190 protein-coding genes, 1 tRNA gene, 2 pseudogenes and 1 riboswitch are annotated in these 191,292 nt (G+C 73.3%); of the genes and pseudogenes, 105 read left to right on the top strand and 88 right to left on the bottom strand.

The features are described 5' to 3' along the window. Positions 1–355 precede the first annotated feature (355 nt). The 4 genes from ACIBR0_RS18500 to ACIBR0_RS18515 all read right to left on the bottom strand — a co-directional run bounded on the left by ACIBR0_RS18500 (position 356) and on the right by ACIBR0_RS18515 (position 3,011). The gene (locus ACIBR0_RS18500; protein ID WP_396717083.1) at positions 356–763 is read right to left on the bottom strand and encodes a hypothetical protein; all 408 of its coding nucleotides are present in this window, start codon (positions 761–763) and stop codon (positions 356–358) included. Between the two features lie 52 nt (positions 764–815). Continuing rightward, complete coding sequence (locus ACIBR0_RS18505; protein ID WP_396717085.1) at positions 816–1,073, bottom strand: hypothetical protein; 258 nt, start codon at positions 1,071–1,073, stop codon at positions 816–818. 235 nt (positions 1,074–1,308) lie between these two features. Then, positions 1,309–1,887 carry an HD family hydrolase gene (locus tag ACIBR0_RS18510; RefSeq protein WP_396717087.1) on the bottom strand — a complete coding sequence of 193 codons (579 nt, stop codon included), beginning with the start codon at positions 1,885–1,887 and terminating at the stop codon, positions 1,309–1,311. Continuing rightward, complete coding sequence (locus ACIBR0_RS18515) at positions 1,884–3,011, bottom strand: helix-turn-helix domain-containing protein (protein ID WP_396717088.1); 1,128 nt, start codon at positions 3,009–3,011, stop codon at positions 1,884–1,886. The genes ACIBR0_RS18510 and ACIBR0_RS18515 overlap by 4 nt, the downstream gene beginning before the upstream one ends. Before the next feature lie 404 nt (positions 3,012–3,415). On the opposite strand from ACIBR0_RS18515, the gene ACIBR0_RS18520 reads away from it, so the two are divergent. The 3 genes and pseudogenes from ACIBR0_RS18520 (at position 3,416) to ACIBR0_RS18530 (ending at position 4,729) form a co-directional block, all read left to right on the top strand. Next, entirely contained in the window at positions 3,416–3,595 is a 180-nt protein-coding gene (locus tag ACIBR0_RS18520; RefSeq protein ID WP_396717090.1) for a hypothetical protein, read from the top strand. Between the two features lie 280 nt (positions 3,596–3,875). After that, a pseudogene (locus ACIBR0_RS18525) lies at positions 3,876–4,094 on the top strand (ionic transporter y4hA); the annotation flags it as partial. A gap of 98 nt (positions 4,095–4,192) precedes the next feature. Continuing rightward, entirely contained in the window at positions 4,193–4,729 is a 537-nt protein-coding gene (locus ACIBR0_RS18530) for a dihydrofolate reductase family protein (protein WP_396717092.1), read from the top strand. Between the two features lie 6 nt (positions 4,730–4,735). Here ACIBR0_RS18530 and ACIBR0_RS18535 read toward each other — a convergent pair whose 3' ends face one another. Both ACIBR0_RS18535 and ACIBR0_RS18540 read right to left on the bottom strand, forming a co-directional pair. Continuing rightward, positions 4,736–5,977 carry an RNA polymerase sigma factor gene (locus tag ACIBR0_RS18535; RefSeq protein WP_396717094.1) on the bottom strand — a complete coding sequence of 414 codons (1,242 nt, stop codon included), beginning with the start codon at positions 5,975–5,977 and terminating at the stop codon, positions 4,736–4,738. Positions 5,978–5,986: 9 nt separating this feature from the next. After that, positions 5,987–6,388: a YciI family protein gene (locus tag ACIBR0_RS18540; protein WP_396717096.1), complete on the bottom strand. Its 402-nt coding sequence runs from the start codon at positions 6,386–6,388 to the stop codon at positions 5,987–5,989. Here ACIBR0_RS18540 and ACIBR0_RS18545 point away from each other — a divergent pair. Next, positions 6,281–7,339, top strand: a complete 1,059-nt coding sequence (locus ACIBR0_RS18545) for a neutral zinc metallopeptidase (RefSeq protein ID WP_396717098.1) — start codon at positions 6,281–6,283, stop codon at positions 7,337–7,339. The two genes, ACIBR0_RS18540 and ACIBR0_RS18545, sit on opposite strands and share 108 nt — an antisense overlap. Positions 7,340–7,461: 122 nt before the next feature. After that, positions 7,462–8,115 (top strand): HAD family hydrolase, encoded by a 654-nt coding sequence (locus ACIBR0_RS18550; RefSeq protein WP_396717100.1) that lies wholly within the window; start codon positions 7,462–7,464, stop codon positions 8,113–8,115. A gap of 59 nt (positions 8,116–8,174) precedes the next feature. Here the strand turns inward: ACIBR0_RS18550 and ACIBR0_RS18555 are convergent, their stop codons facing one another. The 4 genes from ACIBR0_RS18555 to ACIBR0_RS18570 form a co-directional block, all read right to left on the bottom strand. Then, positions 8,175–10,730 (bottom strand): ABC transporter permease, encoded by a 2,556-nt coding sequence (locus ACIBR0_RS18555; RefSeq protein ID WP_396717102.1) that lies wholly within the window; start codon positions 10,728–10,730, stop codon positions 8,175–8,177. Next, positions 10,730–11,497, bottom strand: a complete 768-nt coding sequence (locus ACIBR0_RS18560) for an ABC transporter ATP-binding protein (protein WP_396717103.1) — start codon at positions 11,495–11,497, stop codon at positions 10,730–10,732. The genes ACIBR0_RS18555 and ACIBR0_RS18560 overlap by 1 nt, the downstream gene beginning before the upstream one ends. 352 nt (positions 11,498–11,849) lie before the next feature. Next, positions 11,850–13,889 carry a glycogen debranching N-terminal domain-containing protein gene (locus ACIBR0_RS18565; protein WP_396717105.1) on the bottom strand — a complete coding sequence of 680 codons (2,040 nt, stop codon included), beginning with the start codon at positions 13,887–13,889 and terminating at the stop codon, positions 11,850–11,852. After that, positions 13,886–14,263 carry an SCP2 sterol-binding domain-containing protein gene (locus ACIBR0_RS18570; protein ID WP_396717107.1) on the bottom strand — a complete coding sequence of 126 codons (378 nt, stop codon included), beginning with the start codon at positions 14,261–14,263 and terminating at the stop codon, positions 13,886–13,888. The genes ACIBR0_RS18565 and ACIBR0_RS18570 overlap by 4 nt, the downstream gene beginning before the upstream one ends. A 167-nt stretch (positions 14,264–14,430) precedes the next feature. On the opposite strand from ACIBR0_RS18570, the gene ACIBR0_RS18575 reads away from it, so the two are divergent. Both ACIBR0_RS18575 and ACIBR0_RS18580 read left to right on the top strand, forming a co-directional pair. Beyond that, positions 14,431–14,853, top strand: a complete 423-nt coding sequence (locus ACIBR0_RS18575; protein ID WP_396717109.1) for an SCP2 sterol-binding domain-containing protein — start codon at positions 14,431–14,433, stop codon at positions 14,851–14,853. Next, positions 14,850–16,946, top strand: coding sequence for a glycogen debranching N-terminal domain-containing protein (locus ACIBR0_RS18580; RefSeq protein WP_396717111.1), 2,097 nt, complete (start codon positions 14,850–14,852; stop codon positions 16,944–16,946). The genes ACIBR0_RS18575 and ACIBR0_RS18580 overlap by 4 nt, the downstream gene beginning before the upstream one ends. A 7-nt stretch (positions 16,947–16,953) precedes the next feature. Here ACIBR0_RS18580 and ACIBR0_RS18585 read toward each other — a convergent pair whose 3' ends face one another. Together ACIBR0_RS18585 and ACIBR0_RS18590 are read right to left on the bottom strand one after the other, a co-directional pair. Continuing rightward, positions 16,954–17,247, bottom strand: a complete 294-nt coding sequence (locus ACIBR0_RS18585) for a hypothetical protein (protein ID WP_396717113.1) — start codon at positions 17,245–17,247, stop codon at positions 16,954–16,956. Between the two features lie 64 nt (positions 17,248–17,311). Then, positions 17,312–18,226, bottom strand: coding sequence for a RecB family exonuclease (locus ACIBR0_RS18590; protein WP_396717115.1), 915 nt, complete (start codon positions 18,224–18,226; stop codon positions 17,312–17,314). Positions 18,227–18,308: 82 nt separating this feature from the next. On the opposite strand from ACIBR0_RS18590, the gene ACIBR0_RS18595 reads away from it, so the two are divergent. The 3 genes from ACIBR0_RS18595 to ACIBR0_RS18605 all read left to right on the top strand — a co-directional run bounded on the left by ACIBR0_RS18595 (position 18,309) and on the right by ACIBR0_RS18605 (position 21,127). Further along, the gene (locus ACIBR0_RS18595) at positions 18,309–19,463 is read left to right on the top strand and encodes a site-2 protease family protein (protein ID WP_396717117.1); all 1,155 of its coding nucleotides are present in this window, start codon (positions 18,309–18,311) and stop codon (positions 19,461–19,463) included. Beyond that, on the top strand, positions 19,460–20,473 hold the full coding sequence (locus ACIBR0_RS18600; protein WP_396717119.1) for a tRNA (adenine-N1)-methyltransferase: 1,014 nt from the start codon (positions 19,460–19,462) through the stop codon (positions 20,471–20,473). The genes ACIBR0_RS18595 and ACIBR0_RS18600 overlap by 4 nt, the downstream gene beginning before the upstream one ends. Before the next feature lie 81 nt (positions 20,474–20,554). Beyond that, a complete protein-coding gene (locus tag ACIBR0_RS18605; protein WP_396717120.1) occupies positions 20,555–21,127 on the top strand; it encodes a hypothetical protein in 573 nt (190 codons plus the stop codon). A gap of 86 nt (positions 21,128–21,213) precedes the next feature. Here ACIBR0_RS18605 and ACIBR0_RS18610 read toward each other — a convergent pair whose 3' ends face one another. After that, positions 21,214–21,507, bottom strand: a complete 294-nt coding sequence (locus ACIBR0_RS18610) for a ferredoxin (protein ID WP_396717401.1) — start codon at positions 21,505–21,507, stop codon at positions 21,214–21,216. 178 nt (positions 21,508–21,685) lie between these two features. Here ACIBR0_RS18610 and arc point away from each other — a divergent pair, with 178 nt between their 5' ends. The 9 genes from arc (at position 21,686) to ACIBR0_RS18655 (ending at position 30,384) form a co-directional block, all read left to right on the top strand. Next, entirely contained in the window at positions 21,686–23,467 is a 1,782-nt protein-coding gene (arc, locus tag ACIBR0_RS18615; protein WP_357036102.1) for a proteasome ATPase, read from the top strand. Between the two features lie 98 nt (positions 23,468–23,565). Then, positions 23,566–24,327, top strand: coding sequence for a hypothetical protein (locus tag ACIBR0_RS18620; RefSeq protein ID WP_396717122.1), 762 nt, complete (start codon positions 23,566–23,568; stop codon positions 24,325–24,327). Positions 24,328–24,448: 121 nt separating this feature from the next. Continuing rightward, positions 24,449–25,966, top strand: coding sequence for a depupylase/deamidase Dop (dop, locus tag ACIBR0_RS18625; protein WP_396717123.1), 1,518 nt, complete (start codon positions 24,449–24,451; stop codon positions 25,964–25,966). A gap of 127 nt (positions 25,967–26,093) precedes the next feature. Beyond that, on the top strand, positions 26,094–26,309 hold the full coding sequence (locus ACIBR0_RS18630) for a ubiquitin-like protein Pup (protein ID WP_357036112.1): 216 nt from the start codon (positions 26,094–26,096) through the stop codon (positions 26,307–26,309). A 5-nt stretch (positions 26,310–26,314) separates the two neighbouring features. Continuing rightward, entirely contained in the window at positions 26,315–26,983 is a 669-nt protein-coding gene (locus ACIBR0_RS18635; protein WP_396717125.1) for an endonuclease VII domain-containing protein, read from the top strand. Next, positions 26,902–27,741 carry a proteasome subunit beta gene (gene prcB / locus ACIBR0_RS18640; RefSeq protein ID WP_396717127.1) on the top strand — a complete coding sequence of 280 codons (840 nt, stop codon included), beginning with the start codon at positions 26,902–26,904 and terminating at the stop codon, positions 27,739–27,741. Before ACIBR0_RS18635 ends, prcB begins: the two co-directional genes overlap by 82 nt. Before the next feature lie 52 nt (positions 27,742–27,793). Beyond that, the gene (gene prcA, locus ACIBR0_RS18645) at positions 27,794–28,615 is read left to right on the top strand and encodes a proteasome subunit alpha (protein WP_357036120.1); all 822 of its coding nucleotides are present in this window, start codon (positions 27,794–27,796) and stop codon (positions 28,613–28,615) included. Positions 28,616–28,770: 155 nt separating this feature from the next. Further along, positions 28,771–30,129, top strand: a complete 1,359-nt coding sequence (pafA, locus tag ACIBR0_RS18650; protein ID WP_357041874.1) for a Pup--protein ligase — start codon at positions 28,771–28,773, stop codon at positions 30,127–30,129. Between the two features lie 69 nt (positions 30,130–30,198). Next, positions 30,199–30,384, top strand: coding sequence for a hypothetical protein (locus ACIBR0_RS18655; RefSeq protein ID WP_357041877.1), 186 nt, complete (start codon positions 30,199–30,201; stop codon positions 30,382–30,384). Positions 30,385–30,482: 98 nt separating this feature from the next. Here the strand turns inward: ACIBR0_RS18655 and ACIBR0_RS18660 are convergent, their stop codons facing one another. Next, complete coding sequence (locus tag ACIBR0_RS18660; protein ID WP_396717131.1) at positions 30,483–31,571, bottom strand: DUF3866 family protein; 1,089 nt, start codon at positions 31,569–31,571, stop codon at positions 30,483–30,485. A gap of 178 nt (positions 31,572–31,749) precedes the next feature. On the opposite strand from ACIBR0_RS18660, the gene ACIBR0_RS18665 reads away from it, so the two are divergent. From ACIBR0_RS18665 to ACIBR0_RS18700, 8 genes are all read left to right on the top strand, one after another. Then, on the top strand, positions 31,750–32,748 hold the full coding sequence (locus ACIBR0_RS18665; RefSeq protein ID WP_396717133.1) for a helix-turn-helix transcriptional regulator: 999 nt from the start codon (positions 31,750–31,752) through the stop codon (positions 32,746–32,748). Further along, positions 32,745–33,779 carry a helix-turn-helix transcriptional regulator gene (locus tag ACIBR0_RS18670; protein ID WP_396717135.1) on the top strand — a complete coding sequence of 345 codons (1,035 nt, stop codon included), beginning with the start codon at positions 32,745–32,747 and terminating at the stop codon, positions 33,777–33,779. Before ACIBR0_RS18665 ends, ACIBR0_RS18670 begins: the two co-directional genes overlap by 4 nt. 10 nt (positions 33,780–33,789) lie before the next feature. Next, the gene (locus ACIBR0_RS18675) at positions 33,790–34,038 is read left to right on the top strand and encodes a hypothetical protein (RefSeq protein WP_396717137.1); all 249 of its coding nucleotides are present in this window, start codon (positions 33,790–33,792) and stop codon (positions 34,036–34,038) included. Between the two features lie 205 nt (positions 34,039–34,243). After that, a complete protein-coding gene (tatA, locus tag ACIBR0_RS18680; protein ID WP_357039824.1) occupies positions 34,244–34,546 on the top strand; it encodes a Sec-independent protein translocase subunit TatA in 303 nt (100 codons plus the stop codon). Positions 34,547–34,564: 18 nt separating this feature from the next. After that, positions 34,565–35,515, top strand: coding sequence for a twin-arginine translocase subunit TatC (tatC, locus tag ACIBR0_RS18685; RefSeq protein ID WP_396717139.1), 951 nt, complete (start codon positions 34,565–34,567; stop codon positions 35,513–35,515). A 416-nt stretch (positions 35,516–35,931) separates the two neighbouring features. Further along, positions 35,932–37,050, top strand: a complete 1,119-nt coding sequence (locus tag ACIBR0_RS18690) for a hypothetical protein (RefSeq protein ID WP_396717141.1) — start codon at positions 35,932–35,934, stop codon at positions 37,048–37,050. Between the two features lie 191 nt (positions 37,051–37,241). Next, positions 37,242–37,847 carry a response regulator transcription factor gene (locus ACIBR0_RS18695; protein ID WP_396717143.1) on the top strand — a complete coding sequence of 202 codons (606 nt, stop codon included), beginning with the start codon at positions 37,242–37,244 and terminating at the stop codon, positions 37,845–37,847. A 97-nt stretch (positions 37,848–37,944) separates the two neighbouring features. Then, positions 37,945–38,523: a response regulator transcription factor gene (locus ACIBR0_RS18700; protein ID WP_396717144.1), complete on the top strand. Its 579-nt coding sequence runs from the start codon at positions 37,945–37,947 to the stop codon at positions 38,521–38,523. Positions 38,524–38,538: 15 nt separating this feature from the next. Here the strand turns inward: ACIBR0_RS18700 and ACIBR0_RS18705 are convergent, their stop codons facing one another. The 4 genes from ACIBR0_RS18705 to lanKC all read right to left on the bottom strand — a co-directional run bounded on the left by ACIBR0_RS18705 (position 38,539) and on the right by lanKC (position 44,831). Further along, positions 38,539–40,317 carry an ATP-binding cassette domain-containing protein gene (locus ACIBR0_RS18705; RefSeq protein WP_396717146.1) on the bottom strand — a complete coding sequence of 593 codons (1,779 nt, stop codon included), beginning with the start codon at positions 40,315–40,317 and terminating at the stop codon, positions 38,539–38,541. Further along, on the bottom strand, positions 40,314–42,044 hold the full coding sequence (locus ACIBR0_RS18710; protein WP_396717148.1) for an ATP-binding cassette domain-containing protein: 1,731 nt from the start codon (positions 42,042–42,044) through the stop codon (positions 40,314–40,316). Before ACIBR0_RS18710 ends, ACIBR0_RS18705 begins: the two co-directional genes overlap by 4 nt. A 72-nt stretch (positions 42,045–42,116) precedes the next feature. Beyond that, a complete protein-coding gene (locus tag ACIBR0_RS18715; RefSeq protein ID WP_013734295.1) occupies positions 42,117–42,236 on the bottom strand; it encodes a SapB/AmfS family lanthipeptide in 120 nt (39 codons plus the stop codon). Between the two features lie 6 nt (positions 42,237–42,242). Beyond that, on the bottom strand, positions 42,243–44,831 hold the full coding sequence (lanKC, locus tag ACIBR0_RS18720) for a class III lanthionine synthetase LanKC (protein ID WP_396717150.1): 2,589 nt from the start codon (positions 44,829–44,831) through the stop codon (positions 42,243–42,245). A gap of 158 nt (positions 44,832–44,989) precedes the next feature. On the opposite strand from lanKC, the gene ACIBR0_RS18725 reads away from it, so the two are divergent. Beyond that, positions 44,990–45,925, top strand: coding sequence for a diacylglycerol kinase (locus ACIBR0_RS18725; RefSeq protein ID WP_396717404.1), 936 nt, complete (start codon positions 44,990–44,992; stop codon positions 45,923–45,925). Between the two features lie 22 nt (positions 45,926–45,947). Here the strand turns inward: ACIBR0_RS18725 and ACIBR0_RS18730 are convergent, their stop codons facing one another. Continuing rightward, positions 45,948–46,661, bottom strand: a complete 714-nt coding sequence (locus tag ACIBR0_RS18730; protein ID WP_396717152.1) for a TetR/AcrR family transcriptional regulator — start codon at positions 46,659–46,661, stop codon at positions 45,948–45,950. A gap of 60 nt (positions 46,662–46,721) precedes the next feature. Continuing rightward, entirely contained in the window at positions 46,722–47,498 is a 777-nt protein-coding gene (locus ACIBR0_RS18735) for an HAD-IA family hydrolase (RefSeq protein WP_396717154.1), read from the bottom strand. An 87-nt stretch (positions 47,499–47,585) separates the two neighbouring features. On the opposite strand from ACIBR0_RS18735, the gene ACIBR0_RS18740 reads away from it, so the two are divergent. Together ACIBR0_RS18740 and ACIBR0_RS18745 are read left to right on the top strand one after the other, a co-directional pair. Further along, on the top strand, positions 47,586–50,372 hold the full coding sequence (locus ACIBR0_RS18740; protein ID WP_396717156.1) for a DEAD/DEAH box helicase: 2,787 nt from the start codon (positions 47,586–47,588) through the stop codon (positions 50,370–50,372). 166 nt (positions 50,373–50,538) lie between these two features. After that, positions 50,539–51,426, top strand: coding sequence for an MHYT domain-containing protein (locus ACIBR0_RS18745; protein WP_396717158.1), 888 nt, complete (start codon positions 50,539–50,541; stop codon positions 51,424–51,426). Positions 51,427–51,653: 227 nt separating this feature from the next. On the opposite strand, the gene ACIBR0_RS18750 is transcribed toward ACIBR0_RS18745, so the two are convergent. Continuing rightward, positions 51,654–52,562, bottom strand: a complete 909-nt coding sequence (locus ACIBR0_RS18750) for a 5'-3' exonuclease H3TH domain-containing protein (RefSeq protein ID WP_396717406.1) — start codon at positions 52,560–52,562, stop codon at positions 51,654–51,656. 66 nt (positions 52,563–52,628) lie between these two features. Beyond that, complete coding sequence (locus ACIBR0_RS18755) at positions 52,629–52,850, bottom strand: hypothetical protein (RefSeq protein ID WP_396717160.1); 222 nt, start codon at positions 52,848–52,850, stop codon at positions 52,629–52,631. A 237-nt stretch (positions 52,851–53,087) separates the two neighbouring features. Here ACIBR0_RS18755 and ACIBR0_RS18760 point away from each other — a divergent pair, with 237 nt between their 5' ends. From ACIBR0_RS18760 to ACIBR0_RS18785, 6 genes are all read left to right on the top strand, one after another. Then, positions 53,088–54,203 (top strand): M24 family metallopeptidase, encoded by a 1,116-nt coding sequence (locus ACIBR0_RS18760; protein ID WP_396717162.1) that lies wholly within the window; start codon positions 53,088–53,090, stop codon positions 54,201–54,203. Then, positions 54,200–55,342, top strand: coding sequence for an acyl-CoA dehydrogenase family protein (locus tag ACIBR0_RS18765; RefSeq protein WP_396717164.1), 1,143 nt, complete (start codon positions 54,200–54,202; stop codon positions 55,340–55,342). The genes ACIBR0_RS18760 and ACIBR0_RS18765 overlap by 4 nt, the downstream gene beginning before the upstream one ends. 29 nt (positions 55,343–55,371) lie before the next feature. Beyond that, on the top strand, positions 55,372–55,587 hold the full coding sequence (locus ACIBR0_RS18770; RefSeq protein WP_357036343.1) for a DUF433 domain-containing protein: 216 nt from the start codon (positions 55,372–55,374) through the stop codon (positions 55,585–55,587). 93 nt (positions 55,588–55,680) lie between these two features. Further along, positions 55,681–56,001, top strand: coding sequence for an ArsR/SmtB family transcription factor (locus ACIBR0_RS18775; protein ID WP_396717166.1), 321 nt, complete (start codon positions 55,681–55,683; stop codon positions 55,999–56,001). Beyond that, positions 55,998–56,474 (top strand): SRPBCC family protein, encoded by a 477-nt coding sequence (locus tag ACIBR0_RS18780; RefSeq protein ID WP_396717168.1) that lies wholly within the window; start codon positions 55,998–56,000, stop codon positions 56,472–56,474. Before ACIBR0_RS18775 ends, ACIBR0_RS18780 begins: the two co-directional genes overlap by 4 nt. A 54-nt stretch (positions 56,475–56,528) precedes the next feature. Further along, the gene (locus tag ACIBR0_RS18785; RefSeq protein WP_396717170.1) at positions 56,529–57,035 is read left to right on the top strand and encodes an Lrp/AsnC family transcriptional regulator; all 507 of its coding nucleotides are present in this window, start codon (positions 56,529–56,531) and stop codon (positions 57,033–57,035) included. On the opposite strand, the gene ACIBR0_RS18790 is transcribed toward ACIBR0_RS18785, so the two are convergent. Further along, positions 56,965–57,576, bottom strand: a complete 612-nt coding sequence (locus ACIBR0_RS18790; RefSeq protein WP_396717172.1) for a histidine phosphatase family protein — start codon at positions 57,574–57,576, stop codon at positions 56,965–56,967. The genes ACIBR0_RS18785 and ACIBR0_RS18790 overlap by 71 nt on opposite strands. A gap of 159 nt (positions 57,577–57,735) precedes the next feature. Between ACIBR0_RS18790 and ACIBR0_RS18795 the strand changes: the two genes are divergently transcribed. After that, positions 57,736–58,068 (top strand): YnfA family protein, encoded by a 333-nt coding sequence (locus ACIBR0_RS18795; protein WP_357036330.1) that lies wholly within the window; start codon positions 57,736–57,738, stop codon positions 58,066–58,068. On the opposite strand, the gene ACIBR0_RS18800 is transcribed toward ACIBR0_RS18795, so the two are convergent. Together ACIBR0_RS18800 and ACIBR0_RS18805 are read right to left on the bottom strand one after the other, a co-directional pair. Further along, positions 58,046–59,185 carry a low temperature requirement protein A gene (locus tag ACIBR0_RS18800; protein ID WP_396717174.1) on the bottom strand — a complete coding sequence of 380 codons (1,140 nt, stop codon included), beginning with the start codon at positions 59,183–59,185 and terminating at the stop codon, positions 58,046–58,048. The two genes, ACIBR0_RS18795 and ACIBR0_RS18800, sit on opposite strands and share 23 nt — an antisense overlap. A 92-nt stretch (positions 59,186–59,277) precedes the next feature. Further along, entirely contained in the window at positions 59,278–60,684 is a 1,407-nt protein-coding gene (locus ACIBR0_RS18805) for a KamA family radical SAM protein (RefSeq protein WP_396717176.1), read from the bottom strand. 153 nt (positions 60,685–60,837) lie between these two features. Here ACIBR0_RS18805 and ACIBR0_RS18810 point away from each other — a divergent pair, with 153 nt between their 5' ends. From ACIBR0_RS18810 to ACIBR0_RS18835, 6 genes are read left to right on the top strand one after another with little or no spacing between them, the layout of a single operon-like run. Continuing rightward, complete coding sequence (locus tag ACIBR0_RS18810; protein WP_396717408.1) at positions 60,838–61,887, top strand: zinc-binding alcohol dehydrogenase; 1,050 nt, start codon at positions 60,838–60,840, stop codon at positions 61,885–61,887. 5 nt (positions 61,888–61,892) lie between these two features. Then, positions 61,893–63,464, top strand: a complete 1,572-nt coding sequence (locus tag ACIBR0_RS18815; protein WP_396717178.1) for an amidohydrolase — start codon at positions 61,893–61,895, stop codon at positions 63,462–63,464. Then, positions 63,461–65,023 (top strand): lysine 5,6-aminomutase subunit alpha, encoded by a 1,563-nt coding sequence (locus ACIBR0_RS18820; RefSeq protein WP_396717180.1) that lies wholly within the window; start codon positions 63,461–63,463, stop codon positions 65,021–65,023. Before ACIBR0_RS18815 ends, ACIBR0_RS18820 begins: the two co-directional genes overlap by 4 nt. Further along, the gene (locus tag ACIBR0_RS18825) at positions 65,020–65,799 is read left to right on the top strand and encodes an OAM dimerization domain-containing protein (protein ID WP_396717182.1); all 780 of its coding nucleotides are present in this window, start codon (positions 65,020–65,022) and stop codon (positions 65,797–65,799) included. Before ACIBR0_RS18820 ends, ACIBR0_RS18825 begins: the two co-directional genes overlap by 4 nt. After that, complete coding sequence (locus ACIBR0_RS18830; protein ID WP_396717184.1) at positions 65,796–66,188, top strand: hotdog domain-containing protein; 393 nt, start codon at positions 65,796–65,798, stop codon at positions 66,186–66,188. Before ACIBR0_RS18825 ends, ACIBR0_RS18830 begins: the two co-directional genes overlap by 4 nt. Further along, complete coding sequence (locus tag ACIBR0_RS18835) at positions 66,185–67,528, top strand: glutamate mutase L (protein WP_396717186.1); 1,344 nt, start codon at positions 66,185–66,187, stop codon at positions 67,526–67,528. Before ACIBR0_RS18830 ends, ACIBR0_RS18835 begins: the two co-directional genes overlap by 4 nt. Before the next feature lie 85 nt (positions 67,529–67,613). Here ACIBR0_RS18835 and ACIBR0_RS18840 read toward each other — a convergent pair whose 3' ends face one another. The 3 genes from ACIBR0_RS18840 to ACIBR0_RS18850 form a co-directional block, all read right to left on the bottom strand. Beyond that, positions 67,614–68,990: a PhoX family protein gene (locus ACIBR0_RS18840; RefSeq protein ID WP_396717188.1), complete on the bottom strand. Its 1,377-nt coding sequence runs from the start codon at positions 68,988–68,990 to the stop codon at positions 67,614–67,616. Between the two features lie 505 nt (positions 68,991–69,495). Continuing rightward, positions 69,496–70,173, bottom strand: coding sequence for an alpha/beta fold hydrolase (locus tag ACIBR0_RS18845; RefSeq protein WP_396717190.1), 678 nt, complete (start codon positions 70,171–70,173; stop codon positions 69,496–69,498). Continuing rightward, positions 70,170–70,670 (bottom strand): pyridoxamine 5'-phosphate oxidase family protein, encoded by a 501-nt coding sequence (locus ACIBR0_RS18850; protein ID WP_396717411.1) that lies wholly within the window; start codon positions 70,668–70,670, stop codon positions 70,170–70,172. The genes ACIBR0_RS18845 and ACIBR0_RS18850 overlap by 4 nt, the downstream gene beginning before the upstream one ends. A gap of 85 nt (positions 70,671–70,755) precedes the next feature. Here ACIBR0_RS18850 and ACIBR0_RS18855 point away from each other — a divergent pair, with 85 nt between their 5' ends. Next, positions 70,756–71,448 (top strand): winged helix-turn-helix transcriptional regulator, encoded by a 693-nt coding sequence (locus ACIBR0_RS18855; protein WP_396717192.1) that lies wholly within the window; start codon positions 70,756–70,758, stop codon positions 71,446–71,448. 26 nt (positions 71,449–71,474) lie between these two features. Here ACIBR0_RS18855 and ACIBR0_RS18860 read toward each other — a convergent pair whose 3' ends face one another. After that, entirely contained in the window at positions 71,475–72,542 is a 1,068-nt protein-coding gene (locus ACIBR0_RS18860; RefSeq protein WP_396717194.1) for an NAD(P)H-dependent flavin oxidoreductase, read from the bottom strand. A gap of 167 nt (positions 72,543–72,709) precedes the next feature. Between ACIBR0_RS18860 and lnt the strand changes: the two genes are divergently transcribed. The 3 genes from lnt (at position 72,710) to ACIBR0_RS18875 (ending at position 75,838) form a co-directional block, all read left to right on the top strand. Continuing rightward, a complete protein-coding gene (lnt, locus tag ACIBR0_RS18865) occupies positions 72,710–74,356 on the top strand; it encodes an apolipoprotein N-acyltransferase (RefSeq protein ID WP_396717196.1) in 1,647 nt (548 codons plus the stop codon). 41 nt (positions 74,357–74,397) lie between these two features. Then, entirely contained in the window at positions 74,398–75,207 is an 810-nt protein-coding gene (locus tag ACIBR0_RS18870) for a polyprenol monophosphomannose synthase (RefSeq protein WP_396717197.1), read from the top strand. A 109-nt stretch (positions 75,208–75,316) separates the two neighbouring features. Further along, positions 75,317–75,838: an FxsA family protein gene (locus tag ACIBR0_RS18875; protein WP_396717199.1), complete on the top strand. Its 522-nt coding sequence runs from the start codon at positions 75,317–75,319 to the stop codon at positions 75,836–75,838. 71 nt (positions 75,839–75,909) lie between these two features. On the opposite strand, the gene ACIBR0_RS18880 is transcribed toward ACIBR0_RS18875, so the two are convergent. Beyond that, entirely contained in the window at positions 75,910–76,251 is a 342-nt protein-coding gene (locus ACIBR0_RS18880) for an RNA polymerase-binding protein RbpA (RefSeq protein WP_007460094.1), read from the bottom strand. A gap of 225 nt (positions 76,252–76,476) precedes the next feature. Here ACIBR0_RS18880 and ACIBR0_RS18885 point away from each other — a divergent pair, with 225 nt between their 5' ends. Then, a complete protein-coding gene (locus tag ACIBR0_RS18885; protein ID WP_396717200.1) occupies positions 76,477–77,958 on the top strand; it encodes a peptide MFS transporter in 1,482 nt (493 codons plus the stop codon). Positions 77,959–77,976: 18 nt separating this feature from the next. Here the strand turns inward: ACIBR0_RS18885 and ACIBR0_RS18890 are convergent, their stop codons facing one another. From ACIBR0_RS18890 to ACIBR0_RS18900, 3 genes are read right to left on the bottom strand one after another with little or no spacing between them, the layout of a single operon-like run. Further along, positions 77,977–78,567: a pyridoxamine 5'-phosphate oxidase family protein gene (locus ACIBR0_RS18890; RefSeq protein ID WP_396717202.1), complete on the bottom strand. Its 591-nt coding sequence runs from the start codon at positions 78,565–78,567 to the stop codon at positions 77,977–77,979. Positions 78,568–78,623: 56 nt separating this feature from the next. Continuing rightward, positions 78,624–79,733 carry a hypothetical protein gene (locus tag ACIBR0_RS18895; protein ID WP_396717204.1) on the bottom strand — a complete coding sequence of 370 codons (1,110 nt, stop codon included), beginning with the start codon at positions 79,731–79,733 and terminating at the stop codon, positions 78,624–78,626. 47 nt (positions 79,734–79,780) lie between these two features. Continuing rightward, complete coding sequence (locus tag ACIBR0_RS18900; RefSeq protein WP_396717206.1) at positions 79,781–81,127, bottom strand: MFS transporter; 1,347 nt, start codon at positions 81,125–81,127, stop codon at positions 79,781–79,783. Positions 81,128–81,198: 71 nt separating this feature from the next. On the opposite strand from ACIBR0_RS18900, the gene ACIBR0_RS18905 reads away from it, so the two are divergent. The 3 genes from ACIBR0_RS18905 to ACIBR0_RS18915 are packed head-to-tail and all read left to right on the top strand — an operon-like array spanning position 81,199 to position 84,092. After that, the gene (locus tag ACIBR0_RS18905) at positions 81,199–81,849 is read left to right on the top strand and encodes a TetR/AcrR family transcriptional regulator (RefSeq protein WP_396717207.1); all 651 of its coding nucleotides are present in this window, start codon (positions 81,199–81,201) and stop codon (positions 81,847–81,849) included. A gap of 60 nt (positions 81,850–81,909) precedes the next feature. Then, positions 81,910–83,271 carry a flavin-containing monooxygenase gene (locus ACIBR0_RS18910; RefSeq protein WP_396717209.1) on the top strand — a complete coding sequence of 454 codons (1,362 nt, stop codon included), beginning with the start codon at positions 81,910–81,912 and terminating at the stop codon, positions 83,269–83,271. Continuing rightward, on the top strand, positions 83,268–84,092 hold the full coding sequence (locus ACIBR0_RS18915; protein ID WP_396717211.1) for an SDR family NAD(P)-dependent oxidoreductase: 825 nt from the start codon (positions 83,268–83,270) through the stop codon (positions 84,090–84,092). The genes ACIBR0_RS18910 and ACIBR0_RS18915 overlap by 4 nt, the downstream gene beginning before the upstream one ends. A gap of 21 nt (positions 84,093–84,113) precedes the next feature. Here the strand turns inward: ACIBR0_RS18915 and ACIBR0_RS18920 are convergent, their stop codons facing one another. Next, positions 84,114–85,076: an NAD(P)/FAD-dependent oxidoreductase gene (locus tag ACIBR0_RS18920; protein ID WP_396717213.1), complete on the bottom strand. Its 963-nt coding sequence runs from the start codon at positions 85,074–85,076 to the stop codon at positions 84,114–84,116. Between the two features lie 106 nt (positions 85,077–85,182). Here ACIBR0_RS18920 and ACIBR0_RS18925 point away from each other — a divergent pair, with 106 nt between their 5' ends. Further along, on the top strand, positions 85,183–85,761 hold the full coding sequence (locus ACIBR0_RS18925; protein ID WP_396717215.1) for a helix-turn-helix domain-containing protein: 579 nt from the start codon (positions 85,183–85,185) through the stop codon (positions 85,759–85,761). Positions 85,762–85,858: 97 nt separating this feature from the next. Beyond that, the gene (locus ACIBR0_RS18930; RefSeq protein ID WP_396717217.1) at positions 85,859–86,350 is read left to right on the top strand and encodes a DUF1992 domain-containing protein; all 492 of its coding nucleotides are present in this window, start codon (positions 85,859–85,861) and stop codon (positions 86,348–86,350) included. Positions 86,351–86,380: 30 nt separating this feature from the next. Here the strand turns inward: ACIBR0_RS18930 and ACIBR0_RS18935 are convergent, their stop codons facing one another. Beyond that, positions 86,381–86,947 (bottom strand): maleylpyruvate isomerase N-terminal domain-containing protein, encoded by a 567-nt coding sequence (locus ACIBR0_RS18935; RefSeq protein WP_396717413.1) that lies wholly within the window; start codon positions 86,945–86,947, stop codon positions 86,381–86,383. A gap of 133 nt (positions 86,948–87,080) precedes the next feature. Between ACIBR0_RS18935 and ACIBR0_RS18940 the strand changes: the two genes are divergently transcribed. The 5 genes from ACIBR0_RS18940 to ACIBR0_RS18960 all read left to right on the top strand — a co-directional run bounded on the left by ACIBR0_RS18940 (position 87,081) and on the right by ACIBR0_RS18960 (position 93,365). Further along, complete coding sequence (locus ACIBR0_RS18940; RefSeq protein WP_396717219.1) at positions 87,081–87,446, top strand: nuclear transport factor 2 family protein; 366 nt, start codon at positions 87,081–87,083, stop codon at positions 87,444–87,446. A 271-nt stretch (positions 87,447–87,717) separates the two neighbouring features. Next, positions 87,718–88,545, top strand: coding sequence for a nitroreductase/quinone reductase family protein (locus tag ACIBR0_RS18945; protein WP_396717221.1), 828 nt, complete (start codon positions 87,718–87,720; stop codon positions 88,543–88,545). Positions 88,546–88,833: 288 nt separating this feature from the next. Next, complete coding sequence (locus tag ACIBR0_RS18950) at positions 88,834–91,755, top strand: D-arabinono-1,4-lactone oxidase (protein WP_396717222.1); 2,922 nt, start codon at positions 88,834–88,836, stop codon at positions 91,753–91,755. A 66-nt stretch (positions 91,756–91,821) separates the two neighbouring features. Continuing rightward, complete coding sequence (locus tag ACIBR0_RS18955; RefSeq protein WP_396717224.1) at positions 91,822–92,556, top strand: VOC family protein; 735 nt, start codon at positions 91,822–91,824, stop codon at positions 92,554–92,556. A 269-nt stretch (positions 92,557–92,825) separates the two neighbouring features. Further along, positions 92,826–93,365, top strand: coding sequence for a DUF1062 domain-containing protein (locus ACIBR0_RS18960; protein ID WP_396717226.1), 540 nt, complete (start codon positions 92,826–92,828; stop codon positions 93,363–93,365). Positions 93,366–93,428: 63 nt separating this feature from the next. Here the strand turns inward: ACIBR0_RS18960 and ACIBR0_RS18965 are convergent, their stop codons facing one another. From ACIBR0_RS18965 to ACIBR0_RS18975, 3 genes are all read right to left on the bottom strand, one after another. Further along, entirely contained in the window at positions 93,429–94,625 is a 1,197-nt protein-coding gene (locus ACIBR0_RS18965) for an erythromycin esterase family protein (RefSeq protein ID WP_396717228.1), read from the bottom strand. 72 nt (positions 94,626–94,697) lie between these two features. Continuing rightward, positions 94,698–96,500, bottom strand: a complete 1,803-nt coding sequence (locus ACIBR0_RS18970) for a TIGR03767 family metallophosphoesterase (RefSeq protein ID WP_396717230.1) — start codon at positions 96,498–96,500, stop codon at positions 94,698–94,700. Positions 96,501–96,622: 122 nt separating this feature from the next. After that, positions 96,623–98,086 carry a hypothetical protein gene (locus tag ACIBR0_RS18975; protein ID WP_396717232.1) on the bottom strand — a complete coding sequence of 488 codons (1,464 nt, stop codon included), beginning with the start codon at positions 98,084–98,086 and terminating at the stop codon, positions 96,623–96,625. Positions 98,087–98,212: 126 nt separating this feature from the next. Here ACIBR0_RS18975 and ACIBR0_RS18980 point away from each other — a divergent pair, with 126 nt between their 5' ends. The 6 genes from ACIBR0_RS18980 (at position 98,213) to ACIBR0_RS19005 (ending at position 101,348) form a co-directional block, all read left to right on the top strand. Beyond that, positions 98,213–98,722: a DinB family protein gene (locus ACIBR0_RS18980; RefSeq protein WP_396717234.1), complete on the top strand. Its 510-nt coding sequence runs from the start codon at positions 98,213–98,215 to the stop codon at positions 98,720–98,722. Positions 98,723–98,763: 41 nt separating this feature from the next. Next, a complete protein-coding gene (locus ACIBR0_RS18985) occupies positions 98,764–99,159 on the top strand; it encodes a cupin domain-containing protein (protein ID WP_396717236.1) in 396 nt (131 codons plus the stop codon). A 63-nt stretch (positions 99,160–99,222) separates the two neighbouring features. Next, positions 99,223–99,747: a DUF2087 domain-containing protein gene (locus ACIBR0_RS18990; protein WP_396717237.1), complete on the top strand. Its 525-nt coding sequence runs from the start codon at positions 99,223–99,225 to the stop codon at positions 99,745–99,747. Positions 99,748–99,796: 49 nt separating this feature from the next. Further along, entirely contained in the window at positions 99,797–100,270 is a 474-nt protein-coding gene (locus ACIBR0_RS18995) for a MarR family winged helix-turn-helix transcriptional regulator (protein ID WP_396717239.1), read from the top strand. A gap of 74 nt (positions 100,271–100,344) precedes the next feature. Then, positions 100,345–100,755, top strand: coding sequence for a DUF6069 family protein (locus ACIBR0_RS19000; RefSeq protein WP_396717241.1), 411 nt, complete (start codon positions 100,345–100,347; stop codon positions 100,753–100,755). A 161-nt stretch (positions 100,756–100,916) separates the two neighbouring features. Beyond that, positions 100,917–101,348, top strand: coding sequence for an Hsp20/alpha crystallin family protein (locus ACIBR0_RS19005; protein WP_396717243.1), 432 nt, complete (start codon positions 100,917–100,919; stop codon positions 101,346–101,348). Positions 101,349–101,395: 47 nt separating this feature from the next. Here ACIBR0_RS19005 and ACIBR0_RS19010 read toward each other — a convergent pair whose 3' ends face one another. Continuing rightward, positions 101,396–102,370: a helix-turn-helix transcriptional regulator gene (locus tag ACIBR0_RS19010; protein ID WP_396717245.1), complete on the bottom strand. Its 975-nt coding sequence runs from the start codon at positions 102,368–102,370 to the stop codon at positions 101,396–101,398. 74 nt (positions 102,371–102,444) lie between these two features. On the opposite strand from ACIBR0_RS19010, the gene ACIBR0_RS19015 reads away from it, so the two are divergent. Continuing rightward, positions 102,445–103,443: a tyrosine-type recombinase/integrase gene (locus tag ACIBR0_RS19015; protein ID WP_396717247.1), complete on the top strand. Its 999-nt coding sequence runs from the start codon at positions 102,445–102,447 to the stop codon at positions 103,441–103,443. A 27-nt stretch (positions 103,444–103,470) separates the two neighbouring features. On the opposite strand, the gene ACIBR0_RS19020 is transcribed toward ACIBR0_RS19015, so the two are convergent. Next, positions 103,471–103,836 (bottom strand): VOC family protein, encoded by a 366-nt coding sequence (locus ACIBR0_RS19020; protein ID WP_396717249.1) that lies wholly within the window; start codon positions 103,834–103,836, stop codon positions 103,471–103,473. Positions 103,837–103,885: 49 nt separating this feature from the next. After that, positions 103,886–105,589, bottom strand: a complete 1,704-nt coding sequence (locus ACIBR0_RS19025) for an acyl-CoA dehydrogenase family protein (RefSeq protein WP_396717251.1) — start codon at positions 105,587–105,589, stop codon at positions 103,886–103,888. A 120-nt stretch (positions 105,590–105,709) separates the two neighbouring features. On the opposite strand from ACIBR0_RS19025, the gene ACIBR0_RS19030 reads away from it, so the two are divergent. Further along, entirely contained in the window at positions 105,710–106,168 is a 459-nt protein-coding gene (locus tag ACIBR0_RS19030) for a hypothetical protein (protein ID WP_357040420.1), read from the top strand. Here ACIBR0_RS19030 and ACIBR0_RS19035 read toward each other — a convergent pair whose 3' ends face one another. The 7 genes from ACIBR0_RS19035 to ACIBR0_RS19065 form a co-directional block, all read right to left on the bottom strand. Then, positions 106,169–106,867, bottom strand: a complete 699-nt coding sequence (locus tag ACIBR0_RS19035) for an ABC transporter ATP-binding protein (RefSeq protein WP_357040423.1) — start codon at positions 106,865–106,867, stop codon at positions 106,169–106,171. It abuts the gene before it with no gap. Further along, entirely contained in the window at positions 106,867–107,835 is a 969-nt protein-coding gene (locus ACIBR0_RS19040; RefSeq protein ID WP_396717254.1) for an ABC transporter ATP-binding protein, read from the bottom strand. The genes ACIBR0_RS19035 and ACIBR0_RS19040 overlap by 1 nt, the downstream gene beginning before the upstream one ends. Continuing rightward, complete coding sequence (locus tag ACIBR0_RS19045) at positions 107,832–110,585, bottom strand: ABC transporter permease (protein WP_396717256.1); 2,754 nt, start codon at positions 110,583–110,585, stop codon at positions 107,832–107,834. The genes ACIBR0_RS19040 and ACIBR0_RS19045 overlap by 4 nt, the downstream gene beginning before the upstream one ends. A gap of 108 nt (positions 110,586–110,693) precedes the next feature. Continuing rightward, on the bottom strand, positions 110,694–113,885 hold the full coding sequence (locus ACIBR0_RS19050; protein ID WP_396717258.1) for an FtsX-like permease family protein: 3,192 nt from the start codon (positions 113,883–113,885) through the stop codon (positions 110,694–110,696). Between the two features lie 134 nt (positions 113,886–114,019). Further along, on the bottom strand, positions 114,020–114,733 hold the full coding sequence (locus tag ACIBR0_RS19055; protein WP_396717260.1) for a thymidine kinase: 714 nt from the start codon (positions 114,731–114,733) through the stop codon (positions 114,020–114,022). Between the two features lie 53 nt (positions 114,734–114,786). Continuing rightward, entirely contained in the window at positions 114,787–116,187 is a 1,401-nt protein-coding gene (locus ACIBR0_RS19060) for an MFS transporter (protein ID WP_396717262.1), read from the bottom strand. A gap of 22 nt (positions 116,188–116,209) precedes the next feature. Then, entirely contained in the window at positions 116,210–116,980 is a 771-nt protein-coding gene (locus ACIBR0_RS19065; protein ID WP_396717264.1) for a glycerophosphodiester phosphodiesterase, read from the bottom strand. A gap of 147 nt (positions 116,981–117,127) precedes the next feature. Between ACIBR0_RS19065 and ACIBR0_RS19070 the strand changes: the two genes are divergently transcribed. The 3 genes from ACIBR0_RS19070 to ACIBR0_RS19080 are packed head-to-tail and all read left to right on the top strand — an operon-like array spanning position 117,128 to position 119,853. Then, a complete protein-coding gene (locus ACIBR0_RS19070) occupies positions 117,128–117,799 on the top strand; it encodes a hypothetical protein (RefSeq protein ID WP_396717266.1) in 672 nt (223 codons plus the stop codon). Continuing rightward, complete coding sequence (locus tag ACIBR0_RS19075) at positions 117,796–119,490, top strand: hypothetical protein (protein ID WP_396717268.1); 1,695 nt, start codon at positions 117,796–117,798, stop codon at positions 119,488–119,490. Before ACIBR0_RS19070 ends, ACIBR0_RS19075 begins: the two co-directional genes overlap by 4 nt. A gap of 9 nt (positions 119,491–119,499) precedes the next feature. Then, the gene (locus ACIBR0_RS19080) at positions 119,500–119,853 is read left to right on the top strand and encodes a hypothetical protein (RefSeq protein ID WP_396717270.1); all 354 of its coding nucleotides are present in this window, start codon (positions 119,500–119,502) and stop codon (positions 119,851–119,853) included. Positions 119,854–119,910: 57 nt separating this feature from the next. Here ACIBR0_RS19080 and ACIBR0_RS19085 read toward each other — a convergent pair whose 3' ends face one another. Further along, a complete protein-coding gene (locus ACIBR0_RS19085; protein ID WP_396717272.1) occupies positions 119,911–120,681 on the bottom strand; it encodes a lysophospholipid acyltransferase family protein in 771 nt (256 codons plus the stop codon). A 188-nt stretch (positions 120,682–120,869) separates the two neighbouring features. Here ACIBR0_RS19085 and ACIBR0_RS19090 point away from each other — a divergent pair, with 188 nt between their 5' ends. The 3 genes from ACIBR0_RS19090 to ACIBR0_RS19100 all read left to right on the top strand — a co-directional run bounded on the left by ACIBR0_RS19090 (position 120,870) and on the right by ACIBR0_RS19100 (position 125,307). Continuing rightward, positions 120,870–122,285 carry a cytochrome ubiquinol oxidase subunit I gene (locus ACIBR0_RS19090; RefSeq protein ID WP_396717415.1) on the top strand — a complete coding sequence of 472 codons (1,416 nt, stop codon included), beginning with the start codon at positions 120,870–120,872 and terminating at the stop codon, positions 122,283–122,285. Between the two features lie 14 nt (positions 122,286–122,299). Next, complete coding sequence (cydB, locus tag ACIBR0_RS19095) at positions 122,300–123,298, top strand: cytochrome d ubiquinol oxidase subunit II (protein ID WP_396717274.1); 999 nt, start codon at positions 122,300–122,302, stop codon at positions 123,296–123,298. A gap of 479 nt (positions 123,299–123,777) precedes the next feature. Beyond that, the gene (locus ACIBR0_RS19100) at positions 123,778–125,307 is read left to right on the top strand and encodes a hypothetical protein (RefSeq protein ID WP_396717276.1); all 1,530 of its coding nucleotides are present in this window, start codon (positions 123,778–123,780) and stop codon (positions 125,305–125,307) included. Between the two features lie 43 nt (positions 125,308–125,350). Here ACIBR0_RS19100 and ACIBR0_RS19105 read toward each other — a convergent pair whose 3' ends face one another. The 3 genes from ACIBR0_RS19105 to ACIBR0_RS19115 all read right to left on the bottom strand — a co-directional run bounded on the left by ACIBR0_RS19105 (position 125,351) and on the right by ACIBR0_RS19115 (position 127,440). Continuing rightward, positions 125,351–126,040, bottom strand: coding sequence for a hypothetical protein (locus tag ACIBR0_RS19105; RefSeq protein ID WP_396717278.1), 690 nt, complete (start codon positions 126,038–126,040; stop codon positions 125,351–125,353). Between the two features lie 67 nt (positions 126,041–126,107). Continuing rightward, complete coding sequence (locus tag ACIBR0_RS19110) at positions 126,108–126,566, bottom strand: peroxiredoxin (protein WP_396717280.1); 459 nt, start codon at positions 126,564–126,566, stop codon at positions 126,108–126,110. Positions 126,567–126,606: 40 nt separating this feature from the next. Next, on the bottom strand, positions 126,607–127,440 hold the full coding sequence (locus ACIBR0_RS19115; RefSeq protein WP_396717282.1) for a patatin-like phospholipase family protein: 834 nt from the start codon (positions 127,438–127,440) through the stop codon (positions 126,607–126,609). A 75-nt stretch (positions 127,441–127,515) separates the two neighbouring features. Between ACIBR0_RS19115 and ACIBR0_RS19120 the strand changes: the two genes are divergently transcribed. Both ACIBR0_RS19120 and ACIBR0_RS19125 read left to right on the top strand, forming a co-directional pair. Then, a complete protein-coding gene (locus ACIBR0_RS19120; protein WP_396717284.1) occupies positions 127,516–128,244 on the top strand; it encodes an SDR family oxidoreductase in 729 nt (242 codons plus the stop codon). Between the two features lie 2 nt (positions 128,245–128,246). Beyond that, positions 128,247–129,014: a class I SAM-dependent methyltransferase gene (locus ACIBR0_RS19125; RefSeq protein WP_396717286.1), complete on the top strand. Its 768-nt coding sequence runs from the start codon at positions 128,247–128,249 to the stop codon at positions 129,012–129,014. On the opposite strand, the gene ACIBR0_RS19130 is transcribed toward ACIBR0_RS19125, so the two are convergent. Continuing rightward, positions 129,001–129,531, bottom strand: coding sequence for a GNAT family N-acetyltransferase (locus ACIBR0_RS19130; RefSeq protein ID WP_396717288.1), 531 nt, complete (start codon positions 129,529–129,531; stop codon positions 129,001–129,003). The genes ACIBR0_RS19125 and ACIBR0_RS19130 overlap by 14 nt on opposite strands. Positions 129,532–129,660: 129 nt before the next feature. Between ACIBR0_RS19130 and ACIBR0_RS19135 the strand changes: the two genes are divergently transcribed. The 5 genes from ACIBR0_RS19135 (at position 129,661) to ACIBR0_RS19155 (ending at position 136,499) form a co-directional block, all read left to right on the top strand. Continuing rightward, positions 129,661–132,114 carry a PEP/pyruvate-binding domain-containing protein gene (locus tag ACIBR0_RS19135; RefSeq protein WP_396717291.1) on the top strand — a complete coding sequence of 818 codons (2,454 nt, stop codon included), beginning with the start codon at positions 129,661–129,663 and terminating at the stop codon, positions 132,112–132,114. A gap of 8 nt (positions 132,115–132,122) precedes the next feature. After that, positions 132,123–132,776: a hypothetical protein gene (locus ACIBR0_RS19140; RefSeq protein WP_396717293.1), complete on the top strand. Its 654-nt coding sequence runs from the start codon at positions 132,123–132,125 to the stop codon at positions 132,774–132,776. Positions 132,777–132,789: 13 nt separating this feature from the next. Beyond that, positions 132,790–133,395 carry a TetR/AcrR family transcriptional regulator gene (locus tag ACIBR0_RS19145; protein ID WP_396717295.1) on the top strand — a complete coding sequence of 202 codons (606 nt, stop codon included), beginning with the start codon at positions 132,790–132,792 and terminating at the stop codon, positions 133,393–133,395. Between the two features lie 34 nt (positions 133,396–133,429). After that, positions 133,430–133,879, top strand: coding sequence for a helix-turn-helix transcriptional regulator (locus ACIBR0_RS19150; RefSeq protein WP_396717296.1), 450 nt, complete (start codon positions 133,430–133,432; stop codon positions 133,877–133,879). Between the two features lie 226 nt (positions 133,880–134,105). Then, positions 134,106–136,499, top strand: coding sequence for an ATP-binding cassette domain-containing protein (locus ACIBR0_RS19155; RefSeq protein WP_396717298.1), 2,394 nt, complete (start codon positions 134,106–134,108; stop codon positions 136,497–136,499). A 72-nt stretch (positions 136,500–136,571) separates the two neighbouring features. Here the strand turns inward: ACIBR0_RS19155 and ACIBR0_RS19160 are convergent, their stop codons facing one another. Then, the gene (locus ACIBR0_RS19160) at positions 136,572–137,564 is read right to left on the bottom strand and encodes a helix-turn-helix transcriptional regulator (RefSeq protein ID WP_396717300.1); all 993 of its coding nucleotides are present in this window, start codon (positions 137,562–137,564) and stop codon (positions 136,572–136,574) included. Between the two features lie 44 nt (positions 137,565–137,608). Between ACIBR0_RS19160 and ACIBR0_RS19165 the strand changes: the two genes are divergently transcribed. The 4 genes and pseudogenes from ACIBR0_RS19165 to ACIBR0_RS19180 all read left to right on the top strand — a co-directional run. Beyond that, positions 137,609–138,088, top strand: a complete 480-nt coding sequence (locus ACIBR0_RS19165) for a hypothetical protein (RefSeq protein WP_396717302.1) — start codon at positions 137,609–137,611, stop codon at positions 138,086–138,088. Continuing rightward, positions 138,088–138,318: a hypothetical protein gene (locus ACIBR0_RS19170; protein ID WP_396717304.1), complete on the top strand. Its 231-nt coding sequence runs from the start codon at positions 138,088–138,090 to the stop codon at positions 138,316–138,318. Before ACIBR0_RS19165 ends, ACIBR0_RS19170 begins: the two co-directional genes overlap by 1 nt. Next, positions 138,315–138,563: a hypothetical protein gene (locus tag ACIBR0_RS19175; RefSeq protein ID WP_396717306.1), complete on the top strand. Its 249-nt coding sequence runs from the start codon at positions 138,315–138,317 to the stop codon at positions 138,561–138,563. The genes ACIBR0_RS19170 and ACIBR0_RS19175 overlap by 4 nt, the downstream gene beginning before the upstream one ends. Positions 138,564–138,579: 16 nt before the next feature. Beyond that, positions 138,580–138,744: pseudogene (locus ACIBR0_RS19180) on the top strand (transposase); the annotation flags it as partial. Positions 138,745–138,824: 80 nt separating this feature from the next. Here ACIBR0_RS19180 and ACIBR0_RS19185 read toward each other — a convergent pair. Next, a complete protein-coding gene (locus ACIBR0_RS19185; protein WP_396717308.1) occupies positions 138,825–139,586 on the bottom strand; it encodes a FadR/GntR family transcriptional regulator in 762 nt (253 codons plus the stop codon). A 159-nt stretch (positions 139,587–139,745) separates the two neighbouring features. Between ACIBR0_RS19185 and ACIBR0_RS19190 the strand changes: the two genes are divergently transcribed. From ACIBR0_RS19190 to ACIBR0_RS19225, 8 genes are all read left to right on the top strand, one after another. Next, positions 139,746–141,032: an ABC transporter substrate-binding protein gene (locus ACIBR0_RS19190; protein WP_396717310.1), complete on the top strand. Its 1,287-nt coding sequence runs from the start codon at positions 139,746–139,748 to the stop codon at positions 141,030–141,032. Positions 141,033–141,110: 78 nt separating this feature from the next. Continuing rightward, positions 141,111–142,061, top strand: a complete 951-nt coding sequence (locus ACIBR0_RS19195) for a sugar ABC transporter permease (protein WP_357033549.1) — start codon at positions 141,111–141,113, stop codon at positions 142,059–142,061. Continuing rightward, positions 142,058–142,873 carry a carbohydrate ABC transporter permease gene (locus ACIBR0_RS19200; RefSeq protein ID WP_396717313.1) on the top strand — a complete coding sequence of 272 codons (816 nt, stop codon included), beginning with the start codon at positions 142,058–142,060 and terminating at the stop codon, positions 142,871–142,873. Before ACIBR0_RS19195 ends, ACIBR0_RS19200 begins: the two co-directional genes overlap by 4 nt. A 7-nt stretch (positions 142,874–142,880) precedes the next feature. Continuing rightward, positions 142,881–144,029 carry a galactonate dehydratase gene (gene dgoD / locus ACIBR0_RS19205; protein ID WP_396717315.1) on the top strand — a complete coding sequence of 383 codons (1,149 nt, stop codon included), beginning with the start codon at positions 142,881–142,883 and terminating at the stop codon, positions 144,027–144,029. Between the two features lie 4 nt (positions 144,030–144,033). Then, positions 144,034–144,672, top strand: a complete 639-nt coding sequence (locus ACIBR0_RS19210; protein ID WP_396717317.1) for a bifunctional 4-hydroxy-2-oxoglutarate aldolase/2-dehydro-3-deoxy-phosphogluconate aldolase — start codon at positions 144,034–144,036, stop codon at positions 144,670–144,672. Further along, positions 144,669–145,622 (top strand): sugar kinase, encoded by a 954-nt coding sequence (locus ACIBR0_RS19215; protein ID WP_396717319.1) that lies wholly within the window; start codon positions 144,669–144,671, stop codon positions 145,620–145,622. Before ACIBR0_RS19210 ends, ACIBR0_RS19215 begins: the two co-directional genes overlap by 4 nt. 34 nt (positions 145,623–145,656) lie before the next feature. Beyond that, on the top strand, positions 145,657–146,886 hold the full coding sequence (gene manD, locus ACIBR0_RS19220) for a D-mannonate dehydratase ManD (protein WP_396717321.1): 1,230 nt from the start codon (positions 145,657–145,659) through the stop codon (positions 146,884–146,886). Continuing rightward, on the top strand, positions 146,876–147,427 hold the full coding sequence (locus ACIBR0_RS19225) for a gluconokinase (RefSeq protein ID WP_396717323.1): 552 nt from the start codon (positions 146,876–146,878) through the stop codon (positions 147,425–147,427). Before manD ends, ACIBR0_RS19225 begins: the two co-directional genes overlap by 11 nt. A 163-nt stretch (positions 147,428–147,590) precedes the next feature. Here the strand turns inward: ACIBR0_RS19225 and ACIBR0_RS19230 are convergent, their stop codons facing one another. Next, the gene (locus ACIBR0_RS19230; protein ID WP_396717325.1) at positions 147,591–148,145 is read right to left on the bottom strand and encodes an isochorismatase family protein; all 555 of its coding nucleotides are present in this window, start codon (positions 148,143–148,145) and stop codon (positions 147,591–147,593) included. A 111-nt stretch (positions 148,146–148,256) separates the two neighbouring features. Between ACIBR0_RS19230 and ACIBR0_RS19235 the strand changes: the two genes are divergently transcribed. Beyond that, positions 148,257–149,261, top strand: coding sequence for a tyrosine-type recombinase/integrase (locus ACIBR0_RS19235; protein WP_396717327.1), 1,005 nt, complete (start codon positions 148,257–148,259; stop codon positions 149,259–149,261). Here the strand turns inward: ACIBR0_RS19235 and ACIBR0_RS19240 are convergent. Next, positions 149,249–149,815 (bottom strand): TetR/AcrR family transcriptional regulator, encoded by a 567-nt coding sequence (locus ACIBR0_RS19240; RefSeq protein ID WP_396717329.1) that lies wholly within the window; start codon positions 149,813–149,815, stop codon positions 149,249–149,251. The two genes, ACIBR0_RS19235 and ACIBR0_RS19240, sit on opposite strands and share 13 nt — an antisense overlap. Before the next feature lie 56 nt (positions 149,816–149,871). On the opposite strand from ACIBR0_RS19240, the gene ACIBR0_RS19245 reads away from it, so the two are divergent. Beyond that, positions 149,872–150,933 carry an FAD-dependent monooxygenase gene (locus tag ACIBR0_RS19245; protein ID WP_396717331.1) on the top strand — a complete coding sequence of 354 codons (1,062 nt, stop codon included), beginning with the start codon at positions 149,872–149,874 and terminating at the stop codon, positions 150,931–150,933. Between the two features lie 305 nt (positions 150,934–151,238). Here the strand turns inward: ACIBR0_RS19245 and ACIBR0_RS19250 are convergent, their stop codons facing one another. Then, complete coding sequence (locus ACIBR0_RS19250; RefSeq protein WP_396717333.1) at positions 151,239–152,018, bottom strand: endonuclease/exonuclease/phosphatase family protein; 780 nt, start codon at positions 152,016–152,018, stop codon at positions 151,239–151,241. Between the two features lie 176 nt (positions 152,019–152,194). On the opposite strand from ACIBR0_RS19250, the gene ACIBR0_RS19255 reads away from it, so the two are divergent. The 3 genes from ACIBR0_RS19255 to ACIBR0_RS19265 all read left to right on the top strand — a co-directional run bounded on the left by ACIBR0_RS19255 (position 152,195) and on the right by ACIBR0_RS19265 (position 155,596). Then, on the top strand, positions 152,195–152,968 hold the full coding sequence (locus ACIBR0_RS19255; RefSeq protein ID WP_396717335.1) for a sulfite exporter TauE/SafE family protein: 774 nt from the start codon (positions 152,195–152,197) through the stop codon (positions 152,966–152,968). Positions 152,969–153,002: 34 nt separating this feature from the next. After that, positions 153,003–153,779, top strand: coding sequence for a GNAT family N-acetyltransferase (locus ACIBR0_RS19260; RefSeq protein ID WP_396717337.1), 777 nt, complete (start codon positions 153,003–153,005; stop codon positions 153,777–153,779). A gap of 236 nt (positions 153,780–154,015) precedes the next feature. Then, entirely contained in the window at positions 154,016–155,596 is a 1,581-nt protein-coding gene (locus ACIBR0_RS19265) for a VWA domain-containing protein (protein WP_396717338.1), read from the top strand. A gap of 100 nt (positions 155,597–155,696) precedes the next feature. Here the strand turns inward: ACIBR0_RS19265 and def are convergent, their stop codons facing one another. Both def and ACIBR0_RS19275 read right to left on the bottom strand, forming a co-directional pair. Then, positions 155,697–156,206, bottom strand: a complete 510-nt coding sequence (def, locus tag ACIBR0_RS19270) for a peptide deformylase (protein ID WP_357033700.1) — start codon at positions 156,204–156,206, stop codon at positions 155,697–155,699. Positions 156,207–156,216: 10 nt separating this feature from the next. Then, entirely contained in the window at positions 156,217–156,999 is a 783-nt protein-coding gene (locus ACIBR0_RS19275; RefSeq protein ID WP_396717340.1) for a TetR/AcrR family transcriptional regulator, read from the bottom strand. A 75-nt stretch (positions 157,000–157,074) separates the two neighbouring features. Between ACIBR0_RS19275 and ACIBR0_RS19280 the strand changes: the two genes are divergently transcribed. The 3 genes from ACIBR0_RS19280 to pip are packed head-to-tail and all read left to right on the top strand — an operon-like array spanning position 157,075 to position 159,860. Further along, complete coding sequence (locus tag ACIBR0_RS19280; protein WP_396717342.1) at positions 157,075–158,061, top strand: ATP-binding cassette domain-containing protein; 987 nt, start codon at positions 157,075–157,077, stop codon at positions 158,059–158,061. Continuing rightward, entirely contained in the window at positions 158,058–158,849 is a 792-nt protein-coding gene (locus ACIBR0_RS19285; protein WP_396717344.1) for an ABC transporter permease, read from the top strand. Before ACIBR0_RS19280 ends, ACIBR0_RS19285 begins: the two co-directional genes overlap by 4 nt. A 60-nt stretch (positions 158,850–158,909) precedes the next feature. Next, positions 158,910–159,860 carry a prolyl aminopeptidase gene (gene pip / locus ACIBR0_RS19290; protein ID WP_396717346.1) on the top strand — a complete coding sequence of 317 codons (951 nt, stop codon included), beginning with the start codon at positions 158,910–158,912 and terminating at the stop codon, positions 159,858–159,860. Between the two features lie 111 nt (positions 159,861–159,971). On the opposite strand, the gene ACIBR0_RS19295 is transcribed toward pip, so the two are convergent. Then, the gene (locus tag ACIBR0_RS19295) at positions 159,972–161,144 is read right to left on the bottom strand and encodes a chorismate-binding protein (RefSeq protein ID WP_396717348.1); all 1,173 of its coding nucleotides are present in this window, start codon (positions 161,142–161,144) and stop codon (positions 159,972–159,974) included. A gap of 147 nt (positions 161,145–161,291) precedes the next feature. On the opposite strand from ACIBR0_RS19295, the gene ACIBR0_RS19300 reads away from it, so the two are divergent. Next, a complete protein-coding gene (locus ACIBR0_RS19300; RefSeq protein WP_347669485.1) occupies positions 161,292–161,492 on the top strand; it encodes a DUF5999 family protein in 201 nt (66 codons plus the stop codon). A gap of 130 nt (positions 161,493–161,622) precedes the next feature. Here ACIBR0_RS19300 and gcvP read toward each other — a convergent pair whose 3' ends face one another. Both gcvP and ACIBR0_RS19310 read right to left on the bottom strand, forming a co-directional pair. Then, positions 161,623–164,445 (bottom strand): aminomethyl-transferring glycine dehydrogenase, encoded by a 2,823-nt coding sequence (gene gcvP / locus ACIBR0_RS19305; RefSeq protein ID WP_396717350.1) that lies wholly within the window; start codon positions 164,443–164,445, stop codon positions 161,623–161,625. Between the two features lie 73 nt (positions 164,446–164,518). Further along, positions 164,519–164,615: riboswitch (glycine riboswitch) on the bottom strand. 84 nt (positions 164,616–164,699) lie between these two features. Beyond that, positions 164,700–165,596 (bottom strand): NAD-dependent protein deacetylase, encoded by an 897-nt coding sequence (locus ACIBR0_RS19310; RefSeq protein ID WP_396717353.1) that lies wholly within the window; start codon positions 165,594–165,596, stop codon positions 164,700–164,702. A 116-nt stretch (positions 165,597–165,712) separates the two neighbouring features. On the opposite strand from ACIBR0_RS19310, the gene ACIBR0_RS19315 reads away from it, so the two are divergent. Continuing rightward, a complete protein-coding gene (locus tag ACIBR0_RS19315) occupies positions 165,713–166,366 on the top strand; it encodes an NAD(P)H-binding protein (protein WP_396717355.1) in 654 nt (217 codons plus the stop codon). 99 nt (positions 166,367–166,465) lie between these two features. Here ACIBR0_RS19315 and ACIBR0_RS19320 read toward each other — a convergent pair whose 3' ends face one another. From ACIBR0_RS19320 to ACIBR0_RS19390, 15 genes are all read right to left on the bottom strand, one after another. Then, a complete protein-coding gene (locus ACIBR0_RS19320; protein ID WP_396717357.1) occupies positions 166,466–167,155 on the bottom strand; it encodes a DivIVA domain-containing protein in 690 nt (229 codons plus the stop codon). After that, complete coding sequence (locus tag ACIBR0_RS19325; protein ID WP_396717359.1) at positions 167,127–168,317, bottom strand: globin domain-containing protein; 1,191 nt, start codon at positions 168,315–168,317, stop codon at positions 167,127–167,129. The genes ACIBR0_RS19320 and ACIBR0_RS19325 overlap by 29 nt, the downstream gene beginning before the upstream one ends. A gap of 2 nt (positions 168,318–168,319) precedes the next feature. After that, on the bottom strand, positions 168,320–168,718 hold the full coding sequence (locus ACIBR0_RS19330) for a group 1 truncated hemoglobin (RefSeq protein ID WP_396717362.1): 399 nt from the start codon (positions 168,716–168,718) through the stop codon (positions 168,320–168,322). Positions 168,719–169,200: 482 nt separating this feature from the next. Beyond that, positions 169,201–169,776: a MerR family transcriptional regulator gene (locus tag ACIBR0_RS19335; protein WP_396717364.1), complete on the bottom strand. Its 576-nt coding sequence runs from the start codon at positions 169,774–169,776 to the stop codon at positions 169,201–169,203. 189 nt (positions 169,777–169,965) lie between these two features. Continuing rightward, a complete protein-coding gene (locus ACIBR0_RS19340) occupies positions 169,966–170,430 on the bottom strand; it encodes a bifunctional nuclease family protein (protein ID WP_120730687.1) in 465 nt (154 codons plus the stop codon). A 172-nt stretch (positions 170,431–170,602) separates the two neighbouring features. Next, positions 170,603–171,304, bottom strand: coding sequence for a MerR family transcriptional regulator (locus ACIBR0_RS19345; protein WP_357034197.1), 702 nt, complete (start codon positions 171,302–171,304; stop codon positions 170,603–170,605). A 50-nt stretch (positions 171,305–171,354) separates the two neighbouring features. After that, positions 171,355–171,807, bottom strand: a complete 453-nt coding sequence (locus tag ACIBR0_RS19350; RefSeq protein ID WP_007071101.1) for an FHA domain-containing protein — start codon at positions 171,805–171,807, stop codon at positions 171,355–171,357. A gap of 216 nt (positions 171,808–172,023) precedes the next feature. Next, positions 172,024–172,404, bottom strand: a complete 381-nt coding sequence (gene gcvH, locus ACIBR0_RS19355; RefSeq protein ID WP_396717367.1) for a glycine cleavage system protein GcvH — start codon at positions 172,402–172,404, stop codon at positions 172,024–172,026. 58 nt (positions 172,405–172,462) lie between these two features. After that, positions 172,463–173,479 (bottom strand): DUF881 domain-containing protein, encoded by a 1,017-nt coding sequence (locus ACIBR0_RS19360; protein ID WP_396717368.1) that lies wholly within the window; start codon positions 173,477–173,479, stop codon positions 172,463–172,465. A 10-nt stretch (positions 173,480–173,489) separates the two neighbouring features. Further along, positions 173,490–173,822 carry a small basic family protein gene (locus tag ACIBR0_RS19365; RefSeq protein WP_357034204.1) on the bottom strand — a complete coding sequence of 111 codons (333 nt, stop codon included), beginning with the start codon at positions 173,820–173,822 and terminating at the stop codon, positions 173,490–173,492. Further along, on the bottom strand, positions 173,822–174,763 hold the full coding sequence (locus ACIBR0_RS19370) for a DUF881 domain-containing protein (protein ID WP_396717371.1): 942 nt from the start codon (positions 174,761–174,763) through the stop codon (positions 173,822–173,824). The genes ACIBR0_RS19365 and ACIBR0_RS19370 overlap by 1 nt, the downstream gene beginning before the upstream one ends. Continuing rightward, on the bottom strand, positions 174,760–175,401 hold the full coding sequence (locus ACIBR0_RS19375) for a CDP-alcohol phosphatidyltransferase family protein (protein WP_396717373.1): 642 nt from the start codon (positions 175,399–175,401) through the stop codon (positions 174,760–174,762). The genes ACIBR0_RS19370 and ACIBR0_RS19375 overlap by 4 nt, the downstream gene beginning before the upstream one ends. 308 nt (positions 175,402–175,709) lie before the next feature. Then, the gene (locus ACIBR0_RS19380) at positions 175,710–176,177 is read right to left on the bottom strand and encodes a MarR family transcriptional regulator (protein WP_396717376.1); all 468 of its coding nucleotides are present in this window, start codon (positions 176,175–176,177) and stop codon (positions 175,710–175,712) included. 56 nt (positions 176,178–176,233) lie between these two features. After that, a complete protein-coding gene (locus ACIBR0_RS19385) occupies positions 176,234–177,406 on the bottom strand; it encodes a PP2C family protein-serine/threonine phosphatase (protein WP_396717378.1) in 1,173 nt (390 codons plus the stop codon). 109 nt (positions 177,407–177,515) lie between these two features. Then, on the bottom strand, positions 177,516–178,304 hold the full coding sequence (locus tag ACIBR0_RS19390; RefSeq protein ID WP_396717380.1) for an SAM-dependent methyltransferase: 789 nt from the start codon (positions 178,302–178,304) through the stop codon (positions 177,516–177,518). 78 nt (positions 178,305–178,382) lie between these two features. On the opposite strand from ACIBR0_RS19390, the gene ACIBR0_RS19395 reads away from it, so the two are divergent. The 3 genes from ACIBR0_RS19395 (at position 178,383) to ACIBR0_RS19405 (ending at position 180,024) form a co-directional block, all read left to right on the top strand. Continuing rightward, positions 178,383–179,264, top strand: coding sequence for a universal stress protein (locus ACIBR0_RS19395; protein ID WP_396717381.1), 882 nt, complete (start codon positions 178,383–178,385; stop codon positions 179,262–179,264). Positions 179,265–179,353: 89 nt separating this feature from the next. After that, a complete protein-coding gene (locus ACIBR0_RS19400) occupies positions 179,354–179,566 on the top strand; it encodes a phosphatidylethanolamine-binding protein (RefSeq protein ID WP_357040937.1) in 213 nt (70 codons plus the stop codon). Then, the gene (locus ACIBR0_RS19405; protein WP_357040940.1) at positions 179,563–180,024 is read left to right on the top strand and encodes a hypothetical protein; all 462 of its coding nucleotides are present in this window, start codon (positions 179,563–179,565) and stop codon (positions 180,022–180,024) included. Before ACIBR0_RS19400 ends, ACIBR0_RS19405 begins: the two co-directional genes overlap by 4 nt. Before the next feature lie 49 nt (positions 180,025–180,073). Here the strand turns inward: ACIBR0_RS19405 and ACIBR0_RS19410 are convergent, their stop codons facing one another. Next, complete coding sequence (locus ACIBR0_RS19410) at positions 180,074–180,274, bottom strand: hypothetical protein (protein ID WP_357040943.1); 201 nt, start codon at positions 180,272–180,274, stop codon at positions 180,074–180,076. A 116-nt stretch (positions 180,275–180,390) separates the two neighbouring features. Here ACIBR0_RS19410 and ACIBR0_RS19415 point away from each other — a divergent pair, with 116 nt between their 5' ends. Then, a complete protein-coding gene (locus tag ACIBR0_RS19415) occupies positions 180,391–181,041 on the top strand; it encodes a hypothetical protein (RefSeq protein WP_396717385.1) in 651 nt (216 codons plus the stop codon). 6 nt (positions 181,042–181,047) lie between these two features. Here ACIBR0_RS19415 and ACIBR0_RS19420 read toward each other — a convergent pair whose 3' ends face one another. The 9 genes from ACIBR0_RS19420 to fdh form a co-directional block, all read right to left on the bottom strand. Next, positions 181,048–181,233, bottom strand: a complete 186-nt coding sequence (locus ACIBR0_RS19420) for a hypothetical protein (RefSeq protein ID WP_357040958.1) — start codon at positions 181,231–181,233, stop codon at positions 181,048–181,050. 72 nt (positions 181,234–181,305) lie between these two features. Further along, positions 181,306–181,503: a hypothetical protein gene (locus ACIBR0_RS19425; RefSeq protein WP_357040949.1), complete on the bottom strand. Its 198-nt coding sequence runs from the start codon at positions 181,501–181,503 to the stop codon at positions 181,306–181,308. 60 nt (positions 181,504–181,563) lie between these two features. After that, positions 181,564–182,277: a hypothetical protein gene (locus ACIBR0_RS19430; protein WP_396717387.1), complete on the bottom strand. Its 714-nt coding sequence runs from the start codon at positions 182,275–182,277 to the stop codon at positions 181,564–181,566. Positions 182,278–182,317: 40 nt separating this feature from the next. After that, positions 182,318–184,075 (bottom strand): selenocysteine-specific translation elongation factor, encoded by a 1,758-nt coding sequence (gene selB / locus ACIBR0_RS19435; RefSeq protein ID WP_396717389.1) that lies wholly within the window; start codon positions 184,073–184,075, stop codon positions 182,318–182,320. 2 nt (positions 184,076–184,077) lie between these two features. Further along, positions 184,078–185,385, bottom strand: a complete 1,308-nt coding sequence (gene selA / locus ACIBR0_RS19440) for an L-seryl-tRNA(Sec) selenium transferase (protein WP_396717391.1) — start codon at positions 185,383–185,385, stop codon at positions 184,078–184,080. Between the two features lie 17 nt (positions 185,386–185,402). After that, a tRNA-Sec gene (locus ACIBR0_RS19445) sits at positions 185,403–185,498 on the bottom strand. A gap of 46 nt (positions 185,499–185,544) precedes the next feature. Continuing rightward, positions 185,545–186,720 carry an NrfD/PsrC family molybdoenzyme membrane anchor subunit gene (nrfD, locus tag ACIBR0_RS19450; RefSeq protein WP_396717393.1) on the bottom strand — a complete coding sequence of 392 codons (1,176 nt, stop codon included), beginning with the start codon at positions 186,718–186,720 and terminating at the stop codon, positions 185,545–185,547. Then, positions 186,717–187,796 carry a 4Fe-4S dicluster domain-containing protein gene (locus ACIBR0_RS19455; RefSeq protein ID WP_396717396.1) on the bottom strand — a complete coding sequence of 360 codons (1,080 nt, stop codon included), beginning with the start codon at positions 187,794–187,796 and terminating at the stop codon, positions 186,717–186,719. Before ACIBR0_RS19455 ends, nrfD begins: the two co-directional genes overlap by 4 nt. Continuing rightward, positions 187,786–191,085 (bottom strand): formate dehydrogenase, encoded by a 3,300-nt coding sequence (gene fdh, locus ACIBR0_RS19460; RefSeq protein WP_396717398.1) that lies wholly within the window; start codon positions 191,083–191,085, stop codon positions 187,786–187,788. Before fdh ends, ACIBR0_RS19455 begins: the two co-directional genes overlap by 11 nt. Positions 191,086–191,292: the final 207 nt, after the last annotated feature.

Consider the following 191,292-nt stretch of genomic DNA (forward strand, 5'->3'; position numbering starts at 1 on the left):
CGCCCAGTCCTCCACGCTCAGCACCTCCCGATGCTTCCGGAAGGGGTCAAAATTCAGCCGGAACCACGGGGTCAGTTTTCAGGCGGAGCCGACACCACTTCGCGGAGCACGAGTCCAAGGGTTTGGGAGCGACGTTCTGCTGGCAGCGCTGCCCATGCTCTCCGGGCGTACGCCAGTCCGCCGGACCGATCACCGGCCTTGGTCATCAGGAGTGCTCGGTGCGGAAGATGGTGTCGGCGGCCTCGACGGTGGCGGTGTGACCGGCATGGGCGATGCCGGCGTGGATGCGTTGACCGGCAATGACGAGGCTGCCGCGGCTGCTGACCCGCGCGGCTCGACGACGAGCTGCCCCCAGTCAGTCCTTCTTGAGACGTTGACCCAGCGGCTCTTCCAGCGCCTGGCACAAAACCTCGTACGCGGGATCGACCTTGAGCCACAGCAGCTTGTGGCAGCTGCCATCGCGCATCGTCAGGGTCAATCGGTCCGTCATGATTCCGCGGTGCAGTCGGGCCTCGGCCACGGTGTCCAGCGCGAGGACCTTGTTGGTGGGGTGGGCGGAGAGGATCTCGCTCAGGGGCAGGGACGCGGCCTGCGCCTCTGGCAGGGGGTGGGGAACCGTGCGGCCGTTCTTGTGAGCACGAGTCTCCTGCAGGGTCAGACGACGCCGGACCAGGAGGTCCGGTAGCAACCACAGCTCTCCGTGGACCCAGTCCGCCCATCCGGTGGTGCAGCTTCGGGTGATCAATCGTGCGCTGTAATCCACAGCGACACGCTAACGCTCGGTGTTGTGGTTCGCCGAACTGGGCGGCGCCACCTCAGATCCCCATCAGCTCGTCGTCGTGCCAGACGTCCTCGTGGCCGGGCGCCAGCAGCACCCGCCAGCCCGGCGGGAGAGCCAGGTAGGGCACGAGTTCCGGTGCGTGGGTGTCAAGGTGTTCGATGTAAAGCGGGTCGAAGAAGTGGTCGTCGTCCTGCGGGATCTCGGAGCCGCGCCACACGAACCAGCCATTGCTCCTGCCGGCGATTGGATGCCGCAGGGCGTTGAGCGGCTCCAGGTGATGTGGGCGTGACATGGCGAAGCCGACCATCGTCCGCTGTCCGGGCGGCGACGGCTCGACTCCGAAACGTCGACACAGTTCGCGTTGGGTGGTCGACGTTGCTGAGCCTGACATGGGCCGACGCCAACTGATCATGCCACCCATGATGCGGAGGTGAATCTCATGCATCAAAGGGGAGTGCGGGGGGCGGCCGGCTGCCGACGCACCGTCTCTCTGGGGTGCCGTGGGTAGGTGAATCCACCCTCGAGACTTACTCCGGCAGCGGGGGAGGGGCGAGCCAGGCGAGGGGTTGTCCGTTGATGGCGGCGTCGGCGAGGCGATGCGCACTCGCGGTCTTGAGTGCTGCTCGTGAGCTGTCGATCCAGCGCTGGACGTCGTCGATGCCCTGGTGGCGGTACTCCACCGCCTGGACGAGGCATTCCAATTTGTCGGCGTCGCGGGCGACGATGGCTTCCATTGTCTCGCCGGCTTCGTATTCGGCGACGGCGGCGGTGATGACGTCGGCGACGGCCGGTGGGCAGCCTGCGACCTGGTCGGCGGTGACGGTGGTGTTGGGTACGGCGGTGAGGTAGCGCTTGGCGATGTGCGGCATGTCGGTGATCCGGGTTTCCTGGGTGTCGTGCAGGACGCACAGCATCGACACCCGGGCCGGGTCGGCGCCTTCCATGGCGGCGAGCATCATTCCGATGAGTGCGGTTCGGAACGAGTGTTCGGCGATGGACTCGGGGTGCTTGACCCCGGCGAACCACCAGCCGGTGCGGGCGGCCCGTTTGAGGACGCCGGCTTCGAAGATGAAGCGCATCGCTCCGGTGGCGTGGTCGTCGCTCATCTGCCCGTCCCTGTGCCGGTGAGTCCGTCCGCCCGCAGGCTGTAGACGATAGAGGTTAGTTCCTGTCGTGACTGTGCGGAGATCCGGTCGCTGTCCAGCAGGGGGATGCTGCGGCCGAGGAGTGCCCGGCCCTCGGCGGGGTTGTCGGGAGCGAGACTGCGTCGTGCGGTCAGCAAAGCCCAGATGTTGTGGATGTTGAGGTCGACGAAGGCGTGCCCCGGATCGAGACGCTGGACCAGGTGCCGAAAAAGGACTGAGCCATGCCAGTCTGCGAGCGCCCCGGGCATGAACGAGTCGTCGCGCTGGCGGTACGGGATCTCCCCTACCCAGTAGGCGGAGTAGTTGAGTGCTGCTCGCTCGCAGGCGTCGTCCGGGTGCGCGCGGGCAATGAAGTCACGCAACGGTTCCGGGTCGCCCTGGTTGGCCAGGGACGTGACGACGGAGCGGGCGTCCGGCCACAGCGGTGACCAGGTGTGGAAGGTGGTCACCCGGCGGACGCGGGTGGTGCTCCGGACGAGCCATCCTGCCGCCGTCCTGGTGGGATCCATGCCGGCGAGGAAGCAGGCCTGCCGGTGCAGCAGCACGCTCGGGTCGCGTCCGGTGGCGGCGCGTTCGGCGAGCACGTGAAGGTGCGCGAAGAACATGCGTTGCTGGTCGACGGACAGGGTCGGCCCGGATGCGACCGGACCCCGCCGCGGGTGGGTGAGAGAAAGCCCTCTGGCGAAGGTCGGTGTCTGCCCGAGGACGGCCCAGAGGATCAGGTCGGTCAGGCGGTGGGTGAGTACGGACCAGCCGAGCGGCTGCTCGGCGATGTCGGAGCGTTCCACCTGCTCGTCAAGGACTGCGGCGAGGATGACGTCTGCCTCGACGGCGTCGTCGAGTGCCGCGAGCAGGGTCACGTTCGCCCCGAGCCGGCCGAGCCTGTGCCGGGCGGCGATCGCTTGCCCGAGGGGCACAGCCGTGAATGGCCGGCGGCCGGATTCCCAACTCTGCACGGTCACGCGGTCGACGCCCAGTTCGGCGGCGAGCTGCTCCTGCGTCATCGGGATGGACTCCCGGATCAGCTTGATCAGGTAGCCGGTCACCTCGCCCCGCTGATGAGCTGATCGTCCGCTACCTGCCATACGACATCCCTACGTTGACCGCTGGTCGACGTTCGCCCGTGAGCCGCCCTCTGCGGCGGGACACCGGGCCTGCTCACTCGTACTGCCGGTGAGTCCAACCTCCGTCGTCGTGATCGTAGCGTCGCAGTTACCGAACGTTCCAGGTCCGGTCCCGTGGTTCGGGGTCGGCCATGCAGTGCTGCCCGACGGAGGGAGTCAGTGATGCGGGACCGGACACCACCGTGGCGACGAGTGTCCTACGAGCAGTACCTGATCGCCGTCGCGATGACCCTGGCACGGCGACACCGTCCGGCCTGGTCATGGCGAATGTGGACGTGGGTCTGTCGGTGTGGGGCGGGTCTGCCCTGTCGCAACCGACATCGCATCCCAATCAATCGAGGGCACTGGCCCAACGAGGAGGAGCAGTGACCAACGAGGCGGAACAGCGGATCCTGGCCGTGCATCTGCCCGGGATGGACGGCCTGTGCACCGGTTGTCGAGCGTGGTGGTCGCGGCTCACGCCGTACCCGTGCTGGCAGGTGGACTGGGCGACCAGCCGGCAGGCGCGATCGCTGACGGCGGCGTTGCTCGGGGGCCGCGCGTGACCACCCACGGTCCGGTGCTGCCGATCTGGAGCTGTGGCGGCTGCAACGCGCCTTGGCCATGCCGCACCCGGCAGGGAGAGCTGCGTGCGGAGTTCGACGGCGCTCCCCTGTCCCTCGCTCTCTACCTTGGTGCCCAACTGGTGCGAGCCTCCGAAGACCTGACCTGGTTGCCGGCGGGAACGTTGCACCGACGGTTCCTCGGCTGGCTGAGGTGAGCATCCTCGACCGTGTCACTCGGCGTAGGCGTTGGCCACCTGGAACGAGTCCTCGTAGAGGCGGAACTGCCAGCATCGGCCGCACCATCCCGGCGATCGCCATCGCCTCGATCCGGCTCGACGGCCCGCTGCTGCTCGGCCTTGGCGGCACGCAGATGACGCTGCTGGCGCTGACCGTCGTCACCGGCGTGCTGACCGTGGTGCCCGGCCGCGCCACGGTGCTGCAGGGCGGAGTCCACCTGGTGCTGCTGGCCGCGTTCGTCTTCCTGGCGGCGAGCCCCTGACGCCCTGGTGGGCGAACGCGTGACGATCGCACCGATGAGTTCCGCTCGTGCGATCCGTCCACGCAGGAGAGGTCCACGCCAAAACGGAGGAGTCGAACGTGCGCAAGGTCGTCGTGTACGAGCTGTTGTCCCTGGACGGCGTCGCGGAGAAGCCCGACGGGTTCTTCGCCCACTGGGACGACGCGATGGAGGCCAACCTCGGCGCCGTCATCGCGGCGCAGGACTCGGTCATTCTCGGCCGGCGCAGCTACGAGGAGTGGGCCGAGTTCTGGCCGGGCAGCGACATCGAGCCGTTCGCGACGTTCATCAACGGGGTCGCGAAGTACGTCGCCACCTCCACACCACTCGATCGGGCGTGGGCCAATACCACGGTGGTCGACGGCGACCTGGTCGAGTTCGTGCGGGATCTGAGGAACCGACCCGGCGCCGACATCGGCGTGCACGCGAGCATCTCGGTCGCCCAGGCACTGCTTGCCGCGGGCGTCGTCGACGAGCTGAGGCTGGTGATCGCACCGACGATCGCGGGCAGCGGGCGAAAACTCCTCGACGGCCTGCCGGCGATCGGGCTCGAGTCGATCCGGAGCACGACCTCACCGACCGGCCATCTGCTCGTCGACTACCGCGTGATCGGGTAGCCGGTACTAGTCAACGTCGAGGCGGGCCGCGCGGGCGTGCAGGTAGCGCTGCCGGGCCAGGTTCGTCGACCGGTCCGCCGCCTCCCGATACGCGTCCCGCGCCCCGGCCCGGTCGCCGAGCAGCTCCCGCAGGTGCGCGCGTACCGCCGGCAGGCGGGGGTCGCCGGTGAGCCGCCGGTCGGCCGCGAGCGCGTCGACGAGGGTCAGTCCGGCCTCCGGTCCCCGGCTCATGGCGACCGCGACGGCATGGTTCAGCGCCACCACAGGGCTGTCCGAGACCCGCATCAGCACCTCGTACAGGGCGGTGATCTGCGCCCAGTCGGTGTCGGCGGCGCTCGGGGCCTCGTCGTGCAGCGCGGCGATGGCGGCCTGGAGCTGGTACGGGCCGGGGCAACCCCGGGCCAGCGCGGCGGTGACCAGGGCGACGCCCTCGGCGATCTGGTCGTGCTTCCAGAGGCGACGGTCCTGCTCGGCCATCGGCACCAGCTCGCCGTGCGGGCCGGTGCGCGCGGGCGCGCGGGCGTCGGTGAGCAGCATCAGGGCGAGCAGCCCGCCGACCTCCGGGTCGTCGGGCATCAGCCGGTGCACCAACCGGGTAAGCCGGATCGCCTCGGCGGACAGGTCGGCGCGTAGCAGGGCCGGGCCGGCCGTGCTGGCGTACCCCTCGTTGAAGATCAGGTAGAGCACGTGCAGGACGGCCGCGAGCCGCTCCGCGCGCTCGCCCCCGGCGGGCATCCGGAACGGCACGCCGCTGTCGCGGATGCGCTGCTTGCCGCGGGTGATCCGCCGCGTCATGGTCGCCTCAGGCACCAGGAACGCCCGGGCGACCTCGGCGGTGCCCAGCCCGCCGACGGCGCGCAGGGTGAGCGCGATCTGCGACGCCGGCGACAGGGCGGGATGGCAGCAGAGGAAGAGCAGCACCAGCGTGTCGTCGGCGTCGTCCGCCGGCCGGTCCGCCGGGGCGGCGAGGCGGTCCGCCGGGAGGACCCGCGCGGCCACGCCGTCCTCCCGGCGCCGCCGGGCCTGCTCGGCGCGCAGCAGGTCGGTCAGCCGCCGGGACGCCACCGTGATCAGCCAGGCGCGGGGACGCTCCGGTACGCCGTCGCGCGGCCACGCCGTGGCGGCGGCGATGAGGGCCTCCTGGGTGGCGTCCTCGGCACTGTCGAAGTGGCCGTAGCGGCGGGTGAGCGCGCCGAGGACCTGCGGCGCCAGTGCGCGCAGCAGGTCCTCGACACCTCGGTCGGTCACCGGGCCACCTCAGCCGTCCAGGTCGTCGATGCCCTCGGCGATCGGCCGGACGTCCACGTACTCGCCGGGCGCGTCCGGGTTGACCAGGCCCGCGGCGATCTCCACCGCCCGGTCGACGCTGGCGACGTCGACGACCGTGTAGCCGGCGAGGACCTCCTGCGTCTCCGGGTACGGCCCGTCGGTGACCACGGGCACGCCGCCGCTGAGCTGGATCCGCCGGGCGTGCACCGGGGCGGTCAGGCCCTGGGCGTCGACCAGCTCACCCGACTCGACGAGCTTCTGGTGGAACGCGGTCATGTGCTCGTGCATCGCGGCGACCTGCTCCGGCGTCATCGCCGGGCCGTCGGTCGGGCGCCCGGCCATCGCGTCGTAGTCCCGCTGCGAACCGTAGAGCATGATCATGTACTTCATGGCTTCTCCTTCCGCGGTGCGCCCCGTGCGCTGCCACCCGGGACGTCGAAGCCGTTCGCGGATCCCGGACATGTCCCGCCCGCCGACATTGCACCCCGCGCCGTCCACGGTGAACCGGCGACACGCCACGGGCGTAGATACAACCGGTCGGCATGGCGGACGGGCCGCCGGGGTACTGCACGACGACGAGGCCGACGCCGGGAGGGCACGATGAGGACGCGGGCGCGACGAGGGTCGGGAGGGTCACTCGTGGGCCTGGCGGTGGCGCTGGTGGCGGCGGTCGGCTGCGCCGTCGGGGGAGTCTCCGAGCCGTCCGGTCAGCCGGCCCCGGACCAGCGGTCCGCCGACCGCGACCCGTCGACGACCCGCGCCGACGGCACCACCAGCGTCGAGGAGTTCGAGGACGACGTCGTGACGGCGCAGCGCATCGCGGAGCGGTACTGGTCCGAGCAGTTCCGTGCCTCCGGGGAACGCTTCCAGCCGGTGCGGCGGATCCTGCCGTACCAGCGCGACGGCGAGGTCGCCTGCGGCGGGCAGGAGATCCCCCGCAACAACGCCGTCTACTGCTCGGCCGGCGACTTCATCGCCTACGACATCCGCTGGTCGGTGGGCGCGTTCCGGCAGATCGGCGACGCCTTCGTCTACTACCTGCTCGGCCACGAGTACGCCCACGGCATCCAGACCCGGCTCGGCATCCGCTACGAGTTCACCATCCAGCAGGAGCTGCAGGCCGACTGCATGGCCGGGGCGTTCCTCGGCGACTCGGTCCGGGGCAAGGTGCTGGCCCTGGCCGACGGCGACCTGGAGGAGTTCCGCGAGGGGCTGCTGGCCGTCGGCGACGACCCCGACCAGCCGTGGTTCGCCGAGGGCTCGCACGGCACCGCCGAGCAGCGCACCGAGGCGTTCTTCCGCGGCTACGAGCGGTCCCTGGACGCCTGCGACCTCACCTGAGCGCCGGTGGCGGCGTAGCTCACCCCGGCCGGCACCGCCGTCGCCGGCCGGAGGCCGGCTGGGAGGATCCTCCGGTACGCCCACCCGAGGAGGATCCGCTGAGCAGCCACCATCCCGCCGCCGTGCTCTTCGACATGGACGGCACCCTGGTCGACAGCGAGAAGCTGTGGGACGTCGCGCTGCGCGAGCTGGCCGACGCGTACGGGGGCAGCCTCTCCGACGCCGCCCGCAAGGCGATGATCGGCACCAGCATGGCCGCGTCGATGCGGATCCTGCACGAGGACCTCGGCCAGCCGGAGCGGGACCCCGAGGTCAGCGCCGCGTGGATCGACGCGCGGATCCTGGAGCTGTTCCGCACCGGGCTGCGCTGGCGGCCCGGCGCGTCACCGCTGCTGCGGGCGGTACGCGCCGCGGGCATCCCCACCGCCCTGGTCACCTCCAGCGGCCGGGCGCTGGTCGAGGTCGCCCTCGACACGCTGGGCCGGGACAACTTCGACGTGGTGGTGTGCGGCGACGAGGTCGACGCGGCGAAGCCGCACCCCGAGCCGTACCTGACCGCCGCCCGCATGCTCGGCGTGCCGATCGCGCGCTGTGTGGCGATCGAGGACTCGCCGACCGGAGTGGCCAGCGCGCTCGCCGCCGGTGCCGCGGTGCTCGCGGTACCGGCTGAGGTGCCGCTGAGCCCGGCCGACGGCGTACACCAGTTGGAGAGCCTCACCGCGGCAGACCTGGAGCTGCTCGCGGCCCTGCTCGGCGAGCCGCCGCCGCTGCGTTGAGCGTTAAGAAGGGCCCCCTGCTCTACGCCAGGCGTTAACAGGGGGCCCTTCCTTACACCTCAGTCGTGGGCGATGGCGCCCAGGACGTTGATCCGCGCGGCGCGGACGGCGGGCAGCACCGCGGCCACCACCCCGACGATCGCCGCGAGGCCCAGCATGATCAGCATCTGGCCCCAGGGGAGCACCAGGTCGGTGATGCCCTCGTCGCGGAGAGCCTCGACCACGGCCGCGCCGAGGCCGGTGCCCACGGCGAGGCCGAGCAGCGCCCCGAACACCGAGATCACCACCGCCTCGACGGTGATCATCCGCATCGTCTGTGCCCGCCGCAGGCCGATCGCCCGCAACAGACCCAGCTCACGGGTGCGCTCCAGCACCGACAGCGCCAGGGTGTTGACGATGCCCAGCACGGCGATCACGATGGCCAGCGCCAGCAGGATCTGGATCATCCTGAGCAGACCGTCGAGCTGGCTGGTCTGCTGCTCGACGAACGCGTCCCGGTCGGCCACCGACACCTCGGGGCTGTCCGCGAGCAGCGCCTCGACCTGCGGCTGCACGTCGGCCACCTGACTGCCCGGGTCGAGCTGGAGGAAAGCCTGGATCGGCTGCGGGACGGCGAAGTCCTTCGCGGCCTCCTCCGGCAGCACCACCGGGTTGTTCAGCTCCGAGCTCTTGTAGATGCCGGACACCGTGTAGGTGCGCTGCTCACCCCGGGTCAGCTGCACCGGCACCGTCGAGCCGACCGACAGCCCGCGTTCGGTCGCCACGTCGGAGCTGACCAGCATCTGACCCGGTCCGACGCGGCTGACGTCACCGGCGACAACCTCCGTGCCGAAGATCTGCCCCTGCGCGGCGACGTCGCTGGACGCCGACACCCAGGTCTGCTCGCCGCCGACGATGGCCAGGTCGCCGTACTCGCCGTCGACCAGTCGCACACCGGGCAGCGCCGCCGCCTTCTCCAGGACGCCCGGGTCGAAGCTCGGCGGCCGCGGACCGCTCTGCACCCCGGCGATGACCAGCTCGGCCTTGACCCCGGTCTCCGCCAACTTGCCGAAGCTGCCCTTGGCCGAGTCCAGGATCACGGTGACCCCGGTGACCAGGGCGATGCCGACCATCAGCGCGGCGGCCGTGATGGCGGTGCGCCGAGGGTTGCGGCCGGAGTTGAGACGACCGAGCTTGCCCGGCACCGACCAGGCGAACAACGCACCGAGCAGGCTCACCACCGGCCGGCTGATCAGCGGGGTCAGCAGAGCGACGCCGATGAACGCGAACAGCACCCCGCCGAGGATCGTGGCGAGCGTGTTGTCCCCGGCGTTGCCGCTGAGGCCCAGGAAGAGCAGCACCGCGCCGATGCCGGTGACGATGCCACCGGCCACGGTCACCTTCGTCAGCGGCCGGTCCGGCGTCGCCACGTCCTGCATCGCGGCGATCGGAGGGATCCGCGCCGCCCGCAGCGCCGGCAGCAGCGCCGCCACCACGGTGATGACCAGGCCGACCGCGAAGGCGCCGATCACCGCCGCCGGGGGCACGGCGACACCGGCCAGGTCGAGCCCGCCGGCCACGTTGCCGAACACCCACGCCAGCAGCGCACCGATGCCGATGCCGGCGGCCAGGCCGAGCACCGAGGCGATCAGGCCCACCACGACCGCCTCCAGCACCACCGACCCGATGACCTGCCGGCCGCTCGCGCCGATCGCCCGCATCAGCGCCAGCTCACGGGTGCGCTGCGCCACGATGATCGAGAAGGTGTTGAGGATGAGGAACGTGCCGACCAGCAGCGCCACCGCCGCGAAGCCCAGCAGGATCCGGTTGAAGAAGGTCAGCCCCTCCTTGAGGCTGGCCGCCGAGTCCGCGGCCAACTGCTCGCCGGTCTTGACCTCGTACTCGCCCCCGAGCGCGGCGGCGACGTCGTCGCGCAGCGCCTCCGGGGTCACCCCGTCGGCGGCGGTGACGGTGATGCTGCTGAAGGTGTCGGGCTGGCCGAGCATCAGCTGCTGCGCCACCGGCGTGGTGAAGAAGACCTCGTTGAGGCCGCCGATCGAGTCCCGGTCGCCGCTGTAGCCGACCACACCGACCAGGGTGAACGGGCGGGCCTTGGACTCGACCGCGGTCAGCACGCCGACCTGCTGGCCGACCTGCACCTTGGCGGCGGTGGCCAGCGCCTTGTTGATGACGATCTCGTCGTCGGCCTGGGGCGCGCGGCCCTCGCGCAGCCGCAGCAGGTCGCTCTCGCCGGTCCAGTTCTCGCCCAGCTGCGGCGGCCCGAACGACGTCACCACCTTGCCGTTGCTGCCGATCAGGCGGGCACCGTCGGCGGCGACCACGCCCACCGCGTCGGTCACCCCCGGCACCTGCTTGACCCGGTCCACCGTCGTCGCCGGAACCGGGGCGGCCACCTGCTCGCCCTGCACCTCGCTGAGCGCCACCTTCGGCTTCGCCGCGACGTTCACGTCGATCTCGGAGGTGCCCTCGGCGAAGACCGCGTCGAAGGAGCGGCCAAGGGTGTCGGTGAGCACGAACGCCCCGGAGACGAACATGACGCCGAGGACCACCGCCAGCCCGGACAGGATCAGCCGGAGCTTGCGGGCCAGCAGGCTCTTCAGTGTCGCGCGGAACATCAGCTGCCCACCTCGGCCGGGGTGTCCAGCTTCTTCATGGTGTCCAGCACCGTCTCCGCCGTGGGCTCGATCAGCTCGGAGACGATCTGCCCGTCGGCGAGGAAGACCACCCGGTCGGCGTACGCGGCGGCGGTCGGGTCGTGGGTGACCATGACGATCGTCTGGCCGTACTCGCGGACCGAGGTGCGCAGGAAGTTGAGCACCTCCGCGCCGGAGCGGGAGTCCAGGTTGCCGGTCGGCTCGTCGGCGAAGATCACCTCGGGGCGGGAGACCAGCGCCCGGGCACACGCCACCCGCTGCTGCTGCCCACCGGAGAGCTGCGCCGGCCGGTGCTCCAGCCGGTCCCGCAGGCCCACCGTGGCGATCACCGTGTCGTACCACGCCGGGTCCGGCTTACGGCCGGCGATCGACAGCGGCAGCAGGATGTTCTCCTTGGCCGTCAGCGTGGGGAGCAGGTTGAACTGCTGGAAGATGAAGCCCACCTTGTCGCGCCGCAGCTTCGTCAGCCCGGCGTCGCCGAGGCCGGTCACCGTGGTGTCGCCGATCGCCACCGTCCCCCGGGTCACCGAGTCCAGCCCGGCCAGGCAGTGCATCAACGTCGACTTGCCCGAGCCCGACGGACCCATGATCGCCGTGAACCGGCCCCGCTCGAACTCGGCGGTGACGCCCCGCAGGGCGATGACCTGCGCCTCACCGCTGCCGTACACCTTCCACACGTCGCTCGCCCGGGCCGCGGCCTCTGCCTGCGGTCCTACCGTCGCCGTCACTTTTTCTCCCTCTTCCGTCCGTCTCATCCGCGCCGCCCCCGCTGGTCCGGCGCGACAGTCCCATCATCGGCGCATCCCGGGGCCCCTCCGTCCGACTCCGGGCGGAGTCGAGGCGGATTTCGCACTGCGGGTAGCCCGGACCGCGACTCAGGGTTGACCCTGATCCGGCCGACCGTCGAACGCTTTCCCACGGCCGTCGCCCAACCTGCACCGTGACGCCGCGTGAGGGTCAACCCCACCGTGCCGTCGCTGGTGACGGTAGGTGACGGAAGCAACGGCGCCGTCGCCCGACGGCGACTCCCCGGGACGCGCTGGACGCGCCTCTGGTGGACCTGCCGGGCACCCGCAGCGGTCAGCGTCGTGCCGGGTGAGCGCGTCCGAGGGCGCCGGCCCGGCCCCACCGACCCGGGATGTTGAGCAGTTCCATCCGGCCCATGCCCGTGGGCACGGCCGGTCTGGTCACGAGGTGGTTCCCACGCGGCTCCATTCCGAGCATGGTCCGCAGCAACAGCAAGGGGGTGCCGGTGGACCACGCCTGTGGACTGCACGCCGTGGGGTACAGCACCGGGTACCGGGTCAGCGTCCGGTCGTATCCGCCGAAGGCCTCCGGCAATCTGCCGTCGAAGAACTCGGCGGCGTCGATGATGCCCTCGGCGATGCGTCCTGCCTCGTGGGCGAAGCCGTAGCGCCGAAGGCCCCAGGCGATGAACGCGTTGTCGAAGGGCCAGACGGCGCCGACGTGGTAGCCGATGGGGTTGTACCGTCCCTGTCCCTCGGCCAGGGTGCGTACGCCCCAGCCGGAGAACAGTCGAGGGCCGAGCAGGTGCTCGGCGATCTTCGCGGCCCGGGATTCTTCGACGATCCCGCTCCACAGGAGGTGTCCGATGTTCGAGGAGAGCGCGTCGACCTGGCGACCGTCGCCGTCGAGAGCGAGGGCGTAGTATTCGCCGTCCTCGACCCAGAAGTCCTGGTTGAAGCGCTGCTTGAGCTCCGCCGCCTCCCGTTCCAGCCGGTCGGCGTATGCCGGGTCGTTCCAGAACTCGCGGGCCAGCCGGGCGCCGCGGATCTTGGCGTCGTAGGCGTAGCCCTGCAGCTCACAGGTGGCGCGGGGCAGACCGGCCAGCCTCCCGTCCCGGAAGCAGATCGAGTCCCAGGAGTCCTTCCAGCACTGGTTCTCCAACCCGTTCTTCTCGTTGCGGCGCCGGTACCATACGTAGCCGTCGCCCATGATGTCGCCGTACTCGTCGATCCAGTGCAGCGCGGCTCTCGCGGCACGCTCGAGCATCCGCACGGTGGCGGCGTCTCCGGTCCACCGCTCGTACTCGTCGAGCAGGATCAGGTAGAGCGGGGTGGAGTCGGCGCTGCCGTAGTACGGCGAGTGGGGCTGCTCCTCGAAGCCGATCGTCTCCCCGTACCGGAGTTCGTGCAGTATCTTCCCCGGCTCCTCCTCGCGGAAGTCGTCGAGGACGACGCCCTGCAACAGCGCCAGCAGGCGCAGCGTCGTGACCGCCAGTTCCGGCACGAACGGCAGCGCCTGCAGGCTGGTGAAGATGCTGTCCCGGCCGAAGATCGCCATGAACCACGGCAGGCCGGCGGCGGGCAGGGCATGTCCGCCGCCGGTCAGCGGCATGAAGCGCAGCGCGGCGAGATCGGACAGGCTGCGCCGGTAGGTCATCGCCAACGCGGGGGAGTCGCAGGTCAGACGGGGGGCCTCCGCGAGCCAACGGTCCAGGTCCTGCCGCATCTGCCCGCGGGCCCGACCGGGCGTGCCCTGCAGATTCTCCCGAAGATCACGTCCGTCCACGCCCAGGGTCTGCACGTGGATGTCGGTGACCCACTCCCCGTGCGGTTCGAGCCGGACATCGTACGTCAACCCCCGCTCGTCGATCTGCGCCGGCTCCGTGGAGGAGACCAACGTCTCCCGGTGGAACGTCTCCCGCCGATAGCCGAGCCGCAGGCGCCCGTCCTCGATCCGGGCGTAGTGCCCGCCCTTCTTGTTGCGTACGTCCTTGATCTCGAAAAGGTCGGCGAAATCGCTCTCGATGTCGATCCGGATCCGCAGGTCGACGGGCCCGGGTTCGTGGTTGATCACGGTCAGCCGCTCGTCGAAGCTCGCGCCGATCGAGCGCTCGCGAATGGCCGACACGCTGATGTCCACCAGCGGAGTCAGGACGGTCGGGACGACGAAGAATCGGCTCTCGAAGTACTCAACCTCCTCAACGGTGAGGGCGTTGACCCGTTCACCGTTGATGGAGAGGATCCATTTCGACAGGAACCGGGTGTCGAACGAGAAGAAGCCGGTCGGGATGGCCGGCGACGCGTCGATGTCGCCGCTCTCCTCACTGACCACGAACGTGTTGCCGTCCAGCAGTCGAACGAGTCCGTCGCTCATGCCGGTCCGCTCTCCCGGGGGGCGAACTCCCGGGGGTGCTGTGCACCGGGTGGCCCCGGCATCACCCGCTGGAGGAAACGGGCAAGCCGCACGTCACCTTCGGCCCTGAGTTCGTTACGCACCCACGCCGCGTAGATGTGCGACCTGCCGGTGACGATGCGGTCGAAGGCCGCTCTGCTGCCCCTGAGCACGCAGTCGGCCCCGGTCTCCTCCCGCGAGACGTGGACATCGCCGTGTCTGATCATCAGCAACCAGTGGTCGACCTCGTGGTCCTCTTCGAGGTCGAACCGGATGGTGCCGACGGCGTCCTCGAGGAGGGGTTCGTGGCCCCGCCGGCCGAGCGCGTCGAAGAAGTTCGCGGTGGGATTCGACATGAGTCTCCTCCGGTAGGTCCCCGAGCCCGGACGAGCAGCCACCCTCACGATGACCGGTGGCGGCGTACCGCCGCATCACCCGCACCGGGTGAGATATCCAGGTCCTCCGGGAGTGGCCCGACGATCTCATCCGTTCCGGGTGAGGTCAGGGCACCACCATCTGAGCGATGCTCATCGTGGTCGCGATTCTTCTGCCCGGGGGTGGTGGTGCCATGTCGGAGACGACCCGGAGATTCTTCGACGCGCTCGAACGACACGGCCACGAACGCGTCCTGAAGAAGACGAACGGCACCATCCGGTTCGACCTGGAACAGGACCAGGAGGTCGACCACTGGTTCGTGGAGATCCGCGGGGGTGCCGTCCGCGTGTCACAACGGGACGCCGACGCCGACGCCGTCATTCGTGCGGACAGTGCCTTCTTCGACCGCATGGTCCGTGGCGAGGCCAAACCGCTCCCGGCGTGGCTGAGGAACGAGATGACGAGTGAGGGAAAATTCCGATTCATCGTCCTGCTGGAGCGGCTCTTCGCACCTCCCCCCGGGGCGCGACATCCGCGAGACGTCGTCCGTGACCGTGGGCGGCGCGGATGAAGACGGACCTGATCAGGATCCTCGACGGCAACATCTTCGTGCTGAGCGACGGCAGTGGCGACCTGGAGGCGAAGCCCAACGGGCCGTCCGGGTTCTACTCGTTCGACACCCGGTTCCTGTCCCTGTGGCGGCTGACCCTCAACGGTGAACGGCTGAGCCCACTCGCCCGGGACCACCCATCCTATTTCGAGGTGCGATTCTTCCTGGTGCCCGGCGCACCCACCCACTACGTCGACGCGAAGGTGTCGGTGATCCGGGAGCGGTCGGTGGCCGGTAGCTTCGAGGAGCAGTTGACGGTGCTCAACCACTCCGGCGAAGCGGCCGAGATCACCGTCCGCCTGGAGGCGGACTCCGACTTCGTGCCGCTGATCGTGGCGGCACACGGGCGTACGCCGAAGGGGCGGCTGTACCGGCGCGTCGAGAACGGCCGGCTGTATCTCGGCTACCAGCGCGAAGCGTTCCGGCGGGAGACGGTCATCTCCTCCACCACCGATCCGGCGCAGGTCGACGAACGGGGGCTGACGTACCGGATCCGGATCGAACCGCACGGCCGGTGGAGCACGACGCTGCACGTCCGTGGCCTGGTGCTGCGCCCGGACGGTGAGGACGTCCGGGAGCATGTCCATCCCGGCCGCCGCCGGCGGGACAGGTCCCGGCTCGAGCGGGACCTCCAACAGTGGCTCGGCGCGGCTCCGCAGCTGATCTGCGACTGGGAGCCACTGGAGAGGACGTACCGGCGGACCATGGTCGATCTCGCCGCGCTGGGGTACTCGCCGCTGACGCTGCCGACCGAGGCGCTGCCCGCGGCGGGGCTGCCGTGGAGCGCGACCATCGCCGGCCGGGAAGCCATCTTCGCCAGCCTGCAGGCGTTGCCGTTCGCGCCGGGCCTCGCCCATGCCGCCCTGCACATGCTCGGCATCGACCAGGGCGCGGTGCTCGACGACTTCCGGGACGAGGAGCCCGGCAAGATCCTGCGGGAGTTCCGCTACGGGGAACTGGTCGCGTTCGAGGAACGCCCACAGTCGCCGTACTACGGCGCCGCCGACATCACCCCGCTCTACGTGATCCTGCTCGACGAGTACGAGCGGTGGACCGGAGATGCCGATACGGTGCGGGAGTTCGAGGACGAGGCGCGGGCGGCCCTGCACTGGATTGACGAGTACGGCGACATCATGGGCGACGGCTACGTCTGGTACCAGCGCCGCAACGAACGAACCGGGCTGGAGAACCAGTGCTGGAAGGAATCTCCCAACGCGATCTCCTTCCGGGACGGCAGGCTGGCCGGTCTGCCCCGCGCCACCTGTGAGCTGCAGGGCTACGCCTACGACGCCAAGATCCGCGGCGCCCGGCTGGCCCGACAGTTCTGGAACGACCCCGACTACGCCGACCGGCTCGAACGCGAAGCGGCCGAACTCAAGCAACGCTTCAACCACGACTTCTGGGTCACCGACGGCGAGTACTACGCCCTCGCCCTCGACGGCGACGGCCACCAGGTCGACGCCCTCTCCTCCAACATCGGCCACCTGCTGTGGAGCGGCATCGTCGAAGAATCCCGGGCCGCGAAGATCGCCGAGCACCTGCTCGGCCCCCGCCTCTTCTCCGGCTGGGGAGTACGCACCCTCGCCGAGGGGGAGGGCCGCTACAACCCGCTCGGGTACCACGTCGGCACGGTGTGGCCCTCCGACAACTCCTTTATCGCCTGGGGGCTACGCCGCTACGGCTTCGCCCACGAAGCGGGCCGCATCGCCGAGGGGATCATCGACGCGTCGCACCACTTCCAGGGCCGGCCGCCGGAGGCCTTCGGCGGCTTCGACCGCGAGTTGACCCGGGGCCCCGTCCCGTACCCGACGGCCAACAGTCCCCAGGCCGAAGCCACGGGAGCACCCCTGCTGCTGGTGCGCACTCTGCTCGGTCTCGAGCCGTACGGGGACGATCTGGTGGTCGAGCCGGCGTTGCCCGAGCGGTTCGGCCGCATCGAACTGCTCGACATCCCGGGACGGTGGGGCCGGGTCGACGCCATCGGCAGCGTGGATCGGCGCGGCGAGGAGACGGACCGGCAGACCAGCCTGGCCACGTCGCCACGCGAAGCGTGACGAGCGATCACCATTGCGGGCGGACCAGCCGCGTGGCCACGCCGGCACCGTCCCGACCGGCTCCACCGGAATCCTGGCGGCGTGCACCCGGAAGCCGCTGCCGGAGCGCGATCATCCGTAGGGTCCCACCGTGGGGGCCGACCCGTTCGTTCCGGCATGCCCACCATCCGTGCCCGATCCGGTCGGGCCGCGACGTGTCCCGCACGACCAGCGCCTCGATCCCGGTCAGGCCGGGCCACGGGGCCAGCTCGGCGACCGGCTCCGCCTCGGTACGCAGCACGTCCAGCAGCCGGCGCAGCATCTTCGGCTGGTGTCCCCCGGGCCGGCGGCCACCCTCCCGTATTCATGCGGGGTGGACGTGCTCCCTATTCGTCCGCGCCCGGTGCGGCGGGGTTGGAGCGGGCGTCGCGCAGCGGGTCGGCGGCGGCCGAGCGGTCCGGGAACGGCGGCGGGGTCCCACCGAAGCTGGGGCAGTGCGCCTGATGGCTGCACCAGTCGCAGAGCCGGCTCGGTCGGGGACGGAAGTCCTGCCGCTGGGTGGCCTGCTCGATCGCCTGCCAGAGTGCCACCACCGTGCGCTCGAAGCGCAGCAGCTCGTCGGCGTCCGGGGAGTAGTCACAGACCTCGGCGTCCTTGAGGTAGAGCAGGCGCAGCACCCGCGGCACCACGCCCCGGGTGCGCCACAGCACCAGCGCGTAGAACTTCAGCTGGAACAGCGCCCGGGCCTCGAACGCCTCCCGTGGCGCACCGCCGGTCTTGTAGTCGACCACCCGCAGCGCGCCGTCCGGCGCCACGTCCAACCGGTCCAGGTAGCCCCGGATCAGGAGCTCCCCGTCGACGACCGCGGAGATCAGGCTCTCCCGCTCGGCCGGCTCCAGGCGCCGCGGGTCCTCCACCGCGAAGTAGCCCTCCAGCAGCGCGGCGGCCGACCGCAGGAACGCGGCGGCGGCCTCCTCGTCACCGTCGGCGAACAGCCCGGCGAGCTCCGGCTGCTCGGTGACCAGCCGGTCCCACTGCGGGGACACCAGGTCACCGGCGGCGGTCGGGGTGCGCCCGGTTGCCGGCAGGTCGAACAGCCGCTCCAGCACCGCGTGCACCAGCGTGCCCCGGGCCTGCTCGACGCTCGGCTTCTCGGGCAGCCGGTCGATGCTGCGGAACCGGTAGAGCAGCGGGCACGTCTTGAAGTCCGCCGCGCGCGACGGCGACAGCGACGCCCGCACCGTCGCCGGCACCTCCGCCGGGAGCGCGGGCTGCTGTGTCGTCACCGGTTCCGCCGTCATGTCCGGAAGGTTAGGACACCGGTCCGACAGCATCCCCGTCGCCGCTCCGGTTCGTGATCTCCCGCCGCGTAGCATCGGGCCGGTGGAACGGACGAGACGCGCACCCCGCCGGACCGACCGGCGCCCCGGCGTGACCGTGGGCCGGGTGTTCGGCGTGCCGCTGCACCTCAACGGCTCCATGGTGCTGCTGGCGCTGCTGGTCACGGTGATGTACGCGGAGTTCGCCCGCCGCCAGCTCGACCTGCCGCAGGCCGCCGGCTACCTGATCGGCTTCGCCTTCGTCGTCTCCCTGCTCGGCTCGGTGCTGCTGCACGAACTGGGCCACGCGCTGACCGCCCGCCGGTACGGCATCGGCGTGCGCGGGATCACCCTGGAACTGCTCGGCGGCTACACCGAGATGGACCGCGACGCCCCGTCGCCGCGCGTCGACCTGCTGGTGTCGCTGGCCGGCCCGGCCGTGTCCGCGGTGCTCGGCGTGGTCGCCGTCGCCGCCACCCTGGCGCTGCCCGACCGGACGCTGCTCAACCAGCTCGCCTTCCAGTTGGCCGTCAGCAACGTCATCGTCGCGCTGTTCAACATCCTGCCGGGGCTGCCCCTGGACGGCGGGCGGGCGCTGCGCGCGGTCGTCTGGGCGGTGACCGCCGACCGCCACCGCGCGACCGAGATCGCCGGGTGGGTGGGTCGCGGCATCGCCGTCGGCACCGTGCTGCTGGTCACCGTGCTCACCGTCAACCGGTTCCTCGCGCCGCTGGCGCTCCCGCTGATGCTGCTGGTCGCGTTCACCCTGTGGCGGGGCGCCGGGCAGTCCATCCGGGTGGCCCGGGTCAGCCGCCGGCTGCCCCTGATCGACCTGTCCCGCCTGGCCCGCCCGGTGCTGACCGTACCGACCGGCACCCCCCTCGCCGAGGCGCAGCGCCGCCGCGACACCGGGCCCCAGCCGGGCGCCGCCCTGGTCGTGTCGGACTCCACCGGCCGCCCGATCGGCCTGGTCGACCCGGCGGCGGCCGGAGCCGTGCCCGTCGAGCGGCGCCCCTGGCTGGCGGTCGACGCGGTGTCCCGGTCGCTGGCCGGTCTGCCCACCATGCCGGTCGGACTGGACGGGGAGCGGGTCATGGAGACCGTCCAGGCCCACCCGGGCGCACAGTACGTCGTGACGGCAGGCGAAGATGTCGTCGGCATCCTGCACATCGCGGATCTGGCTCAGCTCCTCGAACCTCACCGGAAGATGAACACGTGACCGCAACTCCCTCCGCCGCCCCGGTCGACCCGGGCACCCCCGCCGACGTCCCGGCGCCGCCCCCCGTGCACCGCGGGCCGTTCCGTGTCGGCGACCGGGTGCAGCTGACCGATCCCAAGGGGCGGATGCACACGGTCACCCTGGAACCCGGCAAGGAGTTCCACACCCACCGGGGCATCCTCAAGCACGACGCGCTCATCGGGCTGCCCGACGGCAGCGTGGTGACCACCTCCGGCGGCGGCACCGCCTTCCTCGCGCTGCGCCCGCTGCTGTCGGACTACGTGCTGTCCATGCCCCGCGGCGCGCAGGTGATCTACCCGAAGGACTCGGCCCAGATCGTCGCCATGGGCGACATCTTCCCCGGCGCGAAGGTCCTGGAGGCCGGCGCCGGTTCCGGCGCGCTGAGCTGCTCGCTGCTGCGGGCCGTCGGCACCACCGGCGAGCTGCACTCGTTCGAGCTGCGCGACGACTTCGCCCAGATCGCCAAGCGCAACGTCGAGGCCTTCTTCAACGGCCCGCACCCCGCCTGGCGCCTGCACGTCGGCGACGTCGCCCAGTGCACCGAGACCGGCTTCGACCGGATCATCCTCGACATGCTCACCCCCTGGGAGACCCTCGACATGGTCGAGCGGGCGCTCGTGCCCGGCGGCGTCTTCATCGGGTACGTGGCCACCACCCCGCAGCTGTCCGAGCTGGTGGAGGCCCTGCGGGAACGGGGCGGCTGGACCGAACCCCGCGCCTGGGAGTCGCTGGTGCGGGACTGGCACGCCGAGGGCCTGGCCGTCCGGCCCGACCACCGCATGATCGCCCACACCGCGTTCCTGGTCTCCGCGCGTAAGCTCGCGCCCGGGGTCCTCGCCCCGCCGCGCCGGCGCAAGCCCAGCAAGGGCGTCGAGGCGTACGAGCAGCGCCGGGCGGTGCTGCGCGAGGCGGAGGCGGCCCGCCAGGCGGCTGCCGCCCAGGCCGCCGAGGCGGAGCCCGCGACGGCGGGGGAGACGGACCGGCCGTGACGGCGGAAGGCGGCGGCCGGGCATGACGGTGCGGACCCCGCCGGCGTACGCGGGCCGGCGGCACGAGTGCGGGGAGGCGGCATGACCCGGCCCGGCTTCGGCGGCGGCGACCTGCCGGCGGTGTTCCCGGACTGGTCGCCCTACCAGGACCTCGAGTCGGCGGCACGCGCCTACCTGCGCGACCCCGACGTGGCCCTCGAGGCGCTCGGCGGGGTGCTGCGGGGCGCCTCCGTGCTCGGATTCACCCTGGAACGCTTCGTCAACGAGGTCAACGGCGTGTGGCAGGAGGTCGTCGTCTGCGACGGCAGCCGACTGATCCTCTGGCACGGCGAGGACGTGCCGCCCGGTGAGGGCCCACCCGGCTCGATGACCTCCTCGCTGCGGGTGGTCCCGGTCAGCACCGTCACCGAGGTGGGCTGCCGGCGCCGGCTGACCCGCGACGACGACGGCGGGATCCGCGTCGACAGCATCGACGTCTACCTGCTGCTGACCTCGCTCGACGAGGCCCCGCCCACCGAGGAGGTCGTCGGCGGGCCCCGCCACGACGCGCTGCGCTTCGGCAAGACCCTCGACGACGGCGGCGCCGGGCAGATCGCCCGCCTGGAGGAGTTCGCCCGGCTGGTGGCCTCGGTGGTCGGCCGACCGATGCTCTGACACACGCCCGTCGGCGGGGCCGGTCGATGCCGGGTCGGCCCCGCGGTGGGGCAGCTCGACACACCGCGACCGCTGGACCGCGGCCGTCAGTCCTCGGCCTCCGGGCCGGCCACCTCGACGCCGTCGCTGCCGCGCACGACGTGGATGCAGTCGCCCGGGCACTCCTTCGCCGAGTCGATCACCTCGAGGCGCAGGTGCTCGGGCACGTCCACGCGGGCGCCCGGCGCCTGGAGCAGCTCACCGTCGGGGCCCTTCACGTACGCCAGGCCGTCGACGTCGAACTCGAACACCTCCGGCGCGTACTGCACGCAGAGCCCGTCACCCGTGCAGAGATCCTGGTCCACCCAGACCTGCAGCTGGTCGGTCGCGACCTCGGCCACCGGTGCACCCCCCATGTTCTCCCGTCCCACGCCTCGACGGTACCCGAACGCCCGTTCCGGCCCGCCGACCCACCCTTGGCGATCAAGGTTCGGTGACGAGGGCGTTGCGTGGGACCGAATCGGCCTCATAGCGGCTAGTGTTAGGGCAGAACGTTCAAGCCCCCCGGGGAGGTGGGACGTGGCACGCAGCGACGACGCGGACTCGCGCGCCGCACGGTGGGAGAAGGAGGCCCACGATCTCTCCACGCAGGTCGCGTTCCTTCAAGAGGAACTCGCTCTGGTGCGGCGCAAGTTGACCGAAAGCCCCCGACACGTCCGGCAGCTCGAAGAGCGGCTGGCGGCCACCCAGGCACAGTTGGCGCGGCTGACCGAGAACAACGACCGGCTGGTGAGCACCCTCAAGGAGGCTCGCGCGCAGATCGTGACGCTCAAGGAGGAGATCGACCGCCTCGCGCAACCGCCGAGTGGCTACGGCGTCTTCCTGGCCCGGCACGACGACGGCACGGTGGACGTGTTCACCGGCGGTCGCAAGCTCCGGGTCGCGGTCTCGCCCTCGCTCGACGTGGACGAGCTGCAACGTGGCCAGGAGGTCCTGCTCAACGACGCGCTCAACATCGTCGACGCGTTCGGTTTCGAGCGGGTCGGCGAGGTGGTGATGCTCAAGGAGATCCTCGCCGGTCCCGACGGAGCGGCCGGTGACCGGGCGCTGGTGGTCTCCCACTCCGACGAGGAGCGGATCGTCCACCTCGCCGACACCCTGATCGGCACGCCGATCCGCGCCGGCGACTCGCTCATGATCGAGCCCCGCTCGGCGTACGCGTACGAGCGGATCCCGAAGAGCGAGGTCGAGGAGCTGGTCCTGGAGGAGGTGCCCGACGTCGACTACACCGACATCGGCGGCCTCCAGTCGCAGATCGAGCAGATCCGCGACGCGGTGGAGCTGCCCTTCCTGCACGCCGACCTGTTCCGTGAGCACCAGCTCCGCCCGCCGAAGGGCATCCTGCTCTACGGCCCGCCCGGCTGCGGCAAGACGCTGATCGCCAAGGCGGTGGCCAACTCGCTGGCGAAGAAGATCGCCGAGCGGATGGGCAAGGAGAGGCACACCAGCTTCTTCCTCAACATCAAGGGCCCGGAGCTGCTCAACAAGTACGTCGGTGAGACCGAGCGGCACATCCGGCTGATCTTCCAGCGGGCGCGGGAGAAGGCCGGCGAGGGCACGCCGGTGATCGTGTTCTTCGACGAGATGGACTCGATCTTCCGGACCCGTGGCTCGGGTGTCTCCTCCGACGTGGAAAACACGATCGTCCCCCAGCTGCTCAGCGAGATCGACGGTGTCGAGGGCCTGGAGAACGTCATCGTCATCGGCGCCTCCAACCGGGAGGACATGATCGACCCGGCCATCCTGCGCCCCGGCCGGCTCGACGTGAAGATCAAGATCGAGCGGCCGGACGCCGAGGCCGCGAAGGACATCTTCTCCAAGTACATCCTCTCCGGGCTGCCCCTGCACCCGGACGACCTGGCCGAACACGGCGGCGACCCTCAGGCCACCGTGGCGGCCATGATCGACGCGGTCGTGCTGCGGATGTACTCGGAGACCGAGGAGAACCGCTTCCTCGAGGTCACCTACGCCAACGGCGACAAGGAAGTCCTGTACTTCAAGGACTTCAACTCCGGCGCGATGATCCAGAACATCGTCGACCGGGGCAAGAAGATGGCCATCAAGGAGTTCCTCACCTCCGGTCGCAAGGGCCTCCGGCTCCAGCACCTCCTCGACGCCTGCGTCGACGAGTTCCGGGAGAACGAGGACCTTCCCAACACCACCAACCCCGACGACTGGGCCCGCATCTCCGGCAAGAAGGGCGAGCGGATCGTCTACATCCGCACGCTCGTCTCCGGAGGCAAGGGCGCCGAGGCCGGCCGGTCCATCGAGACCGCCAGCAACACCGGCCAGTACCTGTAGCCGACGTCGGCGACGGCGGGGCGGCGCCATCCGGGGCCGCCCCGCCGTTCCGGTTTTCCGGACGACGTGAAGCGGCTCCAGCCGCTAGGGTCCTCGGCGTGCGACGACGACTCATTCCCGCCCTTGCCCTCGGCCTCACCGCGCTGCTCACCGGCTGCGGCACGGACACCGACTCGCCGGCCGGCGCCGCGCCCAGTCCCTCGTCCACGGCCAGCAGCGCCGCCGTCGACCCGGTCGCCGCCATCACCGGCAGCCTCGCCCGCAGCGTCCGTGAGCCGGTGCGCATGGACGTGACCATGGGCGTCGGCGGCCAGTCCCTGCGCCTGGAGGCGGCCGTCGACCCGGCCACCGAGGAGATGACGGTGGAGATGAGCGGACCCGAGTCCTTCACCCTGATCGTGTCCAAGGACGCCGTCTACCTGAAGGACGAGACCGAGGACGACGCCTGGATGAAGCTCGACCGTGCTCGGCTCAAGCCGGGCGGCCCACTGTCCCAGGGCCTCGACATCGAGTCGCAGGCCGGCATCCTCGGTGGCGTCGTCTCCGCCCAGCCGGCGGGCGACGGGCGCTACACCGGCATCGCCGACCTCCACAAGGCGGCCGCCGCGGCCGGTAGCGACGACCAGCGCGAGTCCCTCGGGAGCATCGCCAAGCTGGTCAAGCAGCCCTCCGCGGTGCCGTTCGAAGCCTCGATCGACGCCGAGGGTCGGCTGACCGCCCTCAGCTACACCGTCGACATGCCCACCGGATCGATGAAGACCGAGATGACGCTGCACAGCTTCGGCGAGCCGGTGACCATCACGCCACCCCCGGCCTCCCAGACCGAGGATGCGCCGGACTCGTCGTACGCCTTCTTCTGATCCCACGGCGACCCGGCGGTGCGCGCGACCGCCCGCGGGCCCGGCGCGCCACCTACCGTCGAAGCGGCGACTACGCTCGACGTGACGGGGACCGGTCGGGCGAGGGAATGCGGGTAGGTCGATGAGCGTAAGACGGATCATGGGCACCGAGGTCGAGTACGGCATCTCCGTGCCCGGCCAGGCCGGAGCCAACCCGATGGTCACCTCGTCGCAGGTGGTCAATGCCTACGGGGCACGCCCGGAACTCACCCGCGGTGGACGCGCCCGCTGGGACTACGAGGAGGAGTCGCCGCTGCGCGACGCCCGCGGCTTCACCTACTCCGGTGCCGCCTACGACCCGGCGGAGGCGCTCGCCGACGAGGATCTCGGCCTGGCCAACGTGATACTCACCAACGGTGCCCGCCTCTACGTCGACCACGCCCACCCGGAGTACTCCACTCCGGAGGTGACCAACCCGCGGGACGTGGTCCGCTGGGACAAGGCGGGGGAGCGGGTGATGGCCGAGGCGTCCCGCCGGGCCGCCACCATTCCGGGCACCCAGCCGATCCACCTCTACAAGAACAACACCGACAACAAGGGCGCGAGCTACGGCGCCCACGAGAACTACCTGATGCGCCGGCAGACGCCCTTCGCCGACATCGTCGCGTACCTGACGCCGTTCTTCGTCACCCGGCAGATCGTCTGCGGCGCCGGCCGTGTCGGCATCGGCCAGGACGGCGGGCAGACCGGCTTCCAGATCTCCCAGCGCGCCGACTTCTTCGAGGTCGAGGTGGGGTTGGAGACCACCCTCAAGCGGCCGATCATCAACACCCGCGACGAGCCGCACGCCGACGCCGACAAGTACCGCCGGCTGCACGTCATCATCGGCGACGCCAACCTGTCGGAGATCTCCACGTACCTCAAGGTGGGCACCACCGCGCTGATCCTCACCATGATCGAGGAGAAGGCGCTCGGCCCCGACTTCGGCATCGCCGACCCGGTCAGCGAGCTGCGCGCGGTCAGCCACGACCCGTCGCTGAAGCACCTCATGCGGCTGCGCGACGGGCGCCGGCTCACCGCCCTGGACGTGCAGTGGGCTTACCTGGAGCGGGTGCGCTCCTTCGTGGACGACCGGTACGGCGACGACGTCGACGAGCAGACCACCGACGTGCTGGACCGGTGGGAGGACGTCCTGGACAAGCTCGGCCGCGACGCGTTCCTCTGCGCCGACCAACTGGACTGGGTGGCGAAGCTGCGGCTGCTGGAGGGCTACCGGGAGCGGGAGAAGCTGGGCTGGGGCTCGCATAAGCTGCAACTGGTCGACCTGCAGTACTCCGACGTCCGCCCGGAGAAGGGCCTCTACCACCGGCTGGTGTCCCGGGGCGCGATGAAGACGCTGCTGACCGACGACGAGACCCGTCGGGCGATGACCGAGCCGCCGGAGGACACCCGGGCGTACTTCCGGGGTCGCTGCCTGGCCCAGTACGCCTCCGAGGTGGTCGCGGCGAGCTGGGACTCGGTCATCTTCGACGTGGGCCGGGAGTCGCTGGTCCGGGTGCCGATGATGGAGCCGGAGCGGGGCACCCGCAAGCACGTCGGGGCGCTCTTCGACCGCTGCGAGAGCGCCAAGGACCTCCTGGAGACGCTGACCGGCGGCTGAGCCCCCGTCGTCGTCTCCCTCGTACGCCGGAAACGATCTGCCCGTCGGCGCCGCAAGCGGCGCGCGGCGGGCTTTTCGTCGTTCGCGCGAGGTAAGTTCATCGCAGACGATCGTGGAGGAGGCAGTCATGGCCACTCGTGACACCGGCGGGCAGTCGCAGTCGGGCAAGTCCCGGCAGGGCGAGGAGATCGAGGACGTCACCACCGAGGCGAACCCGGAGGTCGCCGAGCGGCACGCCGAGATCACCGAGGACGTCGACGACCTGCTCGACGAGATCGACTCCGTCCTCGAAGAGAACGCCGAAGAATTTGTGAGGGGGTACGTCCAGAAAGGGGGAGAATAGGGCCTATGTCCGATTTGCTCTCTGGGTCGGGCAAGGACTGCCCCCAGTGCGGCCGATCGTTGCCCGCCGACGCCTTCCATCGAAACCGGCGGCGGCCTGACGGTCTGGCCTTCTACTGCAAGACCTGCGCGGCGGCGCGCTCCGAGGCGAGCCGCCGCAAGCGGGGCGTGGCTCCGCAGAAGAAGTCCGCTGGGCCCGTGGCCAACGGTCTCAAGTGGTGCCCTGACTGCGAACAGATCAAGGCGGTCGAGGACTTCCCCCGCACCACGAACGCCAGCGGGCGACACTCCTACTGCAAGCCGTGCCACAGCGCACGCGGCAAGGAGAGCGCGCAGCGGCTCTACGGCGGCAGCCGCGAGTACCACCTACGCCGCCGCTACGGCGTCGGGCAGAAGGAGTTCGACGAGCTCCTGGCCGAGCAGGGCGGGGTCTGTGCCATCTGCGCGGGTGAAGATCCCCAACATCTGGACCACGATCATCGCACCGGGTGGGTGCGCGGGATACTCTGCTTCAACTGCAACGGTGGTCTTGGCCAGTTCCGTGACAGTCCCACGAGGCTGGCCAGGGCGATCACGTACCTGAGAGGAACCACGTGGCAGCGGGTTTTGATCCATCCGGGCGTCTACCAGATGTGTTCACCAACGCGGGGACGTCCTCCTTCACGGCCTTCCTGAGCAAGGTGGCTCCCGAGATGCTGCCCGGTCGACGGCCGCTGCCGCCGGGCATGGCCGCCGACCTGGCGCCGCACGCGACCACCATCGTGGCGATCTCCGCCGCCGGGGGTGTCGTGATGGCCGGCGACCGGCGGGCCACCATGGGCAACCTGATCGCCCAGCGCGACATCGAGAAGGTGCACCCGGCCGACGCGTACTCGCTGGTCGGCATCGCCGGCACGGCCGGCATCGGCATCGAGCTGATGCGACTGTTCCAGGTGGAGCTGGAGCACTACGAGAAGATCGAGGGCGCGATGCTCTCGCTCGACGGCAAGGCCAACCGCCTCGCCTCGATGATCCGGGGCAACCTCGGCGCGGCGATGCAGGGCCTCGCGGTGATCCCGCTGTTCGCCGGCTTCGACCTGGCGGCGAGCGACCCGGCGGGAGCCGGGCGCATCTTCAGCTTCGACGTCACCGGCGGCCCGTACGAGGAGACCGGCTACGACGCGATCGGCTCCGGCTCGATCTTCGCCCGCTCGGCGCTGAAGAAGCGGTTCCGGGCCGGGCTCTCCATCGACGACGCGATGCGGCTCGCGGTGGAGGCGCTCTACGACGCGGCCGACGACGACACGGCGACCGGCGGCCCGGACCTGACCCGGCGGATCTACCCGGTCGTGATGACCGCGACCGCGGAGGGCACCCACCGGCTGACCGACGCCGAGACGGCGGCGATCGCCGAAAGCGTGGTCGCCGGCCGGATGGAGAACCCGGGCGGCTGAGCCCCCACCCGACAGCAGTCCCCAGCACAGCGCCCTAAGGAGAACCGCCGCCGTGGCCATGCAGTTCTACGCCTCGCCCGAGCAGATCATGCGCGACCGCTCCGAGCTGGCCCGCAAGGGCATCGCCCGGGGCCGCAGCGCGGTCGTCCTCAGCTACTCCGGCGGGGTGCTCTTCGTCGCCGAGAACCTGTCCAGTGCGCTGCACAAGGTCAGCGAGATCTACGACCGGATCGGCTTCGCCGCGGTCGGCAAGTACAACGAGTTCGAGAACCTGCGCCGCGCGGGCGTGCGGATGGCCGATCTGAACGGTCTGAGCTACGACCGGCGTGACGTGACCGGCCGCGCCCTGGCGAACGCGTTCGCGCAGACCCTGGGGGCGATCTTCACCGAGCAGTCGAAGCCGTTCGAGGTGGAGATCTGCGTGGCGCAGGTCGGTTCCACCCATGAGGACGACGAGCTGTACCGGCTCACCTATGACGGCTCGGTCAACGACGAGCCGGGCCGGATGGCGATGGGCGGTCAGGCCGAGGCGATCACCGGCGTGCTGAAGTCGAACCACCGGCCGGACATGTCGCTCCAGGACGCGGTGAAGGTCGCCGTGCAGGCGCTGAGCACCGTCGGGGGTGAGGGTGGTGCGGCGCGCACCATCGCCGCCAACCAGCTGGAGGTGGCCATCCTGGACCGCCGCCGGGTGGGTCGGACGTTCCGGCGGATCACCGGCGCGGCGCTGACCGCGCTGCTGGACGGGGAGAAGGCGGCCGAGGCTCCGGCGTCCGAGCGTCCGGACACCCCGACGCAGCCGACCGAGGAGTCCCACAAGCCGACGACGTCGGCGGGCTCGGCCGACCTGGAGGGCCAGCAGCCCGAGGCGTGACGCGCCGCGCGGGCGTCCGGGCCGGTCCCGGGCGTCCGCGCCGTGCGCTCCGGCCGGTCAGCGGTGCCGGTGTCGGAGCGGTCCACGTGGGACCCGTGTGGGATGGACGTGGTGAGCGCTGCCCGTCGGGGGCCTCGGGCGGCTAATGTCTCACCATGGAGCGGCGAATCTTCGGCATCGAGACCGAGTACGGCGTCACCTGCACCTACCGGGGGCAGCGGCGGTTGTCCCCCGACGAGGTCGCCCGGTACCTCTTCCGCCGCGTGGTGTCCTGGGGCCGGTCGAGCAACGTGTTCCTGCGTAACGGCGCCCGTCTCTACCTGGACGTGGGTTCCCACCCGGAGTACGCGACGCCCGAGTGCGACTCGGTGGTGGACCTGGTCGCGCACGACCGGGCCGGCGAGCGGATCCTGGAGGGGCTGCTGGTCGACGCGGAGAAGCGGCTGCACGACGAGGGCATCGCGGGTGAGATCTACCTGTTCAAGAACAACACCGACTCGGCGGGCAACTCGTACGGCTGCCACGAGAACTACCTGGTGTCGCGGCACGGGGAGTTCGGCCGGCTGGCGGACGTGCTGATCCCGTTCCTGGTGACCCGGCAGCTGATCTGCGGCGCGGGCAAGGTGCTGCAGACCCCACGCGGTGCGGTCTACTGCCTGTCGCAGCGGGCGGAGCACATCTGGGAGGGCGTGTCGTCGGCGACGACGCGCAGCCGTCCGATCATCAACACCCGGGACGAGCCGCACGCGGACGCCGAGCGGTACCGGCGGCTGCACGTCATCGTCGGCGACTCGAACATGAACGAGGTCACCACGCTGCTGAAGGTCGGCACGGCCGACATCGTGCTGCGGATGATCGAGGCCGGTGTGGTGATGCGCGACCTGACGCTGGAGAACCCGATCCGGGCGATCCGCGAGGTGTCGCACGACATCACCGGCCGGCGCAAGGTGCGCCTGGCCTCCGGTAAGGAGGTCAGCGCGCTGGACATCCAGCAGGAGTACCTGGCCAAGGCGACGGAGTTCGTGGAGCGGCGCGGCGGCGACCAGACCGCGAAGCGGGTCGTGGAGCTGTGGGGCCGGGTGCTGCGGGCGGTGGAGACGGGGGACCTGGAGCCGGTGTCCCGGGAGATCGACTGGGTGACGAAGCTGCGCCTGATCGAGCGGTACCAGCGCAAGCACGACCTGCCTCTGTCGCACCCCCGGGTGGCGCAGATGGACCTGGCGTACCACGACCTGCGGCGCGGCCGGGGCCTGTACGGGCTGCTGGAGCGGCGCGGCGAGGTGGACCGGGTGGCCACCGACCCGGAGATCTTCGAGGCGAAGGAGACGCCGCCGCAGACCACCCGGGCGCGGCTGCGGGGCGAGTTCATCCGGCACGCGCAGGAGAAGCGGCGCGACTTCACCGTCGACTGGGTGCACCTGAAGTTGAACGACCAGGCGCAGCGCACGGTGCTGTGCAAGGACCCGTTCCGGGCGTACGACGAGCGGGTCGAGCGGCTGATCGCCAGCATGTGACGTCTCGGCGTGGCCGGGGTGGTGGTGGCCGCCCCGGCCGCTGCCGGAGCCGGGTAGGCTGTCGGCGCCATGATGCCTACCGAACCCTCCGGCCCCGGCTCCGAGAAACAGAACTGGGCCGAGCGCCGCCGCCAGAAGATCCGTGACGAGATCGACCGGAACCGGCGCGGCGAGTACACCGTCCCGACGTGGGTCCTGGCCCTGGCGCTCGCGCTGATCATCGGCGCCTGGGTAGCACTGGTCCTCTTCGCGTAACCCCGCCCCACCGGGGGGTCGTTCGGAACAACGTCGGGGACGATGTCGCCTCGCCGAGGGGTGAGGCGCCTCTTCCCCGACGTTGTGCGCACCTGGGGTCAGTGGATGAGGAGGTGTGCGGCGTGCCGGCCGGCCGCGGCGGCGGCGAGGAAGTAGGCGTGGTCGGCGTCCAGTCCCCGGCCCATCGTCGACAGGCCGACGGGGCTGGCCCGCAGCGCCGCGTCCAGGCCGTCGGTGGGCACCCGCACGAGCGCGTGCCGCGCGGCGAGGGGTGCCAGCGCCGCGTCGACCGCGCCGGCCAGCGCCGGGTCCAGGCCGTCGGGCACGACCAGGTCCGCGCCGACCAGGGCGACCCGGCCGTACGCGGTGAGGCTGTGGTGGGAGACGCCGAGGTGCCGGGGACGGGGGTCGGCGTCGGAGATCCGCAGTGATCCGACCGGGCGTCCGCCCAGCGTGCCGATGGCGTTCACGGCCTCGCCGACGGCGACGCCGGAGAAGCCCCACCGCGTCCCGGTGCCGAGGTTACCGGGGCCCTGGGCGACGATCGCGACGTCGGCGTGGAGCACGTGCCGGGCGGCGAGCAGCCCGGTGTGCAGGGTGGCGGCCTCGAGGTCCCCGCCGAACGCCTGCCCGACGGTGACCGTGCCGACGAGGTGCCCGCGCAGCCCGGCGAGGGTGCGGGAGAACCAGGCGGGCAGGGCGCCGCCATCGGTGAGCAGGTACGCGACCCGGGCGTCGGGCGCGTCGGCGTGGATCCCGGCGAGGATCGCGGGTAGCGCGGAGTGCAGGTCGGCGGTGACCACGGGCAGGCCGGCGAGGTCGTCGGCGGTGGCGAGGACGTCGTGGTGCGGTGACGCCTCCTCGTCGACGCCGAGCAGGATGGGTTGCAGTGGGGTGTAGCGGGCCTTGACGAGGTGGCCCGCCTCGCGGGTGTCGAGCGCCTGCGCCGGGTCCGGCGGCAGCCGGTCGGGCAGGGCCACGACCAGGGCGTACCCGCCGGTGCCGAGGCCCATCAGCAGCGCGCCGGCGTTGAGCAGCACCCGGTCGCCGGGTTCCGGACGGCCGACCAGGGCCGGGTAGGCGAGGGCCCGCATGGGTGTGCCGTCGGACAGGTCGACGTCGAGTTCCACCGCGCCGGTCCACTCCCGCCGCAGCGCCCTGACCGTGCCCGTCCGCCATCGCACCATGCCGGGCACGCTAGCGGGTGCCGGTGGTCGCCCTCCGGAGCGGGTCCGCGGCCCCCGGAGTGGTCCGCAGGCCCGGCGGGCCGGGCGGCGGGGGGCGGGACTGCGCCGACGCGACGTGGCCCACGCCGTGCCCGCGTGGGTACCCGGTTCCGGCGCGTCGGCTGCTAGCGTCTACCGCGTGTCGCGGACCCGCACCGAACGCCTGGTCAACCTGGTGATCTGCCTGCTGTCCACGCGACGGTTCCTGACCGCCGCGCAGATCGCCGCGACCGTTCCCGGCTACGAGCACGATCCGGACGACGCGCGGGACCACGAGGCGTTCCAGCGCAAGTTCGAGCGCGACAAGGCGGAGTTGCGGGAGTTGGGCGTCCCGCTGGAGACCGGCACGGCGAGCGCCTTCGACGCCGAGCCCGGCTACCGCATCGCCCACCGGGAGTACGCGCTGCCGGACATCCCCCTCGAACCGGACGAGGCCGCAGCGGTGGGCATCGCCGCGCGGCTGTGGCAGCACGCCGGACTGGCGGCGGCGGCCTCCTCGGGGCTGGCGAAGTTGCGCGCGGCCGGCGTCGACGTGGATCCGCAGGCCACCCTCGGCCTGGAGCCGATGGTCACGGTCGACCCGGCGTTCGCGCCGCTGACCGCCGCCGCACGGGACCGCCGCGAGGTGACCTTCGACTACCGCGTCCCGGACCGGGACGAACCCACCCGCCGGCGGGTGCAGCCGTGGGGCGTGGTCTGCTGGCGTGGCCGGTGGTACGTGGTCGGCCACGACCTGGACCGGGCCGCCACCCGCTGCTTCCGCCTGTCCCGCGTCGTCGGCGCGGTCCGGGCGACCGGCGCGACGGGCGCGTACTCCCCGCCCGCCGGGGTGGACCTGATCAGCCACGTGGCCCGCTGGTCCGGCCCGGTGGAGCGCACCGGCCGGGCCACCGTGCTGGCCGCGCCGGGCCGGGCCGCCGGCCTGCGCCGGTGGGCGGTCGACGTGACCGCCGGCCCGGACGGCGACCGGCTGGTCCTGCCGTTCGCCGATCCCGAGTCCCTGGCCGGGCACCTCGTCGGGTACGGGCCGGACGTGCGCGTGCTCGACCCGCCGGAGGTCCGCGAGGCGGTCATCCAACGGCTCAAGGAGATCGCCACGCGGCAGGACGACCTGGCGGTCACCGGGGGTGCCCGGTGACCCGGCCGGCCGCCCGCAGCGGCTCCCGCGCCTCTGCCGACCGGCTCGCCCGGCTGCTGAACCTGGTTCCGTACCTGCTGGCCCGGCCGGGCATCGAGATCGCCGAGGCCGCCGCCGACCAGGGGGTCACCGAGCGGCAGTTGCGGGAGGACCTGGAGCTGCTGTGGGTGTGCGGGCTGCCCGGGTACGGCCCGGGTGACCTGATCGACATGGCGTTCGACGGTGACCGGGTGACCATCACCTACGACGCCGGCATCGACCGGCCGCTGCGGCTGACCCCGGACGAGGCGCTGGCGCTGGTGGTCGCGCTGCGGATGCTGGCCGAGACGCCCGGGGTGGCCAACCGGGAGGCCGTCGAGCGGGCCCTCGCGAAGATCGAGAACGCGGCCGGTGACCTGGTCGGCGCTCCCGTCGAGGTGCGGTTGCCGGCGGACACCCGTCGGGTGGCGGAGCTGCGCGCCGCCGTGGAGAGCGGCCGGGCGCTGCGGATCACCTACTACACGGCGGCCCGGGACGAGTCGACCGAGCGGGTGGTCGACCCGCTGCGGATGCTCATGGTGGGCGGCCGGGCCTACGTGGAGGCGTGGTGCCGGCGCGCCGAGGGCATGCGGCTGTTCCGCGCGGACCGGATCGACGCCGTCACGCCGCTGGACGAGCCGGCCGTGGTGCCCCCGCAGGCCCGCCCGCACGATCTGACCGCAGGCGTGTTCCGGCCGTCGCCGGACCTGCCGCTGATCACGCTGCGGATCGGCCGGGGCGAGCGGTGGATCACCGAGTACTACCCCTGTGAGAGCGTCGAGGCCGACGGGGACCGGTGGCTGGTCTCGCTGCGGGTCACCGACCTGGGCTGGGCCCGCCGCTTCGTGCTGGGTCTGGGCCCGGACGTCACGGTGGTCGCCCCGGCGGAACTCGCCGACCAGGTCCGCGCCGCGGCGGTCGCGGCCCTCGACGCGTACGCCACACCCGCGCCGCCGGTCCAGGTCGGCCCCGCCGCCGCGTCCGACCCGGCGCCGGCCGCGGGCACGCAGTAGGCTGGCCGCCGTGGTGACGTGGATCGTGGTGGCGCTGGTGCTGGTTCCGCTCGTCGTGTTCGGGCTGGCCGTCCGACCGGTGCTGGCGCGGCTGCCCCGGTTGCGCCGGGCGGCCCTGTCGCTGGAGGGGCGTGCCGCCGAGGCGGAGACGCTCCGTGCCGCCGCCGAGAACCTGCAGGAGCGTGCCGAGGCGCTGCAACGTCAGCTCGACACCGCCGGGCAGCGGGTGGCCCTGATCAAGGCGAAGCGCGGAGACTGATCGACCGGCGTTGCGACACTGCGCGCTGCGGCCCCGTTGCGCGCAGGAACGCGCCGGCCGGGCGGTTGACGGGACATCGCCGGTTGGTCAAGACTTCACCGGCCGGGATCAACCACCACCGCCCGGCGGGTGGCAACAACCCACGACGGACGTACGATGGGCTGCGGTACCACCCCTCATCGACACAGAGCGACTGGAGCTTCCCATGGGTGCCCTCAAGCCGTGGCACATCGCCGTACTCGTGGTCGTGCTGATCCTGCTCTTCGGCGCGAAGCGGCTCCCCGACGCGGCCCGTTCGCTGGGCCGCTCGCTGCGGATCATCAAGGCCGAGACGAAGAGCCTGCACGACGACGACCGGGACCTCGCCGAGAAGGCCGACGCGCAGTCCGGCTACCAGCCGCTGCCGCCGCACGCCGGTCAGCAGGCCCCGTACGGCCAGCAGGCGCCCTACCAGGCCCCGCCGCAGCAGCCGGTCGTCGACCCGGTGCAGCGCGTCCGCGACAACTGACCGAGAGGCCCGAGCATCGTGGCCTTCGCTCTGCGTAAGCGCGCTCCGAGTACCTTCGAACGGGCCGCCGACGGCTCGATGACCCTGATCGAGCACGTCCGGGAACTGCGCAACCGGCTGTTCAAGGCGTCGTTGGCGATCCTGGTCGGCTTCGGCTTCGGCATCTGGCTCGCGTCTCCGGTGCTCGGCATCCTCAAGAAGCCGTACTGCGATCTGCCGCAGGCGCAGCTGTCCAACGGGGCGTGCAACTTCGTCCAGCTCGGCCCGGCCGACCTGTTCCTGCTCAACCTGAAGATCGGTCTGTGGGTCGGTCTGATCATCGCGGCGCCGGTCTGGCTCTACCAGCTCTGGGCGTTCATCGCGCCCGGCCTGCACCGGCACGAGCGGCGGTACGCGTACGTCTTCACCGGCCTGGCGGCGCCGCTGTTCGCTGCGGGTGCGGTGCTGGCGTACTTCGTGACCGCGAAGGGCCTGGAGTTCCTGCTTCAGGTCACCGACGCGAACATCAGCACGACGCTGGACATCACCCGTTACGTCTCGTTCGTCACGAACCTGATCCTGCTCTTCGGGGTGGCGTTCGAGTTCCCGCTGCTGGTGCTCATGCTCAACTTCGTCGGCATCGCCAGCGCGAAGCGGCTGCTGAGCTGGTGGCGGGTCGCGGTGTTCGTGTTCTTCGCGTTCTCCGCCGTGGTCACGCCCACGCCGGACCCGTTCGGCATGACGGCGCTGGCGATCTGCCTCTGCGCGCTCTACTTCGCCGCGGTCGGGGTCGCGTTCCTCAACGACCGCCGCAAGGGGCGCGGCAAGGAGATCTACGAGGGTGTCGCCGACGACGAGGTGTCGCCGCTGGAGTTCGACGCCCAGCCGGTCGAGGCCGGTGCGCGGGTCGACGCGACCGCGCCGATCCCCGTGCCGGAGCCGGTCGCCGCGCCGGCCCCGATCGACCGCCGCTACGACGACATGACCTGACCGGAGCGGGGCTCCGGCAGACGGTCCGACGACGAGGAGGCCGCCCCGACAGGGGCGGCCTCCTCGTCTCTTCCCACCCGTCGTGCCGCATTCCCGTCACGTCCGCCAGCACCGCCGCGGAAGTGCGTGGGCTGCCACGCCGCCATGTTCACCCGCCGAGCGGACTGACGGTTCCGGCCGGAACCCCGGCGGCGGCAACCTGGCCGGAGCGCCGCATAGCGTACGGCGCGCCCGACGTCAGCCCCCGCGTCGACAATCCGTCAGGGGACGCCTCCGCGCTGCATCCGGGTGATCGGCTCATTACGATGTGTCGACGATACGACGAGGGAGGTCGCTTCCCAGTGCGTCGTCCGACGTGCAGCCGTCCACCCGACGCCCCGGTCGAGGCAACCGCCCGGCCCCGGCGAGGCATCGCCGTGGCCCGGTACGCCGTGCTGCTGGGAGCCGCCGTGGGGGCAGGCTTCCTGGCCGCTTCGCTCTCCGCCGGCCCGGTGGAGGCGGCGGACCGGGCCGGGGCGCCCGGTGCAGTGTCGAGCGGTGTGGTGGACGCGCTCGATCCGCTGGCGTCCGGACCGGCGCGTCCGGCCCGGACCGGGGACGGGCCGAGCAGGCCCGACGCGCGGGCGGAAGCGTCCGTGATTCCCACCGGGAAACCAGCCGGGTCCGGCCCCGCCGTCGTCGACGAGGTGGCGGTGCGGGTCGGTGGTCTCGTCCGCGACGTGGCCCGGCCGGTCGCGGCACCCGGCCCCGAGGATCGGCACCGGAGCCGCGGGCAGCCGGCGGTGCAGTCCGTGGCTCCCGGGGCGGCGGAGAGCGTCACACGACCGGACCGTGGGACGCCCGGGCACCGCGCCGCTCCGGTGCGTCTGCCCGACCGGCCGACGCCGTTCCGCGCGCCCGCCGTCCGGCCGTCGGCTCTCCCGGGCCTGTCCGACGTGGACGGTGCCGTGGCACCGGTCGTCGGTACCGTCGCGGCGTCGTCGTCGGCCGTGGCACCGATCGCCCACACCGCCCTGACCACCGTCGACGTCGTCCTGACGCCGGTCACCGGACTGGTGCGGGGCGTGCTCCCCGTGATCCCGATCTGTCCCGGCGGCATGGCGCCGCCGAACCACCACCCGGGCGTACCGCCGCCGGCCCCGCACCCGGCCGTGCCGCCGCCGGCCGCGTCGGCGTCTGCCGTGCCACCGCACGGCCCCGGCCCGGCACGTACTGCCGCAGGTCCGGCCGGGCCGTCCCGGACGGCGGCCGGCTCACCGACGAGCGGCGGCACGTGGACCGGGGGCACGGCGGACCCGGATCCCGGGCGACGGCCACCGCCGGCCGGCGTGCAGGACGGCGGCTCGGCGCCGGCGGCGCCGGGCATCCCGTCCATCCCGGCAGACGACTGTGCCGCCCCTCGCGACGGTGGCACCGCATTGGCGTACCGCCCGGTCTCGGCGCAGGGCTGGTCGGACGCGGTCGGCGGCGGTCCGGTACCGCCGTGGGCCGGGCCGGGCGGCCGGACTCCCGAGGTGGGTACGCGACCTGGCTGAGTCCGACCCGGCCCGTCCGCGGTCGTTCGGCCCCGCCGGCCGTACCGCCCGACGCACGGGCCGCCGGGTGCCCCGACCGTCGAGAGGTCGACGTGTCGCGGGCCGGACCCCGTCCGTGAGAGCCGGCGGTCCGCCCGGTCCCGTCGAGGGGACCGGATCGCCGGCCGCGTGCCCAGGATCGGAGCTACGCGTTGATCCGCGTCGTCGTTGCCGAGGAGATGTGTCTGCTGCGCAGCGCGCTGTGCGCCGCGCTGTCCAACGAGGAGGACATGGAGGTCGCCGCCGAGGTGACCGCAGTGGGTGAGGTGTCGGCCGCGGTGCGGCGGCACCGGCCGGACGTGGTGCTGGTCGATCTGGCCGTGGACGCGCCGCATCCCGTGGAGGTGGTCGCCGACATCGTCGCGGCGGCACCCGGTACGGGCGTGCTGGCGCTGGGCAGCCAGTGGAGCCAGAGCATGGTCGCGGAACTGCTGGCCGCCGGGGCCGGGGGCCTGGTCGGCACGGACGCGTCGTTGGCGGCGCTGGTCGCCGCCGTCCGCGACGTCGCGGCAGGGGAGAGGGTGATCGACGCGACGGCCGCCGTGACGGCGTTGAGCCCGGCGTCGAGTCCGTTGACGCGCCGGGAGGCGGAGGTGCTCCGGGTGGCCGCTGAAGGGCTGCCGGTCAAGGAGATCGCCCGCCGGCTCTACCTGGCCCACGGGACGGTACGCAACCACCTGTCGGCGAGCATGCGCAAGACCGGTGCCCGCAACCGGATGGAGGCGGTGTGGCGGGCCCGGAGGGAGGGCTGGATCTAGGAGACTCGGGTGGGTCTGTCACCGAGCAGGACCGGACGGTACGTGTTTGAATGCTGACGTCCCGTGATCTGTTCGTCGATGTCTGGGAAGGCCTACGGTGATCCGTGCCCTGCTCGCTCTCGACGGCGCCCTGGTCCGTGGTGCTCTGTCCCTCGTGCTCGCCGCCGAGGACGACATCACCGTGGTGGCGGAACTGGACCGCCGGGACGCCCTGGCACCGGCGGTACGGGCAGGGCGTCCCGACGTGGCGGTCGTCGACCTCGAACTCGTCGCCGGGGCCGACGCGGCGGCGCACTGCCCCCTGCTGGTGCTCGCCGACCGCCGCCGGGCACGGCACCTGCACCGGATCCTGCGGCCGGGCCGGACCGTCGGCATCCTCGGCCGGGACGTCGCCCCGCAGCGGGTGGTGGACGGGATCCGACGGCTGGCCCGCCGGGAGTCCCTGGTCGACGCGGAGGTGGTGCTGGCGGCACTGTCCCGGGACAGTCCGTTGACCTCGCGGGAGGTGGAGATTCTCGACCTGACCGCGTCCGGGGCGCCGGTGGTGGAGGTCGCCGGGGTGCTCGGGCTCGCCCCGGGCACCGTGCGGAACCATCTCGGACGGATCGCCCGCAAGGCGGGCGCGCGGACCCGGGTCGAGGCGGTGCGGGTCGCGCGCGAGGCCGGCTGGATCTGAGGGCGCCGCCCGCGTTCAGGGCCCGCCGAGGGGCATGCCGGACGGCACCGCCACGTGCTCCCAGAGCCCGACGAGTTCCCGGTAGGTGGGGGACCGGGCCGGCAGCTCCTGGTGGGTGCCGAGAACCTGCCGGTCGCCCTCGAACACCAGTACCCGGTCGGCGCGGGTCGCCGAGCTGATCCGGTGCGCGACGACGACCAGGGTGCCGGGCCGACGGGCGAAGGCGTCCTCGACGGTCGCCTCCAGCACCGGGTCCAGGTGGCAGGTCGCCTCGTCGAGGATCACCAGCGGCGCCGGCGCGAGGTAGGCCCGTACGGCGGCGACGAGCTGCCGCTCACCGGCGGAGAGGGCGGCCGGGTCGATCTCGGCCGCGAGACCACCGAGGCGGGCCACCAGGGGGCGGGCCCCCAGGGCGTCCACCGCGGACTCCAGGGCGGCCTCGTCCGCGTCCGGACGCAGGTAGCGGAGGTTGTCGGCGAGGGAACCGGTCCGCACGTACGCCTCCTGCGGCACCAGCACGCGGAGCCGGGCCAGTGCGGCCGGCGCGAGTACGGCGACCGGCGCCCCCGCCAGGTGGACGGTGCCGCGCTCGGGCTGCGCCAACCCGGCGATCAGGGCGGCCAGGGTGGACTTGCCGACGCCGCTCGGTCCGACGACCGCCAGATGCTCTCCGGCGGCGAGCGCCAGGGTGAGGTCCGCCAGCACGGGTCGGGCGTGCGGGCCGTACCGGAAGGTCACACCGGACAGCCGGACGGCAGGGGCGGCACCGCCCCGCGCGGCGCGGGCGCCGGGCCGGGGCACGGAACGGGCATCGACGGGCGGTCCGGCGTCGTCCTCGCGGGGCGGGCAGGCGCGCAGGATCCGGTCGAGCGTGACCGCGTAGCGCAGCCCGCCGCCGCCCACGCCCTGCACGACGGCGTGCAGCGCCGGTTGCAGACCGGTCGTGACGTACACCAGCGCGCCGAGTACCGTGCCGGTGCTCAGCCCGTTCCGGACCAGCCACGGCGCGGCGAGCAGCAACACCACCACCGGCAACCAGCCGCCCAGCCCCAGACTGAGGCTGCGCAGGGCCGCCATCCGGGCCAGCGTCCGCTCGGCGTGCGCCTGCGCGGTCACCCGCCGACCGATCTCCTCCACGACGCGGTCCTGCGCCCCGCAGGCCACCACGTCCCGGTGCCCGCCGAGGGCGGTCGCGGCGGACCGGCCGAGCTCCTCGCCGGCCCGTACCTGAGCGCGCTGGTGCGCCACCATCGCCGGCAGGCCCGCCGCGAACACGACGAGACCCACCACCAGTGGCGCGGCCACCGCGCCCGCCAGCAGGGGCGCCAGCGAGAGCAGGCCGAGCAGCGCGGAGCCGGCGGTGAAGAGGAAGCCACGGACCACCATCAGCAGGCCGCCGAAGGTGTCCCGGACCACCTCCACCTGATGGGTCAGGCGGGTGACGGCGGCGCTGTCCGCTCGGCCGCCGGCCCGGGTGACCTCGTGCAGCGCCGTGTGGACCACCCGGGTCGTCAACTCGTCGCGGAAGGGCTCCACCACCGCGCCGAGGCTCCGGTACACGTGCCCGGTGCCGACGGCGCCGACCAGCACGGCCGCGGCGAGCACACCCAGCCAGGCCAGTCCGGTGCCGAACCGGCCGGCCAGGAAACCCTGGTCGACCGCGCGGGCGACGAGCACGCCGCCCAGCAGCGCCGGAAGGGACTCGACGCCCGACCAGGCGGCGAGCCGGCCCAGTTGCCGACGGCGGGCGCGCAGCGCGTCCCAGGTCGTCCGGCGCACGCCCGGGCGGCTCACCCCGGCTCACCCCCGGCGGCGAAGACCGTCCGGTAGTCCGGATCGGCCCAGAGCCGGCGGTGCGGTGCCAGAGCGCGCAGACGCCCCCCGTCCAGCCAGGCGACCAGGTCGGCCGCGGCGGCCGTCGTTGTCCGGTGGGTCACCACCAGTCGGGTACGGCCGCTGGCCCGGTCCGTCAGCGCCCGGGCGATCCGGTGTTCGGTGGCCGTGTCCAGGCTGGACGTCGCGTCGTCGAGGACGAGCAGCCGCTCGGCGGGGAACGCGCGGGCCAGCCCGAGCCGTTGCGCCTCGCCCCCGGACAGCGGGGCGTCGACCAGCCGGGTGCGGAAGCCGTCGGGCAGGCGGGCGACGACGTCGGCCACCTGCGCCGCCCGGGCCGCCGCCAGCACCGCCGCCGTGGCGGGTGCGCCGTCGTCCGGCGGTCGTGCCACCGCCGCGGGGAGCCCGAGCCCGATCGCGTCGTGCACCGTCTCACCGACCAGCGCCGGCCGGTCGAAGGCGTGACCGACCGCCCGGCGCAGCGCGGCGCGGCTCAGCCCGCGCAGCGGAACCCCGTCCAGCAGCACCTCGCCGGTGTCCGGGTCGTACAGCCGCCCGGCGACGGCGGCGAGACTCGACTTGCCCGCGCCGGAGCGGCCGACGACGGCCACCGTGGCGCCGGCGGGAATGGTCAGGTCGACGTCGGCCAGGACGGGCCGCCCGTCGTCGGTGTGGACGCCGACCCCGCGCAGCCGCAGCTCCCCACCTCCGGACGGCAGCGTCCCGTCACCGTCGGGACGGGGCGGATGGGCCAGCGGCTCGGCTATCCGGCGGGCCGCCGCCCGGCTGCGGACCAGGCGGTTGAGGGTCGCCAGCACCGCGCCGAGGCCTGCGCCGAGGGCCGCGTACTGCACTGCGGCGACCAATTCCCCCGGGGTGATCCACCCGGTGGTCAGCGCGTACCCGCCGACGGCCACGACAGCGACCTGGAGCAGCGGCCCGACGGCGGCGGTGCGGCCGCTCGCCCTCGCCAGGAGCCGCCAGCCGCGGTGGCCGTGGGCGCGCAGTTCCGGCAGGGCCGCCAGCACCCGATCGCGTTCCCGGTCGGCGGTGGCGGCGGCGGCGATGGTGCGGGCGCCGCCGAGCGCCTCCAGCAGCCGGCCGGCGACGACTCCCAGCACCCGCTGGTAGTCGGCGATCGCCGCGGAGGCGTCGGTGACGAAGGCGCGCATGAGTACGGCGAGCAGGGCCAGCCCGGCGAGCAGCGTGACGCCGAGCAGCGGTTCGAGGAGGGTGAGCGCCACGACGCTGCCGACCGGGGGGAGCAGCGCGACGACGCCGAGCACCACGGCGGTGCCGGCCTGTCCGGCGTCGGCGGTCTGGCCGACGAGCCGGCCGACCAGGTCGCCTACCGGGTACCGGCGAACGGTGCGCACGTCGACGGCGAACAGGTGCCGCAGCAGGTGCCGCCGGAGTCGCGCCGTGGCGCGGGCCGCGCCGTACCCGCCGGCCAGGTCCCCGAGGATGTCGGTGAGGACGAGGACGGCGACCAGGCCGCAGGCCGTGGCGGTCCACCACACGGAACCGTCGCCGTCGACGGCCGCGTCGACGGCGAGCCCGATGGCCGCGGGCAACGCCAGTTCGGTGGCCGCGCCGGTGAGCGCGACCGCGACGAGCAGGACCGTCCAACCACCGCCGTCGCGGACCACCCGGCGCAGGAGCCGGTCGGGGCCGGTCAGCGTCAGCATCGGTCCTCCCAGGAAGACGTGCGGCCCTGGGCGGATACGTCTACCCGCCCAGGGCCTCGCGTGGTGACCTGATCAGTTGCAGGTCGTGACGGACAGCGAGCTGTCGCCGCAGAGCAGCAGGCTCGCCCGGCTACCGCCGCCGGTGCGGTCGGCGGGGGCCATCTCCAGGCCCTGAAGGTCGAGAAGCGCCATGTCGTGTCACCTCCTTCCGTGCTGGTCGGTCGGGTCGGTCACCCTCGCTGACGCGAGGGGGTCTGTGGCGCCCGTCAGGGGCGCGAGGAACGGCAGGGCCACCGGGGTGTCGTGCCGTGCGGCGACCAGCGCCAACAGCACTCCGGCGGCGCCGGTGCCGAGGTCCATGGACAGCCGCAGCAGCTGTTCACCCGGGAAGGCGGTGCCGTCGGCGTACGGCATCGCGTGCCACGCCAGCCGCTCGACCTGGGCGGTCAGCTCCCGCCGCCGGTCGGGGTCGTCGGGGTACGCCGCGAGGTACGCGATGATGCCGGCCCGCCCGGCGAAGAGGCCGGACTGGGCGTAGAACGGGGAGCGGGCGGCGCGGAACACACCGGCGCTCGCCTCGGCGAACCGATCGTCGGCGCGGTGCCGCAGGTACTGGTCCAGGACCAGCCCGATGCCGACGCTGCCCTGTCCGAGGTAGGGCATCGTGCGCCAGCCCTCGTTGACCTCGAGCGCGCCGTCGGGGCGGGTCACGCAGCGGCGCAGGTCCTGCCGCAGAGCGGTGGCAGCGTGGTCCAGCAGGGCCGGGTCGCCGGTGAGTTCGTGCAACCGCACCAGCAGCAGCGCCGGGCCGGTCCGGCCGCGCAGCAGCCCGGCGTACGGGTGCCGCCCGCCGCTGACGTCCGGTCCGGGATCTTCGGCGAGGTGGTCGACGACCCGCTCGGTGGCCCGCCAGGCCGCGTCGCGCAGCGCCGTCTCGTCGGTGCGCCCGGCCAGCTCGGCGAGGTTGAGCGCGATCCCGGACAGTCCGCTGGCCAGGCTGTGGTCCAGGCCGGTCCAGGGCTGCCGCAGGCAGATGTCGAGCACGTCGAGCGCGTCCTGCCGGCGGCCGAGCACCTCCAGGGCGTACGCGACGCCGTGCAGGCCGTCGTAGAAGCCGCACCGGGTGCCCGACGCCGGGTTGGTGGCCCGCCTGACCAGCCACTTTTCGTGTTCCGGCCAGCGGCCGGCGCCGCTGCGATGCAGGGCGTACAACACCCCGGCCGCGCCGTGGGCCAGGTTGAGCCCGCCGCTGCGGAACTGTTCGATGTCGCCGGGGAAGAGCCGGTCGTCGCGCCCGGGAGTGGCGCTGGCGAGGATCGCCCAGGCGATCTGGTCCCGTTGGACCGCGGGTTCCGCGTCCGGTTCGGTGACGGAAGCCGGGGGAGCGCCGGTGATCTCCTCGACGGCGGCGTCGAGGAACTCTCGCGGCACCGGGAAGTGCGCGGCGACGACGTCGGCCAGGTGCGCGGCCTTGGTCGGCGCCAGGCGGACCAGTTGGGTCAGGGGCAGGAACAGGGCCAGCCGCAGGCACGCCAGGGCGTACCGGTCGACGGCCGGGCCGGTGCGGTCCCGCGGCGCGGCGAAGCCCTGGTTGCGCAGGCCCGGCCGGCGGTGGCCGTCGATCGGGGCGGCCACCTCGAAGTCCACCAGGGCGATCCGGTCGTCCGGGCGGACCATGACGTTGAACAGGTGCAGGTCGCCGTAGACGAGGCCGCGCTCGTGGATCGCCCGGACGACCTCGTCGACCTGCCGGTGGACGTCCAGCGCCCACCGGGTGTAGGCGGCGCGGTCGGCGTCGGTGGCGTCGGCGTCGATCAGCGGGTACCGGTCGACCAGGACCTTGTTCAGCGGACGGCCGTCGATGAACTCCAACGCGAGGAACCGGTGCTCGCCGAGGGTGAACTCGTCGTGCACCCGGGGCACCTGCGGCAGGTCGGCGAGCCGGCGCAACGCCTCGGCCTCGCGGGTCAGCCGGGTGACCGCGTCGGCGCCGTCGGCGTCCAGGCCGGCGTGCGGCCGGGCCTCCTTCAGCACCACCTGCTCGTCGGTACGCAGGTCGCGGCCCACGTAGAGGCCGCCGCCGTTGGAGAAGTGGATGACCTTCTCGATCCGGTACGGCACCTCGTCGGTGCTGGTCGCGTTGCGAGCCGCCAGGTGCGGGCCGAGGAAGTCCGGCAGGGTGACCCAGGACGGCACGTGGAAGACCGGGTCGCGGCGGTCCGGCACGAGCGTGCCGGTGTCGTCCTCGATCGCCGGGACCACCTGCCCGTCGGGGGAGTGGCAGTACCGGGCGGCGAAACCGCCGTAGCGCACGTACACCGGGCCGGCGCCGAGGCGCAGGTCGCTGAGGATGTACGGACCGGGCTCGCCGCGCAGCAGCTCGTCGAGCTCCTTGCAGGTCACCTCCAGTTCCGCCTCGTCGCGCGGGTAGACGGTCAGGAACTTGCCGCTGGCCGCCCGCGCGCCGTACTTGGAGTTGCGTAGCAGCAGGGTGCGCGGACCGCGGAGGAACTTGAAGGACAGTCCACGGGGGACGCAGTAGTCCCAGACCGTCTCCAGCACGCGTTCGGCGTTGGCCAGGGTCGCCGACACGTGGATCTTCCAGCCCTGCTGCGGAAGGGTGCCGCCGTCGGGTGCGTAGATGAGCCAGTCGTCCAGCGGTTCGCTGCGCCAGCCCTCGGGAACGGGCCGGCGGGCCGCCGCGAAGGTGGGCTGCTCGACCGCGCTGCCGAGCGAGTCGTAGAACAGTCGGTCGGCGGCGCAGTAGCTGTCGTAGCGCTCGTCCACCGTGACCACCCCTTCCGCTGTTCGGCTGACCTCGCGGCCCTGCTGACGGATCTGAGTCTGTCCGTTCGGGGTATGGCGCTTCCAGTGCGTTCAGTCATGGAGGCGAATGCGTGCCACACGGTCGGTCGTGACAAATGTCAGTTGCGCCGGGCGGTACGGTGCTCGCCGTGACCGCAGACGAGCACGGCTCCACCGCCCCGGACGGGCCGGTCGCCGTCCTGGCCAACCCCACCGCCGGCCGGGGACGGCACCGGGGACTGCTGCCCCGACTGCTCGACCGGCTCGGCGCCGCCGACCGGCCGGTGTGGCTGCTGGAGGCACGGTCCACGGAGGAGGCCGAGGCGGCCTGCCACGCGGCCGTTGCCGAGGGGGTCTCGGCGCTGGTCGCGGTCGGCGGCGACGGCACCGTGCACCGCGCCCTCCAGGCGGTCGCCGGCACCACGGTGCCGTTCGGCCCGGTACCCGCGGGCACCGGCAACGACTTCGCCCTCGACACCGGCTTCCCGGCGGACCCGTTCGCCGCGGCGGACGTGATCGCGGCGGCCCTGCTCCAGGGCCGGACCAGCCCGGTCGACCTGGCCCGGATGACCGGCGCCGACGGCACGGTCCGCTGGTACGGGGCGGTGCTCGCCGCCGGCTTCGACGCGATCGTCAACGAGCGCGCCAACCGGATGCGCTGGCCGCGCGGTCCCCGCCGGTACGACCTGGCGATCCTGGTGGAGCTGGCCCGCCTGCGGCCCCGTCGGTACACCCTGCGTCTGGACGGCGAGAGCCACGAGCTGGACGCGGTGCTGGTGGCCGTGGGCAACGGCGCCTGCTACGGCGGCCGGATGCGGATCTGCCCGGCCGCCGACCCGACCGACGGCCTGCTCGACGTGGTGGTGGGCGGCCGGTTCGACCGGCGCACCCTGATGCGGGTCAAGCCGCGCATCTACGCCGGCGCCCACGTCGAGCACCCGCTGGTGCGCAGCTACCGCGCCCGTACGGTCGAGTTGGCCGCCGAGGGCATCACGACGTACGCCGACGGCGAGCGGGCCCTCGACCTGCCGGTGACGATCACCGCCGTCCCGGGCGCGGTCCGGCTCCTGCGCTGACCGGAGCGCCCGGTCGGTCCGGTCAGGTACGCGGGGCGCGGATCAGCCGGTCCAGCCATTCGGTCAGCAGGGCGCGCTCGGCGTCGGTGAGGTCGGCGGCCAGGTCGGGCAGTGCGGCGCGCAGGGCGACCGCGTGCCGCAGTGGCTGACCCGGCCGGTCGACGACCCGGGCGGCCGGAGAGTCGGCGACCAGCGCGCCGAGCACCGCCTCCCGGGTGCGGGTGGACAGGGCCGGGTCCCGTCGCTGCGGCGGTGTCCGGATGAGGGTCAGGGTCACGCCGCAGCCGGCGGCGTGCAGCATGTCGGTCGCGTCGTCCACGCCGGTCCGCAACCGGCCCGCCTCGGCGACCCGGTGCACGAGCTGGCGGAGGATGTCGACGGCGACCCGGGCCGCCGTCGGCGTCTCGCCGGGGCACGGGTCGCCGTACATGAGGGCGTGGAAGGCCGGGTTGGCGACGCCGAAGGCGACCCGGATGTCCCATCCCCGGCGCAGGTCGTCGACCGGATCGCCGGGGAGGTCCCGGCCGGCCTCGGCGTGCAGGTACGCGGCGAAGCCGTAGCTGGCGGCGGCGTCCAGCAGGCCGCGCATGTCACCGAACTGCCGGTAGATTGTCGGCGCCTGGACACCCGCCGCCCGGCTCACCGCACGGGTGGTGACCCCGTCCCGGCCGCCCTCGGCCAGCAGTGCGGCGGCGGCGCGGACGATCCGGTCCCGGGGGGAGGTCTCGGCGATCATGACAACGACGATAACGTCCGGTCGTTAGCGCCCATCGCTAGCGGTGCTGTCGTTCCGGCGTTAGCGCTCCTTGACGCCGGCCAGGTCCAGCACGGCGCCCAGGCCGTTGGCCCGTCCCGCCTCGGCCGCCGGCAGCACCAGCACCGCGCACCCGGCGGCGACCGCCCCGGCGTCGGCCGGCGTGTCGCCCACCATCAGCGCCCGCTCCGGGTCGACGCCGATCATGCCGCAGGCCCGCCAGAACATCCCCGGATCCGGCTTGCAGCGCCCCACCTCGTACGACAGCGCGAACGCGTCGACCAGACCGTCCAGACCCCAGGACGCGAAGATCGGCCGGATGTCGAAGCCGATGTTGCTCACCACGGCCACCCGCACGCCCGCCTCGCGCAGCGCGGCGAGGGTCGGCGCGGTGTCCGGGTACGGCACCCAGCCCTCGGGGATCAGCAGCCGGTCGTAGAGCGCGTCGGCGAAGCCCTCGATGCCCGCGTCGACGGTCTCCGCGAGGCCGGTGTACGCGCCCCGGTGGGCGTGCGGGTAGAGGTCCCGGTCGGCCCACAGCTCGGCCAGCCGGGGCGGCACCCGGGCCGGCAGGGGCCCACCCGCCCGGCCGGCCGTGAGCAGCCGGTCGGCCAGCGCGGTCGCCCGCGCCCGCTCCAGCTCCACCCCGCAGGCCGCCGCCGCCGCGGTCACCCACGCCCGGGAGTCCTCCACCTGGGCGAGGGTGCCGTGGAAGTCGAGGAGCACACCCTCCACGGGCCGGCGGGACGCCCGCGCGCCGGACGCGAGGTCGGCGCAGCCCGGGGCGGGTGTCTGGGACTTCTCGGTCGGTTCCGGCACGTCGTGCACCCTACCGACCGCCCCGGACGGGCCGGACTGGACGGCCTTGTCGGGTGTCCCGGCACCGCACGCACTAATCTTGGTCACATGTCGAGTCCCGCCGAGCGGTACGCCGCGGCGCGCCGCCGGGCCGCGCAGGCCTCCCAGTTTCCGGCGCTGGACGAGTTCGCCCTGGATCTGGGGTTCGATCTCGACGACTTCCAGCGTGAGGCGTGCCAGGCCCTGGAGCGGGGCAGCGGCGTGCTGGTGTGCGCCCCGACCGGAGCCGGCAAGACGGTGGTCGGCGAGTTCGCCGTACACCTGGCCCTGCGGGGTGCCCCGGCTGCACCCGACGGCGCCCAGCCGGGGCGGCGCAAGTGCTTCTACACCACGCCGATCAAGGCGCTGTCCAACCAGAAGTACCACGACCTGGTCGACCGGTACGGCGCCGAGCACGTCGGGCTGCTCACCGGCGACAACGCCATCAACGGCGACGCCCCCGTGGTGGTGATGACCACCGAGGTGCTGCGCAACATGCTCTACGCCGGCTCGTCCACCCTTCAGGGCCTGGCGTACGTGGTGATGGACGAGGTGCACTACCTCGCCGACCGGTTCCGGGGCGGCGTGTGGGAAGAGGTGATCATCCACCTGCCGGCCTCGGTCACCCTCGTCTCGCTGTCGGCGACCGTCTCCAACGCCGAGGAGTTCGCCGACTGGCTGGTCACCGTGCGCGGCGAGACGACGGTCGTGGTCAGCGAGCACCGGCCGGTGCCCCTGTGGCAGCACATGCTCGTCGGCAAGCGCATGTTCGACCTGTTCCACGACGCCGACGCGGCCCGCAAGCACGACGTGCACCCGGAGCTGCTGCGCTACACCCGCGACACGGTGCGCCGGCTGGAGCTGGGCGAGGGGCGCAGCGCCGGTCCGGGTGGAGGCCGCCGCGGCCCACGCTGGCGGGGCCCGATGCGGCCCGACATCGTGGACCGGCTCGACCGCGAGGGCCTGCTGCCGGCGATCCTGTTCATCTTCAGCCGGGCCGGCTGCGCCGCGGCCGTGCAGCAGTGCCTCGCCGCCGGGCTGCGGCTGACCTCGCCGGAGGAACGCGCCGAGATCCGCCGCGTCGTGGAGTCACGGGTCACCGCGATCCCGGGCGAGGACCTGTCGGTGCTGGGCTACTGGGAGTGGCTCGACGGCCTGGAGCGCGGCCTGGCCGCGCACCACGCCGGCATGCTCCCGGTGTTCAAAGAGGTGGTCGAGGAGCTGTTCGTCCGCGGCCTGGTCAAGGCGGTCTTCGCCACCGAGACCCTGGCGCTGGGCATCAACATGCCGGCCCGCTGCGTGGTCCTCGAACGCCTCGTGAAGTACAACGGCGAGGCGCACGTCGACCTGACGCCGGGGGAGTACACCCAGCTCACCGGCCGCGCCGGGCGCCGGGGCATCGACATCGAGGGCCACGCCGTGGTGGTGTGGTCCCCGGAGACCGACCCCCGGCACGTGGCCGGCCTGGCGTCGACCCGCACGTACCCGCTGCGGTCCAGCTTCCGGCCCTCGTACAACATGGCGGTCAACCTGGTCGGGTCGGTCGGCACCGAGCCGGCCCGGGCGCTGCTGGAATCCTCGTTCGCGCAGTTCCAGGCGGACCGGTCGGTGGTCGGCCTGGCCCGGCAGGTGCAGCGCAACACCGAGACCATCGAGGCGTACGGCGTCGAGGCGGCCTGCCACCACGGCGACTTCGACGAGTACTTCGGGCTGCGGGTGGCCATCGCCGACCGGGAGCGGGCCATCGCCCGGCAGGGGCAGCACCAGCGCAAGGCCGCCGCCGTGGCGTCGCTGGAGCGACTGCGGGTGGGCGACGTGATCCGGGTGCCGTCGGGTCGGCGTGCCGGCCTGGCCGTGGTGCTCGACCCGGCCACCGGCGGGTTCGGCGAGCCCCGGCCACTGGTGCTCACCCAGGACCGCTGGGCCGGCCGGATCACCCCCGGCGACTTCACCACCCCGGCCGAGGTCCTAGCCCGGATCCGGGTGCCCAAGCACTTCAACCACCGGTCCCCGGCGGCCCGGCGGGACCTGGCCGCCGAGGTCAGCGGAACCGGTCTGGACCGGCACGGCGGTCGCCGGGGCGGCCGGTCCCGGCAGGCGGTCGGCGACGACCACCAGCTCAGCCAGCTCCGCACGGAGTTGCGTCGGCACCCCTGCCACGCCTGCCCGGACCGGGAGGAGCACGCCCGGTGGGCGGAGCGGCGCCGCCGGCTGGAGAAGGACACCGAGGAGTTGCAGCAGCGGGTGGCCGGCCGGACCGGCTCGCTGGCGCGTACCTTCGACCGGATCGTCGCGCTGCTGACCTCCCGCGGGTACCTGGCGCCCGACGGCACCGTCACCGACGCCGGCCGCATGCTCGGGCGGATCTGGACCGAGGCGGACCTGCTGGTCGCCGAGTGCCTGCGGCGGGGCGTCTGGGACGGGCTGTCCCCGGCGGAGCTGGCCGCGGCGGTGTCGGTGGTGGTCTTCGAGGCGCGCCGCGACGTCGACGAACGGGCGGGGCTGCCGCGCGGCCCCGTCGCCGACGCGGTCGACGCCACCCTCAAGCTGTGGAGCGAGATCGAGGCCGACGAGGCGGCGCGCGGTCTCGCCGTCACCCGTGAGCCGGACCTCGGCTTCGCGTGGCCGGTCTACCGGTGGGCCCGGGGCGAGGCGCTCGCCAAGGTGCTCGCCAGCGGTCACGAGATCGACGGCGAGATGCCGGCGGGCGACTTCGTCCGGTGGGCGCGGCAGGTCGTCGACCTGCTCGGCCAGCTCGCCGACTCCGGCGGAGCCTCGCCGGACCTGCGGTCCACCGCCCGGCAGGCCATCGCGGCCGTCAACCGGGGCGTACTGGCCTACCACGCCCCCGCCTGACCGTCACTCTCCGTCATCGCGGGCGGAGAATCGACGCATCGCACGGTCACCGCAACAGCACCCCCCGAGATAGCAGGGGGGTGCTGTTGCGCCTGTTCAGAGGGTCCTCGATCATGTTTGAGGCGCGTTGTTACGCGCCGGTAACGTGTCTGGGGGGAATACCGCCGTGGCGGAAATCAATCACTTTGAGTACGGGTGGATCACGCCCGCGCTGAGCTACGCGCTGTCGGTGCTCGGCTCGTGTCTGGGCCTGGTCTGCGCCGGCCGGATCCGGACCGCCACCACGCCGGGTCAGCGCGCCTGGTGGGGCATCCTGGCGGCGTTCGCCCTCGGCGGCACCGCCATCTGGACCATGCACTTCATGGCGATGCTCGGGTTCGCCGTCGAGGGCACCCGGATCCGGTACGACGTGCCGGTCACCGCCGCCAGCGCGGCCTTCGCGATCGGCGCGGTCGGCATCGGCCTGGCCATCGTCGGCACCGGCCGGGTCTCCGTGCCGCGCATCGCCGCCGGCGGCCTCTTCACCGGCGCCGGCGTGGCGGCGATGCACTACACCGGCATGGCGGCCATGCGGCTGGACGGCCGCCTCGGGTACGACCAGACGCGCGTGGTGCTGTCGGTCGTCATCGCGGTCGTCGCCGCCACGGTGGCGCTCTGGCTCGCGGTGACCGTCCGGCGCGGCCTGGCGATCTTCGCCTCCGCGCTGGTCATGGGCATCGCCGTGAACGGCATGCACTTCACCGGCATGAGCGCGCTCTCGGTGCACCTGCACGAGCAGCGGGGTGACGTGGCCGGCGCCGAGGTCGGCACCCTGCTCGTGCCGATCGTCCTCGCGGTGATCTTCGTGGTGATCGGGCTGGTGTGGGCGCTGCTCGCCGCCCCGACCGACGAGGACCGTGCCGGCGCCGCCTACCTGGACGGTCGTCGGATCGGCGAGCCGGCCCCCGCGCCGGCCCCGGTGACGCCGCCCGCGGACCCGGTGGGCCTGCGGGCGCGGTCGACGCTGGGCGCCGGCACCCCGTTCCCGTCCCGCCGGGACAACCCGCCCCGCTGACCCGGCGCGTCCGTCTCGCGCGCCCCGCCGCGCGTCCGTCCGTCGGCGGCCGCCGGCCCAGCAAGATCCACTCCACTTCAGTGAAGTCGGGGTGTCAGGCCGCCTCTGACACCCCGACTTCAATGAGGTCGAGTGGATCAAGGCGACCGATGGCCGGTGACAGGCGGTCGGCGACCCGCGACCGGTGAGCAGTGAGCAGTGACCAGGACGGGCGGGCGGGTGCGCGCTCAGGCGTCGGCGGTGCGGAGGGCCAGGGCGTCGACGAGGCGGCGGGCCGAGCCGGCCAGGTTCCACTCGGCGGCCAGGTCCAGCAGGCGGTCCGGGTCGGCGGGCGCGGTCGGCAGCTCGGTGGCCAGGTCCGGCAGCGGTACGTCGAGGGCCACCTTGACCACGGTCGGCGCGACGGCCAGGTAGTCCCGTGCTCCGGCGAGCTTCGCCCGCAGGCCCGGGGCGAAGCCCGAGCCGGGGTCGTCCAGCGCGGCGAGGATGCCGGCGATGTCGCCGTAGCGCTCGACGAGGCGGGCCGCGGTCTTCTCGCCGACGCCGGGCACGCCGGGCAGCCCGTCGCTGGGGTCACCGCGCAGGGCGGCGAAGTCGGCGTACCGGTCGGCCGGCACGCCGTAGCGGGTCCGGACCGCCGCGTCGTCGCAGTCCTCCAGCTTGGCCACGCCGCGCCCGACGTACAGCAGCCGGACCGGCCGGGTGTCGTCGACCAACTGGAACAGGTCGCGGTCGCCGGAGACCACCTCGACCGGGCCGGGCTGGGTGACCGAGAGGGTGCCGAGCACATCGTCGGCCTCGTAGCCGGCCGCCCCGAGGACGGTGATGCCGATGGCGTCGAGAACCTCCAGGATCACCGGCACCTGCGGGCTCAGCGTGTCCGGTACGACCTCGCCGCCCTCCGGGGCCACCCGGTGCGCCTTGTACGACGGCAGCAGCGCGACCCGCCAGCCGGGCCGCCAGTCGTAGTCCATCGCACAGACCATCCGGTCCGGCCGGCGGGTGCGGATGAGCTGGGCGAGCATGTCGAGGAAGCCGCGCACCGCGTTCACGGGGCTGCCGTCGGTGGCCCTGGCCGCCGACTCGGGAATGCCGAAGTAGGCCCGGAAGTAGAGGCTGGGCGCGTCGATGAGCATGATCGGGGGTCGCTGTGCCACGCCCGACAGCCTGGCACACCCCACCGACGAACGCGGGTAGGCCGTTCAGCCGCGCTCGTCGTCGGCGTACAGGGTCTCCCGTCGGGCCAGGTACTGCACCCCGTAGCTGGCGAGCAGCAGCAGGATGGCCACCACCACCTCGACCCAGGCGGCGACGCCGTCGGCGACGGTGAGACCGATGACGAGCAGCACCAGCCCGGCGAGGGCGAGGAGACCGGACCAGAGCAGCCGCTGCCGTCGCGTCTCGGCTCGGTCGTCGCCTGCCACGGTCGGTCCCTCCGTCCGGTCCGGGTCTGCCCCGAGGCTATCGGCGCCGCGGTCCCGGCGGGCCGGAACCGGTCAGGGCCGCCGCGCCGACCACCGCCGCGCCAGGGCCGCCGCCGGCGGGGCTGCGACTGGCGGTCCCGGCGGGAAGATCCGGACGGGCACCCGTTCTGCCTGTGGCTGATGTCGTGAGGCCCCGCCCCGGCCGGGGTTGAGCCGAACGAGCGTTAAGCTGAGCGGGTGGGAACCGACGAGCTGTACCCCCCGGCGCGGCTGGCTGCCGCGCAGCGCGCCACCGCCGCCGCCGGCCTGGACGCCCTTCTGCTCAGCCCCGGCTCGGACCTGCGCTACCTGACCGGCTACGACGCCCACGCCGGGGAACGGCTGACCCTGCTGGTGCTGCCCGCCGAGGGGGAGCCCACGCTGATCGTGCCCGCCCTGGAACGGCCCGCCGCCGAGGCGTCCCCCGCCCCGGCCACCGGCGTCCGCATCGTCGCGCACGGCGACGGCACCGACCCGTACCCCCTCGTCACGGCCGCGCTCGGCGGTCCGGTGGGCGCGGTGGGTCTGGCCGACCGGATGTGGGCCGAGCAGGTCCTCGCGCTGCGGGCCGCGCTGCCCGGCGCCACCCAGCGGCTTGCCTCCGAGGTGCTGTGCGAGCTGCGCATCCGCAAGTCCCCGGCGGAGGTCGCCGCGCTCGCCGAGGCCGGCTCGGCGATCGACGAGGTGCACACGCGGATGGGCCAGTGGCTGCGCCCGAGGCGCACCGAGGCGGAGGTGGCCACGGACATCGCCGCGGCGATCCGCGCGGCCGGCCACGTGACCGTCGACTTCGTGATCGTCGCGGCCGGCCCGAACGGCGCCAGCCCGCACCACGGCACCTCCGACCGACCGATCGGCGCGGGCGAGCCGGTGGTGGTGGACATCGGCGGCACGATGCCGTCCGGCTACCGCTCCGACTGCACCCGCACGTACGTCGCCGGCGGTCCCGCCCCGACGGAGTTCACCGACTACTACGCGGTGCTGCACGAGGCGCAGCGCGCCGCCGTCGCGGCGGTCCGGCCCGGTACGACCGCCGAGGCGGTCGACGCGGCGGCCCGGGACGTCATCGCCGCCGCCGGATACGGTGCCGCCTTCCTGCACCGCACCGGCCACGGCATCGGGCTGGACGGCCACGAGGAGCCGTACGTCGTCGCGGGCAACCCGCGACCGCTGGAGGCGGGGATGGCGTTCTCCGTCGAACCTGGGATCTACCTCGCCGGGCGGCACGGCGCCCGGATCGAGGACATCGTCGTCTGCACGACGGACGGCGTCCACCGGCTCAACACCACCCCCACGGAGCTCATCGCGCTATGACCGTCGACCGGATCCTCCCCACCGACGAGGCCCACGACCTGCTGGACCTCGCCACCGAGCTCGCCGACCGGGAGCTCGCGCCACAGGCCGCCGGCTTCGAGGAGCGCGCCGAGTTCCCCCGCGACGTGCTGCGGACGCTTGGCCGCGCCGGGCTGCTTGGCCTGCCGTACGCCGAGGAGCACGGTGGCGCCGCCCAGCCGTACGAGGTGTACCTCCAGGTGCTGGAGATCCTGGCCGGTCGCTGGCTCGCGGTCGCCGAGGCGGTCAGCGTGCACACCCTGTCCTGCTACCCGCTGGCCCAGTTCGGCACTGACGAGCAGCGCAAGCTGCTGCCCGACATGGTCGGCGGGGAGCTGCTGGGCGCGTACTGCCTCTCGGAGCCGCAGGGTGGCTCGGACGCCGCCGCCCTGACCACGAAGGCGGTCCGCGACGGCGACTCGTATCTGGTCTCCGGGACGAAGGCGTGGATCACCCACGCCCGCGTGGCCGACTTCTACAACATCTTCTGCCGGACCGGCGGGCCCGGCGCCAGGGGCATCTCCTGCCTGCTGGCCGACCGGGGCACGCCGGGGATCACCCCGCAGGCCGCCGAGCGGACGATGGGGCTGCACGCCTCGCCGGTGGCGCAGGTCGCCTTCGACGAGGCGCGGGTGCCGGCCGACCGGCTGATCGGCGGCGAGGGGATGGGCTTCACCATCGCCATGTCGGCGCTGGACTCGGGCCGGCTCGGCATCGCCGCCTGCGCGGTCGGGCTGGCGCAGGCCGCGTTGGACTACGCGGTGGGGTACGCGAAGGAACGGCAGCAGTTCGGCCGGGCGATCATCGACTTCCAGGGACTCGGGTTCACCCTCGCCGACCACGCCACGCAGATCTCGGCCGCCCGGGCGCTGACGCTGGCCGCCGCGCGGCTGCGGGACGCCGGCCGCCCGTACTCCATCGAGGCGGCGAAGGCGAAGCTCTTCGCGACCGACGTGGCGATGCGGGTGACCACCGACGCGGTGCAGGTGCTCGGCGGCGCCGGTTACGTGGCCGACCATCCGGTGGAGCGGTACATGCGGGAGGCCAAGGTCCTGCAGATCGTGGAGGGCACCAACCAGATCCAGCGGCTGGTGATCTCCCGGGCGCTCGCCAAGGGGTGACCGGCGGGGCGGTCGCGTAGCCTGTGCCGGTGACGTTCCCGCGGATCACCGTCGACCCCCAGGTAATGGGTGGGGCCCCCTGCGTGCGGCAGTCCCGGGTGCCGGTGGCCATGATCCTCGCGATGATGGCGGACGGGATGACCGCCACGGACATCCTCACCGACCTGCCGTTCCTCGAGGAGGACGACATCACCGAGGTGCTGCACTACGCCGCCGACGCGGTCCGCGAGCGCGCCGCCCACTGACACACACGAAAGGGCGTACCGGAGTTCGTGCCGGTGCGCCCTTTCGTGTGTGTGCCCTTGACGGGTCCATTGGAAAGTCTAGACTTACCGTTCGTGAGAACTTACCAAGGGCAGGTGCTCGATGCCCTGGGCGACGCGACCAGGCGGTCCATCGTCGAGATGCTCGTCGCCGGCCCCCGTTCCGTCGTGGAGATCGCCGCGGACCTGCCGGTCAGCCGGCCCGCCGTCTCCCAGCACCTGAAGGTGCTCAAGGACGCGCACCTCGTCTCGTCGACGGCGGTCGGCACGCGTCGCCTCTACGCCGTGGACCCGCGCGGGCTGGCAGCCGCCCGGGACTACTTCGACCAGTTCTGGAACCAGTCCCTGGCCGCGTTCGCGCGGGCCGCCGAGAACCCACCGGAGGAGAGACCATGACAGCCCGAACCACCGACCAGACCACGGCCGTACGCGCCAGCGTGGAGATCGCCGCCACGCCCGAGCACGCCTTCACCGTCTTCACCGCCGACATCGACCGGTGGTGGATCCGCACCTACCACCTGCTCCCCGGCGACCTCAAGGAGGTCGGCGTCGACCCCCACGCGGGCGGTCGCCTCTGGGAGGAGAACGCGGCGGGGGAGGTGTGCACCTGGGGGCGGGTCCTGACCTGGGATCCGCCGCGCACCTTCGCCTTCGCGTGGCTCATCGGGCCCGACTGGACGGTCCCGGCCGAGGACGCGCCCGGCAGCCGGGTCACCGTCACCTTCACGCCCACCGACACCGGCACCCGGGTCGACCTCGTGCACGACCGGCTCGACGCCCACGGCGCCGGCTGGGAGGGAGTGCGCCAAGGAGTCGGTGGCGACGGCGGTTGGCCGACCCTGCTGCGCCGGGTCGCCGAGGCCGCCTGACCGGCGCCGCCTCGCAGGTGTCTCCGGCGGACCGCTTACGGTAGGTTGCACGCCGTGGAGGAGATCGACCGTGCCATCGTCGCCGCGCTGACCGCTGACGGTCGGCTGTCGTACACCGACCTGGCGGAGAAGGTGGGACTGTCGGTCTCCGCGGTGCACCAGCGGGTGCGCCGGCTGGAGCAGCGCGGCGTGATCCGGGGGTACGCGGCCCGGGTGTCCTTCGAGGCGCTGGACCTGCCGTTGACCGCGTTCGTGGCGATCCGGCCGTTCGACCCGTCCCAACCGGACGACGCACCGGAGCGGCTGGCCCACCTGCCGGAGATCGACTCGTGCTACTCGGTGGCGGGGGAGGACTTCTACCTGCTCCTGGTGCGGGTGGCCGGTCCGTCGGACCTGGAGCGGGTGCTCCAGGAGATCCGTACCGCGGCGAACGTGACCACCCGGACCACGGTGGTGCTGTCCACCCCGTACGAGAGCCGGCCGCCGAAGATCAGTGCCGACCCGTCCGGTCGGTCGCGGTCCCGGGCTCCGGGGGAACCGGCTGGTTCCACCGCAGGATGACCCGCCGGCCGTGCTCGTGACCGAGCACGCTGACCGTGGCGGTCTCCAGCCGGAACAGCCCGCCGGCCGACGGCGGCAGGCCGAGCCACCGGGCGCCGAGGACCCGCAGGTTGTGGGCGTGCCCGACCACGGCGACGGTTCCCGTCTCCACGAGCGGGTGCACGCGGGCCAGCAGCCGGTCCAGGCGCTCGCCCACCTCGCTGGGGGACTCCCCGCCGGGGCAGCCGTCGGACCAGATCGTCCAGCCGGGATGGTCCTCGCGGATGTCGACGGTGGTGCGTCCCTCGTACTCGCCGTAGTTCCACTCGGCGAGGTCGTCGTCGGTGGTGGTGACGGTCAGGCCGGCGAGGTGCGCGGTGCGCTGCGCCCGCACGCGGGGGCTGCTCAGCACGGCGGCGAAGTGCCGTCCGGCGAGGAACGCGCCGAGCGCGCGGGCCTGCCGCTCGCCGTCGGGGGTCAGCTCCAGGTCGGTGTACGAGGTGTGCCGGTGGCTGGCGCTCCACGTGGTTTCGCCGTGCCGGATCAGTACCAGGTCTCCCATTCGTCCAGTCAACCAGTTCGCTTCCCGCTCCGTTCACCTAGCTTCCTAGGACGCGCTACGGGGTGTGCGGACCCGCACCGGACCGCGAAAGGCCGCCGGCAAAGGAGAGAGGCTCGCGTGCGGGGATCACCAGCGGGGATGGCCGGTAGGGTCGCCGGCGTGGCCGTCGTCCGCTCGTTGGTGCTGTTCGTGCTGGCCGCCCTGGCCGAGATCGGTGGCGCGTGGCTGGTCTGGCAGGGCTGGCGGGAGCACCGCGGGCTGTGGTGGATCGCCGCAGGGGTGATCGCGCTGGGGTGCTACGGGTTCGTGGCGACGTTCCAGCCGGACCCGCACTTCGGGCGGATCCTCGCCGCGTACGGGGGTGTGTTCGTGGCGGGATCGTTGGCCTGGGGCGTGGTGGTGGACGGGTTCCGGCCGGACCGGTGGGACCTGGCTGGCGCGGCGATCTGTCTGGTCGGCGTTGCGGTGATCATGTACGCGCCTCGGGGCTGACCGCGCGGTGGCCGTCGACCAGGAGCATGACGGTCATCAGGGCGGTGACGAGGGCCAGGTGCAGGGCGGCGTTGACGACGGCGCCGACGGGTGCGGTGGCCGCGACGGCGACCGCGGTGACCAGGCGGCTGAGCGCGTGTCCCTCGCCCAGTGCGTGACGCTGGTCGGCGACGGCGAGGAGGAAGAGGGCGACGCCGCCGGACAGGCCGAGGGCGGGCGGCCAGCCGGCGGACGTGTCCGGGTGGGCCACGACGGCGTGCAGGCCGGTGGCGGTGGCGATGATGCCGAGCAGCAGCAGGAAGTGGCTGACGATGTAGACGCGGGCGGCGAGCCGGGTGCGGGTGGCGTCGTCGGCGTGGTGCAGGACCGTCTCGGCGTACCGGGTGTCGGTGAAGTAGGTCCACCAGAGGGTGCTGGGCAGGGCGAGGGCCAGGACGACGGCTGCCGCGGTGGCGAAGGGGACGTTGTCGTGGGGTACGCCGATGCCGATGGCGACGACGGACTCGCCGAGGGCCACGATGACGAGCAGGCCGTGGCGTTCGATGAAGTAGGCGGGCCGGATGTGGAAGCTGGCGGCGGCGCTGATCCAGGAGTGGCGGGGCAGCAGGTAGGGCAGGACGGCCTGGGTGAAGACGGCGGCGGCCCAGAGGGCGCGTACGGCGGGACCGGTGGCGAGGCCGGCGGCGATGACGAGGGCGGCGGCGCCGAGGTTGTAGGGGGCGAGGCGGCGGACGCCGGCGCGGGCGGTGCTGCGGCTGAACAGGGTGAGGTGGACGGTGACGACGATCAGGTAGCCGAGGCCGAAGAGCAGTCCGCTGCCGGTGAAGGCGTCGGGGATGGCGACGGCGGTGAGCAGGAACCCGGTCATGCCGGCGAAGAGCAGGAACTTGCGCGCGGGGCGGCGGGGCGGGACGTGGTTGGTGAGCCAGGCGTAGCCGCTGTAGAGGTACCAGAGGAGCCCGAGGATCAGGATGACGCGGGTGAGGCCGGTGCCGTCGGGTTTGTCGAGGAGCAGCTGGGAGAGCTGGGTGATGGTGAGGACGAAGACGACGTCGAAGAACAGTTCGACGGGGGTGACCCGGTCGGCGGCGTCGGTGTCCCGGGTCGGGCTCCCCATGGGGCTGACGCTAGCGGCCGTTGTCGAGTCGGGCGGTGGGAACGGCGTCACCCCCGCGCACGGGTGGTGGCGGGGGTGACGGATGGTGCGGGTCAGTCGTCGCGGTGCGCGGCCCACCACTGCTGGCCGGTCTCGGGCAGGGTGTCGATCGGGTCGTAGTAGGCGTAGCGCTTGTTGAGCGCCTCCAGGTCGGCGGACTCGATGGAGGTGCGGTAGTTCTTGGTCCAGTAGGAGATGCCGCGGTCGCGGTCGTACTCGGTGAGCATGTGCACCCAGCGCTTGCCGACGAAGGGCACGTCGCAAACGATGCGCGGGGTGGCGTAGCCGGGCAGGTAGCCCATGATGTCGTGCTGGAGCTGCTGGGCGTGCCAGACGGGGACCCGCCAGTGCTCGGCGTTGGGGATCATGTCGCACATGTAGAAGTAGTACGGCAGGATGCCCGCTTCGCCCTGGAGCGCGAAGCAGAGGTCGAGCAGCTCGGGGGCGGTGGCGTTGACGCCGCGCATGAGGACGCCCTGGTTGCGGACGTCGCGGACGCCGACGTCGAGGGCGGTCTGGGCGGCCTTGGCGACCAGCGGGGTGATCGACTGGGCGTGGTTGACGTGGGTGTGGATGGCGAGGTTGACGCCACGTCGGGCGGCGGTGCGGGCGACGCGTTCGAGGCCCTCGACGACGTCGGGCTGGAGCCAGTGCTGGGGCAGGCCCATGAGGGCCTTGGTGGCCAGCCGGATGTCGCGGACGGTCTCCAGTTCGAGCAGCCGCATCAGGTACGACTCGAGGTTGCGCCACGGCACGTTGGCGACGTCGCCGCCGGAGACGACGACGTCGCGGACGCCGGGGTGGGCCTTGAGGTAGGTGATGTGGGCGTCGTAGCGGTCGACGGGCTTGAGGGTGAGCTTGAGCTTGTCGACGGCGGGGGTGGAGTTGCCGACGAGGTCCATCCGGGTGCAGTGGCCGCAGTACTGGGGGCAGGTGGAGAGCAGCTCGGCGAGGACCTTGGTGGGGTAGCGGTGGGTGAGTCCCTCGGCCACCCACATGTCGTGCTCGTGGAGTGAGTCGCGGCTGGCGTACGGGTGCGACGGCCAGTCGGTGCGCCGGTCGGAGGCGACGGGGATCATGTAGCGCCGGATCGGGTCGGCGAGGAACGCCTCGGTGGTGAGCGGCGCGAACGGCACCATCGTGTTGATCATCTGCGGCGGGACGAGCATCGACATCGTCGCCAGGGCGGCCTGGTCGGCGGCGAGGTCGTCGTAGAAGGTCTCGTCGACGAGGTCACCGAGCACGGTGCGCAGCTGCTTGATGTTCTTGACGCAGTTGACGCGCTGCCACTGGGCGTTCTCCCACTGGTCGCGGGTGACGTGTCGCCAGCCGGGGAAGCGGGTCCAGTCGGGTTCGACCAGGGGGCTGCGGCGGTATTCGTAGGGCTGTCCGGCGGTGGGGACCGCGACCGGCGTGGGGCGGGGCGCAGGGATGGTCTCCACCGGTTGGGTCTGGGTCACGGCCCCTCCTCGATGCGGTGCGGATGATCAGCGGCTCCGAAGGCTACTGGAAAATATCCGGCGAAGAAATTAGTCTGCCGTAAGTTTTCCCGCTACGCGAGCCCTGGCCGGGTTTTCGGGCGGCTGACAGGGGAGGTCGGCGTGACGTCACCGGTGGGTCTGCACCGCGTCGTGGAACCGGCGGGGGTGCTGCCGCAGGCGGCCTGGCGCCTGGACGCCAGTCCGGAGATCGCGGCGAACGAGGTCCGGATCCGGGTGGAGCGGCTGAACCTGGACGCGGCGAGCTTCCGGCAGCTGTGGGAGAAGCACGGCGGGGACGGGGAGAAGGTCCGCGCCGAGGTCCTGGACATCGTGTCGACGCGGGGGAAGATGCAGAACCCGGTGACGGGTTCGGGGGGCATGCTGATCGGCACGGTCGAGGAGGCCGGGCGGCGCTCGCCGCTGGGGCTGCGGCCGGGGCAGCGGGTGGCGACGCTGGTGTCGTTGACGCTGACGCCGCTGACGATCCTCGACGGTCTGGCGCGGTGGGACGGGCGCAGCGAGCAGGTGCCGTGCGACGGGTACGCGATCCTGTTCGCCCGGTCGATCGCGGCGGTGCTGCCCGAGGACCTGCACCCGGAGTTGTCCCTGGCGGTGCTGGACGTGTGCGGTGCGCCGGCGCTGACCGCGCGGGTGGTCGCCGAGCACGTGGCGCGGCGGGAGCGTGCGGGTGACCCGACGCCGGTGCGGGTGGCGGTGATCGGGGGCGCGGGCAAGAGCGGGTCGCTGTCGCTGGCCGCGGCGCGGCGGGCGGGCGCGCGGCGTACGGTCGGGGTGGTTCCGGTGGCGGCGGAGCGTGATGCGCTGGAGGCCGCCGGCCTGGCGTCGGTGGTGGCGTTGGCCGACGCGCGGGATCCGGTGGCGCTGTCGACGGCGGTGACGTCGGCGCTGGGGGCGCCGGCGGACGTGACGGTGGTGTGCGTGGACGTGCCGGGCTGCGAGCACGGCGCGGTGCTGGCCACCGCCGACGGCGGCACGGTGGTCTTCTTCTCGATGGCGACGAGCTTCGCGGCGGCGGCGTTGGGCGCGGAGGGCCTGGCGGCGGACGTGACGATGCTGGTGGGCAACGGGTACGTGCCGGGGCACGCGGAGCTGGCGATGGGGCTGTTGCGCTCCGAGCCGGGGGTGCGTCGTCTCTTCGAGGCGCGGCTGGCGGCAGACTGAGTGCCATGACGAACCCCTCGACGTTGTACCGCGGTGGCGCGCTGCACTGTCCGGCGGATCCGAGCGCGACGGCGCTGCTGGTGCGCGACGGCCGGATCGCCTGGTTGGGTGCGGCCGGTGACGCGCCGGCCGCCGATCAGGTGGTGGAGCTGGACGGGGCGCTGGTGACGCCGGCGTTCGTGGACGCGCACGTGCACGCCACGGACACGGGTCTGGTGTTGTCGGGCCTGGACCTGTCGTCGGTGCGGTCGGCGGGTGAGCTGCTGGACGCGGTGTCGGCGTTCGCGGCGGGCTTGCCGGGCGACGCGGTGGTGCTGGGGCACGGCTGGGACGAGTCGAACTGGGCGGACCGGCGGCTGCCGGACGCCGCCGAGTTGGACCGGGCGGCCGGTGGGCGGCGGGTGTACCTGTCGCAGGCGTCGATCCACTCGGCGTTGGTGTCGGCGGCGCTGCTGGCGGCGTGTCCGGAGGCGCAGGCCGCGCCGGGGTACGACGCGTCGGGCTGGTTGCGGCGCGACGCGCACCATGTGGTGCGGGCGGCGGCGCAGGGGTCGGTGACCCGGGCGCAGCGGGTGGCGGCGCAGCGGGTGGCTCTGGCGCACGCGGCGTCGCTGGGTATCGCGGCGGTGCACGAGTGCGGCGGTCCGGACATCTCCGACGAGGAGGACTTCACCGGGTTGCTGGCGGTCTCCGGTGCCGGGGTGCCGGAGGTGTACGGGTACTGGGGTGAGCTGTCGGGTGCGGCGCGGGCGCGGGAGTTGGGCGCGGTGGGCGCGGGCGGGGACCTGTTCGCCGACGGGGCGCTGGGGTCGCGGACGGCGCACGTGTCGTCGGCGTACCTGGACTCCGAGGGCGGGTCGTGCGGGCACGGGTACCTGAGCGTGGAGCAGGTGCGTGACCACCTGCTGGACTGCGCGGCGCACGGGATGCAGGGCGGGTTCCACGCGATCGGTGACGCGGCGATCTCCACGGTGCTGGAGGGGTTCGCGGCGGCGGCGGGGACGTTGGGCACGGATCGGTTGCGGGCGGCCCGGCACCGGGTGGAGCACGCGGAGATCATGAGCAAGCGGTTGATCGCCGGGTTCGTGGAGTACGGGATCGTGGCGTCGATGCAGCCGGCGTTCGACCGGTTGTGGGGTGGCGCGGGCCGGATGTACGAGTCGCGGTTGGGTCTGGACCGGTCGTTGGAGTCCAACCCGATGGGTGCGATGCACTCGGTGGGGGTGGCGTTGGCGTTCGGGTCGGATTCGCCGGTGACGCCGCTGGATCCGTGGGGGTCGGTGCGGGCGGCGGCGGCGCACCACAACCCCTCGCAGCGGATGAGTGTGCGGGCGGCGTTCGCGGCGCACACCCGGGGTGGGTGGCGGGCGGTGCACCTGGACAGCGAGGGTGTGCTGGCGTTGGGTGCGCCGGCGACGTTCGCGGTGTGGGACACCCCGGCGGGGGTGGATCGGGGTCTGCCGGTGCTGCTGGCCGAGGACCCGGAGCTGCGGGGTCCGCAGGATCCGACGCCGTTGCCGGTGTGCCGGCGCACGGTGCTGCGCGGTGAGGTCATCTACGAGGAAGGCAGTTCGTGACACAGAAGCTTGACCTGGATCCGGCGCTGGTGGCGCGGGCGCGGGAGTTGGCGCGCCGTGCCGGGGCGCCGGTGGTGGAGTTGGCGCGCAGTCACACCACGGTGTCGGTGGAGCGGGCGGTGCTGCGGCTGGCCGGGGTGAGCGGCGCGGACCCGGACGGTATCCCGTGGGTGAACCGGCTGGTCGACGCGGTGGTCGCGGACGTGGGTCTGGGGCACGGGGTCGCGGGGCCGGTGTTCGACGCGATGGCCCGCGAGGGTGTCACGGACGTGACGTTGCTGGCGCAGAAGGCCGCCGCCGGGTCGGTGCGGTTCGTGGTGCCGTCGGGCAGGGCGGCCACGGCCGCCCGCCGGGCCGCGCGGAAGGCGGTCGCGGCGGGGGTGCGGCTGGTCGACCGGCGCCGGGTCGAGCGGGAGCGCCTGGTGAGGCGGTACGGGGATCCGAAGCAGCGGCCGTGGATCTACCTGATCGTGGCGACCGGGGACATCTACGAGGACATTCCGCAGGCGCAGGCGGCGGCGCGGGCGGGCGCGGACGTGATCGCGGTGATCCGGTCGACGGGGCAGTCGCTGCTGGACTACGTGCCGGAGGGCGCGACCCGGGAGGGGTTCGCCGGGACGTACGCGACGCAGGAGAACTTCCGGCTGATGCGGGCGGCGCTGGATGAGTCGTCGCGGGAGCTGGGCCGGTACGTGCGTCTGACGAACTACGCGTCGGGTCTGTGCATGCCGGAGATGGCGACCCTGGCCGGTCTGGAACGCCTCGACATGATGCTCAACGACTCGATGTACGGGATCCTGTTCCGCGACATCAACCCGATCCGCACCTTCGTGGACCAGCGGTTCTCGCGGCAGGTGCACGCCCGGGCGGGGATCATCATCAACACCGGTGAGGACAACTACCTGACCACCGCCGACGCGGTGGACGAGGCGCACACGGTGACGGTGTCGCAGCTGCTCAACGAGTTCTTCGCGCACGAGGCGGGCCTGGCGGACTGGCAGTTGGGGCTGGGGCACGCGTTCGAGATCAACCCGGACGTGCCGGAGTCGTTCCGGTTGGAGCTGGCGCACGCGCTGCTGGCGCGGGAGCTGTTCCCGGATGCGCCGCTGAAGTGGATGCCGCCGACGAAGCACATGACCGGTGACGTGTTCCGGGGCAACCTGCTCGACGGGTTCTTCAACCTGGTGGGCACGATGACCGGGCAGGGGATCCTGCTGGTGGGGATGATGACCGAGGCGGTGGTGACGCCGTGGCTGTCGGACCGGGACATCGCCCTGCAGAACGTCCGCTATGTGCTCGGCGCGGCCGGGGGGCTGCACGAGGACTTCGTGCCCGCGCCGGGCGGGTTCATCCAGCAGCGCGCCAACCGGGTCCTCGGTGAGGCGCTGGACCTGCTGGAGCGGATCGGGGAGCAGTCGCTGCTGACGGCGATCGCCGAGGGCACGTTCGGGATCATGAAGCGGCCCGCGGACCGGGGCAAGGGCCTCGACGGGGTCGCGCGGCACGAGGCCGGCTACTACAACCCGGCCACCGACATCCTGGAAGGGCCGGCCGCATGAGCGCCGTGGAAACCGGCGGCGCCGCCGCCGGGAAGACGATCGTCCGGCCGTACGGGGACACCACCGGTGACGGCATGGTGCAGGTGTCGTTCACGCTGCCGGTGCCGTACGACAAGCGGGCCGAGGGCGCGGCGGTGCAGCTCGCGGCGAAGATGGGCATCGACCCGGCGATGCTGGTGCACGCCAAGCCCGTCGGCGACGGGTTCACGTTCTTCGTGGTGTACGGGCGGGTGAACCACCTGGTGGACCTGTCCGCGGTGCAGGTGGTGGAGCGCGACTACCCGCTGCTGGGCGCCAAGGAGGTCAACGCGGTGGTGAAGCGGCAGTTGCGCCGCAAGCTGTCGGTGGTGGGTGCGTGCATCGGCACCGACGCGCACACCGTCGGTATCGACGCGATCCTCAACGTCAAGGGCATCGCGGGGGAGAAGGGCCTGGAGTACTACCGGGAGTTGAAGGTCACCAACCTGGGCGCGCAGGTCAGCGTGCCGGAGCTGGTGGAGGCCGCCCGGGTGGAGAAGGCCGACGCGGTGCTCGTGTCGCAGGTGGTGACGCAGCGCGACGCGCACCTGCACAACACGCGGGAGATGTCGGCGGCGTTCCGGGAGGCCATGCCGGCCGGGAAGCGTCCGCTGCTGATCGTCGGCGGTCCCCGTTTCGACGAGAAGATGGCCGGCGAGCTGGGTGTCGACCGGATCTTCGGCCGGGGCACCACCCCGGGCGAGGTCGCGTCGTACCTGGTGCACGCGTTGATCACGAACAGGAAGGTGCCGGCATGAGCGACGAGCGGCTGGGTTTGAGGGTGACGCACCGGCGGTACGTGCCGTACGCGCACGCCCACTACGCGGGGAACCTGGTCGACGGCGCGTACGCGCTGGGCCTGTTCGGTGACGTCGCCACCGAGGTGTGCATCCGCACCGACGGCGACGAGGGTCTGTTCGCGTCCTACTCCGACGTGCAGTTCCGGGCGCCGATGAAGGCCGGCGACGTGCTGGAGGTGACCGCGACGGTCACCCGGGTGGGCACCCGCAGCCGCACCCTCGACTTCGAAGCGCGGGTGGTGTGCCGGGGGCGCCCCGACAAGGGGGAGTCCGCCGCCGAGGTCCTCGACGAGCCGGTGGTGGCGGTCACCGCGACCGGCACCGTGGTCGTACCGCCGGCGGCGTGAACGTCGCCGTCTGCGCCGACGTCGGCTCGACGTACACCAAGGTCGCGGTGGTCGACCTCGACGGCGGTGGCCTGCTCGCGGCGGCGTCGGCGCCCACGACGGTGGACAGTGACGTGCTGCACGGCCTGGACGCCGCGGTCGCGGCGGCCACCGCGCGGCTGCCGGTGGGCGACGCGCCGTGGTACGTGTGCTCGTCGGCCGGCGGGGGGCTGCGCCTGGCGGTGGTCGGGTACGAGCCGCTGGTGACGGCGCAGGCCGGCCGGCGGGTCGGCCTGTCGGCCGGGGCGAACGTGGTGCACGTGGCCGCCGGCCGGTTGGGCGCGGCGGACGTGGCGGCGTTGCGGTCCGCCCGGCCGGACGTGGTGCTGCTGGTCGGCGGCACCGACGGGGGTGACGCCGAGACGCTCACCCACAACGCGACGCGCCTGGCGAAGGCCCGGTGGCGGGTGCCGGTGGTGCTCGCCGGCAACGCCGACGCCCGCGACGACCTGCACGCCCTGCTCGCCGCCGGCCAGGTGCCGGTGACGGTCGCGGACAACGTGCTGCCCCGCATCGGTGTCCTCGCGCCGTCCTCGGCGCGGGCGGCGATCCGGGAGGTGTTCCTGCGGCACGTCATCGGCGGCAAGCGGCTGTCGCGGGGTACGCGCTTCGCGCGGCTGGTGCGCGCGGCCACGCCGGACGCGGTGCTGACCGGGGTGGAGGTCCTCGCCGACGGTCTCGGCGGGGACCTGGCCGTGGTGGACGTGGGTGGGGCGACCACCGACGTGTACTCGGTGCTGACCCCGGACGAGCGGGCCACCGGGCCGGGGCGGGAGGTCGCCGGCACGCTGTGGCGGGCCCGGACCGTGGAGGGTGACCTGGGGATGCGGTGGAGCGCGCCCGGTGTGGTGCGGGCGGCCGTGGAGGAGCGGCTGCTCACCGCGGCCGACGCCGGTGAGCTGACCGCGGCGGCGGACGCCCGTGCCGCCGACCCGGGTTTCCTGCCCACCGACGACGGGCAGCGGGCCGTCGACGCCCGCATCGCCGCGCTCGCCGCGACGGTGGCGCTGCGTCGGCACGCCCGGGGCGCGGCCACCGGTGAGCGCGCCGGCCGGGACCTGCGGGACGTGCGGCTGCTGGTCGGCTCGGGCGGGGTGCTGCGGCACGCCGCCGGAGACGTCGCCGCCGGGGTGCTCGGCGCGGTGCTGACCGACCACGCCGGCGGGTGGCCGCTGCCGCGCGCCGCCCGGCCGGTCGTCGACGTCGACTACGTCCTGGCCGCCGGTGGGCTGCTCGCCGCCGACCATCCCACCGCGGCCCGCGCCCTGCTGCACCGGATGGAAGGAAGGGCCCCCCGTTAACGCCTCGCGTGGTACAGGGGGCCCCTCTTAACAGCACCGGCGTGCCCGGGCGGTCAGCTCCCGCCGCCGGGGGTCGACCGGGGCGTCACAGTGACCCGGTCCGCCACGGGCCGGTGATCGCGAAGGTGATGCCGGGGCTCTGCACGTTGACGAACAGCCAGTTGCCGTTGCGCGGGTCGAACGTGGAGCCGCACCACTCCGACCCGGAGTAGTCGCCGGCCGCGACGGTCTTGCCGGGCACCCCTCCGGTGGGGATCACCACCTGGTTCAGGGCGAACGGGAAGATCACCCCGTCGGTGGTGAGGCCGTGCAGGTACTCCCCGGAGCTGCCGTCCTCGCACAGCACGATGCCGCCGCGCGGGCTGACGCAGATGTTGTCCGGGTTGTTCAGCACCGCCGCGTCGGGGGAGGCGAACAGCACCCGCATCCGCTCCGCCGCCGGGTCGTACTCGAAGACCTGGCCCTGGCCGGCCGGCCCGCCGCTGGTGGACACGATGTAGATGCGCTCGTTGCCGTACCAGGCGCCCTCCAGGCGGCGGAACACCGCGCCGCCGGAGGCCGCGCCCTGCAACGCCGGCCGGACCTCGCCGGGGGCGTAGTCGGGGTTGTCGATGGTCACCCACGTCAGGTCGCGGTACTCGGTGCCGGTGCCGTCGGTGTAGGTGGAGTACGACGAGGAGTCCGCCGTGGGGATCACCAGCATCTGCAGGACGCCGCCGGCGGCCAGCTCACCGGGGACGGTGGGCAGATACCGGTACAGGCCCGACGGGGTGGCGTCCTCGGTCAGGTAGACGATGCCGGTGGCCGGGTCCACGGCCACGGCCTCGTGGCTGAACCGGCCCATCTGCCGCAGCGGGCGTGGGTCGCCCTTGCCGGTGTGCGGCACCTCGAACACGTACCCGTGGCGGGTGCCGTCCGGGCCCAGTTCGGTGGTCTCCTCACAGGTCAGCCAGGTGCCCCAGGGGGTGGGGCCGCCGGCGCAGTTGCGGATCGTGCCGGACAGGCTCGCCCACGAGTCGGTGAAGGCGCCCGCGTCGGGGTCGAACACCAGGGTGGTGGTGCCGCCGGTGGCAGCCGGGTTGTAGGCGGGGGTGGTGAACGCGCCGGTGTAGCCGCCGCGTTCGTGGTTGCGGACCAGGGAGATCTTCCCGTCGCCGCGGCGGAACGCCGCCATGCCGTCGTGGGCGCCGGGCGTCGGGATGCCGTCGGACATCACGTCGCCGGTCCAGCCGTAGCTGAGGTACTCGAAGCCGCGCGGCAGGCGCAGCAGTTCCAGGCCGGTCGTGGCGTCCCGTACCGGGTGGAGCGGGCCGTAGTCGGGGCTGGCCGGCAGCTTCGCCAGGGGGGCGGCGCCGGCGGTGCGGGCGCCGAGGGCGTCGAGCGGGCCGAGCGCGGCCAGCGCCGCGGCGGTCACCCCGCCGCGTAGCAGGTTGCGCCGGTCCACACCGTCGATCGGACTCACATGCACCTCCGAGAAAGGGGTTGTCGTGTCGCCCCGACGCTAGGAGCGCAGGTGCGCAGCGTCACCGGATGCGGTGTGAACCTCAGCTGAACGGCGTGCCACCGTCGTCCGTCGGGACGCGCCGACGCGACACGCCGAATGTGACGGCCACGACTCGTCCGGGGTGGGTTGACAGCGCCCGGGGGGCAGCACGTACCGTCTTTGAGTCCTACTACGGGAAGCGGCTGTTGTTCGCTTCGTCCCTTCGTCCGCTGGCCGAGCGACATCAAGCAGTTCGTCGCGGCGGCCAGGTCCAGCGGGCGGGGGTCGGCGGGGCGGCGCGAACCGGCCGCGGTTACCGGTGTACGGGCAGGGTGAGGTGCACGGCCAGTAGACAACGGCCGGGCGGGGACAGCCAGTCCTCCGTCAGGTCGGTCCGAAGGTCGGCGTGCCCCATCCTCGCCCCACCGGCCGGGGAGGGCCTGGGAGCATCGGGGCGCGGCGGAAGCCGCGCCCCGATTTCATCTCACCGGTACGACAACACCTGCCGGGCCAGGCGCGCCGGTTGGCTCAGCGCGAGCAGGTGCCCACCGGGTAGAAGGTCGACGTCGACGCCGAGGCGCTCCCGGGCCAGCCGGCGTTGGAAGTCCGCCGGGAAGAACCGGTCGTCGCGGCCGGTGACCACCCGCGTCGGCACGTCCGGCCAGCGGCGCAGCGGGTTGGGCCGGACGAACACCGCCTCGGACTCTCCTCGGGGCTCGGCCGCCATCAGCCGGTCCACGACCGGCGCCGGCACGTCGTGGAGGAAGTCCACCGTCAGGTCGACGTCGTCGCTCGGCGTCCGACCCTCGGCGAGGGCGTACGCGGTGCGGGCCCGCGCCTGACCGGTCGCCTCCCACCACTGCCCGGGAGTCTCGCCCGGGGCGGGGATCATCGGGTTGACCAGGACCACCGTGGCCACCCTCGGGTCGTCGGCGACCAGTGGCGCGGTGAACGCGCCGAGGGACTGGGCGACCAGCACCACCTCCGACCGGTCGCCGATGGCGGCGCGGACGATGTCGGCGTACTCGGGCAGCGCGGCGGTGTCGTCGTCGGCGGGCAGGTCCACCGCGACGCTGTCGTGGCCGTGCCGGCTCAGCTCGGCGGTCAGCAGGTGCCAGTAGTCGGCGCTGCCGCCCGCCCCGGGGATCAGCACGTACGTCACGCCTGCCCCCGGCGTGCGAAGTCCTCGGCGGTGCCGCCGCCGGGGAAGCGGGTGGCGAAGTCCAGCACCCCCACCCACGTCGGGCGCAGGGCGATGCGGGCCATCTTCAGTCCCGGCGCGTCGGTGTCGGCGCGTACGGCGGCCTCCTGCTCCGCGCCGCCGTAGCGGCGGTGGGCGGCCAGGTACTCCGGGGCGACGCCGTCGACGTCGGTGACGGTGACCCGGCCGCGCAGCAGCAGCACCTCCGGCGGGGCGTCGGTGGTGTCGATGGTGACCGCCACGTCGGGGCGGGCCCGCAGGGCGGGGATCTTCCGCGCGCCGGCGAACGTGCAGAACACCACCTCGTCGCCGGTGTGGTGGAACATGATCGGCAGCACGCGCGGTGTGCCGTCGGACGCGACGTAGGCGAGGCGGGCCAGCTCCGTGGACGCGAGCAGCTTTCGCGCCACCGGATGGTCGAGCAGTCGTACGTCGCCCTGCGGCAGGGCGGTGGTCATGGTCACGGTTTCCCCCCAACGTGATGTGCTCCTAGATTAGGAGCAGTCGATTCGAGAGAGCAAGTGCTTTCGCTATCCTGGGTCGATGCGTTCCTACGACGATCTGTGTGGGCTCGCCCGGGCTCTGGCCGTCGTCGGCGAGCGGTGGGCACTGCTGGTCGTCCGCGAGCTGCTGCTCGGACCGAAACGGTTCTCCGACCTCAGCCGGGGCCTGCCCGCGATGAGCCAGAACGTCCTGTCCCAACGGTTACGCGAGCTGGAGCAGGCCGGACTGGTCACCCGGCGGGTCCTCGGGCCACCGGCCAGCGCCCGGGTCTACCAGCTCACCCCGCGCGGCCTGGAGCTGGAGGAGACCGTCCTGGCCCTCGGCCGGTGGGGCAGTCGCCAACCGTTGCCCGCCACCGGGCAGCTGAGTGTGGACGCGCTGATGCTGGCTCTGCGCACCACGTACCTCCCGGGGCCGGCCGGCGACCCGACATCGCCGGTGGGGGTGCGGATCGGCGCCGACGGGTTCGTCGCCGAGGCCGAACCGGACGGAAGCCTGACGATCACCCGGGACGGTGCGGACCGCTGCGCCGCCGTGGTGGAGACCGACGACGTCGGCACCCTGCTCGAAGTCGTCTACGGCTACCGGCCCCGCGAGGACGCCGAGCGCTCCGGAGCGTTGCGCGTCCACGGGGACCGGCGCATCGCCGAGCACTTCCTCGGCTGCTTCCCCCGCCCCGCCACCACCGGCGACGTCGCGCCGGACCCGCGGTCGTCCGAGCCGCGGCGGTAACCGCCCGCTCCGGCCCCGATGACGGGTCAGGGCGCCGCGGCGGCGAGATCCGCGTCGAGGCGCTCCAGGTAGTCGACAGCCCCTGTCCGCCGGCCGAGCGGGGCGGACTGACCCGACCAGAGGCTCGCGTGCTCGCGGTCCCCGGCCGCCGCCGCGGCGCGCCGCAGCGGCGCGGTGAGCGCCGACTGCGCCGGGTACGGCGCGCGGGGAACCGCCGGATCGGCCAGGGCGCGGGTGACCCGGTTGGGCACCCCACGGGCGAGCCGACCGGAGAAGGCCGACGTCAGGACGGTGCAGTGCCGGCCCGGGGCCGTGGTGAGCGCGTCCTTGTGCACGTCGGGTACCGCCGACTCGTGGGTGGCGAGGAAACCGCTGCCGATCTGCACCCCCTCGGCGCCCAGCGCGAAGGCCGCCCGGACCTGGCGGGCGTCGGTGATGCCGCCCGCCGCCACCACCGGCGCGGCGACCGCGTCGACGACCTGCGGGACGAGCGAGAGGGTGCCGACGAGGGACTCCTCGACCGGGCGCAGGAACGCGCCCCGGTGGCCGCCGGCGTCACTGCCGGAGGCGACGATCACGTCGACGCCGGCCTGGTCGAGGACGACGGCCTCCTCGACGGTCGTCGCCGTGGCCAGCACGACGACACCCCGGCGGTGCGCTTCGGCGACGACCTCGGCGTCCGGCACACCGAACACGAAACTGATCACCCGTGGCGCGGCCGCCAGGAGCGCGACGATCTGGTCGTCGTAGCGCGGCGCGGCCGGCGGCGGGCCGTCGGGGACGGCGACGCCGAGAGCGTCGTAGAACGGACGCAGCGGCGCGACGAACCCGGCCACCTCGTCGGCGTCGACCCGGACGTCCGCCTCGCCCGGCAGCGGCACCCACAGGTTGACGTTGACCACCCCGTCCGTGCGGGACGTCAGGTCCGCGACGAGCGCGGTGATGCCCTCGGCGTCGAGATGGTTCGCGCCGAAGGACCCCACCGCGCCGGCCTCGGCGACCGCCACGGTCAGATCCACCGAGGAGAGGCCACTGCCGAACGGGCCCTGCACGACCGGCCGGCGCAGGCCGAGCAGGCGACTGAAGCGGGTCACCGGCCAAGGGGAGGTGGACGAGGTCATCGGTGTCCTTTCACGGGCCGTCGTGCGGCGTGGTTACCCCGAGGAGCATCTTCTCGTAACGGGGGCCACCCCCGCGCTTCCGGGCGAGGCGGTCACCCGGGCGGCGGGCGGGTAGCCTTCACCCCCGTGATCGTGGTGAGGTGCCGGTGACGGCCGTGGACAGCAGTGAGGCGCACGTCGGGCAGGTGCGCGCGCACGCCGACGCGCCCCGCGCGCTGCCGATGCGCGTGGCGGTCGCCCTGGCGGTGACCGCCGGGCTGGCGCTGCTGCTGGCGTTCCCTCCGTACGGGCTGTGGCCGTTGGCGCCGGTCGGAGTGGCGCTGCTGGCCACCGCGGTGCACCGCCGCCGGATCCGCGCCGGCGCCGGGCTGGGCTTCCTGACCGGCGTGGCGCTGTTCGCGCCGATGCTGAGCTGGACGAACCTGCACACCGGCTACCTGCCGTGGGTGCTGCTGTCCCTGCTGCAGGCCGGCTACCTGGCGCTGCTCGGCGCCGCCGCCGCGTACGCGTCGCCGCTGGCCGACCGGTTCCGGGCGGCGTGGCCGGCGCTGACCGCCGTGCTGTGGGTCGGGCAGGAGGCCCTGCGGGACCGCACCCCCTTCGGCGGCTTCCCGTGGGGACGGCTCGCGTTCAGCCAGGAGGACTCCCCGCTGCTGCGGCTGGCCGCCCTCGGCGGCGCGCCGCTGGTGACGTTCGCCGTGGCGCTGACCGGCGGACTCCTGGCCGCCGCCGCGTGGCGCGCCGGGCAGCTGCGGGGCGGCGCGGCGGGCGCCCGGCGGTGGGCGCCGGTCGCCGGGCTGACCGCGGCGGTGCTGGCCGTGCCCGGAATCGGGCTGCTCGTCCCCGTCGGCGCCGCCCGCCCCGGCGAGGCGGTGACCGTGGCGATCGTGCAGGGCAACGTGCCGCGCCTCGGCCTGGACTTCAACGCCCAGCGGCAGGCGGTGCTGAACAACCACGTCGACGCGACCGTCGACCTCGCCCGGCAGGTGGCCGCCGGCACCCAGCGGCGACCGGACCTGGTGGTGTGGCCGGAGAACTCCTCCGACATCGACCCCCTGCGCGACGCCTCCGCCGGGGCGCGGATCTCCGAGGCCGCCGACGCGATCGACGCGCCGATCCTGGTCGGCGCCGTGCTGCGCGGTCCCGGCGCGGGCCAGGTGCGCAATGCGGGGCTGATGTGGCTGCCGGGGACCGGCCCGGACCTGGCGCAGCTGTACACCAAGCGGCACCCGGTGCCGTTCGCCGAGTACGTGCCGATGCGCGACATCGCCCGGATGGTCAGCAAGGAGGTCGACCGGGTCCGCGCGGACTTCGTGCCCGGCACCGAACCCGGCGTCCTGCGTACCCCGTCCGCCGTGCTCGGTGACGTCATCTGCTTCGAGGTCGCCTACGACGAGGTGGTCCGCGACACCGTCACCGGCGGGGCGCAGCTGCTGGTGGTACAGACCAACAACGCCACCTTCGACGTGGCCGAGGCACGCCAGCAGCTGGCGATGGTACGGCTGCGGGCCGTCGAACACGGCCGGCCCGCGTTGATGGCCTCCACGGTCGGTGTGTCCGGGTTCGTCGCCCCGGACGGGCGGGTAAGTGACGCCACCGGGTTCAACACCCGGGCGGTGGTGGTCCGGGAGGTCCGGCTCGCCGACGGGCGCACCCTGGCCACCCGGATCGGGCTGTGGCCGGAGGTGGCCCTGACCGCCGTGGCGGTGGCCGCCCTGGCCGGCGCGGCCGTGCTGCGCCGGCGGCGCGCGACGGTGGGCCCGCAGGAGCAGCCGCGCACCGGATGACGGCCGGCACGGGACACGGCCGGTGGAGGGGGAGCGGAGGAGTGGCCGAGGCGACCGACGTCCGGAGGCCCACGACGGGACACCCCGGCCTGGGTCGGGTGCTCGTGGTGATCCCGACCTACAACGAGGCCGACAACGTACGGCAGATCGTGACCCGGGTCCGGCGGGCCGCCCCGGCGGTGGAGGTGCTCGTCGCCGACGACAACAGCCCCGACGGCACCGGCGCGCTGGCCGACGCCCTCGCCGCCGCCGACCCGGGGGTGCACGTGCTGCACCGCACGGGCAAGCAGGGCCTCGGCGCGGCGTACCTGGCCGGGTTCGCGTGGGCGCGGGACCGCGGCTACGACGCGGTGGTGGAGATGGACGCCGACGGCTCGCACGCCCCGGAACAGCTACCGGCGCTGCTGCACGCCGCCGGTGACGCCGACGTGGTGATCGGATCGCGGTGGACCGCCGGCGCGCAGGTGGTGAACTGGCCGCTGCGGCGGCTGCTGCTGTCCCGCGCCGGCAACCTGTACGCGCGGGTGGCGCTGGGCATGCCGGTCTCCGACGCCACCGGTGGGTACCGGGTGTACCGGCTCAGCGTGCTGGAGTCCCTCGACCTCGACTCGGTGTGCTCGCAGGGGTACTCGTTCCAGGTGGAGCTGGCGAGACTGGCGCACCAGGCGGGGGCGCGGATCGTGGAGGTGCCCATCACGTTCGCCGAACGGGAGCACGGGAGCAGCAAGATGACCCCGCTGATCGTGGCCGAGGCGCTGTGGCGGATCACCTCCTGGGGGGTGCAGGACCGCCGGCGGGCGGTGCGGCGGGGCCTGCACGGCACCCCCACCGGTCAGGTGCGGTGGCCCTGAGCGCAGGCGTGTCATGCTGGACGGGTGGCGACGCCCCGCCGGCCCGCAGGCAAGCGGACGGAAGCGGACACATCCGGATGAGGGCCCCACTGAAGGCGGATGAGGTGAGATGCGCCGAGGACTGAGATTCGTACCGCTGGCGCTGCTGGCGGTGGTCGTACTGGAGCTGGCGGTGTTCGTGGCCGTCGGCCGTGAGGTCGGTTTCCCGACGGCGGTGCTGGCGGTGTTCGTCGCGTCGCTGCTGGGCCTGGTGCTGCTGCGCCGCGAGGGCATGCGGGCGTGGCGGGGTTTCCGGGCCTCCGCCGAGGCCGGCCGGCCGCCGGGCGCGCAGGTCACCGACGGCCTGGTCGGGTTGGCGGGCGCGCTGCTGCTCGCGACCCCCGGCCTGCTGAGTGGCCTGGTGGGCCTGCTGCTGCTGGTGCCGCCGGTGCGCCGGCTGGCCCGCGCCGGCGTGCAACGCGCCGCCGAGCGCCGGGTGTCGTCGATGGTCGCCGGTGACCTGTTCGGGCCGCGCCGGGTGCGGGTACGGCGCGGTGATCCGCAGCCACCGCCGCAGCCGGCCGCCGAACCCACCGTGGTCGACGGCGGCCGGGCCATCGAGGGCGAGATCGTCGAGCCCGGCCGCAGCTAGGCCCGTCTCCACACGCGAAGCGCCCCGGCAGCCTCTGCTGCCGGGGCGCTGTCGTGTCGTGCGGTGGCTGCTCAGGCCCGGCCGCGGCGGGTGCGAACCTCCTGCAGCCGCTCGGCGAGGATGTCCTCCAGCTCGGCGATCGAGCGCCGCTCCAGCAGCATGTCCCAGTGGGTACGCGGGGGCTTGGCCTTCTTCTGCTCCGGCTCGTTGCCGTCGACCAGCCGAGCGACGCTGCCGTCGAACTTGCACTCCCAGGTCGTGGGGACCTCGGCGTCGACGGCGAACGGCACCTCGAACTGGTGACCCTTGGCGCACAGGTACTCGCGGGTCTGACGCGGCGCGAGCTCCGTGTTCCGGTCGGATTCGTAGCTGACCGCGCCCAGACGGCTTCCGCGCAGCATACGCTCGCCCATGATCGACTTCCCCTCGTTCGTGGTGCTGGTCTTCTTGGTCCAACGGTCGGTTCCCGCCCGGCCATTCCCGCCCGTGGCGCTGCCGTGCGCACGGGCGGGCCGCACCAAGGGTAACCGGCCGTGTCGGGCACCCGGCGGGGTCGTCCCGGGGCCGGGTCGAAACGGTGGAGTGTTTCCGCTGCCAACGGGGATGTTAGCCGCCCGACGAGCAGCCGGAGGTTCGCCATGGCCAGTGACGCGCCGGTCGCCGCCCGACCGCCGGCCGGGCGCGGCTTCTTCGGGCATCCGCCCGCCCTGGCCACGCTGTTCCTCACCGAGATGTGGGAACGGTTCAGCTTCTACGGCATGCGGGCGATCCTGGTGCTGTATTTGACCGCGTCGCTGGCCGACGACGGGCAGGGCCTGGGGGAATCCACCGCCAACGCCGTCTACGGCACCTACAACGCGATGGTGTACCTGATGGCGCTGCCCGGCGGGTGGGTCGCCGACCGGCTGATCGGCGCGCGCCGCAGCGTGCTGTGGGGCGGCATCGTCATCGCCGCCGGTCACTACGTGATGGCGATCCCCGTCCGGTGGAGCGTCTTCGCCGGCATGGCGCTGATCGTGGTCGGCACCGGCCTGCTCAAACCCAACATCTCCACCATGGTCGGGGACCTCTACGACCGGGACTCGCCGCGCCGCGACGCCGGCTTCTCGATCTTCTACATGGGCATCAACCTGGGCGCGTTCATCGCGCCGCTGATCACCGGCTTCCTCGGCGAGAAGATCAACTGGCATCTGGGGTTCGGGGCGGCGGCGATCGGCATGACCTTCGGCGTGCTGCAGTACGTCCTCGGCGGGCGCCGCCTGGGCGACGCGGGCGCCCGGCCGGCCGACCCGCTGCTCGGGGCCGACCGGCGACGGGCGCTGAGCCGGATCGGCGTCGCCGCCGCCGTCCTGGTGCTGGCCGTGGCGGCGCTCGCCGTGGCCGGCCTGTTCACCGTCGACACCGTGGTCAACCTGCTCACCGCCGTCACCGTGCTGGTCACCGTGGTCTACTTCGCGCGGATCCTGCTCGACCGGGAGCTCAGCGACACCGAACGCAGCCGGATGAAGGCGTACGTGTGGCTGTTCGTGTTCGCCGCCGCGTTCTGGATGATCTACGACCAGGCCGGGTCGGTGCTGAACATCTTCGCCGCCGACAACACCGACCGGGACGTCGCCGGGTTCACCTTCCCGGCGTCCTGGCTGCAGTCGGTCAACCCGATCCTCATCATCATCGGCGCGCCCCTGGCCGCCCTGCTGTGGGTGCGGCTGGGCCACCGGGTCTCCACCCCGACCAAGTTCGCCGTCGGCCTGGTCCTCAACGGCCTGTCGTTCGTGCTGATGGCCGCCGCCGCGCAGGCCGCCGTCGGCGGCGACCTGGTCTCCCCGTGGTGGCTGGTCGCCGTCTACGCCGTCCAGGTCGCCGGTGAGCTGTCCCTGAGCCCGGTCGGCCTGTCGGCCACCACGAGGCTGGCCCCGGTGAAGTACGCCAGCCAGATGATGGGCCTGTGGTTCCTCGCCACCGCCGTCGGCGACGCCCTCGGCGGCCAGGTCGCCCGCCTGGCCGACACGTGGCCGCAGCCGACCTACTTCCTCGTCTTCGGCCTGGCCTCGGTGGTGCTCGGTGGCGCGGCGGTGATGTTCGCCCGGCAGATCCGCGCGCTGATGGCCGGCATCCACTGACCGCCCGGGCGCCCGGGGTCAGGACACCGGGGTCGGCGGCAGCGGCAGCGGCAGGCCGGGCAGGCCGTCGATGCTGGTCGCCACGTGGTCCTTGCCGGCGAAGTACGCGTCCAGCGACGCGTCGTCCTCCCGGGCGAACCGCCGGGCGTGCAGGTCCCGGTCGCTGTCGTAGGTCATGAACGGCACCGCGTAGCCGCACGTGTCCCGGATCAGCTCGGCGCGCACCACGATGATCGCCCGCAGGCCGTGCTGGCTGGTGTCGATGTCCGGGAAGTGACCGGCGAACTCCACCCAGCGGGGGTCGTCGCGGAACACCGGCTCACCCCGCCCGTGCACCCGCACGATGTTCGGCGGGCCGGTGAACGCGCACCACATGAGCGTGATCCGCCCGTTCTCCCGCAGGTGGGCGACCGTCTCGGCGTTGGAACCGGCGAAGTCCAGGTAGGCCACGGTGCGGTCGTCCAGGACCGCCCACGACCCGCGCAGGCCCTTCGGTGACAGGTTGATGGTGCCGTCACCGGACAGCGGCGCCGTCGCGGTGAAGAAGAGCGGCTGGTCCTCGATGAACGTGCGGAGCCGGCCGTCGATGCGCTCGTGTGTCTTGCCCATGCGGCCATCATGCCGCCGCACCGGCCCGACCCGCCGCCCGGTATCCCAGGGGCTGGTCAGCCGCGCGAACCCAGCTGCGCCAGGGCGGCGGCGAGGTGGCTGACCTGGTCGGCCAGCTGCGCCGCCCGCGTCCGCGCCTCGTCCCGGTCGGTCTCGGCGGCGCGCACGCGTACGGTCAGCTCGTCGATCGTGGCCTGCGCGGTCGCGCCGGCGGCGGTCAGGTCGGCGACCGCCGCGTCCCGCTCGGCGGCGAGCGCGGTCCGGTCCGTGGCTGCCCGCCCGGCGGCGGCGACCGCCTCCCGACGTGCGGAGTCGGCGCGGTCGCGGTCGGCCTCGGCCCGCTCCTGCGCCTGCCGCGCGGCGGCGGCCTGCGCCTGCGCACGCTCGGCCTCGGTGCGGGCCTGGTCGGCCTGCGCGGCGGCCTGCCGGGCCTCGTCGTGGCGGCGCTGCGCCCGGTCCAGGGCCTCGGCCGCCGCGGCGGTGGCCCGCGCGGCGTCGGCGCGGGCCGCGTCGCGCTCACCGGTCGCCTCGGCGGCCCGGCGCCGCTCGGCCTCCAGTTCGCCCCGGAGGGTACGCAGCTCGTCGCGGGCCGCGTCGCGGTCCCGTTCCGCCTGCGTGCGCAGCGCCTCCGCGGCACCGGCCTCCCGGCGGGCCCGCTCGCGGTCGGCCTCCGCCCGGTCGGCGCGATCGGTCGCGGCGGTCGCCTCCTGCGCGGCGCGGGCGGCCTGCGCGCGCGCCGCGTCCCGGTCGGCGAGGGCCGCGCGGGCCTCCTCGCGGGCCCGGACGGCGGCCGCGGCGGCGTCCTCGGCGTCGCGGCGCGCCTCGTCCCGTTCGGTCTGCGCCGCCGCCACCTGGTTCGCGGCGTCGGCGCGGGCCTGCGCGAGCTGCCGTTCCACCCCGACCGGGGACAGCTCCGCGTGCAGCGCCTCGGTGAGGGTGTCCACGATCTGGTCCAGCCGGTCCACGGCCTCCCAGGTGCGGGCCACCTGACCGGGCAGGCCCGGAGCGTTGCGGTGCCGCATCCGGCCGTTGCGGGAGGCGCGCTGGCAGGCGCCGTCGTTGTCCCGGCAGTACCGGAACGGGCGGCCGGCGCCGGCGCGCTGCGGCACCTCGCGTCCACAGTGGGCGCAGGGGCGGGTCTCGGGGGCGGTGGCCGGGGCGTCCATCGAGGGCGAAGTCTAGTGCGGGGACCGTCGGGCGGCGGCGGGGTGGTTCAGGCGTCCGCGCGGGCCGCCCCGTCGAGGGTGTAGCGGCGTTGCAGCAGCAGCGCGGCGAGCATCGCCGCCGCCGGCAGCAGCCCGAAGCCCCAGCGGATCGCGTCCAGCGCCGAGTCCGGCTGGACGACCGTCTCGCCGGCGGCGGAGGCGAGGAACCCGCCCGCGGCCAGGCACAGCGCGTACGCCCACGGGCCGAGCGCGGCCCCGGTGGCCTCGGTGGCGGTCCACACCCCGGTGTAGGTGCCGGCGGCGCCGGTGCCGGCGCGGATCACGTCGGGCACCATCGAGAACGGCAGCAGCTGCATCCCGGCGAACGAGACCCCCAGCACCGCCACGGCCGCCACCAGCACCGGCAGGCCGGCCGGGCGGCCCACCGCGAGGACGAGGGAGCCGGCCGCGAACGCGCCCTGCGCGGTCAGCAGGGCCCGCTGCTTGCCGACCCGGCGGGCCACCGCCAGCCACACCGGTGTGACCAGCAGCGCCGGCGCGACGAACGCCGCCACCAGGACGGTGGTCAGACCGGGACGGCCCAGCTCGTACTCGGCGTAGTAGGGCACGCCGGCGAGGACCAGGTGGGTGGTGGTGGACATCGCCAGGTACGCGGCGACCAGCCAGCGGAACTGCCGGTCGCGCAGGGTCGCGGTCAACGCCCGCCACCCCGCCACGTGCCCGCCGGTCGGTGCCGCCGCGGCCCGCCGCAACCGCGCGATGCCGGCCACCCCAACCAGCATGGTCACCAGCATCCCCACCGCGAGCAGCGCGCCCATCCGCTGGTAGCCGCCCCGGGTGGCGTCGTCCCCGCCGGCCAGCAGCGGCGCCAGCAGGCCGGAGACGAGGATTCCCAGGGTCAGGACCACCATCCGGAAGGCCATCAGCCGGGTCCGCTCGTGGTAGCCGATCCGCAGGTCCGCGGGGGTGGCCAGGTAGGGGACCTGGTACGCGGCGAACAGCAGGTTGCCGGCGACGAACGCGACCGCCACCCACGCGGCGGCCGGGGCGCCGGTCAGCTCGCCCGGCACCGCGAACAGTGCCGCGAAGGCGACCGGCAGGGCGCAGCCGAGCAGCAGCAACCGTCGCCGGTCGCCGCGGCGGGCCTGCTCGACGTCGCAGCGGTGCCCGATCCACGGGTGCAGCAGCACGTCGGCGATCTTGGGCAGCAGCAGGGCGAGGCCGGCCAGCCACGGCGCGACCGCGAGGACGTCGGTGAGGAAGTACAGCAGCAGCAGCCCCGGGACGGTCACCCAGATGCCCATGCCGACACTTCCGGCGGCGAAGCCGAGCAACGGCCCACGGGGCAGGGCGGTCGCGCCGACGCCGGCCGACTGCTGGTCGAGCCCGCTCATGGCCGCTTCCTCTCCGGGCGCAGCGCCCGCCAATCCAACGGTTGCTGGATTGTAGGGGCAGAATGGCGGTCATGACCATGCCCCGCCGCCGCCCGGGCCGCCCCCGCCGCGACGAGACACGGCCCACCCGGGAGGTGGTGCTCACCGCCGCCGCCGCGCTGTTCGCCCAGCGCGGGTTCGACGCCGTCGGGCTGCGCGAGGTCGCCGCCGCCGCCGGCGTCGACGTCGCGACCGTCGCCCACCACACCGGTACGAAGGCGCAGCTCTACGACGCCTGCTTCGCCCGGGTGTTCGAGGCCGAGCGGGAGGTCCTCACCGCCGCCGCCGAGAACGCGCGCGCGGCCCTGACCGAGGGGCCGCAGGCCGCGCTGCGCGCCCTGCACGACCTGGTCGACGTGTTCGTGGACTTCCTGGAGGACCGGCCGGAGACCACCGCGCTGTGGCTGCGTCGCTGGTTGGAGCCGCAGCGGCACGCCGACCTCGACGAGCGGTACGCCGCGCCGCTGTACCGGCTGGTCGCCGAGCTGCTCGACGCGGCGGCGGCCAGCGGGGCGCTGGTGGAGCCGACCCCGCACGTGACGGTGCGCGCCCTGGTCTGGGCGGTGCACGGGCACGTGGTGGCCCTCGCCGCCGGTGGCGGGTCGCCGGCGCGGCAGCGGCGGGAGTTCCGCCTCTTCGTGCACCGCCTCCTCGACGGCCTGTACGGACCGGCCCGCCCTTGACGTGCCGCGTCGCCCCGGCCATTATCCGACAGTCGTTGGATTAACGGGAAGGAGTCGGCCGTGGACCCGCAGCCTCGCGTGGCGGTGATCGGCGCGGGCGCGGCCGGCCTGGCCACCCTCAAGGCCCTCGCCGACGAGGGCGTCACCGCCGTCTGCTTCGAGGCCGGCGACCACGTCGGCGGCCTCTGGGTGTACGGCGCGGCCGGCTCGCCCGCGTACCGCACCCTGCACCTGAACACCAGCCGCACCCGCACCGAGTTCGCCGACCACCCCATGCCGGCGGACTGGCCCGACTACCCCGACCACACCCGGATCGCCGGCTGGCTCGCCTCGTACGCCGACCGCTTCGGTCTGCGCGAGGCGATCCGCCTGCGGCACACCGTCGAGCGGGTAGGGCCCGGCCCCGGTGACCGGTGGACCGTGCACGCCGACGGACCGGACGGGCCGGTGCACGTCACCGTCGACGCGGTCGTCGTCGCCAACGGCCACAACCGGGTACCCAAGCCGCCGGACCCCCGCCCCGCCGGCGCCTGCACCGCCCGGCAGATGCACAGCCACGCCTACCGCGGCCCCGAGCAGCTCGCCGGCCGTCGCGTCCTGGTCGTCGGGGGCGGCAATTCCGCGATGGACATCGCGGTCGACGCCTCGTACGTCGCCGAGCGGACCCTGCTGTCGCTGCGCCGGGGCGTGTGGGTGGTGCCCAAGCACCTGCTCGGCCGGCCGTCGGACACCCTCAACGGTGCGCTGGCCCGCCGGCTGCCCTGGCGCCTGCGACAGCGGATCAGCCAGACCCTGCTCACCGCCACCGTCGGCGCGCCCGCCCGGCACGGCCTGCCCGCACCGGCCCACGGTTTCCTCCAGGACCACCCGACCCTGTCCGACGGGCTGCTGTCCCGCCTCGCCCACGGGGAGATCGAGGTCCGCCCCGGCATCGCCGGCTTCGACGGCGACCGGGTCACCTTCACCGACGGCCGCAGCGACGAGGTCGACCTGATCGTCTGGTGCACCGGCTACCGCGTCCGGATGCCCTTCCTCGCCCCGCCACTGGTCGGCGACGACGCCGACACCCTGCCGCTGTACCGGCACGTCTTCCACCCCGACGTTCCCGGGCTCGCGTTCGTCGGGCTGATGCAGTCCACCGGCGCGGCGTTCCCGCTGGTCGAGGCGCAGGCCAAGCTCGTCGCGGCGCGGTTGTCCGGCCGGTACGCCCTGCCGGACCGCAATCGGCAGCACGCCGACATCCGCGCGGAACTGCGCGCCGCCACGGCACGCTGGGGCCAGCGCCGCCCGGCGATGCGTGTGGACTTCGACGCCTACCTCGCGCAGCTGCGTCGGGAGCTGACCGTCGGCACCCGCCGGGCCGCCCGCGCCCGAACCGCGCCGGCCCCGGTCGCGACCGCTCCGGCGGGGGAGCGGCCGTGACCGCGCTGCGCGGCCGGCGGGTCCTCGTCACCGGCGCCCAGGGCACCTTCGGCCGGCACCTGTGCGCCACGCTGCGCGACGCGGGGGCGTCCGTCGTGGGCCTCGACCGTCACCCGGGCATCGCCGCCGGGGTCCCGGTGTTCGGCTGCGACCTGACCGACCCCGAGGCCGTCCCGCCGGCGGTCGCCGCCGCCGTGGCCCGGCTCGGCGGGCTGGACCTCCTGGTCAACAATGCCGGCGTGGGTGGGCCGGCCCCCGCCGAGCTGCCGCCGGACGAGGTCGTCCGCCGGCAGCTGGAGGTGAACCTGCTCGCCGCCTGGCGGACCACCGCCGCCGCGCTGCCCGCCCTGGAGGCCGCCCGCGGACGGGTGATCTTCGTGGCCAGCCGGATGGCCGTGCTGCCGCTGCCCCTGGCCGCCGCGTACGGCGTCAGCAAGCGGGCCCTGGTCGCGTACGCCGACGCGCTGCGCCACGAGGTCGGTACGCACGTCGGGGTGAGCGTGGTCTACCCGAGCATGGTCGCCTCGCCCATCCACGACACCACCGCCGAGGCCGGTCTGTCGCTGCGCGGGGTGTCCCGGTTCGAACCGGTGGAGGGCGTGGTGGCCGCGATCCTGCACGCCGCCACGGCCCGCCGGGCACCCCGGGACGTCGCCACCACCCGCCGTGGACGGCTGGAGATGGCCCTGGCCCGCCACGCGCCGCGGCTGGCCGACCGGCTCGTACGGCGTACCGTTGCCGCGCGCCTCGCCGCCGGTGACCTGGACGTCGCCCCGCTGGCCGCCGGGATGCGCCGCCGGCACCGCGACGGCCACGCCTGACCGGCGGACCGCCGCGTCCTGTTACGCCGTTGCCCGGTCGCGGAGCGCGGCGACCGCCCGTCGGGTGTCCTCGGCCATCAGGTCCGCGTTGATCGCGGCACCCGCGTTCAGGCCGGCCGCCGCCGCGCTGATCACCTGGGCGCGCAGGTCGGTGACGTTGCCGGCGACCCACACGCCGGGCACGTCGGTGGCGCCGGAGGCGTCGGCGGGTACCGCCGAGCCGACGACCTGGCCGCCCATCTCCAGCGGCGCCGTCGGTAGGCCGAGGGAGGTCAGCAGGTCGGCGCGCGCGGTGAAGCGGGGGGCGACCACCACCGCCGCGCGGGGCACGACCTCGCCGGAGGCCAGCCGGACGCCGGTGATCCGGTCGTCGGTGACCTCCAGGGCGACGACCTCGCCGTCGACCACGGTGATCCCTCGGGCGGCGAACTGCTCGCGCGTGTCCGCGTCGAACGGCGGCGCGGTGTGCCGGAACACCGTCACGTCGGCGCTCCACTGTCGCCACAGCAGCGCCTGGTGCGCGGCGAGGGGGCCGGTGGCCAGCACGCCCAGCGGCTGGTCGCGTACCTCCCAGCCGTGGCAGTACGGGCAGTGCAGCACGTCGCGTCCCCACCGCTGGGCCAGGCCCGGCACGTCCGGCAGTTCGTCGACCAGGCCGGTGGTCACCAGCAGACGGCGGGCGCGCACCGTGCGCCCGTCGGCGAGCCCGACCCGGAACCCGCCGTCGACCCGGGTCGCCGAGGCGACGGTGCCGGTGGCGATCTCCCCGCCGTAGCCGGTGACCTCGGCCCGGGCGGCGGCCAGCAGCTCCGCCGGGGGCGTGCCGTCGCGGGTCAGGAAGTTGTGGACCTGCCCGGCCGGCGCGTTGCGCGGCGCCCCGGCGTCCACCACCAGCACCGACCGCCGCGCCCGCGCCAGGGCCAGTGCGCCGCTGAGCCCGGCCGCGCCGCCACCGACGACCACCACGTCGTACGTCTCGCGCATCGTTCCCCCTCGTGCGGGGCGGGTCGGACGCCCGCCACCGGTACCGACTGTGCGCCGACGCGCTCCGGTCGGCAAAGGTTGTTGCCGTTGTGGCAACATTGACGGGGTGAGTGACTTCGGAGAGGTGCTGTCCGCCGTGGGGCCGCGGCTGCGTGCGCTGCGGGAGCAGGGCGGCGCCACCCTGGCGCAGCTGTCCAGGGCGACGGGGATCTCGGTGAGCACGCTGTCCCGCCTGGAGTCGGGGCAGCGTCGGCCCACCCTGGAGTTGCTGCTGCCCCTGGCCCGCGCCCACCAGGTGCCGCTGGACGAACTGGTCGACGCACCGCCCACCGGCGACCCGCGCGTGCACCCCCGCCCGGTGCGCCGCCACGGCATGACCTACCTGCCGCTGACCCGCCGGCCCGGGGGAGTGCGGGCGTACAAACTGATCATCCCGGCGGCCACGCCGCGCGGCGAGCCGGATCCGCGCAGCCACGAGGGGCACGAGTGGCTGTACGTGCTGTCGGGACGGCTGAGGCTGGTGCTCGGCGAACACGACCTGGTCCTCACCGACGGCGAGGTCGCCGAGTTCGACACCCGCGTGCCGCACTGGCTGGCCAACCCCGCCGACGAGCCGGTGGAACTGCTCATCCTGTTCGGCCCGCAGGGTGAGCGGGCGCACGTACGGGCTCGCCCGACGCGCTGACCCGGACGGGAATGTCGCGTACGCCCGGAACGCTGCCTTCTGCGGGCGGCACCGCCGTGGCCGCCCGCGTTACCGTGTCCGGGGAGGTGGCGGGGAGATGGACAGTTGGGAAGCGACTGTCGAGGCGCAGATCCGCAGCGCGCAGGAGCGCGGGGAGTTCGACAACCTGCCCGGCATGGGCAAGCCGATTCCCGGTCGTAACCTCCCCTACGACGAGTCCTGGTGGATCAAGAGCTTCCTGGAGCGGGAGGCCCTGCCGACGGACCTGCTGCTGCCCACACCGCTGCTGCTGCGCCGCCGCGTCGAGCAGGTGCCGGACGAGGTGCGGGACCTGCCCACCGAGGAGGCGGTCCGCGCGTACGTCGCCGTCCTGAACAGGGAGATCCTGGCCTGGCTGCGCAATCCGTCCGGCCCGCGCGTGGTGGTGCGCCCGGTCAACGCCGACGAGGTGGTACGCGGCTGGCGTGAGCGCCGGCAGGCAAGGGCGGTCCCGGCGGCCCGGCCGGACGCGGGGACCCCGGCGACGGTCGCCTTGCAGCGGCGGTCCAGGCGGTGGTGGCGGCTGCCGTGGCGCCGCCCGGCCGCCTGACCAGGCGGCGGAGCACACCGGATCAGCGGATCAGTCGACCGCGGCGCGCCAGGTCCACGAGGTACGCCGGGGCCGGCCCGGCAGCTCACCCCGCCCGGTCGACCAGAGCAGCACCTGCGGCGCCGACTTGTGCGGGGCGTCCGGGAACAGGCGGCGCAGCACCGCGACGCTCAGGTCCTCCGGCGGTGTCCACGGGACCCGGAGCCCGCGCGTGATGTCGTAGGTGTGCAGGACGGTCTCGGCCGCTCCCATCGCCGCGAAGCCGCCCGGGTCGCAGGGGCCCCAGTGCCATGCCCGCACCTCCGGCGAGGCCGTGTCCACGGCGGTGGCCAGCAGGCCCGCGCAGGCCCGCACCACCCGAAGCACCTCGGCGGGCGCGGCGGTGGGGGAGACCACCAGGTCGTACGGCAGGTAAGCGGACTCGGCGCGACCGGTGATCTGGCCGGCGTACGCCATCAGGTCGTGCGCCACGTGTGCCGCCGTCGTCCAGCAGCTCCACTCGAGGTCCCCCGCCGGCACCGACCAGTCACCGTCGGTGTGCGGGCCGAGCACGTCGGCCATCTCCGCCACGGCACGGGCGACGTCGGCCCCGGTCATCGCGGTCACCACTCGACCCTGCCAGCGCCGGCACCTCGCGGCAACCGCATGGTTTCGTCGGTGCCGCTCGGCATCATGTCGACGGACCCCGCCATCCCGCCGGGGTCGACCAGCCGGCTGGAAGGTGCCCGTCATGTCGCGCAACACCGAGACCGTCGAGACCTACCTGGACGGTTTCCGCACCGGCGATCACGCGAAGATCCTGTCCTGTCTGACCGATGACATCCAGTGGACCGTCTACGGCGCGTTCCAGCTGACCGGCAAGGAGGCGTACGACGCCGCCATCGACGGGGCGGGGTTCGCCGGCCCGCCGCGCCTGGAGGTGGTGCGGATGGTCGAGCAGGACGACGTCGTGATGGCCGAGCTGACCGGGTCCGCCATCCGGGACACGGGCGAGGAGATGCGCATGTCCATGGCGGAGGTGTTCGTCATGCGCGAGGGCCTGATCGCCGAGCGGCGGGCCTGGGTGATCGAGCTCAAGGAGAACGACTACCGCTGACCGGGGCCGAGCGGCGGGTTGTCCGGCGACCGGCACGTCGATAGGGTCGGGCCGTGACTGCCGGGTCGGCCATGGGCCACGAGCGGACAGGGCACCCGGCGATTCGGTGACGCCGGGGCGGGCCCGCGCCCCGCCTCTCCACCTCCGTCTTTTCGCCCCACCTGGGGCTCCACGTACCGGTGATCCTCTCCGCGCCGCCGTCGGCGGTGCTGTTCCTCCATGCCCGCCGGCGGCTCGGCCGGCATGCCGTGTCCTGTCCAGAAAGCAGCGCATGCCCAACGACTTCAACCAGCAGATCATCGACGAGTTCCGGGCCAACGCGGGCCGGGTGGGCGGCCCGTTCGAAGGCGCCCGCCTGATCCTGCTCACCACCTGCGGCGCGCGGTCCGGCGCCCCGCACACCACCCCGGTCGGCTACCTGCCCGACGGAGGTGAGCGCATCCTGGTGATCGCCTCCGCCGGGGGCGCCGACCGGCACCCCGACTGGTTCCACAACCTGCTCGCCGACCCGAACGTCACGGTCGAGGACGGCGTCTTCACCTACCCGGCCCGCGCCGAGGTGCTCAGCGGCGCCGACCGCGACCAGGTCTTCGCCCGGGCGGTGGCGGCCGATCCCGGCTGGGCCGGGTACCAGGCGAAGACCGACCGGGTCATCCCGGTGGTGGCCCTGTACGGGCAGGGCGGCGGACCGCCGCAGGCGGGCTCGTGGGGCGAGGCGCTGCGGCGGATCCACAATGCGTTCCGGCGCGAGCTGGCGCTGATCCGCGACGAGGTGGCGCGCTCCGGCCCGACGATCGGCGCGCAGCTGCGGGTGAACTGCCTGACGCTCTGCGGGGGCCTGCACGCGCACCACACCCACGAGGACGCCGGCATGTTCGTCGGCATCGCCGCGCAGCGACCGGACCTGGCCGACGTGCTCGACCGGCTCCGCGCCGAGCACCGGCGGGTCGCTGAGCTGGTGGGGGAACTCCAGCGTGCCGTCACTGCGACCGGCACCGACCGCGAGGAGGTCCGCGGGCACGTCGCGCGCCTCGTCACCCAACTGGAGGCCCATCTGGGGTACGAGGAGGCGCAGCTCATCCCCGTCCTGGACGGCTGACCTCCACTCTGGAAGGCCTGCCCGCCGTCATCGCGGGCAGGCCTTCCACTGCTCCGGGGTCTTGCTTTGGGTGGCGATTACTGGAATACCGGTAATGGAAATCCAGAAACCATGCGACGCGAGCGCGATGGAGGCGTACACCATAATGACTGTTCTTGTGTGTCATGAGTCAGCCGGTGTGATGCCGTTGTGTCGGTTCCACGACCCCCACCCCTCGTCAAGCACCAGGCGGCGTCCAATAAATGTGAGACCTCGACAGCGGGGCCCGGCGCTCGACGAGGAGGCACCATGACGGCTATCGGTGTCATTGGCTTCGACAGCGGGCTGGTGTCCCGCGCCGTTCATCCCCATCGCGCCTGGATCGACGGATGGAACTTCGACCCGGCCGGCCAGCACATCCGGGGCGTCGGCGATCTCAGCGGTGACGGTCGGGCCGAGGCCGTCGTCACCAGCGACTGGGGTATCGGCGTTCTGCACCACGACGGCCGTGGCTTCCGCTGCCCGTTCGGCGCGCCCCGCGACACCATGTTCGGCCGGTGGCGCTACGACGCCACCAACCGACCCGGTCGCGACCGGATCGTGGCGATCGGTAACTTCACCGGTTCGGCACACCACGAGGTGCTGGTGTGGAGCGACATCGGCCTGACGACGTTGGCGCGTACCGCAACCGGCCTGGCACCCTCTCGCCTGCACCTGAACGGGACCCGCCTCGGCGGCTGGGTCCTGTCCACCCTCGACAACCGCTACCACGGCAGCGGACGCTTCGGCGCCGACGGCCGAGAGGCCATGGTGCTGACCAGCCCGTGGGGAATCGGGCTCGTCTCGTTGCAGGAGGGCACCTCCATCTTCATGGCACCGACCGGCAGCCGGCTCGGCGACTGGACCTTCCGAACCGACAGCGATCGCATACGCCTCATCGCCGACCTGGACGGCGACGGCCAGGACGAGATCCTGATCAGCGGTCGAACCGGCATCGCCGTCCTGAAGCTGGTCGACGGTGCCCTGGTGTCCGTCGCCGCGCACCGGACCGGAGCCAACCTCTCCGGCTACGTCCTGGAAGGACCCGGCGACTTCGCGGTCGCCGACCGGTTCCGCGGGGCGACGGCCGACGAGATCCTGGTCAGCGACCACCGAGGGCTGCACGTGCTCGCACTGACCGGCGGCGGACTTGCCCGGCGGGCGTTCACCCCCAACGGGACCCGCGTCGACGGCTGGGTGGTCGACGCCCTGCACAACCCCGTGCTGGCGGCCGGCGACCTGGCGGCCGACACGCCTGCGGACTTCGTGATCCGCAGTGGCTGGGGGATCGGTGTGATGAGCGTCGGTGCCGACAACAGGTTCCGCTGCCGACGCCTGCACCCGTACGGAGCCGACCTCGGTGGCTGGCGGCTGGACAGCAGCGACGTCATCGCCGGCGTCGGCAGGTTCACGGGCGGGGGCCGCAACGAGCTTCTTGTGGTCAAACCCTCGGCCGGCTCGGCCGCGACCCCGAGGTTCACCGCCACCACGTTCGTCAACTGGCACCGCAACATCGGCCGGACGGTGCCGACGGTGCGACCCGGCAACCTGACCGAGCTGGTCGGTGCGGTACGCGCCATCCGAACCCGGGCCGGTGTCACGGGCAGTGGATGGTCGTACACGGAGTGCGCCGTGGGCGACGACACCGGTACGGTGATCGACACGTCAGGATTGACCGCGACGCTCGGTGGCCTGCTGCCGGACATCGTCGACGATCGCGCCGCCACTGCCGGCTCGCGGCTGGTGCATGTCGAGGCCGGCATCAAGCTGTTCGACCTGAACTGCCGGCTCGACCGGCTCGGTCTCGCCCTCCCGACGCTGGGCGGAAGCCGGGGCCAGTCCCTGGCCGGCGTCCTCGGCACCGGCGTGCACGGCGCGGACGTGTCGCTGCCCCCGATCGCCGACGCGGTCCGCGCGATCCACCTCGTCGCTCCCGGCGGTCAGCAGTGGTGGATCGAACCGGCGTCCGGCAGCCTCACCACGAAGGACGTGCTCGACAGGGCACGGGCCCGGGGTGTGCTCGACCCCAGCATCAAGAACGTCTACGACGACCAGTGGTTCAACGCCGCTCTGGTGGCGATGGGCTGCGCCGGGGTCATCTACTCCGTCGTCCTGGAGTGCCGGCCCGCGTTCCGGCTGCGCTCGACCACCACGGCGGAGAGCTGGTCACAGGCCCAGCGGCGGATCCAGGACCTGGCCTTTCCGGATCGTTGCCCCCGCTTCCTCGAAATCAACGTCAACCCGTCGGACACGAGCTGCCGGGTCACCGTGCGGGACGAGACGACAGCAGCGGTACGGATGCCCGCCGCGTCGGCGGGGCTGTCGACGGGAGAGATCGCCGCCGTGGTCGGTCTGCTCGGCCCGGGCGCGCTCGGGGTCCTGTTCGCCGCCATCGGCGACTACGTCGCCCGTACGACAGCGGAGATCACCGTACTCAGTCTGGTCGCTCCGCCGCTGGCGGTGCGGAAGACGATCGAGGCGCTCCAGCCCGTCGAGGACGCCCACCGGCTCCTCATCGAGCTGAACCTGGCCGCGGTCGACCCGCACGACTCCCGCCGGGTGGCCGACGTCCTGCCCACCGCCATCAACCTGCTGTGGGCCATCGGCGCGTTCATCGCGCCCGGTCGGGTGCTGGTGGACCTGTTCCAGAGCCGCGAGACGGATCGGGTGCGACCGGTGCGGACGTTCGTCGGGAACAGCTTCCGGGTGTCGACCGACCAGCCCGGCTGTGGCCAGGACGGTGCGCAGAACCACGACGAGATCGAGCGTCTGATCGAGAGTTTCGAGTACGCGGTGGCGGCGTCGAGGGCCGTCGCATTCGTCGACCGGCTGCTCGCGGTCATCCGGGAGCGGCGCGGTGGGCCGGACGCCCTCGTCGTGAACCTGAATCTGCGCTTCACCGGCCGAACCCGGGCCACTCTGGGCATGCAGAAGTTCGACCAGACCTGCCACGTCGAGATCTACACCTTCCGGGGACTCCGGGGCAACGCCGCCTTCAAGGAGCGGCTGCACGAGATCGTCCGGGACTTCGACGCCGTGCCGCACTGGGGTCAGTTGCACGCTCCCGCCGAGGCGCGCGTGGTCCGCGAGGACCGTTCACTCGGGCGCTGGCAGCCGGTGATCCGCGCCCTGTCCGATGGCAACGAGATGTTCTGGTCGGACTTCGCCCGCACCCGGGGGCTCCTTCCCTGAGCCGAGCCACCGGCAGCTACCGATCCGGTGAGCCGTGAGGGTGTCCCGCGGCATAGGTTGGGCGGCATGGCACTGCGACTTGTTCAGGTGAATGTCAAGGCGCGGGATGACTCGGCCCTCGGCCGGTTCTGGGCGGAGGCGCTCGGCTGGGGTCTGTCCAGCGAGGGACCCGGTGTGACCAACATCGAACCCGAGGGCTTCACCTACCCGGACCCCGCGGCCGTCTGCGTCGACGTCGTCATCGTCCCGGACCCCGAGACGGTGAAGTACCGCGTGCACCTCGATCTCGCCACCACCTCCGCGGCCCATCAGGCGGAGTTGGTGGCGCGCCTGAAGGATCTCGGTGCGACGCCCGCGGATGTGGGCCAGGGCGATGTCCCGTGGACGGTTCTGGCCGATCCGGAGGGCAACGTGTTCTGCGTGTTGGAGCCCCGGGAGGTCTACCGGGACACCGGGCCGATCGCCGCGGTGGTGGTCGACTGTGCCGATCCGCGGGCCATGGCCCGGTTCTGGGGCGAGGCGACGGACTGGACTCTGCACGAGGTGACAGATGATCATGCGGTGCTGCGTTCGGCCGCGGGTGTCGGGCCGTATCTGGAGTTCCTTCGCACGCCCGTGCCGACCGTGTGGAACCGCGTCCACCTCGACCTGAGGCCGTATCCGGGCGATGACCAGGCGGCTGAGGTGGCCCGGCTGGAGGCCCTCGGTGCCACCGGCGCCGACGTCGGCCAGGGCGACGTGTCGTGGCGGTGCCTCGCCGACCCGGAGGGCAACGAGTTCTGCGTCCTCGCGCCGGGCTGACGCCTGCCGACCCTCGGAAAACCGGTTGAGCCTCCCTCTCGCGTGCCCGTAGGTTGCCTGCGGCCCGTGGCACCGAGGACAGAGGACATAACCGCGTGACCCCGCCTGCTCTCTAGACCTGACACCTTTCCGCGCTCACCTGTAGCCGACGCTCCCGTCGGCTTCACCGGGCTGCCCTCGTGCGCCCGGCCGTACAGCGTCTGAGGCCGCGCGCGTAATCGGCCTCGTGTCAGGTCCAGAGAGAGATCATGTCTTCACAACCTCATATCGTGCTGCCCTGGTTCGTTCGTCGGACCAGGCTGCCCCTGCTGTCGTTGCGGTGCGTGGACTGCCGGTCGGAGTCGGCCACCACCGGCGAGGGCAGGTTTCGCGTCAACGCCAACGGCAACCTGCTGGACGTGTGGCTGCTGGTCCGCTGCGTATCGTGCGATCGGACCAGCAAGCTCACCGTGCACGAGCGGGCGCCGGTCAGATCCCTCGATCCGGCCGAGCTCCACGGCTACCACGTCAACGATCCGGACGTGGTGGCGTCCAGGCTGTTGGATCCGCTGCTGGCCCGGCGTAACCGGTTCAGCCTGGACTGGACGGGGGCCTGGCGGCTGGACGCCCCGTCGACTTGGCTCGACGAGGCGTGGCCGGTCCAGGTGGAGGTCGTCTTCGAGGATCCGGTACCGGTGCGCCCGGAACGGCTCATCGCGCACGGGCTGGGGCTCAGCAGGAACGAGGTACTGCGCCGGGTCAAGTGCGACGTTCCGCTGCGGCGTTCGACGAGGACCGGATTCGCCTTCATCGTGATGGCCGGGGACTGACGGGGATATCGCCGGGTGGGCCAGGTGGCCCGCCCGGCGACGCCCCGCTGAACGCGTGAGGGGCTAGCTCGGCGGGGAGTCCTTGACGAACACGATCCCGTCGGTGCCGGCGACGTGGGCCGGGTTCAGCGGGGCGTAGCCGAACCAGGGGGACACGCGGGCGGGCGTGTCGCCGATGGTGGCGGCGAGTCGGCGGGCGTCGACGACGTACCGGTCCTCCGGCAGCGCGTACAGGAGCCCTTCGATGGTGTCCGGGGGTGGGGTCTGCACGCCGTGGTGGCGGATCGTGCCGAGGGCCGTGGCCAGGAAGGCATACCCCTGGCGCAGGTGGGCATCGACGATCGCCCCGGCGCTCCACCATTCCAGCGGCTGGCCGCCCATCCGCATGCCGCTCTTGTCCCGCTGGAGATGGGCGTTGTTGGCGTGCGCCAGGGTCGGGCCGCGCTCGGCGAGGGCGAGCAGGTTGGCGGCCATCATCGAATCGCGCAGCGCGCAGAGCCGCGTGAGGCGGCTCGGTGACGTGTCGGCCAGCCAGAAGTGGTACCGCAGCAGCCCGGTGGCGGTACGACCGTACAGGCGCGCCCGGTCCCGGTCGTCCGACGAGGACGTCGCGATGAGGTGGGGCATCTGCGTGTCGAGCAGGGCGACCAGGTCGTCGGCGAGCAGTCGTAGCTCTCTGGCTTCGGACGTCCGCCCCACGGACCGGGACGGATCCCTCATCGCGGCGGGGTTGGTCCACCGGTCGTCGGCGCCGAGCAGGCGGTCGAGCGTCTCCGCGGTGCAGGGAAGCAGGTCGGCGTCGACCCGGGCGGTGAGGTAGGCCTGCAGTGCGGTGAGGGCCTGCCGGGGGCTCGCGCCGCCGGTCATCTCCAGCGGGCCGTCGAAACCGGCGAAACGCAGCCGCTCCGCCACGGGCCTTCCGTCGTTGTACGCGCGCATCCAGCGCACCAGCTCGCGGTTGGGCCGGTACGCGCCCCACCCGTGGCTGAACCCGCGCTCCATGACCTCGTCGAGGATGCCCGTGCCCGACGTGACGTAGTCGTCCACGACCAGGCCCATCAGGCAGTCGGTCTCGAGGGCGATCGTCCGGTAGCCCTCCTGCTCGACGAGTTGCCGGAAGAGGTCGTTTCGTACGTCGAGCAGGACGTCCTCGCCGTGGGTCGGCTCACCCAGGGCGAGGATCCGCGGCCGGGCCGGGAGCAGGCCCATGACGGTGGCAGCGTCGACGGCATGGGCGGCGTCGGCGATAGCAGCAGTCATTCCCTCAACGGTATCGTTGAACCGCCGGTGGAAACTTGTCCGCGATGTCGGCCGAGCAGCGCGGCGAAACCCTCAACCAGCCAGCAGCGAAGCCAGCTCGCTGGCCCCGCCGGACCGGGCCCTCACCGTCGCCAGCGGCGACGGGATGAGCAACTCGACATTGCGGTCCGGTAGCTCACCGCGCCGGAGGTCGGCCCGGCCCTGCCAGTCGTTCGCCGACAGCTCCCGGGAGAGCGCGGCGAGTGCGACGGTGCCCGACAGCCCGCTCCCGGCGGCCGGCCCGGCGTGGTCGACGATGGTGCAGAACGCGGAGAGCGTGCCGTCGAGGTTGTCGACCAGCTCGATGATCCGGGACTGCTCGGGCCAGTCGATGTGGGCCGCGGTGTTGACCTCCCAGAAGCCGCCGCCGACGGGCGCACCGGCCGGGCGCGCGTGGGGAAGGACCTCGTTGCGGTGGGTGTGCCCGTTGACCCAGAGGATGACGTTGGGGTACCGCAGCAGCAGGGCGCGTACCTGCTCGCCACCGATCCGGTCGCTGCCGGCCGGCACGTTGTCCATGCTGTCGATGGTGTGGTGGCTGAAGATCGCGACGTACTTGTCGGCCCGACCCGGCCGGCGGACCACCTCGCCCGACGGTGACAGCCAGCGGCTGCTCGCCCTCTGCAGCTGCTGCTCCAGCCAGGCGTACTGGACGGGGTCGATCGAGCCGTTCGGCCCGCCGGCGCTGTTCACCGTGTCCAGCACGATGTTGCGTACCCGGCCGGCGTCAAAGGTGTAGTACGCGGTGGCGTCGGCGATGTTCCTCGGGGTGAAGCCGTGCCCGACCGGCGTGCCGGTCGTGGCGAAGTGTTCGGTCACGGTGGTGGCCCGGTCCACGATCCGTCGGGCGGGGTCGGGGGTGACGAAACGGCGCCCGCCGGAGGAGAGCATCAGGGCCACCGCGGCCGGGTCCTGGGCGAGCAGCCCGAGGATGAACTGGATCTGCGCCGGAATCGGCGCCGCGAGGATCGACGGTGGCAGGCTGGTCAGCTTCAGCGGGCCGGTGGCCAGTTGTTGCAGCAGCGGCGAGGCGGGCACGTTGCCCTGGACGAGCCCGTCGTGGTTGCCGTAGACCGAGTACCACGGCACGCCGATCCCGGCCGCCTGGAACGGGGCGCGCGCGGCGTCGAGCAGGCCCGGCACGACGGGGAAACCGTGGACCGAGGTCGCCTGGCCGAAGCCGGTCTCGGGGTGCCAGTAGTACGGATCCGGCGCGGCGTCGTCGGCCACACCCTCGTACCGCGTCGGGTCGCCGGAGTCGGGCCGGACCGCGCCGCCGTCGAGCAGGTCGATGTACCAGCGCAGCTCGTTGTGCTGGCAGTTGTCGGTGTTGTCGCCCGTGACGACCGCGTACCGCACCGGAGCGCCGGTGACGGGCCCACCGCGCACCCGGCGCAACTGTCGGACCATGGCGTCGCCCACCTGGGCGCTGAGCAGCTCCTGCGGCCGGTACGCGCTGCTCAGGTCGTCGAGACCGGGCAGGCTGCCGTACCGGTCGAAGAACTCGAACCGCCCCGGCGACTGTACGTCCAGCACGTGCAGGTCGCTGAGCTGCGCGAAACAGGTCACCACCCGACCGGTGAGGCCCGCCCGCTCGCGAGGAACCCCACCGAGGTCGGCACGGACGAGGAACGGTTCGCCCTCGGCGAGCCGGAGCGTGGCGTAGCCGCCGGCGCCCGGCGCTCCCCGGGTGATGGTGTGCTCCAGAGTGGTACCGGCGATGCACGGCGTGGGCCTGGCGAACGCCCGGGCGGGCGGGAACGGGGACAGGCCGAGGGCTGCGCCACCGGCGCCGCCGACCATCCCGGCGAGTATCGCTCTCCTGCTGATCGGCATCAGGCTCTCCCAGCTATCGCAGCGCCACGGGCAGCACCAGCTCCTGGAAGAACGATGGCGCTCGCTGCCCGTGGGCGCAATAGCCCCGACGACCCGTCCTCACGGGACGTCGGTCCGCCCCCTCAGGCCCGTGCGCCGCCCAGGCCGAGGAGCACGGCCAGGCCCAGGGCGCTGCGCGGGGCGTACGGCACGCGCCACAGCCCGCCGTGCGCCGCCGCGTACGCCTCGTCCTGCCAGGGCTGGTCGTGGGCGGGGCCGCCGCCGGTGCGCAGGTCGTGCACCAGCAGTGCGGCCATCAGCGTGTTGCTGGTGGACGGCTCGAACACCTCGATGCCGAACCGGTGCGCCCCGGCGTACGCAGCGGCGAGCGCCCGGTTGCGCAGCACCGAACGGGTGCGCGTCGGTGGGGCGACCGTGAACGACACGACGGTGCCCTGCTCACGGGCGACGGTCGCGCGCCACCGTTGCAGGCGCTTCGCGAGGGCGTAGTTGGGTCCCTGCTGCGGCACCAGGCTGTCGTTCACACCCGGGTCCGCTCCCGGCGGGTAGTTGCGGTGCAGCAGCCGACCGCCGGAGACGACCCGCAGGGCGCGGCGCGCGGCGCCGCGACGGGCGTAGCCGCGCTCGGCGTGCCGGACCGCGTCGCCGGGCACGGCGTACACGTCGGTGGGGGTGGCGAGGAACGCGAGCGCGACGTCGTCCCGCTCGCGGCTCAGGTGGTCGGTGAGGGCGTCGACGGCGGTGGCGACCCGGACGTTGGTGGCCCCATCGGCGTAGACGTAGTTGCCCAGCACCAGCCGCCCTTCGGTCCCGCGGAGCCACTCGGCGACCTGCGGCAGGCGGTGCAGCAGGTCGGCGCCCGCGCGGCTGATCAGCGTCGGGTCGTCGGTGCCGGTGCCGGCCGGTACCGGCAGGTGCAGGCGTCCGCCGTGGGGGCGGGTGGTCTGCAGCAGTCGGCGCCAGATCTCCGGGCGGGGCAGGTCCACCGCCACCACGTCGCCGCCCCAGCGCAGCACCGACGGAAGCGGACCCATCTCGGCGCCCGCGCCGAGCACCACGATCCGCTGGTCGCGAAGGTCCAGCCAGTCCGGGTTGGCGACGACCGTGGCGACCGCCTCCGCGCAGGAGGGCTCCACCACGCCGTCGGTCACCCAGGTGTCGAGTCGCCGGCGCAGGGCGTCGCCCCGCAGGCGTTCGCCCCGGTACGGCAGGGAGAACTCCCGCTCGACGGTGCCGTCGCCTTCGACGGTGGCGGTGGCCAGCGGTTCGTGGCGCGCGGGTGCGGCGAACACGTCGGCCAGCGGTCCCTCCCGGCCCCCGTCGTCCACCACGGTCATCCGGGTGTGCAGGGACGCGAGCCCGTCGCGGGCGATGGTGAGCGCCGCCTCCCGGGAGAGCAGGCCGGCTTCGACGAGGCGGCGGAAGTGCCCGAGGTAGCCGTGCCGCCAGTCCGTCTCGTGCTCGGCGGCGCGGGCTCCCACCGGGTCCACGGCGCGCAGGGCGTCGGCGACGACCTGGCGGCCGAGCGCGGACGTGCTGCGGCCCTCGCCGGTACGGGGGAAGACCACCCCGTGGGGACCCTCCACGGACACCGCCTCCTTTCTCGGCGTACCGGCCGCCGCCGGTCGCGGCTGCCACTCTGCCGCATGTCCGGTCGGGCCGCAGCGCCGGGCGGGACCCGCCGGTGATCTCCGGCGGCGCACAATGGCGTGGTGACGTTGCCGTTTCCTTCCCCCACCGTGCCGGCCGCCGGACGTACCGAGGTGTTCCTGCGTTACCTGGACTTCTTCCGGTCGACCCTGATCGAGAAGGTCATGGCACTGCCGCAGCAGGAGCTGCGCCGCAGCCGGCTCTCCTCCGCGTGGACGCCGCTGGAGCTGGTCAAGCACCTGCGGTACGTGGAGCTGCGCTGGATCGAGTGGGGCTTCGAGGGCCGCGACGTGGGGGAGCCGTGGGGCGACCGGCGCGACGGGCGGTGGCACGTGACGCCGGAGGAGAGCCGCGACGGACTCGTCGAGGCGTTGCGGGCGCAGGGTGCGCACACCCGGGCGGTGGTGGAGGCCGCCGACCTGGACGCGACCGGCGCGCCGGGCCCGCGCTGGGAGGGCGCGGAACCGCCGCCGTTGGAGCGGGTGCTGTTCCACCTGGTGCAGGAGTACGCCCGGCACGTCGGGCACCTGGACATCGTCGTCGAGCTGGTCGGCGGCCCGACCGGCGAGTGACGGGGCGACCGTCGCCGGCACGGGTGCGGCAGGATGGTCCGATGAAGAACGAGCCGATCGAGCTGGCGGCCGCGCTGGCGGGATTCGACCAGCTGTGGAGCCCCCGCATCGTCACCCGGGTCAACGACTACGACGTCCGCGTCGCCAAGGTGGCCGGCGAGCACGTCTGGCACGCGCACGACGACACCGACGAGTTCTTCCTCGTCCTGGACGGCGAGCTGCGCATCGCGCTGCGCGAGCGGCCGGGCGGCGAGCAGCGGGAGGTGGTGCTGCCCCGCGGCGCCGTGTACGTCGTGCCGCGCGGCGTGGAGCACCGGCCGTCCTCGCCCGGTGGGGCGTCGATCCTGATGTTCGAGCCGTCCGGCACGTCGAGTGTCGGGGACCGGCACGACCCGGTGCCGGATCATGTGGACGCGACCACCGGGCACGCGCTGTAGGCGGGGCACCCGCGGGGCGATATCGCCTGGCGGGACGCGTACACCCCTGGCAGGGTGACGGGCGTGACTGCGCAGGTGCTGGCGGGTGCGCTCGCCGACGACGGACGGCGAGCGGTGTTCGCGGCGATCGTGCTGGGCGACACCGACCGGGCGGCGGTCGCCGCCCGCACCGGCCTGGCGACGCGGGAGGTCGTCACCGCCCTGCGGCGGCTGCGCGATGTCGGTGTGGTCACCGGAGACGAGGGCCACCTGCGGGTCGACGGCGGGTGGCTGCGGGAGGCCGCCCGGGACGCGTCGCCGTCGGCGCCGGCTGACGGGCCGGTCGACGCGGGGGAGCGGGTGCTGCGGACCTTCGTGCGCGACGGCGTCCTGGTCGGGCTGCCGGCGCAGCGGGGCCGACGTCGGGTCCTGCTGGTGCACATCGCCGCCGCGTTCGAGCCCGGGGTGCGGTATCCGGAGCGCGCGGTCGACGAGACGCTGCGCGCCTGGTGTGCCGGCGGCGGGTCGGACCACGTGACGCTGCGGCGGTACCTGGTCGACGAACACCTGCTGAGGCGGGAGCAGGGGGTCTACTGGCGGACCGGCTGATCCTCCACGCGGAGACGATCCCGTTCCAAACGGTTGTTAACCTCGGGGAATGTCCTCGTGCTCGCCGGGCGGCGCTCCCGACCTGATGTTCCTGCTCGCCTCGGCCAGCCATGCCCTGCTGGCCGAGCACGCCGCCGGGCTGGCGGAGCTGGGCATCTCGCCCCGGGCGCACCACGTCCTGCTGCGGGCCCGGGCGGGGGATCTCACCCAGCGGCAGATCGGCGAGGCCTGCGGCATCGACAAGACCACCATGGTCGTGACGCTCGACCAGTTGGAGGCCGCCGGGTTGGCCCGCCGCCGCCCGTCGCCCACCGACCGCCGGGCACGCCTGGTGGAGGTGACCGAGCAGGGCGTCGCGGTGCTCGACCGGGCCCAGGAGATCGCCGCGCGGATCCAGCAGGACGTGCTCGCCGGCCTGCCGCCGGCGCAGCGGGAGGCGCTGCTGCGGTCACTGGAGAACCTCGTCGCCGGACGACTCTCCGGTGCCGGGCCGTGCGGTCCGGGCAGCCGCCCCGGGTGTTGATCCCGCAGGAGATGGTTTCGATCGGGACCATCTGCTACGGTCGCTCTCGTGGAACCCGCGACCGAGGAGCATCCATGAGCGCGACCGCGCAGCCCGCCACCACCACCTCGTCCGTCCGCCGGCGTGCCCTGGGCGTCCTCGCCGCCGTCGCGACCTGCGTCCTGATCTGGGTGATCGGGGCCGTCGCCGGAGTGGACTGGACGGTGACGACCCCCGGCCGTCCCGCGATGGAGGTCGGGCTGGCGATGGTCGTCGTGTTCTCCCTCGGCGCGTCGCTGGTGGGCTGGGCGGCGCTTGTCGTCCTCGAGCGCTTCGCCGGTCACCGGGCGACGCTCATCTGGACCGTCCTCGCCGCGGTGGTGGCCGTGGTGTCGCTGTTGCCCCTCTTCGGGGCCGACGCCTCCACCGGCGCCAAGCTCGCGCTCGGGGCCATGCACCTGGCGGTCGCGGCCGTCCTCATCCCGATCCTGCCCACCCGCCGCTGACCCCGACCCGGCGCCCGCGACAGGCCGTCGCGGGCGCCGACGCCTGAGTACGGGCGTCGGGGTTGACGACCGCGCCGGGGCGCGCTAAATACTGAAGAGGAAGTTGAGTCGTCTCGACTCAACCCGAGACCTTCGGCCAGGAGACCCGAGGAGGCACGACCATGCTGATGCGTACCGACCCGTTCCGTGAGATCGACCGGCTCGCCGAGCAGTTCTTCGGCACCGCGGCCCGGCCGGCGATGATGCACCTGGACGCCTACCGCGACGGGGAGTACTTCTACGCCGCGTTCGACCTGCCCGGCGTCGACCCCGACAGCATCGACTGCACGGTGGAGCGCAACGTGCTGACCGTCCGCGCCGAGCGCCGCCGGCCCACCGGTGACCGCGTCGAGCTCGTCGCCGCCGAGCGTCCGATGGGCACCTTCACCCGCCAGCTCTTCCTCGGCGACACCCTCGACACCGACAAGCTCGAGGCGGGCTACGACAACGGCGTCCTGACGCTGCGGATCCCGGTGGCCGAGCGGGCGAAGCCCCGCCGGGTCACCATCACCGCCGGCGGCAACGGCAACGGACGCAAGGAGATCCACGCCTGAGCGGGACCGCGCCCGCGGGACGTCGCACCGGTCCCGCGGGCGCGTCGTCACGTCGGGTACAGCGCCGCCAGGGCCCTCGCGGTGCCCCGGAACAGGTCCCGTAGCTCGGCGGGGGCGAGCACCTCCACCTCGGCACCGAGCTTGAGCAGCTCGACGTGGCCGTGCCGCACCGACTCGATCGGCACCGTCGTCGGCAGCCAGCCCTGGTCGTCCGGCTCACCCGCCGCCGCGCGTGCCGCCCGGCTCATCGCCGGGGGGAAGACGTGCGTGGCCAGTTCCAGCGCCGCCACCGTCATCCGCACCTGCGCCTCGGCGCGGTACACGCCGCGCTCGTACAGCTCGGCGTGCTCCTGCCAGCAGCGGGCCAGGTCGAAGTCGGCCGGGCGCTCGAACCACTCGTCGAGGACGGCCAGGTCCAGGATCGCGGCGACCCGGTAGGTGCGTACCTGTCCGCCGACGTCGGCGACCAGATACCACCGTCCCGCCTTGAGCACGACACCCAGCGGGGCGAGCTCCCGGACGACCTCGCGCGGCTGCTTCCACCGCTGGTAGCGCACCCGGACCCGCCGGTCCTCCCACACCGCCCCGGCCAGGGCGGCCAGGTGTGGCGTCGGCTCCGGCTCGCGGAACCAGGTGGGCGCGTCGAGGTGGAACCGCTGCCGGATCCGCCCGCCCCGGTCGGCCAGTTCCGCCGGCAACGCGGCCCGCAGCTTCAGCTCGGCGGCGGCCAGGAGCGACCCGAGGCCCAACTCGGCCGCCGGGCCGGGGACGCCGGCCAGGAACAGCGCCTCGGCCTCACCGGCGGTCATCCCGGTCAGCCGGGTGCGGTAGCCGTCCAGGAGCTGGTAGCCGCCGTCCGGGCCGCGCTCGGCGTACACCGGCACCCCGGCGGCGGAGAGCGACTCGACGTCCCGGTAGATGGTGCGGATCGACACCTCCAGGGCGGCGCTCAACTCCTGGGCGGTCATCCGGCCCCGGGTCTGCAGGAGCAGCAGCAGGGACACCAGCCGACTCGCACGCACCGCCCGACCGTACCCGTCGGCCGGTCGGGCGCGCCTCCACGGGTTTCCGACCCGGGGCTGAGAACCTTTTTCACATGCTCTCCTCGGACGCTCCGGTGCGGTCCCGCCCGTCGGCCCGCCCGGCCCTGCCCGCCGGACCGACCGACTTCACCGAGGCGTGGCTGCGCAACCGGCGACTCTCGGTGCACACCCGCGACGCGTACCGGCGGGACGTCGCGGGCTGGCTCGCCTGGTGCGCGGCCCGGGACCTCGATCCCCTGTGGGCGAACTTCCTGCACGTCAACGAGTACGCCCGCACGCTGGAGTCGACCCTCGCGGTGCGCAGCGGCCGACCGTTGACCCCGGCCACCGTGGCGCGCCGCCTGTCCGCGCTGTCCAGCTGGTACGACTTCCTGGTCAAGCTGCGGGCGGTCGACGCCAACCCGGTGGCCGGCGCGGACCGACCGCGTATCGACCGGGACCACTCGGCGACGGTGGGGCTCACCCCGGACGAGGTGGACGCGCTGCTCGCCGCCGCCGAGGCCGACACCGGCCCCACCGCCGCCCGCAACCGCGCCACCATCGCACTGCTGGCCGACCTGGGCCTGCGGGTGGGGGAGCTGGTCTCGCTCGACCTGGCCGACCTGGGCGCGGAGCGCGGACACCGCAGCGTCCGGTTCATCGGCAAGGGCGGCAAGGCACGCCGGCGCGCGCTCACCCCCGGGACGGCGTACGCCCTCGACGCGTACCTGGCGCAGCGGGCGGCCGACCGGGGCGTGACGGTGCAGGACCTGACCGGCCCGCTGCTGGTCACCGCCAGCGGCGCACGGCTGGACCGGCACTCGGTGTTCCGGCTGGTACGCCGGCTGGCCCGGACCGCCGGCATCCCGGCGTGGGCCAAGCTGTCACCACACTCACTGCGGCACGCGTTCGCCACCACCGCCCGCGCGGAGGGGGTGCCGCTGGAGGACGTGCAGGACGCCATGGGCCATGCCGACCCGCGCACCACCCGCCGGTACGACCGGGACCGGCACAACCTGGACCGGGACCCGGCGTACGCGATCTGGGCGGCCCGCGCCCGCCGTCAGGGCTGACCCCACTGTCGCACCCGGAGGGTACGGTCAGCCGCGCCGGCAGATGCAGAACGGCTGGCCGATCGGGTCGACGAGCACCACCCACCGGCCGTCGCCGGGCTGGAAGTCCGGCCGGGTGGCGCCGGCGGCCACGAACTCCTTCGCGGCCAGGTCCAGGTCGTCGACGTACAGGTCGAGGTGGAAGCGCTTGTCGCCGGTCTCGTCCGGCCACGCCGGCGGCCGGTAGCCGGGCACCAGGCCGAAGCCGATGGCCACGCCGGCGGCCGTGACCATCGCGTACCCGGGTTCGCTGTGGGTGATCTCCCCGCCGAGGACGCGCTGCCAGAAGGCGGCGTGCGCGACGGGGTCGGAGCTGTCGAGGTTGACCATGGCGAGGTCGGCGGTGACTGTCATGCCGGAGAGTCTGCCCCGCGTACCTGTCATCCTCTGTCAGGTACGCCGGTCAACCGAGCAGGTCCAGGTGGTGGTGGGCGTCGGCGGCGATCTCCTCGTGGCGCAGCCACCGCCGGGTCCACAGCAGGGCGGCCACCTCGGCCTGCTCGTCGCCCCACGCGGCGTGCTCCACCAGCAGCGCGGCCGTCAGCGCGTACGCCATGCGCAGGGCCAGCCCGCGCGCGCCCGCCACCACCGCGACCGCACCCGGGTCGGCGGCCACCGCCGCCAGGTCGGCGCGCAGCTCGCCGGCGACGGCGGTGAGCGTGTCGGCGAGCACCGGCGACAGCGGCCGGGCGAGGTCGGCGGCGCCGTCGAGGCGGCGCAGCAGCGGCGCCCCGGCGTTCTCCCGGGCGACCGCCCGCAGCACGTCCACCGCGAGCACGTTGGTGGTGCCCTCCCAGATCGGCAGCACCTGCGCGTCACGCAGCAGCCGGGGCACCCCGGTGTCCTCGACGTAGCCGGCGCCGCCGAAGCTCTCCACGTACTCGCTCGCGGAGCCCACCGCGAGTCGCCCGGTGGCGAGCTTGGCCAGCGGCGCGACGATCCGCAGCTCCGCCGCCGCCTCCGGGTCGGTGCCCACCTCGACCCTGCCGAGCAGCGCGAACGCGTGCCCGGCCAGCGCGAACGCGCCGGCCGCGTCCACGGCCAGGGTGCCGAGGGTGGCGCGGTGCAGCGGATTCGTCGACAGCGGCCCCCCGGCCACGTGCCGGGCCTCGGCGTAGGCGCGGGCGTACGCCAGGCCCCGCCGCATCCCCCCGGCCGCCGCGGCGGCGTTGTGCACCCGGGTCACCACCACCAGCGTCATCGCCCGGACCAGACCGGGCACCGCCGGGTCACCCAGCGGCAGGGCGTACGCGTCGTGCAGCCCGATCTCGGCGGTCGGCAGGGCGCGGGTGCCCAGCTTGTCCTTGAGCCGGTGCACCGTCACCCCCGGCGCCGGCGCGTCCGGTGCCATCCCGCCGGCCAGTGGCGAGTCGGCGGCGTACCGGGGCACCAGGAACGGGGCGAGGACCCGGCTGCCCCGCCCGGCGCCCTCCGGCCGCGCCAGCGCGACCGCCATCGCGGCGTCGGCCGCCGAGCAGAACCACTTCTCGCCGGTCAACCGCCAGGAGCCGTCCGCCGCGGGGCGGCCGGTGGTGGTGGAGCGGGCCAGGTCCGAGCCGCCCTGCGCCTCGGTCATCCACTGCCCGCTGGTGATCGCCGTGTCCGGGTCGGTGGAGATCAGCCGGGGCAGCCAGGCGTCCCGCACCTCCGCGTCGACCTCCGGCTGACTGAGCAGCGCCGCCGCGCCGTCCGCCATCGCGACCGGGCAGGAGAACGTGGCCGACTCCGGCCCGTACAGGTGCAGCAGCGCGTGCTGCACCACCCGGGCCGCGGCCCCCCACGTGCCGCGCGCCGCGGGCAGGTAGGGCAGGGCCACCACGGCGTGCCGCGCGGCGGCCGCCCGCTGCTCGCGCCACCCGGCGGAGGTCTCGATCCGGTCCACCCGGGCGCCCCACGCGTCGTAGCGGACCAGCGTCGGCGGGTGCGCCTCCGCGTCGGCGTGCGCGGACCGAAGCGGTCCGGTCACGTCGGCCGCGAGGTCGGCGAGACGGCCCTTCGCGGCGGCGTGCCCGGCCGGGCCGAGCTGCCGCTCCAGCCACGAGCGCAGCAGCCGGTCACCGGCGTACGGGTCGTCGGGGGCGGGCACCGGCTGTACGAAGCGGCTCATCGGTTCGGCTCCTCGCACGGGGGACGTCAGGGGTGTGCGCCGACGGTAGACGATCCGGCGGCGACCGCGACAGGGCCGACTTTCCTGCGCGCGCCCCGGCCCGTTCTCTACGGTCGACGGGTGGACGCTGAGCAGCGGTGGAGCCGGCCGGCGCGCCGGCACCGGCCGGTCCGCGCCGGCCTGGTGTTCGCCGGCGTGGGCGTGGCGCTGTGCTGCGTCGGGGTGGCCGGGCTGGGCGCCTGGAACGTGCAGGTGGTCACCCAGGCCAGTGGTCCGGTGCGGGAGACCGCCGACGGGTTCCTGCGGTCGGTGACCGTCGGCGACACCGACGGCGCGTACAAGCGGCTGTGCGCCGACGCCCGCAGCCGATGGAGCCCGATCGGGTTCACCAGTTGGATGCGCACCCCGCCGTTGGTCGACGACTACGAGATCGTCGACGTGTCCGTGGCGACCAGCCGGGGTCGCCCCGAGGGCACGGTGACGGTCCGGCTGACCCGCGACACCGGCGCCGTCGAGCAGCGGGAGCTGTCGGTGGTGAAGGAGGACGGCGGCTGGCGGGTCTGCGGCGACCCGTACTGATCAGGCGGGAACCGGCACGGTCTCCTCGGTCAGCCGGCCATCGCGCAGCACCAGCACCCGGTCGGCCAGCTCCACCAGCGTCGGGTCGTGCGTGGCCACCAGGGCGGTCATCCCCCGTGCGCGCACCAACGCCCGGAGCAGGTCCATCACCGCCCGGCCGGTCTCCGAGTCCAGCTGGCCGGTTGGCTCGTCGGCGATCAGCAGCGGCGGGTCGTTGGCCAGGGCCCGGGCGATGGCCACCCGCTGCTGCTGCCCGCCGGACATCTCGTACGGCCGCTGCGCCGCGTGCCCGCCCAGCCCGACCATCTCCAGCAGCACCGCGACCCGCTGCTCCCGCTCGGCGGCCGGCACCTTCGCCAGCCGCATCGGCACCCCCACGTTCTCCGCCGCGGACAGGATCGGAATCAGCCCGAAGGACTGGAACACGAACCCGATGGCGTCGCGGCGCAGGGCCAGCAGCTCCCGCTCACCGACCGCGGTGACCTCCCGCCCGGCGACGTGGATGTGCCCGGCGGTGGGCCTGTCCAGCCCGCCGATCAGGTTCAGCAGGGTCGTCTTGCCGGCGCCCGAGCGGCCCCGGACCGCCACCAGCTCACCGCGGCCGGCGGTGAACGACACCTCCCGTACGGCGTGCACCACCTGCCCGCCGGTGCGGTACTCGCGGCTGACGCCCTCGACACGTACCAGCTCGTCGCCCATCACTTCTCCTTCGCGTCCGCGCCGGGGCGCACCTGCACGTGGTCGGGCTCCAGCGTCAGCTTCACCCGGTCCCGCAGCTCCAGTGCGTCGACGAACGCCGACGGCAGCTGCATCCGGCCGGCGCGGTCCAGCACCGCGTACTCCTCGGTGACCAGCTCCTCGACGCCGTCGGCGCCGATGCGCGCCGAGCGGCGTACCTCGGAGGCGGTGCGGCCGTCGCGGATCGCGACGGTCCGTCGGACCTGCGAGGCGACCTGCGGATCGTGGGTGACCACCACGATGGTGACGCCCAGCTCGGCGTTGATCGCGCGCAGCGCCGCGAACACCTCACCGGCGGTGGCCTCGTCCAGCTCACCGGTCGGCTCGTCGGCGAAGAGCACCTCCGGGTCGTTGGCCACCGCCACGGCGATGGCGCAGCGCTGCTGCTCGCCGCCGCTCATCTGCCCCGGCCGCCGGTCGGCGCAGTACCCGACGCCGACCATCTCCAACAGCTCGACCGCGCGCCGACGCAGCCTGCGACCGCGCCGCCCGGCCAGCCGCATCGGCAGCTCGACGTTCTCCCGCGCCGACAGGTACGGCAGCAGGTTGCGGCCGGTCTGCTGCCAGACGAAGCCGACGGTGTGCCGCCGGTAGGCGAGCCGCTTGCGCGGGGACATGGTCAGCAGGTCGTAGCCGGCCACCCGGGCGATCCCGGCGGTCGGCACGTCCAGCCCGGACAGGATGTTGAGCACGGTGGACTTGCCGGACCCGGACGCGCCGACGATGGCCAGCAGCTCACCCTGGTCCACCACGAGGTCCAGGCCCTGCAACGCGACGACCTCCACCCCCTCGGTGGTGAAGATCCGCACCAGGCCGTCGCAGACGATGTGCCCGCGCAGCCGGTCGGTGCCGCCGGCCCGGGCGGCGGCCCGTTCCGCGGCCCGCCGTTGCAGGGTCGCCAGGTCCGGCGCGTTGTCGACGACCGTCATGCGTTCTCCTCTCCCACGCGGAGCACCTCACCGAGACGCATCCGCCGGTTCGCCAGATTCTCGACCGCCAGCCCGGCCAGCAAACCGACCACCACCAGGGCCAGCACCCCGGCGACGACCATCGGGTCCAGCTGGGCGCGGGGCGTCACCCCGGGCGTGAACGTGGACAGCCCGAGCGTGGTGCCGAGCAGGCGGGGCAGCGCCACGCCCACCGCGCCGCCGGCCAGGGCTGCGGCGCCGACCAGCGGCACCAGCTCGTACACCAGCAGCTGCCGGCCCTGCCCGCCGGACAGGCCCATGGTGCGCAGCCGCGACAGCACCCGCCCCCGGCCGCGGGCGTCGGCGACCACCGCGAAGCCCACCGCGAGCACGGCCAGCCCGGTGCCGCCGGCGGCGCCCACCACGAACGCCAGGGTGAGCACCTCGTTGACGCCGGTGCGTTCCAGGCCCTGCCGGCGCGCCTGCCACGTGTCCAGCGCGGCGGGCAGTTCCGGCTCCCGCACCTCGGAGCCCAGCACGGCGGACTGCCGCTCCCGCTGCGCGTCGTCGGCGACCCGCAGCAGCTCCGCCACGGCGATGTCCTCGCCGGCCAGCAGGAACCGGTTCGGGATCACCGGGGTGTCCGCGTACTCGGTGAGGGCCTGCCAGGGCAGCACGATGAACCGGCCCCCGTCCGGGCCCAGCCCGGGGAAGGTGTCGGCGACGCCGGCCACGGTGAACGGGAACAGCCGGTTCTGCACGTCCGCCGCACCGCCGGTGGGCAGGTCGGCGGCCACGTCGGGGGAGACCACCGCCGGCACCGGCCCGTCGCCGCGGGCGGCGGTGCGCAGCACGGCCGGCACGTCCACGTCGACGCCGCTGCGCCGCGCCACCTCGGCGAAGGCCCGGGCGTCGACCACCAGCACGCGGGCCTGCCCGAGTGTGCGGGCGCCCGCGGTGGTGCCGGAGAGCACCCGCCGGTTGCCATCGGTCCACACCCCGGCCACCGCGTCCACTCCGGCGACCCGGCCGAGCCGGTCGGCGGTGTCGGGCGTGAACGCGTACCCGGTCAGCCAGGCGTCGGCGGGCACGGACAGGTCGGTCGCCCGGTCGCGGGCCCGGTCGATGGTGGTGGTGACCACCGCGCTGAACACGCCGGTGCTGACCGCGACGATGAGCACGGCGAGCGGGCCGATGGTCACCGGGGCGCCACGCCCGGCCCGGGCCGCGCCGAGGAACAGCAGCGCCCCCCGCGCCCGGGCGGCCAGCCGGTCCAGCAGGCGCAGCGGCCACGGCAGCACCCGGAGCGCCACCAGCGCCACCGCGACGGCGAGCAGCACCGGCACCGACGCCAGGTACAGGTCGACCCCGTCGTCGGTGTCCAGGCCGCGACGACGCAGCAGCAGCACCCCGACCACGGCGGCGGCCACCACGGCGGCCTCGGCGGTCAGCCGGCGCGCCGACGGCCGGGCCCGGGTGAGGTCCTGCCGGTGGGCGACGAACGTGACGGTGCGCTGCTCGAGCATCCCCAGCACCGGTACCGCGACCGAGGTCAGCACCGCCAGCCCCAGCACCGCCCATCCGACGCCGCCGGCCCGACCCGGCACCCGCGTGCCGACCCACCAGCCGGCGAGCACCACGGCCGGCTGCACCAGCACCGTCTCGGCGAGCAGCCGCCGGCCGATGGTCGCCACCGACGCGCCCCGGGAGCGCAGCAGCGCCAGCTCCTCCCGGCGGCGCTGCACCGTCAGACCGGCCGCCAGCAGGATCAACCCGAACAGGCTGGCCAGCAGCCCGGCCTGCACCACGGCCACCAGGGCCTGCACCGAGGCGAGTTGCTCGGCGAAACCGGCCAGGGCGGTGTCCAGACCGGTCTGCACCACCGAGCCGGGCAGCCACTCGGTACGCCGGGCGTCGGCGACCGCCGTGGTCACCGCGTCCAGGTCGCCGGTGTTCAGCAGCCGCTCGTCGAAGCGGTGGCGCCAGCCGTACGTCACGGGGGTGGCGGTGCCCGCCGACACGGCCGCGACGCCGGGCGCGTCGGTGACCGCCACCGCGATGTACGGCTCCCCGTCGTCGGTGGGGACGAACGGCTCCAGCGCGTAGGTCAGGTCGTCCCAGACCGGGTCGCCGGCCTCTCGCGGTGCGAAGATCCCGCTGACCACCAGCGGTGCGCTGTTCCGGCCGGTCACCTCCAGCCGGCTGCCGGTGCGCAGCGCGAGCACCTCGGCGACCCGAACGGATACGGCGACCTGGGCGGGCTGTCCCGGCGCCGAGCGGGGCCAGGCACCCTCCCGCAGGTCCGCCGCCTCGGTCACCCCGCTCTGCGCGGACAGGCCGAACTGCTTGACCGCGCCGCCGTCCAGCGGCGGCTCCTGGCCGGAGGCGACGAGCCGGTCCGTGCCGATCGTCTGGGCGAACCAGCGCTGGTCGACCAGGCCGGGCAGCGGCTGCGGCAGGGCCCTGGCGAAACGGTCGAGCTCGCCGGGGCCGATGTCCTCGGCCGTGTCGGGGAACTGCTGCACCTCGATGGTGAGGTCGCGGGACAGGTGCGGCAGCGCCGCCACGTCGGCGCGCAGTCCCCGGTCGGCGTACTCGTGGGACAGGCGCGGCCCGGCCGTGAGGAGCACCGCCGCCACCAGGCCCAACACGGCCAGCAGGCCGGCGTGCCCGCCGAAGACACGGACCCGTCGTGCCGGCTCCCGTACCGGTGTGAGCCACCGGGCGACCGTGGCCCGCACCCGGCCGTCCTGCCGCATTCCCGCCCTCACCCTGCCCGCCTTTCGTTCGCGACTGCGGGGCTCGCAAGCTCACTCCTCGCGCTCACCCTGCCCGCCTTTCGTTCGCGGCTGCGGGGCTCGCAAGCTCACTCCTCGCCCTCACCGGTCCTCTCCGATCCGTAGCTGGGTGGCGGTCAGCCGCCGCCGCATGGTGGCCGACAGGCTGGCGCTGAAGGTCAGGGCCAGCAGCAGCAGACCCACGCAGGTGGCCGCCACCGGGCCCCAGTCGACGTGCAGCACCGGCTCCGGGGTGGGCCGGTCCGCCGACGGCGTCAGGATGACCAGCGGGGCCATGGTCGCGGCCACGCCGATGCCGACGACGAGCCCGACCAGCACGCCCAGGCCGGCGAGGAACGCCTGCTCGGCCAGCAGCGAGCGGGCCACCAGGCGGTGACCGGCGCCGAGGGTGTGCAGGACGGCAAGTTCGGTGGCCCGCCGCCGGGCGGTGGCGCTGACGTCGACGGCCACGCCGACGGCGGCCAACAGCACGGCGGCGAGCGCCGCGGCGAACAGCGCTCCGCGGGCGCCCACACCGAACGGGTCACCGGCCAGGTCGTCGGCGACGGCCAGCCGGTCGGACACGCTCAGTCCGCCCAGGGCCGCCGCCGCCGTGGCCGCCTGCTCGCGCTGCTGCGGCACCACCGACAGCCACCACTCCTGCGGGTCGCGCACGATGCCGTGGTCGTGGACCAGCCGGTTGCTCAACGACGGCAGGTCGGCCAGCAGCGCCGCGGGTTCGGTGCTGCCGGGCACGGAGTCCACGGTCCCGGTGATCCGCACGTCGACCTCCGCGCCGGCCAGGTACAGCCGGGTCCGGTCACCGACGTCGACCCGCAGCGCCGCCAACGCCTGCGGGGTGGCCACCAGGGGCACCGGGTCGTCGGCGGCGGGCCGCACGACGGCCAGTTGCACGGCGGTGCCGCGGAGGACGAAGCCGCTGTCCTCCTCCCGCGTGTACCGGACGGAGACGGTCGCGCCGGCGACCGCCGCCTCGGCGGTGGAGCCGGACCGGTCGGTCCATCGCCACCCGCCCGCGCCGAGGTCGACGGGCGCCCCGGCGGTGGCGTCGGCGCTGGTGCGCAGGTCCCGGACGAGCCAGTCGAGGATCATGCCGGGCCGGCCGACGCTGTCGACGGTGAACCCGGCCAGGCGGGCCGCTCCCGCGCCGGTGGGCAGGTCGACGGCGAAGCGCAGCGCCTCGCCGTCGCGGGTGGAGCCCAGCGCCAGCCGCCGGTGGCCGCCGTGTGGGTCGACGAGGACCGCGTACGTCTGCACGGTCACCGTGGAGTCGGCGTTCACGATGCGGGTCAGCAGTTCCCCGGTGAGCCGGCGGGCGTCGGCCGGCAGGTCGGTGACCGGGGCGGTGACGCGGCTCCCGGCGAGCATGCCGAACACGTCGCCGTCGGCCAGGTCCGGTCGTAGCCGCACCACCCCCTCGGCGGTGCGCGCGTCCAGGGCCACCAGGGAACCCGGGGTGGACACCGGTCCGAGCCGCAGTGCCTCCCGCCAGGTGGCCAGGGCGGCCCGGGTGGCCGGCAGTGCGGCGATCTGGTCGGTCCGCGCGGCGGGAGCGGAGCCGTTGGCCTCGGTGAGCCGCAGGTCCGCCCCGACCTGGTGTTCGGCCTGGTCGGTCAGGGAACGTTCGCTGGTGGCGGCGAGACACCAGGCCAGGGTGCCGACGGCGACGGCGAGGGCGAGCAGCAGCACGGGGCCGGCGTGCGGGCGGCGGCCGGCCTGCCAGGTGCCGAGGATCGTCGCCGTCCACGGCTTGCGGTCGACCCACCGTTCGGCCAGCCGGGTCAGCGGGGGCAGCAGCCGCAGGGCGAGTACCGCGCCGGCGAGCACCCCGATGGTGGGGGCGGCGGCCAACAGCGGGTCCACGTCCAGGGCGCCGGAGCGGCTACGGGACAGCGGTGACGAGTACTGCCGTAGCTGGTACCAGGCCAGCACCGCCAGCGCGACCAGCAGCACGTCGACGCCGGCGCGCTGCACCGCGCCGCGCCGGCTGGGCCGGGAGCGGGCGGCCTGGTCGGCGACGTAGCTGACGCCACGGCGCAGGCCGGGCGCGACCATCGCCAGGGTGCAGCCGGCCGCCGCGAGGCCCGCGACCAGCCACAGCGTGCCGTCCGGACCGTCGGGACGCAGCGACACCGCGGCCAGGGCGGGAACCCGGTCGGCGTACGTCAGCAGCTGCGTGGCCAGCGGCGGTGCGATCGCGGCGGCGGGCAGGACGACCAGCGCGGCCTCCCGGGCGGTGAGCCCGGCCAGTTGCCAGCGGCCGGCGCCCCGGGCGCGCAGCAGCGCGGTCTCGGCCCGGCGGTGCTCGGTGAGCAGGACGGCAACCAGCAGCAGCGCGTACCCGCCGAGCACCACCACCAGGAGCATCGGTGTGACCAGCGCGGACCGCCCGACCAGGGTGGCGCGTTGCAGGCGTTGGACCAGGTCGTCGAGGGTGGTGATGGCGGTGCCGGCGTCGCCGAGCCCGGCGGCGGCGGACGCACCGGAGGCGACCGCACCGGCGGTGTCGGCCAGCCGGTCCAGCGCCGTGCCGGTGGTGACCGCCGCCAGGTCAGGCTCGACGAGCCACCCGGCGGAGGCGTTGGTGCGGAAGTGGGTGCCGAAGTCGTCGCGGTGCACGGTCAGCGGCCCGTACGTGGCCGAGCCGGGCAGGGTGCCGGTGGCCACCTCGGGGGCGAGCCGCCAGTAGGTGTCGGCCGGATCGAGGGGCTGCCAGACGCCGACGACGCCGACCTGGGTGACCCGGCCGGTGAAGCCGTCGGTGACCGGAATGCGGTCGCCCACCCCGACGCCGAGGGTCGCGGCGACCGGCTCGGCGAGCGCGGTCTGCACCGGGGTGCGGCCCGGCTGGGGCCACGCGCCGGCGGTGAGTCGGGCGTGCGCGGCCAGGTCGTCGAGGAACACCACGGAGGCGTAGGTGGCGCCGCCGGCGTCGGGGACGGCGCTGCCGGTGTCACCGCGCAGTTGCCGCCCGGCGGCGTAGCCGGCGGCGGTGACCTGCGCGTCGAGGCCGGACAGGCCGGCGGCGACGTGGGCCCGCAGGGCGGTGTCCCGCTCGCGCAGCGTCTCGTCGGAGCCACCGGCGGGACCGCGCACGAGGATCGAGCGTTCCTCGGGGGTGGCGGCGGCGAGCACGCTGGTGGTGCCGGAGACGACGACGTCGTCGTTGTACGCGCTGAGCCCGGTCAGCGCGGCGGTCGCGACCAGCGTCGCCCCGGCCGCCGCGAGGAGCAGTCCCTTCGCCCCCCGGGCGCGTCGTAACGCGAGCCTCATGTGGTGGTGTCTCCCCGTGCCCGTGGGCGACCGGCGCCGCTCGCCGTCGTCGTCGCGTGGGGAAGGGGTCAGGCCCGCCGAAAGGTTCGCGCCGTGATCGAATCGTGTCCAACCGGCCGGGCGGCACCCCGCGTTTACCGGCGCGGGCCCAGCTCCCCGGCACGGTAGTGGCGGCGGCACAGCACCTGGTAGCGCACCTCGGCGGTGTCGACGGTGTCGCCGATGACGACCTGGGCGCCCTCGCGCACCACCTGCCCGCCGACGACCCGGGCGTTGAGCAGTCCCTCGCGGCCGCACCAGCACAGCACCTCGACCTGGATGCGGGCGACGGTGTCGGCCAACTCGAACAGGCGCTGCACGGCGGGGAACAGGCAGGACCGGAAGTCGGTGGCGAGGCCGAACGCGTACACGTCCACGTCGTAGCTGTCGACCAGCTCGGCCATCTGCTCGACGTGGTCGACGCTGTAGAAGCTGGCCTCGTCGCAGATCAGGTAGTCGACCCGGACGCCCTCGGCCCAGGTGTCGCGGACCAGGGCGCGCAGGTCCAGGTCGTCGGTGACCTCGACGGCCTCGTGGGCCAGCCCGATGCGGGTCGTGACCTGCGGGCCCAGCGACCGGTCGATGCGGGTGGTCACCAGGCCACGGCGGCCCTGCCGCGAGTGGTTGTGGTTCATCTGCAACGCCATGGTGGACTTGCCGCAGTCCATCGGACCCCAGAAGAACTTCAGCGCCGCCGCGTGCAGCGGACGCCCGTCCACGCCACGCGCCGCGGCGCACCCGCCGGGGCTGTCGTCGGGGCCGGGAAGCGGACGCGCGAGGCAGGTCGGAGAGGTGGCGTGGTCGGTCACGGTCGGGCAGCCTAACCCATCGACCGCCCAGGTCCTGCGGGCGTGCGGCGCCCTCAGAGCACCCGGGGCGGGGTGTTGCCGGCGGCGACGATGGCCCGGCGCATGGGCACGGCAAGCAGCAGGACGAACCCGACCACGAAGAAGATCAGCAGTGAGACCAGGCCCACCCGGTAGGAGTTGGTGAGCTGGAACACCAGGCCGAACGCGAGCGGACCGAGCCAGCTGGTGCCCTTGTCGCTGATCTCGTAGAAGCCGTAGTACTCGCCCTCCCGGCCGGCGGGGATGAGCTGGCTGAACAGCGACCGGCTCAGCGCCTGGCTGCCGCCGAGGACCAGGCCGATCGCCGCGCCGAGGACCATGAACGGCACCGGCGCCTCGGCGGGCAGCCGGAACGCGGCGAGGATCACCCCGGTCCACAGCACGAGGCTCAGCAGCACCGTCTTCCAGGCGCCGATGCGCCGGGCGAGCGCCCCCAGCAGCAGCGCCCCGCCGAAGGCCAGGAACTGCACCAGCAGGATGGTGACGATCAGCGTGGACTGCCCCAGCCGCAGCTCCTCGGTGCCGTACTGGCTGGCCAGGGCGATGACGGTCTGGATGCCGTCGTTGTAGACGAGGAACGCCAGCAGGAAGTACAGCGTCAGCGGGTACGCCTTCATCTGCCGCAGGGTGCGGCCGAGCTGCCGGAATCCGTCGGTGAGCACGTTCCCGCCGCCGCGGGCGGCGGCGAGCGCCTCCGCGGTGGGGTGCTCGCGGAGCCAGCGCAGCGGCACCAGGGTGAACACCGCCCACCACAGACCGGCCGACACGATCGACCAGCGGGCCAGGTCCAGGGTGCGCTGGTCGTTGCCCTCCTCGCCGAGCATGGTGACCGCCACCAGGTTCAGCGCGAGCAGCAGGCCGCCGCCGAGGTAGCCCAGCGCCCAGCCGCGGCTGGAGATGCCGTCGCGGTCGTCGGGACCGCCGAGCTGCGGCAGGAAGGAGTTGTAGACGACCACGCCCGCGCCGAAGGCGATGTTGGCGACCATGAACAGCGCCCCGCCGAGCAGGTAGCGGTCGCCGGTGACGAAGAGCATCCCGACGGTGGCGGCGGCGCCGGTGAACGCGGCGGCGGCCAGCAGCCGCTTCTTGTGCGCCGTCCGGTCGGCGACCGCGCCGATGACCGGTAGCACGAACACGGTGAGGAACACCGACAGCGAGACCAGGTACGGGAAGTACGACCCGGCGGCGATCTTGACGCCCAGCGGGTACACGTACCCGGAGCAGGTGTCCGCGCCCAGCTCGCAGCCGGCGGCCAGCTCGGTGACGGTGGTGAGGAACGGGCCCAGGAAGACGGTGATCACCGTGGTGGAGAAGGCCGACATCGCCCAGTCGTAGAAGTACCAGCCGGTGCGCTCGCGGCGGGTGCTCGACGGGGAGGGGGTGTCGTCCACCGCCGGGGTGACGGTTGCGGCCATCGCGGGTCCTTCTCGGGGCGGGTCAGGCGGCCCAGTGGCCGCGGCTGCGGTAGACGTCGCGCAGCACGCCGACGTGATCGGTCATGATGCCATCCACGCCGAGGTCGAGTAACTCGTGCATCTCGGCAGGTTCGTCGATCGTCCAGACATGCACCTGCAGGCCGATGCGGTGGCAGTGCGCGATCAATCGTCGGTCGACCACCGGCACCCGCCCGTAGCGGACCGGCACCTGCGCGGCCACCACCGACGGCGGCAGCCGCAGCGGCCGGCCGGTCAGCGACGCCATCCGCAGCCGGGCCACCCCGCGCATGCCGAGACTGGTGGCGACGCGGCCCGCGGTGAGGGCGCGCAGCCGGGCCAGCCGGGCGTCGCTGAACGAGGCGAGCAGCACCCGGTCACCGGCGGCGACCCGCTCGACGGTGGCCACGGCCGGCTCGACCCCCCGGTCGGCCTTGACGTCGATGTTGAACCGCACCTGCGGCCACGCGCCGAGGACCTCGTCGAGGCGGGGCACCACGGCGGCGCCGCCGACGCGGACGCTGGCCAGGTCCGCCCACCGCAGGTCGGCGATGCGTCCCCGCTCGCCGGTGACCCGGCGCAGGGTGGCGTCGTGGAACACGACGGCCACCCCGTCGGTGGTGGCGTGCACGTCGGTCTCGACGTACCGGTAGCCCAGGCCGATCGCCCGCGCGAAGGCGGCGGTGGTGTTCTCGTCGCCGTCGGCGGCGCCGCCGCGGTGGGCGAACGCCAGCGGCGCGGGCGCGTCGAGGTAGGGGTGCGGGGCGGTCAGCACGCGAGGCAGTATGCCGGGGTCGGATGGCTGCCGCATGACCGGCCGGCGGCGGGTACGCGGCACCGCAGATCACCGGCTTCGTTCGGTAACTGCCGCATGTCGGACAGTAGCGATCCCTTCGGTGGCCGCCGCCCCGATGATGGGCCCATGATCTCCTGGACATCACCCGGAGCAGGCGGACAACCGCCGACGGCCCCCGGTCCGCTGACGGTGCGGGCGCTGGATCCCCTGCCACCCCGGGTCGCGGTGCCGGCCCCGCAGCCGCGTCGGCCCCTGCCGCGGGTCGCCGCCGCGGTCGTCGTCGTGGTTCTGGTCGCCGGCAGCCCGTGGGGGTACGAGGCGATCACCGAATGGCGCTACGGCCTGCCGAGCGCCGACGGGCTCGGTGCCGTCCTCACCAGCCTCGTCGAGATGATGATCTTCGGGTTGACGTGGCTGCGGTGGCAGGCGCGGATCACCGACGACGGCGGCGGGTACTGGCTGGTGGAGAACGCGAAGGTGCTGGTGTTCGTCCTGGCCACGGTGTGGCTGCTGCGCCGCCTGGCCGCCGCCGGTCCGGCGCCGTCGCGAACGTACCGGGTGCTCGCGACCCTCGGCGCCCCCCTGGCCGGCGCCGCCGCCGCGACCGCCGTCGCCGTCCTGCTGCTGAAGCTGCTCGTCTCCGACGCCGCCCTCGACTCCTCGGGATACCTGCGCTCCCTGCTGGCCGGCGGGATGTACGCCGGTGCCGTGCTGGGTGCCCCGCTGGCACTGGTGGCCGCGCTGCGACCGACGACATCCACGGGCGGCGACGCCCCCACGATCGGAGACCGGACGTGAGCGCGATGCCTCAGCAGAGCGTGGCGCCGGAGCAGGGCACGCTCGGGCGGTCGCGGGCGGTCAGCGAGGCCACCCGCTACCTGTCCGCGGCCGCGTACACCGACGAGGCCTTCGCCGAGCGGGCGCTGGCCGCGGTGCTCGACGACGACCTGCGCGCGGTCGCCCCGTCGGTGGGTTTCGACGCCGCGTCGGTGCTCCGCCAGTGCCTTCGCGCTCGGCGACGCCGGCGGCGGCGGGACGCTTGGCTGCTGATCGCCGGTGGCGCCGCGGTGGTGCTCTCGCCGCTGTGGACGCTGCTGGCCGGCGCGGCGATGATGCTGGGCACGAGACTGGCCCCGTTCCGGCCGACCCGGTACGGGCCGCTCGGGCCGCTGGCGGCGTTGGTGTCGACGGCGCTGATCTCGGTGCTGCTGCTGGTTCAGCTGCAGGGTGCCGCGACCGGCGACGGGGAGACCGGCCTGCCCGGGTGGCTGGTCGGCCGGCCGGTGCTGGCCCTGCCGTTCGGCGTGGCGGGGTACGTGGTGGTCGTGGCTCACCTGTGGGGCACCCGGCGGCTGCTGGTCGGCCGGTTGCGCCGTGGCCGGTTCCGCGCGCCCGACGCGTCCCACGACGGCCGGTACGCGGCCCGCCTGGCCGCGGTCGAGGAGGCCCAGCGGGGCAACGTGACCGTGTACAGCGGATACGTGCCCTTCGTCGGGCACGGCACCCCGGTCGCCGGCTGGTCGTTCGCGCTTCCCCTGGTGCCGGCCGGGCACGGCACGCTCCTGTCCGGCGCGGCACCGCGTACCGGCACGTCGGGGCAGCCGGCGCCGTTCGCGGTGCTGGACCTGATCGACCACGTGCGGTCCCGCCTGGCGGCGGTCGGGCTCGACGGACCGGACTCAGACCGGCTGCCGGAGCTGGTGCTGGAGGACCGGATCTTCGTGGGCGGGCGGCTGCTGACCGACGACGCGCGGGTGCTGCCCGACCGGGAGCGGATGCCCCGACAGTGCTGGACCGACGACGAGGTACGCCAGGTGGCGGGCCGCCCGCAGGGCGCGGCCCGGCACTACCTGTGCGCCCTGGTGCCGTCCTGGGGCGCGGAGGTCGTGGCCGGCACCTTTCTGCACTTCTCCACCGACGGCCGGGTCCTCTACCTGGAGTGCGCCCGCACCCTGCTGGAACCGCCGCGCTGGGCGTACCACGACGTGGACCGGCTGACGGAGTGGGTCCCGGCCAGCCAGGGCGCGCAACTGCTCGCCACCGGTGCCGAGATGCTGCTGCGCACGGCGGCGGGCGCGCCGCTGCGGCTGATCGCCGACGCCACCCGTGTCCTGCGGTACGACCGGCGGCGGGCGCGGGCGAGGCGGCTGGCCCGGGAGGACCTGGGCCACGACTACGGTGCCCGGGTCGGGGTGCGGGAACTGGCGACCGGCAGCGGCTACCACAACTACTTCCAGGTGCTGGACGCCGCCAAGCACCTGAAGGTCGTCGAGCGGCACGTGCTGGCCGCCATCGTGGACTTCCTGGACGAGCGCGGGGTGGACACCGCCGAGTTCCGTTCGCGGCAGACGATGATCCTGAACCAGGGTGTCATCCAGACCGGTGGGCTCAGTGTCGTGGGCAACCAGGCGGTGGGTGCGGGGGCGCATGCGGAGCAGCGCGGCGAACCGGTGCCGGCGCCACGAGGCGGCCGGTCCGGCGCGGAGTGAGGGAGCGGCATGTCCGAGATCAACTATGGGATCCAGCAGACCGGTGGAACCAGCCAGGTCGGCAACCAGGCGGTCGGTCCCGGGGCGTACGCGGTCGGGGGCGGCCTGCACGCGACGGCGCCGCCGGCGGTCGACGTGGCCGCCCTGGTGCGGCAGTTGGTGGAGGTCGTCGAGCGGCATCGGGCCGACCTGCCGGGGCCGGCCGTGGCGGTCGCGGCGCAGGTGCGTGACGAACTGTCCCGCCCGGACGCGCAGCCGGGCCGCGCGGCGGCTCTGCTGCACCAACTCGCCGCGCTGGCCGCACCGGTGGCGCCGGTGGCGGCGGTGGTGACCGAGGTGATCCGGGCGGTACAGGCCGCCTGAGCGCTGGGCGCCGGTTCCACCCGGCCGCATCGGTGTTCCGGGCGGACGGGTCGGGGTTCAGGCGCGCCGCCGGTGGGCGCGGCTGAGGTCGACCGGCCGGCCGGGGTCGACGTGCCGGGGTCGCTCGGGTTCGTCGGAGCGCAGCGGCACCAGGTTGTCGGTGATCGCGTCGATGATCCGGTCGGTGGCCCGGCGGGCGGTGCCGGGCGCGCCGTACGTGAGGTCGGCCAGGTCGACGGGCGCACCGAAGCGCACCCGGACCACCGGCCGGCGCAGCATCGACCGGGCGACGCCGCGCAGCAGCCCCTTCGGTGCCCGGTAGGGCAGCACCTCGTGGGAGCCCCACTGGGCGACGGGGATGACCGGCGCGTCGCAGTGCAGGGCGAGGCGGGCGGTCCCGGTCTTGCCCCGCTCGGGCCAGAGCCCGGGGTCCAGGCCGATGCGGCCCTCGGGGTACACGAGGATCACCGACCCGTGGCCGACGGCGGTGGCGGCGTCGTCGAGGGCGCGCCCGGCGGCGGCGGTGCCCCGGTCGACGCGGATGTGTCCGGCGCGGCGCATCGCGGTCCCGACGACCGGGGCGCGGAACAGCCCGCCGGTGGCCATGATCCGCGGGGAGACGCCCACGGCGCGGCAGGCGGCGGCCAGCACCACCGGGTCGAACGGGCTGATGTGGTTGGCGGCCAGCACCAGGGGACCCCGGCGCAGCGACGCCGGTACCTCCCCGGTGACCTCCAGCCGGGCCACGGCACCGACCAGGGCGCGGGCCAGCAGTTGCGCGGCCCGCCAGATCAGCGGCGGCTGCCATCCGGAGTGTTCGGTGTCCATCAGCGGGACATGCTCGCACGGTTGGGGCCGGTCGCGGGGGAAGGGGCGGAACTTCTCCTGCCGAGTGGCCCGGGGGTGATCAGGGTCATTGGTCCCGGGCCGGTTCGGGACCCCTGCCCCTGCCCATTCCTCTACGACGAGCAGTAGTATTTACTACGTCTTGTAGTATGCGCAGCTGGGGGTATCAGGTGGACGCGTTGGACGTCGCCCGCTGGCAGTTCGGTGTCACCACCGTCTACCACTTTCTCTTCGTGCCGCTGACCATCGGCCTGTCCGTGCTGGTCGCCATCCTCCAGACCCTGTGGCACCGCACCGGCAACGAGAAGTACCTCAAGCTCACCCGGTTCTACGGCAAGCTCTTCCTGATCAACTTCGCGATGGGCGTGGTCACCGGCATCGTGCAGGAGTTCCAGTTCGGCATGAACTGGAGCGACTACTCCCGCTTCGTCGGCGACATCTTCGGCGCACCCCTGGCCATCGAGGCGCTCGTCGCGTTCTTTCTCGAATCCACCTTCATCGGCCTGTGGATCTTCGGCTGGGACCGGCTGCCCCCGCGCCTGCACCTGGCCAGCATCTGGGCCGCGGCGATCGGCACGAACCTGTCCGCCTACTTCATCCTCGCCGCGAACTCGTTCATGCAGAACCCGGTCGGCTACCGCATCAACCCCGACACCGGCCGCGCCGAACTGACCGACTTCGTCGCCGTGCTCACCAACAAGGTCGCCCTCATCACCTTCCCGCACACCATCGCCGGCGCGTTCCTCGTCGCCGGCTCGCTGCTGGTGGCCGTGGCCGTGTGGCACCTGATCCGCAACCGCGACTCCGCCGACACCCCGGCCTACCGGTTCGCCGCGAAGTTCGGCTCGTGGGTGACCCTGATCGCCGCCTTCGCCGTGGTCGTCACCGGCGACATCCAGGGCAAGATCATGACCCAGGTGCAGCCGATGAAGATGGCCGCCGCCGAGGGCCTGTACTCCACCGAGAGCCCCGCGTCGTTCTCCCTGCTCACCGTCGGCAGCCTCGACGGCTCCCGTGAGCTGTTCGCCATCAAGATCCCGTACCTGCTGTCGTACCTGGGCACCGGCGACCCCGAGGGCACCGTCCAGGGCATCAACGACCTCCAGGCGCAGTACGCCAGCCAGTACGGCGCCGGCAGCTACACCCCGATCATCCCGGTCACCTACTGGAGCTTCCGGTTCATGATCGCCTTCGGTCTCGCCGCCGCCGCGATCGCCCTGCTCGTGCTCTGGACCCACCGCAAGGGTCGCACCCCCACCAGCCGGTGGCTGCTGCGCGCCGGCCTGGTCATGCCGGTCCTGCCCCTGCTCGCCAACTCCTTCGGCTGGATCTTCACCGAGATGGGCCGCCAGCCGTGGATCGTCTTCGGCGAGATGCTCACCCGCGACGGCGTCTCCCGCAGCGTCTCGATGACCGAGGTCCTCACCTCCTTCACCGCGTTCACGCTGATCTACGCCACCCTCGCCGTGGTCGAGTTCAAGCTGCTCGTCCGCTACGCCAGGGCCGGCGTACCCGACGTCACCCCGGCGCCCGAACCCGACGACACCGACGACGACGCCGAGCGTCCGCTCGCCTTCGCCTACTGAGACCGGAGCATCCCGTGGAACTGACGACCATCTGGTTTCTCCTCGTCGCCGTTCTCTTCACCGGCTACTTCATCCTCGAGGGCTTCGACTTCGGCGTCGGCATGCTGCTGCCCGTCCTCGGCCGCGACGACCGCGAACGCCGGGTCCTGATCAACACCATCGGCCCCGTCTGGGACGGCAACGAGGTGTGGCTGATCACCGCCGGCGGCGCCATGTTCGCCGCCTTCCCCGAGTGGTACGCCACCCTGTTCTCCGGCTTCTACCTGCCGCTGCTGCTGATCCTGCTCGCGCTGATCGCCCGCGGCGTCGCCTTCGAGTACCGCCACAAGCGCCCCGAGGCGGCCTGGAAGCGCCGCTGGGACGCCGCGATCTTCTGGGGATCGCTGCTGCCGGCGGTCCTGTGGGGGGTGGCGTTCGCCAACATCCTGCGCGGCGTACCCCTGGACGCCGACCACGAGTACGTCGGCGGCCTGCTGAACCTGCTCAACCCGTACGCCCTGCTCGGTGGTGCGACCACCCTGGCCCTGTTCCTCACCCACGGCGCGGTGTTCATCGCGCTCAAGACCGTCGGCGACGTCCGCGAGCGCGCCAGTGCGCTCGCGGTGCGCCTCGGCGTGGCCACCGCCGTGCTCGCGGTGGCGTTCCTGTCCTGGACGCTGACCATCCGCTCCAGCGCGGCCGCCGTCGTGTTCGCCGTCGGCGCGGCGCTGGCGCTGCTCGGTGGTCTCGCCGCCGCTCGCGTACGCCGGGAGGGCTGGGCCTTCACCGGCACGGCCGTGGCCATCGGGCTGGCCGTGGCGACCCTGTTCGCGGCCCTGTTCCCGAACGTCCTGCCCTCGACGCTGGACGCCGCCGGCACGCTGACCGCCACCAACGCCGCCTCCACGCCCTACACCCTGAAGATCATGACCTGGGTGGCGGTGGTGTTCACCCCGATCGTGCTGGCCTACCAGGGCTGGACGTACTGGGTGTTCCGCAAGCGCATCGGCGTCGCGCACATCCCGCAGCACTGACCGGCCCGAGGACGGGGGCCGGTGCGACCGCCCGCCCGCACCGGCCCCCGGGTGGGCGGCTACGCCGCCGCCAGGTCGGCGTCGGCCCGCCGGGTCACGAGATCCAGTACCCGGGCCGCGGCCGCCACGACCCCGCCGCCGCACGCGGTCGCTGACCGTCATCCCCCCACCGAGCCGAAGGTCGGCGCACCGGCGTTGTCGTAGGTCAGCAATCATCACGCCGGTGCCCGGCGCGCTCGCCGTGCGGCACTGCACAGCCCGCGCGCACCGTATTCCTCGCCGGGAGGGACGGCCCGCGTTCGCCACCGCTCACTACCGCCCGGACGAAGGAGCGGACGGGTGGTCCGTTTCGGCGGGACAGGCCGACCGAACCATCCGATTGAGCGCGGGACCCTCTGCCACCCGTTGGGCGGGCAACCGGAATGCCGCCCGTTGGTTATCCTTCCCGCCATCACCCCCACGGCTCGTGAGGATTCCGCATGCCCGTAGCGGCTGCCGAAGCAGTAGAACGCACCTCGTCGGCCCCCCCGCCTCGCCGGCGGGGGTGGATTCCACGCTGGCGGCACCTGCCCCTCGCCGCCCTGCTCGGCGCCTACCTGGCCGCGCGGGTCCGGATCCTGACCGGGTTCACCGTCTTCACCTCGCCCGACGCCGGCTCGTACGCAGCCCGGTCGGGCAACCCGATAGAAACGCTGTCGTTCACCGGCCACGCACCGCGACCGTGGGGCGTACCGCTGCTGTACGCGATGGTCGACACCGACCCGGCCCGCGTGGTGCTGCAGTGGACGATCAGCACACTGGCCTGGTCCCTGCTGGTCTGCGCCTGCTGGTTGCTGTTGCGCTCCCTGCCGGTGCGGGTCTTCGCCGCCGCCGCGCTGATCTGCCTGGCCCTGAGCCGGTCGGTCTACCCGTGGGACCACGCCATCCTCTCCGAGTCGCTGTCGATCAGCCTCGGCATCGCGGCGCTGGCGCTGCTGGCGATCTGGGTCAGGACCCGCTCACGGGTGGCGATAACAGCGCTGGTCCTGGTGGCGTTCTGGTGGACCTTCACCCGACAGGACGTGCTGCCCTACGTCCTGCTGCTGGTCGTCGTGCTGGCCGGTTACGTCCTGCTCCGCCGGTACCGCTGGGCCGCGGCCACCGCCACGGTGGTCCTGCTCGGCGGCCTGGCCTGGCAAGCGGCGATCGTGCCGACCGTGGACCACAGCTACCGGTCCTGGGGGACCGGCGTGAGCCTGTCCGAGGCGACGTTCCTGTACCGACTGCGCTTCCAGGTCCTCAACGATCCGCAGGTGAAGTCCGCCTACCAGCAGGAGTTCGGAATGCCCCGCTGTGAACGGGCGGAGTTGCTTGCCAAGGGGAGGTCCGGGGCGATGGGCGAGTTCATCGTCGCCTATCGCGACTGCCCGGCGTTGATGGACTGGGTGCAACGGGAGAAGGGGTCGGTCGGCTACCGGTACGCCCTGGCCCACCCGAAGCATTACGCCGACACGGTGCTGAAGCTGCTGCCGACCTCGCTGGGTGGCACAGTCCGGTACGCCAAACCGGTGCCGGGCGTGCCGACCTTCCCGGAACGGGTCTTCTTCCCGCAGCCGGACCGGGTGCTGCCGCAGGCCGGTCTGATCTTCCTGGTGACGTTAGGCGCCGGCCTGCTGGCCCGGGCGTTCCGAGGCGCCCGCTTGCTCGCGGTGGCCGGCACACTCGTCGTCCTGGCGAGCATGGGCAGCGCGGTGGCCGGCACGATGTACTCGGCCGGCGAGTACAGCCGCTTCGGCATCCAGGAGGCGGTGCTGCTGCGGGTCGGGCTGGTCCTCCTGGCGGCCGCCGCGATTCAGGCCGTCGTGGCGTCGGTCACCGACCGGGTCGCCGCGTTGCGCCGCCGGCGCGCGCCCGCCGCCACGCCCGCGCCCGGCGAGGCACCGGCGGCTTCCGAGGCGCCGGCGGCCACCGACCTGGCACGGGACGAACCGGCTTTTGCCCAAGGTCCCAGGCCCCACCGGCGGCGCTGACCGGCCATGCGCCGGCACTCTGATCAGCGCCGCCGGTGGCAGATCAGTGCGCCTCGCGCAGCTCCGCCAGGCGCGCCTCGATCTCGGCCAGCTCGGCGCGCAGCTTCTCCGCCTGCTGCTCCGCCTCCGCCCGCTCCGCGGCCATGATCTGCTCCACCGCCTCGTGCACCCCCGGCACGTCCACCAGCGCCACCATCCGCAACGCCTCGGCCGGCTTCACCACGTACGGCTTCGCCAGGGCCTTGCTGCCCTGCTGCGCCGCCACCGTCCACTCACCCTCGGCGTACGCCAGCGTCACCGTCAGACCCGCCGGGCCCTTCGGCTTCGCGGCCTTCACCGGACGCCGCGCCGGCTTCGGCTCCACCTGCTGTTCCACCTTCGGCTCATCCCGGCGCGGCGCCGGCACCCGGGGCGTGTCCAGCACGAACTCCGGCGTCGCCGGCTTCGGTTCCGGTTCCGGTTCCGGCTCCTCGGCCTTCGGCTCCGCCGCCCGGCGCCCGGCGCCCCGCGGCGCGATCGCCACGTCGGCGGGGGAGAAGGGCAACTCGTCGCGCCCGAACCGCACCACCACGTACTCGTCGGACACCGCCGGGTCGGTCAGCTCCACCACCTGACCCACCTGCCCGGCGACCTGCCCGGCCGAGGAGGTGAACACCACCTTCGGCTTGCGTCCCGCCGCCAGCGCCTCCCGGATACCGGCGACGTCTTCCGTGGACAAACCCTGGCCCGCCATCACAGCCCTCTTCCGTACACGTGTCTGATTGCTGCCTTGATACCAGCCGACCCCGACACCCGGAAGATCAACCCCCCAGCGCCCGCAACGCCCGGTCCGCGTGCTCGTTCATGCTCACCTCGGAGTGGATGACGTCGACGACCCGCGAGTCCGTGCCGATCACGAACGTCACCCGCTTCGTGCTCAACGGACCCAACGGCAACCGCCGCCGTACGCCGAGCCGAGACGCCACCGCACCGTCGACATCCGACAGCAGCGGATAGTCGAAGCCGTGCAGCCGGGAGAACTCCGCCTGCTTCGCCACCGGGTCCCGGCTGATGCCCACCCGCTGCGCGCCCACCGCCGCGAACTCCGCCGCCAGGTCCCGGAAGTGGCAGCTCTCCGCCGTGCACCCCCGCGTCATCGCCGCCGGGTAGAAGAACAACACGACCGGACCCGACGCCAGGAACTCCGACAACCGCCGCGGACGGCCCGTCTCGTCCGGCAGCTCGAAGTCCTCCACCACGTCGCCCGCACCAACCACCACGCCACCTCCACCTCGACACCGACGGCGCGAGCCTAGGCGATCAGCCCCACACCGCCGAGACCTCCTCGGCCACCGCGTGCGCCTGCGCCCGACCGGCCCGCGCCGCGCCCGCCCGGCGCGCCGGATCCAGCACGTTGCGGCCGATCGCGGTCCGCGCCGCCGCGTCCGGCGCCACCACCGCCACCTGCGACCCCGCCGCCTGCAGCGCGGCCACCTGCGCCGACAACCGCGGCATCGGCCCGAACGCGGCCGACATCGGCGCCAGCACCACCACCGCCCGCGCCTGCGCCGCGAGGTCCGCGTTCACCGCCGAGCGCATCCCCCCGTCCATGAACCGTCGCCCACCGATCGTCACCGGCGGCCACACCACCGGGACCGCGCAACTCGCCCCCACCGCGTCCACCAACGACACCCCCGAGGACGCCTCGAACACCACGAACTCGCCGGACGCCACGTCCACCGCGGTCACCAGCAACCGCCGCGAGGGCCATTCCCGCACCGGCAACCGGGCCTCGATCACCGCCCGCCGCGACGCCTCCGACGGCGTACGCGCCGTCACCGCCATCGCGCCGATCCGCGCCCGTGCCCGCGCCCCGTCCCGGGTGAGCCCACCCGCCCAGAGCAGCCGCGCCAGTACCGGCCACCCCAACCGGGCCGCCACCTCACCGCCGGGGTCGCGTAGCTGCGCCGCGTACAGGTCCTCCACCGGCGCCCCGGAACACACCTGGGCGCCCACCACCGACCCCGCCGACGTGCCCACCACCAGGTCGGCGCCCAGCAGATCCACACCCCGCTCCGCCAGCCCGGCCAGCAGCCCCAGCTCCCAGGCCACCCCGGTCACCCCGCCCCCACCGAGCACCAACGCCCGTGCCATGGACCACTCCCATCTCCCGCCCGACCTGCCGGCCACGGTAACGTCGCGGCCAGCACGGGGGACAGGGGGAACACATTGGCACAGGTCACCGTCGTCACCGGCGGCAGTCGCGGCATCGGCGCGGCCACCGCCCGCCGCCTCGCCCGCGTCGGCCACCACGTCGCCATCGGCTACCGCCGCGACCGCGCCGCCGCCGAGTCCGTCCTGGCCGAGCTGCGCACCACCGGCGTACGCGCCGTCGCCGTCGCCACCGACACCCGCGATCCCGAGCAGGTCGTGCGCCTCTTCGACGCCGCCGCCGCCCTCGGGCAGATCACCGGTCTGGTCAACAACGCCGGCGTCACCAGCCCCATCGGTGCCTTCGTCGACCTCGACCCCGCCGACCTGCGCCACGTCGTCGACGTCAACCTCGTCGGCTACGTCCTCTGCGCCCAACAGGCCGCCCGCCGCATGACCACCGGCGCGGCCATCGTCAACGTCTCCTCCGCCGCGGCCACCCTCGGCAGCCCGGGGGAGTACATCCACTACGCCGCCGTCAAGGCCGCCACCGACACCCTCACCACCGGCCTGGCCAAGGAACTCGCGCCCCGCGGCATCCGCGTCAACGCCGTCGCCCCCGGCGTCATCCGCACCGACATCCACGCCCTGTCCGGGCAACCCGACCGCCCCGACCGCTCCGCCGGCCGCATCCCGCTGGGCCGCGCCGGCGAACCCGACGAGGTCGCCGGCGCCATCGCCTGGCTGCTCGGTCCCGACGCGAGCTACACCACCGGAGCCGTCCTGCGCATCGCCGGAGGTCTGTAGACATGGGAGTCTTCGGCGAGGTCGCCGACCTGTACGACGACGTCCGCCCCGGCTATCCCGCCGACCTCGCCGGCGCCGTCCGGGACTACCACGGGGGCACACCGACCGGCGTCGTGGAGATCGGCGCCGGCACCGGCAAGGGCACCGAGCTGCTGCTGCACCTCGGTGCCCCGGTCACCTGCCTGGAACCCGACCCCCGGATGGCGGCCGTGCTCGCCGCCCGCCACCCCGGTGTCCGCGTCCTCGGCGTCACCTTCGAGCAGTGGCGGCCACCGGACGGTGGCGTGCCCCTGCTCGCCGCCGCCCTCTCCTGGCACTGGCTCGACCCCGCCATCCGCAACCGGCACGCCCACGGCGCGCTCACCCCCGGCGGCACCCTCGCCATCCTCGGCCACACCTACGGCTACGCCGACCCCGAGCACGGCCGGGCCCTCGACGCCGTCTTCCGCACCGCCGACCCCACCGCACCCCGCCGCCGGCCCGACTGGTTCCACGACGACATCGCCGGCAGCGGCCTGTTCACCGACGTCACCGCCACGACACGGCTCCGCGACGTCCCCTTCACCACCGACCGCTACCTGGACCTGGTCCGCACCTTCGGCGGCCCCTTCCGCCGCCGCACACTCGACGAGCAGACCCGCGGCCTGACCGCGTTGCGCCGCACCGTCGACGGCTTCGGCGGCAGGGTGGTCGTCCGGCTGCACACCACCCTGGTCCTCGCGCGCCGCCCCGGCCGGGCCGGGGACGACACCGATCTCACCCGGACGTGAAGACCTCGTCCAGGCCGTCCTCGCCCCACCGGTCCAGGTCCGGCGCACGCCGCAGCCCCGCCCGCGCCGCCACCCACGCCGACGCCACGTTCGCCGGCCGCACCCGCGCCACCACCGGTCGCCCGGGCACCGTCCGCGTCGCCCACGACACCACCGCCGTCGCCGCCTCCGTGGCCAGCCCGGCACCCCACACCGCCGGGTCGAGCCGGTAGAACAGGTTCAGCACCTCGACCTCGTCCCACCGCACCACCTTCACCCCGCAGAACCCCAGCGCCGCCCGCTGCGGGTCGCGGCGCGGGCGCACCGTCCAGTACCCGAAGCCGTACGCCCGCCAGTGCGCGTCCCACGCGCGGTACCGGTCCTCGGCCTCGGCCACGTCGGTCAGCAGGTCCGATGGGTTGTGCGCGCAGGCCCGCCGGTCGGTGTGCAGGGCGTGGATCCGCGCGACGTCGGCGGGCGTCGGGCGGCGCAGCGACAGTCGTGCCGTGACCATCTCCTCGGCGGACAGGGCCGTCATGCCGACGATTCTCCGGCCACGGGCGACGCCGCGAGGGGTGACCTGTCCGAACCGTTGGCATTGCAGTCGTATCGCCAACCGGGTACGGTCGGATGCAATGCACGTGCATTGCAAAGGAAGAGGCGTCCCATGCAGATCATCCCCCTGTCCGACATCACCGCCGACCTGCGCGACCTCGTCGGCGGCAAGGCAGCCGGCCTGGGGGACCTCATCCGGCACGGCGAGCGCGTCCCGCCCGGCTTCTGCATCACCACCGAGACCGACCTCGACGCCCTCCCCGAGGCGGAGATCATCGACGCCTACCAGCGCCTCGGCGGCGGCCCGGTGGCCGTACGCTCCAGCGCCACCGCCGAGGACCTGCCCGACGCCAGCTTCGCCGGCCAGCAGGACACCCTCCTCGACGTCACCGGCGCCACCGACCTCCTCGCCGCCATCCGCGCCTGCGGACAGTCCCTGCACGGCCCCCGCGCCACCGCCTACCGCGACGCCCACCACATCGACCACGACACGGTCCGCATGGCCGTCGTCGTGCAACAGATGATCGCCCCGGCCGTCTCCGGAGTGCTGTTCACCGCGAACCCGCTGACCGGCTGCCGTACCCAGATGATGGTCGACGCCGCCCCGGGACCCGGCACCGCCGTGGTGGACGGCGCCACCGCCGCCGACCACTACGTCCTCGACGGATCCGACCAGCCCGCCAGGGGAGTCCTCACCCCGGCGCACCTCGCCGACCTGCACGCCGCAGGCGTCCGCATCCAGGGCCACGCCGGCAGCAACCAGGACATCGAGTGGGCCATCGACGAGCAGGACACCCTCTGGGTGCTCCAGTCCCGGCCCATCACCACCCTGTTCCCCCTGCCACCGGCCACCGACAAGCCCCAACCCCGCGTCTACCTCGAGTTCGGGCACGTCCAGGGCATGCTCCAACCCGTCACCCCGATGGGCATGTCCACCCTCAGGGAACTGATCGCCGCCATGCTCGCCCCGCTCGGCCTCAAGGTCGAGATCGTCGACATCGGCGGCCGCCTCTACGGTGACCTGACCGACCTCGCCCGCGACCGGTCCGCCCGCAAGCGCCTGGTCAAGCTCATGGCCGTCGACTTCGGCCCGCGGGCCCAGGCCGCCATGGAACACGTCCTGGCCGACCCCCGCTTCGCCCCGCTCGAGCGCGGCGCCACCCGCGCCCGCACGGCGAACCCCGACGCCCTGCGTACGGCCGCCCGCGCAGTCACCGGAATCCTGCGTACCCTCGCCCGGCCCGACGCCGCCCGGACCCGCCTGTTCCACGCCGTCGACCGGATGCGGCTCGCCTCGACCGCATTCGACGGGCCGACGACCACCACCGCCGACCGGCTGCGCCTGGTCCAGACGCAGGACGCGACGGACAGCCACGACGAGATCACGTGGCCCGTCGTCGCCGGCATCCTGGCCGCGTCCGTGCCGTCGCATCTCCTGAAGGGCCTCGTCGCACCGGACGAGATCCAGCGGGTTCTCGGCGGCATGCCCCACAACGTGACCATCGAGATGGACCTCGCGCTGTGGCGCATCGCCGAACGCGCCACCGAGCACCGCCGCCTGCTGCTGGACACACCCCCGCACCGGCTGGCGCTCCTGCACCGCCAGGGGAGACTCCCCGACATCGGGCTCGCCGCGTTCCTCGACAGCTACGGCCACCGCGGCGTCGCCGAAGTCGACCTCGGCGTACCGCGCTGGGAGGAGGACCCGACACCGATCTTCGCGATGCTCGCCAACTACCTCCGGCTCACCGACGCCGACCAGGCCCCCGACCGACGCTTCGCCCGCGCCGCCGCCACCGCCGAGGCCACCCTCGACGGCATCGCCACCCGCGCCCGCCGCCGCCGGCCCGTACGCGGCCGGCTGGCCGTGTTCCTCCTGCGCCGGGCACGCGAACTGGCCGGCCTCCGCGAGGCGGGCAAGTTCGCCGGCCTCTACCACCTGCGCGAGAGGCGACGCCACCTGCTGCTCATCGGCGCCGACCTCACCGCCGCCGCCCTGCTGGAGCACCCCGACGACATCATGTTCCTCACCCTCGACGAGGTCCACGACGCCGTGCACCGGGGCACCGACCAGCGACCGACGGCCGCCGCCCGCAAGGTCGTCCACCACCGGGAGTTGCGCCGCAGGACGGTGCCCGTGGCCCTGCTCTCCGACGGCACCGACGTCGAGACCGTCCTGCCGGCCGCACCCGCCACCGGCACCGCGCTGCGGGGCGTCGGCGCGGCCCCCGGCCGGGTCACCGGCCCCGCCCGGGTCGTCCACGACCCGGCCACCGCCCACCTCGAACCGGGTGACATCCTCGTCGCCGCCACCACCGACCCGGGCTGGACCCCGCTGTTCCTCACCGCCGCCGCGCTGGTCACCGACACCGGCGCCATCATGGCCCACGGACCCACCGTGGCACGCGAGTACGGCATCCCGGCCGTCATCTGCGTCCCCGACGCCACCCGCCGGATCACCACCGGACAGATCATCACGGTCGACGGCGCGACCGGGACCGTCACCCCGCACGAGGCCACCGCACCCGCCGTACCCGAGCCGAGCCCGACGCCGAGCCGAGGATGAGGACGACCATGACCGACACGACGACCCGCACGCCCGGCCGCGCCGGCCCACTCCTGCGCCGGGCCGTCGCCACCGAGGGCGCCATGTGGCGCAGCCTGTACCTCTGGGCGCGACGCCGACCTTCGGCCCTGGAACCGGGCGACGCGCCGTTCAGCTACCTCGGTGTCGTCAAGCCGATCCTCGGCGTCCTCATCGGACTGTCCGCCGTGGAGATCCCCATCTTCGACCTCATCGTCAGCAACGTGATTCCCTGGCGCCCGGCCCGCTGGATCGTCGGTGTCCTCGGCATCTGGGGCCTGCTCTGGATGGTCGGTCTCTTCGCGAGCATGAGCATCCACCCCCACACCGTCGGCCCGCGCGGCATCCGGATACGCCTGAACGCCGCGATCGACGTCACCGTGCCGTGGGACGACGTCGAGGCGGTGCACGCCCGCTACCGCTCGCTGCCCTCCGGCCGGTCCGTCCAGGTGGAGCCGGACGGCGACCGTCAGGTGCTGCAGTTCGTCGTCGCCAGCCAGACCAGCGTCGACATCCGGCTACGCCGTCCGCTCACCCTCGACCTGTCGAAGGGCAGGACTGAGCCGGTCGACGAGGTGCGCCTCTACGCCGACGACCCCGACGGCTTCGTCCGCCGCGCCCGCCAGTTCACGACCTCGGTTTGAAAGCATCGCTGCCATGCCCAAGAAGGTGGACCGTCAGGAGCGACGAACGCTCATCGCCGACGCGCTGATGCGGGTCGCCGCACAGCAGGGCCTCGAAGCCGTCAGCCTCCGGCACGTGGCGGCAGCCGCCGGCGTCTCGGCGGGAATGGTGCAGCACTACTTCCGCACCAAGGACGAGATGATGGCGTTCGCGCTGTCGGTGGTACGCGACCGCAGCCAGGCCCGCATCACCGAAGCCCTCGCCGCCCTGGGCGAGAACCCCCCGCCACGACTGCTGCTGCGGACGATCATCGCGACGCTGCTGCCGCTGGACGACCAGTCCCGTGACGACGGGCGGGTGGCGTTGGCATTCCTCGCCTACACCGCCGTACGCCCGGAAGCCGCCTCCACGCTGCGCGACGACAACGCCGAGATGACCGGCTTCATCGCCGGACTCCTGCCCGGCCCGCACGCCGAGGACACCGCCGCCGGTCTGCTGGCGCTGATGGAAGGACTGGGCGTCCACCTCCTGGGCGGCCACTACCCACCCCAGCAGGCGCTGCGCGTCCTGGACCAGCACCTCGACATGATCTTCAGTCAGGGCGACCAGGCCAGGGCGGCGCGCGACCCACGACGGTAGGCGATCCTCGGCCAGATATGGCACGATCTCCCAGGTGACCAGCACCTCGGCCGAGGCACACCACCTGCGCGACCTCGCGCGACTGCGCCGGGTCCGCGACCGGATCGACCGGGAGTACGCGCAGCCGCTGGACGTCGAGGCGCTCGCCCGCGGCGTGAACATGTCGGCCGGGCACCTCAGCCGCCAGTTCCGCCTGGCCTACGGCGAGTCGCCGTACGCGTACCTGATGACGCGGCGCATCGAGCGCGCCATGGCGCTGCTGCGTCGGGGTGACCTCAGCGTCACCGACGTCTGCTTCGCGGTCGGCTGCTCGTCGCTGGGCACCTTCAGCACCCGCTTCACCGAGCTGGTCGGTGTGCCCCCGAGCACCTACCGGACCCGGGGAGCACGCCCGACGGCGGACATGCCGGCCTGCATCGCCAAACAGGTGACCAGACCGATCAGAAATCGAGAAGCACGGGTGGCGGGGCCGCAGCTAGCCTGACCGCCATGGGACCGAGCGGCCGTGTGGCCGGGTTCGCCGCGCACACCGGCCTCGACCTGCGCGCTCGCCACGCCGTACCGCCGGGCCTTCTCCCGTCCCCGGCCCCGGGCCGGACCGGGAGCCGACGCGCGACGGTCCCGGGTCGGTCTGACACCCACGGCTCGGATCGAGCCCGGCGACGCCGACGGACACCGCGAACGCGGCTCCGCCCGACAGATGGAGACACATGAGCATGGCCACGAGGACCGACACCGGGTCGACCGAGCCGCACCGCGCCGACCGCCACGATCTGATCCGCGTGCAGGGCGCCCGCGAGAACAACCTCAAGGACGTTCACGTCGAGATCCCGAAACGCCGCCTGACGGTGTTCACCGGCGTCTCCGGCTCGGGCAAGAGTTCCCTGGTGTTCGGCACGATCGCCGCGGAGTCCCAGCGGATGATCAACGAGACGTACAGCGCCTTCGTGCAGGGGTTCATGCCGAACCTGGCCCGGCCGGACGTCGACCTGCTCGACGGGCTGACCACCGCCATCATCGTCGACCAGGAGCGGATGGGCTCCAACCCCCGCTCCACCGTGGGCACCGCCACCGACGCCAACGCGATGCTGCGCATCCTGTTCAGCAGGCTCGGCACGCCGCACATCGGCCCGCCCAACGCGTACTCGTTCAACGTCCCCTCGGTGAAGGCCAGCGGTGCGATCACCGTCGAGCGCGGCGCCGGCAGGACGAAGACCGAGAAGGCGACCTTCAACCGGCTCGGCGGCATGTGTCCGCGCTGCGAGGGGATGGGCGCGGTCACCGACTTCGACCTCTCGGCCCTGTACGACGACTCCAAGTCGCTCGGCGAGGGCGCCCTCACCATCCCCGGCTACAGCATGGAGGGTTGGTTCGGTCGCATCTTCGCCGGCAGTGGCTACTTCGACATGGACAAGCCGATCGCCCGGTACACCAAGAAGGAACTGCACGACCTGCTCTACCGGGAACCGACGAAGATCAAGGTCGACGGCATCAACCTGACCTACGAGGGCCTGATTCCCAAGATCCAGAAGTCGATGCTCGCCAAGGACGTCGACGCCATGCAGCCGCACATCCGGGCCTTCGTGGAGCGGGCGGTGACGTTCACGACCTGTCCCGAGTGCGACGGCACCCGCCTCACCGCCGAGGCCCGGTCGTCCAGGATCAACGGGAAGAACATCGCCGACGTCTGCACCATGCAGATCAGCGACCTGGCCGACTGGGTCCGCAAGCTCGACGAGCCGTCGGTGGCTCCGCTGCTCACCGGTCTGCAACACCTCCTCGACTCGTTCACCGAGATCGGACTGGGCTACCTCTCGCTCGACCGGCCGTCGGGCACCCTGTCCGGCGGCGAGGCGCAGCGCACCAAGATGATCCGCCACCTCGGCTCCTCGCTCACCGACGTCACCTACGTCTTCGACGAACCCACCATCGGGCTGCACCCGCACGACATCCAGCGCATGAACGACCTGCTGCTGCGGCTGCGGGACAAGGGCAACACGGTTCTCGTCGTCGAACACAAGCCCGAGACGATCGCCATCGCCGACCACGTCGTCGACCTCGGCCCCGGCGCCGGCACGGCCGGCGGCACCGTCTGCTTCGAGGGCACCATCGAGGGGCTGCGGGCCAGCGGCACCCTCACCGGCCGCCACCTCGACGACCGGGCCACCCTCAAGCAGACCGTACGGAAGCCCACCGGCGCGCTGGAGATCCGCGGCGCGAACGCCCACAACCTGCGCGACGTCGACGTCGACATTCCCCTCGGGGTGCTCTGCGTGATCACCGGCGTGGCCGGTTCCGGCAAGAGCTCGCTGGTGCACGGTTCGATCCCCGCCGGCGCCGGCGTGGTGTCGATCGACCAGGGCGCGATCCGCGGCTCACGCCGGAGCAACCCGGCGACGTACACCGGACTCCTCGACCCGATCCGCAAGGCGTTCGCGAAGGCCAACGGCGTGAAGCCGGCGCTGTTCAGCGCCAACTCCGAGGGCGCCTGCCCCGCCTGCAACGGGGCCGGCGTCATCTACACCGATCTCGGGATGATGGCCAGCGTCGCCACCACCTGCGAGCAGTGCGAGGGCAAGCGGTTCCAGGCGTCGGTGCTGGACTACCACCTCGGTGGCCGGGACATCAGCGAGGTGCTCGCGATGTCGGTGACCGAGGCCGAGGAGTTCTTCGGCGCCGGCGAGGCGCGGATCCCCGCGGCCCACGCGATCCTGCACCGGCTCGCCGACGTCGGGCTCGGGTACCTCAGCCTCGGTCAGCCGCTCACCACCCTGTCCGGCGGCGAACGGCAGCGGCTCAAGCTGGCCACCCACATGTCCGAGAAGGGCGGCGTCTACGTCCTCGACGAGCCGACCACCGGCCTGCACCTCGCCGACGTCGAGCAGCTGCTCGGCCTGCTCGACCGGCTCGTCGACTCCGGCAAGTCGGTCATCGTCATCGAGCACCACCAGGCGGTCATGGCCCACGCCGACTGGATCATCGACCTCGGCCCCGGCGCCGGCCACGACGGCGGCCGGATCGTCTTCGAAGGCACACCCGCCGACCTCGTCGCCGCCCGCTCCACCCTCACCGGCGAGCACCTCGCGGCCTACGTCGCACCCTGACCCCGGTCGTCGACGCCGGCCCACCGCACCGGTGGGCCGGCACCGACATGACGCCCGGGGGAGTACCCGCCGTCAGGTGGTGACTCCGGTCGGCGGCGCATACAGGGCGGCCAGCTCGGCGGCGGTGGCGGCCAGCCGCTCGCGCAGCGCCGCGGGGGTCAGCACCTCCACGTCCGCGCCCAGCCGCAACAGGTCGCCGTGGGCGTGCGTGAGCGACTCGATGGGGATCACCGCGGTCACCCAACCGGCCTCGTCCGGCGGCCCGGCGGTCCCGTCGACCGCGGCGGCCACCAGCTCGGTGGCGACCTCCCGAAGACGCTGCCGGCCCCGGGGCGACAGCCGAATCGTCGCGTCGTCGCGGTGCAGCCCGGCGCGGAACCGCACCACGTGTTCCCGCCACCACGCCGGCAGGTCGAACGACGCCGGCCGGGCGAACTCCTCGTCCAGCGTGGCCAGCGACAGGATCTGGTTCACCCGGTAGGTGGCCGGAACGTCCCGCCCGGGCCGGCCGGCCACCGCGTACCACCGGCCGCCCTTGAGGACCAGCCCGTACAGCTCCAGCGTCCGGTCGACCTCGCCGCGCCAGCTGCGGTAGCGCACCCGGACCCGGCGCTGCCGCCAGACCGCCTCCGCCACCTCCGCGAGGAAGGGCGAGGCGTCGCCGTCGGCGTACCAGCTCGGGGTGTCGAGATGGAAGCGCTGCTCAAGCCGCGCGGCACGGTCGGCCAACTCCGGTGGGAGCGCGGCACGCAGCTTGAGCTGAAGGGCGGCGACGACGGCCCCGTAACCCAGCTCGGCGGCGGGCCCGGGCAGACCGGCCAGGAAGAGCCGCTCGGCCTCCTCGGTGGTCAGCCCGGTCAACCGGGTACGCCAGCCCTCGACCAGGTGGTAGCCCCCGGCGTGCCCGGCCTCGCCGTAGAGCGGGACCCCGGCGGCGTGCAGCGCCTCGACGTCGCGGTAGACGGTGCGGGTGGACACCTCCAGCCGCTCGGCGAGCTGAACGGCCGTCATCCGCCCGTGGCTCTGCAGCAGCAGCAGGAGGGAGAGAAGTCGACTGGCCCGCACTCTGCTGACAGTAGCTGTCAGGGGAGTGGCCGTACCGTCCCGGCATGGCTTTCCGAGACAAGGAACTGCGGGTGCTGGAACCGGTCACCCTCGGCGGACGCAGAATCAAGCGTTACCACATCGACCAGTCGGAACGCCGGCTCGAACCCGAGGTGCAGCAGGCGGCGTACGACTTCCTGCCCGGCCTGCTCCCGCCCGCCGGCGGGGACGGCACCCCCGCCGGCAGCTGGGTGGTGCTGCACCGCGGGGCGGACACCGGGGCGTACCTGCTGGCGTACAGCTGGTTCTTCGACAACGTCGTCGAGGCGCGCATCGCCGTGGCCGGCCAGCCGGCGGTCGGCTCACCCGACGACGATCCCACGCACTTCACCGACATGCGCCGACCCGGGGTGGGCTGCGTCTGGGAACTCGGCGTGCTGGAACACGAACGCACCGCCTGGATCCGGCACGTCCTCATCCCCGACCGGCCCGACCTCGACGGCTGGCTCGCCGACACCCGGGCCGAAGGACCGGTGGGACGCTGATGGGCGACTTCCACTTCCTGGTCGGCACCTGGCACGTGGCCAACCGACGGCTGGTGCGGCGACACGTCGGCAGCGACGAGTGGGACGAATTCCCCGGTTCCACCGTGGCGCGGAGCTTCTTCGACGGCGCCGGCAGCTTCGACGAGATCACCTTCCCCACGAAGGGCTTCGCCGGGTCCACCTACGGATCTTCGACCCGGCGAACGGAACCTGGTCGATCTACTGGATGAACAGCTCACGTGGGGTGCTGGAACTGCCCCCGGTGGTCGGTCGGTTCGTCGACGGCGTCGGCACCTTCCTCGCCGACGACGTCGACGAGGGCCGACCGATCCGGTGCCGGTTCCTCTGGTCGGCGATCACGCCGACGTCCTGCCGCTGGGAACAGGCGTTCTCCACCTACGGGGGACGCGGCTGGGAGACCAACTGGGTCATGGAGTTCACCCGGACGGGGCGGGACTGTACAAATAACGGCTGATCGACCGATCAAGGGGCTGCAACAGCTCACGAAGCGGGTCCGGGAGTCGGCGTCGGACGGTGAGATCACCGACCACGTCGGCTACGACAAGCACGACCCGGCAGGTCGGGGCAGCGGCAATACCCGTAACGGCAGCCGGAGCAAGACTGTGCTGATCGATGTCGGGCCGGTCGAGGTGCGGATGCCGCGCGACGCCGGCCCGGCAGGACCTGATCGGGTACTCGCGGACAAGGCCTACAGCTCCCGTGGTCGCGGATCGTGTCAGGCGCCGGCGGGTTCGCCGGTCTGCTCCCAGAGCGAACTCATCTCGTCGAAGGCCTGCTCCATGAGCTGCACCATGGCCTTCCGGGCGCGCTCGCCGTCGCGCCGCTGGATCGCCTGGGCCACCTCCGCGTGCAACTTGAGGGCCTGCTCGTGCGGATGGTGCGGCATGAGGTGGTGCTGGTGCCGGCCGGTGAGCACCTCCGCGACCAGGTCCTGCAGCCGGACGAACATCTCGTTGCCGGAGGCCACCAGCACCCGCCGGTGGAACTCTATGTCGAGCTGGAGGAAGCGCTCCTCGTCGCCGGCCTTGCCGGCGGCCCACATCTTCGCCGCGAGGCCGACGAGGTCGCTGGCCTCGTCGTGACCGACCCGCTCGGCGGCGAGCCATGCGGCGTGCGGCTCGACGGCGGTGCGCAGCTCGGTGATCGAGCGGAGCTGGACGATGCGGCCGGACGACGCGAGCCGCCAGCGGATCACCTGGGGATCGAACACGTTCCAGGCGTTCGGGGGGAGGATCATGACCCCGACACGGCGACGGGCCTCGATGAATCCGATCGAGGCGAGCACCCGCAGCACCTCGCGGACGACCGAGCGGGACACGGCGTAGCGCTCGACCAGGTCGTCGATATTGAGCACCGACCCCGGCGCCAGCTCGCCGCCGCAGATGGCCGTGCCGAGATGGTCGAGGACGCGTGCGTGCAGCCCTGCCTCGACAGGGGCGAGCTGGGCGCCGGCAAGCCCCGGGGAGGACTGTTTCACGTGGCGGATCATATCAGTTGGTTGCACCTCTTGTATAAGTCTGCTTTTTCGGCCTAACATCCCGAAGTTAAGCGGATGTAAACCGCGAGGTGGCGGCCCACCCGTCGGGGGACGAGGGCGGCGGCCACGGCCTCGGCCTCGGCATAAGGAGAGATGGACGTGAGACGTCGATCAGTAATCGGGAGTTCCCTGGCGATGGTCGTCGCCCTCGGCCTGTCGGCCTGCGGTGGCGGCGACGACGCGGGCAGCTCGAACACTGTGCGCGTGACGCTGGTCAACCATGTGTGGACGGAGAACATCAAGAAGGCCCTGCCGGAGTTCGAGAAGCAGTCGGGCCTGAAGGTGGAGGTCACCCAGCTCGGCGAGGACCAGCTCTCCGACCAGTACAACGTCAAGCTGAACGCCGGGTCCACCGATCTCGACGTGATGATGTACCGGCCGCTGCAGGAGGGGAAGCTGTTCGCCAAGAACAAGTACCTCGCCGACCTGAGCGACAAGACCAAGTCGGACAACGCGTTCGAGTTCGGCGACTTCCAGTCCGCACCGGTGCAGGCCACCACGTACGAGGACAAGGTGGTCGGCGTGCCGATCATCACCGAGCAGGAGGTCCTCTACTACCGCAAGGACCTGTTGGAGAAGTCCGGCTTCACCGCCCCCCCAAAGACCCTCGACGAGCTCAAGGCGCAGGCGGCGAAGGTCGAGGCCGACAACCCGGGCGTGGCGGGCTTCGTGTCCCGCACCGGCAAGGCGGCCGCGGTCACGCAGTTCTCCAGCTTCCTCTACAGCTTCGGCGGCGACTTCGTCGACGCCAGCGGCAAGGCGTCGGTCAACACCGAGCAGGCCAAGCAGGCGTACGCCTACTACGGCGGGCTGCTGCGTGAGCACGGCCCGGAGAACATCAGCACCGACATGAGCTGGTCCGAGGCGATGGCGATCTTCACGCAGGGCAAGGCGGCGTTCTACACCGAGGCCAACTCGCTCTACAAGAACGCCACCGACCCGACCAAGTCCAAGGTCTCCGAGACCGTCGGGTTCGCGGCCTTCCCGGCCGGCCCGGCCGGCTCGAAGCCGTACAACATCCCCTCCTGGGCGCTCGGCGTCAACGAGGCGTCCAAGAACCAGGACAACGCCTGGAAGTTCATCCAGTGGGCGGCCGGCAAGGAGCAGGCGCTGGCGCAGCAGAAGGCCGGCGTCCCCGGTGCCCGCACCTCGGTCTGGGAGAACCCGGAGGGCGCGGCGACCTACCCGAAGGACCTCGCCGAGGCCACCACGGTCAGCACCGCCAACGGCGTGGGTCACGACCGTCCGCTGGTCGAGAAGGTCGCCCAGGCGCGGGAGATCGTCGGTCAGCCGATCGTCGATGCGATCACCGGCAAGGACGCGGCCGCCTCGGCGGACGCGGCGAACGAGGCGTTCCAGAAGTTCCTCGACGACGAGGCGAAGTAGCCCGAAGCGCGGGCGGCGGAGCCGACCGGCTCCGCCGCCCCGCGCCGGGACGCTGGCCCTGACCCACCCGGAGACCTCATGTCAGCCGTCACCACACCAGTCAAAAGATCGCCCGAGGCGCGTCCGGCGTCCCCGCAGACCTCGGCCTGGTCGCGCTGGGCCAACGAGCACCGCAAGTGGCTCTTCGCGGCGCCCGCCATGTTGTTCGTCGCCGTGCTCATCGTCTTCCCGGTGGCGTGGACCGGGTACCTCAGCCTGACCGACGCCGAGGGATCGGTGCGGGCCGAGAGCGAGTTCATCGGCTTCCAGAACTACCTCGACGTGCTCGGTGACACCGACCGGTTCTGGCCGGCCGTGTGGCGTACCGCCCTCTTCACCGGGGTCGTGCTCTTCTTCGAGGTCGTCCTCGGCATGGCCATCGCGCTGCTGCTGTGGCGGCCGTTCCGGGGAGAGAAGTGGGTCCGGGTCGCGATCCTCCTGCCGCTGGTGGCCACCCCGGTCGCGGTCGGCATGATGTGGCGGCTGATCTTCGACCCCAACATCGGGATGGCGAACCAGGTGCTCGGCTGGGTCGGCATCGACCCCCAGCCCTGGCTCTCCGGGCAGAACTCGGCCCTGCCCACGACGATGTTCATCGACATCTGGCAGTGGACGCCGATGGTCGTGCTCATCCTGCTCGCCGGCCTGACATCGCTGTCCGACGAGCCGCAGGAGGCGGCGCTGATCGACGGTGCCAGCACCTGGCAGCGGTTCCGGCACGTCACCCTGCCGCTGCTGATGCCCACCGTGATCGTCGCGATCCTGCTGCGCGGCATCGACGCCCTGAAGACGTTCGACATCCTCTACGCCACCAAGGGGCGCGGCGGCGGGTCGTTCCACGAGGTGGAGACCCTCAACGTGTACGCCTACGGGCTCAGTTTCGACTACAACGACTACGGCGTCTCATCGACCGTCCTCATCATCTTCTTCCTGATCATCATCGGGGTGATGTGGGCCCTGACCTACCGCAAGAAGGGGCTGGACCGATGAAGCTGCGCAGGCCGTACAAGACCTTCCGGACGGTGGCCCTCGTCCTCGTGGTGCTGTCGCTGCTGGCGCCGCTGATCTGGATGATCGCCGCGTCGTTCAAGACCAACGTCGACATCTACGACACCGACAAGGCGTTCGCCTTCTCCCCGACGCTGGACAACTACACCAACGTGCTCCAGCAGGCGAACTACGTCCAGTTCATCGGCAACAGCCTCTGGGTGGCGCTCGCCGCCACCGTGCTGTCGCTCCTGCTCGGGGTGCCCGCCGCGTACTCGATGAGCCGCTTCAACATGAAGAAGTCCGCGCTGGTCGTGCTCATGGCGCGGGTCATCCCCGGCGTCTCGCTGCTGGTGCCCTGGTACTACGTCTTCTCGAACCTGCAGATGGTCGGCGGATTCACCGTGCTGATCCTCAGCCACATGTTCGTGTCGCTGCCGCTGATCGTCTACATCATGATGGGCTACTTCGACGGCCTGCCGACCGAACTCGAGGAGGCGGCGCTGGTCGACGGGCTGACCCACATCGGCGCGTTCCGGCGGATCACCCTGCCGCTGTCGGTGCCGGGCATCGCCACCGCCGGCATCCTGTCGTTCATCTTCTCCTGGAACAACTTCATGTTCGCCCTCGTGCTCTCCGGGGCCGACACCAAGACGCTCCCGGTGGCGATCTTCGACTTCGTCGGCTACGCCAGCATCGACTGGGGCGGCCTGATGGCGGCGGCCACCGTGGTCACCCTGCCGATCATGCTGATCGCCCTGTTCGTGCAGAAGTACGTCGTCTCCGGCCTCACCGCCGGCGCCACGAAGGGCTGAGGACACCATGACCACGATCGCACGGGTGGAGACCTTCCTCGTCGCGCCGCGTTGGCTGTTCGTCCGGGTCGAAACGTCCTCCGGGATCGTCGGCTGGGGCGAGGCGACCTGCGAGGGCCGGTCCGAGACCGTCCGCACCGCCGTCGAGCAGCTCAGCGAGCTGCTGATCGGCAAAGACGCGCTGCGGATCGAGGACCACTGGCAGGTCATGACCAAGGGCTCGTTCTACCGGGGCGGGCCGATCCTGGCCAGCGCCGTCGCCGGGCTCGACCAGGCGCTCTGGGACATCGCCGGCAAGCACTTCGGCGCGCCCGTGCACCAGCTGCTCGGCGGCCCGGTCCGCGACCGGATCCGGGTCTACGGCTGGGTCGGCGGCGACGAGCCCGGCGAGGTCCGCGACCAGATCAGCGCCGCCGTCGCCACGGGCCTGACCGCGGTGAAGATGAACGCCTCCGGCCGGATGAGCGCGGTCGCGTCCGTCGCCGAACTCGACGGCGTGGTCCAGCGGGTGGCCGCCGCCCGCGAGGTGCTCGGCGACGAGCGGGACGTGGCGGTCGACTTCCACGGCCGCCTCACCCTCGCCACCGCCCGCCGGGTCGCCCCGCTGCTCGAGCCGTTCCGGCCGTTCTTCCTGGAGGAGCCGGTGGTACCGGAGAACTCGCACCTGATCGGCGAGTTCGTCCGCTCCACCACCACGCCGGTCTCCACGGGGGAGCGGCTCTACAACCGGCAGGAGTTCCTGCCGGTGCTCCAGGCCGGCATCGCGGTCGCCCAGCCGGACCTCTCGCACGCCGGCGGCATCACCGAGGTCCGCAAGATCGCCGCGCTGGCCGAGGTGTACGACGCGCACCTCGCCCCGCACTGCCCGCTCGGGCCGATCGCCCTCGCCGCCTGCCTCCAGGTCGGCTTCGCCACGCCCAACTACCTGATCCAGGAACAGAGCATCGGCATCCACTACAACCTCGGCGCCGAGGTGCTCGACTACTGCCTCGACAAGACCCCGCTGACGTTTGTCGACGGGTACGTCGAGCGGCTCACCGCACCCGGACTCGGCATCGAGATCGACGAACACGCCGTACGGACGGCCGACAAACGCGGGCACGCGTGGCGCAGCCCCACCTGGCGGCACCGCGACGGCTCCTACGCGGAATGGTGATCTCTTGACCGTCAACCTCACCGCCGAACTCACCGACGCCCGCATCCTCGCGGTCATCCGCGGCACCGACACCGCCGGCGCCGTCGCCGCCGGCACCGCCCTGCTGGAAGAGGGCGTACGCATCGTCGAGGTGGCCCTCACCACGCCGGACGCCGCGCGGGCGATCGAAGCGCTGCGCGCGGCGGCCCCCGCCGGGTCGCTGGTCGGGGCCGGCACGGTGCTCACCACCGCCGACGTCGCCGACGTGGCCGCCGCGGGCGCGCAGTTCGTGGTGACGCCGGCCGTGGTCGAGTCGATCCCCGAGGCGGCCCGCCGCGGCCTCCCGGTCGCCGCCGGGGCGCTCACCCCCACCGAGGCGTACACCGCGATGCGGATGGGAGCCTCGGCGATCAAGCTGTTCCCGGCATCGGTCGGGGGCCCGGCGTACCTCAGGGCGGTGCGCGACCCGTTCCCGGAGATCCCGTTCGTCGCGGTCGGCGGCGTCGGCCTGGACGACGTGCCCGGCTACTTCCGGGCCGGCGCGATCGCGGTCGGCCTCGGCGGCCCCCTGGTCGGCGACGCCGCCGCCGGCGGCGACCTGGACGCCCTGCGGGCGCGGGCGCGCACCTACCTCGCCGCGGTGCGGAAGTCGACCGCCCCATGACCGCACCGGACCTGCTCACCGTCGGCGAGGCGCTGGTGTCGCTGCGCTCGGCCGGCCCGCTCGCCGCCGGGGGACCGCTGACCACGCACCTGGCCGGCGCCGAGTCCAACGTGGCGGTGGGGGTGGCCCGGCTGGGCCACCGGGCCGCGTGGGTCGGCCGGGTGAGCACCGACGAGTTCGGCGAGTACACGCTGCGGCAGTTGCGCGCCGAGGGCGTCGGTGTCGACGGCGTGACCCGAGACCCCGACCGGCCGACCGGCCTGATGTTCCTGGAGCAGCGCACCGCCGACGTGACCCGTGTGCAGTACCACCGGGCCGGATCGGCCGGCTCCGCGCTGCGCGTCGACGACCTGCGGGCGCCGCTGGCCGCCGGCGCGCGGACGCTGCACCTGACCGGGATCACCCCGGCGCTGTCCGACACCGCCCGGGAGGCCACCCGGTGGGCGGCCGAGGCGGCCGTCGCGGCGGGCATCCCGGTGTGCCTCGACGTCAACCACCGCGCCCGCCTCTGGTCCCGCGACACCGCCCGCGAGGTGCTCACCCTGCTGGCGGGGTACGCCTCGACCGTCATCGCCTCCGCCGACGAACTCGACCTCGTCGGCGACTCCGGGGCCGACGAGTCCACCGTCGTGGCGGACCTGTTCCGGAGGGGCGTGCACACCGTCCTGGTCAAGCTGGGCGCCGACGGCGCCCGCGCGCACACCCCGGACGGGGTCGAGCACGTCGCGGCGCTGGCCGTGACCGCCGTCGACACCGTCGGCGCCGGGGACGCGTTCACCGCGGGCTACCTCTCCGGCTGGTTCGACGGGCTCGACCTGGCCGGTCGGCTGCGGCGGGCGGCCACCCTCGGCGCCTTCGCGGTCTCCAGCCGGGGCGACTGCGACGGGCTGCCGCGCCGCGCCGAACTGTCCCTTCTCGACGGCCACGAGGCGGGAAGCGTCCTCCGTTAGCCGCTGCCACACCCCGTAGGAAGAAAGGCACCCCGTGAAGATCGTCGCAGCTGACGTCATCGTCTCCAGTCCCGACCGCAACTTCGTCACCCTGAAGATCACCACCGACGACGGCGTCACCGGCCTGGGCGACGGCACCCTCAACGGACGTGAACTTTCCGTCGCCTCATACCTGCGCGACCACGTCGTGCCGCTGCTGATCGGCCGGGACGCCCACCGCATCGAGGACGCCTGGCAGTTCCTCTACCGCTCGGCGTACTGGCGTCGGGGACCGGTCACGATGGCCGCCATCGCGGCGGTGGACGTGGCCCTGTGGGACATCAAGGCCAAGGCCGCCGGCATGCCGCTGTACCAGCTGCTGGGCGGGGCGTCCCGCACCGGCATCATGGCGTACGGCCACGCCTCCGGCCGGGACCTGCCGGAGCTGTTCGACTCGATCCGCCGCCACCTCGAACTCGGCTACCGCTCGATCCGCGTGCAGACCTCCGTGCCGGGCATCAACGCCGTCTACGGTGTCGCCACCCAGAGGAGCGTCGACGGCAAGCGGTACGACTACGAGCCGGCGCAGCGCACCCCATTGCCGGCCGAGGAGGACTGGGACACCCGCTCCTACCTGCGTCATCTGCCCGGCGTCTTCGAGGCGGTCCGCAACGAGTTCGGCCCGGAGCTGCCGCTGCTGCACGACGGCCACCACCGGATGACCCCCATCCAGGCCGCCAAGCTGGGCAAGGCGCTGGAGCCTTACGACCTGTTCTGGCTGGAGGACTGCACCCCGGCGGAGAACCAGGAGGCGCTGCGGCTGGTCCGCCAGCACACCACCACGCCGCTGGCGATCGGCGAGGTGTTCAACACCGTCTGGGACTACCAGACCCTCATCCGCGAGCAGCTCATCGACTACGTCCGGTCCGCCGTCACCCATACCGGCGGCATCACGGCCATGCGCAAGCTGCTCGACTTCGCCGCCCAGTACCAGATCAAGTCCGGCATCCACGGGCCGACCGACATCTCGCCGGTCGGCATGGCCGCCGCGCTGCACCTGGACCTGGCCATCCACAACTTCGGCATCCAGGAGTACATGCAGCACGGGGCGCTCACCAACGAGGTGTTCCGGCAGTCGTTCACCTTCACCGACGGCTACCTGCACCCGGGGGAGCAGCCCGGGCTCGGCGTCGAACTGGACGAGGAGGCCGCCGCGAAGTTCCCGTACGTGCCGGCCTACCTGCCGTTCAACCGGCTCCAGGACGGCACGGTCCATGACTGGTGAGCGCCGCCCGGTCGCGCCGACGCGACACGTGGTCGTGATGGGGGTGTCCGGGGCCGGCAAGACGACCATCGCCCTGGGCATCGCCGCCCGTACCGGACTGACCTTCGCCGAGGCGGACGAGTTCCACCCGCCGGCCAACGTGGCGAGCATGCGGGCCGGGGTGCCGCTGGACGACGTTGCGCGCCTGCCCTGGCTGCGCGACCTGGCCGAGTGGATGGCCTCCCGCGCCGCCGACGGCGTCTCGACGGTGCTGGCCTGCTCGGCCCTGAAGCGGTCCTACCGCGACGTGCTCCGCCAGGGGCCGCCGAACGTCGAGTTCGTCCTGCTCGACGGGTCGGCCGACGTGATCCGGGAGCGGATGGCCCGCCGTACCGGGCACTACATGCCGGCGAGCCTGCTCGGGTCGCAGCTGGCGACCCTGGAACGGCCTCACCCGGACGAGTCGGTGCTGGTGCTCGACGTGTCGCTGACGTCGAGCGAGCTCGTCTCGGCGGCGGTCGACGGGCTCGGCCTGCCGACCGGCGTCACCGCCGGCTGGTAGGCGGCGCCCGGTCGCGCGCCCCGGCGCCGCGACCGTCCGCGCGGGGCGGCCCTTCGAGGTGGGCCCCGGCGGGCAGCCCCCGCCGGGCCAACCGCATTATCGCTAGATTCGATAATGCACATTATGTCAAGTAGCGTTCCGGGAGGGGCCTCCCCGAGACCGGTCAGGCGGTGAAGCTCACGTCGGCGGTGTCGACGGTCGAGGCCTTCCGCCCCGGCCCGCTCTGCCATCCCCAGTACAGGTTGGTGTGGGCGATGACCTGGTCCGGCGGCGGTGCTCCGTACGCGGTGAGGTCCTCGGTGGTGTGCGCGTCGCCGACCAGGTCGACGTCGTAGCCCCGCACGAAGGCCCCGTGCAGGGTCGCGCGGATGCACCCGTCGGTCTGCGCTCCGGTGACGACGAGGTGGCCCACCTGCCGGTCGGCGAGCACCGCCTCCAGGTCGGTGTCCTCGAACGAGTCGCCGTGGCTCTTGTGGACGAGCGGCTCGGCGGTCGACCGGACCAGCTCCGGCACGTACTGCCAGTCGTCGCTTCCGGTCGGCAGGCCGTCGTCGGTGTGCTGGACCCAGACCACCGGCACGTCCTGGGCGCGGGCCCTGTCGAGCAGCGTGTTGATGTTGGCGATGACGGCGTCGCGGTCGTGCGCGTCGGCCACCACCCCGTTCTGGACGTCGATGACGAGCAGTGCGGTGTGCGGTCGCTCCGGCAGGGTCGTCACGGCAGCTCCGTTCCTCGGGGCGGACCCGCCGATGCTAGGCCCGACCCCCGACACGCGCCCATCCCCTCTCCCCTGTGGGCCGGAACGTGAAAGTCATGCATAATAGTGCTTATGCATGACAAACAGGACGAATCGGTGATGCACCTGATCGAGGAGTTCCTGACCGCACGTGCCACCCGTAAGCCCTCCCCCCACACGCTGGAGGCGTACCGGCGGGACCTGCGCACGGTCGCGGCGCTGGCCGCGGAGACCCACACCCCTCCCCTCCCCCTCGGCACGTTGTCGATCTCCGCGCTCTCCCCCCGGGTCATGCGGACGGCCTTCGCGCGGTTCGCCGCTCCCCGGGCGTCGGCGTCGGTTCACCGGGCCTGGTCGAGCTGGAACAGCTTCTTCACGTTCCTGGTGGCCGAGGGGACGGTGGCGGGTAATCCCATGCCGGCGGTCGGCCGCCCCCGTGCACCGCTCCCCCAGCCCAAGCCGCTACGGGGCGACGACACCCCGGAGGAGCTGCTCGCGGCGGTGGCCCGGGAGGACGGCCGGCAGCGCGACCCGTGGCCGGAGCGGGACGTGGCGGTCCTGGCGCTGGCGCTGTGTGCGGGGTTGCGCCTGTCGGAGCTGCTGGCGTTGCGGGTGTCGTCGCTGGCTGGTCGGGCCGGCGAGCGGCGGGTGGAGGTGGCCGGTAAGGGCGGGCGTCCGCGGGTGGTGCCGGTGGAGCCGGAGTTGGACCGGGTGCTGGAGTCGTACCTGGACAGTCGGGTGCGGCGGTTCGGGTCGCGCAGCGTGCGGCCGGACGCGGTGTTCCTGGTGGACCGGCGGGGTGAGCCGTTGCGGCGCGGTGGTCTGCAGTACCTGGTGGAGTCCTGCTACCGGCGGGCGGGCATCGGTGACCGGGTGCCGCGGGGCGCGCGGTTGCACGCGTTGCGGCACACGTTCGCGACGCGGTTGGCCGAGGACGGGGCCGGCGCGGCGGAGATCATGCGGTTGCTGGGGCATGCGTCGTTGGCGTCGTCGCAGACGTACATCGAGGTGACGGCGGGTCAGCAGCGGGCGGCGGTGCGGTCGAACCGGACGCACCGGGTGTTGTCGGGGTTGCTGGGGGCCGGTCAGGAGTCGTGACGGTCGAGGATGGCCGGCAGGACGGTGGCGATGGCGGTGGTGGGGTCGAACGCGGGGTCGGGGTTGGCGAGCTGGTTGTTGAGCAGGCCGTCGACGAGGGCGAGCAGCAGGCGCAGGGCGCTGGTGGGGTGGCGGGCGCCGAGGGCGGCCAGGAGGGGTGCGGCCCAGGCGGTGAGGTCGGCCTGGCTGTGGGCGATCTGTCGCTGGAGGTCGGGCTGGTGGGCGGCTTCGCCGAAGATGGCTAGCCGGGCCAGGGTGAGGGCGCGGCCGTCGTGGGCGAGGTGGTGGACGAGGGCGCCGACGACGGCGGCGAAGGTGTCGGGGCCGACGGGGTCCAGGTCGCCGGCGAGGCGGTGCCAGCCGGCGGTCTCGGTGTCGAGGATGCGGGTGAGGACGCCGGCGAGGAGGGCTTCGCGGGTGCGGTAGCGGTTGGAGGTGGAGCCGGTGGGAAGGCCGGCCTGCTCATCGACGGCGCGGTGGGTGAGGTGTCGGGAGCCGCGGGTGCCGAGGACGGTGATGGCGGCGTCGAGGATCTGCCGTTGGCGGGTGTCCACGGTGCTGAGACTACATCAGTAGTATCGCTGACTACATCTGTAGTAGGGTGCGGGTCATGCGAGGCTCAGTGGCGATCATCGGGGGTGGCGTCGGTGGGCTCGCCCTGGCGGGCGGGCTGCACCGGTCCGGGTGGGCGGCCACGGTGTTCGAGCGTGCCGACGGGTTGCCGACCGTCGGCACCGGGTTGGGCATCTGGCCGTCCGCGCTACGGGCTCTGGACGAGCTCGGGTTGGGAACGGTCGCCCGCGAGCGGGGCCTCGTGCAACCGGACGGTGCGATGCGTCGCCCCGACGGGTCGGTGATCGCCACCTTGGACGTGGCGCGGATTCGGCGGCGCCACGGGGAGGGGGTACGGCTGTTGTCGCGGCCGGCGCTGCTGGGGTTGCTCGCCGAGGCGTTGCCGGCGGGCGCGGTCCGCTTCGGCGAGGCGGTGACGGACCCGTCGGCGTTGACGGAGGCGTACGACGTGGTGGTGGGTGCGGACGGGATCCGCAGCGCGACGCGGGGGGCCATGTTCTCCGACCGGTTCCCACTGCGGTACTCGGGGATGACGGCGTGGCGAGGCACGGTGGCGATGGACGTGCCGGCCGGGGGTGAGACGTGGGGTCGGGGCCGCAAGTTCGGGTTGACGCCGCAGGCTCCCGGGGTGACCAACTGGTACGCGGCGGTGGCCGCGCCGGAGGGGTTCCGGCCGCCGGAGGGGGACGTGGCGGTGCTGCGCCGGTGGTTCGGTGACTGGCACGATCCGGTCCCCGCGGCGCTGGACCGGGTGGACGCCGCGGGCGTGCTGCACCACGACGTGCACATGTTGCCGGCGTTGCCGTCGTACGTGCGGGGTCGGCTGGTGCTGCTGGGGGACGCGGCCCACGCGATGACCCCGGATCTGGGGCAGGGGGCCTGTCAGGCGTTGATCGACGCGGTGGCGTTGGTGGACGCGTTGGCGGCGTGCTCGGATGTGACGTCGGCGTTGGCCCGGTATGACGCGCGGCGTCGGCGGCCGACGCAGCGGATGGCGGCGATGGCGGTGCGGGCGAGCCGGTTGGCGCAGGTGCGGCGGTTCGTCGGCGTGCGGGACGCGGCGCTGCGGGCGGCGTTGTCGTTCGGTCCCCCGGGCTGATCGGCGGCTCAGGTGGGTGGGGCGCGCTGGCAGGATCGACGGATGCGGCGCGGGCGGTGGCGGTCGACTGGGTACGTGCGGAGCGCCGGCGGGATCCGGGGATCCGGGGTGCGTTCTTCAGTGGGTCGACGGTGGCGATGGCGGCGTTGCGGCCGGCGTTCGAGGCGCCCTGGCGGATCTGGGTGTGTTGTCGGCGGTGGACCGGTGGCGGCGGGCGGAGGTCGCGCTGGCGGTGCGGCCGCGGTGGTCGGCGGGGGGTGTCGTGGGCGGGGCGCACGGGCGGTGAGCCGGCTGCCCGCGGAGTTCTAGCCGAGGTCGACCAGGAGCGGGCGGTGGTCGGAGATCGTCGACAGTGGGGTGCGTACGGCGGTGACCGGTGGGAGGTGGTCGAAGCCGTCGCGGTCGGCGAGGACGTGGTCGAGTTGGACGCGGGGTTGCCCGGCGGGGTAGGTGGGGCGGCGGCCCAGCGGGTGCCAGCCGGTGACGAGGCGGGCGGGGCCGGCGGGGAGGTTGAGGTCGCCGAGGAGGATCCGGGGGGCGGGCAGGGTGCGCAGGGCGCGGACGGTCTGGCGGAGCTGGTGGACGTTCCAGCCGGGGACGAAGGACAGGTGGGTCGCGGCGACGGTGAGGGGGCCGCGCGGGGTGTCCAGGACGGCGGCGAGGACGACGCGGGGTTCGTCGCGCAGGAGGATGAGGCCGCCGCCGGGGCCGGGTACGTAGACCGGCGAGCGGACGGGCGCGGGGCGCAGTCGGGTGACCTGCCAGGTGGCAACCTTGTGGCGGGTGACCAGGCCGATGCCGTAGCAGGGTTCGCCGTGTCCGTCGTCGTCGTGGCGCAGGGGGCGGAACTGTTCGCCGGGGGTGCCGACGACGGCGGCGGCGAAGCGGTGTTCGGCGGCGCCGAGGGCGCGGGCGGCGATGGCGGTGAGGTCCAGTTGGCCGCTGCGGCTCTGGTCCCGGTCGACTTCCTGCAGGGCGAGGACGTCGGCGTCGAGGGCGGTGACGGCGGCGGTGAGCCGCTCGGGGTCGACGAGGCCGTCGGTGAGGGAGCGGCCGTGCAGCAGGTTGAACGTGGCCAGGCGCACCGTGTCACCTTACGTCGCCGTGGCATGGTTGCCGGGTGTTGAAGCTGCTGCTGTGCTCGATGCTGGTGTTCGTGGCGGTCGGCGCCGCCGGGGTGTGGTTGCGGCGTCGTCGGCGGCGGTGAGGCTGGCCACAGCGGGTCTCGTGGACGCGGCGGGGGTGGGAAGAATGGCCGCCCGTGGACCCGTTCTCGCTGACCACCCTGCTCGCCGCGGCCGCGTTGGCCGGTTGGGTCGACGCCGTCGTCGGCGGTGGTGGGCTGCTGTTGCTGCCGGCGTTGCTGGTGGCGGCGCCCGGGTTGCCGGTGGCCACCGCGTTGGGTACGAACAAGCTCGCGGCGATCGCGGGCACGTCCACGGCGGCGGTGACGTTCGCGCGGCGGACGAAGCTGGACTGGGCGGTGGCGGGTCCGTCGGCGGGCCTGGCGGTGTGCTGCGCGGGGCTGGGTGCGGCGTTGGCGGGTGCGGTGCCGGCGTCGGCGTACCGGCCGGTGGTGCTGGTGGTGCTGGTGACGGTGGCGCTGTTCGTGGTGCTGCGTCCGCGGCTGGGTGTGGTGGCGTTGCCGCACCGGCGGACCCGGGTGCGGGTGGTCGCCGTGGTGGCGGTGGCCGGGGTGGGCATCGCCCTGTACGACGGGTTGATCGGCCCGGGGACGGGGACGTTCCTGGTGGTGGCGTTCACGGCGCTGGTGGGTGCCGACTTCGTGCAGGGTTCGGCGATGGCGAAGGTGGTGAACGCCGGCACGAACCTCGGTGCGCTGGTGGTGTTCGCGGCGACCGGTCACGTGTGGTGGCTGCTGGGTGCGGCGATGGCGGTGTGCAACATCGCGGGGGCGGTGCTGGGCGCGCGGATGGCGTTGCGGCGGGGCGCGGGTTTCGTGCGGGTGGTGTTGCTGGTGGTGGTGTTCGCGCTGGTGGCCAAGTTGGGCTACGACCAGTGGGCGGCCGGGTGATCGCCGGCCGGCGTGGTCGTGTGATCATCGGCTGATGCCGGTGCGCGCCGAACACGACCGGGCCGTCCTGGCGGAGCTGCTGGGGCGGGATCCGGTGCTGCACGCGTACGAGTTGGGCGATCTGGACGACTTCTTCTGGCCGTACACGTCGTGGTTCCGGTCCGGGGACGCGGTGGCGTTGCTGTACCACGGCGCCGACCTGCCGACGTTGCTGGCGTTCGCGCGGCCGGCGGACACGGCGGGGCTGTCGGTGCTGCTGGGTGAGCTGACGTCGGTGTTGCCAGCGCGGGTGTACGCGCACCTGTCCCCCGGTGTGGAGTCGGCGTTGGTGCCGGCGTTCCGGGTGGAGTCGGCGGCGGCGCACCGGAAGATGGCGCTGACGGATCCCGGTCGGTTGGCGTCGGTGCGGCCGGCGGGCGTGCCGTTGGGCCGGGACGACCTGCCCGCGGTGGAGCGGCTGTACGCGGCGGCCTATCCGGGCAACTGGTTCGATCCGCGGATGCTGGACACGGGCCGGTATGTGGGCATCCGCGACGGTGGCGAGCTGGTGGCGGTGGCCGGGGTGCACGTGTGGTCGCCGGTCTACCGGGTGGCGGCGTTGGGCAATGTGACGACCCTGCCGAGGGTGCGGGGTCGCGGGCTGGCCGCGGCGGCGGTGGCGGCGGTGTGCGCCGGGCTGCGCGACAGCGTGGACCACGTGACGTTGAACGTGCGGGCGGACAACACTTCGGCGGTGCGCCTGTACGAGCGGCTGGGGTTCACGGCGGTGGCCGACTATCACGAGTGCCGGTTGAGCGTTTTCGGTCACTGATCGGTGTCCCGGGCTGGCCTTCCGGTCCGGTCCGACGGTCCGGTTCGGCTCGACGGCCGGGCGAACGGTGCGATGAGCACGCGCGGCCGTCACCACCTGCATGTCCAGCCGACACGCGGCGTCAACAACCCGACGCGCAGAGTGGCACGTGTCGGACCCGTGCGGTGCTCGCCGGCCCCTAGCGTCTGCGGTCGAGGCCGGGCGGGTTTCGCGCGGCGGAGCTGAAGGAGCATCGGATGGCAACAGCGACAGTGCCCTGGCGGCGAGCCCGGGGGGTGGGGGTGGTGGCCGCGGCGACGGCGATGGTCACCGCGTTGGCCGTACCGGCGGCTGCGGCGCCGGGGGTGAGCCCGGCGGTGGTGGACCGCGACGCCGACCCGGGCACGTCAATTCCGGTCAGCAAGGTGGTGTCGACGCCGCCGATCCCGCCGAAGCCGGACGTGGTGCTGCTGGTCGACACGACCGGCAGCATGGGCGGGGCGATCGCGAACGTGCGGACGAACCTGCAGCAGGTCATCACGGACGTGCGGGCGGCGCAGCCGAGCGCGCAGTTCGCGGTGGCCTCCTACCGGGACACCGGGGACGGCGCGGAGCTGTTCCGCGTGCGGCAGAACCTGACCGGTGACGCGGTGGCGTTGCAGGCGGCCGTGGACGGGCTGGCCGCCGGCGGCGGCGGGGACACCCCGGAGGCGTGGGTGAACGCGCTGGTGGAGGTCTCCGAAGGGGCGGTGGCCTACCGGTCGGGCAGCAGCCGGATCGTCGTGCTGGTGGGTGACGCGCCGAGCCACGACCCGAGCAACGGGCGGACGCTGGCGCAGGCCGGCGCGGCGTTGCAGGCCGACGAGGCACGGGTGATCGCGGTGAACGTCGCCGGCGCGGCCGGTGGGCTGGACGCCACCGGTCAGGCGACGACGGTGGTCGCGGCGACCGGCGGGCAGCTGGTGGACAGCTCCCCCGACACCGTGACGGCGGCGCTGCTGGCGGGCCTGCGGGACCTGGACGTGACGGTCACGCCCTCGGTCACCTCGTGCGATCCGGGCCTGTCGGTGACCTTCGACGCGGCGTCGCGGACCCAGCAGTCCGGCACCGATGTGCCGTTCGCGGAGACGATCACCGTGGCGGGCGACGCGGCGCAGGGCGCGGTGCTGCACTGCACGGTGGACTTCCTGCTCGACGGGGTGTCGGCCGGGGCGCCGTTCGTGCAGACCATCAGCGTGCGGGTCAACGACGTGACCCCGCCGACGGTCGTCGTCGACGACCGGACGGTGGAGGCCACCAGCCCGGCCGGCGCGGTGATCGACTACCCGGCGTCGGCGACGGACAACGTCGATGGGCCGCTGACCCCGACCTGCGTGCCGCCGCCGGGCTCGACGTTCCCGCTGGGCGACACGTCGGTCACCTGCACGGCGACCGACGCGGCCGGGAACACCGGCAGCGACACCGCGGTGATGCGGGTGGTGGACACCACCGCTCCCACCACGGCGTGCGTGCCGACGAACAACCCCAGCGGCGACAACACCCCCGGCTCGTACAACCCGGACGGGTTCTACGAGCTGACGTCGACCGACGTGGTGGACACGGCGGTGGAGGTGTTCATCTCCGACTCGACGGACCCGTCGGTGCGGTTCGGGCCGTTCCCGGCGGGCACGAAGATCAAGCTGGTGCAGGCGCCGGGCGCGCAGTCGAAGGTGAAGGACGGCACCGGCGACATCGACTACAAGGTGACGTTGAACGGGGATGCCCTGATCACCGGAGTGGACGACGCCGGCAACGTCTCGACCCCGGCGGTGTGCCTGGTGGCTCCGCCGCCGAAGTGACACGCGGCGTCCCGGTCATCCCCGGGTGACGCGTCGGCCGCCGGGCCCGTCGAGGGTCCGGCGGCCTTTCGCGTACGCGGACAGGCGCGCGTCGGGTGGGTCAGGCGCGGCGGCTGGGTGAGTCGAAGCGGCCGGCCCGGATCTCCCGGAGTGCCCGGCGGCGGACGTCGCCGCGCAGCGTGTCGACGTAGAGCCGGCCGGCGAGGTGGTCGGTCTCGTGCTGCAGGGCGCGGGCGAGGAAGCCGGTGCCGGCGATGGTGAGCGGCTCGCCGTGCTGGTCGAAGCCGTGGGCGGTGGCGTGCAGCGCGCGCGGTGTCGGGAAGTAGAGCCCGGGCACGGACAGGCAGCCCTCGTCGTCGTCCTGCAGTTCGTCGGACAGTTCGAGCGTCGGGTTGATCATGTGGCCGCGGTGGCCGTCGGCGTCGTAGACGAACACCTGCGCGCTGACGCCGATCTGCGGTGCGGCGACGCCGGCGCGGCCGGGCGCGCCGAGCAGGGTGTCCATCAGGTCGGTGACCAAAGCCCGCAGGTCGGCGTCGAAGCTGGTCACGGGTTCGGCGGGGGTCCGTAGGACCGGGTCGCCGATGATCCGGATGGGGCGCATGGTCATGCCGGCAAGATTATCGTCCCGCGTCGGGGGTCTGCGTGCGGTCACCGACGAGGGTCTCGACGCCGTCGAGGATGCGGGCGAGACCGAAGTCGAAGGCGCGGTCGGGGTCGGCGGCGGCCTGGTACTCCTGCCCGGCGGCGGTGCCGACGCGGGCGGCGAGGGGGAACCGGCGGGGGTCGAGGGCCTTCTCCAGGTAGGGGGCGTGGGCCTGCCACCACTGCTGCTCGGTCATGCCGGTGCGGGCGGCGGCCTGGGCGGCCTCGACGGCGCTGCGGACGGCGCCGTGGACGAACCCTCCGACGAGGGTGACGACGGCGTCCATCTCCAGGTCGGTCAGGCCGATGCCGTCGACGGCGCGTAGTTCGTACTCGTAGCGGGCGATGAGGTTGGGCCCGAGCGGGGGTCGGGTGGTGGCGACCTGCAGCAGCCACGGGTGGCGCAGGTAGCGGTCCCAGTTCTGCCGGGCGATGCGTTCCAGGCGTTCCCGCCACCCGCCGGCCGGCTCCTCGTCGGGGGGTGTCTCGCCGTGGACGGTGTCGAGCATGACGTCGAGGAGTTCGCCCTTGCCGGGGACGTAGGTGTAGAGGCTCATGGTGCCGACGCCGAGGCGTTCGGCGACGCGGCGCATGGACAGGGCGGCGAGCCCCTCGGTGTCGGCGACCTCGATGGCGGCGCGCACGATCCGGTCGACGGACAGGTCGGGTCGGCCCTTGCGGCTGGTGCGTTCGCGGGTGCGCCAGAGCAGGGCGAGGCTGCGGGCGGGGTCGCCGGTGCCGCTGTACTCGGTCGTCACACCGCTCACCCTACCGTCCGCCGTACCGTACGGTGTACCGTACAGTGGACGGTAGGCGACGGACGGGGGCGGCGGATGCGGATGGACGACGTGGCGATCGAGGCCGAGGGACTGCGCCGCCGGTACGGCGACACCGTCGCGCTGGCGGGCCTGGACCTGCGGGTGCCCGCCGGAGGAGTCTGCGGCCTGCTGGGCCCCAACGGGGCCGGCAAGACCACCGCCGTGCGGATCCTCACGACCCTGCTGCGCGCCGACGCGGGCACGGCGCGGGTCGCCGGCTTCGACGTCCGGCGGCAGCCGGACCGCGTGCGTGCCCGCATCGGGCTGGTCGGCCAGCACGCCGCCCTGGACGAGGTGCTCAGCGGCCGGCAGAACCTGGTGCTCTTCGGGCGCCTGCACCACCTGCCCGCCGCCCGCGCCCGCGAGCGGGCCCGGGACCTGCTGGAGCGCTTCGGCCTGACCGAGGCCGGTGACCGGCCCGTCGGCACGTACTCCGGCGGGATGCGCCGCCGCCTCGACCTGGCCGCCGGGCTGGTCCTCGACCCGCCGGTGCTGTTCCTCGACGAACCCACCACCGGGCTGGACCCGCGCGCCCGCGCCCAGGTGTGGGAGGCGGTCCGCGCGCTGGCCGACGGCGGCACCACGGTCCTGCTGACCACGCAGTACCTGGAGGAGGCCGACCGCCTCGCCGACCGCCTCACGGTGGTCGCCGCCGGCCGGGTCGTCGCCACCGGCACACCGGAGGAGCTGAAGACCGCCCTGGGTGGCGACCGGGTCGACGTGGCCCTCGCGCACGCCGGTGACCTCGACGCGGCGGCGCGGGCGGCCGGCGTCGCCGTCGGGGCCACCGCCTCGGTCGACGCGGCGGCGCTGCGGATCAGCGTGTCCGTCACCGACCGGGTCACCGCCCTGTCGGCCGTGCTGCGCGCCCTGGACGAGGCGGGCGTCACGGCGGCCGACGTCGCGGTACGCCGCCCCACCCTCGACGAGGTGTTCCTCGCACTCACCGCCGGCGACTCCCCCGCCGGCCACGGCACCACCGGTCGGGAGGTGGTCCGGTGACCACGCTGCGGTGGGCCGTCTCCGACGGCGTCGTGCTCACCGGCCGCGCCCTCGCCCACTGGGTGCGCCAACCCGCCCAGGCGCTCGTCGGGCTGCTGTTCCCGGTGCTGCTGGTCGTCATGTTCGGCTACCTGCTCGGTGGCGCGATGACCGTGCCCGGCGGCGGCGACTACCGGGAGTTCCTCCTGCCCGGGTTGTTCGCCATGACGATGGTCTTCGGCGTCGAGGCCACGTACGCGGCGGTGGCCACCGACCTCGCCCGCGGCGTGACCGACCGGTTCCGGTCCCTGCCGATGGCGTCGTCGGCGGTGCTGACCGGCCGGGCCGCCGCCGACCTGCTGCACGCCGCCGCCGCGCTGGCCGTCATGCTCGCCTGCGGCCTGCTCGTCGGCTGGCAGCCGCGCGGTGGCCTGCCGGCGGCGGCCGCCGCCGTCGGGCTGCTCCTGCTGCTGCGCCTCGCACTGATCGCGGTCGGCATCCACCTCGCGCTGCTGCTGCGCCGGCCCGAGTCGGTGGTGGTGCTGCAGATCCTCGTCTGGCCGCTCGGGTTCACCTCCAACGCGTTCGTCGAACCGGAGACCATGCCCGGCGCTCTGGGCGCGCTGGCCGCCTGGAATCCGCTGTCGGCGACCGTCGCGGCCTGCCGGGAGCTGTTCGGCAACCCCGGCTGGGGTGGGGAGTCGTTCGCCGCGCAGCACGCCACGACCCTGGCGGTGGTGTGGCCACTGCTGCTGATCGCGGTGTTCCTGCCCCTGTCCGTGCGCCGCTACCGACGCCTGGCCGGCTGACCGGGACCCCGCAGCGGTCGCACCGCTAACGTGACGGCACCGTCGTATCCGCCCCGGAAGGTGCGCCACCATGACCCAGCCCCACGCCCACGGACGCTCGACGTCGGCGACGGCCAGCAGGTGTACTGGGAGACCTGCGGCAACCCCAACGGCAAGCCGGCCGTGGTGCTGCACGGCGGCCCCGGTTCCGGCTGCACACCCGGCTGGCTGACCCCGTTCGACCTGTCCCGCTACCGGGTGGTGCTGTTCGACCAACGCGGCTGCGGACGCAGTCGCCCGCACGTCGCCGACCCGAGCGTCGACCTGGCCACCAACACCACCGACCACCTGATCGCCGACGTCGAGCGGTTGCGGGTGCACCTGGGCGTGGACCGGTGGCTGGTGCTGGGCGCGTCCTGGGGCTCCACCCTCGGCCTGGCGTACGCGCAGCGGCACCCCGAGCGGGTCAGCGAGCTGGTGCTGTTCAGCGTGGTGACCACCACCCGCCGGGAGGTCGAGTGGATCACCCGGGACATGGGTCGGCTGTTCCCCGCCGAGTGGGCCCGGTTCCGCGACGGCGTTCCGCCCGCCGACCGCGACGGGGACCTCGCCGCGGCGTACGCGCGACTGTTGCACCACCCCGACGCGGCCGTGCGGGAGCGCGCGGCCCGCGACTGGTGCGCCTGGGAGGACACGCACGTCGCCACCGTGCCCGGGCACCGGCCCGATCCGCAGTTCGCCGATCCGGTGTTCCGGATGGCGTTCGCCCGGCTGGTCACCCACTACTGGCGGCACGCGGCGTTCCTGCCCGACGGGGAGCTGTTGCGCGGCGTCGGCCGTCTGGCCGGTGTCCCCGGTGTGCTGGTGCACGGGCGGCTGGACGTCTCCAGCCCCGCCGACATCCCCTGGCAGGTGGCGCAGGCATGGCCGGACGCCCGGTTCGAACTGGTCGAAGCGGCCGGGCACGGCGCCGGGCACGGCGTGGCCGAGCGGGTGCGGGCCGCCCTGGACGGTTTCGCCGACCGCCCTTGAACACTCGACATCGCTGAAACCGGGCCGTCGACCACACCCGACACCCCGACTTCACAGAACCCGAGTCGATCAACCGCGGTGGGACGGCGGTCAGGTGGCGGTCGACGTCGGTCAGCGGCCGGCGAGCGTCGTGCGGACCGGGGCGCTCTTCGCGGCGGCCTCGGCGACCTCGGCGTCGGGGTCGCTGCCCCAGGTGATCCCACCGCCGGCCCACACGTGCAGCCGGTCACCGTCGGCGGCGGCGGTGCGGATGGTCAACCCGAGGTCGATCCGGCCGGGTGCCACCCAACCCAGCGCGCCCATGCTGGCGCCCCGCCCGACCGGTTCCAGGGCGGCGATGCGGTCCAGCGCGGCGAGCTTCGGCGCGCCGGTGACCGACCCGCCGGGGCACACCGCGCGCAGCAGGTCGGCCAGCCCGAGCCCGTCGGCGACGGTCGCGGAGACGGTGGACTCGGCCTGCCACAGGTCGCACCAGCGGCGGACGGCGAACAGCTCGTCGACCCGGACCGAGCCGGTGCGGGCGATCCGGGCGAGGTCGTTGCGTTCCAAGTCCACGATCATGACGTGCTCGGCGCGTTCCTTGGCGGAGGCGAGCAGGTCGGCGCGGCCGGGGGCGGTGGCCGGGCGGGTGCCCTTGATCGGCCGGGTGACCAGCCGCCCGCCGACGACCTCCACCAGGGTCTCCGGGGAGGCGCAGCCGATCGCCCAGCCGGCGCCGGTGAGGGTGCCGCCGTAGCGGGCGCCGGGCAGCGAGCCGAGGCGGGCCAGGGCGGGCAGCGGGTCGCCGGTGTAGCGGGCGGCGGCGTGCCCGACGACGTTGACCTGGTAGACGTCGCCGCGGCCGATCGCCTCGCGTACGGCCCGCACGGCGTCGGCGTGCTGGGTCGGTGTCCAGCTCTCCGCCCAGTCGCCGAGCCACCACCCGGGCGCGGGTGCGCCGGCGGCCGGAGTGCGGGTGGTGGCGTGGCCGTACACGACCACGGCGACCTCGGGCAGCGCGGGGGCCGGGTTCGCGGCTCCGGTGGGACCGCCGGCGAGGGCCGCGCCGGCGGCGGCGGAGACGTACAGGGCGGCGCCGCAGGGCCCGTCCGGGTCATGGACGCCGGCCGGGCGGGCGAGGTCGTGCAGCGGCAGGCCGTGGGCGGCGAGGAACTCCTGCGCACGTACGGCGGGGTCGCCGCCGTCGGCGGGCCGCCACTCCCAGCGGGCACGCTCGGCGAGCGTACGGCGACAGCCGGCGGGCGCCGCGGGCACGTCGGTCACGCGATGTGGGAGCGTTTCCACGCCATCTGGCCCATTCTCGCTCGTCCGTTCAGTGGATTTCCCGGAAACCAGTCACATACCTGCTCGATGTCGCACAGTTTCGCTTGGTACTGTGCGTCACTGGTCATGTGAACCATGACACAGTGCCCCCACAGTCCGGAGAACCCGATGTGTCAGCACCAACCCACCTGCCCCTCCGCCGAAGCGACCGACCGGGAAGCCGCCCGCGTCCTCGCTTGCTTCCCTGAGCAGGGCTGGAGCCTGCTCTGCAACGGTGTCATCGTCTTCGAGGACACCGGCGAACTGCTCCCCGACGGCCGGACCATCGCCCCGCACCGCGGGCCCGCCCGACACGCTCTCGTCGCCTGAGCGACCACTCAGCGTCAGCAAACGTTCGCGTCGACCAGGCTAGTCCCCCCGGTCGGGACACCCGCCGCCCAGGTCAACGCCCCGCCGGGGCGGCGGCACCACGACCGCCCCGGCGCCACGGCACCACCGCTCAGCTCTCGAACGCCTCCGGCGACGGGCAGGAGCACACCAGATTCCGGTCCCCGTACGCGCCGTCGATGCGGCGCACCGGCGGCCAGTACTTCCCCGCCCGGTCCACCCCGGCCGGGTAGGCGCCCACCGACCGCGGGTACGCGTGGGGCCACTCGTCACCGGACACCATCGCCGCGGTGTGCGGGGCGTTCGCCAGGGGGTTGTCCCCCGCCGGCCACTGGCCCGACCCCACCTTGTCGATCTCCGCGCGGATCGCGATCATCGCGTCGCAGAACCGGTCCAGCTCGGCCACGTCCTCGCTCTCGGTCGGCTCCACCATCAGCGTCCCGGCCACCGGGAACGACATCGTCGGCGCGTGGAAGCCGTAGTCGATCAGCCGCTTCGCCACGTCGTCCACCGTCACCCCGGTCGCCCGGGTCAGCGGACGCAGGTCCAGGATGCACTCGTGCGCCACGAGGCCCTTGTTGCCGGCGTACAGCACCGGGAAGTGCTGCCGCAGCCGCGCCGCCACGTAGTTCGCCGCGAGCACCGCCACCCCGGTCGCGCGGGTCAGACCCTCCGCGCCCATCATCCGCAGGTACGCCCACGGGATCGGCAGGATCCCCGCCGACCCGTACCGGGCGGCGGAGATCGCCGGCCGGTCGTCGTCGTGCGCCGCCCGCGGGTCGCCGGGCAGGAACGGCGCCAGGTGCGCCCGCACCGCCACCGGCCCGACACCCGGCCCGCCGCCGCCGTGGGGGATGCAGAACGTCTTGTGCAGGTTCAGGTGCGACACGTCCGCCCCGAACCTGCCCGGCTTGGCGAACCCGACCAGCGCGTTGAGGTTCGCACCGTCGACGTACACCTGGCCGCCGGCGTCGTGGACCTTCGCGCACAGCGACGCGATGCCCGTCTCGTACACGCCGTGCGTCGACGGATACGTCACCATGATCGCCGCCAGGGCGTCGCGGTGCTTGTCGATCTTCGCGTCGAGGTCGACCAGGTCGACGTTGCCGCCGTCGTCACAGCCCACCACGACCACCCGCATGCCGGCCATCACCGCGCTCGCGGCGTTGGTGCCGTGCGCCGACGACGGGATCAGGCACACGTCGCGGTGCCCCTCGCCGCGGGAGGCGTGCCAGGACCGGATGGCAAGCAGCCCGGCCAGCTCACCCTGCGACCCGGCGTTGGGCTGCACGCTGACCGCGTCGTAGCCGGTCACCTCGGCCAGCCACCCCTCCAACTGGGCGATCAGCTCCCGGTACCCGGCGGTCTGCCCCTCCGGCGCGAACGGGTGCACGTGCGCGAACTCCGCCCAGCTGACCGGTTCCATCTCGGTGGTCGCGTTGAGCTTCATCGTGCACGACCCCAGCGGGATCATGCCCCGGTCCAGGGCGTAGTCGAAGTCCGACAGGCGCCGCAGGTAGCGCAGCATCGCCGTCTCCGAGTGGTGGGTCCGGAACACCGGGTGGGTCAGGAAGTCCGACGTACGCGCCAGCGCCGGCGGCAGCGCACCGGCCGGCTCGCCCTGCGGCGACGGCACCCCGAACGCGGCGCACACGGCGTCCAGGTGCGCCCGGGTCGTCGTCTCGTCGCAGGAGATCCCCACCCGGTCGGCGTCGACCAGGCGCAGGTTCACGCCACGCCCGGCCGCGGCGGCGACCACCTCGGCCGCCCGGCCCGGCACGACCGCCGTGACGGTGTCGAAGAACGCGACGTCGGCGACCTCGACGCCGCCGTCGCGCAGCGCGTCCGCCAGCAGCGCCGCCATGTCGTGGGTACGCCGGGCGATCTCCCGCAGCCCGTCCGGGCCGTGGTAGACGGCGTACATGCCGGCCATGACCGCGAGGAGCACCTGGGCGGTGCAGATGTTGCTGGTCGCCTTCTCCCGCCGGATGTGCTGCTCACGGGTCTGCAACGCCAGCCGGTACGCCGGGTTGCCGTCGGCGTCCCGGGACACGCCGACCAGCCGGCCGGGCAGCATCCGCTCCAGGCCCGAACGCACCGCCAGGTAACCGGCGTGCGGCCCACCGAAGCCCATCGGCACGCCGAACCGCTGGGTGGTGCCGGCGGCGATGTCGGCGCCGATCTCCCCCGGCGGGCGCAACAGCGTCAACGCCAACAGGTCGGCGGCCACGGTCACCAGCGCACCGACGGCGTGCGCGGCCTGCACCAGCGCCGCGTGGTCGCGGACCGCCCCGGACGCCCCCGGGTACTGCAGGTGCAGGCCGAAGAACTCCGCCGGCAGGTCGTCGTGGACGACGTCGAGGACCCGCACGTCGATGCCGAGCGGCTCCGCCCGACTGGTGATCACCGCGATGGTCTGCGGCAGCGTGTCCGCGTCGACCACGTACACCGGGCTCTTGACCTTGCACGCGCGGCGGGCGAGGGTCATCGCCTCGGCCGCGGCGGTGCCCTCGTCGAGCATGGAGGCGTTCGCGGTGGCCAGCCCGGTCAGGTCGGTGACCATGGTCTGGAAGTTCAGCAGCGCCTCCAGGCGACCCTGGCTGATCTCCGGCTGGTACGGCGTGTACGCCGTGTACCAGGCCGGGTTCTCCAGCACGTTACGGCGGATCACCGCCGGCGTGTGCGTCCCGTGGTACCCCAGGCCGATCATGGACACGGCCACGGTGTTGCGGCCCGCGAGGGCCCGCAGCTCCGCCAGGGCCTCCTGCTCGGTGGCCGGCTCCGGCAGGTCCAGCGTCCCGTGCCAGCGGATCACCTCGGGGATCGCCGCGTCCATCAGCTCGTCGATCGATCCGTAACCGACGGTCTCCAGCATCCGGCGCTCGTCGGCCGGATCGGGCCCGATGTGGCGGGCGGCGAACTGGTCTGCGGTCATGGGCGGCGCTCCTGCAGGGGGCGAGGTCGACAGGTCGGCCTCCCCCTCTGTCGCGCCCGGGCGCTCCACAGTGCCTGCCCACGAGGTCCTTTTGCCTGAGAGGTTCCGGGGAGGATTTGCCCCTTCGGCGCCACCCCCCTGACGGGGGCGGTCTCTCCCACGTGGGTGATACCGGCATGGTCAACGCTACCAGCGCCCGGGATTCCCGCACCCGTCGTACCCCCGCCGGACGGTGGCCGGCTCCGCGTCGCCGCCTACAGCGCGACCGGGGCCGCGCCGGCGGGCACCGCACCGACCTCCCCGAACCCGGCCGCACCCGCACCCGCACCCACCAGACGGTCGGCCACGGCGGGCAGCAGCCGCCCCAGCGGCGCGTCGACGGTCAGCTGCGCGTACGCGTCGCCGCGGGTCGGGCCCTGGTTGACGATCACCACCGGGATGCCCAACTTCGCCGCCCGCAGCACGAACCGGCGACCCGACATCACCGTCAACGACGACCCCAGCACCAGCAGCAGCCGGGCGGCCTCCACCATCGCGAAACAGCGGGCCACCCGCGGCGCGGGCACCGTCTCCCCGAAGAACACCACGTCCGGTTTCAGCACCCCCGTGCCGCAGAACGTGCAGTCCACCGTCCGGAACCGGGCCACCGCCGCGTCGGGGAGATCCACGTCACCGTCGGGGTTGACGGCGTCCACGTGCGCCTCGAAGCCGGGGTTGGCCTCCCGCAGCCGCCGGTCCAACTCCTCCCGGGACGTCGCGTTGCCGCAGTCCAGGCACACCACCTCGTCCAGGCGGCCGTGCAGCTCCACCACACCCGTGCCACCGGCGGCGGTGTGCAGGCCGTCGACGTTCTGCGTGATGATCCCGTCGACCAGGCCGGCGCGTTGCAGCCGCGTCACCGCCCGGTGCCCGTCGTTCGGCTCCGACCGCGCGATCAGCCGCCACCCCACGTGGCTGCGCGCCCAGTAGCGGCGCCGCGCGTCCGCGTCCCGCGTGAACGCCTGGTACGTCATCGGCGTGTGCCGCCGCGCCGCGCCGCTGGGCCCCCGGTAGTCCGGGATCCCCGACTCGGTGGACAACCCCGCCCCGCTCAACACCACGACGCCGCCACCCGAGACCGGGCCGGCCAGCGCGTCGATCGTCTCCGTCACCCCACCCATGCTGCCTCAGCATCCCCCCGGCGACCACGAAAGGAAGGGCCCCCCGTTAACGCCTGTGGTAGAGGAAGGGCCCCCCGTTTAACAGCCGGCGCCGATAGGTTGGCGGTATGCGCGTCGTCATCGCCGGAGGACACGGCAAGATCGCCCGACTGCTGGAACGGGAACTCGCCGGCCGCGGTGACAGCGCCGTGGGCCTCATCCGCAACCCCGACCATGTGGCGGCGCTCACCGCCGCCGGCGCCCACCCGGTCGTCTGCGACCTGGAACACGCCTCCGTCGACGACCTCGCCGGCCACCTCGACGGCGCCGACGCGGTGGTCTTCGCCGCCGGCGCCGGCCCGGGCAGCGGCGCCGCCCGCAAGGACACCGTCGACCGGGCCGCCGCCGCGCTCCTGGCCGACGCCGCCCGGGCCGCCGGAGTCCGCCGCTACCTGCTGGTGTCCTCGATGGGCGTGGACAACGCCCCGGCCGCCGGCACCGACGACGTGTGGGCGGCGTACCTGCGGGCCAAGAAGGCCGCCGAGGACGACCTCACCGGCCGCACGGACCTCGACTGGACCGTCCTGCGGCCCGGACGACTCACCGACGACGAACCCACCGGCCGGATCACCCTGGCCCGCAGCGTCACCCCCGGCGCGGTCACCCGCACCGACGTCGCCCGCGTCCTGGTCGCCCTCCTGTACGCCCCGGACACCGCCGGACGGATCCTGGAACTCGTCGGCGGGGACACCACGATCGCCGACGCCGTCACCCACGCCTGACGCCCGAGGGGCGCGGCTCCCCCGGCCCGTCGGCGACGACCCGAGGTACGGCGGCGCGGACCGCCGAGGCCGAAGCCCCGCCCGCGACCGCCGTGCCCGTCAGCGTTGCCCGTGCCGCGGCAACGCACCCTGCACCGCCCCCGCCACGGCCGGAGCGTTCCCGTCGCGGGCCAACCGCTCCATCGTCCGCGCCAGATGCTCGCTGCCGTCGTCCAGGTGCCGGGCCGCCGACTGCATGTGCGAGATCATCATCTCGCCGTAGATACGCAACGCCTCCCGCGCGGCCACCGCGTCGTCGAACGTCGGCCCGGCGTTCGCGCGGTACTCCTGCACCGCCCGCTCCGCCTCCTGCCGCGCCTCCTCCGCCGCCGCCTGCACGTAGCTCTCGTACTGCACCCGGGCGTACTCGGCGACCCGCCGCGCGTAGTCGTGCGCCTGCGCGATGATCTGCTCGGCCTCCCGCTGCGCCGCGGACAGCAGGTTCACCTCCTTCGCCGCCGGCATCGCCGACGCCGCCGGGGCGCTCGGCAGCACACCGTGCCGGTGCAGCTCCAACTGGTCGTTGAGACGCTCGTTCTCCGCCCGCAGACCACCCACCTGCGCGGCCAACAGGTCCAACTCGTCGGCAACCTGCATCCGGAACCGGTCCACGTCGTTCGGGTCGTACCCACGCCGCGCGAACGACGCCGAACCGAACTCCCACCGGCGCACCCGGTCGGCGGTCATCCGCACCTGAACGCCACCGGAGACCTGCATCCCGTCATACCGACTGATCGGCGTCGCGCTCACTGGCCACCTCCGGGTTGTTGTTGTCCACCGCCGTCCGCCACGACGGCCCGTACCAGTGCTTCCCGAGCCCCTCGTGGTGCAGCTGACCGGCGTGGTAGCCGGCCCGGGTCAGTGCCGCCACGGAATGCGACACCATCTCGTCGGAACCGCACACGTACACGTGCCGCGATCGCCAGTCCCCGTCGACCAGCGCCCGGTCCACCGCGTGCGTGAACTCCCCCGGCCGGGCCACGTCCACGCCCACCACCCGGCTCACCGTCAACCACGGGTACGACGCGGCCAACTTGTCCACCGCCTCGTCGTCGTAGAACTCGCTGCGCGACCGGGCCCCCAGGTACAGGTCCACGGCGCGGCGGGAACTCTCCGCCGCGACCTGCTCGACGAGGGCCTTCATCGGCGCCCAGCCGGTCCCGGCGGCCAGCAGCAGCAGATCCGCCGGCCCCGCCGACCGCAACGTGAGGCGGTCACCCACCGGCGCCGCCAGATGAACCTGGTCACCGATCGCGCTGCCGTACACCAGCCGGGACGACACCGCGCCACCCGGCGCGGCCCGCACGTGCAGCTCCAACGTGCCGTCCACCCGCGGCGCGTTTGCCGGCGAGTAGTACCGCCACGACCGCACCGCCGGATGGGACACACCGACCGACTGGCCCGGCTGGAACGGCAACAGGTACTGCGGCCGCAGCGTCAGCACCGCCACGTCGAATCCGCGCCGGTCGTGGCCCACGATCTCCGCCACCCACCACGGCGGGTTGACCGCCTCCGCGGCCTGCGCGCCCTCGGTCATGACCTGGGCCACCAACCCGTACGCGGCCGCCCAGTCCTGCGCCAGCTCGTCGGTCCACTGCTCGGCCAGGAAGTGCCGCAACGTGGCCAGCAGGGCCTCGCCCACCGCCGCGTAGTGCTCGGCGCGGACGGCGAACTTGCGGTGGTCGGCGCCGAGGTCCTGCAGGAACCCCACCAACCGGTCCACCTGGTCCACGTTCGACACGATGTGGCCGAGAGCGGTGACCAGCCGGTCCCGCTGGCCCGCCATGTTCGTCGGGAACATCTGCCGGGTCTCGGGGTGCGCCAGGAACAGCGTGGAGTAGAAGAAGAGCGGCACCTGGTCGCCGTGCGCGGCGACCAGGGACCAGCTCTGCTTGAGTCGGGCGACGTCCACGCTCAGACGCCCGCCGGGTTACCGCCGGCCACCACCTGGTCCTGCACCTGGGCCAGCACCGCCTGCACGTCGGTGATGATGTCCGCCGGCACACCCAGCTCGGTCAGCGTGGCGGTCAGGTGCTCGCCCACCTTCACGTAGTGCTCCAGCGGGATGTTCAGCGGCTGGTGCGCCTCGGCCAGGCTGCGGCCGGTGTACTCGTTGGGGCCGCCGAGCACCACCGTCAGCATCAGCGCCAGGTGCCGGCGCTGACCCACCATGTCCACATCGGAGAAGTAGCCGGCCAGCTCCGGGTCGGCCAGGACCTTGTCGTAGAACAGGTCGACGGCGGCCTTCACGGAATCGGCGCCACCGATGCGCTGGTAGTGGGTGAGGGGGGCGGTCTCTTCGGTAACCGTCACGGTCGTTCCTTCCGGGGTAACGGGGGCGCGCGGGGTCGGCGCGAAGGGGCGTACGGCCGTCGGAATCCGGGAGCAACACCGGCGCCAAGGCGACCGCGTGTCGGACCATAGCGTGTCGCGCGTCCCCGGTCATGACCGCCCTATCAGCTTCCCGACAACAGTCCATGACGGAGAGTGATAATCTGGCCGGTCGAAAATCGACGGTCGGCAACGCCGCGGTCACACCCGGCCATCACGCCCGAGACGCGGTCCTCAACGGACATGCAGACTCCGGCAGCGAGAATCCCACCACCCGACAGGTCCGTGACCACCCGCGACGACACCACCACACACCCGCCGCCAACCCCGGCGGCCGTCCCGGGGCAGAACCTCCCCCACTCCCGGCACCACCTGCCGGCCGACCCCCCGACGACAACACACCGTCATCAGCGAACAGCAAAAAAGCCGGGCGCACCGCGCCCGGCTTTCGAGAGAACCGATGATCAACCCGCCCGGCGTCGCGCCCGACGCGCCGCCAACTCGTCACCCACCGGCTCCGCCGCCGGCTCCGGCACCGGCGCCGCCGCCGGCTCCGCCGGCAGATGCGACAGCGAACCCTGGATCTCCTTGAAGGCCCCACCGATCGCGATTCCGAACACGCCCTGCCCACCCTGCAACAGGTCGACCACCTCCTCCGGCGACCGGCACTCGTACACCGTCGTGCCATCGGAGATCAACGTGATGCCCGCCAGGTCCTCCACCCCGCGCGACCGCAACGCCTCGATCGCCTTGCGGATGTTCTGCAGGGACACCCCGGCGTCCAGGAGACGCTTCACCACCTTCAACACCACCAGGTCCCGGAACGAGTACAACCGCTGCGTCCCCGAACCCGACGCGTCCCGCACACTCGGCACCACCAGCGCCGTCCGCGCCCAGTAGTCCAACTGCCGGTAGCTGATGCCCACCGCCTGGCAGGCCGTCACACCCCGATAGCCCACGCCGGCGTCACCGTCGGTCACCGAACCCGGCGACCCCACCGACCCGTCCCAGCCCGTACCCGGATCTCGCGGCTCGTGCATCCGGACAACCTCCCCGCCCGTGCGGTGACACGTCGTTTCCGGGACGCGCACCCCTCGACACGGGCAACACTATCGCCGCCCTCGCTCGTTACCGTGGAGGAACAGTCGCGACACGCCGTACACCACGGCCGAAGATCACCCACCGCACCGGCACATCACCCACCGTGACGACCGGACCGGGCCCGAAACTCAGCCCGCGAAATCCTCCGGACGCACCTGGTCCAGGAACTCGCGGAACTTCTCCACCTCGTCCTCCTGCTCGTCGGGAATCACGATCCCCGCCTCGCTGAGGACCTCCTCCGCACAACGAATCGGCGCACCGACCCGCAACGCCAACGCGATCGAATCACTCGGCCGCGCCGACACCCGCACACCGTCACCGATCAACAGGTCGGCGTAGAAGACGTTCTCCTTCAACTCGGTGATCTCCACCGCCCGCAACGGAGCCTTCAACGCCGCCAAAACGTCCCGCAACAGATCATGCGTCAACGGTCGGGCCGGCTTGACCCCCTGCTGCTCGTAGGCGATCGCCGTGGCCTCGACCGCGCCGATCCAGATCGGCAGATAGCGGTCCCCCTCGACCTCCCTGAGCAGGACGATCGGCTGGTTGCTGGGCAGCTCCACCCGAACTCCGACCACGCTCAGCTCGCGCACCGCCGCCTCCGTGTCGTCGTCAACCTACGCACCGCGCCCTTCCCTGCACGGTACACGGACCGCGACACGGTCGTCCCATGCGCTACCTGCACCACGCCCGCGCCAGAAAGGGGTTACCCCGGCAAGCCTACGACACGCTTCCCGGGGCAGATCTTTCCGCTCGACACCGGCCTCACCGACCCAACGTCGACCGCAACCCCACCCGCACCAACGCCGCGTGCAACTGCTGCGACAACGCCACCAACTCCCGCGCCGTCTCCGCCGCCCGCGCCCGCGCCGCCGGATCACTCTGCCGCGCCAACGGCGCCACCAACTGCGCGAACAGACCCACCTCACGGTCCGCCGCCGACCGGTACCCCCGCAGGTGCCGCGGCTCCAACCCGTACGCCGCCAGACCCGCCACCGCCCGCGCGATGATCAACGCATCCGCGTCGTACCAACCCGGCGGATCCGACACCACCACACCCAGCCGCTCCAACTCCCCCAACGTCGAGGAGTCCAGACCGCTGCGCGCCACCAGATCAGCCCGGCCGAGCCGTACCTCCGACGACTCGGCCGTCTCCTCCGACGCACGCCCCGGCACCTCACCACCGGGACCCACCGCCACCAACGTCGGCCGCTGCCGACCCGGCGAATCCCCCGTCGCGTCCCACTCCGCGAGCTGATCACGGATCACCCGTAACGGCAGGTACTGGTCCCGCTGCGCAGTCAGCACGAACCGCAACCGCGCCACGTCATCCCACGAGTACTTCCGATACCCCGCCGCCGTCCGCTGCGGCTCCACCAGGCCCTCGGCCTCCAGGAACCGCAACTTCGAAATCGTCGTGTCCGGAAAATCCGCCCGCAACTCGGCCAGCACCTCGCCGATACTCATCAGCGGACGCGCCCGGGCCGACCCCGACGGCATGGAGGCCGCAGGCTCGTTCACCCCCGGCCGGCCTCCTCCTCCGGGCGCGGACCGGCGATGAACACCACCCGGAACTTACCGATCTGGACCTCGTCACCGTTGCTCAACGTGGCCGCCTCGACCCGCTCCCGGTTCACGTACGTACCGTTCAAACTCCCCACGTCCCGCACCGTGAACGTCCCACCGTCACGGTGGAACTCCGCGTGCCGCCGCGACACCGTCACGTCGTCGAGGAAGATGTCACTGTCCGGGTGCCGACCACTGGTCGTCACGTCGTGGTCCAACAGGAATCGAGCACCCGCGTTCGGGCCCCGACGAACCACCAGCAGCGCCATACCCGGCGGCAACGAACCGGACATCCGGCTCGGCACCACATCGGTGTCCGGTCCCTCCAGCACTTCGTCGAGCGAACCGAGATTGAGCGTCGAAGTGACGTCGAGTGGGGGGAACTCGTCGTCTGGCCGCGTCATGGGACCACCTCACGGATCTTTTTCGGTCGGCGTCGGGTAATGGCGGGTCTGGCCGCCGGGCGTACCACCACCCGGCGGCTGGCTCCCCGTGCCAGGGAAGGCAATTCCGCAACGCTCAACTCATGGTTTCTCGGTCAACTGGGCGAGCCTAGCCAGCGCCGAAATGCAGGGCAACCGGACGCGCGGAAACGACCCCCGCACCGGAAGCGGGACGCATCAGCTCTCGGTGAGCTCGCGATACGCACCCGCGGACAGCAGACCATCGACAGCCGAAGGATCGTCCGGCGTGATCTCCACCAACCAACCCGCACCGTACGGATCAGTGTTGATCATCTCAGGGGTGTCGCCGAGCGCCTCGTTGCGCGCCGCCACCGTCCCACTGAGCGGGGCGTAGATCTCCGACACGCTCTTCGTCGACTCGATCTCACCCAGCGACTCACCAGCCGCCACCACCGCACCGGACTCCGGCAACTGGACGAACACGATGTCACCCAGGGCGTCCTGCGCGAAGTGCGTGATGCCGACCCGGACAGTGCCGCCGTCGCCGCCGGCCACCCACTCGTGCTCGGCGGTGTACCGCAGATCCTCAGGAATCACCAGTCGCGTCCTTCATCCATCGGTGCACCGGCGACAGCACCGGTGCCGGCCGCGCCGGTCAGGAGACCGGACGGGCGTGTTCCAGCTTGATCGGCGCGTGCAGTGCCGAAACCTCGGCAACCTCACGATCCTCGACGATCACCGTACCGCCGTCGCCCGCAACCGACGCGACCACCCCGCCCGGAATGTTCAACGCCGTACGCATGGTCGCCGGATCACCGATCACCGTGATCGTGAACGGACCCGTCAACCGCCGCCCGTCCACCACCAACGAACCGCCCTCGGAGTCCAGGAAGTACGTCGACGCGATGATCCGCACCGTCGCCCGGTCCCCACCGGAGATCTGCATCGCCTCCGCGCCCGCTCCCCGCAACTCCTGCACCGCGTCCAGCACCCGCGACGCCGAGATCGCCTTCGCGCCGGCCTCGAACCGCACCGCCAGACCCGGACCCGTCGCCGGCAACGTACCGGCCAGGATCCCCAACTCGTCCGCGCGCCGCGTCGCCTCCTCCAACGCCGCCTGCCGGCCCTGCTCACCCGAGCGCAACTGCCGCTGGCTCTCCTCCAACGCCGCGATGTCCTGCCGCAGCCGGACCTCCCGCGAGTTCAGGTCGTACAGGATGCGCACCAGGTCCTCCTGCCGCGTCGCCACCGCGGTCGGATCCGTCGACGTCGTCCTGAACTGCACCACCAGCGTGAAACCCAGCAGCGCCAGCAGCACGCCGATCATCACCTCGGCCGAACTCCACCGCGACCGCCCCCGGGCCTTCCCCGAGCCGGCACCGTCGACCAGCCCGTCCTCCACCACCGACGGGTCCCCGGACTCCGGCTCCGGCACCTCGGGCACCTCGGGCACGACAACCGACTCCGCGGCACTCCGCAGATCCACCGTCGCCCCGTCGTCCCCCGGACCCCGCGCCGGCGGCTCCGACCGCTCCGGCGCCAACGGACTCAACTCGTCCGGATCCGGAGCCTCCGGACGCGGATCCGGCTCCCCCGCCGGCCCCGACGGGCGCCCCGGTCCCGCCGGCTGCGGCCAACCGGTGCCCGTCTCGGTGTGCTCGTCGCTGCTCATCGTCACAAACCTACGCCCGGAACAGGTGCCGGCGGATCGCCGCCACGTTGCCGAAGATGCGCACCCCGAGCACGACCACCACCCCGGTGGACAGCTGACCACCCACGCCCAACTGGTCACCCAGGTACACGATCAGACCCGCCACCAGCACGTTCGAGATGAACGACACCACGAACTGCTTGTCGTCGAAGATCCGGTCCAACTTCGCCCGTACCCCACCGAACACCGCGTCCAACGCCGCCACCACCGCGATCGGCAGGTACGGCTGCAACGCCGCCGGGACCTCCGGGTCGTACCACAACCCCAACGCCACACCGGCGACCAGCGCCAACACCGCGATCATCAACCACCTCCGGAGGGGCTGGGCGACGTCCCCGAGCGGGACGGCCCCGGACTGACGGAACGGTCAGCACCCGGCGGCGAGGGACTCGGGCTGACCGAAGGCTCCGCGTAGCGTAGCCGCGGGTCCGGAGCGGCCGGCAGAGTGAGGTCCTCCGCCTCCCGGATCCCGAACGACAACCCGGTCTCCTCGGCCACCTTGCGCATCGTCAACGCACTGCGACTCCGGTCGTACCGGTCGCGCATCTCCTCCGGGCCGATCGCCGACACCTCGTACGGCCCCGTCACCGGCCGGTAGTCCACCAGGATCGCCTGCCCCGCCTGCCGAATCGTCGACATCGCCGTCAACCGCTGGCCGTTGACCGCGATCGCCTCGGCGCCGGCCGCCCACAGGTCGTTCGCCACACCCTGCAGGTCGCTGTAGAGCACCTGCGACGGACCGACGTCCGCGCGGGTCACCGCGTCCTCGTCCTTGGGCGCGTCCGCCAGCCGCACCACGACGCCGTCCCCGCGCACCCGACCCAGCCCGGTCCCCGCCTCCAGGGTCCGCAACCGCGCCGCCTCCGAGCTGCCCAGCGCCGCGGCCCGCTGCCGGGCAACCTCCGCCCGCAACTGGTCGGCACGCTCCGACAGCCGGTCGGTCTCGCTCTCCCGCTGCTTGATCTGCTCCACCAGCCCCGAGCGCACCTGACTGCGCCCCGGCTCGTCCTCCATCGTCTGCCGGTAGGCCACCGCGAAGAGGAAGCCCAGCACCAGGACCACGACGAGGGTCACCGATCGCGCCGGCCACCGCCGCCACGCGGACCCGGACTGCGGATCCTCCCGGCGCCGGGCCGCCGCGTCGGCGTACCCCGGGTCCAGCGGGTTGCGGAACAGCTCGGTGAGGAAGTCCGGGGCGTACACCCGGTCGCCGCGGTTGCGGCCGTCACGGGGTGCGTCGGTCATCCCGCCACCCCCGCACCGCGTACCTCGCGTACGAGCCTCGCCGCCTGCACCACGTAGAGCGCCCCGGCCACCCAGTACAGAACCAGACCCCACCAGGCCAGCCCCCAGCCGATCGCCCCGGCCGCGGTCGCCGCGGCCGGCACCGCGGTGGCGAGCAGCAGGATCGGGAACGCGGCCAGCAGCAGGAACGTCGCCGTCTTGCCGACGTAGTGCACCGGCGGCGGGCCGTACCCGTAGCGGCGCAACACGGCCAGCGACCCGATCAGCAGCAGCTCCCGGGCCAGCAGCGCCGCGGTGAACTGCCACGGCACCACCTCCCGGGCGGTGAACGCGATCAGGGTGGCCAGGATGTAGAGCCGGTCGGCGAGCGGGTCGAGCAGCTCGCCCAGTCGGCTCACCTGCCGCATCCGGCGGGCGATCCAGCCGTCGACCCAGTCGGTGGTGCCGCCCACGGCGAGCACCACGATCGCGGCGACGTCGGCCCGGGCGACCAGCAGAAGGTAGAGGAAGAGCGGCACGCCGAGCAGCCGCACGAAGCTGATCACGTTCGGCAGGGTCAGCACCTGGTCGCCCACGGGTGCGGGACGGATGTCGTCACTGGCCCGCGGGCGCTCCTGCCGAGCCGGCCGACGCGACACCGAACCTCCTCCGCGACACGCTCCGGCGCCCCGACCGAGACGGGCGCGGCGGAGAGACGTGTGCACTGTCGGCCGGCGGACGCCGGCTCCCCCTGCAGCCCCGGAACGGGACCCTCCCCTTGACGCGGCCCGCGATCGACGTGATCGCGGGCCGGGTGAGTTGCGCTGCCACTATATCGGGCCCTCCCCATTCCGTTCGGGCCCGCGTTGCGGCGTTGGTGCCGTCTTCCTGGTGTTTGCGACGGTGGTCACTACCGCTAAGGCATCCTAGGACACTAGTTGCGGAGCGATCCGGCGTGACGACGACGTCAGGCGGTGCGGGCCGGAGTGCCGGGCTGCGCTGCCACGCTGCCCGTCGCGGCCTGGCCGAAGCAGACCAGCGCCTGGAGCAGCTCCTGCTGCACGCGCCCGGGCATCCGGTCCAGCACCGCCTGCAGGGCGGCGTGCCGCCGCTCGCGGACCTCCCGCAGCAGCGCGTCGGCCGCCGCGGTGGGGACCAGCAGCACCTCCCGCCGGTCCCGGGGATCCGCCATCCGCCGCAGCAGGCCGATCGCCTCCAGCCGGTCACAGAGCCGGCTCGCCGACGACGGCACCACGTCCAGCAGCTCGGCCAGCCGGTTCACGTTGGTCCCCGGCCGAACGCTGAGCAGGGACAACACCCGCAACTGCGTCGGCGAGACGGAGAGCTGGTGCCGGGAGACCGCGGAGTCCAGCACGCCGACCAACGCCTCGGCGGCCGCGTCGATCGCCGCCGGCAGATTCGGAGCTCGCTCCACCCGGTGTCCCCTGCGATTGTCCCGCTCGTGGTCGGCCACCGGCCCGACCGCGGGGTTCACCCGCCGTCCGGACCGGGACCACGCCAGTCCAGGCAGACCACGACCGCGTCGTCCCGCAGGTCGGCATCCACGTGGTAGGCGTGCAACTCGCGCATCACCGTACCAACCGCCTCGCTCGGCGGTTGCAACCGTGTCGAGCGCATGGCCCGCGCCATCGCCCGCTCGCCGTAGCTACCGTGGCCGTCCGGATCGGCCGCCCACACCCCGTCGCTGACCACGAACAGCCGGTCCCCCGGCGCGAGGTCGAGCTCCTGCACGTCGTACCGGGTCTCGGCGAACATGCCCAGCGGCAGTTGCTGCTCCAGCGCGACCGGGGTGAGCGCGCCGCCGCGTACGCGGACCAGCCGCGGTGAACCCGCGTCGACCGTGCGCACCCGCCCGGTCCGGGTGTCCAGCTCCAACAGGAGCGTGGCCACGAACCGCTCGCCGCGGTGCTGGTAGAAGACGGTGTCCGAGGCCAGCTCCGCCTGCTCCTCCAGGCTGCCCCCGGAGCGCCGGGCGTTGCGCAGCGCGTTGACGGTGACGGCGGTGAGCAACGCCGCCGACAGGCCGATGCCGGCGCCGTTGAGGACGCTGACGGTGAGCAGGTCGCCGTCGACCGACCAGTCGAAGTGGTCCCCGCCGACGGTGTACGCCGGTTCGAGCTGGCCGGCGAGGTCGAAGGTGTCGTGGCTGACGCTGCGACCGGGCAGCAGCTCCCACTGCATCTCGGCGGCCATGCTGAGCCGCTCCCGCCGCCGGGTCCGCCGGTAGCGGTCGGTCTCCCGGTCGGCGGCGCGCAGCGCCATCGCCAGGTCACCGGCGGCGTCGAGGATCTCGTCCAGGGTGCGGTCGTCCGGCTCGGCCGGCAGCTCGACCAGCAGGACGCCGAGCCGCTCACCCCAGACCGACAGCGGCAGGAACAGCCGGCAGCGGTCGTCCAGAGCCTCCCGGACCGGCTGCTGACTGGAGAAGCAGCGCTGGGCCACGCCCCGGAAGGCCAGCGACCCGGAATCGGGCAGGTCCCCGTCGAGGACCGGCCACAACCCGGCGATGCGGTAGTCGGCCAGGAACACGTCCGTCCGCAGCGCACCCAGCACCGACCGGATGGCCCGGTCGGCGGCCTCCGCCACCTGGTCCGGCGGTGCCGCGCGTACCGCGCGGGACACCGGGCCGGTTGCGTCCACCATGTTCCCCCCCGACAACACTTGCAGTCGGGCAAGCATCATACGGAGGCGTCGACCGACGCCACGGGCGGGCGTACACCTCGACGACGTGGCCCGCGACGGGCCGGGCGGCTCAGTCGGCGGCGCGGACGGCGACCCCGCCGTGGAAGGCGTCCGGCACCTCGGCCGGCGGGCCGTCCGGGCGCCAGGCGGTGATCGGCACGATGCCGTCGGAGGTGGGCGTCCAGCGGCCCAGCAGCGGCACGAACGCGGCCGGCGGACGCATCCGGAACGCCGGCCCCATCATGGCCAGCGCCTCCGGGTACGCCGCCAGTTCCTCGGTGTCGAAGTCCACCGCGAGCAGGCTGCCCGGCGCGGTCGCCTCGTACAACTCGTCGAGGGTGCGGGCCAGCGTGTCGTCGTCGAGGAAGGCCGCGAGCCCGAGGAACACCACACCGACCGGCCTGCGCCCCCAGCCCGGCACGAACCGGTGCAGCTGGGCGGGGTCGACCGTGCCGATGTCGGTGGCGTCGCCGAAGCCGTAACCGGCGCGGTCGCTGCCGGTGAGGATCTGCTGCCCGAGGCGGATCGTGACCGGGTCCACATCGGTGTAGAGGACCGTCGCTTCCGGGGCCGCCTCGTGGACGTTGCCCATCGTCGGCACGCCCCCGCCGAAGACGAGGAAGCTGTCCACGCCCTCGTCGGCGATGGCCCGTACCGCCCGGCCGAGGAACGCCCGCAGCTCCCGGAACACCGGTGCACAGGGCCCGTACGACTGCTCGAAGGCGCGCGCCGCCGCCACGTCCACCGGGAAGTGGTGCTCCCCACCCAACCAGAAGTCGATCATGCGCGCGGTGCTCGGCACGGTCGGCTCGTCCATCGACGACGCTCCCTCCCCGGTGGTGATGGTCAGCGTACCCACCGATCGTCCTGCGCGGTATCGCCCCGCCACGCCCCCACCGGCCGCGATACTGAGCGGCATGCGGGCGCGAGGTGGGCGGTGAACTCGGCGGACGGCGCGGCGGTGGTGGTCGGCGTCGACGGCTCCCAGCCGGCGTTGCGGGCCGTACGACTGGCCGCCGTCGAGGCCACGCGCCGGCACCGGCCGCTGCGGGTCGTGCACGGCTTCATCTGGCCGCTGCTGCACGTACCCGTGGATCCCCCGCCGGACAGCCCACCCGGCGCGGGCCTGCGCCACCAGGCCGAGCAGGTCGTTGCCGCGGCCGTCACCGAGGCCGAGGCCACCGCCCCCGGGATCCGGGTCTCCGGCGAGATCATCGACGGCGAGGCCGCCGCGGTGCTGGTCGGCGAGACACCCACGGCCGCGCTGGTCGTCCTCGGCGACCGCGGCCTCGGCGGCTTCTCCTCCCTGGTGGTCGGCTCGGTGGCGGTGCAGGTCGCCGCGTACGCCGACTGCCCGGTGCTGGTCGCCCGCGGTACCGACCGCGCCCACGGCCCGGTGGTGGTCGGGGTGGACGGCTCGGAGCTGTCCCGCCTGGCCGTCGCGTTCGCGCTCGAGGAGGCGTCGCTGCGCGGCGCGGAACTGGTCGCGGTGCACGGCTACCGGCACCCCGGCTCGGGCGGGCCGGGCGACATGCAACCCCTGGTGTACGACGAGACGCAGCTGCACGACGAGGAGGACCGGCTGGTCGCCGAGTCCCTGGCCGGGGCGGCCGACCGCTGGCCGGACGTGCCGGTGCGGCGGCGGACGGTACGCGGCCGACCGGCCGGCGTGCTCGCCGACGCCTCCCGCGAGGCCCAGCTCCTGGTGGTCGGCGGGCAGGGGCGCGGGGAGTTCACCGGGTTGCTGCTGGGGTCGGTGAGCCAGTCGGTGCTGCACCACGCCGACTGCCCGGTGGCGGTGGTCCGCGCCCCGCGGTGACGTCCCCGGCGGGCTCCGGCGGGTTGACCGGACCCTGCACGGGTAGACGACCGCGGTACGTCATCGGCGAGGAGACCGAGGAGGCAGTGATGCCAGGACCACGGCCGGGCAGCAACGCGTACGACAAGCAGCGGGCGCGCATCCGCAACGCCATCGACGACTCGGGGCGGCGGGTACCGGACGACAAGGCCAACGACGTCACCAACCGGATCCTCCAGGAGGACCGGGGACAGCGGGGCGTGATCCGCGGCGAGCGGGTGTACGGCCCGAAGAGCGAGCGCGAACCCGGCGACCCGACGTGAGCGCCGCCCGGCTCCTCGACGGGGCGATCGCCGGGGCGGTCGGGAGCACTGCCCTGAACATGGTGAGCTACCTCGACATGGTGGTCCGGGCGCGCCCGGCCAGCAGTACGCCGGAGGCGATCGCCGGCCGGCTGTCCGGGGTGGCGCACGTGGACCTCGGGCCCGAGGACCGGGCGGCCAACCGCCGCTCCGGCCTCGGGCCCCTGCTCGGGTACGGGTTGGGCATCGGCGGCGGCATCGGGTTCGCCCTGCTGTCCCGGGGGCGTCGGATGCCGGTGGCGCTGGCCACCGCGGTGCTCGGCGGCGGCGTGATGACGATGTCCGACGGCTCGATGACGGCCCTCGGTGTCACCGACCCGCGTACGTGGCGGCGGGCCGACTGGTTGGCCGACCTGGTGCCGCACATCGCCTTCGGGCTGGCGGCCGCCGCCACCTGGAATCGGCTGCGAGCGCCCTGAACGGGCCGGGGTCACCGACCCCGGCCCGCCAGGACAGAGGCCGGGGCGGTCAGCCCCGGCTCTCGTCGTCGGCGACCGGCTCCTCCGTCGGGCCGTACGGGGAGACCTGCCCCCGGGGCACGGGACGGCCGTCGTCGCCGTGCGAGCTGCCCTTGTTGAGCGGGAAGCCACTGGGCTTCGGGCCCTTGCTGTCCTGGCTGGTGGCACCCTTGGCGTTGCGCCGGAACTCCTGTTGCTGCGGGTTCGTCACGGGCCTCTCCCTCCGGGTGGACGACGGCTGTCCGCCGCCTGCCACAACCGGTTACCCGACGCCGACGGGCGCATGCGGAAAGGGCTAGGCGGGCACGGGACGGGTACACCCGGTGCGTGGGGGACGATCGGGCGACCGCGCGGGTGCTGCTGGAGCGGCGGGGCCGGACCTACGCCGAGGAGGCGGGGATCCGGTTGGCCGACCGGCCCGGGCCGCTGTACCAGCTGCTCGTGCTGACCACGCTGCTGAGCACCCGGATCCGGGCGTGTGTCGCGGTGGCCGCCGCCCGTGAGCTGTTCGCGGCCGGGTACCGGACCCCGGCGGCGATGGAGGCGGCGAGCTGGCAGGACCGGGTCGACGCGCTGGGCCGGGGGCACTACCGCCGGTACGACGAGCGGACCGCGACGATGCTCGGCACCGGGGCGCGGCTCTGCCTGGACCGCTGGCGGGGTGACCTGCGCCGGCTGCACGACGAGGCCGACGGCCAGCCGACCCGGATGCGCGGGTTGCTGACCGGGTTCCCCGGGATCGGGCCGACCGGCGCGGACATCTTCCTGCGCGAGGCGCAGACGGTCTGGCCGGACGTGCGGCCGTACGCCGACAAGCGCACCCTGGCCGGGGCGAAGCGCCTCGGCCTGCCCGGGTCCCCGGACCGGCTGGCCGGTCTGGTCGACGGCGCGGAGTTCGGCCGGCTGGCCTCGGCCCTGGTGCGGGTGGCGCTCGGCGAGGAGTCCGCCGGCGAGGTGACCCGCGCCGCGAGCGCCTGACGGCGGTCACTTGACGGTCTTGTCCCCCGGCTTGGTCAGGTGCCACACCAGCAGGGCCGCCAGGAGGGCGAGCACCACCAGTCCGCCGGACACGCCACCGGGATCGTCCGGGCTGCGTCCGGTGGTGCCGAAGTAGATCACCGCGAGCCCGGCCAGCACGGTCAGGAAGGTGCGCATTCCTCGGTCCTTCACGTACCGGACCGTAGGCGCCGCATCCGCCCGTCCGGGGCGATTCGCCGGTGCCGTCCCCCGTCCGGGTGGCCCTCAGTCGACCTCCAGGTCGTCGAGGGAGATCTTGTGGCTCATCAGCCACCGGGCCAGCGCCGACATCCCGAACAGCCACAGCGGGGCCGACTCGGTGGTGCCGTTGGTGGCGAAGATCGCGAACCGCAGGTCCGGCGCCCGGTACGCCTCGATCCGCCACCGGTGCTGCTTGTCCCTCCAGATCGCGGACGGGTCCATGCCCGCCACGCTAGGCGACCGGCACGGACCGCCGGGGCGGGTTGGGGGCGGTCCCGCGCCCTAGAGCGGGACGACTCCCCCGCCCAGCGCGCCCCGCAGGAGCATGAGCACCAGCGAGACGACGATCCCGAGCCCGATCAGGCAGCCGAAGCCGAACCACCCGGTGTACCGGTCGTGCGCCGGCTTCTGGTGGCGTCGCCACCACTCCCGATTCACCCAGGCGAGCACGCCGAGCCCGAACGGCAGCAGGCCCAACCACCACCAGAACCAGCGGGTCCCGGCGGCCGGCGCCGGCCCGAGGACCAGGACCGCGAGCCACCCCACCGCCAGCAAGCCGCCCAGCCAGCCGGCGGCGTCGGCCAGGCGATCGGTCAGGCCCCGGCCACTGGACCAGCGGTCGACGTCCCTGAGGCGGGTCGACCATTCGTCGTCGGCGGGTAGCGGCTCGACGACCGGGTCGATCGCGGCGTACCGCGTCCGGCCGTCGGGCACCGTCCACGTGATCACGGCGCCCTGCGGGTTCGGCCGCAGCTCGGGCTGCCGCCGGACCCACAGGAACTCCCCACCCGCCCACGCGTCGCCGCGCTGCCAGCTCACCACCCGGCCCGCCGCGAGGTCGCGGTCCAACTCGGCGGCGTCGACGTCCCGCGGCGCGGTCCACCACGCCAGGCCCGCCCACACCAGCCACAGCACCGGCAGCCCCCACCGCATCGCGACGTCGAGGACCATCCGCGCACAGGAGACCAGGGACGGTGACGCGGGATCGACGACCATGCCGGCAGCCTGGCAGATCCGGGCAACCGCCGCCGTCCCCCTAGGACCCCACCACCACGCGGGCGTCGTCGGGCAGCCGGCGGGTGGCGCCGCGCCGGTCCAGCAGTTCCAGCAGCGGTACGGCGACGCGGCGGGTGGTGCCCAGGGCCTGCCGGGCGGCGCTGAGCGTGAACGGCTGCGGCAGCGTCGCCAGGACCCGCAGCGCGTCGTCGACCGCCCCGGGCAGCAGCACCACGTTGTCGGCGAGCTTCAGCAGCACGCCGGCGCGGACGGCCGCCCCGATCTCCCGGGGACCGAGCCCCAGGTCGGCCAGGTGCGCGGCCTCCGGGGCGCGGAACGGCTGGTCGGCGTACGCGGCACGGACCCGGGTGACCGCGCGGGCCACCGGCTCGGGCAGCGCGTCGCCGGCCGTGGCGGTGACCCGCCCGGCGTGCAGCCGCAGTGGCGCCCGGACCAGGGCCTCGACCAGCGCCCGGTCGGGCAGGCCGAGGCGCTGCCGGAGCACCTCCACCGGGGCGCCCGGCTCCAGGGGGTGCTCCCGGGCGTGCCGGGCCACCTCCCGGGCGAGCCGGCCACCGAGGTCCCGCCAGTGGTCGGGGTCGGCGTACCAGTCGCCGGTGACCGGCCGGCCGTGCACCGGCACGCCCATCCGGGTCAGGTCGGCGGCCCGCACCAGTCGACGTCGGCGCAGCTCGCCCGGCAGGTCCGGTCGGCCGTCCAGGGTGGACAGGACCGTCGCGCGGGCCGTCGCGGCGCCGCGCCGGGACAGCGGCGGCGGAGCGACGTCCAGCACCGTCACCCCACCGGCGACGTGGTGCCGACCCGGGTCGCGCAGCAGCGCCCGGTCGCCGACCAGCAGCGGCAGCGGCCGGGCCAGCCGCAGCCGGGCCGTGTCCGGGCCGAGCGGGCGCACCCGCGCCGCCACCGCGGCGGACCCGACGTGCAGCATGAGGGTCGCCGGCAGGTCGCCGGCCGGGTCGCCGGCCAGCCGGACGTCGAGCAGGTCGGTGCGGCCGAACCGGCCGGGAGTGAGCAGCGCGTCACCGCGCCCGAGCGTGTCCCGGGGGGTGCCCCGCAGGTTCACCGCCACCCGGGCCACCGCCGCGACGGCGGCGTGCGGAGCGCCGAGGGAATGCAGGCCGCGGACCCGGACCGGCTCCCCGGTACCGGCGATCTCCAGCTCGTCGTCGACGCGCAGCCGGCCGGCGCCGAGGGTGCCGGTGACCACGGTGCCGCTGCCCCGCACGGTGAAGCTGCGGTCCACCCACAGCCGCACCGGGGCGTCGACCGTCGGCGCGGGCAACCGCGCGGCGAGCCGGTCCAGCGCCGCGCGCAGCGCGGGCAGGCCGGCGCCGGTCACCGGGCTCACCGCGACGGCGTCGACCGCGCGCAGCGAGGTCGACGCGAGCCGCTGGAGGCCGGCGGCCAGCGCCGGCCCCGGGTCGGCCAGGTCCGCGCGGGTCACCACCAGCAGCCCGTACGCGACCCCGAGCGCGTCCAGCGCCGCCAGGTGCTCGGTGGACTGCGGCATCCAACCCTCGTCGGCGGCGACCACCACCAGCGCGGCCGGTACCGGACCGACGCCGGCGAGCATGTTCGGCACAAACCGCTCGTGCCCGGGCACGTCGACGAACGCGACCGTCCCGCCCGACGGCAGGGTGGTCCAGGCGAACCCCAGGTCGATGGTCATGCCCCGGCGGCGTTCCTCGGCCCAGCGGTCCGGTTCCATCCCGGTCAGCGCGCGGACCAGGGTCGACTTGCCGTGGTCGACGTGCCCGGCGGTGGCCACCACGAACATGCTCAGCCGTCCCCGGGGACCCGCAGCACCGCCGCACGCAGGGTGTCGTCGGCGTCGGCGGGAACGCAGCGCAGGTCCAGCAGCAGCCGACCCCGGACGATCCGACCGAGGACCGGCGGAGCACCGGTGCGCAGCGGCTCGGCGTACCGCTCGGGCAGGCTCAGCGCCCACGAGTCCAGCTCCACCCCGGGCGCCCCGCCGCCGCCGACGACGGCGACGGACGGCACCACCTCGGCCTTGCACCCGTCGGCGGCGAGGGCGTCGCGCAGCCGGCCGGTGCGCTCCCGCAGCCGGCCCACGTCGGCGTGCAGGGCGGCGCGGGTGGGGGTGACCGGGTCCCCGACCGTCGCGGCCAGCGCGGCCAGGGTCAGCTTGTCCACCCGCAGCGCCCGCGCCAGGGGGTGCCGGCGCAGCCGGTCCACCACGTCGGCGGCGCCCAGCAGCAGGCCGGCCTGGGGGCCGCCGAGGAGCTTGTCGCCGCTGGCGGTGACCAGGGCCGCCCCGGCGCGCAGGGTGGACGCGGCGTCCGGCTCGTCGGGCAGCAGCGGATCCGGTGCGAGCAACCCGGAGCCGATGTCGGCGACCACCGGCACGCCCAGGGTGGCCAGCTCCCGGACCGGCACCGCCGAGGTGAAGCCGGTGACCCGGAAGTTCGAGGGATGCACCTTGAGCAGGAACCCGGTACGCGGGCCGAGCGCTGCGGCGTAGTCGTCGAGGGTGGTGCGGTTGGTGGTGCCCACCTCGCGCAGCCGGGCGCCGGTGCTTCCCAGCAGGTCCGGCAGGCGGAACCCGTCACCGATCTCGACCAGCTCACCCCGGCTGACCACGATCTCCCCACCGGCGGCGAGCGCGGTGGCGGCGAGGACCAGGGCGGCGGCGCCGTTGTTGACCACGTGCACCCCGCCCGCGTCGGGGACGGCGGCGGCCAGCGCGTCGAGGGCGTCGCGGCCGCGCCGGGCCCGCCGGCCGGTGCGCAGGTCGAGTTCCACGTCGGTGTGGCCGGTGGCGGCGACCACCGCGGCCACCGCGGCCGGCGACAGCGGGGCGCGGCCGAGGTTGGTGTGCAGGACCACCCCGGTCGCGTTGAGCACCGCCCGGGGCGCCGCCGCGGGCAGGGCGGCCAGTGCGGCGTCGCGTACGTCCTCGGGGGTGATCTCGCCGCGCCGCGCGCGGTCCTGGGCGGCCCGGACGGCGGCCCGGACCCGGTCCCGGCCGAGGGTGGCCGCCGCGGCGGCGAGCCGCGGCTCGGCCAGCAGCGTGTCGGTGCGCGGCACCCGCCGCCGCTGATCGGCGCCGCCGTCGCCTGTCACGTGACCCCCACCCTGCTTGGCGGAGACGGACGGGAATCGAACCCGCCTGGCCCGGGTCCCGGACCACACCGGTTTTGAAGACCGGGAGGGGCACCAGCCGCCTGAACGCCTCCGCCCAGCATTGGACCACAGTGCCGACGCGGGCGCGCGGCAAGGCGGCTACCCCAGGTCGGCGGCCCGGCGGTCGAGGCGCTCGCGCTGCGGCACCACCGTGTACCTCGGGTCCTTCGCCGAGGCGACCCCGCCGTGGAAGATGCCGAACCGGGTCGCCACCGACGCGGCCAGCAGCGCCGCCCCGGACAGCGCCGATACGGCGCGGCTGCGCCGCCCGAGCAGCCCGCCGGCCACCCCCGCCACGGTCAGCGCCCGCGCGGCACGCAGCAGCTTACCGGCCGTACCGGTGGTGTAGGGCTCGCTGAGCAGCCCGAGCCGGGTCTCCACCCGGTGCGAGCCGGCCAGTTCCAGGGCCGCGCCGGCCACGGCCATGCGCCGCGCCGGGCCCGCCTGCCCGCACGGCGCGGCGATCAGACCCACGGCGCCGCCGCTGGCCAGGGCGCTGCCCGCGAAGATGACCGGCAGTTCCGGGTACGCCTCGTGCCACGACGGGACGGCGGTGCCCGCCAGCAGCACGCCGGTGTACGTGGCCAGGGCCGGCGCGGTGGCCGCGGCGGCCAGCCCGGCGACCTGCCCGACCGGTGGGAGCACCCGCCGGGCGAGGCCGAGCAGTCCCCGCTCGGGCAGCAACGACGCCGCCTCGGCGATCGCCGCCACCCCGGCCGCCGGCCCGTACGCCGACAGGATCCACGTCCCGACCGACATCGGCGAGGTCGGCTTGGCGACCCGCAGCATGTGGTGGAACCGTTCCGGCCGGCCCAGGTCCTTGATCAGGAAGACCGCGCTGGCGCTGACCGCGCCCAGCGCGGTGACCCGCCCGGCCCGGCGCAGCGCCGGCCGGCCGGTGAGCTGCCCACCCGCCGCCAGCAGCGACGAGCCGGCGGCCAGCCCGCCGGTGAACAGGTACGCCGCGATGTCCCACTTCCACACCGGCGGCTTGAGGATCGGCCGCCCGTAGTACGAGGTGAACTCGGCCTCCGGGACGGCCAGGTCCTCACCGCCGCGCCGGCCCCGGCCGCGTCGCCGCCGGACCGGGTCCGGTGCGCGGGGCGGTGCCGGTGCCAGGCCGGCGCTCGCCGCGTCCGCGTCCCCGAGCGCCGCGGTGCCGTCAGCCGGTCCCCCGGTGGTCGCCGCGCCCCGGCGGACGTCGGACGCGTCGGTGGCGTCGAGGCCGTCGCGGTAGCGGCGGAACCGGTCACCGACCGGGCGGTCCGGGATCACGAGGAACCTCCGACGAACGCGGCGACGGCGGCCGCCGTCATCGCCAGGGCGGCCAGGCCGGCCCGCTTCCACATCGCCGGCAGGTCCCGGGTGGTCACCACCGGATCGGGCGGCAGGCCGTACACCTCGGGCTCGTCGAGCAGCAGGAAGAACGCGCCGTCGCCACCCACCCCGTCGGTCGGGTCGTGCCCGTACAGGCGGGCCTCGGTGACGCCCCGCTCGTGCAGGGTGGCGACCCGCTGCGCCGCGCGGTCCCGCAGTTCGTCCAGCGGGCCGTACTGGATGGACTCGGTGGGGCACGCCTGCGCGCAGGCCGGTGTGTTACCCGCGCCGATCCGGTCGTAGCACAGGGTGCACTTCCACGCCCGGCCGTCACCCTTGCGCTGGTCGATCACCCCGTACGGGCAGGCGGAGACGCAGTAGCCGCAGCCGTTGCAGATGTCCTCCTGCACCACCACCGTGCCGAACTCGGTGCGGAACAGCGACCCGGTCGGGCACACGTCCAGGCAGGCCGCGTGCGTGCAGTGCTTGCACACGTCGGACATCATCAGCCAGCGGAAATCGGTGCGGGACTCCGCGCCGGTCCCCCGGCCGGGTGGCGTCGACCCGGGCATGCCGAGGAACTCCGGGCCCGCCGCCCCGTTCGCGGTCGCGTCGGTGCTGCCGGCGGCCATCCGCGCCGCCGCGTCGGAGGCGCCGGGCGGCACGCCCGGGTCGGTGCCGCTGGGGTTGCCGGTGCCGGCGGCCACCGCCGCCGACGACGCGCTCACCGAGCCACCCGTCGGGGTTCCGGCGAACGGCGGCGTGCGGTGCCCCGCCGGGAGCGGTTGCTCGATGAACGCCACGTGCCGCCACGAGTTCGCGGTCAACGCGCCGGTGTTGTCGTACGACATGCCGAGCAGGTCCAGCCCGGAGCCGGGGACGTCGTTCCACTCCTTGCAGGCCACCTCGCACGCCTTGCAGCCGATGCAGACGCTGGTGTCGGTGAAGAAGCCCATCCGGGGCGGCGCGGAGGTCCAGCCCGCGTCCGGCGCCGGGTCCAGCGGCCCGTACAGGCTGTTCGGGTCAGGAAGCATCGCGGTCCTCCCGGTCGCCGCCGTCCGCGCTGCCGGCGGTGAACGCGCCGGGCGTGAGCGTCGGGGCCGGCCGGCCCGCGACGATACCGGCCCGCCGTTGGTAGTCGGCGACCAGCTCGAGCAGCGCCGGCCCGGTCGGGCGGCGACCCGGCCGCACGTCACAGGTGCCGACCTTGCTCTCCTGGATGAGCACGTTCGGGTCCAGGGTGATCCCGAAGAGGTCGTTGGCCGAGTCGCCGGTGACCAGGCCCTGAAAGCCGAAGTGGTACGGCAGCCACACCTGGTGGATCACGCGGCCGTCCACCCGCAGCGGGGTGAGCCGGTCGGTGACCAGCACCTTCGCCTCGATGACCGCCCGACCGCTGACCAGGTGCGCCCAGCCCAGGTGGTCCAGGCCGACCTCGGCGGCCAGCTCCGGGGACACCTCCACGAACATCTCCGGCTGCAACTCCGCCAGGGGGCGCACGTTGCGGCTCATCGCGCCGGCCGTGTGGTGCTCGGTGAGCCGGCTGACCGTGAACACGTACGGGAACACCTGACTGTGCTCCTGCGGCGGGCTCGGGTTCACCGAGTTCGCCGGGTGCGCGTACACCTTGCGGGTCGGGTTGGCCTGCTGCCGGTACAGCGGGTTGCGCACCGGAGACTCGGCCGGCTCGTAGTGCGTCGGCAGCGGCCCGTCGAGCACGCCGCTGGGCGCGTACAGCCAGCCCTTTCCGTCGCCCTGCATGACGAACGCGTCGTCACCGGCGATGCCCTCCGGACCGGCGGCGCCCTCCGGCGGGCGGTACGTCGGGGGCTTCGTCTTCTCGAAGTCCGGCACGTCGTACCCGGTCCACTCGCCCTTCTCCGGGTCCCACCACACGTAGCGCTTGCGCTCACTCCACGGGCGGCCCTCCGGATCGGCGGAGGCCCGGTTGTAGAGGGTGCGCCGGTTCGCCGGCCACGCCCACCCCCACTCCGCAGCCACCCAGTCCTGCTCGTGGCGGCTCCTGCGCCGGGCGGCCTGGTTGACGCCGTCGGCGTACACCCCGGCGTAGATCCAGCAGCCGACCGCCGTGGACCCGTCGTCGCGGGCCTCGGCGAAGGACGACAGCGGGCGGCCGGTCGCCACCTCGTACCCGTTGATTTCGCGCAGGACCGCCTCGGCGCTCGGCTCCGCGTGCGGACCGTGCGTCGGGTAGTCCCAGGCCAGGTCCAGCAGCGCCCGGTCGCGGGGGTTGGTCGAGCCGGCCAGCTTCTCCCGCAGCTTCCGCCCCAGGTGGTAGAAGAACCACAGCTCGGAACGGGCGTCGCCGGGGGGCTCGACCGCCTTCTCCCGCCACTGCACCAGGCGCTGCGTCTGGGTGAAGGTGCCCTCCTTCTCCACATGCGACGCCGCCGGCAGGAAGAACACCTCCGTGCGGCACTCCTGCGGCGCGATCTCGCCGGTGGCCACCTCCGGCCCGTTCCGCCAGAACGTGGCACTCTCGATCATGAACAGGTCGCGGACCACCAGCCAGTCGAGGTTGGCCATGCCCAGGCGCTGCGCCCGGCCGTGCGCCGAGCCGACCGCCGGGTTCTGCCCGAGCAGGAAGTAGCCCTTCACCTTGCCGTCGATCATGTTCAGCACCTGCTGGTAGGTGCCGTGGTCACCGGTCATCCGCGGCATGTAGCCGTAGCAGAAGTCGTTCTCCGGCGTCGCCGCGTCACCCCAGTACGCCTTCAGCAGGCTCGCCGCGTACGCCCGGGCGTTGCCCCAGAAGCCCTTCTGGCCGGGGTGCCGGATGCTGTCCACCCACGCGTCGAACGTCGGGTGGTCGGCGTGGTGCGGCATCGGCAGGTAGCCGGGCAGCAGGTTGTACAGCGTCGGGATGTCCGTCGACCCCTGGATGGAGGCGTGCCCGCGCAGGGCGAGGATCCCCCCGCCCGGCCGGCCCATGTTGCCGAGCAGCAGCTGGATGATCGCGCCCGTGCGGATGTACTGCACTCCCACGCTGTGCTGCGTCCAGCCCACCGAGTAGATCAGGCAGCCCGTGCGCTCCCGGCCCGAGTTCTCCGTCCACGCCCGGGCCAGCTCCAGGAACCTCTCCTGCGGGATGCCGCAGACGCGCTCCACCATCTCCGGCGTGTACCGGGCGAAGTGCCGCTTGAGGATCTGGTAGACGCAGCGCGGGTGCTGCAACGTCTCGTCGCGCTGCGTCGCGCCGCTGACCGGGGCGCCGTGCGACTCGTGCTGGAGACCGGCCGCGCTGTCGCGCTCCTTGCCGGTGTGTCCGCTGCCCGAGTCGGTCTCGTGCCCCGCGTACTGCCAGCTGTCCTGCACGTAGCTGCCGGTCTCCGGATCGAAGCCGGAGAAGAAGCCGTCGCCGTCCTCCGTGTCACCGAACCGCTCGCTGACGATCGTCGCCGCGTTCGTGTACGCGAGCACGTACTCCCGGAAGTCCAGCTCGTTGGTCAGGATGTAGTTGACGACGCCGCCGAGCAGCGCGATGTCCGACCCGGCGCGGATCGGCAGGTAGGTGTCCGCGACGGCGCTGGTCCGCGTGAACCGCGGGTCGACATGGAAGACCCGGGCGCCGCGCCGCTTCGCCTCCATCACCCACTGGAAGCCCACCGGGTGGGCCTCGGCCATGTTCGAGCCCTGGATGACGATGACGTCAGCGTTGGCGACGTCCTGCTGGAAGTCCGTCGCACCACCGCGACCGAAGCTGGCCCCCAGACCGGGGACGGTGGCGGAGTGTCAAATGCGGGCCTGGTTCTCGATCTGGAGCGCCCCCATCGCCGTGAACAGCTTCTTGATGAGGTAGTTCTCCTCGTTGTCCAGCGTCGCCCCACCCAGGCTGGAGATGCCCAGCGTCCGGTTGAGCGGCCGGCCGTCGCCGTCCACGTCCTCCCAGGTCTCCTCGCGCGCCGCGAGGATCCGGTCGGCGATCATGTCCAGGGCGACGTCGAGGTCCAGGTCCTCCCACTCGGTCGCGTACGGCCGGCGGTAGCGCACCGTCGTCTCCCGCAGCGGGCTGGTGACGAGGCTCCTGCTGGCCGAACCCTTCGGGCAGAGGCGTCCCCGCGAGATCGGGCTGTCCGGGTCGCCCTCGATCTGGGTGACCCGTCCGCCGGAGTGGAACACCCGCTGTCCGCAGCCCACCGCGCAGTACGGGCACACCGAACGCGCGACGCCGTCGGCGGTCTCCGTGCGGGCGGTGAGGTCGGCCGAGCGGGCCGACTGCGCGGCAGCACCCCGGCCCAACGGGTCGGTGCCGGTGAGCTGCCGGTAGACCGGCCAGCCCTCGATGAAGGTCCGCAGACCCATCGCGCCACCTCCCCCGGCCTCGAACGCCGACCCCTCGAACATAGGGCAGCCGCCCGGAGTCCGCGAGTCAAAAGTACGGAGACAGTGCCGCCCCGGGGCCCTGACGGGCACCGGGGCGGCACGAGGTGTCGGTGTGCAGGTCGCCTCTCGGCGAGTGGCACGGCGCGGCTCCAGCCGAACGGTATTCCGCGACGGCGATTTAGGTGA

Source organism: Micromonospora sp. NPDC049497 (assembly GCF_044465805.1).
In the GTDB taxonomy this organism is placed as follows: Bacteria; Actinomycetota; Actinomycetes; order Mycobacteriales; family Micromonosporaceae; genus Micromonospora.

Coding starts and splice junctions, on each gene's coding strand:
- ACIBR0_RS19165 (WP_396717302.1), top strand. CDS start 137,609: ATGGCTTTCCGAGACAAGGAACTGCGGGTGCTGGAACCGGTCACCCTC.
- ACIBR0_RS18765 (WP_396717164.1), top strand. CDS start 54,200: ATGACCGTCGACCGGATCCTCCCCACCGACGAGGCCCACGACCTGCTG.
- ACIBR0_RS18515 (WP_396717088.1), bottom strand. CDS start 3,011: ATGGCAGGTAGCGGACGATCAGCTCATCAGCGGGGCGAGGTGACCGGC.
- ACIBR0_RS19345 (WP_357034197.1), bottom strand. CDS start 171,304: ATGAGTATCGGCGAGGTGCTGGCCGAGTTGCGGGCGGATTTTCCGGAC.
- ACIBR0_RS19145 (WP_396717295.1), top strand. CDS start 132,790: ATGCCCAAGAAGGTGGACCGTCAGGAGCGACGAACGCTCATCGCCGAC.
- ACIBR0_RS18935 (WP_396717413.1), bottom strand. CDS start 86,947: ATGACCGGGGCCGACGTCGCCCGTGCCGTGGCGGAGATGGCCGACGTG.
- ACIBR0_RS19260 (WP_396717337.1), top strand. CDS start 153,003: ATGCCGGTGCGCGCCGAACACGACCGGGCCGTCCTGGCGGAGCTGCTG.
- ACIBR0_RS19000 (WP_396717241.1), top strand. CDS start 100,345: ATGAGCGCGACCGCGCAGCCCGCCACCACCACCTCGTCCGTCCGCCGG.
- ACIBR0_RS19105 (WP_396717278.1), bottom strand. CDS start 126,040: ATGGCGGGCCAGGGTTTGTCCACGGAAGACGTCGCCGGTATCCGGGAG.
- ACIBR0_RS18780 (WP_396717168.1), top strand. CDS start 55,998: ATGACAGCCCGAACCACCGACCAGACCACGGCCGTACGCGCCAGCGTG.
- ACIBR0_RS19300 (WP_347669485.1), top strand. CDS start 161,292: ATGTGTCAGCACCAACCCACCTGCCCCTCCGCCGAAGCGACCGACCGG.
- ACIBR0_RS18540 (WP_396717096.1), bottom strand. CDS start 6,388: ATGAAGTACATGATCATGCTCTACGGTTCGCAGCGGGACTACGACGCG.
- ACIBR0_RS18630 (WP_357036112.1), top strand. CDS start 26,094: ATGGCCACTCGTGACACCGGCGGGCAGTCGCAGTCGGGCAAGTCCCGG.
- ACIBR0_RS19200 (WP_396717313.1), top strand. CDS start 142,058: ATGAAGCTGCGCAGGCCGTACAAGACCTTCCGGACGGTGGCCCTCGTC.
- ACIBR0_RS18995 (WP_396717239.1), top strand. CDS start 99,797: ATGTCCTCGTGCTCGCCGGGCGGCGCTCCCGACCTGATGTTCCTGCTC.
- ACIBR0_RS18920 (WP_396717213.1), bottom strand. CDS start 85,076: ATGCGCGAGACGTACGACGTGGTGGTCGTCGGTGGCGGCGCGGCCGGG.
- ACIBR0_RS18890 (WP_396717202.1), bottom strand. CDS start 78,567: ATGGGCAAGACACACGAGCGCATCGACGGCCGGCTCCGCACGTTCATC.
- ACIBR0_RS19215 (WP_396717319.1), top strand. CDS start 144,669: ATGACCGCACCGGACCTGCTCACCGTCGGCGAGGCGCTGGTGTCGCTG.
- tatA (WP_357039824.1), top strand. CDS start 34,244: ATGGGTGCCCTCAAGCCGTGGCACATCGCCGTACTCGTGGTCGTGCTG.
- ACIBR0_RS18505 (WP_396717085.1), bottom strand. CDS start 1,073: ATGTCACGCCCACATCACCTGGAGCCGCTCAACGCCCTGCGGCATCCA.
- ACIBR0_RS19155 (WP_396717298.1), top strand. CDS start 134,106: ATGAGCATGGCCACGAGGACCGACACCGGGTCGACCGAGCCGCACCGC.
- ACIBR0_RS19170 (WP_396717304.1), top strand. CDS start 138,088: ATGGGCGACTTCCACTTCCTGGTCGGCACCTGGCACGTGGCCAACCGA.
- ACIBR0_RS19455 (WP_396717396.1), bottom strand. CDS start 187,796: ATGCTTCCTGACCCGAACAGCCTGTACGGGCCGCTGGACCCGGCGCCG.
- ACIBR0_RS19315 (WP_396717355.1), top strand. CDS start 165,713: ATGCGCGTCGTCATCGCCGGAGGACACGGCAAGATCGCCCGACTGCTG.
- ACIBR0_RS19100 (WP_396717276.1), top strand. CDS start 123,778: ATGCCCGTAGCGGCTGCCGAAGCAGTAGAACGCACCTCGTCGGCCCCC.
- ACIBR0_RS19225 (WP_396717323.1), top strand. CDS start 146,876: ATGACTGGTGAGCGCCGCCCGGTCGCGCCGACGCGACACGTGGTCGTG.
- ACIBR0_RS19400 (WP_357040937.1), top strand. CDS start 179,354: ATGCCAGGACCACGGCCGGGCAGCAACGCGTACGACAAGCAGCGGGCG.
- ACIBR0_RS18950 (WP_396717222.1), top strand. CDS start 88,834: ATGACGGCTATCGGTGTCATTGGCTTCGACAGCGGGCTGGTGTCCCGC.
- ACIBR0_RS19135 (WP_396717291.1), top strand. CDS start 129,661: ATGCAGATCATCCCCCTGTCCGACATCACCGCCGACCTGCGCGACCTC.
- ACIBR0_RS19050 (WP_396717258.1), bottom strand. CDS start 113,885: ATGAGGCTCGCGTTACGACGCGCCCGGGGGGCGAAGGGACTGCTCCTC.
- selB (WP_396717389.1), bottom strand. CDS start 184,075: ATGTTCGTGGTGGCCACCGCCGGGCACGTCGACCACGGCAAGTCGACC.
- ACIBR0_RS18565 (WP_396717105.1), bottom strand. CDS start 13,889: ATGAGCGACGGACTCGTTCGACTGCTGGACGGCAACACGTTCGTGGTC.
- ACIBR0_RS18875 (WP_396717199.1), top strand. CDS start 75,317: ATGCGCCGAGGACTGAGATTCGTACCGCTGGCGCTGCTGGCGGTGGTC.
- ACIBR0_RS18710 (WP_396717148.1), bottom strand. CDS start 42,044: ATGCTGACGCTGACCGGCCCCGACCGGCTCCTGCGCCGGGTGGTCCGC.
- ACIBR0_RS18850 (WP_396717411.1), bottom strand. CDS start 70,670: ATGACCACCGCCCTGCCGCAGGGCGACGTACGACTGCTCGACCATCCG.
- ACIBR0_RS18655 (WP_357041877.1), top strand. CDS start 30,199: ATGATGCCTACCGAACCCTCCGGCCCCGGCTCCGAGAAACAGAACTGG.
- ACIBR0_RS18880 (WP_007460094.1), bottom strand. CDS start 76,251: ATGGGCGAGCGTATGCTGCGCGGAAGCCGTCTGGGCGCGGTCAGCTAC.
- ACIBR0_RS18965 (WP_396717228.1), bottom strand. CDS start 94,625: ATGACTGCTGCTATCGCCGACGCCGCCCATGCCGTCGACGCTGCCACC.
- ACIBR0_RS19085 (WP_396717272.1), bottom strand. CDS start 120,681: ATGGACACCGAACACTCCGGATGGCAGCCGCCGCTGATCTGGCGGGCC.
- ACIBR0_RS19245 (WP_396717331.1), top strand. CDS start 149,872: ATGCGAGGCTCAGTGGCGATCATCGGGGGTGGCGTCGGTGGGCTCGCC.
- ACIBR0_RS18945 (WP_396717221.1), top strand. CDS start 87,718: ATGCCCAACGACTTCAACCAGCAGATCATCGACGAGTTCCGGGCCAAC.
- ACIBR0_RS18660 (WP_396717131.1), bottom strand. CDS start 31,571: ATGGTGCGATGGCGGACGGGCACGGTCAGGGCGCTGCGGCGGGAGTGG.
- ACIBR0_RS18570 (WP_396717107.1), bottom strand. CDS start 14,263: ATGTCGAATCCCACCGCGAACTTCTTCGACGCGCTCGGCCGGCGGGGC.
- ACIBR0_RS19005 (WP_396717243.1), top strand. CDS start 100,917: ATGCTGATGCGTACCGACCCGTTCCGTGAGATCGACCGGCTCGCCGAG.
- ACIBR0_RS19140 (WP_396717293.1), top strand. CDS start 132,123: ATGACCGACACGACGACCCGCACGCCCGGCCGCGCCGGCCCACTCCTG.
- ACIBR0_RS19425 (WP_357040949.1), bottom strand. CDS start 181,503: ATGGACCCGTCCGCGATCTGGAGGGACAAGCAGCACCGGTGGCGGATC.
- ACIBR0_RS18815 (WP_396717178.1), top strand. CDS start 61,893: ATGACGAACCCCTCGACGTTGTACCGCGGTGGCGCGCTGCACTGTCCG.
- ACIBR0_RS19335 (WP_396717364.1), bottom strand. CDS start 169,776: ATGCACGAGCCGCGAGATCCGGGTACGGGCTGGGACGGGTCGGTGGGG.
- ACIBR0_RS18885 (WP_396717200.1), top strand. CDS start 76,477: ATGGCCAGTGACGCGCCGGTCGCCGCCCGACCGCCGGCCGGGCGCGGC.
- ACIBR0_RS19385 (WP_396717378.1), bottom strand. CDS start 177,406: ATGGTGGACGCAACCGGCCCGGTGTCCCGCGCGGTACGCGCGGCACCG.
- ACIBR0_RS19350 (WP_007071101.1), bottom strand. CDS start 171,807: ATGACGCGGCCAGACGACGAGTTCCCCCCACTCGACGTCACTTCGACG.
- ACIBR0_RS18510 (WP_396717087.1), bottom strand. CDS start 1,887: ATGAGCGACGACCACGCCACCGGAGCGATGCGCTTCATCTTCGAAGCC.
- dop (WP_396717123.1), top strand. CDS start 24,449: ATGAGCGTAAGACGGATCATGGGCACCGAGGTCGAGTACGGCATCTCC.
- ACIBR0_RS18905 (WP_396717207.1), top strand. CDS start 81,199: ATGACCATGCCCCGCCGCCGCCCGGGCCGCCCCCGCCGCGACGAGACA.
- ACIBR0_RS18800 (WP_396717174.1), bottom strand. CDS start 59,185: ATGGGGAGCCCGACCCGGGACACCGACGCCGCCGACCGGGTCACCCCC.
- ACIBR0_RS19265 (WP_396717338.1), top strand. CDS start 154,016: ATGGCAACAGCGACAGTGCCCTGGCGGCGAGCCCGGGGGGTGGGGGTG.
- ACIBR0_RS19430 (WP_396717387.1), bottom strand. CDS start 182,277: ATGGTCGTCGATCCCGCGTCACCGTCCCTGGTCTCCTGTGCGCGGATG.
- ACIBR0_RS19115 (WP_396717282.1), bottom strand. CDS start 127,440: ATGGCACGGGCGTTGGTGCTCGGTGGGGGCGGGGTGACCGGGGTGGCC.
- ACIBR0_RS19370 (WP_396717371.1), bottom strand. CDS start 174,763: ATGACCGACGCACCCCGTGACGGCCGCAACCGCGGCGACCGGGTGTAC.
- ACIBR0_RS19015 (WP_396717247.1), top strand. CDS start 102,445: ATGCTCTCCTCGGACGCTCCGGTGCGGTCCCGCCCGTCGGCCCGCCCG.
- ACIBR0_RS19035 (WP_357040423.1), bottom strand. CDS start 106,867: ATGGGCGACGAGCTGGTACGTGTCGAGGGCGTCAGCCGCGAGTACCGC.
- ACIBR0_RS19365 (WP_357034204.1), bottom strand. CDS start 173,822: ATGATCGCGGTGTTGGCGCTGGTCGCCGGTGTGGCGTTGGGGTTGTGG.
- ACIBR0_RS18930 (WP_396717217.1), top strand. CDS start 85,859: ATGGACAGTTGGGAAGCGACTGTCGAGGCGCAGATCCGCAGCGCGCAG.
- ACIBR0_RS19195 (WP_357033549.1), top strand. CDS start 141,111: ATGTCAGCCGTCACCACACCAGTCAAAAGATCGCCCGAGGCGCGTCCG.
- ACIBR0_RS18555 (WP_396717102.1), bottom strand. CDS start 10,730: ATGTTCCGCGCGACACTGAAGAGCCTGCTGGCCCGCAAGCTCCGGCTG.
- ACIBR0_RS18895 (WP_396717204.1), bottom strand. CDS start 79,733: ATGGACGCCCCGGCCACCGCCCCCGAGACCCGCCCCTGCGCCCACTGT.
- ACIBR0_RS18940 (WP_396717219.1), top strand. CDS start 87,081: ATGTCGCGCAACACCGAGACCGTCGAGACCTACCTGGACGGTTTCCGC.
- ACIBR0_RS19070 (WP_396717266.1), top strand. CDS start 117,128: ATGATCTCCTGGACATCACCCGGAGCAGGCGGACAACCGCCGACGGCC.
- ACIBR0_RS18900 (WP_396717206.1), bottom strand. CDS start 81,127: ATGAGCGGGCTCGACCAGCAGTCGGCCGGCGTCGGCGCGACCGCCCTG.
- ACIBR0_RS18590 (WP_396717115.1), bottom strand. CDS start 18,226: ATGACGGCGGAACCGGTGACGACACAGCAGCCCGCGCTCCCGGCGGAG.
- ACIBR0_RS18825 (WP_396717182.1), top strand. CDS start 65,020: ATGAGCGCCGTGGAAACCGGCGGCGCCGCCGCCGGGAAGACGATCGTC.
- ACIBR0_RS19175 (WP_396717306.1), top strand. CDS start 138,315: ATGAACAGCTCACGTGGGGTGCTGGAACTGCCCCCGGTGGTCGGTCGG.
- ACIBR0_RS18970 (WP_396717230.1), bottom strand. CDS start 96,500: ATGCCGATCAGCAGGAGAGCGATACTCGCCGGGATGGTCGGCGGCGCC.
- ACIBR0_RS18750 (WP_396717406.1), bottom strand. CDS start 52,562: ATGCTCATCGACGCGCCCAGCCTCTACTTCCGGGCCTACTTCGGCATT.
- gcvP (WP_396717350.1), bottom strand. CDS start 164,445: ATGACCGCAGACCAGTTCGCCGCCCGCCACATCGGGCCCGATCCGGCC.
- ACIBR0_RS18985 (WP_396717236.1), top strand. CDS start 98,764: ATGAAGAACGAGCCGATCGAGCTGGCGGCCGCGCTGGCGGGATTCGAC.
- ACIBR0_RS19040 (WP_396717254.1), bottom strand. CDS start 107,835: ATGACGGTCGTCGACAACGCGCCGGACCTGGCGACCCTGCAACGGCGG.
- pafA (WP_357041874.1), top strand. CDS start 28,771: ATGGAGCGGCGAATCTTCGGCATCGAGACCGAGTACGGCGTCACCTGC.
- ACIBR0_RS18585 (WP_396717113.1), bottom strand. CDS start 17,247: ATGCTGCGCCGGCTGCTGGACGTGCTGCGTACCGAGGCGGAGCCGGTC.
- ACIBR0_RS19360 (WP_396717368.1), bottom strand. CDS start 173,479: ATGAGCAGCGACGAGCACACCGAGACGGGCACCGGTTGGCCGCAGCCG.
- ACIBR0_RS19020 (WP_396717249.1), bottom strand. CDS start 103,836: ATGACAGTCACCGCCGACCTCGCCATGGTCAACCTCGACAGCTCCGAC.
- ACIBR0_RS18580 (WP_396717111.1), top strand. CDS start 14,850: ATGAAGACGGACCTGATCAGGATCCTCGACGGCAACATCTTCGTGCTG.
- ACIBR0_RS19130 (WP_396717288.1), bottom strand. CDS start 129,531: ATGACGGCCCTGTCCGCCGAGGAGATGGTCACGGCACGACTGTCGCTG.
- ACIBR0_RS18715 (WP_013734295.1), bottom strand. CDS start 42,236: ATGGCGCTTCTCGACCTTCAGGGCCTGGAGATGGCCCCCGCCGACCGC.
- ACIBR0_RS18830 (WP_396717184.1), top strand. CDS start 65,796: ATGAGCGACGAGCGGCTGGGTTTGAGGGTGACGCACCGGCGGTACGTG.
- ACIBR0_RS18790 (WP_396717172.1), bottom strand. CDS start 57,576: ATGGGAGACCTGGTACTGATCCGGCACGGCGAAACCACGTGGAGCGCC.
- ACIBR0_RS18855 (WP_396717192.1), top strand. CDS start 70,756: ATGCGTTCCTACGACGATCTGTGTGGGCTCGCCCGGGCTCTGGCCGTC.
- dgoD (WP_396717315.1), top strand. CDS start 142,881: ATGACCACGATCGCACGGGTGGAGACCTTCCTCGTCGCGCCGCGTTGG.
- ACIBR0_RS19025 (WP_396717251.1), bottom strand. CDS start 105,589: ATGAGCCGCTTCGTACAGCCGGTGCCCGCCCCCGACGACCCGTACGCC.
- ACIBR0_RS19060 (WP_396717262.1), bottom strand. CDS start 116,187: ATGGCCGCAACCGTCACCCCGGCGGTGGACGACACCCCCTCCCCGTCG.
- ACIBR0_RS18955 (WP_396717224.1), top strand. CDS start 91,822: ATGGCACTGCGACTTGTTCAGGTGAATGTCAAGGCGCGGGATGACTCG.
- ACIBR0_RS18575 (WP_396717109.1), top strand. CDS start 14,431: ATGCTCATCGTGGTCGCGATTCTTCTGCCCGGGGGTGGTGGTGCCATG.
- def (WP_357033700.1), bottom strand. CDS start 156,206: ATGACCATGCGCCCCATCCGGATCATCGGCGACCCGGTCCTACGGACC.
- ACIBR0_RS19125 (WP_396717286.1), top strand. CDS start 128,247: ATGGGAGTCTTCGGCGAGGTCGCCGACCTGTACGACGACGTCCGCCCC.
- ACIBR0_RS18730 (WP_396717152.1), bottom strand. CDS start 46,661: ATGATCGCCGAGACCTCCCCCCGGGACCGGATCGTCCGCGCCGCCGCC.
- ACIBR0_RS18605 (WP_396717120.1), top strand. CDS start 20,555: ATGACCCGGCCCGGCTTCGGCGGCGGCGACCTGCCGGCGGTGTTCCCG.
- ACIBR0_RS19080 (WP_396717270.1), top strand. CDS start 119,500: ATGTCCGAGATCAACTATGGGATCCAGCAGACCGGTGGAACCAGCCAG.
- ACIBR0_RS19235 (WP_396717327.1), top strand. CDS start 148,257: ATGCATGACAAACAGGACGAATCGGTGATGCACCTGATCGAGGAGTTC.
- ACIBR0_RS19280 (WP_396717342.1), top strand. CDS start 157,075: ATGCGGATGGACGACGTGGCGATCGAGGCCGAGGGACTGCGCCGCCGG.
- ACIBR0_RS18635 (WP_396717125.1), top strand. CDS start 26,315: ATGTCCGATTTGCTCTCTGGGTCGGGCAAGGACTGCCCCCAGTGCGGC.
- ACIBR0_RS18740 (WP_396717156.1), top strand. CDS start 47,586: ATGTCGAGTCCCGCCGAGCGGTACGCCGCGGCGCGCCGCCGGGCCGCG.